223 protein-coding genes, 6 tRNA genes and 1 pseudogene (1 of these 230 running past the window's edge) are annotated in these 228,137 nt (G+C 74.7%); 132 read left to right on the forward strand and 98 right to left on the reverse strand.

Going from position 1 to position 228,137, the window contains the following annotated elements; all coding sequences use genetic code 11:
• Positions 1-31: 31 nt before the first annotated feature.
• The gene (locus HLV61_RS00890) at positions 32-898 is read right to left on the reverse strand and encodes a hypothetical protein (RefSeq protein WP_369252027.1); all 867 of its coding nucleotides are present in this window, start codon (positions 896-898) and stop codon (positions 32-34) included.
• A 311-nt stretch (positions 899-1,209) separates the two neighbouring features.
• Here HLV61_RS00890 and HLV61_RS00895 point away from each other — a divergent pair, with 311 nt between their 5' ends.
• Positions 1,210-2,052, forward strand: coding sequence for a siderophore-interacting protein (locus tag HLV61_RS00895; RefSeq protein WP_369252029.1), 843 nt, complete (start codon positions 1,210-1,212; stop codon positions 2,050-2,052).
• A 20-nt stretch (positions 2,053-2,072) separates the two neighbouring features.
• Here HLV61_RS00895 and HLV61_RS00900 read toward each other — a convergent pair whose 3' ends face one another.
• From HLV61_RS00900 to HLV61_RS00915, 4 genes are all read right to left on the reverse strand, one after another.
• Positions 2,073-2,852, reverse strand: coding sequence for an enoyl-CoA hydratase/isomerase family protein (locus tag HLV61_RS00900; RefSeq protein WP_369252031.1), 780 nt, complete (start codon positions 2,850-2,852; stop codon positions 2,073-2,075).
• 4 nt (positions 2,853-2,856) lie between these two features.
• On the reverse strand, positions 2,857-3,774 hold the full coding sequence (gene ypfJ / locus HLV61_RS00905; RefSeq protein WP_369252033.1) for a KPN_02809 family neutral zinc metallopeptidase: 918 nt from the start codon (positions 3,772-3,774) through the stop codon (positions 2,857-2,859).
• A gap of 83 nt (positions 3,775-3,857) precedes the next feature.
• Positions 3,858-5,459, reverse strand: coding sequence for a helicase HerA-like domain-containing protein (locus HLV61_RS00910; RefSeq protein ID WP_369252035.1), 1,602 nt, complete (start codon positions 5,457-5,459; stop codon positions 3,858-3,860).
• 26 nt (positions 5,460-5,485) lie between these two features.
• Positions 5,486-6,331, reverse strand: coding sequence for a formate/nitrite transporter family protein (locus HLV61_RS00915; RefSeq protein WP_369252037.1), 846 nt, complete (start codon positions 6,329-6,331; stop codon positions 5,486-5,488).
• Positions 6,332-6,460: 129 nt separating this feature from the next.
• Here HLV61_RS00915 and HLV61_RS00920 point away from each other — a divergent pair, with 129 nt between their 5' ends.
• The 4 genes from HLV61_RS00920 to HLV61_RS00935 all read left to right on the forward strand — a co-directional run bounded on the left by HLV61_RS00920 (position 6,461) and on the right by HLV61_RS00935 (position 9,304).
• Positions 6,461-6,841: a hypothetical protein gene (locus tag HLV61_RS00920; RefSeq protein WP_369252039.1), complete on the forward strand. Its 381-nt coding sequence runs from the start codon at positions 6,461-6,463 to the stop codon at positions 6,839-6,841.
• 2 nt (positions 6,842-6,843) lie between these two features.
• Positions 6,844-8,067 (forward strand): glutathionylspermidine synthase family protein, encoded by a 1,224-nt coding sequence (locus tag HLV61_RS00925; protein ID WP_369252041.1) that lies wholly within the window; start codon positions 6,844-6,846, stop codon positions 8,065-8,067.
• 208 nt (positions 8,068-8,275) lie between these two features.
• Positions 8,276-8,722 (forward strand): nitroreductase family deazaflavin-dependent oxidoreductase, encoded by a 447-nt coding sequence (locus tag HLV61_RS00930; RefSeq protein WP_369252043.1) that lies wholly within the window; start codon positions 8,276-8,278, stop codon positions 8,720-8,722.
• A gap of 66 nt (positions 8,723-8,788) precedes the next feature.
• Positions 8,789-9,304, forward strand: coding sequence for a DUF2127 domain-containing protein (locus HLV61_RS00935; RefSeq protein WP_369252045.1), 516 nt, complete (start codon positions 8,789-8,791; stop codon positions 9,302-9,304).
• On the opposite strand, the gene HLV61_RS00940 is transcribed toward HLV61_RS00935, so the two are convergent.
• From HLV61_RS00940 to HLV61_RS00955, 4 genes are all read right to left on the reverse strand, one after another.
• Positions 9,240-10,211 carry an aldo/keto reductase gene (locus HLV61_RS00940; RefSeq protein ID WP_369252047.1) on the reverse strand — a complete coding sequence of 324 codons (972 nt, stop codon included), beginning with the start codon at positions 10,209-10,211 and terminating at the stop codon, positions 9,240-9,242. The two genes, HLV61_RS00935 and HLV61_RS00940, sit on opposite strands and share 65 nt — an antisense overlap.
• A 114-nt stretch (positions 10,212-10,325) precedes the next feature.
• Positions 10,326-11,393 carry a winged helix DNA-binding domain-containing protein gene (locus HLV61_RS00945; protein WP_369252049.1) on the reverse strand — a complete coding sequence of 356 codons (1,068 nt, stop codon included), beginning with the start codon at positions 11,391-11,393 and terminating at the stop codon, positions 10,326-10,328.
• Between the two features lie 39 nt (positions 11,394-11,432).
• Positions 11,433-12,071, reverse strand: a complete 639-nt coding sequence (locus HLV61_RS00950; RefSeq protein ID WP_369252051.1) for a hypothetical protein — start codon at positions 12,069-12,071, stop codon at positions 11,433-11,435.
• A gap of 32 nt (positions 12,072-12,103) precedes the next feature.
• On the reverse strand, positions 12,104-12,634 hold the full coding sequence (locus HLV61_RS00955; RefSeq protein WP_369252053.1) for a GNAT family N-acetyltransferase: 531 nt from the start codon (positions 12,632-12,634) through the stop codon (positions 12,104-12,106).
• A 72-nt stretch (positions 12,635-12,706) separates the two neighbouring features.
• Here HLV61_RS00955 and HLV61_RS00960 point away from each other — a divergent pair, with 72 nt between their 5' ends.
• From HLV61_RS00960 to HLV61_RS00985, 6 genes are all read left to right on the forward strand, one after another.
• Positions 12,707-13,303: a class I SAM-dependent methyltransferase gene (locus HLV61_RS00960; protein ID WP_369252055.1), complete on the forward strand. Its 597-nt coding sequence runs from the start codon at positions 12,707-12,709 to the stop codon at positions 13,301-13,303.
• Between the two features lie 3 nt (positions 13,304-13,306).
• Complete coding sequence (locus tag HLV61_RS00965; protein ID WP_369252057.1) at positions 13,307-13,432, forward strand: hypothetical protein; 126 nt, start codon at positions 13,307-13,309, stop codon at positions 13,430-13,432.
• A 10-nt stretch (positions 13,433-13,442) separates the two neighbouring features.
• Positions 13,443-13,868, forward strand: a complete 426-nt coding sequence (locus HLV61_RS00970; protein WP_369252059.1) for a DUF1801 domain-containing protein — start codon at positions 13,443-13,445, stop codon at positions 13,866-13,868.
• 118 nt (positions 13,869-13,986) lie between these two features.
• Positions 13,987-14,193, forward strand: coding sequence for a three-helix bundle dimerization domain-containing protein (locus HLV61_RS00975; RefSeq protein ID WP_369252061.1), 207 nt, complete (start codon positions 13,987-13,989; stop codon positions 14,191-14,193).
• A 66-nt stretch (positions 14,194-14,259) separates the two neighbouring features.
• Positions 14,260-15,879: an ABC-F family ATP-binding cassette domain-containing protein gene (locus HLV61_RS00980; protein ID WP_369252063.1), complete on the forward strand. Its 1,620-nt coding sequence runs from the start codon at positions 14,260-14,262 to the stop codon at positions 15,877-15,879.
• 52 nt (positions 15,880-15,931) lie between these two features.
• A complete protein-coding gene (locus tag HLV61_RS00985; RefSeq protein ID WP_369252065.1) occupies positions 15,932-16,327 on the forward strand; it encodes a hypothetical protein in 396 nt (131 codons plus the stop codon).
• A gap of 40 nt (positions 16,328-16,367) precedes the next feature.
• Here HLV61_RS00985 and HLV61_RS00990 read toward each other — a convergent pair whose 3' ends face one another.
• Complete coding sequence (locus HLV61_RS00990; RefSeq protein ID WP_369252067.1) at positions 16,368-17,567, reverse strand: alanine racemase; 1,200 nt, start codon at positions 17,565-17,567, stop codon at positions 16,368-16,370.
• A 105-nt stretch (positions 17,568-17,672) separates the two neighbouring features.
• Between HLV61_RS00990 and HLV61_RS00995 the strand changes: the two genes are divergently transcribed.
• The gene (locus tag HLV61_RS00995; RefSeq protein ID WP_369252069.1) at positions 17,673-18,995 is read left to right on the forward strand and encodes a D-arabinono-1,4-lactone oxidase; all 1,323 of its coding nucleotides are present in this window, start codon (positions 17,673-17,675) and stop codon (positions 18,993-18,995) included.
• Positions 18,996-19,002: 7 nt separating this feature from the next.
• On the opposite strand, the gene HLV61_RS01000 is transcribed toward HLV61_RS00995, so the two are convergent.
• The 3 genes from HLV61_RS01000 to HLV61_RS01010 all read right to left on the reverse strand — a co-directional run bounded on the left by HLV61_RS01000 (position 19,003) and on the right by HLV61_RS01010 (position 22,264).
• Positions 19,003-19,452, reverse strand: coding sequence for an aldo/keto reductase (locus HLV61_RS01000; RefSeq protein WP_369252071.1), 450 nt, complete (start codon positions 19,450-19,452; stop codon positions 19,003-19,005).
• 271 nt (positions 19,453-19,723) lie between these two features.
• Complete coding sequence (locus tag HLV61_RS01005; protein ID WP_369252073.1) at positions 19,724-20,938, reverse strand: MFS transporter; 1,215 nt, start codon at positions 20,936-20,938, stop codon at positions 19,724-19,726.
• 144 nt (positions 20,939-21,082) lie between these two features.
• Positions 21,083-22,264: an alcohol dehydrogenase catalytic domain-containing protein gene (locus tag HLV61_RS01010; protein WP_369252075.1), complete on the reverse strand. Its 1,182-nt coding sequence runs from the start codon at positions 22,262-22,264 to the stop codon at positions 21,083-21,085.
• Positions 22,265-22,846: 582 nt separating this feature from the next.
• Between HLV61_RS01010 and HLV61_RS01015 the strand changes: the two genes are divergently transcribed.
• The 3 genes from HLV61_RS01015 (at position 22,847) to HLV61_RS01025 (ending at position 25,955) form a co-directional block, all read left to right on the forward strand.
• The gene (locus tag HLV61_RS01015) at positions 22,847-23,902 is read left to right on the forward strand and encodes a M23 family metallopeptidase (protein WP_369252077.1); all 1,056 of its coding nucleotides are present in this window, start codon (positions 22,847-22,849) and stop codon (positions 23,900-23,902) included.
• A 47-nt stretch (positions 23,903-23,949) separates the two neighbouring features.
• Positions 23,950-24,873, forward strand: coding sequence for a cation diffusion facilitator family transporter (locus tag HLV61_RS01020; RefSeq protein WP_369252079.1), 924 nt, complete (start codon positions 23,950-23,952; stop codon positions 24,871-24,873).
• 86 nt (positions 24,874-24,959) lie between these two features.
• On the forward strand, positions 24,960-25,955 hold the full coding sequence (locus tag HLV61_RS01025) for a cytochrome c oxidase assembly protein (RefSeq protein WP_369252081.1): 996 nt from the start codon (positions 24,960-24,962) through the stop codon (positions 25,953-25,955).
• Between the two features lie 171 nt (positions 25,956-26,126).
• On the opposite strand, the gene HLV61_RS01030 is transcribed toward HLV61_RS01025, so the two are convergent.
• Positions 26,127-27,719, reverse strand: coding sequence for an MFS transporter (locus HLV61_RS01030; protein WP_369252083.1), 1,593 nt, complete (start codon positions 27,717-27,719; stop codon positions 26,127-26,129).
• A 76-nt stretch (positions 27,720-27,795) separates the two neighbouring features.
• Between HLV61_RS01030 and HLV61_RS01035 the strand changes: the two genes are divergently transcribed.
• The 3 genes from HLV61_RS01035 to HLV61_RS01045 are packed head-to-tail and all read left to right on the forward strand — an operon-like array spanning position 27,796 to position 30,400.
• Positions 27,796-28,299, forward strand: a complete 504-nt coding sequence (locus HLV61_RS01035; RefSeq protein WP_369252085.1) for a metallophosphoesterase family protein — start codon at positions 27,796-27,798, stop codon at positions 28,297-28,299.
• Entirely contained in the window at positions 28,296-29,516 is a 1,221-nt protein-coding gene (locus HLV61_RS01040) for an MFS transporter (protein ID WP_369252087.1), read from the forward strand. Before HLV61_RS01035 ends, HLV61_RS01040 begins: the two co-directional genes overlap by 4 nt.
• A gap of 26 nt (positions 29,517-29,542) precedes the next feature.
• Positions 29,543-30,400 carry a putative RNA methyltransferase gene (locus tag HLV61_RS01045; protein ID WP_440284463.1) on the forward strand — a complete coding sequence of 286 codons (858 nt, stop codon included), beginning with the start codon at positions 29,543-29,545 and terminating at the stop codon, positions 30,398-30,400.
• A gap of 66 nt (positions 30,401-30,466) precedes the next feature.
• Here the strand turns inward: HLV61_RS01045 and HLV61_RS01050 are convergent, their stop codons facing one another.
• Positions 30,467-30,745, reverse strand: coding sequence for a GlsB/YeaQ/YmgE family stress response membrane protein (locus HLV61_RS01050; RefSeq protein ID WP_369252091.1), 279 nt, complete (start codon positions 30,743-30,745; stop codon positions 30,467-30,469).
• A gap of 226 nt (positions 30,746-30,971) precedes the next feature.
• On the opposite strand from HLV61_RS01050, the gene ctaD reads away from it, so the two are divergent.
• Both ctaD and serB read left to right on the forward strand, forming a co-directional pair.
• Positions 30,972-32,729 carry an aa3-type cytochrome oxidase subunit I gene (gene ctaD / locus HLV61_RS01055; protein WP_369252095.1) on the forward strand — a complete coding sequence of 586 codons (1,758 nt, stop codon included), beginning with the start codon at positions 30,972-30,974 and terminating at the stop codon, positions 32,727-32,729.
• A gap of 170 nt (positions 32,730-32,899) precedes the next feature.
• The gene (gene serB, locus HLV61_RS01060; RefSeq protein ID WP_369252097.1) at positions 32,900-34,183 is read left to right on the forward strand and encodes a phosphoserine phosphatase SerB; all 1,284 of its coding nucleotides are present in this window, start codon (positions 32,900-32,902) and stop codon (positions 34,181-34,183) included.
• 25 nt (positions 34,184-34,208) lie between these two features.
• Here the strand turns inward: serB and HLV61_RS01065 are convergent, their stop codons facing one another.
• Positions 34,209-34,775, reverse strand: coding sequence for an isochorismatase family protein (locus HLV61_RS01065; protein ID WP_369252099.1), 567 nt, complete (start codon positions 34,773-34,775; stop codon positions 34,209-34,211).
• A 17-nt stretch (positions 34,776-34,792) separates the two neighbouring features.
• Positions 34,793-36,076, reverse strand: a complete 1,284-nt coding sequence (locus HLV61_RS01070; protein ID WP_369252101.1) for a nicotinate phosphoribosyltransferase — start codon at positions 36,074-36,076, stop codon at positions 34,793-34,795.
• Positions 36,077-36,148: 72 nt separating this feature from the next.
• Here HLV61_RS01070 and clpS point away from each other — a divergent pair, with 72 nt between their 5' ends.
• Positions 36,149-36,445: an ATP-dependent Clp protease adapter ClpS gene (gene clpS / locus HLV61_RS01075; RefSeq protein ID WP_093580583.1), complete on the forward strand. Its 297-nt coding sequence runs from the start codon at positions 36,149-36,151 to the stop codon at positions 36,443-36,445.
• Positions 36,442-36,930: a DUF2017 family protein gene (locus HLV61_RS01080; RefSeq protein ID WP_369252103.1), complete on the forward strand. Its 489-nt coding sequence runs from the start codon at positions 36,442-36,444 to the stop codon at positions 36,928-36,930. The genes clpS and HLV61_RS01080 overlap by 4 nt, the downstream gene beginning before the upstream one ends.
• On the opposite strand, the gene HLV61_RS01085 is transcribed toward HLV61_RS01080, so the two are convergent.
• Positions 36,878-37,225: a hypothetical protein gene (locus tag HLV61_RS01085; RefSeq protein WP_369252105.1), complete on the reverse strand. Its 348-nt coding sequence runs from the start codon at positions 37,223-37,225 to the stop codon at positions 36,878-36,880. The genes HLV61_RS01080 and HLV61_RS01085 overlap by 53 nt on opposite strands.
• Before the next feature lie 97 nt (positions 37,226-37,322).
• On the opposite strand from HLV61_RS01085, the gene HLV61_RS01090 reads away from it, so the two are divergent.
• From HLV61_RS01090 to HLV61_RS01125, 8 genes are all read left to right on the forward strand, one after another.
• Complete coding sequence (locus HLV61_RS01090; protein ID WP_369252107.1) at positions 37,323-37,796, forward strand: Mov34/MPN/PAD-1 family protein; 474 nt, start codon at positions 37,323-37,325, stop codon at positions 37,794-37,796.
• Between the two features lie 117 nt (positions 37,797-37,913).
• Positions 37,914-38,192: a MoaD/ThiS family protein gene (locus tag HLV61_RS01095; RefSeq protein WP_093580575.1), complete on the forward strand. Its 279-nt coding sequence runs from the start codon at positions 37,914-37,916 to the stop codon at positions 38,190-38,192.
• Positions 38,193-38,238: 46 nt separating this feature from the next.
• On the forward strand, positions 38,239-39,189 hold the full coding sequence (locus HLV61_RS01100; protein ID WP_369252109.1) for a PLP-dependent cysteine synthase family protein: 951 nt from the start codon (positions 38,239-38,241) through the stop codon (positions 39,187-39,189).
• A gap of 29 nt (positions 39,190-39,218) precedes the next feature.
• Entirely contained in the window at positions 39,219-39,845 is a 627-nt protein-coding gene (locus tag HLV61_RS01105) for an HAD-IA family hydrolase (RefSeq protein WP_369252111.1), read from the forward strand.
• Positions 39,846-39,899: 54 nt separating this feature from the next.
• Positions 39,900-40,637 carry an MBL fold metallo-hydrolase gene (locus HLV61_RS01110; protein ID WP_369252113.1) on the forward strand — a complete coding sequence of 246 codons (738 nt, stop codon included), beginning with the start codon at positions 39,900-39,902 and terminating at the stop codon, positions 40,635-40,637.
• A gap of 39 nt (positions 40,638-40,676) precedes the next feature.
• Positions 40,677-41,630, forward strand: a complete 954-nt coding sequence (locus HLV61_RS01115) for a DNA polymerase domain-containing protein (RefSeq protein ID WP_369252115.1) — start codon at positions 40,677-40,679, stop codon at positions 41,628-41,630.
• A gap of 117 nt (positions 41,631-41,747) precedes the next feature.
• Positions 41,748-42,227 (forward strand): DUF4262 domain-containing protein, encoded by a 480-nt coding sequence (locus tag HLV61_RS01120; protein ID WP_369252117.1) that lies wholly within the window; start codon positions 41,748-41,750, stop codon positions 42,225-42,227.
• Between the two features lie 147 nt (positions 42,228-42,374).
• Entirely contained in the window at positions 42,375-43,568 is a 1,194-nt protein-coding gene (locus HLV61_RS01125; RefSeq protein WP_369252119.1) for a low temperature requirement protein A, read from the forward strand.
• Between the two features lie 18 nt (positions 43,569-43,586).
• On the opposite strand, the gene HLV61_RS01130 is transcribed toward HLV61_RS01125, so the two are convergent.
• Positions 43,587-43,964, reverse strand: coding sequence for a hypothetical protein (locus tag HLV61_RS01130; protein WP_369252121.1), 378 nt, complete (start codon positions 43,962-43,964; stop codon positions 43,587-43,589).
• Between HLV61_RS01130 and HLV61_RS01135 the strand changes: the two genes are divergently transcribed.
• Both HLV61_RS01135 and HLV61_RS01140 read left to right on the forward strand, forming a co-directional pair.
• Positions 43,942-44,556, forward strand: coding sequence for a dienelactone hydrolase family protein (locus HLV61_RS01135; RefSeq protein WP_369252123.1), 615 nt, complete (start codon positions 43,942-43,944; stop codon positions 44,554-44,556). The two genes, HLV61_RS01130 and HLV61_RS01135, sit on opposite strands and share 23 nt — an antisense overlap.
• 166 nt (positions 44,557-44,722) lie before the next feature.
• The gene (locus HLV61_RS01140) at positions 44,723-45,313 is read left to right on the forward strand and encodes a QsdR family transcriptional regulator (protein ID WP_369252125.1); all 591 of its coding nucleotides are present in this window, start codon (positions 44,723-44,725) and stop codon (positions 45,311-45,313) included.
• 8 nt (positions 45,314-45,321) lie between these two features.
• On the opposite strand, the gene bcp is transcribed toward HLV61_RS01140, so the two are convergent.
• Positions 45,322-45,810 (reverse strand): thioredoxin-dependent thiol peroxidase, encoded by a 489-nt coding sequence (gene bcp / locus HLV61_RS01145; RefSeq protein ID WP_369252127.1) that lies wholly within the window; start codon positions 45,808-45,810, stop codon positions 45,322-45,324.
• Between the two features lie 47 nt (positions 45,811-45,857).
• Positions 45,858-46,262 carry a YjbQ family protein gene (locus HLV61_RS01150; protein WP_369252129.1) on the reverse strand — a complete coding sequence of 135 codons (405 nt, stop codon included), beginning with the start codon at positions 46,260-46,262 and terminating at the stop codon, positions 45,858-45,860.
• 60 nt (positions 46,263-46,322) lie between these two features.
• Here HLV61_RS01150 and rph point away from each other — a divergent pair, with 60 nt between their 5' ends.
• The 3 genes from rph (at position 46,323) to HLV61_RS01165 (ending at position 48,818) form a co-directional block, all read left to right on the forward strand.
• Positions 46,323-47,045 (forward strand): ribonuclease PH, encoded by a 723-nt coding sequence (gene rph / locus HLV61_RS01155; RefSeq protein WP_369252131.1) that lies wholly within the window; start codon positions 46,323-46,325, stop codon positions 47,043-47,045.
• Entirely contained in the window at positions 47,042-47,653 is a 612-nt protein-coding gene (gene rdgB / locus HLV61_RS01160; protein ID WP_369252133.1) for an RdgB/HAM1 family non-canonical purine NTP pyrophosphatase, read from the forward strand. The genes rph and rdgB overlap by 4 nt, the downstream gene beginning before the upstream one ends.
• 79 nt (positions 47,654-47,732) lie before the next feature.
• A complete protein-coding gene (locus HLV61_RS01165; protein WP_369252135.1) occupies positions 47,733-48,818 on the forward strand; it encodes an HPP family protein in 1,086 nt (361 codons plus the stop codon).
• Between the two features lies 1 nt (position 48,819).
• Here the strand turns inward: HLV61_RS01165 and HLV61_RS01170 are convergent, their stop codons facing one another.
• Both HLV61_RS01170 and HLV61_RS01175 read right to left on the reverse strand, forming a co-directional pair.
• A complete protein-coding gene (locus HLV61_RS01170; protein WP_369252137.1) occupies positions 48,820-49,431 on the reverse strand; it encodes a class I SAM-dependent methyltransferase in 612 nt (203 codons plus the stop codon).
• Positions 49,432-49,460: 29 nt separating this feature from the next.
• On the reverse strand, positions 49,461-50,312 hold the full coding sequence (locus tag HLV61_RS01175) for a hypothetical protein (RefSeq protein WP_369252139.1): 852 nt from the start codon (positions 50,310-50,312) through the stop codon (positions 49,461-49,463).
• 213 nt (positions 50,313-50,525) lie between these two features.
• Between HLV61_RS01175 and HLV61_RS01180 the strand changes: the two genes are divergently transcribed.
• On the forward strand, positions 50,526-51,446 hold the full coding sequence (locus HLV61_RS01180; RefSeq protein ID WP_369252141.1) for a DUF6910 family protein: 921 nt from the start codon (positions 50,526-50,528) through the stop codon (positions 51,444-51,446).
• Between the two features lie 13 nt (positions 51,447-51,459).
• Here HLV61_RS01180 and HLV61_RS01185 read toward each other — a convergent pair.
• Positions 51,460-51,540, reverse strand: a tRNA-Leu gene (locus HLV61_RS01185).
• Positions 51,541-51,629: 89 nt separating this feature from the next.
• Here HLV61_RS01185 and HLV61_RS01190 point away from each other — a divergent pair.
• Positions 51,630-51,860 carry a DUF3618 domain-containing protein gene (locus tag HLV61_RS01190; RefSeq protein WP_369252143.1) on the forward strand — a complete coding sequence of 77 codons (231 nt, stop codon included), beginning with the start codon at positions 51,630-51,632 and terminating at the stop codon, positions 51,858-51,860.
• Between the two features lie 8 nt (positions 51,861-51,868).
• On the forward strand, positions 51,869-52,366 hold the full coding sequence (locus tag HLV61_RS01195; RefSeq protein ID WP_369252144.1) for a DUF427 domain-containing protein: 498 nt from the start codon (positions 51,869-51,871) through the stop codon (positions 52,364-52,366).
• Positions 52,367-52,399: 33 nt separating this feature from the next.
• Here the strand turns inward: HLV61_RS01195 and HLV61_RS01200 are convergent, their stop codons facing one another.
• Positions 52,400-53,014 (reverse strand): TetR/AcrR family transcriptional regulator, encoded by a 615-nt coding sequence (locus HLV61_RS01200; protein WP_369252146.1) that lies wholly within the window; start codon positions 53,012-53,014, stop codon positions 52,400-52,402.
• Positions 53,015-53,135: 121 nt separating this feature from the next.
• Here HLV61_RS01200 and HLV61_RS01205 point away from each other — a divergent pair, with 121 nt between their 5' ends.
• The gene (locus HLV61_RS01205; protein ID WP_369252148.1) at positions 53,136-54,209 is read left to right on the forward strand and encodes an EAL domain-containing protein; all 1,074 of its coding nucleotides are present in this window, start codon (positions 53,136-53,138) and stop codon (positions 54,207-54,209) included.
• On the opposite strand, the gene HLV61_RS01210 is transcribed toward HLV61_RS01205, so the two are convergent.
• Positions 54,187-54,768 (reverse strand): histidine phosphatase family protein, encoded by a 582-nt coding sequence (locus tag HLV61_RS01210; RefSeq protein WP_369252150.1) that lies wholly within the window; start codon positions 54,766-54,768, stop codon positions 54,187-54,189. The two genes, HLV61_RS01205 and HLV61_RS01210, sit on opposite strands and share 23 nt — an antisense overlap.
• 127 nt (positions 54,769-54,895) lie before the next feature.
• On the opposite strand from HLV61_RS01210, the gene HLV61_RS01215 reads away from it, so the two are divergent.
• Complete coding sequence (locus HLV61_RS01215) at positions 54,896-55,750, forward strand: aldo/keto reductase (protein ID WP_369252152.1); 855 nt, start codon at positions 54,896-54,898, stop codon at positions 55,748-55,750.
• 13 nt (positions 55,751-55,763) lie between these two features.
• On the opposite strand, the gene HLV61_RS01220 is transcribed toward HLV61_RS01215, so the two are convergent.
• Positions 55,764-56,258, reverse strand: coding sequence for an STAS domain-containing protein (locus HLV61_RS01220; protein ID WP_369252154.1), 495 nt, complete (start codon positions 56,256-56,258; stop codon positions 55,764-55,766).
• 191 nt (positions 56,259-56,449) lie between these two features.
• Between HLV61_RS01220 and HLV61_RS01225 the strand changes: the two genes are divergently transcribed.
• Together HLV61_RS01225 and HLV61_RS01230 are read left to right on the forward strand one after the other, a co-directional pair.
• Positions 56,450-57,604 (forward strand): acyl-CoA dehydrogenase family protein, encoded by a 1,155-nt coding sequence (locus tag HLV61_RS01225; protein ID WP_369252156.1) that lies wholly within the window; start codon positions 56,450-56,452, stop codon positions 57,602-57,604.
• Entirely contained in the window at positions 57,597-58,277 is a 681-nt protein-coding gene (locus HLV61_RS01230) for a PaaI family thioesterase (RefSeq protein ID WP_369252158.1), read from the forward strand. Before HLV61_RS01225 ends, HLV61_RS01230 begins: the two co-directional genes overlap by 8 nt.
• 385 nt (positions 58,278-58,662) lie before the next feature.
• Here HLV61_RS01230 and HLV61_RS01235 read toward each other — a convergent pair whose 3' ends face one another.
• From HLV61_RS01235 to HLV61_RS01250, 4 genes are all read right to left on the reverse strand, one after another.
• On the reverse strand, positions 58,663-59,775 hold the full coding sequence (locus HLV61_RS01235) for an NAD-dependent epimerase/dehydratase family protein (RefSeq protein ID WP_369252160.1): 1,113 nt from the start codon (positions 59,773-59,775) through the stop codon (positions 58,663-58,665).
• Positions 59,776-59,820: 45 nt separating this feature from the next.
• Positions 59,821-61,083: an MFS transporter gene (locus HLV61_RS01240; RefSeq protein WP_369252162.1), complete on the reverse strand. Its 1,263-nt coding sequence runs from the start codon at positions 61,081-61,083 to the stop codon at positions 59,821-59,823.
• Complete coding sequence (locus HLV61_RS01245) at positions 61,080-61,661, reverse strand: helix-turn-helix domain-containing protein (protein ID WP_369252164.1); 582 nt, start codon at positions 61,659-61,661, stop codon at positions 61,080-61,082. The genes HLV61_RS01240 and HLV61_RS01245 overlap by 4 nt, the downstream gene beginning before the upstream one ends.
• A 63-nt stretch (positions 61,662-61,724) precedes the next feature.
• The gene (locus HLV61_RS01250; protein ID WP_369252166.1) at positions 61,725-61,919 is read right to left on the reverse strand and encodes a hypothetical protein; all 195 of its coding nucleotides are present in this window, start codon (positions 61,917-61,919) and stop codon (positions 61,725-61,727) included.
• A 350-nt stretch (positions 61,920-62,269) separates the two neighbouring features.
• On the opposite strand from HLV61_RS01250, the gene HLV61_RS01255 reads away from it, so the two are divergent.
• From HLV61_RS01255 to HLV61_RS01270, 4 genes are read left to right on the forward strand one after another with little or no spacing between them, the layout of a single operon-like run.
• Positions 62,270-63,793, forward strand: coding sequence for a DHA2 family efflux MFS transporter permease subunit (locus HLV61_RS01255; protein ID WP_369252168.1), 1,524 nt, complete (start codon positions 62,270-62,272; stop codon positions 63,791-63,793).
• Positions 63,790-66,519: a Na+/H+ antiporter NhaA gene (gene nhaA, locus HLV61_RS01260; protein ID WP_369252170.1), complete on the forward strand. Its 2,730-nt coding sequence runs from the start codon at positions 63,790-63,792 to the stop codon at positions 66,517-66,519. The genes HLV61_RS01255 and nhaA overlap by 4 nt, the downstream gene beginning before the upstream one ends.
• The gene (locus HLV61_RS01265; protein WP_369252172.1) at positions 66,516-68,198 is read left to right on the forward strand and encodes an FAD-dependent oxidoreductase; all 1,683 of its coding nucleotides are present in this window, start codon (positions 66,516-66,518) and stop codon (positions 68,196-68,198) included. The genes nhaA and HLV61_RS01265 overlap by 4 nt, the downstream gene beginning before the upstream one ends.
• Positions 68,195-69,628 carry an ATP-binding protein gene (locus HLV61_RS01270; RefSeq protein WP_369252174.1) on the forward strand — a complete coding sequence of 478 codons (1,434 nt, stop codon included), beginning with the start codon at positions 68,195-68,197 and terminating at the stop codon, positions 69,626-69,628. The genes HLV61_RS01265 and HLV61_RS01270 overlap by 4 nt, the downstream gene beginning before the upstream one ends.
• 3 nt (positions 69,629-69,631) lie before the next feature.
• Here HLV61_RS01270 and HLV61_RS01275 read toward each other — a convergent pair whose 3' ends face one another.
• From HLV61_RS01275 to HLV61_RS01285, 3 genes are read right to left on the reverse strand one after another with little or no spacing between them, the layout of a single operon-like run.
• Positions 69,632-70,465, reverse strand: a complete 834-nt coding sequence (locus HLV61_RS01275; protein WP_369252176.1) for an alpha/beta fold hydrolase — start codon at positions 70,463-70,465, stop codon at positions 69,632-69,634.
• Between the two features lie 37 nt (positions 70,466-70,502).
• Entirely contained in the window at positions 70,503-71,117 is a 615-nt protein-coding gene (locus HLV61_RS01280; RefSeq protein ID WP_369252178.1) for a TetR/AcrR family transcriptional regulator, read from the reverse strand.
• Positions 71,098-71,538, reverse strand: a complete 441-nt coding sequence (locus HLV61_RS01285; RefSeq protein ID WP_369252180.1) for a hypothetical protein — start codon at positions 71,536-71,538, stop codon at positions 71,098-71,100. The genes HLV61_RS01280 and HLV61_RS01285 overlap by 20 nt, the downstream gene beginning before the upstream one ends.
• Positions 71,539-71,932: 394 nt before the next feature.
• Between HLV61_RS01285 and idi the strand changes: the two genes are divergently transcribed.
• The 4 genes from idi to HLV61_RS01305 all read left to right on the forward strand — a co-directional run bounded on the left by idi (position 71,933) and on the right by HLV61_RS01305 (position 74,591).
• Positions 71,933-72,478 carry an isopentenyl-diphosphate Delta-isomerase gene (idi, locus tag HLV61_RS01290; protein WP_369252182.1) on the forward strand — a complete coding sequence of 182 codons (546 nt, stop codon included), beginning with the start codon at positions 71,933-71,935 and terminating at the stop codon, positions 72,476-72,478.
• A 126-nt stretch (positions 72,479-72,604) separates the two neighbouring features.
• A complete protein-coding gene (locus HLV61_RS01295) occupies positions 72,605-73,387 on the forward strand; it encodes a polysaccharide deacetylase family protein (protein ID WP_369252184.1) in 783 nt (260 codons plus the stop codon).
• Positions 73,388-73,522: 135 nt separating this feature from the next.
• A complete protein-coding gene (locus HLV61_RS01300; protein WP_369252186.1) occupies positions 73,523-74,296 on the forward strand; it encodes an SDR family NAD(P)-dependent oxidoreductase in 774 nt (257 codons plus the stop codon).
• A gap of 10 nt (positions 74,297-74,306) precedes the next feature.
• Entirely contained in the window at positions 74,307-74,591 is a 285-nt protein-coding gene (locus HLV61_RS01305; protein WP_369252188.1) for a hypothetical protein, read from the forward strand.
• Positions 74,592-74,601: 10 nt separating this feature from the next.
• Here the strand turns inward: HLV61_RS01305 and HLV61_RS01310 are convergent, their stop codons facing one another.
• The 3 genes from HLV61_RS01310 to HLV61_RS01320 form a co-directional block, all read right to left on the reverse strand.
• Positions 74,602-76,977: a SpoIIE family protein phosphatase gene (locus HLV61_RS01310; RefSeq protein ID WP_369252190.1), complete on the reverse strand. Its 2,376-nt coding sequence runs from the start codon at positions 76,975-76,977 to the stop codon at positions 74,602-74,604.
• Positions 76,974-77,612, reverse strand: coding sequence for a biliverdin-producing heme oxygenase (locus HLV61_RS01315; RefSeq protein ID WP_369252192.1), 639 nt, complete (start codon positions 77,610-77,612; stop codon positions 76,974-76,976). Before HLV61_RS01315 ends, HLV61_RS01310 begins: the two co-directional genes overlap by 4 nt.
• Before the next feature lie 77 nt (positions 77,613-77,689).
• Positions 77,690-78,250 carry a TetR/AcrR family transcriptional regulator gene (locus HLV61_RS01320; protein WP_369252194.1) on the reverse strand — a complete coding sequence of 187 codons (561 nt, stop codon included), beginning with the start codon at positions 78,248-78,250 and terminating at the stop codon, positions 77,690-77,692.
• A gap of 87 nt (positions 78,251-78,337) precedes the next feature.
• On the opposite strand from HLV61_RS01320, the gene HLV61_RS01325 reads away from it, so the two are divergent.
• A complete protein-coding gene (locus HLV61_RS01325) occupies positions 78,338-78,817 on the forward strand; it encodes a hypothetical protein (protein WP_369252196.1) in 480 nt (159 codons plus the stop codon).
• 21 nt (positions 78,818-78,838) lie between these two features.
• On the opposite strand, the gene HLV61_RS01330 is transcribed toward HLV61_RS01325, so the two are convergent.
• A complete protein-coding gene (locus tag HLV61_RS01330) occupies positions 78,839-79,948 on the reverse strand; it encodes a PucR family transcriptional regulator (protein WP_369252198.1) in 1,110 nt (369 codons plus the stop codon).
• A gap of 108 nt (positions 79,949-80,056) precedes the next feature.
• On the opposite strand from HLV61_RS01330, the gene HLV61_RS01335 reads away from it, so the two are divergent.
• From HLV61_RS01335 to HLV61_RS01345, 3 genes are all read left to right on the forward strand, one after another.
• Positions 80,057-80,986: a proline dehydrogenase family protein gene (locus HLV61_RS01335; protein ID WP_369252200.1), complete on the forward strand. Its 930-nt coding sequence runs from the start codon at positions 80,057-80,059 to the stop codon at positions 80,984-80,986.
• A 63-nt stretch (positions 80,987-81,049) separates the two neighbouring features.
• Entirely contained in the window at positions 81,050-82,675 is a 1,626-nt protein-coding gene (pruA, locus tag HLV61_RS01340; protein WP_369252201.1) for an L-glutamate gamma-semialdehyde dehydrogenase, read from the forward strand.
• A 228-nt stretch (positions 82,676-82,903) separates the two neighbouring features.
• Positions 82,904-85,222, forward strand: a complete 2,319-nt coding sequence (locus HLV61_RS01345; protein WP_369252203.1) for an FHA domain-containing protein — start codon at positions 82,904-82,906, stop codon at positions 85,220-85,222.
• 19 nt (positions 85,223-85,241) lie between these two features.
• Here HLV61_RS01345 and HLV61_RS01350 read toward each other — a convergent pair whose 3' ends face one another.
• The 3 genes from HLV61_RS01350 to HLV61_RS01360 form a co-directional block, all read right to left on the reverse strand.
• Positions 85,242-85,769, reverse strand: a complete 528-nt coding sequence (locus HLV61_RS01350; protein ID WP_369252205.1) for a DUF488 domain-containing protein — start codon at positions 85,767-85,769, stop codon at positions 85,242-85,244.
• 69 nt (positions 85,770-85,838) lie between these two features.
• The gene (locus tag HLV61_RS01355) at positions 85,839-86,318 is read right to left on the reverse strand and encodes an allene oxide cyclase barrel-like domain-containing protein (RefSeq protein ID WP_369252207.1); all 480 of its coding nucleotides are present in this window, start codon (positions 86,316-86,318) and stop codon (positions 85,839-85,841) included.
• 26 nt (positions 86,319-86,344) lie between these two features.
• Positions 86,345-86,821, reverse strand: a complete 477-nt coding sequence (locus HLV61_RS01360; protein WP_369252209.1) for a hypothetical protein — start codon at positions 86,819-86,821, stop codon at positions 86,345-86,347.
• A 170-nt stretch (positions 86,822-86,991) separates the two neighbouring features.
• Between HLV61_RS01360 and HLV61_RS01365 the strand changes: the two genes are divergently transcribed.
• The 3 genes from HLV61_RS01365 (at position 86,992) to HLV61_RS01375 (ending at position 90,829) form a co-directional block, all read left to right on the forward strand.
• Positions 86,992-88,950 carry a sensor histidine kinase gene (locus HLV61_RS01365; RefSeq protein WP_369252211.1) on the forward strand — a complete coding sequence of 653 codons (1,959 nt, stop codon included), beginning with the start codon at positions 86,992-86,994 and terminating at the stop codon, positions 88,948-88,950.
• Entirely contained in the window at positions 88,947-89,588 is a 642-nt protein-coding gene (locus HLV61_RS01370; RefSeq protein ID WP_369252213.1) for a response regulator, read from the forward strand. Before HLV61_RS01365 ends, HLV61_RS01370 begins: the two co-directional genes overlap by 4 nt.
• An 86-nt stretch (positions 89,589-89,674) precedes the next feature.
• Complete coding sequence (locus HLV61_RS01375) at positions 89,675-90,829, forward strand: MFS transporter (RefSeq protein WP_369252215.1); 1,155 nt, start codon at positions 89,675-89,677, stop codon at positions 90,827-90,829.
• A gap of 4 nt (positions 90,830-90,833) precedes the next feature.
• Here HLV61_RS01375 and HLV61_RS01380 read toward each other — a convergent pair whose 3' ends face one another.
• Complete coding sequence (locus HLV61_RS01380) at positions 90,834-91,265, reverse strand: Lrp/AsnC family transcriptional regulator (RefSeq protein ID WP_369252217.1); 432 nt, start codon at positions 91,263-91,265, stop codon at positions 90,834-90,836.
• A 103-nt stretch (positions 91,266-91,368) separates the two neighbouring features.
• On the opposite strand from HLV61_RS01380, the gene HLV61_RS01385 reads away from it, so the two are divergent.
• Complete coding sequence (locus HLV61_RS01385) at positions 91,369-92,406, forward strand: ornithine cyclodeaminase (RefSeq protein ID WP_369252219.1); 1,038 nt, start codon at positions 91,369-91,371, stop codon at positions 92,404-92,406.
• A gap of 10 nt (positions 92,407-92,416) precedes the next feature.
• Here HLV61_RS01385 and HLV61_RS01390 read toward each other — a convergent pair whose 3' ends face one another.
• From HLV61_RS01390 to HLV61_RS01410, 5 genes are all read right to left on the reverse strand, one after another.
• Positions 92,417-92,779, reverse strand: coding sequence for a hypothetical protein (locus HLV61_RS01390; protein ID WP_369252221.1), 363 nt, complete (start codon positions 92,777-92,779; stop codon positions 92,417-92,419).
• Between the two features lie 109 nt (positions 92,780-92,888).
• On the reverse strand, positions 92,889-93,707 hold the full coding sequence (locus HLV61_RS01395; protein ID WP_369252222.1) for an ABC transporter permease subunit: 819 nt from the start codon (positions 93,705-93,707) through the stop codon (positions 92,889-92,891).
• Positions 93,704-94,624, reverse strand: a complete 921-nt coding sequence (locus HLV61_RS01400; protein WP_369252224.1) for an ABC transporter ATP-binding protein — start codon at positions 94,622-94,624, stop codon at positions 93,704-93,706. The genes HLV61_RS01395 and HLV61_RS01400 overlap by 4 nt, the downstream gene beginning before the upstream one ends.
• A gap of 137 nt (positions 94,625-94,761) precedes the next feature.
• Positions 94,762-95,838, reverse strand: a complete 1,077-nt coding sequence (locus HLV61_RS01405; protein ID WP_369252226.1) for an NAD(P)-binding domain-containing protein — start codon at positions 95,836-95,838, stop codon at positions 94,762-94,764.
• Positions 95,839-95,878: 40 nt separating this feature from the next.
• Complete coding sequence (locus HLV61_RS01410) at positions 95,879-96,217, reverse strand: hypothetical protein (RefSeq protein ID WP_369252228.1); 339 nt, start codon at positions 96,215-96,217, stop codon at positions 95,879-95,881.
• A 119-nt stretch (positions 96,218-96,336) separates the two neighbouring features.
• Between HLV61_RS01410 and HLV61_RS01415 the strand changes: the two genes are divergently transcribed.
• From HLV61_RS01415 to HLV61_RS01440, 6 genes are all read left to right on the forward strand, one after another.
• Entirely contained in the window at positions 96,337-97,476 is a 1,140-nt protein-coding gene (locus HLV61_RS01415; RefSeq protein ID WP_369252966.1) for a zinc-dependent alcohol dehydrogenase, read from the forward strand.
• A gap of 12 nt (positions 97,477-97,488) precedes the next feature.
• Positions 97,489-98,082 (forward strand): hypothetical protein, encoded by a 594-nt coding sequence (locus HLV61_RS01420; protein WP_369252230.1) that lies wholly within the window; start codon positions 97,489-97,491, stop codon positions 98,080-98,082.
• A gap of 13 nt (positions 98,083-98,095) precedes the next feature.
• On the forward strand, positions 98,096-98,287 hold the full coding sequence (locus tag HLV61_RS01425; RefSeq protein WP_369252232.1) for a DNA-binding protein: 192 nt from the start codon (positions 98,096-98,098) through the stop codon (positions 98,285-98,287).
• A gap of 106 nt (positions 98,288-98,393) precedes the next feature.
• Positions 98,394-98,624, forward strand: coding sequence for a hypothetical protein (locus tag HLV61_RS01430; RefSeq protein ID WP_369252234.1), 231 nt, complete (start codon positions 98,394-98,396; stop codon positions 98,622-98,624).
• A gap of 302 nt (positions 98,625-98,926) precedes the next feature.
• Positions 98,927-101,176 carry a putative bifunctional diguanylate cyclase/phosphodiesterase gene (locus tag HLV61_RS01435; protein WP_369252236.1) on the forward strand — a complete coding sequence of 750 codons (2,250 nt, stop codon included), beginning with the start codon at positions 98,927-98,929 and terminating at the stop codon, positions 101,174-101,176.
• Between the two features lie 718 nt (positions 101,177-101,894).
• Positions 101,895-102,854 (forward strand): collagen-like protein, encoded by a 960-nt coding sequence (locus HLV61_RS01440; RefSeq protein ID WP_369252238.1) that lies wholly within the window; start codon positions 101,895-101,897, stop codon positions 102,852-102,854.
• Between the two features lie 472 nt (positions 102,855-103,326).
• Here the strand turns inward: HLV61_RS01440 and HLV61_RS01445 are convergent.
• Positions 103,327-103,402: transfer RNA gene (locus HLV61_RS01445), tRNA-Lys, on the reverse strand.
• A gap of 172 nt (positions 103,403-103,574) precedes the next feature.
• Here HLV61_RS01445 and HLV61_RS01450 point away from each other — a divergent pair.
• The 4 genes from HLV61_RS01450 (at position 103,575) to HLV61_RS01465 (ending at position 106,666) form a co-directional block, all read left to right on the forward strand.
• Positions 103,575-104,750 carry a L,D-transpeptidase gene (locus HLV61_RS01450; RefSeq protein WP_369252240.1) on the forward strand — a complete coding sequence of 392 codons (1,176 nt, stop codon included), beginning with the start codon at positions 103,575-103,577 and terminating at the stop codon, positions 104,748-104,750.
• A 61-nt stretch (positions 104,751-104,811) separates the two neighbouring features.
• Positions 104,812-105,219, forward strand: a complete 408-nt coding sequence (locus HLV61_RS01455; RefSeq protein WP_369252242.1) for a hypothetical protein — start codon at positions 104,812-104,814, stop codon at positions 105,217-105,219.
• 86 nt (positions 105,220-105,305) lie between these two features.
• Entirely contained in the window at positions 105,306-106,388 is a 1,083-nt protein-coding gene (locus HLV61_RS01460; RefSeq protein WP_369252244.1) for an exo-alpha-sialidase, read from the forward strand.
• Entirely contained in the window at positions 106,385-106,666 is a 282-nt protein-coding gene (locus HLV61_RS01465) for a ubiquitin-like small modifier protein 1 (RefSeq protein ID WP_369252246.1), read from the forward strand. Before HLV61_RS01460 ends, HLV61_RS01465 begins: the two co-directional genes overlap by 4 nt.
• Positions 106,667-106,691: 25 nt before the next feature.
• Here the strand turns inward: HLV61_RS01465 and HLV61_RS01470 are convergent, their stop codons facing one another.
• The 7 genes from HLV61_RS01470 to orn form a co-directional block, all read right to left on the reverse strand.
• On the reverse strand, positions 106,692-106,937 hold the full coding sequence (locus HLV61_RS01470) for a hypothetical protein (RefSeq protein ID WP_369252248.1): 246 nt from the start codon (positions 106,935-106,937) through the stop codon (positions 106,692-106,694).
• A gap of 193 nt (positions 106,938-107,130) precedes the next feature.
• A complete protein-coding gene (locus tag HLV61_RS01475; protein WP_369252250.1) occupies positions 107,131-108,354 on the reverse strand; it encodes a CaiB/BaiF CoA transferase family protein in 1,224 nt (407 codons plus the stop codon).
• A 51-nt stretch (positions 108,355-108,405) separates the two neighbouring features.
• Positions 108,406-109,143, reverse strand: a complete 738-nt coding sequence (locus HLV61_RS01480) for an acetoacetate decarboxylase (RefSeq protein WP_369252251.1) — start codon at positions 109,141-109,143, stop codon at positions 108,406-108,408.
• The gene (locus tag HLV61_RS01485) at positions 109,143-110,096 is read right to left on the reverse strand and encodes a 3-hydroxyacyl-CoA dehydrogenase NAD-binding domain-containing protein (protein ID WP_369252253.1); all 954 of its coding nucleotides are present in this window, start codon (positions 110,094-110,096) and stop codon (positions 109,143-109,145) included. The genes HLV61_RS01480 and HLV61_RS01485 overlap by 1 nt, the downstream gene beginning before the upstream one ends.
• An 86-nt stretch (positions 110,097-110,182) precedes the next feature.
• Positions 110,183-111,808: a peptide chain release factor 3 gene (locus HLV61_RS01490; protein WP_369252255.1), complete on the reverse strand. Its 1,626-nt coding sequence runs from the start codon at positions 111,806-111,808 to the stop codon at positions 110,183-110,185.
• Between the two features lie 72 nt (positions 111,809-111,880).
• Positions 111,881-111,956, reverse strand: a tRNA-His gene (locus tag HLV61_RS01495).
• A gap of 57 nt (positions 111,957-112,013) precedes the next feature.
• Positions 112,014-112,694 (reverse strand): oligoribonuclease, encoded by a 681-nt coding sequence (orn, locus tag HLV61_RS01500; RefSeq protein ID WP_369252257.1) that lies wholly within the window; start codon positions 112,692-112,694, stop codon positions 112,014-112,016.
• Between the two features lie 151 nt (positions 112,695-112,845).
• On the opposite strand from orn, the gene HLV61_RS01505 reads away from it, so the two are divergent.
• Entirely contained in the window at positions 112,846-114,075 is a 1,230-nt protein-coding gene (locus tag HLV61_RS01505; RefSeq protein ID WP_369252259.1) for a hypothetical protein, read from the forward strand.
• Between the two features lie 133 nt (positions 114,076-114,208).
• Complete coding sequence (locus tag HLV61_RS01510; protein WP_369252261.1) at positions 114,209-116,101, forward strand: hypothetical protein; 1,893 nt, start codon at positions 114,209-114,211, stop codon at positions 116,099-116,101.
• A gap of 28 nt (positions 116,102-116,129) precedes the next feature.
• Here the strand turns inward: HLV61_RS01510 and HLV61_RS01515 are convergent, their stop codons facing one another.
• Positions 116,130-116,729, reverse strand: a complete 600-nt coding sequence (locus HLV61_RS01515) for an SACE_7040 family transcriptional regulator (protein ID WP_369252263.1) — start codon at positions 116,727-116,729, stop codon at positions 116,130-116,132.
• 159 nt (positions 116,730-116,888) lie between these two features.
• On the opposite strand from HLV61_RS01515, the gene HLV61_RS01520 reads away from it, so the two are divergent.
• The gene (locus tag HLV61_RS01520; RefSeq protein WP_369252265.1) at positions 116,889-118,043 is read left to right on the forward strand and encodes an acyl-CoA dehydrogenase family protein; all 1,155 of its coding nucleotides are present in this window, start codon (positions 116,889-116,891) and stop codon (positions 118,041-118,043) included.
• Between the two features lie 26 nt (positions 118,044-118,069).
• Here the strand turns inward: HLV61_RS01520 and HLV61_RS01525 are convergent, their stop codons facing one another.
• Positions 118,070-119,083, reverse strand: coding sequence for an NADPH:quinone reductase (locus HLV61_RS01525; protein WP_369252269.1), 1,014 nt, complete (start codon positions 119,081-119,083; stop codon positions 118,070-118,072).
• Positions 119,084-119,195: 112 nt separating this feature from the next.
• On the opposite strand from HLV61_RS01525, the gene HLV61_RS01530 reads away from it, so the two are divergent.
• A complete protein-coding gene (locus HLV61_RS01530; RefSeq protein WP_369252271.1) occupies positions 119,196-119,447 on the forward strand; it encodes a hypothetical protein in 252 nt (83 codons plus the stop codon).
• A gap of 69 nt (positions 119,448-119,516) precedes the next feature.
• On the opposite strand, the gene HLV61_RS01535 is transcribed toward HLV61_RS01530, so the two are convergent.
• Both HLV61_RS01535 and HLV61_RS01540 read right to left on the reverse strand, forming a co-directional pair.
• The gene (locus HLV61_RS01535; protein ID WP_369252273.1) at positions 119,517-119,777 is read right to left on the reverse strand and encodes a DUF4177 domain-containing protein; all 261 of its coding nucleotides are present in this window, start codon (positions 119,775-119,777) and stop codon (positions 119,517-119,519) included.
• 64 nt (positions 119,778-119,841) lie between these two features.
• Complete coding sequence (locus HLV61_RS01540) at positions 119,842-120,663, reverse strand: helix-turn-helix domain-containing protein (RefSeq protein WP_369252275.1); 822 nt, start codon at positions 120,661-120,663, stop codon at positions 119,842-119,844.
• Between the two features lie 87 nt (positions 120,664-120,750).
• Between HLV61_RS01540 and HLV61_RS01545 the strand changes: the two genes are divergently transcribed.
• From HLV61_RS01545 to HLV61_RS01575, 7 genes are read left to right on the forward strand one after another with little or no spacing between them, the layout of a single operon-like run.
• Positions 120,751-122,760, forward strand: a complete 2,010-nt coding sequence (locus HLV61_RS01545; RefSeq protein WP_369252277.1) for an acetoacetate--CoA ligase — start codon at positions 120,751-120,753, stop codon at positions 122,758-122,760.
• A 26-nt stretch (positions 122,761-122,786) separates the two neighbouring features.
• Positions 122,787-124,592: a PEP-utilizing enzyme gene (locus HLV61_RS01550; RefSeq protein ID WP_369252279.1), complete on the forward strand. Its 1,806-nt coding sequence runs from the start codon at positions 122,787-122,789 to the stop codon at positions 124,590-124,592.
• Positions 124,592-125,680, forward strand: a complete 1,089-nt coding sequence (locus HLV61_RS01555) for a PEP/pyruvate-binding domain-containing protein (protein ID WP_369252281.1) — start codon at positions 124,592-124,594, stop codon at positions 125,678-125,680. The genes HLV61_RS01550 and HLV61_RS01555 overlap by 1 nt, the downstream gene beginning before the upstream one ends.
• A complete protein-coding gene (locus tag HLV61_RS01560; protein WP_369252283.1) occupies positions 125,677-126,171 on the forward strand; it encodes an acetyl-CoA carboxylase biotin carboxyl carrier protein in 495 nt (164 codons plus the stop codon). Before HLV61_RS01555 ends, HLV61_RS01560 begins: the two co-directional genes overlap by 4 nt.
• Positions 126,168-127,538: an acetyl-CoA carboxylase biotin carboxylase subunit gene (locus HLV61_RS01565; protein ID WP_369252285.1), complete on the forward strand. Its 1,371-nt coding sequence runs from the start codon at positions 126,168-126,170 to the stop codon at positions 127,536-127,538. The genes HLV61_RS01560 and HLV61_RS01565 overlap by 4 nt, the downstream gene beginning before the upstream one ends.
• A complete protein-coding gene (locus HLV61_RS01570; RefSeq protein WP_369252287.1) occupies positions 127,538-129,019 on the forward strand; it encodes a biotin carboxyl carrier protein in 1,482 nt (493 codons plus the stop codon). The genes HLV61_RS01565 and HLV61_RS01570 overlap by 1 nt, the downstream gene beginning before the upstream one ends.
• Entirely contained in the window at positions 129,012-129,854 is an 843-nt protein-coding gene (locus HLV61_RS01575) for an HAD-IIA family hydrolase (protein WP_369252289.1), read from the forward strand. The genes HLV61_RS01570 and HLV61_RS01575 overlap by 8 nt, the downstream gene beginning before the upstream one ends.
• A 37-nt stretch (positions 129,855-129,891) precedes the next feature.
• Here HLV61_RS01575 and HLV61_RS01580 read toward each other — a convergent pair whose 3' ends face one another.
• The 4 genes from HLV61_RS01580 to HLV61_RS01595 are packed head-to-tail and all read right to left on the reverse strand — an operon-like array spanning position 129,892 to position 134,174.
• Complete coding sequence (locus tag HLV61_RS01580) at positions 129,892-130,263, reverse strand: VOC family protein (RefSeq protein ID WP_369252291.1); 372 nt, start codon at positions 130,261-130,263, stop codon at positions 129,892-129,894.
• Positions 130,264-130,288: 25 nt separating this feature from the next.
• A complete protein-coding gene (locus tag HLV61_RS01585) occupies positions 130,289-130,975 on the reverse strand; it encodes an alpha/beta hydrolase (protein WP_369252293.1) in 687 nt (228 codons plus the stop codon).
• Positions 130,976-131,016: 41 nt separating this feature from the next.
• Positions 131,017-133,620, reverse strand: a complete 2,604-nt coding sequence (locus tag HLV61_RS01590; protein ID WP_369252295.1) for a bifunctional FO biosynthesis protein CofGH — start codon at positions 133,618-133,620, stop codon at positions 131,017-131,019.
• 11 nt (positions 133,621-133,631) lie between these two features.
• Positions 133,632-134,174, reverse strand: coding sequence for a flavin reductase family protein (locus HLV61_RS01595; protein ID WP_369252297.1), 543 nt, complete (start codon positions 134,172-134,174; stop codon positions 133,632-133,634).
• A 34-nt stretch (positions 134,175-134,208) separates the two neighbouring features.
• On the opposite strand from HLV61_RS01595, the gene HLV61_RS01600 reads away from it, so the two are divergent.
• Entirely contained in the window at positions 134,209-135,633 is a 1,425-nt protein-coding gene (locus HLV61_RS01600) for a dihydrolipoyl dehydrogenase family protein (protein WP_369252299.1), read from the forward strand.
• 96 nt (positions 135,634-135,729) lie between these two features.
• Complete coding sequence (locus HLV61_RS01605; protein WP_369252301.1) at positions 135,730-136,542, forward strand: SGNH/GDSL hydrolase family protein; 813 nt, start codon at positions 135,730-135,732, stop codon at positions 136,540-136,542.
• A 69-nt stretch (positions 136,543-136,611) separates the two neighbouring features.
• Here the strand turns inward: HLV61_RS01605 and HLV61_RS01610 are convergent, their stop codons facing one another.
• Entirely contained in the window at positions 136,612-138,636 is a 2,025-nt protein-coding gene (locus HLV61_RS01610) for a putative bifunctional diguanylate cyclase/phosphodiesterase (protein ID WP_369252303.1), read from the reverse strand.
• Positions 138,637-138,767: 131 nt separating this feature from the next.
• On the opposite strand from HLV61_RS01610, the gene HLV61_RS01615 reads away from it, so the two are divergent.
• Entirely contained in the window at positions 138,768-139,802 is a 1,035-nt protein-coding gene (locus tag HLV61_RS01615) for an LLM class flavin-dependent oxidoreductase (protein ID WP_369252305.1), read from the forward strand.
• 38 nt (positions 139,803-139,840) lie between these two features.
• Here HLV61_RS01615 and HLV61_RS01620 read toward each other — a convergent pair whose 3' ends face one another.
• Positions 139,841-140,539, reverse strand: a complete 699-nt coding sequence (locus tag HLV61_RS01620) for a DUF4333 domain-containing protein (protein ID WP_369252307.1) — start codon at positions 140,537-140,539, stop codon at positions 139,841-139,843.
• A gap of 296 nt (positions 140,540-140,835) precedes the next feature.
• On the opposite strand from HLV61_RS01620, the gene HLV61_RS01625 reads away from it, so the two are divergent.
• A complete protein-coding gene (locus HLV61_RS01625; RefSeq protein WP_369252309.1) occupies positions 140,836-142,254 on the forward strand; it encodes an ATP-binding protein in 1,419 nt (472 codons plus the stop codon).
• Positions 142,255-142,492: 238 nt separating this feature from the next.
• The gene (locus HLV61_RS01630; RefSeq protein ID WP_369252311.1) at positions 142,493-143,884 is read left to right on the forward strand and encodes an MFS transporter; all 1,392 of its coding nucleotides are present in this window, start codon (positions 142,493-142,495) and stop codon (positions 143,882-143,884) included.
• A gap of 18 nt (positions 143,885-143,902) precedes the next feature.
• On the opposite strand, the gene HLV61_RS01635 is transcribed toward HLV61_RS01630, so the two are convergent.
• Positions 143,903-143,975 (reverse strand) — tRNA-Arg (locus HLV61_RS01635).
• 180 nt (positions 143,976-144,155) lie between these two features.
• Here HLV61_RS01635 and HLV61_RS01640 point away from each other — a divergent pair.
• Both HLV61_RS01640 and ettA read left to right on the forward strand, forming a co-directional pair.
• The gene (locus HLV61_RS01640; RefSeq protein ID WP_369252313.1) at positions 144,156-144,701 is read left to right on the forward strand and encodes a single-stranded DNA-binding protein; all 546 of its coding nucleotides are present in this window, start codon (positions 144,156-144,158) and stop codon (positions 144,699-144,701) included.
• A gap of 115 nt (positions 144,702-144,816) precedes the next feature.
• On the forward strand, positions 144,817-146,487 hold the full coding sequence (gene ettA / locus HLV61_RS01645) for an energy-dependent translational throttle protein EttA (protein ID WP_369252315.1): 1,671 nt from the start codon (positions 144,817-144,819) through the stop codon (positions 146,485-146,487).
• Positions 146,488-146,584: 97 nt separating this feature from the next.
• Here ettA and HLV61_RS01650 read toward each other — a convergent pair whose 3' ends face one another.
• Positions 146,585-147,013 (reverse strand): protein-tyrosine phosphatase family protein, encoded by a 429-nt coding sequence (locus tag HLV61_RS01650; protein ID WP_369252317.1) that lies wholly within the window; start codon positions 147,011-147,013, stop codon positions 146,585-146,587.
• Between the two features lie 84 nt (positions 147,014-147,097).
• Here HLV61_RS01650 and HLV61_RS01655 point away from each other — a divergent pair, with 84 nt between their 5' ends.
• Complete coding sequence (locus HLV61_RS01655) at positions 147,098-147,511, forward strand: acyl-CoA thioesterase (protein WP_369252319.1); 414 nt, start codon at positions 147,098-147,100, stop codon at positions 147,509-147,511.
• Positions 147,512-147,520: 9 nt separating this feature from the next.
• Here HLV61_RS01655 and HLV61_RS01660 read toward each other — a convergent pair whose 3' ends face one another.
• On the reverse strand, positions 147,521-147,964 hold the full coding sequence (locus tag HLV61_RS01660) for a YccF domain-containing protein (RefSeq protein ID WP_369252321.1): 444 nt from the start codon (positions 147,962-147,964) through the stop codon (positions 147,521-147,523).
• A 117-nt stretch (positions 147,965-148,081) separates the two neighbouring features.
• On the opposite strand from HLV61_RS01660, the gene HLV61_RS01665 reads away from it, so the two are divergent.
• Complete coding sequence (locus tag HLV61_RS01665; RefSeq protein WP_369252323.1) at positions 148,082-149,203, forward strand: class I SAM-dependent methyltransferase; 1,122 nt, start codon at positions 148,082-148,084, stop codon at positions 149,201-149,203.
• A gap of 39 nt (positions 149,204-149,242) precedes the next feature.
• Here HLV61_RS01665 and HLV61_RS01670 read toward each other — a convergent pair whose 3' ends face one another.
• From HLV61_RS01670 to HLV61_RS01685, 4 genes are all read right to left on the reverse strand, one after another.
• Complete coding sequence (locus HLV61_RS01670) at positions 149,243-149,770, reverse strand: MOSC domain-containing protein (protein WP_369252325.1); 528 nt, start codon at positions 149,768-149,770, stop codon at positions 149,243-149,245.
• Positions 149,767-150,432, reverse strand: coding sequence for an energy-coupling factor transporter transmembrane component T family protein (locus tag HLV61_RS01675; protein WP_369252327.1), 666 nt, complete (start codon positions 150,430-150,432; stop codon positions 149,767-149,769). The genes HLV61_RS01670 and HLV61_RS01675 overlap by 4 nt, the downstream gene beginning before the upstream one ends.
• Positions 150,429-151,103 carry an energy-coupling factor ABC transporter ATP-binding protein gene (locus HLV61_RS01680; RefSeq protein WP_369252329.1) on the reverse strand — a complete coding sequence of 225 codons (675 nt, stop codon included), beginning with the start codon at positions 151,101-151,103 and terminating at the stop codon, positions 150,429-150,431. The genes HLV61_RS01675 and HLV61_RS01680 overlap by 4 nt, the downstream gene beginning before the upstream one ends.
• Before the next feature lie 62 nt (positions 151,104-151,165).
• Positions 151,166-151,729 carry a biotin transporter BioY gene (locus HLV61_RS01685; protein ID WP_369252331.1) on the reverse strand — a complete coding sequence of 188 codons (564 nt, stop codon included), beginning with the start codon at positions 151,727-151,729 and terminating at the stop codon, positions 151,166-151,168.
• 532 nt (positions 151,730-152,261) lie between these two features.
• Between HLV61_RS01685 and HLV61_RS01690 the strand changes: the two genes are divergently transcribed.
• On the forward strand, positions 152,262-152,630 hold the full coding sequence (locus HLV61_RS01690) for a hypothetical protein (RefSeq protein ID WP_369252333.1): 369 nt from the start codon (positions 152,262-152,264) through the stop codon (positions 152,628-152,630).
• Positions 152,631-152,749: 119 nt separating this feature from the next.
• Here HLV61_RS01690 and HLV61_RS01695 read toward each other — a convergent pair whose 3' ends face one another.
• The 6 genes from HLV61_RS01695 to HLV61_RS01720 form a co-directional block, all read right to left on the reverse strand.
• The gene (locus HLV61_RS01695) at positions 152,750-154,285 is read right to left on the reverse strand and encodes an ATP-binding cassette domain-containing protein (RefSeq protein ID WP_369252335.1); all 1,536 of its coding nucleotides are present in this window, start codon (positions 154,283-154,285) and stop codon (positions 152,750-152,752) included.
• Between the two features lie 148 nt (positions 154,286-154,433).
• Positions 154,434-156,026 carry a glycoside hydrolase family 13 protein gene (locus HLV61_RS01700; RefSeq protein WP_369252337.1) on the reverse strand — a complete coding sequence of 531 codons (1,593 nt, stop codon included), beginning with the start codon at positions 156,024-156,026 and terminating at the stop codon, positions 154,434-154,436.
• A gap of 72 nt (positions 156,027-156,098) precedes the next feature.
• The gene (locus HLV61_RS01705; RefSeq protein ID WP_369252339.1) at positions 156,099-156,497 is read right to left on the reverse strand and encodes a globin; all 399 of its coding nucleotides are present in this window, start codon (positions 156,495-156,497) and stop codon (positions 156,099-156,101) included.
• Positions 156,494-157,774 (reverse strand): MFS transporter, encoded by a 1,281-nt coding sequence (locus HLV61_RS01710; RefSeq protein WP_369252341.1) that lies wholly within the window; start codon positions 157,772-157,774, stop codon positions 156,494-156,496. Before HLV61_RS01710 ends, HLV61_RS01705 begins: the two co-directional genes overlap by 4 nt.
• On the reverse strand, positions 157,771-158,802 hold the full coding sequence (locus tag HLV61_RS01715) for a mechanosensitive ion channel family protein (protein WP_369252343.1): 1,032 nt from the start codon (positions 158,800-158,802) through the stop codon (positions 157,771-157,773). Before HLV61_RS01715 ends, HLV61_RS01710 begins: the two co-directional genes overlap by 4 nt.
• 14 nt (positions 158,803-158,816) lie before the next feature.
• A complete protein-coding gene (locus HLV61_RS01720; protein ID WP_369252345.1) occupies positions 158,817-160,922 on the reverse strand; it encodes a prolyl oligopeptidase family serine peptidase in 2,106 nt (701 codons plus the stop codon).
• A gap of 201 nt (positions 160,923-161,123) precedes the next feature.
• Here HLV61_RS01720 and HLV61_RS01725 point away from each other — a divergent pair, with 201 nt between their 5' ends.
• Positions 161,124-161,651: an HNH endonuclease gene (locus HLV61_RS01725; RefSeq protein WP_369252347.1), complete on the forward strand. Its 528-nt coding sequence runs from the start codon at positions 161,124-161,126 to the stop codon at positions 161,649-161,651.
• Entirely contained in the window at positions 161,648-162,511 is an 864-nt protein-coding gene (locus HLV61_RS01730; RefSeq protein WP_369252349.1) for an SCO6745 family protein, read from the forward strand. Before HLV61_RS01725 ends, HLV61_RS01730 begins: the two co-directional genes overlap by 4 nt.
• A gap of 36 nt (positions 162,512-162,547) precedes the next feature.
• Here the strand turns inward: HLV61_RS01730 and kynU are convergent, their stop codons facing one another.
• Positions 162,548-163,819: a kynureninase gene (kynU, locus tag HLV61_RS01735; RefSeq protein ID WP_369252351.1), complete on the reverse strand. Its 1,272-nt coding sequence runs from the start codon at positions 163,817-163,819 to the stop codon at positions 162,548-162,550.
• A 37-nt stretch (positions 163,820-163,856) separates the two neighbouring features.
• On the opposite strand from kynU, the gene HLV61_RS01740 reads away from it, so the two are divergent.
• Genes HLV61_RS01740 through HLV61_RS01750 form a run of 3 tightly spaced genes read left to right on the forward strand, consistent with a single transcriptional unit; the run spans position 163,857 to position 166,241 of the window.
• Entirely contained in the window at positions 163,857-165,296 is a 1,440-nt protein-coding gene (locus HLV61_RS01740) for an amidase (RefSeq protein ID WP_369252353.1), read from the forward strand.
• Between the two features lie 30 nt (positions 165,297-165,326).
• Complete coding sequence (ctaJ, locus tag HLV61_RS01745) at positions 165,327-165,743, forward strand: aa3-type cytochrome oxidase subunit CtaJ (RefSeq protein ID WP_369252355.1); 417 nt, start codon at positions 165,327-165,329, stop codon at positions 165,741-165,743.
• 45 nt (positions 165,744-165,788) lie between these two features.
• Entirely contained in the window at positions 165,789-166,241 is a 453-nt protein-coding gene (locus tag HLV61_RS01750; protein WP_369252357.1) for a DUF5130 family protein, read from the forward strand.
• A 168-nt stretch (positions 166,242-166,409) separates the two neighbouring features.
• On the opposite strand, the gene pepN is transcribed toward HLV61_RS01750, so the two are convergent.
• The gene (gene pepN / locus HLV61_RS01755; protein ID WP_369252359.1) at positions 166,410-168,959 is read right to left on the reverse strand and encodes an aminopeptidase N; all 2,550 of its coding nucleotides are present in this window, start codon (positions 168,957-168,959) and stop codon (positions 166,410-166,412) included.
• Between the two features lie 149 nt (positions 168,960-169,108).
• On the opposite strand from pepN, the gene HLV61_RS01760 reads away from it, so the two are divergent.
• Positions 169,109-169,771: a mycothiol-dependent nitroreductase Rv2466c family protein gene (locus HLV61_RS01760; protein ID WP_369252361.1), complete on the forward strand. Its 663-nt coding sequence runs from the start codon at positions 169,109-169,111 to the stop codon at positions 169,769-169,771.
• A gap of 49 nt (positions 169,772-169,820) precedes the next feature.
• A complete protein-coding gene (locus HLV61_RS01765; RefSeq protein WP_369252363.1) occupies positions 169,821-170,576 on the forward strand; it encodes an SDR family oxidoreductase in 756 nt (251 codons plus the stop codon).
• Here HLV61_RS01765 and HLV61_RS01770 read toward each other — a convergent pair.
• Both HLV61_RS01770 and HLV61_RS01775 read right to left on the reverse strand, forming a co-directional pair.
• Positions 170,569-171,330, reverse strand: a complete 762-nt coding sequence (locus HLV61_RS01770) for an MBL fold metallo-hydrolase (protein WP_369252365.1) — start codon at positions 171,328-171,330, stop codon at positions 170,569-170,571. The genes HLV61_RS01765 and HLV61_RS01770 overlap by 8 nt on opposite strands.
• The gene (locus tag HLV61_RS01775) at positions 171,327-171,995 is read right to left on the reverse strand and encodes a DUF429 domain-containing protein (protein ID WP_369252367.1); all 669 of its coding nucleotides are present in this window, start codon (positions 171,993-171,995) and stop codon (positions 171,327-171,329) included. The genes HLV61_RS01770 and HLV61_RS01775 overlap by 4 nt, the downstream gene beginning before the upstream one ends.
• Positions 171,996-172,020: 25 nt before the next feature.
• On the opposite strand from HLV61_RS01775, the gene HLV61_RS01780 reads away from it, so the two are divergent.
• The gene (locus HLV61_RS01780) at positions 172,021-172,512 is read left to right on the forward strand and encodes a ribose-5-phosphate isomerase (RefSeq protein ID WP_369252369.1); all 492 of its coding nucleotides are present in this window, start codon (positions 172,021-172,023) and stop codon (positions 172,510-172,512) included.
• A gap of 12 nt (positions 172,513-172,524) precedes the next feature.
• Here HLV61_RS01780 and HLV61_RS01785 read toward each other — a convergent pair whose 3' ends face one another.
• Positions 172,525-173,766, reverse strand: coding sequence for a GNAT family N-acetyltransferase (locus HLV61_RS01785; RefSeq protein WP_369252371.1), 1,242 nt, complete (start codon positions 173,764-173,766; stop codon positions 172,525-172,527).
• Positions 173,767-173,828: 62 nt separating this feature from the next.
• Between HLV61_RS01785 and HLV61_RS01790 the strand changes: the two genes are divergently transcribed.
• Positions 173,829-174,233 carry a MarR family winged helix-turn-helix transcriptional regulator gene (locus tag HLV61_RS01790; protein WP_369252373.1) on the forward strand — a complete coding sequence of 135 codons (405 nt, stop codon included), beginning with the start codon at positions 173,829-173,831 and terminating at the stop codon, positions 174,231-174,233.
• 6 nt (positions 174,234-174,239) lie between these two features.
• Here HLV61_RS01790 and HLV61_RS01795 read toward each other — a convergent pair whose 3' ends face one another.
• Positions 174,240-174,905 carry a response regulator gene (locus HLV61_RS01795; RefSeq protein WP_440284456.1) on the reverse strand — a complete coding sequence of 222 codons (666 nt, stop codon included), beginning with the start codon at positions 174,903-174,905 and terminating at the stop codon, positions 174,240-174,242.
• The gene (locus tag HLV61_RS01800; RefSeq protein ID WP_369252375.1) at positions 174,902-176,188 is read right to left on the reverse strand and encodes a sensor histidine kinase; all 1,287 of its coding nucleotides are present in this window, start codon (positions 176,186-176,188) and stop codon (positions 174,902-174,904) included. Before HLV61_RS01800 ends, HLV61_RS01795 begins: the two co-directional genes overlap by 4 nt.
• 259 nt (positions 176,189-176,447) lie before the next feature.
• On the opposite strand from HLV61_RS01800, the gene HLV61_RS01805 reads away from it, so the two are divergent.
• The 8 genes and pseudogenes from HLV61_RS01805 (at position 176,448) to HLV61_RS01840 (ending at position 185,963) form a co-directional block, all read left to right on the forward strand.
• Positions 176,448-178,064, forward strand: coding sequence for a hypothetical protein (locus HLV61_RS01805; RefSeq protein ID WP_369252377.1), 1,617 nt, complete (start codon positions 176,448-176,450; stop codon positions 178,062-178,064).
• Between the two features lie 89 nt (positions 178,065-178,153).
• Positions 178,154-179,155 carry a sigma-70 family RNA polymerase sigma factor gene (locus HLV61_RS01810; RefSeq protein WP_369252379.1) on the forward strand — a complete coding sequence of 334 codons (1,002 nt, stop codon included), beginning with the start codon at positions 178,154-178,156 and terminating at the stop codon, positions 179,153-179,155.
• A gap of 119 nt (positions 179,156-179,274) precedes the next feature.
• On the forward strand, positions 179,275-179,802 hold the full coding sequence (locus HLV61_RS01815) for a DUF4396 domain-containing protein (RefSeq protein WP_369252381.1): 528 nt from the start codon (positions 179,275-179,277) through the stop codon (positions 179,800-179,802).
• A gap of 141 nt (positions 179,803-179,943) precedes the next feature.
• Positions 179,944-180,290: pseudogene (locus HLV61_RS01820) on the forward strand (M55 family metallopeptidase); the annotation flags it as partial.
• Between the two features lie 341 nt (positions 180,291-180,631).
• Complete coding sequence (locus tag HLV61_RS01825; protein ID WP_369252383.1) at positions 180,632-181,738, forward strand: NAD(P)-dependent alcohol dehydrogenase; 1,107 nt, start codon at positions 180,632-180,634, stop codon at positions 181,736-181,738.
• 179 nt (positions 181,739-181,917) lie between these two features.
• Positions 181,918-182,346 carry an effector-associated constant component EACC1 gene (locus HLV61_RS01830; RefSeq protein WP_369252385.1) on the forward strand — a complete coding sequence of 143 codons (429 nt, stop codon included), beginning with the start codon at positions 181,918-181,920 and terminating at the stop codon, positions 182,344-182,346.
• On the forward strand, positions 182,316-183,968 hold the full coding sequence (locus HLV61_RS01835; protein ID WP_369252387.1) for a caspase family protein: 1,653 nt from the start codon (positions 182,316-182,318) through the stop codon (positions 183,966-183,968). Before HLV61_RS01830 ends, HLV61_RS01835 begins: the two co-directional genes overlap by 31 nt.
• Positions 183,969-184,211: 243 nt before the next feature.
• Positions 184,212-185,963 (forward strand): PIG-L family deacetylase, encoded by a 1,752-nt coding sequence (locus tag HLV61_RS01840; protein WP_369252389.1) that lies wholly within the window; start codon positions 184,212-184,214, stop codon positions 185,961-185,963.
• A 448-nt stretch (positions 185,964-186,411) separates the two neighbouring features.
• On the opposite strand, the gene HLV61_RS01845 is transcribed toward HLV61_RS01840, so the two are convergent.
• Complete coding sequence (locus HLV61_RS01845) at positions 186,412-186,900, reverse strand: tyrosine-type recombinase/integrase (protein WP_369252391.1); 489 nt, start codon at positions 186,898-186,900, stop codon at positions 186,412-186,414.
• A 409-nt stretch (positions 186,901-187,309) separates the two neighbouring features.
• Between HLV61_RS01845 and HLV61_RS01850 the strand changes: the two genes are divergently transcribed.
• From HLV61_RS01850 to HLV61_RS01860, 3 genes are all read left to right on the forward strand, one after another.
• Positions 187,310-188,296 carry a hypothetical protein gene (locus tag HLV61_RS01850; RefSeq protein ID WP_369252393.1) on the forward strand — a complete coding sequence of 329 codons (987 nt, stop codon included), beginning with the start codon at positions 187,310-187,312 and terminating at the stop codon, positions 188,294-188,296.
• Positions 188,297-188,311: 15 nt separating this feature from the next.
• Positions 188,312-189,766, forward strand: coding sequence for a metallophosphoesterase family protein (locus HLV61_RS01855; protein WP_440284464.1), 1,455 nt, complete (start codon positions 188,312-188,314; stop codon positions 189,764-189,766).
• Between the two features lie 162 nt (positions 189,767-189,928).
• Entirely contained in the window at positions 189,929-190,975 is a 1,047-nt protein-coding gene (locus HLV61_RS01860) for a hypothetical protein (protein ID WP_369252397.1), read from the forward strand.
• A gap of 664 nt (positions 190,976-191,639) precedes the next feature.
• On the opposite strand, the gene HLV61_RS01865 is transcribed toward HLV61_RS01860, so the two are convergent.
• The gene (locus tag HLV61_RS01865; RefSeq protein ID WP_369252399.1) at positions 191,640-192,773 is read right to left on the reverse strand and encodes a site-specific integrase; all 1,134 of its coding nucleotides are present in this window, start codon (positions 192,771-192,773) and stop codon (positions 191,640-191,642) included.
• 41 nt (positions 192,774-192,814) lie between these two features.
• A complete protein-coding gene (locus tag HLV61_RS01870) occupies positions 192,815-193,033 on the reverse strand; it encodes an excisionase family DNA-binding protein (protein ID WP_369252400.1) in 219 nt (72 codons plus the stop codon).
• Positions 193,034-193,430: 397 nt separating this feature from the next.
• Between HLV61_RS01870 and HLV61_RS01875 the strand changes: the two genes are divergently transcribed.
• Positions 193,431-193,895 carry a hypothetical protein gene (locus HLV61_RS01875; protein ID WP_369252402.1) on the forward strand — a complete coding sequence of 155 codons (465 nt, stop codon included), beginning with the start codon at positions 193,431-193,433 and terminating at the stop codon, positions 193,893-193,895.
• 256 nt (positions 193,896-194,151) lie between these two features.
• Positions 194,152-194,775, forward strand: coding sequence for a class F sortase (locus HLV61_RS01880; protein WP_369252404.1), 624 nt, complete (start codon positions 194,152-194,154; stop codon positions 194,773-194,775).
• Between the two features lie 1,195 nt (positions 194,776-195,970).
• Here the strand turns inward: HLV61_RS01880 and HLV61_RS01885 are convergent.
• Positions 195,971-196,495 (reverse strand): transposase, encoded by a 525-nt coding sequence (locus HLV61_RS01885; protein WP_369252970.1) that lies wholly within the window; start codon positions 196,493-196,495, stop codon positions 195,971-195,973.
• 511 nt (positions 196,496-197,006) lie between these two features.
• Here HLV61_RS01885 and HLV61_RS01890 point away from each other — a divergent pair.
• Entirely contained in the window at positions 197,007-197,462 is a 456-nt protein-coding gene (locus HLV61_RS01890) for a hypothetical protein (protein WP_369252406.1), read from the forward strand.
• Positions 197,463-197,487: 25 nt separating this feature from the next.
• On the opposite strand, the gene HLV61_RS01895 is transcribed toward HLV61_RS01890, so the two are convergent.
• The gene (locus HLV61_RS01895) at positions 197,488-198,018 is read right to left on the reverse strand and encodes a hypothetical protein (RefSeq protein ID WP_369252408.1); all 531 of its coding nucleotides are present in this window, start codon (positions 198,016-198,018) and stop codon (positions 197,488-197,490) included.
• 102 nt (positions 198,019-198,120) lie between these two features.
• On the opposite strand from HLV61_RS01895, the gene HLV61_RS01900 reads away from it, so the two are divergent.
• Together HLV61_RS01900 and HLV61_RS01905 are read left to right on the forward strand one after the other, a co-directional pair.
• The gene (locus HLV61_RS01900; protein ID WP_369252410.1) at positions 198,121-198,756 is read left to right on the forward strand and encodes a hypothetical protein; all 636 of its coding nucleotides are present in this window, start codon (positions 198,121-198,123) and stop codon (positions 198,754-198,756) included.
• A gap of 159 nt (positions 198,757-198,915) precedes the next feature.
• Positions 198,916-199,578: a hypothetical protein gene (locus HLV61_RS01905; protein WP_369252412.1), complete on the forward strand. Its 663-nt coding sequence runs from the start codon at positions 198,916-198,918 to the stop codon at positions 199,576-199,578.
• Positions 199,579-199,596: 18 nt separating this feature from the next.
• On the opposite strand, the gene HLV61_RS01910 is transcribed toward HLV61_RS01905, so the two are convergent.
• The gene (locus HLV61_RS01910; protein ID WP_369252414.1) at positions 199,597-199,818 is read right to left on the reverse strand and encodes a hypothetical protein; all 222 of its coding nucleotides are present in this window, start codon (positions 199,816-199,818) and stop codon (positions 199,597-199,599) included.
• A gap of 245 nt (positions 199,819-200,063) precedes the next feature.
• Between HLV61_RS01910 and HLV61_RS01915 the strand changes: the two genes are divergently transcribed.
• Positions 200,064-200,189, forward strand: coding sequence for a hypothetical protein (locus tag HLV61_RS01915; protein WP_369252416.1), 126 nt, complete (start codon positions 200,064-200,066; stop codon positions 200,187-200,189).
• A gap of 806 nt (positions 200,190-200,995) precedes the next feature.
• On the opposite strand, the gene HLV61_RS01920 is transcribed toward HLV61_RS01915, so the two are convergent.
• Complete coding sequence (locus HLV61_RS01920) at positions 200,996-201,724, reverse strand: DUF6308 family protein (RefSeq protein ID WP_369252417.1); 729 nt, start codon at positions 201,722-201,724, stop codon at positions 200,996-200,998.
• A 97-nt stretch (positions 201,725-201,821) separates the two neighbouring features.
• Here HLV61_RS01920 and HLV61_RS01925 point away from each other — a divergent pair, with 97 nt between their 5' ends.
• Positions 201,822-202,463 carry a hypothetical protein gene (locus HLV61_RS01925; RefSeq protein WP_369252419.1) on the forward strand — a complete coding sequence of 214 codons (642 nt, stop codon included), beginning with the start codon at positions 201,822-201,824 and terminating at the stop codon, positions 202,461-202,463.
• A gap of 465 nt (positions 202,464-202,928) precedes the next feature.
• Here HLV61_RS01925 and HLV61_RS01930 read toward each other — a convergent pair.
• Positions 202,929-203,002: transfer RNA gene (locus tag HLV61_RS01930), tRNA-Gly, on the reverse strand.
• A gap of 45 nt (positions 203,003-203,047) precedes the next feature.
• Between HLV61_RS01930 and HLV61_RS01935 the strand changes: the two genes are divergently transcribed.
• The 6 genes from HLV61_RS01935 to clpX all read left to right on the forward strand — a co-directional run bounded on the left by HLV61_RS01935 (position 203,048) and on the right by clpX (position 209,362).
• Positions 203,048-204,511, forward strand: coding sequence for an amidase (locus HLV61_RS01935; protein ID WP_369252421.1), 1,464 nt, complete (start codon positions 203,048-203,050; stop codon positions 204,509-204,511).
• 14 nt (positions 204,512-204,525) lie between these two features.
• Positions 204,526-204,599, forward strand: a tRNA-Pro gene (locus HLV61_RS01940).
• A gap of 86 nt (positions 204,600-204,685) precedes the next feature.
• A complete protein-coding gene (gene tig / locus HLV61_RS01945) occupies positions 204,686-206,188 on the forward strand; it encodes a trigger factor (protein ID WP_369252423.1) in 1,503 nt (500 codons plus the stop codon).
• A 308-nt stretch (positions 206,189-206,496) separates the two neighbouring features.
• Entirely contained in the window at positions 206,497-207,132 is a 636-nt protein-coding gene (locus tag HLV61_RS01950; RefSeq protein ID WP_425432366.1) for an ATP-dependent Clp protease proteolytic subunit, read from the forward strand.
• Between the two features lie 17 nt (positions 207,133-207,149).
• Positions 207,150-207,779, forward strand: a complete 630-nt coding sequence (locus HLV61_RS01955; RefSeq protein ID WP_440284457.1) for an ATP-dependent Clp protease proteolytic subunit — start codon at positions 207,150-207,152, stop codon at positions 207,777-207,779.
• 308 nt (positions 207,780-208,087) lie between these two features.
• Positions 208,088-209,362, forward strand: coding sequence for an ATP-dependent Clp protease ATP-binding subunit ClpX (gene clpX, locus HLV61_RS01960; RefSeq protein WP_369252425.1), 1,275 nt, complete (start codon positions 208,088-208,090; stop codon positions 209,360-209,362).
• 120 nt (positions 209,363-209,482) lie between these two features.
• Here the strand turns inward: clpX and HLV61_RS01965 are convergent, their stop codons facing one another.
• On the reverse strand, positions 209,483-210,403 hold the full coding sequence (locus HLV61_RS01965) for a DUF559 domain-containing protein (protein ID WP_369252427.1): 921 nt from the start codon (positions 210,401-210,403) through the stop codon (positions 209,483-209,485).
• Between the two features lie 204 nt (positions 210,404-210,607).
• On the opposite strand from HLV61_RS01965, the gene HLV61_RS01970 reads away from it, so the two are divergent.
• Positions 210,608-211,537 carry an oxygenase MpaB family protein gene (locus HLV61_RS01970; protein WP_369252429.1) on the forward strand — a complete coding sequence of 310 codons (930 nt, stop codon included), beginning with the start codon at positions 210,608-210,610 and terminating at the stop codon, positions 211,535-211,537.
• Position 211,538: 1 nt separating this feature from the next.
• On the opposite strand, the gene valS is transcribed toward HLV61_RS01970, so the two are convergent.
• Positions 211,539-214,124, reverse strand: coding sequence for a valine--tRNA ligase (gene valS, locus HLV61_RS01975; RefSeq protein WP_369252431.1), 2,586 nt, complete (start codon positions 214,122-214,124; stop codon positions 211,539-211,541).
• 60 nt (positions 214,125-214,184) lie between these two features.
• Here valS and HLV61_RS01980 point away from each other — a divergent pair, with 60 nt between their 5' ends.
• Together HLV61_RS01980 and HLV61_RS01985 are read left to right on the forward strand one after the other, a co-directional pair.
• Complete coding sequence (locus HLV61_RS01980; protein ID WP_369252433.1) at positions 214,185-215,525, forward strand: bifunctional folylpolyglutamate synthase/dihydrofolate synthase; 1,341 nt, start codon at positions 214,185-214,187, stop codon at positions 215,523-215,525.
• Entirely contained in the window at positions 215,522-215,896 is a 375-nt protein-coding gene (locus tag HLV61_RS01985; protein WP_369252435.1) for a DUF4233 domain-containing protein, read from the forward strand. Before HLV61_RS01980 ends, HLV61_RS01985 begins: the two co-directional genes overlap by 4 nt.
• Positions 215,897-215,925: 29 nt before the next feature.
• Here the strand turns inward: HLV61_RS01985 and HLV61_RS01990 are convergent, their stop codons facing one another.
• Both HLV61_RS01990 and HLV61_RS01995 read right to left on the reverse strand, forming a co-directional pair.
• The gene (locus HLV61_RS01990) at positions 215,926-216,462 is read right to left on the reverse strand and encodes a Clp protease N-terminal domain-containing protein (protein WP_369252437.1); all 537 of its coding nucleotides are present in this window, start codon (positions 216,460-216,462) and stop codon (positions 215,926-215,928) included.
• Between the two features lies 1 nt (position 216,463).
• Entirely contained in the window at positions 216,464-216,685 is a 222-nt protein-coding gene (locus tag HLV61_RS01995) for a helix-turn-helix domain-containing protein (RefSeq protein WP_093582915.1), read from the reverse strand.
• Positions 216,686-216,758: 73 nt separating this feature from the next.
• Here HLV61_RS01995 and ndk point away from each other — a divergent pair, with 73 nt between their 5' ends.
• From ndk to HLV61_RS02015, 4 genes are read left to right on the forward strand one after another with little or no spacing between them, the layout of a single operon-like run.
• On the forward strand, positions 216,759-217,166 hold the full coding sequence (gene ndk / locus HLV61_RS02000; RefSeq protein WP_369252439.1) for a nucleoside-diphosphate kinase: 408 nt from the start codon (positions 216,759-216,761) through the stop codon (positions 217,164-217,166).
• Positions 217,167-217,213: 47 nt separating this feature from the next.
• Entirely contained in the window at positions 217,214-218,167 is a 954-nt protein-coding gene (locus HLV61_RS02005) for an ABC transporter ATP-binding protein (RefSeq protein WP_369252441.1), read from the forward strand.
• Position 218,168: 1 nt separating this feature from the next.
• Entirely contained in the window at positions 218,169-218,945 is a 777-nt protein-coding gene (locus HLV61_RS02010; RefSeq protein ID WP_369252443.1) for an ABC transporter permease, read from the forward strand.
• Positions 218,942-219,775: an ABC transporter permease gene (locus tag HLV61_RS02015; protein ID WP_369252445.1), complete on the forward strand. Its 834-nt coding sequence runs from the start codon at positions 218,942-218,944 to the stop codon at positions 219,773-219,775. The genes HLV61_RS02010 and HLV61_RS02015 overlap by 4 nt, the downstream gene beginning before the upstream one ends.
• 75 nt (positions 219,776-219,850) lie before the next feature.
• On the opposite strand, the gene HLV61_RS02020 is transcribed toward HLV61_RS02015, so the two are convergent.
• Positions 219,851-222,202 carry a putative bifunctional diguanylate cyclase/phosphodiesterase gene (locus tag HLV61_RS02020; RefSeq protein WP_369252447.1) on the reverse strand — a complete coding sequence of 784 codons (2,352 nt, stop codon included), beginning with the start codon at positions 222,200-222,202 and terminating at the stop codon, positions 219,851-219,853.
• A 120-nt stretch (positions 222,203-222,322) separates the two neighbouring features.
• Between HLV61_RS02020 and HLV61_RS02025 the strand changes: the two genes are divergently transcribed.
• The 3 genes from HLV61_RS02025 to HLV61_RS02035 form a co-directional block, all read left to right on the forward strand.
• A complete protein-coding gene (locus HLV61_RS02025; protein WP_369252449.1) occupies positions 222,323-224,251 on the forward strand; it encodes a TIGR03960 family B12-binding radical SAM protein in 1,929 nt (642 codons plus the stop codon).
• A gap of 16 nt (positions 224,252-224,267) precedes the next feature.
• On the forward strand, positions 224,268-225,035 hold the full coding sequence (locus HLV61_RS02030; RefSeq protein WP_369252451.1) for a TIGR03936 family radical SAM-associated protein: 768 nt from the start codon (positions 224,268-224,270) through the stop codon (positions 225,033-225,035).
• A 294-nt stretch (positions 225,036-225,329) separates the two neighbouring features.
• Positions 225,330-228,137, forward strand: the 5' portion of a protein-coding gene (locus tag HLV61_RS02035) for an Rne/Rng family ribonuclease (protein WP_369252453.1). The gene runs 429 nt beyond the window's last position; only the first 2,808 of its 3,237 coding nucleotides appear in the window; the start codon lies at positions 225,330-225,332; its stop codon lies off the right edge, out of view.

Raw genomic sequence — 228,137 nt, forward strand, 5'->3', positions numbered from 1 at the left:
GCGTGGCGCCGGAGTACGGGGAGCTCACGGCTCAGACCCCCTGGCCCGGACGGCGGCTGGGGTCGTCCCAGCCGGCGGGCGCGGCCGGCGGCACGACGCTGCCGGCGGGCGGGACCGTGCCGTAGGGCGGCGGCGGCAGCGGCGTGCCCGGCGTGGCCGAGTGCTCGCCGTAGCCGGACGTCGTCGTCTCGTAGCCGGTGGTCGTCTCGTAGTCACCGGTCGACTCGTAGCCCATGTAGGTCGGGGCCGGGTCGACGTAGTTGCTGCCCGAGGAGTAGGTCGACGGCGTCGAGGTGAGCTGCGACCGGCCGCCCGAGGACGAGTCGGCGCTGTGCGCGGCCTTGACACCGCTGGTCAGGCGACCGGCGACGATCCCGGCGAGCGCGGCGCCCAGCAGGAAGGCGCCCGGCTTGCGGCGGGCGAAGGAGCGCACCTCGTCGAGCAGGTCGGCCGGCTCGCGGTTCTGCAGCAGGGTCGCGAACTCCTCGACCTTGCTGGCGCCCTGCTGGAGCAGGTCGCGGGCGGGGCCGGGAGCGGGGGCGTTGCCCTCGACCATGCCGCGCAGCTGGTCGGCCAGGCTCGACAGGCTCTGCCCGGCCTTCTGCTGCTGCGAGACGGCCTGCTGGCGGACCTGGGTGCGACCCTGGTCGAGCAGGCTCTGCGCCTGATGCTTGGTCTCGGCCACGACGTTCTTGGCCTGGTCCGCGGCGGTCGTGGCGACCTGCGACCCGGCCTGCTTGGCGGTCTCGCCGACGTTGCGCGCCTCGTCCTTCGCCACGTCTGCGGTCGACGGCGAGCCCGAGGTGGTCGTGGTGGTCGAGGTCGTACTCGTGTCCCCGTAGCCGGTCGCGCCCGAGGAGGGCGGCGGCGGGAGGGGGGCGTCGATGGAGTGGGTCATCGTTCCTCCTGAGTGGATCTCGGTCGAGGCTGGCGCTACCCAGTAATGGATCACTCACACACATCCCGGCGACGGTCGTCGCCCGAATGGATGCAGGTGGAGCGGGTGGAGCAGGGTCGGCGGCGCGGGGCGCGCCGGCCCGGTGGACCGTGGGGAAGAGCGGGCCGGGAGCCGGCCGGCTGGCAGACCGCGCCCGGCGACGTCGCCGTTCCCGCAGGCCAGGGGCTACCCGGACGTGACGGTCCGGAAACCGACGTCGGTCACGTCGGGCGCGCGGGTAAGGTGTGCCTCACCTGAGTAGAGGAGGCCCCGTGGCCGAGCAGTCCCCGCGCCGCAGGCGGGTGCCCCGCACCGGCACCGTCGTGCGCACCGGCCACGTGACGCCGCACGTCGTCCGCGTCGTCCTCGGCGGGGAGGGGCTGGCCGGCTTCGCGCCCGGGCACACCGACTCCTACGTCAAGCTGCTCTTCCCGCCGCCCGGTGCCCCCTACGCCGCCCCCTTCGACGTCGACGACGTGCAGGCCCGGCTCCCGCGCGAGCAGTGGCCGGTGACGCGCACCTACACCGTCCGCTCGTGGGACACCGAGGCCGGCGAGCTGACCATCGACTTCGTCGTGCACGGCGACCAGGGCGTCGCCGGACCGTGGGCGCTGTCCGCCCGCCCCGGCGACACGCTGCAGCTGTTCGGCCCCGGCGGCGCCTACAGCCCGGCCGGGGACGCCGGCTGGCACCTCATGGCCGGTGACGAGACGGCGCTGCCGGCGATCGCGGCCGCGCTCGAGGCGCTGCCGGCCGACGCGCGTGCCGAGGTCTTCCTGGAGGTGGCCGGACCCGAGGAGGAGCAGGACCTCGTCGCCGGCCCCGGTGTCCGGGTCACCTGGGTGCACCGCAGCGGGGCGCCCGGCGTGGCGCTGGTCGCGGCCGTCCTCGCGGCCGACCTGCCCGTGGGCGACGTCCACGTGTTCGTGCACGGCGAGGCCGGCGCCGTCCGGGAGCTGCGCCGGTTCGTGCGGACCGGGCTCGGCGCCCCGCGGGAGCGGCTGTCGGTGTCCGGCTACTGGCGGATCGGCAGCACCGAGGACCGCTGGCAGGCCGAGAAGCCGCAGTGGAACGCCGCCGTCGAGGCCGAGGACGCCGGCCTGTCGGTCGCCTGAGGGCTGGTCAGCCGGTCCGGTCAGCCCGTCCAGGGGAACCGCGGGTCGCGGCGTCCGGCGAAGGCGGCGACGCCCTCGGCGAGCTCGCCGGAGGCGATCGTCTCGCGGTACCAGCGCCCGGCCACCTCCTCGGCGTCCCCGCCGCCGGCCAGCGCCGCCGTGACCTCCTTGGCCGCACGCTGGGTGAGCGCCGAGCGGCCGGCGAGCACCTCGGCGAACCGGCGCACCTCGCCGGCCAGGTCGCCGGCGGCCAGCAGGCGGTCGACCAGGCCGGTGCGCAGTGCGGTGTCGGCGTCGACGAGCTCTCCGGAGTAGAGGAGGTAACGGGTCGTCGCCGGGCCCACGAGGTCCATGAGCTGGCGGGTCGACGTCGGCGTGTAGACGATGCCGACCTTGGCCGGGGTGACGCCGAAGACGCCGGTCGGGTCGGTGAAGCGCAGGTCGCAGCAGGTGGCCAGCTCCACCCCGCCGCCGATGCAGTGGCCGCGGATCATCGCGATCGTCGGCCGGGGGAAGTCCCGCAGCGCGGCCTGCGCGGCGAGGTTGTCGCGGCGCAGCTGCGCCATCGGGTCCTCGGCGTCGGGCCCGCCGAGCAGGTCGGAGATGTCCGCGCCGGCGCAGAAGCTCGGGCCGGCGCCGGTGACGACCAGCACGCGGACGTCCGGGTCGGCGGCCAGCTCCGCCAGGACGCCGGGCAGCGCGGCCCACATGCCGGCGGTGAGCGCGTTGCGCTTGTCCGCCCGGTCGATGGTCAGGACGGCGACGGCGCCGTCGCGGCTGACCCGCAGGTGCTCGGCCACCCGCTCAGCCCAGGTCGTCCGTGGCGAAGGTGTCGCACTGCGCCGGGTCGCCGGTCTCGTAGCCGGTGAGGAACCAGCGCTGGCGCTGCTCGGACGAGCCGTGCGTGAACGCGTCCTGGTCCACGGTGCCGCCGCCGAGCTCCTCCTGGATGAAGTCGTCGCCGATGCGGCCGGCGGTGTCCAGCGCGCGGTCGACGTCGTCCTGGGTGATGTCGGCGATCAGCGGCGCCCCGGACTCGTCGGGGACGGTCTCGGCGTGGTTGGCCCACGTGCCGGCGTAGCAGTCGGCCTGCAGCTCCAGCCGCACGCTGCCGCTGTCGGCACCGGCGTCGCCGGGGGTGACCTGCCGGTTGGTGCCCAGCAGGTTCTGCACGTGGTGGCCGTACTCGTGGGCGAGTACGTAGGCGTTCGGGAAGGCGCCGCCCTCGGCGCCGAACTGGCTGCGCAGGGTGTCGAAGAAGGTCAGGTCGATGTACACGAGCTGGTCGGCCGGGCAGTAGAACGGCCCCGATCCGGAGGTCGCCCCGCCGCACTCGGTCTGCACCTGGCCGGAGAAGAACACCGTCTGCGTGGGGACGTACCCGTCGAGCGTCTGCGACCAGTAGTCCTGGATGGAGTCGATGTCGGCGACGACGGCGCACTCGACGGAGTCGTTGGCGTCGCCGCTGTCGTCGCAGGACTGCGCGAGGGTGCTGGTGTCGGCCGTCTCGCCCTCGCCGAGCCCGGCCAGTGCGCCGAGGCCGCCGCCGGCGCCGCCCCCGCCGCCCCCGAGCACCTGCACCAGCACGACGACGATGAGCCCGACCAGGCCGAGCCCGCCGCCGCCGACGGCGATCCCGCGGCCGCCGCCGAGGCTCCCGCCCCTGCCCCGCCGGTCCTGGACGTGCGACGTGTCGAGGTCGCCGCCCTCCCTGTACCGCATCGCCCTGTGCCCTCCCCGTTGTGCGTGCCGCTCGACCGTGCCACCGGTCCGGCTCGCCCGCACCCGGGGAGGCGGCCCACGGGTCAGCGGCGCCGGCGGGTCCCGAACAGGCCGCGGGTCAGCTCACGGCCGAGCGTGCTGGCCGCCGACCGGGCGAAGGAGCGGAAGGCCGACGACGCCACGAGGTCCCCGAGCACCCCGCGCTCCTCCTCCGGTGCGGCCTCGCGAGGCCGCCGCCGGGGCGCGGGCTCCTCGGCCCGCGCTGGGGTCCGGGTCCGGGTCCGGGTCGGGGCCGGAGGCGGCGGCGCGAGCCGGGCGGCCAGCATCTCCCGCGCCGACTCGCGGTCGACGGCGGTGCCGTAGCGGGTCTGCAGCGGCGAGGCCGCCACCGCCGCGGCCATCGCCCCGGGCTCCACGGTGCCCATGGACGCCCGCGGCGCCCGCAGCACCGTCCACGCGAGCGGCGTCGGCGCGCCGCGCTCGGACAGCACGGTCACCGCGGCCTCGCCGGTGCCCAGCGTCGTCAGCAGCTCCGCGACGTCGTAGACGTCGCTGCGCGGGAAGGTGCGCACGGTCTTCTTCAGCGCGTCGGCGTCCTCGGGGGTGAAGGTGCGCAGCGCGTGCTGCACCCGGTTGCCGAGCTGGCCGAGCACGTCGGAGGGGACGTCGGTGGGCTGCTGGGTGACGAAGAAGACGCCGACGCCCTTGGACCGGATGAGCCGCACGGTCTGGGTGACCGCGGTCAGGAAGGCCCTGCTGGCGCCGCTGAAGAGCAGGTGCGCCTCGTCGAGGAAGAAGACGACCTTCGGGGCGTCCAGGTCGCCCACCTCCGGCAGCTCCTCGAACAGCTCGGCGAGCAGCCACATCAGGAAGGTGGAGAACAGCGCCGGCCGGTCGGCGACGGCGGGCAGCTCGACGGCGCTGATGACGCCGCGGCCGTCGGGTGCAGTGCGGATCAGGTCGGTGGGGTCGAACGCCGGCTCGCCGAAGAAGACGTCGCCGCCGAGGTCCTCCAGCGCCACGAGCTCGCGCAGCACGACGCCCGCCGTCGCCTTGGACAGCCCGCCGAGGCCCGCGAGCTCCTCCTTGCCCTCCTTGCTGGTCAGCCAGGTGAGCAGCGCGCGCAGGTCGGCGAGGTCGAGCAGCGGCAGCCCGGCCTCGTCGGCGTGGTGGAAGACCAGGCCCAGCGAGCTCTCCTGGGTGGCGTTGAGGCCGAGCACCTTGGCCAGCAGGGTGGGGCCGAAGTCGCTGACCGTGGCCCGCACCGGGACGCCGGTGCCCAGGCCGCCGAGCGCCAGGTACTCGACGGGGAAGCCGGTCGGCTGCCACGGGTCGGCGGTGTCGGCCGACCGGCGGGTGACCCGCTCGGTGGCCTCCCCGGGACGGGCCAGCCCGGCCAGGTCGCCCTTGAGGTCGGCGAGCACCACCGGGACGCCGGCGGCCGAGAGCTGCTCGGCCATGAGCTGCAGCGTGCGCGTCTTGCCGGTGCCGGTCGCACCGGCGATCAGGCCGTGCCGGTTGAGCACCGACAGCGGGAGCCGCACCTGCGCGTCCGGGTGCGTCCGGCCGCCGACGGACACGGCGCCGAGGTCGAGGGCGGGGCCCGCGACGGCGTAGCCGGCCGCGATGCGCGCAGCCGCCGCAGCGGTCTCGTCGTCCGTCACTGGGGTGCTCGGCTCGCTCACGCGAGCGACCGTAGCGACGGGACCGCTCAGGCGCGCTCGGCCGGCTCCGCGCCGGTGCTCGGGACGGCGTCCGGGGCGTCGCGCAGGAACAGGTACCAGTAGGACGTACCGACGAAGACGACCGCGCCGACCAGGTTGCCGGCGCCCGCCACCAGCCAGTTGACCAGCGTGTCGTCCCACCCGAGGCCCTCGACGCCGGCGAAGTGGGCGGCCGGCAGGAAGAACATGTTGGCGACGACGTGGTCGAAGCCCATCGCGACGAAGGCCATGACGGGGAAGAAGACGGCGAGGATCTTCCCGGCGACGCTGCTGGAGGCCAGCGACATCCACACGGCCAGGCAGACCAGCCAGTTGCACCCGACGCCGCGCAGGAACGTCTCCCACACGGTGTGGTGCACCTTGCCGTCGGCGATCTCGGCCAGCCGGGTGAAGGTGAGCTGGGCGCTGCCGGTGCTGTCCGGGTCGCCGATGACGCCGGTGGAGACGGCCAGGAAGTAGGCGACGAACAGCGCGCCGACCAGGTTGCCGACGAGCACGAGCGTGAGGTTCCGGACGACGTCGCCGACGCTGATCTTGCCGTTCATCGCGCTGAGCGGGACCAGCATCATGTTGCCGGTGGCGAGGTCGGAGCCGGCCACGAGCACGAGCACCAGGCCGAGGGTGAAGGCCGCGCCCATGAACAGCGTCGGCAGCGTGCCCCAGGTGTCGGTGTCCAGGCCGGAGGACACCGTGACGGCGACCAGCGCGCCGAAGGAGATGTAGGCGCCGGCGAGGAAGGCGCTGACGAGGACACGGTCCCAGGTGCGGTGCACCTTCTTGGCACCGGTCGCGCTGGCGACCTTGGCGACCTCGGCGGGTTCCTTGGCGGTCATCGCGCCTCCCGGGGCTGCGGCGTCGTCCCGGGACGTTAGCGGCACGGGACCGTCCGTGCCGCCCGGGGACGCGGCCGGTGGGACCGTGGCCCTAGGGTCTGCGGTCGACGATCGGACGGGGAGGAGCCCATGGCGTTCTCGAACCGGGTGCGCAGCGCCCTGACCACCACGGTCCTGGCGACCGCCGCCACCGGCTTCCTCGCCGGCTGCGGCTCCGAGGACGAGCAGGAGCAGGTCGCCTACTGCACCAACGAGGACGGCGAGATCGTCGACGACGACTACTGCGACGACGACTACCGCGGCGGCGGGGGCGGCCTCTTCTTCCTCTACCTGGGCGCCTTCCGCCCCGGCCTGCCCGTGGGCAGCGTGCTGCCCCGCGGCGGCACGCGGGTCGACCCGCGCGACACCGCCGCCCGCCAGCGCTACGGCCTGCCCGGCACCGGCAAGGTGTCGGCCGGGCAGCGGGTGACCGGCGGCATCGGGTCGGGCACCGGCGGCTCGGGCTCCTAGGGGTGCGGCGCGTCGAGGGCGGCATCGTCCGGCCCGGCTGGGAGGCCGAGGTCGAGGCGCAGGGGCTGGTCTACAACCGGACCACGACGCCGGGTGGCGAGGTCCGCAGCTACTGGCGCGAGGGCCCCTACTACGACTTCACCGCCGCGGAGGTGGAGCGGCTCGAGGGCGCGGTCGCCCAGCTGTTCGAGATGTGCGTGGCCGCCGGCGACCACGTCGTCGAGAACGACCTGTTCGACCGGATGGGCATCCCGCTCGTCGCCCGCTCCGGCATCCGCGCCACCTGGGAGGGGGAGCCGCCGAGCGTCTACGGCCGGTTCGACCTGCGCTACGACGGCGAGGGCCCGCCCAAGCTGCTGGAGTTCAACGCCGACACCCCGACCGGGCTGGTCGAGGCGGCGGTCACCCAGTGGAACTGGCACCTGTTCACCGGGCAGGGCCGCGACCAGTGGAACGCGCTGCACGAGAAGCTCGTGGCCGCCTGGCAGCGCAACCTCACCCGGTGGGAGCGGCGGACCGGGGTGCGGCCGCGCGTGCACCTGGCCTGGACCAACGCGGAGACCTCCGGCGAGGACCGCATGACGATCGCCTACCTGATGGACACCGTCGTCCAGGCCGGGTACGAGGCGGTCGAGGTCCTGGTCGAGGACCTCGCGCTGGACTCCGGTGACGGCCGCTTCTACGACCCGTCGGGTCGCCACGTCGACCTCGTCTTCAAGCTCTACCCCTGGGAGTGGCTGGTCGACGACGAGTTCGGCGCCGCCGTCCTCGCCGACGCCGCGCGCCCGGGCGGGACGACGTGGATCGAGCCGGTCTACAAGATGCTGTGGAGCACCAAGGCGCTGCTGCCGGTGCTGTGGCAGCTCTTCGGCAGCGACCCGGTGCTCGGCGAGCTGCTGCTGCCGGCGTACTTCGCCGACGAGATGCCCTCGACGTGGCGGGACTACGTGCGCAAGCCGCTGTGGGGCCGCGAGGGCGCCAACGTCCAGATCGTCCGCGACGGGCAGGTGGTCACCGCGCTTCCCGGCCGCTACGGCACCGAGGGCTTCGTCGTCCAGGAGTTCGCGCCGCTGCCGGACTTCGCCGGCGTGGACGGCCCGCACCACCCGGTGCTCGGTGCCTGGGTGGTCGACGGCGAGCCGGCGGGCCTCGGCATCCGGGAGAGCGACGGGCTGATCACCGACAACCTGAGCTTCTTCGTCCCGCACGCCGTCGACGCCCGCTGAGCGCCCGGCCTCACGCGGGCCGGTGGGTGAGCGGCGTGACGCCGTTGCCGGCCGCGGCCGAGCAACGCGCGGGACCACGAACAGCCGGTACTCGTCGACGAGCCACGCCACGGCGGTCCTCCTGCCGTCGGCTGTCCCTGGACCGACTCCGCGGCAGGCCGGGACTCGTCGGTCGGCGGGCGTCCGGGGGCGGAACTACGGTCGGGTCATGCCAGTCGAGGGGGAGTACGAGCCCAGTCCGCAGCAGTGGGTCCGCGACCAGGTCGAGCGCTACGAGGCCACCGGCGGCCGGGAGGCGAACACGCTGCTCGACACCGGCCTGCCCGTCGTGGTCTTCACGACCCGCGGCGCCAGCACCGGCAAGGTCCGCAAGCAGCCGCTCATGCGGGTCGAGAAGGACGGCGTCTACGCGATGGTCGGCTCCCAGGGCGGGGCGCCGAAGGACCCCGCCTGGGTGGCCAACCTGCGGAAGTACCCGGACCAGGTGAGCGTGCAGGACGGCCCGGAGCCGTGGGACGGCGTCGCCCGCGAGATCACCGGCGAGGAGAAGGCCGAGTGGTGGGAGCGCGCGGTGGCCGCCTACCCGCCCTACGCCGAGTACCAGCAGAAGACCGACCGGGCCATCCCCGTCTTCCTGGTCGAGCGCAGGGACTGACCGCCGGCCGGCGGGCGGGAGCGGCGGCCGGGGGGACCTGGACGCGCCCCGCCCGGCTCCGGGACGATGCCGGGCACGACCACCGACCGGCTGCTGCGCGCCGCGCTGTTCCTCAAGGGACTCGACGGCGCGGTCGAGCTGCTCGCCGGCCTGGCGCTGCTCGTGGCGGGCCCGCGGCCGCTGGCGGGCCTGCTCCGCCGGGTCGTCGAGCACCACCTCCTCGGCAGCCCGCACGGCGCCCTGGCCGAGCGCCTGGCCGCCGGCGAGGCCGCCCTGGGCGGGGGCGACCGGACCTTCGCCGTCCTCTACCTGACCCTGCACGGCCTGGTGAAGCTCGGCCTCGTCGTCGCCCTGCTCCGGGAGGTGCTGCCCGCCTACCCGGTCGCCGCCGCGGTCCTCGGGCTCTTCTGCGCCTTCGAGGTGTACCGGGCGGTGGACCGGGACGCCTGGTCGATGTGGGCCGCGGCGGCGCTCGACCTCGCCGTCGTCGTGCTCGTGCTGCGCGAGTACCGGCGGCTCAGAAGCCGGCGACGGCGTGCGGGCGGTACGGCTCCTCGAGGCGGGCGACCTCCTCGTCGGTGAGGGACAGCTCCACCGCGGCGACGGCGTCGTCGAGGTGGCCCGCCCTCGTGACGCCGACGATCGGTGCGGTGACCACCGGCTGGGCCAGCAGCCAGGCCAGCGCCACCTGCGCCCGCGCGACACCGCGCTCGCGGGCCACCTCGGCGACCCGCTCCACGATGGCGCGGTCGCTGCGTTCGTCGTACAGGCGGCCGCCGAACGCGTCGTTCTCCGACCGGTTCGTCGTCTCGTCCCAGTCGCGGGTGAGCCGGCCGCGGGCCAGCGGGCTCCACGGGATGACGCCGATGCCCTGGTCGGCGCACAGCGGCAGCATCTCCCGCTCCTCCTCGCGGTTGAGCAGGTTGTAGTGGTCCTGCATCGACACGAACCGGTGCCAGCCGCGCTCGCCGGCCAGGTGCAGCGCCTTGCCGAACTGCCAGGCCCACATGCTGCTGGCGCCGAGGTACCGGACCTTGCCGCTGCGCACGCACGAGTCCAGCGCCTCGAGGGTCTCCTCGATCGGCGTGGCCGGGTCCCAGCGGTGGATCTGGTAGAGGTCGACGTGGTCGACCTGCAGCCGCCGCAGGCTCGCCTCGAGCTCGCGCAGGATCGCCACGCGCGACAGCCCGCCGCCGTTGGGACCCGGGCGCATCCGGCCGTGCACCTTGGTGGCCAGGACGACGTCGTCGCGGGTGGTGAACTCGCGGATAGCCCGGCCGGTGATCTCCTCGCTGCCGCCGGCCGAGTAGACGTTGGCGGTGTCGAGGAAGGTGACGCCGGCCTCCAGCGCCGCGCGGATCAGCGGCAGCGCCACGTCCTCCGGCAGGCTCCACGGCGTCATCCCGCGCCCGGGCTCGCCGAAGCTCATCATCCCCAGGCAGATCCGCGAGACCTCCAGGCCGGTGGCGCCCAGGCGCACGTACCTCATGCCGTCGCCCTCATGCCGTCGCCCTCATGCCGTCGCCCTCATGCCGTCGCCCTCATGCCGTCGTCTCCATGCGCCCACCCTGCGCCCGCGTCCCGCGCCCGGCGACCGCGCCGGTCAGGGCAGCGCGGCGGCCAGCTCGGGCACGCGCCCGGCGACGCCGTCGGGGAACGTGGTGAACGGCTCGGCCTCCACCCGCCGGCGGGCGCCCGTCCCGGTCCACCGCCAGGTCCCGACCGCCTGCCCGCCGGTGACGACGGTCGCGCGGAAGACCCCGTTGCCGCCGGGGACGATGCGGTCGGCGTGCTCGGGCGGCACCGTGCAGGTGCGGTCGGCGTAGCCGAGGACGACCTCGTCGAAGCCGGGCAGCAGGTGCAGCCCCTCGGCGTCGGCGCGGCAGGCGGCCAGCCGCTCCGGGGTGGCCGGGTCCATGAGCATCTCGGTGCCGTCGACGTCGACCGAGGTGAGCCGGTCGCGCACGGCCGCCAGACCCGCGCGGGCGTCCCGGACGGTGGTGCCGGCCCAGCGCACCAGGTCCGCGACCGTGGCCGGCCCGTGCCCGGTGACGTAGCGCAGCGCCAGCTCGGCCAGCGCCTCCTCGCGGTCCAGCCGCCGCGGCACGGGCACCCACTCGTCGAGCAGCACGAACGCCTGGTCGCCGCCCTCGACCGGGCCGAGCACCAGCGTCGAGGTCTGCGAGAGGTACCAGAGCGTGTGGTAGCCCTGCTGGCCCGCGACCGCGCAGCCGGCCTCGGCGAGGACCGCCAGCAGCTCCCTGCGCCCCAGCCGCCGCCCGCCGGACAGCGCCGCGACGGCGACCCCGCGGGACCGCTCGAGGTCGTCCTCGGTCAGCCCGACGACGGCCCGCCGCTTCGCCGCCCCGGCCAGCGCCCGGGTGCCGAGCAGCCCGAGCATCCAGGGCAGGTCCTCCGCGGGGGTCAGGTGCAGCGTGCCGCGCATCGGCCACGACCGGACGACGGCGCCGGCCTCGCACGCCGCCTGCACCCCGGCCCGCGAGCGGTCGGCGGTGCGCAGTGCCACCGAGGTGACCGCGCCGGGCCAGTCCTGCCCCTGGACGGCGAGCAGCCCGCGCACCGCCGCGGCGGCGTCCGGGAACGGCGGGCCGGCCACCCGCTGGGCGACCAGCCGCAGCAGCGCGACCTCCCGGGGCGTGGCCGTCGTCATGGCGCGAGGGTGCCACCTCCCGCCGACGTCCGGCCCCGCTCAGCTGTCGGCGCCGCGGGCGATCCCGAGCGTGGCCAGCAGGTCCTCCTGCAGCTGGCTCCACACCGTGCGGCAGGAGTCGACCTCGGGGGAGTCCACCCAGCGCCGCTCGCCGTGGTCGACCCGCGCGAGCGCGGCCAGGTAGCGGGCGGAGTAGCCGTCGAGGCGCTGCAGGCACCGGGCCGGCGGGTCGGTGACCGCGGCGAGGTCGCGGCCGAGGGTGGCCAGCGCCCGCAGGACGCGCTCGTCCCACCGCCGGTCGGTGTGGTCGTTGGCCGCCATCGGCTCGCTGCGCGTGGGCCGCAGCTGCCAGTCGGTGCACACCCTGCCGAAGCGCCTGTCCAGCGGCAGGAACCGGGTGTGGGCCTCCGCGACCTGCTCGCGCGTCCCGGTCAGCTCCAGCTCCGCGGCCATCCGGCGCTCGTCCTCGACCCGGCCGGCCTCGGTCAGCGACCACCCGCCGCCGTCGGCGAAGCGGGTGTGCACCACCCACCCGCGCGCGGCGAACTCCAGCAGCCGGTCCTCGACCTCGTCGCGGTCGAGGCCGAAGCGGTCGGCGATCCGGCCGGGTGAGGCGAGCCCGAGGACGCGGGGACCGTGCAGCACGAGGTCCTCGGGCACGGAGACGTGTGCGGGCACCAGGTCATCCTGGGGTACGGGCCCGTGCCCGGTCAGCGCAGCAGGTGCAGGTGGACCATGTCCTCCGCGTCGGGTTCGGTGGTGAGCGGGGTGAAGCCCACCGCGGCGGCCATGCGCAGGCTCGCCGCGTTGTCCGGCTCGATGCCCAGGACGAACTGCTCGACGTCGGCGGTCTCCGGGGCGGCCAGCAGCGCCCGCAGGGCCGCCCGGCCGTACCCGCGACCGCGGTACGCCGGGGCGACGACGTAGGCCGAGCCCATGGTGCGGCGGGGGTCGGTGGACAGGACGCGCTCGGTGACCGGGTCCCACAGCGTCCAGCGGTCGTAGACGTCCCCGCCGATCTGGGCCACCGGCCGGCCGTCGTCGTCGAGCGCCACGAAGGAGTGGGTGCGCAGGACCTGCCGCCCGCGGAACTCGTCGGTCCACCGGGTACTGCGCAGCGCCAGCTCACGCACCGGCCAGTCACGCCCGCCGAGCCGGCGCCGCGTCTCGCCGTCGTCGAACCACGGCGTGACGGCCGGCAGGTGCTCGGGCTGGAAGGGGACGAGCCGGACGGCGGGCACGGGTCGAGCCTGACCCCGGCCCGGGCGGCGCGCACCCGCGGGAACGGTGCCGGCGCTGACAGACTCCCGCCCGTGCAGGCCGGGGACTGGGACGCGCGGTACGCCGAGAGGCAGCAGTGGTCGGGGGAGCCCAACCCGCTGGTCGCCTCGCTCGTGGCGGACCTGCCGCCGGGCGACGCGGTGGACCTGGCGGCGGGGGAGGGGCGGCACGCGCTGTGGCTGGCCCGGCTCGGCTGGCGGGCCACGGCCGTCGACTTCTCGGCCACCGGCCTGGCGCGCGGGCGGGCGCAGCCGGGCGCCGACCGGGTCACCTGGGTGACCGCCGACGTCACCGGGTGGTCCGCGCCGCCGGACGCGCTGGACCTCGTGCTGGTCGCCTACCTGCACCTGCCCGACCCCGCGATGACCGACGTGCTGCGCCACGCGGTGGGCTGGCTGCGGCCGGGCGGGCGGCTGCTGCTGCTCGGGCACGACGTCGACAACCTCGCGCACGGCGTGGGCGGGCCGCAGGACCCGGTGATCCTGCACAGCCCGCGCAGGCTGGCGCCGGTGGCCGGGCTGCTCGACGTCGACCGGCTGGAGACCGTGCCGCGCGCGACGCCCGCCGGGACCGCGCTGGACACCCTGCTCTGGGGACGCCGACCGTCGTCCCCCGGCGCTAGCGTCTGAGGCGTGATGGGGATGGGCGGGGCCGGCGGCCCCGGAGCCGAGCGGCGGCGGCGACTCGTGGCCGCGGTGATCGTGCTGGCCATGGTGCTCGCGGCCGGTGCGACGGTGCTCTCCCTCGTCCTCGAGTGAGGAGGCGGCCGTGTCCGATCCGATCGAGGAGTGGTTCGCCGCGGCCGGGCCGCGCGAGGCCGAGCTGCGGCGGGTCGACGCGCTGGTGCGCGAGGCCGCGCCCGGGCTGGACCGGGAGCTCGTCCCGGCCGGTGCCGGGCAGGTGCTCGGCTACGGGTTGATGCCCTACCGGCCGCGGTCGGCGAGGGAGACCACCCGGTGGCCGCTGATCGCCCTCGCCGCGCAGAAGCGGCACCTGTCGCTGTACGTCTGCGCCGTCGTCGACGGGGAGTACCTGCCCGAGGTCCGCGCGGAGCGGCTCGGGAAGGTGTCCTGCGGCAAGAGCTGCATCCGCTTCTCCTCCCTCGACCGCGTCGACGCCGGCGAACTGGCCACGCTGGTGCGCGACGCCGCGGCGGTCACGTCCTCGGGCGGCAACGCGTACTTCGTCTCCTGACCGACACGCCGGGACGGCCTGCGGCGGGGACCTAGGTCCCTGGATCACCGCGTCCCCGCACGCCACGGTGGACACCGTCCCCCCTGGCACCGGACCGCACGAGGAGTCCCGCGCGCCCATGACGCTTCCCGAGCAGCACACCGCCGACCCCGCCGTCGAGCAGGCCGTCACCCGCCTCGTGGACGAGTTCGGCACCCGGCTCCGACCCCAGGTCGTCGGTCGCGTGGTGCGCTCCGCCCGCCGGGACCTCAGCGGCGTCCCGGCGACCGCGCTGCCCGAGATGGTGGAGCGGCTCGCGCGCACCCGGCTGCAGTCGGTCGGCTGACCCCCCCCCCCCCCCCCCCCCCCCCCCCCCGCCGAATCCGGTTGCCGCGCCCCGGACGATGACCGGGTGGGCTTCGTCGACGTGAGCGGGGTCCGGCACACGCTGCCGGACGGCCGGGTGCTGCTGGACGACGTCTCGTTCCGGGTCGGCGACGGCGCCCGGGCGGCGCTGGTCGGCGAGAACGGCGCCGGGAAGACGACGCTGCTGCGGATCATCGCCGGTGACCTGGTGCCCGAGGCCGGCTCCGTCGCCCGCAGCGGCGGGCTCGGCGTCATGCGGCAGTTCATCGGCTCGGTGCGCGACGACACCACGGTGCAGCGCTTCCTCGTCGACCTCTCCGCCCCGGCGGTGCGCGCCGCGTGGGACGCCCTCGAGGCCGCCGAGCTCACCCTCATGGAGACCGACGACGAGCCCGCGCAGCTGGCCTACGCCGGCGCGCTGGCGCAGTGGGGCGACGCCGGCGGCTACGACGCCGAGGTCACCTGGGACACGGTGACCGTGGCGGCCCTGGGCGTCCCCTACGACCGGTGCAAGTACCGCGAGCTGTCCACGCTCTCCGGCGGTGAGCAGAAGCGGCTGGCGCTGGAGGCGCTGCTGCGCGGGCCCGAGCAGGTGCTGCTGCTCGACGAGCCGGACAACTACCTCGACGTCCCCGGCAAGCGGTGGCTCGAGCAGCGGCTGCTCGAGACCCGCAAGACGGTCCTGTTCGTCAGCCACGACCGCGAGCTGCTCGCGACCGTCGCCGACCGGGTGGTCACCGTCGAGGGCCGGACGGCGTGGGTGCACGGCGGCGGCTGGGCCGGCTACCCCGGCGCGCGGGCCGCCCGGCACGAGCGGATGGCCGAGCTGCGCCGGCGCTGGGAGGAGGAGCACCAGCGGCTGGTGGACCTGGTGCGGACGCTGCAGCAGCAGGCGGCCAACTCCCCGGACATGGCCAGCCGGTACTCGGCGGCGCAGACCCGGCTGGCGAAGTTCGAGGCGGCCGGGCCACCGCCGGACCGCCCGCCGGAGCAGCGGGTGACGATGCGGCTGCGCGGCGGGCGCACCGGCGTCCGGGCCGTCATGGCCGAGCAGCTGGAGCTGACCGGCCTCATGCAGCCGTTCGACCTGGAGGTCTGGTACGGCGACCGGGTCGGCGTCCTCGGGGCCAACGGTGCGGGCAAGTCGCACTTCCTGCGGCTGCTGGCCGGGGCCGACGTCGCGCACACCGGGTCCTGGCGGCTCGGGGCGCGGGTGGTGCCCGGGATGTTCGCGCAGACCCACGCCCATCCGGAGTGGCTGGACCGGACGCCGGTGGACCTGCTGTGGCACGGCGAGCCCGGCCGGCCCGGCGTCGACCGCGGCCGGGCGATGGCGACGCTGCGCCGCTACGGGCTCACCGACGCAGCCGACCAGCCGTTCCGCACCATGTCGGGCGGGCAGCAGGCCCGGCTGCAGGTGCTGATGCTCGAGCTGTCGGGCGCCACGCTGCTGTTGCTGGACGAGCCCACCGACAACCTCGACGTCCTGTCCGCCGAGGCGCTGGAGGAGGCACTCGCCGCGTTCGACGGCACCGTCCTCGCCGTCACCCACGACCGCTGGTTCGCCCGGTCCTTCGACCGGTTCCTCGTCTTCGGCGCCGACGGACGGGTGTACGAGTCCGCCGAGCCGGTGTTCGACGAGACGCGGGTGGTCCGCGCCCGCTGACCGCCCCGTCAGGCCGGCTTGACTGTCAGGGCAGCCTGACGGACGCTGGGTCGTGGACGTCGACGACCTGGAACGGCAGCACACCCTCGGCAGCGCGGTCCGGCGCTACGAGGAACTTCGCGCGCGGGACTCCCTGGCCGATCCCGACGACCCCCAGGGGCTGCGGCCGCTCGACCGCGACGAGGCGCTGGAGCTGCTGGCACTCGGCGAGGTGATCGCCCGGCGCGCGGCCCAGGGCCGGCAGCTCACCGTGCGCACCGCGCGGACGACGGGCGCGTCGTGGGCGCAGATCGGCCGCGCGCTCGGCGCCACCCGGCAGTCGGCGTGGGAGGCGCACCGGCGCTGGATCGACGCGCAGGTCGCCCGCCGCAACCAGTCGGACCACATGGGCTTCGACGACGACGAGGCAGCCGAGGCCCGCGCCCTCCTCGCCAACGACGCCGACTGAACCGGCCGGGCCGGGCGGCGGAGATGGCCATTCCTGCCGCTCAGAAGGCCCGGCCCTCGCCGCGGTAGGTGGGGACGGCGCCGGTGCGCGCGTCGCCGGCGAGGGTGTGCAGGACGTCGACGTGCTCGCACACCTCACCGGCCTTCGCATGGCGGAACCACACCCGGTCGCCCACCCGCAGCCCGTCGGCGCCCGGCCCGCGCAGCGGCGTCTGCACCTCCCCGGCGCCCTCGGTGCCGAGCAGCCGCAACCGGGGCGGGTGCACCGGGCGCGGAAGCCGGTCGGCACCGGGCGGGCCCGACGCGATCCACCCGCCGCCGGCCACGGTCACGGTCCCGGCCGTGGGTCGGCGGGTCACCGGCAGCGCGAAGAGCAGGGCCGGCCGGCCGCGGACGGCGCGGTACCCGTCGAACAGCGTCGGCTGGTAGAGGCCCGAGCCCGCGGCCAGCTCGGTGACGGCGGCGTCGGCGGCGGTCCGCTCGAGGCTGCCGGTGCCGCCACCGTTCACGAACCCCAGCGGCGCCACCGTCGACACCGCGGCCACCGCCGCCGCCCGCCGCCCGGCCAGCTCGCGCAGTGACAGCGCCTGCACGCCGCGCACCGCGAGACCGCGCAACGGGCGCCCGGGCGGCGCGTCGGGCACCCCGGCCACCTGCGCCTCGTAGGCCATCAGGCCGACCAGGGCGAAGCCGCGCCGGTCGCACACCGCCCGGGCCAGCGCGGCCGCGCCGGCCGGGTCGTGCACGGGGGAGCGGCGCACCCCCACGTGCACCCGGCCGCCGGCGGCACGCAGCGAGGCGTCGAGGTCGAGGCAGACGCGCACCGGCGGGCGGCTCCCGGGCGGGGCCACCGCGTCGACGGCGTCGAGGTGGTCGGGTGAGTCGACCACCAGCGTCACGCGGGCGGCGAGCGCGGGGTCGGCCAGCAACCGGCGCAGCGCCGCCCGGTCGACGCTCGGGTAGCCGACGACGACGTCGTCGCACACCGGGTCGTCCCCGCCGGCCAGCCACAGCGCCTCGGCCAGCGTGTAGGCGAGCACGCCGGCGAAGCCCGGCCGGGCCAGCACCCGGCGCAGCACCGCGCGGCTGCGCACCGACTTGCTCGCCACCCGGATCGGCCGTCCGCCGGCCCGCCGGGTCAGGTCGGCGGCGTTGGCGTCGAGGGCGTCGAGGTCGAGGACGGCGAGCGGCGGGTCGAGGTCCGCCGTCGCGGCGTCGAGCCGGGCACGGGCCGGGGTCACGGTCCCTGAGCCTCCCGGCCGGCCGCCCGTGATGGCAAGCGCGCCGGGCCTCGACGCGCTCGACGCGGGCCGACACACTGCCGCCGACACCGGAGGAGGGGCAGCGTGGCCGGGACCTGGCGCAACTGGGCGGGCAACCAGCGGGCGGCCGGGCTGACCGTCGTCGCCCCCGCCGGGACGGAGGGGATCGCCGCCGAGGTGCGGGCGGCCGCGGCGGCGGGCCGTCGGGTCACCGCGCTGGGCAGCGGGCACTCCTTCAGCGGGATCGGCCGCCCGGAGGACGTCGCCCTGGCGCTGCACCGGCACGCCGGGCTGGTCGGGGTCGACGACGGCGGGCTGGTGACCGTGCAGGCCGGGATGCCGCTGCACCGCCTGAACGCCGAGCTGGCCGCCCGCGGCTGGGCGCTGACCAACCTCGGGGACGTCGACCGGCAGACCGTCGCCGGCGCCCTGTCCACCGGCACCCACGGCACCGGCGCCCGCTTCGGCGGCCTGGCCACCCAGGTGCGGGCGCTCGAGCTGGTCACCGCCGGCGGCGAGGTGCTGCGCTGCTCGCCCGCCGAGCACCCCGACGTGTTCTCCGCGGCCCGCATCGGCCTGGGCGCGCTCGGTGTGCTGAGCACGGTCACGCTGCAGGCGGTGCCGGCGTTCGCCCTGCGCGCGGAGGAGGGGCCGGCCCGGCTGCCGGACCTGCTCGACGCGTTCGACGAGGTCATGACGGCCACCGACCACGTCGAGTTCTACTGGTTCCCGCACACCGACCGCTGCCTGACCAAGCGCAACACCCGGGTGCCGCTGGAGCAGGTCGCCCCGCTCGGCCGGGTGCGGGCGTTCCGGGACGACGAGGTGCTCGCCAACGCCGGCTTCGCCGCCGTCGTCGCCGCCGGCCGCCGGGTGCCCGCGCTGGTGCCGCCGCTGGCCCGCCTGTCCGCCGGCGCGCTGGGCGCGCGCACCTACACCGACGTCGCGCACCGGGTCTTCGTCTCCCGCCGCCGGGTGCGCTTCCGCGAGATGGAGTACGCGGTCCCGCGGGCGGCGGCACCCGGGGTGCTGGCCGAGCTGCGTCGGGTGGTCGACGCCGGGCCGGAGCGGGCTCCGTTCCCGGTGGAGGTGCGGGTGGCCGCGGCCGACGACGTGCCGCTGTCCACCGCCCGGGGCCGCGACACCGCCTACGTCGCCGTCCACGTGCCCGCCCGCGATCGCTCCGGCGGCTGGTTCGCGGCGTTCGAGGCGATCGCCGGCGCGGCCGGCGGGCGCCCGCACTGGGGCAAGCTGCACGGCCTCGACGCCGCCGTCCTGGCCGGCCGCCACCCGCGGTTCGGCGAGTTCACCGCGCTGCGGGAGCGGCTCGACCCGGCCGGCGTGTTCGCCAACGCCCACCTCGACCGGGTGCTCGGCCCGGTCGGGGCGGGCGGAGGGCAGGCGTGAGCACGAGTCAGAGGTCGACGTCGGGCTCCCCGCTGCCGCCGATGCGGTCGAGGTCGGCCATCTCGGCCGGCCCGAGCACGCGGGCGGCGGCCTGCAGGTCCTCCTCCAGGTGCGCCACCGACGACGTGCCCGGGATGAGCAGGACGTTCGGCGAGCGGGCCAGCAGCCAGGCCGGCGCCACCCGCATCGGCGTGGTCTCCAGCCGCCGCGCCACCGTCTCCAGCGCCGCCGACTGCAGGGGCGTGGAGCCGCCCAGCGGGGAGAACGGCACGTAGGCGACGCCCTCGCGGGCCAGCGCGTCGACCATCGGGTCGTCGTCGCGGTGCACGAGGTCGTGGTGGTCCTGCACGTACACCACCGGCGCGATCGCCCGCGCCTCGGCGACCTGCTGCGTCGTCGCGGTGGAGTCGACCACGTCGATCACGTCGACGCCGAGGTGGTCGAGGTCGTCGTGCACCGCCTGCTCCAGCTCGGCGGGGGACTGGGCCTCGGGCCACCCGCCCTCCGGCGTCCGCCGGGCGCCGACCTTCGTGACGCTGGTCAGCTGCTCGGGATGGGGGTGCAGGGCCTCGCGGACGACCTCGTTGGTCCGTGCGGGCCGGCCACCTGCATCGCGCCGTAGCCGAGCCGGTTGACCGTGCGGTCCCCGAGTGCGGACCGTCCTGACCGCTCGGCGGTCGTCGGCGTCACGACCGCCTCGTACCCGTCGTGCGCGATCGGACCCCGGTTCAGGCCGCCCGGTCCAGCCGGCCGGCCACCTCGGTCCGCCAGGCGCTGACGTCGGCGGTCACCCGCGCGGTCTCCCGCCGGTCGGACCGCCGGGCCACGAGCGCCAGCCCGCTGCCCGCCAGCGCCAGGACGGCGCCGACCCACATCGGCGCGGTGTAGCCCAGGTCGAGGGAGATGACCAGCGCGCCCAGCGCGGCGCCGACGGCGTTGGCCACGTTGAACGCCGCCTGGTTGGCCGCCGACACCAGGCTGCCGCCGCGCACCCGCGCGGCCTCGATGACGCCGTTCTGCACGACCGGGCCCATCGCGAAGGCCACGGTGCCGAACAGCACCAGCAGGACCACCGCGGCGACGGGGGAGCGGGCGAGGAAGGCGAAGGCGGCCAGCAGCGCCGCGGTGGTGAGCAGCCCGGCGACGACGAAGGACCAGCCGAACCGGTCGCCCAGGCGGCCGCCGGCCAGCGTGCCCACGGTGGTGCCCACGCCGAACAGCGCGAGCACCGGGGTCACCCAGCCCTCGGAGATGCCGGCGAGGTCGGTGAGGATCGGGCTGACGTAGCTGTAGACGGAGAACAGCGCGGCGAACCCGACCATCGTCAGGCCGAGCACCAGCCACACCTGACCGCGTCGGAAGGCGGCGAGCTCGGCGCGCAGGTCGCCGCGCTCCCCGGCGCCGGCGGGCAGCCAGGCGAGCAGCCCGGCGATGGTGACCAGGCCGATGACGGCGACCGCGCCGAGCACCAGGCGCCAGCTCAGCTGCTGGGCGACGAACGTCCCGAGCGGGACGCCGACGACGTTGGCCAGCGTCAGCCCGACCATCATCAGCGAGATCGCCTGGGTGGCCCGCTCCGGCGGGACCAGCTTCCGCGCGGCGACCGCGCCGACGCCGAAGAACGACCCGTGTGCCAGCGCGGTGAGCACCCGCGCCGCGGCGAGGGTCTCGTAGGTGGGGGCCACCGCCGACAGGGCGTTGCCGACGACGAACACGACCATCAGCGCCACCAGGGTCTGGCGGGGCGAGAAGCGCACGCCGAGCGCGGTGAGGGTCGGGGCGCCGAGGACGACGCCGACCGCGTAGGCGGAGATGAGCAGGCCGACGGCGGACACCGAGACGCCGAGGCCGTCGGCGATCTCGGGCAGCATGCCCATGACGACGAACTCGGTGGTGCCGATGCCGAAGGCGCCGACCGCCAGCGCGAGCAGGCCACGGGGCACGAGGGACTCCAGGGGACGACGAGGCGGACGGGGAGCGCGGACGTCGTCGTCCGGAGGACCCGAAGAGGGGCGGTCTACCGAGAGGCAAGCCACCGGCCGTGCGGGGCATGCCCCGCACGGCCGGTGGGTGTGGTCACAGTCGGGTCAGGGCCGCAGCAGCACCTTGACCGAGCCGTCCTTCTTCTCGCGGAAGTCCGCATAGGCCTGCGGTGCCTGCTCGAGCGGCACGCGGTGCGTGGCGAAGTCGTCGACGCCGAGCGGGTCGCCGTCGACCAGCAGCGGCAGGATGTCGGGCACCCAGCGCCACACGTTGGCCTGGCCCATCCGCAGCTGGATCTGCTTGTCGAACATCCGCATGAGCGGCAGGGGGTCGGTGGCCCCGCCGTAGACGCCCGACAGCGAGATCGTCCCGCCGCGGCGCACCGCGTCGATGGCGGTGTTCAGCGCGGCCAGGCGGTCGACGCCGGCCACCTGCATGACCCGCTCCATGATCGCGTCGGGCACGACGGCGGTGGCCTTCTGCGCCATGCTGGCCAGCGGGGAGCCGTGCGCCTCCATGCCCACGGCGTCGATCACGGCGTCCGCGCCGCGGCCGGCGGTCGCCTCCTGGATCGCCCGGACGACGTCGTCCTTCTTCGTCGTGCGGATGACGTGGGTGCCGCGCGCGGCGGCGCGGGCGAGCCGCTCCGGGACGACGTCGGAGGCGTAGACGTCGTCGATGCCCAGGTGGTGGGCGATGCGGGTGCACATGTCGCCGATCGGCCCGAGCCCCAGCACCAGCAGCGTGCCGCCGGGGGGCGTCGCGGCGTACTGCACCGCCTGCCACGCGGTGGGCAGGACGTCGGAGAGGTAGACGAAGCGGTCGTCGGGCGCGCCCTCGGGGACCTTGATCGGCAGCGTGTTGCCGAAGGGCACCCGCAGGTACTCGGCCTGACCGCCCGGCACCTGCCCGTAGAGCTTCGTGTAGCCGAACAGCGAGGCGCCGAAGCCCTTCTCGCGGTTCTGTGTGGTCTCGCACTGCGACTGCAGGCCCTGCGAGCACATCCAGCAGCTGCCGCAGGAGATGTTGAACGGGACGACGACGCGGTCACCGGGCTTCACGGCGGTCACCGCCGAGCCGACCTCGCGGACGACGCCCATCGGCTCGTGGCCCATGACGTCGCCCTTCGTCATGAACGGCGCCATCACCTCGATCAGGTGCAGGTCGGATCCGCAGATCCCGCTCGAGGTGACCTCGACGATGACGTCGGTGTCCTCCTGCAGCGTCGGGTCGGGGACGGTGTCGACCTGAACGTCGGCACGTCCGTGCCAGGTGACTGCGCGCACGGGGACCTCTCCTCGGATCGTGTGCAGGGGCGGCGCCGGAAGGGGCGTCCAGGGTCCTCGTGCCCGCTGTGGGCCTCATCGCCCCTGGTTCAACGCTCAACCGGCGCGCCCCTCACGTTCTGTGACGTCCGTTCGACGGGGCGTCGAAGTACATCCGTGCAGCTCTGTGGCCCGTGCCACACGGCCGACCCTCCATACCCCGGTCTCCAGATCACGTAACGGTCACAGCGTGTTTACATGGGTCCCGCCCGCTCCCCCGGGCTCCGCAGCAGTACGTCCCTGTCCCCGACGGAAGTCAGGTGCATGACCGAGCTCCACCCCGACCGCCTCCTCGACGGAGGGACGGCCGCTCATCCCGCGGCCGGCACCCCCCTCCGGAACGCACCGGTGGTGTCGCCCGACCGGCGACCCGCCGATGCCGCGGAGGCCTCGAGGCCCACCCCGCACCGACGTCACGGGGAGACGTCGGCGACCGGGGAGTCCCGTCCCGCCCACCGCCCGAGCCCCCGGCCGACGCCCCACCGGCGCACCGCGACCGCTCCGGCAGCTCCCGCCGCCGACCTCGAGGTCCGCACCGTCGTGGTGACCGGCAACGTCGTGGTCGGCCGCCGCGCCGACACCGTCGTCGTGGCCCGGGAGGTGCGCCCGGCCGAGCCGGCGAGCGCCCTCGCCGACGTCGCCGACCTCGCCGACCTGACCGGGGCCGCCGACGCCCAGGCGCGGGCCGCCGTCGCGGCCGACCCCGTGGCGATCCCCGGGGACGCCGCCACCGACGGCACCGGCACCGGCATCAACACCGACACCGGCATCGCCGGCGACACCGACACCGCCGGCGATGCCGAGCGCGTCCCGGTCACCGTCGTCGCCGGGCACGGCCGGCACCGGCCGATCGCCCGGCTGCTGCGGCTGCCGCAGCGCCGTCCGGCGTTCTACCTCGCCGCCGCCCTGGTGGGCGCCGTCGGCGTCGGCTCCTTCTCCTTCGGCGACCGCGTCGCCCAGGCCGACGGCCCCGGGGCGGTCAGCGCCTCGGTGAGCGTGGCCGAGGAGCTCGGCATCGGGGACCGGGACGTGCCGGCCGCCGCCGAGGCCGCGACCCTGCGCTCCGACGCCACGCTGCTCGGCGAGGTGACCGCCAGCCGCACCGCCCGCGAGGCGCAGGAGGCCGCGGCCGCCCAGGCCCAGGCCGACGCGGACCGGGTCGTGCAGGAGGCGGCCGCCGCCGCGGCCGCGGAGGCCGCCCGGCCCACGACCGTCCTGCCGGTGGACGGCGCGCGGCTCAGCAGCACCTTCGGTGCGCGCTGGGGCACGCTGCACGCCGGCATCGACCTGGCCGCGCCGATCGGCACGCCGGAGTACGCGGCCGCCGACGGCGTCGTCCTCGAGGCCGGCCCGGCCGCCGGCTTCGGGCTCGCGGTCTACGTCCAACACGGGAACGGCGACGTCACCGTCTACGGGCACATGGAGGAGATCCTCGTGCAGCCCGGCCAGGTGGTCCGCGCCGGTGACACCATCGCCCTGCTCGGCAACCGCGGGCAGTCGACCGGTCCGCACCTGCACTTCGAGGTGCACGTCGGCGGCATCGGCGGCGAGAAGGTCGACCCGGTCCCGTGGCTGCGGGAGCGCGGCGTCGCCATCTGAGCAGCCTCCCGGCAGGTCCGGAGGACACTGCGGGGGGAGGTGGGCCGATGGGAGCCGGGCACTCGCACGGGCACGCGCACGGCACCGCCGCGGGGGCGTCCCGCGGGCGGCTGGCCGTCGTCCTCGGGCTGACGCTGGCCGTCCTCGTCGCCGAGGTCGTCGGGGCGCTGGTCTCCGGGTCGCTGGCCCTGCTCGCCGACGCGGGGCACATGGCCACCGACGCGCTCGGTGTGGGCCTGGCGCTCGGCGCGGTGACGCTGGCCCAGCGCCCCGCCCGCGGACGGCGGACCTTCGGCTGGCAGCGGGTGGAGATCCTCGCCTCGGTGGCCAACGGGCTGCTGCTCGCCGGTGTCGCGGTGGTGGTGCTCGTGGAGGCGGTACGCCGCATCGGCGACCCGCCCGAGATCTCCTCCGGGGTGGTCCTCGCCGTGGCCGCCGTCGGCCTGGCCGCCAACCTCGCCGGGCTGGCTCTGCTGCACCGCGGCCGCCGCGGCTCGCTCGCGGTCCGGGGCGCGCACCTCGAGGTGCTCGGCGACGCGCTCGGCTCGGTGGCCGTCCTCGTCGCCGCCGGCGTCGTCGCGCTCACCGGGTGGACACCGGCCGACACGATCGCCGCGCTGCTCATCGGCTGCCTGGTGCTGCCGCGGGCGTGGGCGCTGCTGCGCGAGTCGTTGGACGTGCTGCTCGAGGCCGCGCCGCGCGACGTCGACCTCGACGAGGTCCGGGCGCACCTCCTCGGCGTGGCGGGCGTCATCGGCGTCCACGACCTGCACGCCTGGACGATCACCTCCGGGCTCCCGGTGCTCTCGGCGCACGTCGTCGTCACCGACGAGGCGCTGGCGGCCGGCCACGGCGGCCGGGTCCTCGACGCTCTCGGCACCTGCCTGGGCGACCACTTCGACGTCGCCCACTGCACCTTCCAGATCGAGGCCGAGACGCACGCCGGCCACGAGGCCCCCGTCCACGACTGAGGGAGGACCCCTCGCCCCCACCACTCGCTCCCCTCGCTGCGGGCCCCTGCGAGGGGGCCGCCCGGTCGGCTTCCGCCGGTGGGACAGTGGGGAGGACGTCGGAGGGACTGGAGGCGCAGGTGGAGCACGGGCACCACTCGGGCATGTGGGTGCCCGGCGAGCCACCCACGTGGGGACGGGTGTTCCTGCCCCACCTCGACGCGTGGTCGGTGCTGCCGGTCCTCGCCCTGCTCGGCGTGCTGGTCTACGCCGTCGGCCTCGTCCGGCTGCGCCGCTCCGGCGTGGCCTGGCCGTGGTGGCGGACGGCGTCGTGGGCGGCCGGCTGCCTGTCGCTGTTCGCCGTCACCGGGACCTGGCTCAGCGGTTACAGCATGGTGCTGTTCAGCGTGCACATGGCCCAGCACATGGTGCTGTCCATGGTCGCGCCGCTGCTGATGCTGCTCGGGCGGCCGGTGACGCTGGCGCTGCGGTCACTGCCTCGGGGGAGGGGAGTGGCCGGCGTCCCGCGGGCGCTGCTGCTCGACGCCCTGCACAGCCGGGTGGCGCGCTTCGTGTCGCACCCGCTGTTCACGCTGCCGCTGTTCCTGGTCAGCCTCTACGGCGTCTACTTCACGCCGGTCTTCGACGCGCTGATGAGCGACCCGTTCGGCCACCAGTTCATGCTCGCCCACTTCACCGTCACCGGGCTGCTGTTCTTCGGCCCGATCCTCGCCCAGGACCCGTGGCCGCGGCAGGTGGGCCACGGCGGCCGGATGCTCGAGCTGCTGATCCCGATGCCGTTCCACGCCTTCTTCGGCGTCGCGATCATGATGTCGTCGGCGCTGGTGGTGCGGACCTTCGCCGACCCGCCCGCCGGCTGGGGCGTGGACCCGCTGGCCGACCAGAACACCGCCGGCAGCATCGCCTGGTCCTTCGGCGAGGTGCCGACCGTGCTGGTGATGCTCGTCGTGCTCGCCAGCTGGATGGGTTCGGAGGACCGCCGCGGCCGCCGCATGGACCGGGCCGCCGTCCGCACGGACGACGCCGAGCTCGAGGCCTACAACGCCCGCCTCAGGGAACTGGCCGCCCGCTCCGGCTCCTGATCCGGCGGCTCCGGACCCGACGGCCCACACGACGGCGCTGCACACCACGGCGCTGCACACGACGGCGCTGCACACGACGGCGCTGCACACGACGGCGCTGCACACGACGGCGCTGCACACGACGGCGCCCGCGCCCCCTGCCGGGGACGCGGGCGCCGAGGTGTCCGGGACCTACCCGACGTGCACGGGGACGTCGCCGGCCGGGAGGTCGTCCCTGGTCGCCTCGATGAGGAACGCCGAGACGAGGGCGCCGATGACGAGCAGCGCCGCCGCCCAGGTGAACGCCGTCGTGTAGCCCTCGACCTGCGCCTGCAGGCCGACCGCGGGGTCCTGGGGGTTCGCGCCCGAGGTCAGCGTGTCGGCGGTGTAGGCGCTGACCGCGCCCACCGACAACGAGGCCAGGACGGCGGTGCCGATCGAGGCGCCCACCTGCTGGGTCGCGTTGAGCATCGCGCTGGCGGCACCGGCGTCGCGCTCGCCGGCGCCGACGAGCGCCAGGTTCGACAGCGGCACGAAGGTGAAGCCGAGCCCCAGCCCGAGCAGCAGCTGGCCGGGGAAGGGCAGCTGCCAGAAGCCGGTGTCCACGCCGACGAAGGACAGCGTGAACAGCCCCGCCGCGGCCAGCAACCCGCCGAGGACCATGAGCGGCTTGGGTCCCACCCGCGGGACGAGCGCGCTGGCCGCGCCCGCGGAGAGGAGGACGCCGAGGGTGGTGGGCAGCGAGGCCAGGCCGGCGACGATCGGCTCGTAGCCGAGGACCTGCTGGAAGTACAGGCTGAGGAAGAAGAACGCCCCGATGAGCCCGGCCCCCACGAGCGTCGAGGTGAGGTAGGCGCCACCGCGGTTGCGGTCGAGCACGATGCGCATCGGCAGCAGCGGGTTGCGGGTGCGCAGCTCCACCACCACGAACAGGGCCACCAGCACGAGGCCCGTCACGATGAACACCCAGGCCGGACCGTCCGTCCAGCCGCTGTCGGCCGTGACGAGCGTCGGGGCGCCCTGTGCGGCGGCCGCCGCGTTGGCCGCGGCGGCGTCGGCGGCGTTGGTCTGCGACGCCTCGGCCACCCGGGTGAAGCCGTAGACGATCGAGGCCAGGCCCAGGGTGATGACGATCGCGCCGGGGATGTCGTACCTGGTGTCCCCGGGGGCCTTGCTCTCCGGCACGAACGGGATGGCCAGGACGATGGCCAGCAGCGCCACCGGCAGGTTGACCCAGAAGCACCAGCGCCAGTCGGCGTACTCGGTGAGCGCGCCGCCGAGCAGCAGGCCGACCGCGGACCCGCCGCCGGCGATCGCGCCGTAGACGCCGAAGGCCTTGGCGCGCTCCCGGGGGTCGGTGAACAGCACGGTCAGCAGCGCCAGCGACGCCGGCGCCAGCAGCGCGCCGAAGACGCCCTGCAGCGCGCGGGCGCCGAACAGCATGGCCTCGTTCTGCGCGAGGCCGCCGAGTGCCGAGGCGACGGCGAACCCCGCCGCGCCGACCAGGTAGGTGCGCTTGCGGCCCCAGAAGTCGGCGATGCGGCCGCCGAGCAGCAGGAAGCCGCCGAAGGTCAGGGTGTAGGCGGTGACGATCCACTGCTGGGTCGCCGGGGTGATGCCCAGGTCGGCGGACACCGCGGGCAGCGCGATGTTGACGATCGTGGCGTCGAGGATGACCAGCAGGACGGTCATCGCGATGACGCCGAGGGCCAGCCAGCGCCTCTCGTAGGGCTCCGCGGCCGGGGTGTCCGGCCCGATCGCGGACGTGGACGACGGGTGGGTCATGGGGTCCTTCGGGAGTGGAGAGCAGGGCCGAGATCGCCGGCCGAGGGGCAACCCAGTCTCCTGCGACCATGGGACCGTGGCCGTTTCGCTGGTGGTGACCGCTGACACACACCTCCCCAAGCGGGCACGTGACCTGCCTCGGTCCCTCTGGGCGGCCGTCGAGGCCGCCGACCTCGTCGTGCACGCCGGCGACTGGGTCGACGTCGCCCTGCTCGACGCGCTGGAGTCCCGTGCTCGCGCCCTGCTGGCCGTCTACGGCAACAACGACCACGGGCCGCTGCGGGAGCGGCTGCCGGAGGTGGCCCGCGCCGAGGTCGGCGGCCTGCGCGTCGCCGTCGTCCACGAGACCGGCGACGCCAAGGGCCGGGAGCGCCGCTGCGCCGCCCGGTTCCCCGACGCCGACGTCCTCTTCTTCGGCCACAGCCACATCCCGTGGGACACCACCACCGCAACCGGTCTGCGGCTGCTCAACCCCGGCTCGCCCACCGACCGGCGGCGGCAGCCGACCGGCACCTTCCTCACCGCCGTGGCCGACGCCGGGGTCCTGTCCGAGGTGGTCCTCCACCCGGTCCCCCGGTGACGGCGGTCCCGACGGCGTCCCCGCCGGCCGCCCGCTGGCGGCACCTGTTCATCGGCCTGACCGGCCTCGTCGCCGCCTGCGCGGCGCAGAACGGGATGCCCTTCCTCACCGTGGCGCTGCGCGCCGAGGGGCTCACCCTGCCGCAGGTCAGCCTCCTCGTCGCCGCGCCCACCGCCGGCCTGGTCTGCGCGCTGCTCGCCTGGGGTGCCCTCGCCGACCGGTACGGCGAGCGCCTCGTGCTCTCCTGCGGCCTCGCCGTGGCCGCCGGCGCCCTCACCGGTGCCGCCCTGGCCGACGCCGCCGTGCCGACCGGCCTGTGGCTGCTGCTGGCCGGGGCCGGGAGCGCCTCGGTGCACGCCGCCAGCGGCCGGCTGGTGCTGGGCTGGTTCCCGCCGGAGCAGCGCGGGCTGGCGATGGGCATCCGCCAGGCCGGGCAGCCGCTGGGCGTCGGCCTGGCCGCCCTGACCCTCCCGCGGCTGGCGGCCGACGGCCCCGGGGGCGCCTTCGTGTCCCTGGCGGCCGGCTGCGCGGTGACGGCGGTCCTCGTGGGCCTGCTGGTCCGCGATCCCGACCGCCCGCCGCGCACCGACGGCGCGCCGCGTCCGGTCTCGCCCTACCGCAGCCCCGTCCTGTGGCGGGTGCACGCGGCCAGCACGCTGCTCGTGGTGCCGCAGTTCGCCGTCGCGGGGCTCGCCTTCGACTGGCTGGTGCGCGAGGCGGGCTGGAGCGTGGCCGGGGCCGGCACCCTGCTGGCGGTCACCCAGGTCGGCGGGGTCGCCGCGCGGCTGGGTGCGGGCACCTGGTCGGACCGGGTGGGCAGCCGGCTCGGGCCCCTGCGGCAGGTCGCGGTCGTCGTCGCGGTGGTCGTCGGGCTGCTGGCCGTCGTCGCCACCCTGACGCCGGACGTCCTCGGGCCCGCCGCGGCCGCGGCGGCGGTGGCGCTCGCGGCGGTCGCCACCGTGAGCCCGAACGGGGTGGCGTTCACCTCGGTGGCCGAGCAGGCCGGGAGCGCGTGGGCCGGGCGGGCGCTGGGCGCGCACAACACCGTCCAGAACCTGGCGGCCGCCCTGACCGTCCCGCTGGCGGCGCTGCTCGCCGACGGCGGGCCCGGCTACGGCGCGGCCTTCGCGCTGGGCGCGGTCGCCGCCGCGGGCGCCGTCGCCGTCGTCCCCGGCCGGACGGCCGAGCGGACCTCCGCCGGCGCGGACGCCCGGTGAGCCGCACGCCGTGGCCGCCGGGGGCGGTGGCCCTGCTGGCCTGCCCGGTCTGCGGCGCGCCGCTGTCGGCCCTGCCCGGGGACGCCGGCCTGCGCTGTCCGGCCGGGCACTCCTACGACCGGGCGCGGCAGGGGCACGTGACGCTGCTGCCGCCCGGGCACACCCCGCCCACCGGTGACACCGTCGCGATGGTGGCCGACCGCGCGGCGGTCCTCTCCGCCGGCACCTACGCGGGGCTGACCCGGGTGCTGGGGGACGCGGTCGCCGCGGGGGAGGGGCCGGTGGACGCCGTCCTCGACCTCGGCGGCGGCACGGGGCACCACCTGGCGGGTGTCCTCGACCGGCTGCCGGGCGCCGTCGGGGTGGTCCTCGACTCCTCGCGCTACGCGGCCCGCCGCGCGGCCGGGATCTCGCCCCGGGTGCTCGCGGTGGTCGCCGACACCTGGGCGCGGCTGCCCGTGCGCGACGGCGCCGTCGACCGCGTGACGGTGGTCTTCGCGCCTCGCAACGGCCCGGAGACCGCACGGGTGCTGCGGCCCGGCGGCCGGCTGGTGGTGGTCACCCCCGCGCCCGACCACCTCGCCGAGCTCGTGCGGCCGCTCGGCCTGCTGCGGGTGGACCCGGAGAAGGAGGCCCGGCTGGCGGCGTCCCTGGAGCCGCACCTGGTCCCGGCCGGGCGGGTGCGGCACCGCGAGCAGGTCGACCTGGACCGCGGCACGGTGGCCACGGTGGTGGGGATGGGCCCGCACGCCCGGCACCTGACGCCGGAGCGGCTGGCGGCCGCGGTCGCCGGGTTGCCGCCCTCGGTGCGCGCGACCCTCGCCGTCGACGTCACGACGTGGACGGTCCCCGCGGACGCGGACGCAGGAGGGGCCCGGCCGTGACGGCCGGGCCCCTCCTGCGGACGTGCTCGCTGCTCCAGCGCCGCTGGGACGCTGGAGCAGACCGCGTCAGCGGACGGAGCGGCTGCGTCCCCGCGTGGCGAAGACGTAGATCAGCAGCACGACGATGGCGCCGATGATCGAGCCGATGATGCCGGCGGTGCCGATCTCGAAGCCGTTACCGCTGATGAGGCTGCCGAGCGCGTTGCCGACGAGCGACCCGATGATGCCGAGGATGATGGTCATCCCGATGCTCATGGACTGCTTGCCGGGCACGACGGCCCGGGCGATGAAGCCGGCGATGGCGCCGACCACGATCAGCACGATGATGTTCCAGAGAAGTTCCACGGTGGGACCTCCAGAGGGGAACTGGCCTGGTGGCCGGGGCCTGGGATCTCCAGCGCCGGACGTTCCTGTTCCCCTCCTGAGCAGGGCGGAAACCCGAATTGATCTAGACGGTGCCGTCCGGCTCGCCGACGTCCCCCCTACGGGTGACCGGGCGGTGGCCCCGTGCACCGGCGCGCCCGCCCGGTCGGGCCCGACGACCCTCCTGCGCACGGTCTAAGCTGCGCCCGTGACGATCGCGCCTGCACCGATCGTGAGCCGGCCCAGCCCGGCTCGCGAGGTCCAGCGGGGTGCGCGGCTCTCGAACCTGCTGCGGACCACGGACCACAAGACCATCGGCCTGATGTACATGGCCACCTCGTTCGCCTGGTTCGTCGTGGGTGGCTTCATGGCCATGCTCATCCGCGGTGAGCTGGGCCAGCCCGGGCTGCAGTTCCTGTCCCCGGAGCAGTACAACCAGCTGGTCACCATGCACGGCACGATCATGCTGCTGATGTTCGCGACGCCGCTGTTCTTCGCGTTCTCGAACCTGATCATGCCGCTGCAGATCGGTGCTCCCGACGTCGCGTTCCCGCGGCTGAACGCCTTCTCCTTCTGGCTGTTCTTCTTCGGCAGCCTGATCGCCGTCTCGGGCTTCCTGACGCCCAGCGGTGCCGCCGACTTCGGCTGGTACGCCTACGCCCCGCTCTCCGACGCCGTGCACACCCCCGGCGTCGGCGCCAACCTGTGGTTCTCGGGCCTGGCCGTCAGCGGTCTGGGCACGATCCTCGGCGCGGTCAACTTCATCACCACCATCGCCTGCCTGCGGGCGCCGGGCATGACCCTGTTCCGGATGCCGATCTTCACCTGGAACACCCTGGTCACCAGCCTGCTGGTGCTCTTCGCGTTCCCGATCCTCACCGCGGCGATCTTCGGCATGCTGGCCGACCGCAACCTCGGTGCGCTCATCTACTCGGACGAGAACGGTGGGCCGATGTTGTGGCAGCACCTGTTCTGGTTCTTCGGCCACCCCGAGGTCTACATCATCGCGCTGCCGTTCTTCGGCATCATCACCGAGATCATCCCGGTGTTCAGCCGCAAGCCGCTGTTCGGCTACAAGGGCATGGTCGGCGCGACCCTGCTGATCGCCGGCCTGTCGGTCACGGTGTGGGCGCACCACATGTTCGCCACCGGCGCGATCCTGCTGCCGTTCTTCTCCTTCCTGACGTACCTCATCGCCGTGCCGACCGGCATCAAGTTCTTCAACTGGATCGGCACCATGTGGCGCGGCCAGCTGACGTTCGAGACGCCGATGCTCTTCGCGATCGGCTTCCTGGTGACCTTCCTCCTCGGCGGGCTCACCGGCGTGCTGCTGGGCAGCCCGCCGCTGGACTGGCACGTCAACGACAGCTACTTCGTCGTCGCCCACTTCCACTACGTCGTCTTCGGCACCGTGGTGTTCGCCGCCTACGGCGGCATCTACTTCTGGTTCCCCAAGATGGCCGGCCGGATGATGGACGAGCGGCTGGGCAAGCTGCACTTCTGGCTGACGTTCATCGGCTTCCACGCCACGTTCTTGGTCCAGCACTGGCTGGGCACCCAGGGCATGCCGCGTCGGTACGTCGACTACCTGCCCACCGACAACTTCACGACGCTGCACGTCATCTCGACGATCGGCTCGTTCGTCCTGGGCGCGAGCACCATCCCGTTCCTCTACAACGTGGCCAAGTCGTGGAAGTACGGCCGACTCGCGCTGCGCGACGACCCGTGGGGCCACGGCAACTCGCTGGAGTGGGCGACGTCCTCGCCGCCGCCGCGGCACAACTTCACCGAGATCCCGCGGATCCGGTCGGAGCGTCCGGCGTTCGAGGCGCACTACCCGCACCTCATCGAGCGGCTGCACGCCGAGGCGCACGTCGGCAAGCGGCACGAGCCGTACGGCGGCGTGAGCGAACTGTCCAGCGGCTCGGGTCCCCGTCAGGGCCCGAACGACCCCGACCCGTTCTGACCGGACCCCCTCCCTCCCCACCACTCCTTCCTCGTGGCGGGGCCCTGGGAGGGGGCCGCGGAAGAACAGCGCGACGTCACCTGCGACGCCCCGTCGGCTCCGGCCGGCGGGGCGTCGCCGCGTCCGGGGTCCCCGACCGGGCGGGGGAGCGGCCGGGGCGGTGCGGCACGATGACGCCCGTGCCGCCCGACCCCGCTCCCCGCGTCCTGCCGCAGGCCGCCGCCCAGCGGCCCGGGGCGCTGCTCACCGTCACCGGCGCCGACCGGCCCGGAGTGACCGCCCGCCTCTTCGGGGCGCTGGCGCGGGGCGGTGACGGCGTGCCCCCGGTCGAGGTGGTCGACGTCGAGCAGGTCGTCGTGCACGGGCGCCTGGTCCTCGGCGTGGTCGTCGGCGTGGTCGTCGGCGCCCTGCCGGCGGCCGGGGGACCGGTGGACGAGGCCGCCTTCCTCGCCGGGCTGGGTCGCCTCGCCGACGACGTCGCACGGGCCACCGGTGTCCGCGTCGAGGTGGAGTCCGCCCCCGACCGCGGCGTCCAGGGCGTCCCGGCCGGCCGGCCGCACCACGTCATCCTGCTCGGCCGCCCGGTGCCGCCGTCCGCGGTCGCCGGCGCGGCCACGGCGATCGCCGGCGTCGGCGGCAACATCGACGCCATCCGGCGGCTGTCGGACTGGCCGGTGACCAGCCTCGAGCTGACCGTCTCCGGAGCCGGCGCCACCGAGCTGCGCACCGCGCTGGCCGCCGTCGCCGCGTCCACCGGCGCCGACATCGCCGTCGAGCAGGTCGGGCTGGCCCGGCGCAGCAAGCGGCTGATCGTCCTCGACGTCGACTCGACGCTCGTGCGCGGCGAGGTCATCGACGAGCTGGCCGCGCGCGCCGGGCGGGCCGCCGAGGTCGCCCGGATCACCGCCGCGGCCATGAACGGCGAGCTGGACTTCGCCGAGTCGTTGCGGGCGCGGGTGGCCACGCTGGCCGGCCTGCCGGTCGAGGTCCTCGACGAGGTCCGTGAGCACCTGGAGCTCACCCCGGGCGCCCGCACGCTGATCCGCACGCTGCAGCGCCTCGGCTTCCGCTGCGGCATCGTCAGCGGCGGCTTCAGCCAGATCACCGATCCGCTGGCGGCCTCCCTCGGCCTGGACTTCGCCGCGGCCAACACCCTCGAGGTCTCCGACGGCCGGCTCACCGGCGGCCTGGTGGGCGAGATCGTCGACCGGCCGGGCAAGGCCCGGGCGCTGGCCCGCTTCGCCGCCGCGCACGGCATCCCGCTGGAGCAGACGGTCGCGGTGGGCGACGGCGCCAACGACCTCGACATGCTCAACGCCGCCGGGCTGGGCATCGCCTTCAACGCCAAGCCGGTGGTGCGCGAGCAGGCGCACACCGCGCTGAACCAGCCCTACCTCGACGCCGTCCTGCAGGTCCTCGGCTTCACCAGGGACGAGGTCCTCGACGCCCTGTAGGAGCCATTGGCGCTACAAGGGCTCCTCAGGGGCGGTGGACGGTGCCCTCGAGCTCGACGCCGGCGGCGCGGAGCCGGTCGAGGGCGGCGGCGGTCGAGGCCTCGGCGACGCCCGCGGTCAGGGACAGCAGCACCCGCGTGTCGAAGCCCTCGGCGACGGCGTCGAGCGCGGTGGCGCGCACGCAGTGGTCCGTGGCGATCCCCACGACGTCGACGGCGTCCACGCCGTGCCCGCGCAGCCAGTCGGCCAGCCCCACGCCGTCGGACCGGCCCTCGAAGCCGGAGTAGGCCGCCTCGTACTCGCCCTTGTCGAACACCGCCTCGACCGGCCCGCGGTCCAGCGCCGGGTGCAGCTCGACCCCGCCGGTGCCGACCACGCAGTGCGCCGGCCACGTGTCCAGGTAGTCCGGCTGCTCGGCGAAGTGGCCGCCGGGGTCGACGTGGTGGTCGCGGGTGGCGACGACGTGCGCGTACCCGGCGGTCCGCACGTGCCCGCTGATCGCCCCGGCCACCGCGGCGCCCCCGGCCACGGCCAGGCTGCCGCCCTCGCAGAAGTCGTTCTGCACGTCCACCACCAGGAGCGCGCGCGTCATGCCGGTCCTCCCGGAGGTCACTGGGTCACCGTCTCCAGTGCCGGTTCCCCGCGGGACAGCGCCCATGCCTCCGGCGGCAGCGCCTCGCGGACCCGGCGGTGGTGCGCCACCGCCGCGGCCAGCGCCCCGGACGGCGACGACGGCGCCACCACCTCCCCGCCGCGCACCAGCGGGACCACCAGCTGCCGGTCACCCTCGCGCGGCTGCACGGGCCCGCTGGTGACCACCTCGGCGGTCGCCATCCCGTCGGGGTCGTGCCGGCGGACGGCCGACTTGCGGCCGCCGACGGAGTTCTTGCCCTCGGAGCGCTTGGCCACCGGGACGCCGTCGCGCTCGACCAGCTTGTAGACCATCCCGGCGGTCGGGGCGCCGGAGCCGGTGACCAGCGAGGTGCCCACGCCGTAGCCGTCGACCGGCGCGGCCATCATCCCGGCGATCGCGTACTCGTCGAGGTCGCTGGTCACGATGATCCGGGTCCCGGTCGCGCCCAGGTCGTCGAGCTGGCGGCGGGCGGCGCTCGCCAGCGTCGGGAGGTCGCCGGAGTCCAGCCGGATGGCGCCCAGCTGCGGCCCGGCCACCTCGACGGCGGTGGCGATGCCCTTGGCGACGTCGTAGGTGTCCACCAGGAGCGTGGTGCCCACGCCGAGGGTGTCGACCTGCGCGCGGAAGGCGGCGGACTCGTCGTCGTGCAGCAGCGTGAAGGCGTGCGCGCTGGTGCCCGTCGTCGGCACGCCGTACCGCCGGCCGGCCTCGAGGTTGGAGCTGGCCACGAAGCCGACGAGGTGGGCGGCCCGCGCCGCCGCGACGGCGGCCTGCTCGTGCGTGCGCCGCGAGCCCATCTCGATGCACGGCCGCTCGCACGCCGCGCCCACCATCCGCGCAGCGGCCGAGGCGATCGCGCTGTCGTGGTTGAGCACCGAGAGCACCAGCGTCTCGAGCAGGACGCCCTCGGCGAAGGGCGCGCGCACGGTGAGCACCGGCGAGCCGGGGAAGAACAGCTCACCCTCGGCGTAGCCGTCGACGTCGCCGGAGAACCGGAAGCCGGCCAGCCAGTCCAGCAGCCGGGCGTCGGTGAGGCCCTGCTCGCGCAGCGTGGTGAGCTCGTCGTCGCCGAACCGGAAGGACGGGAGCTGCTCGAGCAGGCGGCCGGTGCCGGCGACGACGCCGTAGCGGCGGCCGTGCGGCAGCCGGCGGGCGAAGACCTCGAAGACGCAGTCGCGGTCCGCGGTGCCGTCGGCGAGGGCGGCGGCGACCATGGTCAGCTCGTACCGGTCGGTGAGCAGGGCGGGACCCGTCGGCATGGGACGGGACTCTAGGTCGGGTGCCGTGCCCTCACCCCGGGAGCCGGGGGAGGGGCGTCCTAGAGTGGTCGGGTGGCCGGACCCCTGGCGCCGACACGGACGCCCGAATCCACGGTCGAGGAGACCGCCGACCTCGACCGGCCCTGGGTCACCATCGTCTGGAACGACCCGGTGAACCTCATGACCTACGTGACCCACGTGCTGCGCGAGCTGTTCGGCTACGACGAGCCGACGGCGACCACGCTCATGCTGCAGGTGCACAACGACGGCAAGGCGGTGGTCAGCTCCGGCCCGCGCGAGCGGATGGAGCACGACACCAGCCGGCTGCACGCCTACGGCCTGTGGGCCACCTACCAGAAGGACGCATGAGACCGTTCCGGCCCAGGCGCGGGGACGTCGTCGCCCGGCTCGAGCCGGCCGAGGCCGGCGTCCTCGGGCTGCTGCTCGACCAGCTCGAGCAGCTGCTCGCCGCCGATGCCGACGACGTCGACGGCGACCCGGTCATGGCCCGTCTGCTGCCCGCCGGCCACCGCACCGACCCGGAGATCGCGGCGGACTACCGCGACCTGACGGAGGCGGCCCTGCGGTCGGGCAAGACCGACGACCTCGCCGCCGTGCGGGCCAGCCTGCCGGCCGACGGCGGGGAGGTGCGGCTGGACCGCGACCAGGCCGGTGCGTGGCTGCGCACCACCAACGACCTGCGGCTGGCGCTGGGCGAGCGGATCGGGATCACCGAGGAGACCGAGCCTCCCGAGGACCCCGTCGGCGAGGAGGGCCAGCAGCTGGCCCTCTACTACTGGCTCACCGCGCTGCAGGGGTCGCTGGTCGACGCGGTCGCCGCCGGCCGAAGGTGAGCACCACGAGGGTCGCGAGCAGCAGGTCGAGGACGAAGAAGACCAGCACCAGGCTGGGCATCTCCAGGTCGCGGACCATCGCGCCGACGGCGGAGACGAGGGTGACGGCCGACAGCGCCAGCACCAGGAGGAGCAGCAGCGACCGCGCGGTGACCAGCACGGCGAGCGACCGGCGGTCGGCGGCGACGTCGCTGCTGTAGTGCCCGGTCCGGGAGGTCAGCCCCCGGACGCCCAGCCACAGCGCCGGCAGCGCGACGGCGACCACGCCGGCCACCATCAGGAGCTCGAGCACCACGAGACCGCACCGTAGCCGGTCGGCGACCGGCGGGCGCCCGCCCCCGGTCGGGCGACCGTCGTCCCGGTGGCCCGCGCGCGCCGCCTAGACTGGGGTCGTGCTGCGCATCGACCGCGCGACCTACGACGCCATCTTGGCCCACGCCCGGGAGGACCACCCGGACGAGGCCTGTGGCGTCGTCGCCGGCCCCGAGGGCAGCGACCGCCCCGAGCGGTTCATCCCGATGCTCAACGCCGCCCGGTCGCCGACGTTCTACGAGTTCGACTCGGCCGACCTGCTGCGCCTCTACCGGGACATGGACGACCGGGGCGAGGAGCCCGTGGTCATCTACCACTCGCACACCGCGACCGAGGCGCACCCGTCGAGGACCGACGTCACCTACGCGTCGGAACCGGGCGCCCACTACGTGCTCGTCTCCACGCGCCACCACGGCCGGGAGACCGGCCTGGCCGGGGACGAGGTCGAGTTCCGCAGCTTCCGGATCGTCGACGGCGAGGTGAGCGAGGAGGACGTCGAGGTCGTCGAGTCCTACCTGTTCGGCCACTCGCCGACCACCGTCGTCTACGACTGAGCCGGTGCTGTGCCGCGGGGCACGGAATCCGCGGCCGCGAGCGGGCGTTGCCCGCAGTGACACGCGCTCACGGAGCGCTCCCGCACGTCCCCACCCTCCCGAGGAGAACCGCACGCCATGGCCATCGAGGTCCGGATCCCGACCATCCTGCGCACCCACACCGGCGGCAACAAGACCGTCGAGGGCAGCGGGGACACCCTCGGCGCGCTCGTCGACGACCTCGACGCCCAGCACCCGGGCATCAAGGGCCGCCTCGTGACCGAGGAGGGGAAGCTGCACCGCTTCGTCAACGTCTACGTCAACGACGAGGACGTGCGGTTCACCGGCGCCCTGGACACCGCGGTCAAGGACGGCGACTCGGTCACCATCCTCCCGGCGGTCGCCGGCGGCTGCTGAGGCAGCCCCACCCACCGTCCGCCTCGTCCCCGGGAAGAGCTCTGCCATGGCCCGCTTCAACTCCCTCGTCGACTCCCTCGGCGGCACCCCGCTGGTCGGGCTGCCGAGCCTGTCGCCGACCTCCGACGTGCGGCTGTGGGCCAAGCTCGAGGACCACAACCCCACCGGGTCGATCAAGGACCGCGCCGCGATCTCGATGATCGAGGCGGCCGAGAAGGACGGGACGCTCACGCCGGGCGCCACCATCCTCGAGCCGACCAGCGGCAACACCGGCATCTCACTGGCGATGGTGGCCCGGCAGCGCGGCTACAAGCTGATCTGCGTCATGCCGGAGAACACCTCGGTCGAGCGCCGCCAGCTGCTGGAGATGTACGGCGCGAAGATCATCAGCTCGCCGGCCGCGGGCGGCTCCAACCAGGCCGTGGCGATGGCCAAGGAGATGGCCGCCGCGCACGACGACTGGGTGATGCTCTACCAGTACGGCAACCCGGCCAACGCCGAGGCGCACTACACCGGAACGGCCCCGGAGATCCTGGCCGACCTGCCCTCGATCACCCACTTCGTCGCGGGCCTGGGCACCACCGGCACGCTGATGGGCTGCTCGCGCTACTTCCGCGAGCACAAGCCCGGCGTCCAGGTGATCGCCGCCGAGCCGCGCTACGGCGAGCTGGTCTACGGGCTGCGCAACATCGACGAGGGGTTCATCCCCGAGCTCTACGACCCCGAGCTGCTGGACTCCCGCTTCTCCGTCGGCCCGGAGGACGCCGTCCACCGCACCCGGCAGCTGGTCGAGCGCGAGGGCATCTTCGCCGGCATCTCGACCGGCGCGATCCTGCACGCCGCGCTCGGGATCGCCGACCGCGAGGTCGCCGCCGGGCGCAAGGCCGACATCGTCTTCATCGTCTGCGACGGTGGCTGGAAGTACCTGTCCACCGGCGCGTACGCGGGCACGGTCGAGGAGGCCACCTCGGCGCTCGAGGGCCAGCTCTGGGCCTGAGCCGGCCGCTCGGCCTTCGTGCCCGGGGGTTGCTGTTCGACAACGACGGCGTGCTGGTCGACTCCGACGCCGCCGTCGTCACCTCCTGGTCGCGCTGGGCGGTGGAGCACGACCTGGACCCCACCGGCGTCCTGGCCGTGGTGCACGGGCGCCGGGCCGCCGACACGGTGGCCGACCTCGTGGCCGGGCCCCGGCGGGCCGAGGCGGCCGCGCTGATCGACCGCTACGAGCTCGAGGACGCCGGTACGGTGCCCGCCGTCGCCGGTGCCGCCGGCCTGCTGGCGTCCCTGCCGCAGGACGTGTGGGCCGTCGTCACCTCCGGCACACCGGCGCTGGCCACCGCCCGGCTGCGCGCCGCCGGCCTGCCGCTGCCCGGCGCGATGGTCACCGGGCACGACGTGCGCACCGGCAAGCCCGACCCCGAGGGCTACCTGCTCGGCGCGCGGCTGCTCGGCCTGCGCCCCGAGGACACCGTGGTGCTCGAGGACGCCCCCGCCGGCATCGCCGCGGGCCGGGCCGCGGGCGCCCGCGTCGTCGGTGTGGGGCAGCGGGCGGTCGGCGCCGGTGCCGACGTCGTCGTGCGCGACCTCACCGGACTGCGCTGGGACGACGGCGTCCTCACGGTGGCCGCCGGGTCGGTCCTGTCCGGCAGCTAGCCTGGCGCCCGCGATGGAGAACGTGCGGGGATGCGGCCGGCCGGGGAGCGCGGCATGAGGCTCACGGTCGTGGGCTGCTCGGGCAGCGGCCCGGGGCCGACGTCGGCGGCCTCCTGCTACCTGGTCGAGCACGACGGCTTCCGGGTGCTGCTCGACCTCGGCAGCGGCGCGTTCGGGGCCCTGCAGGCGCTCGCCGACCCCGACTCGATCGACGCCGTCTACCTCTCGCACCTGCACGCCGACCACTGCCTCGACGTCGCACCGCTGGTGGTGTGGCACCGGTACTCCGGCCGGGCGTCGGGGCGGCGGCTGCCGCTGATCGCCCCCGCGGGCGCCGACCGGCGGCTGGCGCTGGTGTACGACGGCGGCGGCGCCCCGCTGACCGACGTCTTCGACTTCGCGGTCACGCCGGTCTCGGCGATCCTCGGCCCGTTCACCGTGCAGACCGCCCGCACCGCGCACCCCGCCGAGTGCCACGCCATCCGGCTGACCGCGCACGGCAGCTCGCTGGTCTACACCGGCGACACCGGGCCCTCGCAGGCCGTCGTCGACCTGGCGCACGGCGCCGACGTGCTGCTGGCCGAGGCCGCCCACCCCGAGCGCGACGGGCTGCCGCCGGACCTGCACCTCACCGGCCGGCAGGCGGGGGAGGCCGCGGCCGCCGCCGGAGTGCGCCGCCTGCTGGTCACGCACGTGCCGGCCTGGGTGGACCCCGCCGCGCAGCTGGCCGCCGCGCGGACGGCGTTCCCCGGCGCCGAGCTGGTGCGCCCGGGCGCGACGTACGACGTCTGAGCGCTTGCCGGGCCCGCGGGGAGGCGGCACGGTGGGCCGGTGGTCGACGACGAACGGGACGGCGTCCGGCTGACCAGCCTCGACGCGCCGCTGGGCGACGGGCTCGAGGTGACCAAGGGCGACCTGGTCGAGCACCTCGACGCCTTCGCCGACCGGCTGGTTCCGCAGCTGGCCGGCCGGCCCCTCTCGGTCAAGCGCGTGCGCCCGGGCCAGGAACCGTTCATGCAGCGCAACGTGGCCAAGGGCGCACCGGAGTGGGTGCGCACCGTGCCGGTCTGGTCCTACGGCGCGCACCGCGAGGTGCACCAGGTGCTCTGCGACGACCGTCGCACCCTGCTGTGGCTGGCCAACCAGCGGGCGGTGGAGTTCCACGTGCCCTTCTTCCGCGCCGGCACCGAGACCGAGCCCACCGGCATCGTGCTCGACCTCGACCCGCCGGAGGGCGCCGACTTCGACGTCGTCGTCCGGGCCGCCGGGCTCGTGCGGCGGGCGCTGGCCGACACCGGGCTGGCCGGTGCGGTGAAGACCAGCGGGTCCAAGGGCGTGCACGTCGTCGTCCCGGTCCGCGGGGTCGGACCCGAGGACGCCGCGGCCGCGACCCGCGCGCTGGCCGCCCGCGCGGCGGCACTCGACCCCGACCTGGCCACGACCGCCTACATCAAGGAGGACCGGCACGGCCGCGTCTTCCTCGACTCGACCCGCTCGGGCTCGTCGACGATCGTCGCCGCCTACAGCCCGCGCATCCGCCCCGGCCTGCCGGTGTCGGCGCCGGTCGCCTGGGAGGACCTGGCCTCGGCCCGGCCGGGCGACGTCACGGTGACGACGGCTCCCGAGCGGCTCGGGGACGGCGACACGTGGACGGCGCTGCTGCCCGCGCCGCAGGAGCTGCCCGCCGACCTGCTCGCCGAGGGCCACGCGATCCCCGTCGCGCGGGTGGCCGCGATGCACGAGGGCAAGCGCCGGGCGCGGGCGAAGCGGGCCACCGAGGGCTGACCGGGAGGCCGGGGGACCGGCCGACGGTCCGCCCGCCGTCGTCCACAGAGGGCCCGGCCGTCCACCACCGGGTGTACGCGGGCGCGTCCTGTCGGTGCCGACCCGCAGGCTCCCGGCATGACGCACGACCCGCAGACCACCGCCTGGCTGGACCAGGAGGACGCCCACCTCGCCGCGGTCATCCGCCGCGCCCGCTTCGCCGTCCAGTACGTCGGACCCGGGGAACGCCCCGAGGAGCCGGCGTTCGGCTACACGATCGGCCTGTTCGGCCTGGGCCATCCCGAGCTGGTGGTCGTCGGACGGGGGTCGGCGGCCACGCACACCCTGCTCGACGCGGTCGCCGGCGAGGTCCTCGCAGGCCGGTCGGTGGTGCCCGGCGAGCTGGTCGAGGTGGGCCGGGAGGAGGTGGTCGTGGAGGAGTGCCCCAACCCGGGCGAGGTGCTCCTGGGCGCCAACCGCTGGTACCGGCGCCCGGCGGAGTACTCCGTGCCGGCCTGCGTCCTCACCTGGGCCTCGCCGGTGGGCTGCTTCCCGTGGGACCCGGGCTGGGACGGCGGCCGTCACGGGCAGCCCCGCCCGGGCACCTGGACGGCCTGAGCCCGTCCTGCGAGAACGCCCTCGTCCCCGCAGGCCGGACCCGACAGGATGGCGCCCGTCGCGGGACGCCCGGACACCCGCGGGCTGGAGGTGCACGTGACCGCGCACGCCGATCGACCGTCCCGGGGCGGACGCGCCCGTACCCGCGTGCTCCCCACCACGGAGCACCACACGGTCACCACCCTGGAGCTCTTCTTCGACCTGGTCTTCGTCTTCGCGATCACCCAGGTCACCGCCTTCATGGCCGAGGACGTCGGCTGGCGCAGCGCCGCGCGCGGATTCGTGGTGCTCGCGCTGCTCTGGTTCGCCTGGTGCAGCTACGCCTGGCTCGGCAACCAGGCGCGGGCCGACGAGGGCGTGCTGCGCGGCGCGGTCATGGCCGCGATGGGCGCGCTGTTCCTCGTCGGGCTGGCGATCCCCGAGGCCTGGGGCGACGAGGGCGGCGGCCTCAGCGCACCGCTGGTGCTGGCCGGCGCGATCGCGGCGGTGCGGCTGCTCCACCTGGCGGTGTACGTGCTCGCGGCGGGAGAGGACGCCGGGCTGCGCGCCCAGGTGCGGCGCACCGCCGTCCCGGTCGTCACCGCGGCGGTCCTGCTCGTGGTGGGTGCGGTCCTCGGGGGCACGGCGCAGACGCTGCTGTGGGGGCTGGCGCTGCTCGTCGACTACTCGGGGATGTACGCCGGGGGCCGGAACTGGCGGCTGCCCGCTCCCGGACACTTCGCCGAGCGGCACGGCCTGATCGTGATCATCGCCCTGGGGGAGTCGATCATCGCGGTCGGCGTCGGGGTCACCGACCTGCCGCTGACCGTGCCGATCGCCGCTGCCGCGCTGCTCGGGCTGACGGTGAGCGTGTGCCTGTGGTGGGCCTACTTCGACGTCGTCGCGCCGGTGGCCGAGCGGGTGCTGGCCCGCAAGCAGGGGGAGGAGCGGGTCCGGCTCGCCCGGGACTCCTACACGTACCTGCACTTCCCGATGGTCGCCGGGATCATCTTCCTCGCCCTCGGGCTGAAGAAGGTCGCGGAGTACGTGGGGGACACCGAGCACCACGCGCTCACCGACCCGCTGAAGGGCACCGGCCTGTGGGCCCTGTACGCCGGCGTCGCGGTGTACCTGCTGGCGCACCTGGGGTTCCGGCTGCGCAACATCGGCTCGGTCAACCGGCCGCGTGCCGTCGTCGCGGTGGTGCTGCTGCTCGCGCCTCTGGCCGTGCGGTACCTGCCGGCGCTGGCGCAGCTGGCGGTGCTGGCCGCCGTCCTGGTGGCGATGCTGTCCTTCGAGGTGGTCCACTACGCCGACGCACGGGCACGGGTGCGGGCGGAGACGGCCGCCGAGCACGGGTGAGGAGCCGCCCACCCGCCCTCAGCCGGCTTGCACCTCCCGGCGGTCCTCCGACCAGACCGGGTGGAAGACGCCCTCGCGGTCGACCCGCCGATGGGTGTGCGCGCCGAAGAGGTCGCGCAGGCCCTGCACCAGCGCGGCGGGCAGCCGCTCGGCGCGCAGGCCGTCGTAGTAGCCGAGCGCGGTGGCAGAGCCCGGGGCCGGGATGCCGGCCCCGACGGCCTCGACCACCACCGTGCGCCAGCCCGCGAGGCAGTCGGCGACGGCGTCGCAGAAGTAGCCGTGCGTCTGCAGCGTGGTCAGGTCCGGCTCGTCGGCGTGGGCCTGCCGGATCCGGTCGAGGAGGCGGAGGCGGAGGGTGCACCCGCCGCGCCTGATGGTGCCCCCGACCACCCCCACGCAGGGCACCTTCGGTGGGGAGGCGATCTCGCCCGGCTCCACCGCCGGCCGGGACACCGTCGCCTGGCTCGGGCCGCGGCTGCCCTCCCAGGGCTTCGTCGTCATCGTCTTCGACACCGACTCCCGCGACGACCAGCCCTCCGCCCGCGGTGACCAGCTGCTCGCCGCCCTGGACTACCTGACCGGCTCCAGCGCGGTCCGCAGCGGGGTCGACGCCTCCCGGCTGGCCGTCGTCGGCCACTCGATGGGCGGTGGCGGCACGCTCGAGGCGGCCGAGGACCGGCCGACCCTGCGGGCAGCGGTGCCGCTGACCGGCTGGAACACCGACAAGACCTGGCCCGAGGTCCGCACGCCCACCCTGGTGATCGGGGCCGAGAACGACAGCGTCGCCCCGGTCGCCAGCCACTCGATCCCGTTCTACAGCTCGCTGACCAGCGCGCCGGAGCGGGCCCATCTCGAGCTGGACAAGGCGAGCCACGTCGCGCCCAACAGCTCGAACACGGTGATCGCGGCCAACACGATCGCCTGGCTCAAGCGGTTCGCGGACACCGACACCCGGTACTCGCAGTCATCTGCCCCGGCCCGTCGGTGAGCGCCTTCGGGAGCGTCTCGGACTACCGGAACACCTGCCCGGTCTGAGCCCGGGGTCCTCGCAGGAGGGCGGCCACCGTGCACGCACGGTGGCCGCCCTCCTGCGCGCGGGTGAAGGCAGTGGCGCAGTCGTGTACCCGCAGGTCAGGCGCGCCTACGCTCGCACCGTGATCGCGCCCCGGGAAGAGGTCGTCCGTCGGGCGGCGCGCACCCTCCTCGACGGCGAGCGGCTGGACACCACCACGCTCGCCGGCCAGCTGGGCATCTCGCGGGTGACGCTGTTCCGCCGCGTCGGCAACCGCGACGCCATCCTCGGCGAGGCGATGTGGTGGCTGGCCGAACGGACGCTGCAGCGGGCCGCGCAGGCGCACGACGCCCGCCCCGAGGGAGCCGAGCCCGCCGGCCGGCTGCGCAGCCTGGCGATCATCGAGGACTTCCGCCACGTGCTCGGCACCGCGCCGTCGCTGCGGCGGTTCATCGACGACGAACCGACCACCGCGCTGCGGGTGCTCACCGACCCGCGCGGCCGGGTACAGCCGCGGCTGGTCGAGGCCTACACCGACCTGTTCGAGCGCGACGTCGAGCAGCGCGGGTTGTCCTCGGAGGTCCAGCTGCCGATGCTGGCCTACGCGGTCGTCCGCCTCGGGGAGTCGTTCCTCTACTCCGACGTCATGGTGGCCCGCGACCCCGACCTCAAGGCCGCGACCACGGTGGTCGACGCCCTGGTGACCGGCGTCCTCGGACTCCGCACCGACTGAGCCCGGGGTCAGCCCAGGCCGAGCTCCCGCCGCAGCTTGGCGACGTGCCCGGTGGCCTTGACGTTGTAGGCGGCCCGCTCGACGCGCCCCTCGGCGTCGACGACGAAGGTCGAGCGGATGACCCCCTGCACCTCCTTGCCGTACAGCTTCTTGGTGCCGAAGGCGCCGTAGGCGGTCAGCACGCGCTTGTCCGGGTCGGACAGCAGCGTGATGCCCAGGCCCTCCTGCTCGCGGAAGCGCTGCAGCTTCTCCGGCGGGTCGGGGGAGATGCCGATGATGTCGAGCCCGGACTCGGCCAGCTCGCCGGCCGCGGCGGTGAAGTCGACGGCCTGGGTGGTACAGCCGGGGGTGAGCGCCGCCGGGTAGCAGTAGACGATCACCCGCCGGCCGCGGTGGTCGGCGAGGGAGACCGGCCGGCCCTCGGCGTCGGGGAGCGTGAAGTCCGGCGCCGGGTCACCGGGCGCCAGGCGGACGGGAGCGGGCACGGTCTCGGTCATGCCCGGCATCCTGCCGTGCCGGGACGACGGCGCGTGCGGGTGGGGCGTCAGCCGCGGAGGAAGGACAGCCGCACGTGCCGCTGGGGGTTGTCGCGGTTCGGGTCGACCAGGCAGATCCGCTGCCAGGTGCCCAGCTGCAGCCGGCCCTCGAGCACCGGGACGCTCAGGTGCGGCGGCAGGAACGCCGGCAGCACGTGGTCGCGGCCGTGGCCGGGGCTGCCGTGCCGGTGCCGCCAGCGGTCGTCGCGGGGCAGCAGCTCGTCGAGCTGGGCGAGCAGGTCGTCGTCGCTGCCCGAGCCGGTCTCGATGACCGCGAGCCCGGCCGTGGCGTGCGGGACGAAGACGTGCAGCAGGCCGTCGCCCTCGCTGCCGACGAACTCCTCGCACTCCACGGTCAGGTCGGCCACCACCGCCACCCCGCCGGTCCGCACCGTCCGCAGCTCCGATCGCACGGGACGATCGTGGCCGCTCCCGGCGGGGACGGCGAGCCGGCGTCGATAGGCTCGGCGTCCGTGACCCGCCCCGACGGCCGCACGGCCGACCAGCTCCGCCCGGTGACCATCACCCGCAACTGGCTCGACCACGCCGAGGGCTCGGTGCTCGTCGAGTTCGGCCGCACCCGCGTGCTGTGCGCCGCCAGCGTCACCGAGGGCGTGCCGCGCTGGCGCAGGGGCTCGGGCCTGGGCTGGGTGACCGCCGAGTACGCGATGCTGCCGCGGGCCACGCACACCCGCGGTGACCGCGAGTCGGTCCGGGGCAAGATCGGCGGCCGCACCCACGAGATCAGCCGGCTCATCGGCCGCTCGCTGCGCGCCTCGATCGACCTCGCGGCCCTGGGGGAGAACAGCATCGCGCTCGACTGCGACGTCCTGCAGGCCGACGGCGGCACCCGGACGGCGGCCATCACCGGGGCGTACGTGGCCCTCGCCGACGCCGTCTCCTGGCTGGGCGACCGGAAGAAGCTGGCGAAGAAGGACCCGCTCGCGCAGTCGGTGGCCGCGGTCAGCGTCGGCGTCGTCGACGGCGAGCCGCGCCTGGACCTCGCCTACGAGGAGGACGTGCGCGCCGGCACCGACATGAACGTGGTCTGCACCGGCGAGGGCGGGTTCGTCGAGGTGCAGGGCACCGCCGAGGGCGCGGTGTTCGACCGGGCGACCCTCGACCGGCTGCTCGACCTCGCCGTCACCGGGTGCGCCGAGCTCACCCGCGTCCAGACAGAGGCGCTGGGCCGGTGACCACCCGGCTGCTGCTCGCCACCCGCAACGCCGGCAAGCTCGCCGAGCTGCAGCGGCTGCTGTCCGACGCCGTCCCGGGGGTCGAGGTGGTCGGCCTGCGCGACGTGCCGGAGTACCCGGAGGCCCCGGAGACCGGCGCGACGTTCGCGGAGAACGCGCTGCTCAAGGCGCGCGAGGCGGTCCGCCACACCGGCCTGCCGGCGGTGGCCGACGACTCGGGGATCGCCGTCGACGCGCTCAACGGCATGCCGGGGGTGCTGTCGGCGCGCTGGTCGGGGCGGCACGGCGACGACGCCGCCAACACCGCACTGCTGCTGGGTCAGGTCGCCGACGTCCCCGACGAGCGGCGGGGCGCGGCGTTCGTCTGCGCCGCGGCACTCGTCACCCCCGACGGCGCCGAGTCGGTGGTCGAGCGGCAGTGGCGCGGCAGGGTGGTCCGCGAGCCGCGCGGCAGCAACGGCTTCGGCTACGACCCGGTGTTCGTGCCCGACGGCCTGGAGCTCACCTCGGCCGAGCTCGAGCCCGCGGAGAAGGACGCCCGCAGCCACCGCGGCCAGGCCTTCGCCGCGCTGGTCCCGGTGGTCGCCCAGGCCCTCGGCCGGAGCTGACCGGGAGACCCCACGGGGGCCCGCGACGACGTACTGTCTGCGCCCGCGCGGGCGGGGGCGTCTGCGGGAGGGGAGCGCGGTGCGCGCGGACGTCGGTGCGTGGAGGGCCGGGCTGCGTCCCGGGCCGGTGGGGTACCGCCGCTCGGAGGTGCTGCGCGGCGGGTTCGGCGCGCTGGCCGGCATCGCGCTGGCCGCGGTCACCGCGCACGCCGTACCCGGGGGACCGGCCGGGCTGCCGTGGATCGTCGCGCCGATGGGCGCCACCGCGGTGCTGCTGTTCGCCGCCCCGGCCAGCCCGCTGGCCCAGCCCTACCCGGTGGTGGTGGGCAACACGGTGTCCACGCTGGTCGGGGTGGCCGCCGGCAGGCTGGTCGACGACGTCACGCTGGCCGCGGCGGTCGCCGTGGGCGTGGCGATCCCGCTGATGATGGTGCTGCGCTGCGTGCACCCGCCGGGTGGCGCCTGCGCGCTGTTCACCGCCGTCGGCGGATCGGCGGTGACCGACCACGGCTGGGCGTTCGCGCTGTGGCCGGTCGGCGTCGACACGGTCGTCCTGCTGCTGGTCGCGGCGCTGGTGAACAACCTGACCGGGCGGCCCTACCCCCACGTGCCCGAGCCGCCGCGGTCCGGTCCCGAGGCGCCGCCCACCGAGCGGGTCGGGCTGCAGGCCGAGGACGTCCGGGCGGCGATGCAGCGGCTGGACCGCGGCCTGGACGTGCTGCCCGGCGACGTCCTGGCGCTGGTCCGCGACGCCGAGGCGCACGCGCTGGACCGCCGGCTCGGGCAGCTGCGGGTGGGAGCGCTCATGGAGCGCGACGTCCGCACCGTGCAGCCGCAGGAGACCCTCTACCGGGCGCGGATGCTGATGAACCAGCACGCGGTGAAGGCGCTCCCGGTGGTCACCGACGACCGCCGCGTGGTCGGCATCGTCACCGTGTACGACCTGTTCAACCTGGAGGTCGTGGCGCTCGACCCGGTGGCGGAGGTGATGAGCAGCCCGGTCACCACGGTCGGCGTCGGCACCCACGTCTCGGAGCTGGTCGGGCTCATGGCCGACCGCGGCCTGCGGCACCTGCCGGTGGTCGACGGCGAGGGCCGGCTGGCCGGGATCGTCACCCGCGCCGAGCTGGTCGCCGTCCTGCACCGGGCACTGGTCGGCTCCTGAGTCAGGCGGTCGCCCGGCCCTCGTACATCGACCCGAGCGACCTCGGTGCGCCCGGCTCGTACCAGTGCGCGAGCCGGGTGACGGTCAGGGGTGCGGCCGCCAGCAGCGCCTCGACGTCGTCGTCGAGGACGCAGCCGGACACCCTCCGGTTGACCGGGTTGCCGAGGCGCTGCAGCCGCCGCACGCCGGGGTCCGGCGCCCGGCCGTGCTCGACGAGGTGCAGGACGCCGCCGGGACGCAGGACGCGGGCGACCTCGGCCAGCGCCACGGCGGCGCCGGGGATCCCGCACAGCACCCAGGTGCAGAGGGCGGCGTCGAAGCGGTCGTCGGGGAAGGGCAGGGACCGGGCGTCGTCGCCGGCCACGACGACGGGGACGGGGGAGGCGGCGCGCCGTTCCTCGGACAGCCGCAGCGCCGTGGCCGAGGGCTCGACCGCCCACACGCCGGTGACCGCCGCCGGGAGGTGCGGGAGGTTGTGCCCGGACCCGAAGCCGATCTCCAGCACGTCGCCGGCCAGGTCGGCGCAGACCCGCCGGCGGATGGCGCCGGTGACCCGGGGCCCGAGGGCGGAGTCGTGCAGGCGCGGCCGCAGCCGGTCGGCGTAGAGGCCCATCGCGCCACCGTAGGGCCGGCGGCGGGACCTCAGGCGGTCGGCGAGGCCCCGGAACCGCTGCCCGAGCCGCTGCCCGGGTCGCTGTCCGAGCCGCTGTCCGAGCCGCTCTGCGGGGCCTGGGTCGACGGCTCGGCCGGCGCGGACTCGTCGGCCTGCTCGCCGTCGGTGTCGCCGCTCCCGGGCACGGGCGCGGACCCGTCCGACTCGTCGGTGGGGGTGGCCGGGTCCTCCGTGCCGTCCTCCGTGCCGTCCTCCGTGCCGGCCTCCGTCGTCCCCGGGGCGGGAGCCTCGGTGGAGGGATCCGCGGGGTCGGTCGGGTCGGTGTCCGTCGGCGACACGTCGCGCGAGGACGAGGCGTTGGACAGCTCCCCGATCGTGGTGGACGACGACGAGGTGTCGGTGCCGCCGACGAGCGCCGAGACCGGCTGCCGGCCGATCAGCTCGACGGCGGTGACGATCCCCATGGCCAGGAGGAAGACGGCGGCGGCGTATCCGGCCACGCGCGGCCACCGGATCCGCCGCCGCGGTGCGGCCGGGGCCCGGCGCGGGTCGAGGTGCGCCGGCAGCTCGCGGGTCGGCGCGTCGCCGGACGCGGGGACCGGCCGGGTGCCCAGCTGCTCGCGGGCCTTCCTGAGCTTCTCGCTGGTCCGGTTGAGGGACGTGCTGTAGAGCGCGGAGCCGACCGTGCTGACCACGCTGACGAGGGCTGCGCCGATCACGGTGCCGGCGACGCCGAAGAAGGAGGCGAGCACCGCCGCGGAGACGGCGGCGAGGGCGCCGGCGCACACCTGGGTGACGGTCAGCGAGGTGCGCGGCTTCTCGGGGGTCGGCTCGCGGTCGGTGCCGGGGAGGAGGCCGGTCTCGGTGCGGGGGGAGGTCATGGGCTCCGACGGGTCGTGTCCGGGGGACTGCGTGCGGGGGAGGGGCCGGCCCCGGGCACCCCGTCGTGCGGCCGGCCGGCTCCTCCCGACACTACGTCGGCCGCGGCGGCCGTGCAGCCGCGTTCCGCCGGGCTCAGCGTGCTGAGCTGCGAGGATGCAGATCGTGTGATCTGCCCCGGCGTGGCCCGGCCGCCGGCTGGGCACGGGGGGTGCGTGCGTGTCGACCTCACCGCCGTGCGCGGGCTCCGCTTCGACGACGGGACGCCGGTGACCGCGGCCTCCGGCCTCGCCCCGCTGGGCGACGGCTGGCTCGTGGCGCAGGACGACGCGACCTCCGCCGCCTGGCAGCGTCCCGGCGGGGTGGTGCCGGTGCGGCTGTTCCCCCCGGTGGAGGGGCACGACCGGTTCTCCGAGGCGGCCGGCACCAAGTCGCTCAAGCCCGACCTCGAGACGGCCTGCCCGGTGGAGGCCGACGGGCGGGAGGCGGTGCTGCTGCTCGGGTCGGGGTCGACCGGCCGGCGCATGCGCGGGGTGCTGGTCACCCTCGACGGCGACCGGCCCTCGGTGCGGGCGGCCGACCTCGGGCCGCTCTACGCCGCGGTCGCCGACCGGCTCGGTGTGCCGCTCGGGCAGCTGAACCTGGAGGGTGCCAGCCGCGCGGGCGACGTGCTGCGCTGGTACCAGCGCGGCAACCTCGCCGCCGGGGTGCCGAACGCCGGTGTCGAGGTCCCCCTCGCGGACCTGGTCGCGGTCCTGCTCGGACGGGCCGGCCCGGGCTCGGTGCGCCTCGGCGCGGTGCACGTGCTCGACCTCGGCGAGGTGGCCGGCGTCGGGCTGGCGGTCACCGACGCCGTCGCGCTGCCCGGCGGCCGGGAGCTGCTGTCGGCGGCGGCGGAGGACACCCCGAACGCCGTCGACGACGGACCCGTGGTGGCCACCGCCCTCGTCCTGGCCGACGGCGGCCGGGTGCTCGACGTGGCGCCCGTCCCGGAGGTGGAGGGCCGGGTGGTCAAGGTCGAGGGGCTGGCCCTGCGCGGGACCGGCGGCGACCGGGTGGACCTGCTGGCCGTGGTGGACGCCGACGACCCGGACCTGCCCTCGCCGCAGGTCGAGCTGACCGTGACCCTGGACTGAGGGGCCCGTCGAGTGCGGGAGGCGGGACTCGAACCCGCACGCCCGAGGGCACCAGATCCTAAGTCTGGCGTGGCTGCCGTTACACCACTCCCGCGTGGCCGCCGAGTCTAGGACCGGTCGCCCGGCCGGGTGCCGTGATCGTCGGAACGGGCCGGTCGGCGCCGTGTCTGGCAGGCTGTCGCCGTGCCTCGCGACCCTCGAGAGATCCAGCTGGAGATCGACGCCGCCCGTGAGTCCCTGGCGGCGACCCTGGACCACCTCGCCTACCGGGGCAGCCCGACGCGGCTCAAGGCCCAGGGCAGGGACGCCGTGCAGCGGTTCCTGACCTCGACCGCCGGCAAGGCGACCATCGGTGCCCTCGGCCTGCTGGTGACGCTCGTCGTCGTCCAGAAGGTCCGGCACCGCAGGGGCTGAGCGACCCCGTGCGTCCGCCCCGGCGGGACCCCGCCGGCCCCGGCCAGGAGTCGGTGTGGGACTACCCGCGCCCGCCCTCGGCCGAGGTCACGCCCCGCCGCGTCGTCGTCGAGCTGGGCGGGCGGGTCGTCGCCGACTCCACCCGGGCGGTGCGGGTCTGCGAGACCAGCCACCCGCCGGTCTACTACGTGCCCCGGGACGACGTCGTCCCCGGGGTGCTGGAGCAGGGTCGCGGCTCGTCGTGGTGCGAGTGGAAGGGCCAGGCCACCTACTGGGACGCCGTCGTCGACGGCCGGCGGTACCCCGCGGTGGGCTGGTCCTACGAGCAGCCGACCCCCGGCTACGAGCACCTGCGCGGGGCGGTGGCCTTCTACCCGAGCAAGGTGGAGCGGGCCCTGGTCGACGGGGAGCAGGTGCGCGCGCAGGCCGGGGACTTCTACGGCGGCTGGATCACCGGCGAGGTCGTCGGCCCGTTCAAGGGCGAGCCGGGCACGCTGGGCTGGTGACCGCGGTGCTGGTGACCGCGCTGCCGGGGAGGCTCAGCCCGCCCGGCGGACCAGCGGGAGCACGACGGTCTCGAGCACCGCGTCGGCGTAGGCGGCGTCCACCGGCTCGCGGGTGACCATCCAGCGCTGTACCAGCAGCGCGGTGGTGGCCTCGGCCGGGATCGACTGCGGCAGCCCCGGGCCGACCTCGCCGCGGGCCTGCGCCCGGGCCCACAGCTCGTCGTAGGCCCGCCGCCACACCGCCAGCGGCCCCTCCCGGAACGCCTCGATCAGCGCCGGCTCGTGCTGCATCGCGGCCAGCAGCGAGCGGGTGGCCGCCCCGACCGGGCTGGCCATCATCTCCACCATCCGGTGCACCAGCGAACGCAGGTCGCCCTCCAGCGACCCGGTGTCGACGTCGACCGTCCACGCCCGGTTGAGGTCGGACACGGTGTCGACGACGAGGTCCTGCTTGGTGCGCCAGCGACGGTAGATCGTCGCCTTCCCGACGCCGGCCTCCGCGGCCACGGCGTCCATGGTCAGCGCGCCGTAGCCGACCTCGCCGAGCAGCTGCAGGATCGCTGCGCGGATGACGTCGTCGCGGCTCGGGTCCCGCGGACGGCCGCCGCGGCCTGCGCGCGTCGGCGGCTCGGTGACGAGTGCGGTCATGGATCGACACTAGGGCCATCGGCGCTCGTTGAGGCCGGTCCGCGACGCGGTACCGGGCCCGGCCGGATCCGGTCCGCGCGCCTGCCCGACCCCGCCGGACGGGTCGGTCATCCTGCTGCGCGTGGCGAGTCCGATCGGCGCGGTGCGGCGGCGCGAGGAGTGGCCCCTGCCCGAGGCCGCGACCCGTGTGCTGCTGGCGACCGCGGAGGAGAACGTGCTGCCCGCCGTGGCCGCCGTCGCCCGTTCGGTGGGACTGTCGGTGTTCTCGGCGCCCGGCCTGCTCGACCTCTCCGACGAGCGCGACGGCGTGGGCGTCGAGCTGTTCTTCGACCGGCTCTCCCGTGCGCTGACCGGCGCCGAGGCCGAGGCGGTGCGGGTGGCCACCGACCCGGCCGAGGAGTACACCGCGCTGGCGACCGCCCTGCTCACCGCGCCGACGCTCGCGCAGGAGCTGGCCCGCCGCGCGGTGACCGCCGAGGTGGGGGTGCTGGCCGAGGCCGAGCTGTGGTCGGCGTACCAGCCGGTGGTGGCCCTGGCCGACCGCGCCGTGGTCGCGCACGAGGCGCTGCTGCGCGGCGACTCCGACGGGCGCACCGTCGACGGCGGAGACCTGTTCTTCGTGGCCGACTCCGCCGGGTGGCTGCCGCGGTTGGACCGGGTCGGCCGCGAGTGCGCGATCGCCGGCGCGGCCGGCTGGCTGGGCGGGGCCGACCTGTTCGTCAACACCCAGCCGACCTCGGTGCTGCACCCCGACGCCGACCTGGCCAGCACCGTCGAGGCCCTGGAGGCCGCCGGCCTGCAGCCGCGGCAGCTGGTGCTCGAGGTGGGGGAGCGGGCCGCCGTCGCCGACCGCGGGCACCTGCTCGCCGTCCTGGAGTCCTACCGGGCGCGCGGCTGGCGGGTGGCGCTGGACGAGGTGGCCGCCGGCTGGTCGAGCCGCTCGCTGCTCGACGTCGTCCGCCCCGACGTCGTCAAGCTCGGCCGCGCGCTGGTGTCCGCGCTGCCCGACGACGGCGCCCGCGCGGTGGTGCGCACGGTGGCCGGGCACGCGCACCGGCTCGGCGCGGTCGTCGTCGCGGAGGGTGTGGAGACCGAGCAGGTCGCCGAGGAGGTCGCCGCGCTCGGCGCCGACCTCGCTCAGGGGTGGCTGTTCGGCCGGCCCGCCGCGCCGGTCAGCCCAGCCCCCACCCCGTGAGCGCCGGGCGCGCGTGCTCGTGCCCGAGTGAGCCGTAGGCACCGGCCGGCAGCGCGAACAGCGCCCCCGCCGCGGGCGCGAGCCCCAGCCACCGCGCGGTCAGGACGCGCAGCAGGTGCCCGTGCGCCACGAGGACGACGTCGCCGTCGTCCAGCCTGGCCCGGGCGCGTCCCAGCACCCGGTCCACCCGCTCGCCGACCTGCTCGAGCGTCTCGCCGGGGGTCTCGCCCGGGACGATCGGGTCGCGCCAGACCGACCACTCGCGGCCGAGCTCCTCGCTGATCTCGGCGGTGGTGCGGCCCTCGTACCCGCCGTAGTCGAGCTCGACGAGGTCCTCGTCGACGGCGGTGGCGGTCAGCCCGGCCAGCTCGGCGGTGCGCCGGGCCCGCTGCAGGGGGCTGACCCATACCTCCACGACGTCCCGCCGGGCGAGGGCCGGGGCCAGCGAGCGGGCCCGCTCCTCGCCCTCGGGCAACAGGGGCAGATCGGTGACGCCGGTGTGCTGACCGCTCCTGCTCCACTCCGTCGCGCCGTGCCGGAGCACCAGGATCTCGCCCATCGCCGTCCTCTCCTCTGCGTGTCGCCGGTCACATCCCGGCCCTCCGGGAAGACCCGCGCGGGCCGCCGTGCTGGCGACGACGAGACCCCGGGCAGCCGATCCGGGGCACCGCGCACCCGGAGGGTCCATGACCGCGACCGCACCTGCCGACACCTTCGCCATCGGCGGCGACCTGACCGTCCACCGGCTGGGCTACGGCGCCATGCAGCTGCCCGGCCCCGGCGTCTGGGGCGAGCCGGCCGACCGTGACGGCGCGATCCGCGTGGTCCGTGCCGCCGTCGAGCAGGGCGTCGACCTCATCGACACCGCCGACTCCTACGGGCCCTTCGTCAGCGAGCAGATCATCGCCGAGGCCCTGCACCCGTACCCCGAGGACCTGGTCATCGCCACCAAGGCCGGGCTCACCCGCCAGGGCCCGGGCATCTGGACGCCGGTCGGCCGCCCGGCGTACCTCAGGCAGCAGGTCGAGCTGTCCCTGCGCCACCTGCGGGTCGAGCGGATCGACCTGATCCAGCTGCACCGCATCGACGCCGACGTGCCGCTGGCCGACCAGCTCGGTGCCTTCAAGGAGCTGCAGGACGAGGGCAAGGTCCGCCACATCGGCGTCTCCGAGGTCTCGGTGGACGAGCTGCGCTCGGCGCGGGAGATCGTCGAGGTCGTCAGCGTCCAGAACCTCTACAACCTGACGAACCGGCAGTCGCAGGACGTCCTGGACTTCGCCACCGAGAACGGGATCGCGTTCATCCCGTGGTTCCCGATCGCGACCGGTGACCTCGCCGCCCCGCACAGCCCGGTCGCCGACGTCGCCCGGGAGCTGGACGCCACCCCGGCGCAGGTCGCGCTCGCCTGGCTGCTGCAGAAGTCGCCGGTCGTGCTCCCCATCCCGGGCACCAAGTCCGTCGAGCACCTCACCGAGAACATGGGCGCGGCGCGGCTGGCCCTCTCCGACGAGGACGTGGCCCGCCTGGACGCGCTGGCCTGAGGCCCGAGGCCCGCTACCGCCAGCGGTCGAGGGGGACGGGGACTCGTCGGCGGGACTCGCCGGCGGGTCCCCGCATCGGGTGCGCCGCCGACCGCGGCCACCGCGGCTCCTCGCGCGCCGGCGGCTGCCACTCGGCGGTGGCGGGGGGATCCGACGGCGGCCGCGGCCGGGGCCGCACCGGGTCCGCGCCGGTGAGCGGTCCGTCGAGCTCGAGGACGCCGGCGAGGCCGGCCTCGGCCACCAGGCGCCGGGTGACCGCCGGAGCCCCGACCACCCGGCACTGCCGCCCCGCCGCGGTGAGCGTGTCGCTGAAACCGGCCAGGGTGCGCAGGGCCGCGCCGTCGCGGAAACGCACGCCGGCCACGTCGACGACCACGCTGGCCGTCCCGTGCTCGGCCGCGCGGGTCAGACCGGCGGCGAGGCGGGGCAGCGTCGGGCGGCCGGCGTCGCCGGTGATGCGGACGACGACCTGGCCGGGAGCGGGCACGACGGCGACGGAGAGGTGCACGGGGACTCCGGTGGTGTGCGCGGCGCCGCTGGTTCGGGTGCCGTGGGTGACGCTAGTGCGGCTCACGGTGACGAGCAACGGGGAGTGCTCAGACGGCGACCGACAGTTCGGACCGTCGGCCTGCAACACCGCCCGGTAGGTGTTGCACCCCCGGCTCGGCGTCCTCCCCCCGCAGGCGGCACCATGGAGGCGTGGACGCCGAGGACTTCACGCAGATCCGGCTCGCGGTTCGGCAGCTCGTGCGGGAGGTGGTCGTCCCCCGCGAGGAGGAGATCGACCTCGACGACCGCATCCCCGAGGAACTGCGCGGCGCGGCCGCCGACATGGGCCTGTTCGGCTACGCCCTCCCCGCGGAGTACGGCGGCCTCGGCGTCTCGATGAGCGAGGACGTCGAGCTCGCCTTCGAGTTCGGCTACACGACGCCGGCCTTCCGCTCGCTGTTCGGCACCAACAACGGCATCGCCGGCCAGGTGATCGCCCGCTTCGGCAGCGAGGAGCAGAAGAAGGCCTACCTGCCCCGCCTGTCCGCCGGTGAGCTGATCGGCTCCTTCGCCCTCACCGAGGCCGAGGCCGGCTCGGACCCCGCGGGCCTGCGCACCAGCGCCCGCCGTGACGGCGACGGCTGGGTGGTCAACGGTGCCAAGCGCTACATCACCAACGCGCCGCTGGCCGACCTCTTCGTCGTCTTCGCCCGGACCGACCCGGAGGAGAAGGGCGGCCGGGGCATCTCCAGCTTCGTCGTCGACGCCGAGGCGCCCGGGGTCACGCTCGGCCCCAGGGACAAGAAGATGGGCCAGTCGGGCGCCTGGACGTCCGAGGTGTTCTTCGACGACGTGCACGTGCCCGCCGACGCGCTGATCGGCGAGGAGGGCCGCGGCTACTCGAAGGCGCTCACGGTCCTGTCCCGGGGGCGGCTGCACATCGCCGCGCTGTGCGTCGGCATGGCGCAGCGGGTGCTCGACGAGTCGGTGGCCTACGCGTCCACCGCCCGGCAGGGCGGCGCCCCGATCGGCCGCTTCCAGCTGGTGCAGGCGCTGATCGCCGACCTGCACTCCGAGTGGCTGGCGGGCCGGGCGATGGTCCGCGAGGTCGCCGCCCGCTACGACTCCGGTGAGGACACCTCGATCGGTCCGTCGTCGGCGAAGCTGTGGTGCAGCGAGATGGTCGGCCGCGCGACCGACCGCGCGGTGCAGGTGCACGGCGGCCTGGGCTACCTGCGCACCACCCCGGTCGAGCGCTTCTACCGCGATGCCCGCCTGTACCGGCTCTACGAGGGCACCAGCGAGGTGCAGCGGGTCATCGTCGGCAGCGGGCTGCTGCGCGCGGCCGGCATGCCGCGTGGCTGAGGCGCCGCTGACACCCGAGGAGCGGGCCGTCCGCCGGGTCGCGGTCGGTGAGCTGGGGGACGCGCTGCGCGACCTGGTCGACGCCGCGGTCCGCACGGAGGTCGACGACGCCCAGCTGGCGGCGGCCGCCGTCGCCGCGCGGGAACTGGCCGGCCGGCTGCGGGCGCGGCGCCGGGAGCTGCACGAGATCGCCCGCGTCGACGACCCCGAGACCGGCGAGCGCTGGTACAGCCCGGTGTACGGCCCGGGCAGCCCGGTGGCGCCGCCGCTGGTGGCCTCGGACACCCCGGACGGGACGGCGACCGGACGGGTCACCGTGGGCAAGCCGCACGAGGGGCCGCCCGGGCTCGTGCACGGTGGAGTGGTGGCCACGCTGCTCGACCACGTGCTGGCCCGCGCCCTGCGCGCCGCCGGCCGCGGGGGGCTGACCGCCACGCTGACGGTGACCTACCGGCGTCCGGTGCACCTCGGCGTGCCGCTGCTGCTCACCGCCGAGATGGGCGAGACCGTCGGCCGGCGGACCACCGCGCACGCGCGGCTGGTCGCGGAGGACAGCCCCGAGGTGGTGCTCGCCGAGGCCGAGGGCCTGTTCGTGGCCCTGCGCGCCGAGCAGGCCGCCGACGTCTTCTCCGCCACCGGCCGCAGCGTCGGCGCCTGGACCACCCGCTCCTGAGCCGACGCGCCGGGGCCTCGGTGGGGCGGGGGCCCGGTGGCCGCTGACCGGACGCAGCACCCGCGCCCGCGCCGCCCACCGCTCGGTCGCCATCGTTCCGCGCTCACCCTGCGCCCGGTCGGGTGACGCCGGCGGGTCGCGGCGAACGCCGCGATCGCCCGGTACCGCCGCGCGGTCTGCCGGGCGATCTCCCGGTCGGCGGCCTGCACCCCACCCAGCGGTCCCGACGCCCAGCCGACACCCGGAGGCGTCACGGCCGGTGCGTCGGGCACCGCGGTCGAGGATCCCGTCACGGTTCCATCGCACGTTCGAACGCCAGGCGGAGCAATGCCTGTGGAGGGCGAACGTGCAGCTCAGGGCTCCGGACCGACGGGATGCCGGGCCCTCAGCGGGGGTTGGGGACGTTCCGCGGATCGCCGGCGGGGTCGTGCTCGCGGCCGCCGGTCGCGGCCAGCAGCGGGCCCGGGCCGCCGTCGCCACGGCCGAGGGCGGCGACGAACTGGCGCAGGACGTCGTCGCCGCGGTGGGCCGGCTGCCAGCCCAGCTGCGTGCGCGCCCGGGCCGTCTCGAGCACCGGCGACTGCAGGCCGAGGTCCAGCCAGCCCGGTTCGGTGGGGGTCAGGTGCGCGTGGAACGCCGCGCTCAGCCCGGCGCGCAGCACCGCCGCCGGCACCGGCACCCGGGTGGTGCCCAGCGCCCGCGCGATCCCGTCGGCGTCCAGCGCCGGGTCGGCCGAGAGGTTGAACGGGCCCGGCACGCGCCGGTCGAGCATGCGGGTGATCGCGTCGCCGACGTCGTCGGCGTGCACGAACCCGACCCGCAGCGACGGCAGGGGCAACGGCAGCAGCGAGGCGACCTGGCCGGGCACCAGCCGGGCCGCGCCGAACAGCAGCGGCCCGAGGAAGTAGCGGCCGATCTCGCTCGCCGCCTCCGGCTGCAGCACCAGGGTGGGCCGGACGACGGTCAGCGTGACGTCCTGCCGGCGGCCGACGACGTCGCGCACGACCCGCTCGGCCTCGGACTTCTGCCGGCTGTACTGGGAGCTCGGGATGCCGGTGACCGGCCAGTCCTCGGCCACCGGGCGGTCCCCGCCGCCCGCGGCATAGGCGCCCAGGGAGGACATGTGCACCACGTGCTGCACCCCGGCGGCCACCGCGGCGCGCATCACCCGGCGCGTGCCGTCGACGTTCACCTCGTGCAGTTCGTCGGTCTTGCGCCCCGGCTGCAGCGCCCACGCCAGGTGCACGACCGCGTCCACGCCCTCGAGCAGGTTGGTCAGCGCCTGCTCGCTGGACGTCTCACCGAGGTCGGCCGTGTACCAGGTGACGGAGGAGTACGGCTCGACGTCCGGCGGGTTCCGGCGGGCCAGTCCGCGGACCTCGGCGACGCCGCTGCCGGGCGCGGTCAGCCGCCGCAGCAGCGCCGTGCCGACGTTGCCGCTCGCGCCGGTGACGGCGACCTTCAGGCCGTTGAGGTGGGCACTGGGGAGATCAGCCATGTCCAGGCGCTACCCGCACCGCCGGACCGCAACCGGGGAGCCCGGTCACGCCACCCGCGCCGGATCCGCCTCCCGCGAGCGCAGGCCCAGGCACACCAGCGCGACGACCAACAGGACGCCCGCCGCGATCCAGAACCCGCTCGGGGTCCCGGCCGCGTCGGCCAGGCGGAGCACCAGCAGGCTCCCGGTGAGCCCGCCGACCTGCAGGGCCAGCGAGGACGCCGACAGCGCGGTCGCCCGCTGCCCCCCGGCCACCCGCGCGTGCAGGACGTCCTTCCACAGCGGCCAGGCGGCGGCGTTGGAGACGTAGAAGGCGGCGAACAGGCACCCCAGGGCCAGGACCCCGCCCAGCGGCACGAGGGCCACGGCGGCCGCGCCGAGCACGACCAGCCCCGCCGTCGCCCGGCCGGCCGATCCCCGGGCCGCGCGCCGGGCGAGCGGGGCCAGCAGCGCGCCGACGCCGGCCGCCCCGTACGACACGGCCATGACGACGCCGAAGACCGCCGCGCCCTCGGTCCCGCTGCCGGTGAGCGCCGCGACGTGCAGCGGCCCCACCAGCTCCAGGGTGCTCAGCGTGCAGCCGACCAGCAGCGAGACGGCGAGCACCCGCCGCAGCTGGCCGTCGCGGGTGACCAGCCGGGCGGTGTCCCGGACGACGGCGGGGACCCGGGCGACGCCGGCCCGCAGCGCAGCCGCCCCGGAGCCGCGGGCCGGGCCCACCGGGACGACGAGCAGCGCCACCGCGGCCACCGAGACCCCCGCCAGCGCCGCGGCCACCAGCACGGGCAGGACGAGGACCCCGTCGTCCGCACCGCCGGCGAGCAGCGGCAGCAGCCCGCCGAGCACGGCGCCCAGGCACAGGCCCGCGCCGTCGGCGGCACCCGCGCGGGACAGCCCCGGCGTCACGTCGGCGTCGGGGTCGGCGGCGCGGACGGCGTCGACGTACCAGGCCTCCAGCGGGCCGCTGTCCAGTGCCCGCCCGACGCCCTTCAACGCCCAGGCCAGCGCGAACGTCGCGGTGCTCTGGGCGACGGCGGAGGTCAGCAGTCCCGCGGCGGTGGCCAGGCCGGCGAGGACGAGCACCTGCCGGGTGCCGATCGCGTCGGCGAGACCGCCGGTGGGCAGTTCGAGCAGCAGCGTGACCAGCGAGTACACCGCGACGACGACGCCGATGTCGGCGGGGGAGAGGCCGCGGGAGGCGGCCAGCAGCACCGACACGGGCGCGCTCAGGCCCACGGGCAGCCAGCGCAGTGCGGTGAGCCCGACGAAGCGGCGTCCGGCGGCCGCGACCGTCAGCGGGGCGCTCACGCCGGGTCCTCGGTCAGGGGGAACAGGTCGAGCAGCACGTGCACGAGGGGCTGTCCCGGCTCCTCGCGCTCGGCGCGCCAGCGGGCGAGCACGCCGTTGAGCTCCTCGGCCAGCGCGTCGACGCCTTCCGGCGAGAGGTGCAGCGCCCAGTCGTTGAGCGAGACGGCGTCGCGCCAGGCCGGCTCGAGGTCCTCCCGCTGCTCGGCGTGGGCGGCCAGCATCCGGCGCTGGCGGCCCAGGGACTGGTGGGTCAGCTCCTCGACGACCTCCCGGCCGCCGGGCTGGGCGACCAGGTCCTCGGTGCGCCAGCGGGTGCTGCGGTGCCGGGCGCGCCACCAGCGCTCGCGCGCGGTGCCCCGGCCGGCGACCTCCTCGACGAAGCCGAGGTCGGCCAGCTGGCGCAGGTGGTAGCTCGTCGTCCCGCTGCTCTCGCCCAGGCGCTCGCCGAGACGCGACGCCGTCGAGGGCCCCTCGGACCGGAGCAGGGCCAGCAGGCCGGTGCGCAGGGGGTGCGCGAGCGCCCGCAGCGTCCGGGGATCGGTGACGTCGACGGACTCCTCGGGAGGCGGCTCGGCCATGGCCCGAGCCTACGGATGCAGAGGACTCTTTGCAAAGACTGTTCTGCATCCGTTCCGGAGGGGTCAGCCGTCGGAGTCCTCACCGTCGGTCGCGTCCTCGACCTCCTCCTCGACGTCGTCCACGCCCTCCTCGACGTTCTGCTGCACGTCGTCGTCGACGACGTCGGAGCCACAGGCGGCGGTGAAGGGCGCGGCGGCGAGGGCGAGGCCGACGGCGGCCAGGCGCCAGCGGCGGCGGGGGGTCGTGGCGGTGGACATGGCGGCTCCCTCGGTCGCGGACTCTGCGGGTCAGAGGTGCCCACGAGGGCCGGCGTGCATGCCCGGAACTGCTGCGGCGACCGGCCGGACGGACGCCGACGAGGTGACCCAGCGGCGTCCGGGACGCGTTCCCGGGGCGATTGACAGCGGCGGACCCGGGGGGCGAGGCTCGCGCTCCACGGGGATCCGCCAGCGTCGACGTGCCTCCCGGCAGCGGATCGGCCGCTGCCCGGGTGTCGGTGGGAGGTCGGGGTGGGACTGCGTGCACCGACCGCGGACCCGCGACCCGGCCGCCGGGCGGGCCACCGGTGACCTCGCAGGTGCAGCCCGCCCCCGCCGGCGGTCTGCGGATGGGCACCCCCCAGGGGCGGTGGGTGCTGCTGACCACGGTGCTCGGCTCGAGCCTGGCGATGCTCGACGGCACCGTGGTCAACGTGGCCCTGGAGCGGATCGGGGCCGACCTCGATGCCGGCTTCACGGGCCTGCAGTGGACCGTGAACGCCTACACGCTCACGCTCGCCTCGCTCATCCTGCTCGGCGGCTCGCTGAGCGACCGGTTCGGCCGGCGCCGGGTCTTCGTGGTCGGGGTCGTCTGGTTCGCCGCCGCCTCCCTGCTGTGCGGCCTGGCACCGGACGTGACGACCCTCGTCCTGGCCCGCGCGCTGCAGGGCGTCGGGGGAGCGCTGCTCACCCCGGGGAGCCTGGCGATCATCTCGGCGTCCTTCGCCGCGCAGGACCGTGCCGCGGCGGTCGGCGCCTGGTCGGGGCTCGGCGGGGTCGCCGGCGCCGTCGGGCCGTTCCTCGGCGGCTGGCTGGTCGAGTGGAGCTGGCGCGCGGTGTTCCTCGTCAACCTCCCGGTGGCCGTCCTCATCGTGGCCGTCGCCGCCAAGCACGTCCCCGAGACGCGGGACCCCGCCGCCGCGCCGTCGCTGGACTGGACCGGGACCGCCCTGGTGGTGGCCGGGCTCGGCGGGCTGACCTACGCCCTGACCGCCGCCGGCGGCACCGGTGCCGAGCCGGGTGTCCTGGCCTGGGGGGTCGCCGGGGGAGCGGCGCTGGTGGCCTTCGTCGTCGTCCAGCTCCGGTCACGGCACCCGTTGGTGCCGCCGGCCCTGTTCGGCGACCGGCAGTTCACCGCGGCGAACCTGGTGACACTGCTGGTCTACGCCCCGCTCGGGGTGGTGTTCGTGCTGCTGGTCCTGCAGTTGCAGGTGGTGTCGGGGTTCAGCCCTCTGCTGGCCGGGACCTCGCTGCTCCCGGTGACGGTGCTCATGCTGCTGTTCTCCGCCCGGGCCGGCGCCCTCGCCCAGCGCATCGGGCCGCGGCTGCCCATGACGGCCGGGCCCCTGCTGTCGGCCGCCGGCCTGCTGCTCATGCTCCGGATCGGCGAGGGCGCGTCCTACGTGCTCGACGTCCTGCCCGCAGCGGTGGTGTTCGGCGCCGGGCTCACGCTGCTGGTCGCACCGCTCACCGCGACCGTGCTCGACTCCGCCGAGGACCGGTTCGCCGGCGTGGCCTCCGGGGTCAACAACGCGGTCGCCCGGGCGGCCAGCCTGCTCGCGGTGGCCGTGGTCCCGGTCGTGGCCGGCATCGGCGGCGACGACTACACCGACCCCGCCGCCTTCGGATCCGGCTTCCGGACGGCCGTGCTCGTCTGCGCCGGGCTGCTGCTCCTCGGCGCCCTGGTGGCCGTCGTCGCCATCCGCCGCCCGCTGGCCGCCGCGCATCCCGGCACCGCACCCGCCGGGACCGCACCCGCCGGGACCGCACCCGACGGCGGGCGGATGGCCGTGGAGGAGTGCCTGCACTGCGGCGTCGACGCCCCCCAGCTGCACCCCCGTGCGGCGGGACCGCCGCGGGAGGCGACCCGGTGAGCACCGACGGCGCCCCGGCGCTGCGGCCGGCGGGAGGGGCGGAGGACCCGGGGGGCCAGTCGTCCCCGGGGGGGCACGGCCTGCTGGCGCGGGTCGCGCCGCTGCGGCGCTCGCTGCGGACGGAGGCCGGGAGCGCCGGGCTCCTGCTCGCGGCCACGGTCGCGGCGCTGCTCTGGGCAAACTCCCCGGTGGGGGACAGCTACGCCGACTTCTGGCACACCGAGCTCGCTCTCCGCTGGGGCGCCAGCGAGCTGTCCCTGGACCTCCGGCACTGGGTCAACGACGGCCTCATGGTGTTCTTCTTCTTCGTCGTCGGGCTCGAGATCAAGCGTGAGCTGGTCATCGGCGAGCTCACCGACCGACGGCGGGCCGCGGTGCCGGCGCTGGCCGCCGTCACCGGCCTGGCCGTGCCGGCGCTGGTCTACGTCGCCTTCAACCTGGGCGACGAGGGGGCCTCCGGCTGGGGAGTGGTCATCTCCACCGACACCGCGTTCCTGCTCGGCGTGCTGGCGCTCGTCGGCCCGTCCTGCCCGGCCCCGCTGCGGCTGTTCCTGCTCACGCTCGCCATCGCCGACGACGTCGGCGCGCTCGTCGTCATCGCGGTCTTCTACACCGACGACCTGCAGCCGCTCGCGCTCGGCCTGGCCGTCCTCGGGCTCGCCCTGATGGTCGGGCTGCGGTACCTGAGGGTCTGGCGCGGACCGGCCTACCTGGTCCTCGCCTCCGCGGTGTGGGTGGCGATGCACGAGTCCGGCGTCCACCCGACCCTCGCCGGCGTGGTCATCGCCCTGCTCACGCCCGCCTACGCCGCGCGGCGCGAGGAGGTCGCCGACGCCGCCCGGCTCGTGCGGGCCTACCAGCAGTCGCCCAACCCGGGGTTCGCGCGGGCGGCGCGGCTGTCGATCGACCGGTCGGTGTCGGCCGGCGAGCGGCTGCAGCAGCTCTGGCAGCCCTGGACGAGCTTCGTCATCGTGCCGGTCTTCGCGCTGGCGAACGCCGGTGTCCCGCTGACCGGTGAGACGCTGCGCGCGGCGGCGTCCTCGCCGGTGACCCTCGGTGTCGTCGCCGGGCTGGTCCTGGGCAAGCTCGTCGGCATCCTCACCGGCACGGGCCTGGCGGTGCGGCTGGGGCTCGGCGCGCTCGCCCCCGGCCTCACCGGGCTCCAGGTGGCCGGGGGCGCCGCGTTGTCGGGCATCGGGTTCACCATCTCGCTGTTCATCGTCGACCTCGCCTTCCCCGGCGACGAGCGGCTGGCCGACCAGGCGCGGGTGGGTGTGCTCACGGCCTCGGTGCTCGCCGCGCTGCTCGGCTGGGCGCTGTTCCGCGTCGCCGACCTGCGCCGGCCCGCCGGGGCCGTCCGTCCGTCGGCGCTCGACCCGCCCGTCGACCCGGGACGCGACCACGTCCGGGGGCCGGCCGACGCGCCGCTCACGCTGGTCGAGTACGGCGACTTCGAGTGCCCCTTCTGCGGGCGTGCCACCGGCTCGGTCGAGGAGCTCCGCGAGCGGTTCGGTGACCGCCTCCGCTACGTCTTCCGGCACCTCCCGCTCGTCGACGTGCACCCGCACGCCCGGCTCGCCGCCGAGGCGGCCGAGGCCGCGGCCGCGCAGGGCGGCTTCTGGGAGATGCACGACAGGCTGTTCACCGTGCAGGACCGGCTCACCCCGCCGGACCTGCTCGAGCACGCCGCGGCCATCGGGCTCGACGTCCAGCGCTTCGCCCGCGACCTCGGCGCCGGCCGGTTCGCCCGCCGGGTGCAGGAGGACGTCGACTCCGCGGAGGCCAGCGGGGTCGAGGGCACGCCGACCTTCTTCGTGGGCGGGCGTCGGCACACCGGACCGCACGACGCCGACTCGCTCGCCGCGGCGCTGCTCGCGGGCACCGGCGCGGGTGCCGCGGCGGACCCGTCGGGCGACGGTGCCGGCGCCCGGGTGCTGCCCGCGCTCGGCGGCCGCCGGGAGGCGCCGGCGCGGCCCCCGGTGGGCCCGCCGGGGGCCGAGGCGGGCCCGCTGCCGCCCGACCTGCCGGAGACGCCGGACCGGGACGGCGCCTTCCCCCGCCTCGGCGACGCGCAGGTGGCCCTGCTGGAGCGGTACGGGACCCGCCGCACCTGGCAGCCGGGCCAGACGCTCTTCCGGGAGGGTGACCCGGGCTATGAGTTCCAGCTCGTCCTCTCCGGCTCCGTCGCCGTGGTCGAGCACCACGGCCATCCCGACCAGCGGGTCGTCTCGGTCCACGGCGCGCGCCGCTTCCTCGGTGAGCTGGACCTCTTCAGCGACCGCCCGGTCTTCCTGACCGCCGTCGTGCTCCGGCCGGCCGAGGTGGTCACCGTCCCCGACGCGCGGATCCGTCAGGCCTTCGCCGCGGACCCGGCGCTCGAGGAACTGGTGCTGCGCGCCTTCCTCGTCCGCCGCTCGCTGCTGCTCGCGCTCGCGGCCGACCTGCGCGTCGTGGGGCGGGGGACGTCGGGTGAGACGGCCCGGCTGCGCCGCTTCGCCGAGCACCACGGACTGACCGCGGCCGTCGTCGACGTCGAGACCGACGACGACGCCCGCGCGCTGCTCGCCGACCTCGGCGTGACCGACGACGACCTGCCCGTGGTGGTGTGGCGCTCCGGGCGCGTGCTGCGCCGTCCCACCGACGCCGAGCTCGCCGCCCTCGTCGAGGACGGCCGCGGACCCGGCGCGCCCGTCCTGCCCAGCCCCGTCCCCCAGGAGGAGCCATGACCCAGACCCCCGAGGCCGGCGCACGGGCCCGCCCCGTCCTGCTCACCGTCGACGACGACCCCGGGGTGTCCCGGGCGGTGGCGCGCGACCTGCGCCGCCACTACGGGGAGCGGTTCCGCATCGTGCGGGCGTCCTCCGGCGAGGAGGCGCTGCAGGCCCTGCGCGAGCTCACGCTGCGCGGGGACCGCGTCGCGGCGATGCTCGCCGACTACCGGATGCCGGGGATGAACGGCATCGAGTTCCTCGAGCAGGCGATGGACCTCTTCCCCCGCGCGCGCCGGGCGCTGCTCACCGCCTACGCCGACACCGACGCCGCCATCCAGGCGATCAACCTCGTCGACGTCGACCACTACCTGCTCAAGCCGTGGGAGCCCCCCGAGGAGAAGCTCTACCCGGTGGTCGACGCGATGATCGAGACCTGGGCGGCCAGCCCCGACGCCGCCGTCGAGGAGGTCAAGCTCGTGGGGCACCACTGGTCGGCGCCGTCGTTCGCCGCCCGGGACTTCCTGGCCCGCAACGCCGTCCCGTACCGGTGGTACAGCGTCGAGGAGAACGACGGGCGGCGGCTCCTGGCCGCGGCCGGCGCCGGCCCGGACGACGTGCCCGTCGTGGTGCCGCCCGGCGGCCCGGCCCTGCTCGCGCCCACCGAGGCGCAGCTGGCCGCCGCGGTCGGGCTCACCGTCGAGCCGAGCACCGACTTCTACGACCTGATCGTGGTCGGGGGCGGCCCGGCGGGCCTCGGCGCCGCCGTCTACGCCGCCTCCGAGGGGTTGCGCACCGTGCTCGTCGAGCGCTCGGCCACCGGCGGGCAGGCGGGGCAGAGCAGCCGCATCGAGAACTACCTCGGCTTCCCCGACGGCGTCTCCGGCGGGCAGCTGGCCGACCGCGCGCGGCGGCAGGCGGCCCGCTTCGGCGCCGAGGTGCTCACCGCCCGCAAGGTGACCGCGCTGGAGGTCCGCGGCCCGGCCCGGGTGGTGCACTTCGCCGACGGCGGCAGCATCGCCGCGCACTCCGTCGTCCTGGCCACCGGCGTCTCCTACCGGACGCTGCCCACCGACGGTGCCGACGGGTTCACCGGCCGCGGGGTCTACTACGGCTCGGCGCTCACCGAGGCGGCCGCCTGCCAGGACCAGCCGGTCTACGTCGTCGGCGGGGCCAACTCGGCCGGGCAGTCGGCGGTGTTCTTCTCCCGGCACGCCAGCTGCGTCACCCTGGTCGTCCGCGGCTCCTCGCTGGAGGCGTCGATGTCGCACTACCTCGTGCAGCAGCTCTCCGAGATCCCGAACGTCGTCGTCCGCACCGGCACCACCGTGACCGCGGCGCGGGGCGGGGACCACCTCGAGGAGATCGAGCTCGCCGACGGGACCGGGCGGGTGGAGACCGTCCCGACCTCGCACCTGTTCGTCTTCATCGGCGCCGAGCCGCGGACCGACTGGCTCGACGGCGTGCTGGCCCGCGACGGGCGCGGGTTCGTGCTCACCGGGCCCGAGCTGCTCGTCGACGGCGAGCGGCCCCCGGGCTGGCGGCTGCAGCGCGACCCCTTCTTCCTGGAGTCCAGCGTCCCGGGCGTCTTCGTCGCCGGGGACGTCCGGTCCCAGTCGGTCAAGCGGGTGGCCTCCGCCGTCGGTGAGGGCGCCATGGCGGTCACCCTCGTGCACCGGTACCTGGAGGAGCGGTGACCCCGCCCGCCCGGCTGGACCCCGCGCAGGTGCGCGAGCTCTTCCTCTTCGCCGACCTCGACGCCGCCCAGCTCGCCTGGGTGGCCGAGACGGGCGACGTCGTCGCCTTCCCCGCCGGCAGCGACGTCTCCACCGAGGGCGAGCCGGCCGAGTGCTTCTACGTGCTGCTGACCGGCACGCTGCGGATGGTCCGGCGCGTCGGCCGCGACGAGGTGGAGACCGTGCGCACCGACCAGCCGGGGGTGTACAGCGGCGCGGTGCAGTTCTACCTCGGCGACCAGGTCACCCAGGTCTACCCGGCGACGGTGCGCGCGGTGACCGACTGCACCTTCCTGGCGCTGCCGGCCGCGGAGTTCGCCGCCGTCTTCCGCCGCTGGTACCCGATGGCCGTCCACCTGCTGCAGGGACTGTTCCTGGGCATCCGGAACTCCGACGAGCTGGTCGGCCAGCGGGAGCGGCTGCTGGCGCTGGGCAAGCTGACCGCCGGGCTCACCCACGAGCTCAACAACCCGGCCGCCGCGGCGTCCCGGGCCACCGCCGCGCTGCGCGAGCGGGTGGCCGGGATGCGGCACAAGCTCGCGCTGCTCGCCGACGGCACCTTCGACGGCGAGCAGCTGCGCCGGCTGACCGAGCTGCAGGAGCGGTTCGTCGCCGGCATCGGCGCGGCGGCCGAGCTGAGCGCGCTGGAGCGGTCGGACCGCGAGGACGAGCTCGGCGACTGGCTCGACGACCACGACGTCGCGCGGCCCTGGGAGCTGGCGGCGGTGTTCGTCCCGGCCGGGCTGGACCCGGCGTCCCTGCAGCTGGTGGCCGACGCCGTCGACGCCGACTTCCTGGAGCCGGCGCTGCGGTGGCTGGCCTACACCGTCGAGACCGAGCTGCTGCTGGGCGAGATCCTCGACAGCACCTCGCGCATCTCGCACCTGGTGGGCGCGGCCAAGCAGTACTCGCAGCTGGACCGGACGCCCCACCAGGCGACCGACCTGCACGCCGGGCTGGACGCGACGCTGGTCATGCTCAGCGCGAAGACCGGTCCGGGGATCCGCGTGGTCAAGGAGTACGACCGCGCCCTGCCCCCGGTCCCGGCCTACGCCGCCGAGCTCAACCAGGTGTGGACCAACCTGATCGACAACGCGCTCGACGCGATGGCGGGGGAGGGCACGCTGACCCTGCGCACCGCACTCGACGGTGACTCCGCCGTGGTCGAGGTCGCCGACACCGGCCCGGGCATCCCCGAGCCGCTGCGCCGCCGGGTGTTCGAGCCGTTCTTCACCACCAAGGCGGTGGGGCAGGGGACCGGCCTGGGCCTCGACGTCGCCTGGCGCATCGTCACCAACCGGCACGGCGGGGTGCTCAAGGTGCGGTCGCGGCCCGGGGACACCCGGTTCGTGGTGCGGCTGCCGCTGTCGGAGGTCCCGCTGCCGGGTTGACCCTCAGGCCGCCGTCCGGGTGTGGGCCACCACCAGCTCGGCGGTCCGCTCGGCGGCGACCTCGGGGATCCAGTGCGGGACGCCCTCGAGCACCTCGAGCCGGTACGGGCCGCTGACGTGGTCGCGGGTGGCCTCGGTGGCCGCGCGGCCGAGGGCGACGTCGCCGGTGCTCCACACGTGCAGGGTCGGCACCGTCACCGTGCCGACGCGGTCCCGGGCGCCGAACGGCAGCGCCCGGTACCAGGCCAGCGCGCTGGACAGCGCGCCCGGCTCGCGCATCCGGGCCACGTAGCGCTCCGCCGCGTCCTCCGGCAGCCCGCTGGCCGACAGCAACTGCCGCAGCGCCCGCCCGTTCGCGGCCAGCAGCAGCCGCTCGGGCAGCACCGGCAGCTGGAAGGCGGCCACGTACGCCGAGCGCAGCCCCTGGTCGCTGGTGAGCACGGCCCGCGACATCGCGGCCGGGTGCGGCACCGACAGCGCGGTCAGCGTGCGCACCCGCTCGGGGTGCCAGGCGGCGAGTGCCCAGGCGACGACGGCGCCCCAGTCGTGGCCGACGAGGTGCGCGCTGCCCAGCTCCGCGGCGTCGAGCAGGGCCAGGACGTCGTCGGCGACCTCCCGCACCCGGTAGGCCGACCGCCCGCGCGGCCGGGCGCCGGGGCTGTAGCCGCGCTGGTCGGGGGTCAGCGTCCGCAGACCGGCGCCGTGCAGCAGCGGGGACATCCGGTCGTAGGTCGAGGAGTCCTGCGGCCACCCGTGCAGGAGCACCACCGGCTCGCCGTCGGGAGGACCGCCGTCACGGACGTCGAAGACCAGGCCGTCGCGCTCGAACCGCTGCATGGGCAGGCCTTGCCCGGGCGGGCGCATGCCGAAGCACTCAGGCGTCCGGTTCCTCGCCGGTGAAGCGCAGGGCGCGGGCGATCAGGCGCTTGGCCGCTCGCACCTCGGCGGGACGGTCGCGGTCGGGCTCGGGGTAGCCGCGGGTCATGAAGCCGTCGGTGACGGTGAGCACCCAGCGCGCGGCGGTGGCCGAGGGCGCGCCCGGATCGGCTCGCCCGGCGTCGCGGAGCCGGTCGACGAGCCCGGCGACGCCGCGCAGCATCCGCCGGTCGCTCCCGGCGACCAGCGCCGCGACCTCCGGGTCACGGTGGGCCTGGGCCAGCACCTCGACGACCAGGCCGGCCATCGCCGGGTGCGCGGCCTCGTCGGCCAGCCGGTCGACGACGCCCATCAGCGCCTCCCACGGGTCCTCCTGTGCCCGCGCGGCGCCGAAGGCCTCGTCCCACTCCTCGCGCTCGGCGTCGAACATCGCGAGGAACACCGCACGCTTGGACGGGAAGTAGTGGAACAGCGCACCGCTGGAGACGCCGGCCGCGCGGGCGATCTCTGCCGTCGTGGTCCGGTCCAGGCCACGGGTGGCGAACAGGTCCAACGCCGCGCCGACGATGGCCATGCGGCGCTCGCGGTGCCGTTCAGGGTCGACGGTGCGCATCCGCCGCATCATCCCCCGGCGCGGACGGCTGTCCGTCCGCCGTCCGGTCCGCGTCACGCCGTCGCTTCCGGCGGACCTCCGCGACGGCCAGGCCGACGGCGACCAGCACCGGGACCCAGAACTCCGCCGTCGCCAGCACCGCGGCGAGCCAGCCGGGGAGCGTGAGGTCGGGCAGGTCGAGGTCCGGCCAGGGGATCGACGGCAGGTCGAGGTCCGGCAGCGGGAGGTCGGGGAGGTCGACATCGGGCACGAGGCCGGCCAGCCACCGCAGCAGCGGCCGGACCAGGGCCTGCAGCAGGACGGCGAGCCCGAGCAGCCCCGCGAGCACGCGGACGACGGCGGAGACGACGTGCCGCGACGCCCACAGCCGTGGGTGCCGCTCCTCGAACGTCCGCATCCGGGCGGCGAGGGTGCCCGGCACCGGGTCGAAGGGTGGCGCTCGGCGGCGGCCAGCTCGAGCACCCGGGAGGCGTCCGCGTCCGCCTCGCCGGTCCCGGGGTCGGGAGCGGGCCGGGGGACCAGCAGCACGACGCGGGCGACCGTGCCGGGCAGCGGAGCGACGACGAGCACCGTGGGAGCGGGCTCTGCGGACCCGGGGACGGGCAGCAGGACGCGGCCGACCCCGGGCCTCCGTGACGGGGGTGGCGTCGGCCAGCAGGGTCGCCGTCGTGCGCAGTCCGGACCGCGTGGTCCGGACCTCCAGCGTGCGGCCCTGCCACTGCAACCGTGGTCCGTTCATGCATCATCGTCAGACCGGCCGCTCGGTTCGTGCAAGAGCCCGCGTGGGACGGGCGCAGATCGGGGAGGATGGACGGGTGACGGTGACCGCGGCAGAGCTGATCGTGCTGGTCGACGACGACGGGACGCCGATCGGCACCATGCCCAAGCCGCTGGTGCACCACGGCGAGACCCCGCTGCACCGCGCGTTCTCGGCCTACCTCTTCGCCGACGACGGCCGGCTGCTGGTCACCCGCCGCGCCGCGGACAAGCAGACCTTCCCGGGCATGTGGACCAACACCGTCTGCGGGCATCCCGGCCCCGGCGAGGACGACGCCGCCGCGATCGCCCGCCGCGCGTCGCAGGAGCTCGGCCTGCAGGTGGCCGACCTGAGTCCGGCGCTGCCCGGCTACCGCTACCGCGCGGAGTTCCGCGGTGTCGTCGAGAACGAGGTGTGCCCGGTCTACGTGGGTCGCTACAGCGGGACGCCCGCCCCCGACCCGAGCGAGGTGGGGGAGTGGGAGCTGCTGGAGTGGGCCGCGTTCCGCCGTCGCCAGGAGGACTCCGAGCGCGACGAGTGGTCGCCGTGGTGCCGCGAGCAGGCGCGCCTCCTCGAGCAGTCCGGCCTCGCCCCGACGCCCTAGGGGGCCTGTGTGGCGCGGATGGCGCCTACTCGGTCGTGAGGGACCGGGCACGGACGGTGGCGGGCGCGCCCGCGCGCCCGTGTCGCTGCACCGGACGCGCCGGGGCGCCGACCTAGCGTCCGCCGCGTGGACCGCCGGGGCTTCCTCCTCCTGCTCGCCACCGGACTCGCCGGTGCCGCCGTGGGCCGCGGTGCCGCCGCGATGGACCTCGGCGCCCCCGATCCGGTCGCCCCGCCGCCGCCCGCGCCGGCCACCCCCACCGGCCCGGGCGGCCTGGTCGCCGTCCCCGCCCCCCTCGGCGTGGTCGACCGGCTGCCCGGCGAGGGCAACCGGATCGCCCTGACCATCGACGACGGCAGCAACGGCGAGGTGGTCGCGGCGCTGGTCGCCCTCGCTCGCGAGACCGACACCCGGCTGACCTTCTTCCCCAACGGCAGCTACCGCACCTGGGGGGACAACGCCCGCGACCTCTGGCCGCTGATCGAGTCCGGCCAGGTCGCCTTCGGCAACCACACCTGGTCGCACCCGGACGTCACCACCCTGTCCGACGCCGAGGTGGCCGAGGAGCTGCGCCGCAACCAGGACTTCATGCGCCGCACCCTCGGCGTGACCGCCACGCCGTTCTGGCGGCCGCCGTTCGGCTCGCACGACGAGCGCACCGACGCGATCGCCGCCGACCTCGGCCACCCCACCACGGTGATGTGGAACGGCACCTTCGACGACGGCCGGGCGATCGGCGCCGAGGAGCTCATGGCCGCCGCGCAGCAGTGGTTCGCCGCCCAGGCGGTCATCGTCGGCCACGCCAACCAGCCGGCCCTCACCACCGTGCTCGACCAGCTGCTCGCGCTCGTCGAGTCCCGGCAGCTGCAGACGGTGACCCTCGCCGACGTCTGGTCATCCCCGTCCTGACCGCTCCTGCGCCTCCCACGCGGAAGGCGGGCCGCTCCCGACCTGCGCGCCCGGGCGGTGTCGGCGAGAGTGGCGGGAACGGATCGTGATCACGGCCCGCCGGCCGAGTCCGGCGGGTCGAGGACGGAGGAACGGGTGGCAGGGGAGCTCAAGGGCCGCGTGGCGCTGGTCACCGGCGGGGCCAGCGGGCTGGGCCGGGCGACGTGCGTGTCGCTGGCCGAGGCCGGCGCGCACGTCGTCGTCGCGGACATCGACGCCGACGGCAGCGAGCACACCCGCGCGCTGGTGGCCGACGCCGGGGGCAGCGCCGACGTCGTCGCGCTCGACGTGACCGACGACGCCAGCCGCCGCGCGGTGGTGGGCCGGCTCTTCGAGCAGCACGGCGACGCCTTCGACGTCCTGGTCAACGTGGCCGGCATCGACCGGCCCGGCTACGTCACCGACATCGACCTCGACGACTACCGCCGCGTGATGGCGGTCAACTGCGAGGGGCCGATCTTCCTCACCAGCGAGTTCATGAAGCGGGTCCAGCACCTGCCCGAGGGCCGCAGCGCCGACGTCGTCCACATCGTGTCGCTGTCGGCGATCACCTCGGGCAGCGGCGCGATCGCCTACAACGGCTCCAAGGCCGGCTTCCTCAACGCCACCCGCTGCATCCAGCGCGAGCTGCGGGAGAAGGCCGTGACGCAGGCCGACGGCAGCGAGCGGCCCTTCCCGTGCCGCGTGCAGAGCGTCATCCCGGCCGCCATGGACACCCCGATGATGGAGCAGTGGGGCATCCCCGGGCACCTGATGATGCCGCCCTCGGCGGTGGCCGACACCGTCCGCACGCTGCTGCTGCTGCACCCCGCGGCGTTCGTGCCGGAGATGCAGATCGTGCCGCGTCTCGAGCCCGGCTTCCCCCGCTGAGAGGCCCGCGATGACCGATCCCGACCTCCCCGACAGCGGCATGGCCTCCGGCTCGGACTCGGGCCAGCCGGGCGAGCACCTGGGCGCCGGCGACCTGCGCCCCGACGAGGAGCGCCTGCTCGCCGAGCTCGAGCGCGGTGTCGACGACGCCGCGCCGGCCGGCAGCGAGGCCGAGGTGCGCGCCGCCGAGGACGAGGCACCGCTGCCCGAGGAGGGCGGCCCCCAGGGCGACGGCCTCGAGGCGAGGTTCTCCGACCCGGGGTCCTCCGACCCGGGGTCCTCCGACCCGGAGTGACGGAGCCGGCTCAGCCGAGCAGGCGGACGGCGACCAGCGCGACGTCGTCCTCGGCGCCGTCGGGGACCATCCGCGCCAGCACCTCGTCGCACACCTCGGCGACCGGGCGCCCGCGCAGCTCGGCGAGGGCCTGGCCGAGCCGGGCGACGCCGTCGTCGAAGCCCTCGGCGCGGCGCTCGACGAGACCGTCGGTGTAGAGCAGGACGGTCGAGCCGCGCTCGAGCACCACCTCGGCGTCGGCGCGCACCGCCTCCGGGGTCACGCCGAGCAGCAGGCCGGGCCGGCCGCCGGTGAGCGCGGTGCCCGTGCCGTCGGGACCGACGACCAGCGGGGGCAGGTGCCCGGCGCTGGCCCAGCGCAGGCGGGTGAGCCCGGCGGCGCGCTCGTCGCCGGTCTGCTCCAGCCGGCCGACCAGCACGGTGGCCAGGGCGCCGAGGCCCAGCCCGTCGATCGCCGCGTCGAGCCGGGCGAGCACCTGCGCGGGGCTCTGGCCGCTGTCGTAGGCGATCCCCCGCAGCAGCCCGCGCAGCTGCGCCATGCACGCGGCGGCCTGCACGTCGTGGCCGACGACGTCGCCGATGACCAGCATCGTCGAGCCGTCGGGCTGGACGAAGACGTCGTACCAGTCGCCGCCGACCTGGGCCTCCCGGGTGGCGGGCACGTAGCGCACCGCCATCTCCAGGGACTCCGACGCGGGCGGGTCGGTGAGCAGGCTGCGCTGCAGCGTCTCGGCGGCGCGGACGATGCTGCGGGAGCGGGCGTACAGGGCCTCGAGCAGGTTGCCGCGCAACTGCACCACCTCGGCACGCTCCTGCGCGGTCCACGGGTGGGAGCGCTCCCGGACGGTCTCCCGCCAGCGGTCGAAGCTCTTGCGCGGGCTGAGCCGGACGTGGTCGCCCTCGCGCTCGGCGAGGGCCTTGTTGTGCGGGTCGCCGCCCCAGTCGACGTGCCGCACGGCCTCGCGGCGGTGCCACAGCACGTGCTGGCCGTCGGGCAGCGGGATCACCAGCACGCCGCAGGCGACCTCGACCGGGATGCCGAGCTCCGGCGCCTCGCGCTGCAGGGCGTCGGTGGCCACGACGTCGCCGCCGCGGGCCGCGGCCCAGCCGACCAGCCGCTCGACGACGTCGGCGGGCAGCGCGGTGCCCCTGGTGCCGGTGCTGCCCTGCAGGCAGACGGTGACGCCGTCGGCGGGCAGGACGTCGAGGAGGCTGGTGCCGCCGAGCAGCGTGTCGGCCAGCGGGCGGTCCTCGTCGAGGGTGGCCGCGGTCAGCCAGGCCAGGGTGGAGCGGACCTGCAGCGCCCGGTGCACCTCGTCCTCGGCGGTGCGGTCGACCAGGCGCAGCGACAGCGTCGAGCCGAGGAACTCGGCGGCGGCGCGGGTGGCGAACGGGGGCTGGTGCGGCCCGGCGTAGTGGTGGCAGGCGATGAGCCCCCACAGCCGGTCGTCGCGCAGCAGCGAGATCGACATCGAGGCGCGCACGCCCATGTTCTGCAGGTACTCGACGTGGATGGGCGAGACGCTGCGCAGCGTCGAGTACGTCAGGTCCAGCGGGCTGCCGGTGGCCGGGTGGGCGACCGGCTGGATGCGGCTGGGCTCGTAGTCGACGTCGCTGATCAGCCGCAGCCAGTTCTTCTCGTACAGCGCCCGGGCCTGGGCCGGGACGTCCGAGGCGGGGTAGTGCAGGCCGAGGAAGGAGTTCAGCCCCTCCACCTTCGCCTCGGCGACGACCTCGCCGTTGTAGTCGGCGTCGTAGCGGTAGACCATCACGCGGTCGAAGCCGGTGAGGCTGCGGACCGCGCGGGCGGTGATGTCGTAGAGGTCCTGCAGCGACGAGGCCCGGTTGAGCTCGGTGACCGTGCTGCGCACCGCCTGGTAGGTGTTCGGGAAGGAGAACGGCCGCGGCCCGCGCGCCGGCTCCAGCTCCACGACGAGGTTGGTCACCGGCGGGTCGCCGTCGTCGGGCTGCCCGTGCCCGTCCCGGTGACCCGAGAGCACCGCGCGGTGCAGGATCGCGTCCACCGGCACCGGGGCGCCGTCGACGTCGAGGGTGACCTCCACCGGGTTGCGCTCGCGCAGGTCGCCGAAGGCGCTGGCCGAGCGGACCAGGGCCTCGGTCTGCGTCACCCCCAGCACGTCGGCCAGCGGGCGGCCGAGGGCGTCGGTCCAGACGACGCCGGTCAGCCCGGCCAGGTTCTCCGAGGCCTGGACGACGACGAGGTCGGGCTCGCTGACCGCCAGCAGCACCCCGCGCGGCTGGATGCTGCCCGGGACGTGGATCGGCTCCCGGGCGCAGTTCTCCAGGTCGACCGGCTCGCCCGGCGACAGCCACGCGACGTCCGCCCCGGCGGTGTCCGCCCCCGCGGTGGCGTCGACGTCGGTCACGCGTCCACCCGCTGGGCCCTCGCGGCGGGGGCGCACCAGTCGGCGAGGACGGCGAAGGTGGTGCGGGCCGCGGCGACCACCCGTCGGGCCTCGCCGCCGCCGTCGACGTGCGCGCGGGTGAAGCGGCGGAAGGCGGCCCACATCGCGCCGGTGTCCTCGCCGTAGGGGCTGAAGGCGCGCACCCGCGGGCCGCCGGCCAGCCCGGGCAGGGTGGCCAGGTGGCGGTCGATGAAGGTGCCGCCGAGGGTCGAGCCCTCCAGGACGTAGAGGCGGCCCAGCGCCTCGTCGGTGCCGTCGACGGCGGGCAGGTCGGGCCGGTCGTCGGCGGCCGAGCCGCCGAGGGCGGACAGGTCGGCGGCGTAGAGACCGGTGCGGCGGCGCCGGGGCCAGTCGAGGGCGGCGGCGTCGGCGCGGTGAGTCGCGGCCCAGTGGTCCAGCCCGGCCTCGGCCGCCGACCAGAAGGCGTGCAGCCGCGCGAGGACGCCGACCAGCCGGTCGCGGTCCAGCGCCGGGTCCATCAGGTCGAGGGTGGACTCGACCTGCTCGTGCTCGGCGGCGGTGGCCGTGCGCAGGTCCCGGAGGACGTCGGCGGCGCCGCCCGCGTCTCGAGGCAACGCCTCTCCTCCCGCAGCCATCAGTTCCCCGAGGGTAGGTCACCCCGGGGACGGCGTCGCGGCAGAACGGGTGCGATACGCAACAGTCCGGTCCGCCCTCAGCGGGGCGGCCGGTCCAGGATCAGGTCGGCGGCGCGGGCGAGGACCTGGGCCCGGGTGCGGTCGCCGTGGCCGGCGGCGAGGAAGTGCTCGCCGATCGCCACGCAGAAGGCCAGCAGGCTGCGCGCCTCGACCTCGTCGGGGTCGGTGCAGAACGTGCCGATCAGCTCGCGGAGCAACCCCATGCGCCGGTCGTCCACCCGGCGCAGGCGCGCGGCGACGGCCTCGTCCCGCCGGGCCCAGTCCCGGACCGCGAGGTCGATGGGCAGCAGCCGGTCGTCGGAGAAGGTGAGCACGCCCGCCCGTACTGCCCGGGTCCTCGGGTCGCCGCCCTCGCGCTCGACGCGGTCGAGCACCTCGTCGGTGGCCTCCCGCTCCCAGGTGTCGAGCATCGCCTCGAGCAGCGCGTTCCGGTCGGCGAAGGACCCGTAGAACCCGCCCTTGGTGACGCCGAGGTCCTTGGCCAGGGCCTCGACGCGCACGGCGTCGGGACCGCCGGCCGCCAGCGCCTGCAGCCCCTGCTCGACCCACCTCCGGCGCGTCGTGCGGATCGCGCCCACCGGTCCCCCTCGCCTGTATACGCCACCGTATACATCGGCTAGCCTCGTCTGTACGGGACCGTATACGAGGTGACGGGAGATCCGGCGATGAGCACCACTGTCCACAGCGACACGGGGGTCCTCCGGGGGGTGACCGCGTCCGCACGGGCGCTCGCTTCCCTGCCCGACATCGGCTACGCCGACCGGTGCACGCGGGTCACCGACGTGGCCGCGACCCCCGAGCAGTGGGCTCGGGCGATGTTCGGCGACGTCCCCAGTGCCGCGGAGCGGTTCCTCTGGCGCGGCCTGCTCGGGCTCCGTCTCGACCGGAGGTCCTCGCCGGACACCGTGGCGGGATGGCGGGTCGGCGGGCGGGGCGAGGACTGGATCCGCCTGGAGGCGGCCTCCCGGTCCCTGCGGGGCAACCTCATCGTCCGCACCGCCGGACGCCGGGTGTCGTTGACCACCTGCCTGCAGTACGACCGGTGGTGGGCCCGGGTCGTGTGGCCGCCGCTGTCCGCCGTCCACCGCTCCCTGGTGCCCGGGGTCCTCCGCGACGCCGACCGCAGGCTCCGGGCCCGCGGCTGAGTCCCGGGGCCGGCGCCGGACTCAGGGCAGCCGCGCCCGGCGCAGCGAGGCGTGCACGAGGAGCCGGGTGTCGCCGTCGGCCAGGTCCAGGCCGGTCAGCGCGGTGATGCGGCCCAGCCGGTAGTACAGCGTCTGGCGGTGGACCGACAGGACCGCCGACGTCCGGGCCACGCTGCCGGCTGCGTCCAGGTAGGCCTCGGCGGTGGCGGCCATGACCGGGTCGGCCAGCAGCGGCGCCACCGCCGGGTCGGGCGCCGGCAGCGCCGCCGCGACCCGCCAGCCGCCGAGCTCGGACCACCGGGCGACGGGCGCGAGCCCGGGCGCCACGGCCGCGACCCGGGCCGCGGTGTGCGCCTGCGCCCAGCGCGCGGCCAGGTCGGCGGGGCCGGCGGACGGCTCGGACACCCCGGCGGAGGCGCCCGGCAGCCGGGCCAGTGCCGCCGACGCGGTGGTCGCGGCCGGGCGCAGGTCGCCGGCGCGCGACAGCCGTACGAGGACGGCGACGGCCGGGTGCCCGTCGTCCACCACCGCCGCGGCCGGGGGCAGCCGCCACCCCTCCGGCAGGCCGCCCGGCGGCGGGCGCAGGGCCACGAGCGCCAGCGGGGTGTCCTCGCCGAGCCGGCCGGCCAGGGTGCGCACCGCCCGCTCGCGCGCGCCGCCGGTCCCGGTGAGCGCCGCGGCCAGGGCGTCGCCGACCCCGCCGTCGTCGTCCCGGCCGGCGAGCAGCCGCCCCGCGCGGGCGGCCAGGGCGGCGGCCGCGGCCAGTGCCGGGTCGGCGTCGTCGTCGGGGTCGGTGCGGCCGCCGTCGAGCAGCCAGAGGTAGCCGAGGGTGCGGCCGCCGGACCGCACCGGCAGGAGCAGGCGGGTGAGGATCCCGGCGGCGGGGTCGGCGGGCGTGCGCACCGGGCGCTCGGCGCGGGCGATCCCGAGGTCCTCGAACCAGCGGCGGGTGGCCGGGGTGGAGCCGCGGCCGAGGATCGAGCGGGTGCGGACGGCGTCCATCGCGGTCTCGCCGTCGTCCAGCGGGTGGGCGGCGAAGGCGAGGAGGGTGAAGTCGACGTCCTCGAGGGTGGCCGGGGCCCCGAGCAGCCGGGCGACCTCGTCCACCACGTCCTGCAGGTCGTCGCGCACCATACGACTGTATGAGAGCCGGTCGGGGGAGTCCGTACGTCCGTCTCTGGTGACCCGGGTCGCACGCTCCTAGCGTCTGGGGCAGCGACGACGACGGAGGTGGGCCGCGTGCTCTCCACGAAGACCCTGCTGCTGGGGGCCTCCCGCCGCCCCGCGCTGCGGCGCGTGCTGGTGGGCACCCCGCTCACCCGGCGGGTGGTCGAGCGGTTCGTGGCCGGCGAGACGCTGCCCGAGGCGCTGGCCGTCGTCGGGCGGCTGACCGGCGAGGGGATCGCGGTCACCCTCGACCACCTCGGCGAGGACGTGACCGATGCGGGCGAGGCGCGCGCCTCCCGGGACGCCTACCTGGCCCTGCTCGAGGCGCTGGGGCCGATGGACCTCGGCCCGCGCGCCGAGGTGTCGGTCAAGCTCTCCGCCTTCGGGCAGGCGCTGCCGGGCGGGGAGGACCTGTCGCTGGAGCTGGTCCGGCCGGTGGTCGAGTGCGCCGCGCGGATCGGCACCACGGTCACCCTCGACATGGAGGACTCCTCGACCGTCGACGCCACGCTCGCCGTCCTCGCCGAGCTGCGCCGGGAGCACCCGCAGACCGGCGCCGTGCTGCAGGCCGCGCTGCGCCGCACCGAGGACGACGTCGCCGCGCTGGCCACGCCCGGCTCGCGCGTGCGGCTGGTCAAGGGCGCCTACGACGAGCCGCCGTCGGTGGCCCACCAGGGCCGCCGGGACGTCGACGCCGCCTACGCCCGCTGCCTCGGCGTCCTCATGCGCGGGCCGGGGTACCCCATGGTGGGCAGCCACGACCCGGCGATGCTGGCGCTGGCCCAGCGGCTGGCCGCCGAGTACGGGCGCGCCGACGACTCGTGGGAGGTGCAGATGCTGCACGGCATCCGCGTCGACGAGCAGCGCCGGCTGGCCGCCGCCGGCACCCGCGTGCGGGCCTACGTCCCCTACGGCGCCGACTGGTACGGCTACTTCGTCCGCCGGCTGGCCGAGCGGCCGGCCAACCTCCGCTTCTTCCTCCGCGCCCTCGTCTCCCGCTGACCCCTCGCGGCGGAAATGGCCTTTTCTGCCGCCCCGCCCCGCCCCGCCCCAGGAGGACATCCCATGGACGCCGTCACCAACGTCCCCCCGCCGCGCAACGAGCCGGTGCTCGGCTACGCACCCGGGTCGCCGGAGCGCGCGGCCCTGCAGCAGCGGCTGACCGAGCTGGCCGCCGACCCGCTCGAGCTGACCGTCACCATCGGCGACAAGCAGCGGATGGCCGGCGGCGAGCGGTTCGACGTCGTCCAGCCGCACCGGCACGCCGCCGTCCTCGGGACCGCCGCGCACGCCACGCACGCCGACGCCGAGGAGGCCGTGGCCGCCGCCAAGGCCGCCGCACCGGCGTGGCGGGACCTGTCCTTCGACGACCGCGCCGCGGTGTTCCTGCGCGCGGCCGAGCTGCTGGCCGGACCGTGGCGGCAGACCCTGAACGCCGCCACCATGCTCGGCCAGTCCAAGACCGCCCAGCAGGCCGAGATCGACAGCGCCTGCGAGCTCGTCGACTTCTGGCGCTGGAACGTGCACTTCGCCCGCGAGATCGTCTCCGCCCAGCCGGTCTCCTCGCCGGGGGTGTGGAACCGCAGCGACCACCGCCCGCTCGAGGGCTTCGTCTACGCCGTCACGCCGTTCAACTTCACCGCGATCGCCGGCAACCTGCCCACCGCGCCGGCGCTCATGGGCAACACCGTGGTGTGGAAGCCGGCGCCCACGCAGCAGTTCGCCGCGCACTTCCTCATGCGGCTGCTGGAGGAGGCGGGGCTGCCCCCGGGCGTGGTCAACATGGTGACCGGCGACGGGATCGCCGTCTCCGACGTCGCGCTGGCCGACCGCGACCTCGCCGGCATCCACTTCACCGGGTCGACGGCGGTGTTCCAGCACCTGTGGCGCACGGTGGGGGAGAACATCTCCTCCTACCGCGGCTACCCGCGGATCGTCGGCGAGACCGGCGGCAAGGACTTCGTCGTCGCCCACCCCTCGGCCGACGTCGACGTGCTGCGCACCGCGCTGGTCCGCGGCGCGTTCGAGTTCCAGGGCCAGAAGTGCTCGGCGGCCTCGCGCGCCTACGTGCCGCGGTCGGTGTGGGCGCGGCTGCGCGACGACCTGGTCGGCGTCACCGAGTCGCTGTCGATGGGCGACGTCACCGACTTCTCGAACTTCATGGGCGCGGTGATCGACCGGAAGTCCTTCTCCAAGCTCTCCGGCGTCATCGACCGGGTGGACGACGACCCGGCGCTGTCGATCGTCGCCGGTGGCCGCGCCGACGACTCCGAGGGCTTCTTCGTGCGCCCGACGGTCATCGAGGGCACCGACCCCGAGCACGAGGTCTTCACCACCGAGTACTTCGGGCCGGTACTGGCCGTGCACGTCTACGACGACGCCGACTACGACGCGGTGCTCACCCAGATGGAGTCGTCGGCGCCGTACGCGCTCACCGGCGCGGTCATCGCCCAGGACCGTGCGGCGATCGCGCACGCGCAGCGCTTCCTGCGGTTCGCGGCGGGCAACTTCTACGTCAACGACAAGCCCACCGGCGCCGTCGTCGGCCAGCAGCCCTTCGGCGGCGGGCGCGCGTCGGGCACCAACGACAAGGCCGGCGCGGCGCAGAACCTGCAGCGCTGGACGTCGACCCGCTCGATCAAGGAGACGTTCGACCCGCCGACGGACCACCGCTACCCCCACATGGGCTGACCGGCGGGCCGGGGTGCCGGTCCGGACCCGGCCGGGGGCGCAGCGTGACGGCGTGCGGGCCGCGTACCCGGCCGGTGAGGCCCAGGGGGAGCGGCGGCCGCGGAGGCGTTGACGCCGACCGGGCCGGCGGGGACCGTGCCGTGCGGTCCTGTCCCCGGAGCGCAGGGCACGGAGCGCCAGGGCACCGGGCCGCCCCCGGCCCGACGCCGTGAGCGAGGAGTCCCGGCCATGACGCGCAGCCCACGGGACGGCGCGGCCCTGCAGCTGTCCGTCGATGGCCGCGTGTGGACCTTCGACGGTTCGCGACCGGTGGTGGTGGGCCGGGACCCGCGGTGCGACGTGCAACTGGCCGACGTGCTGGTCAGCCGCATGCACCTGGCGCTGCGGCACGAGGGGCGGGCCTGGGTCGTGCGCGACCTCGGGAGCAGCAACGGCACCGTCGTGGACGGGACGGCGCTCCCGGCCGGTACCGCGGACGGGGCCGTGGCCGTCGAGCGGCCGCTCGAGCCGGGGCCGGAGCACCGGGTGCAGGTGGGCGGGGACGGCGGCCCGGAGCTGCTCCTCCGGTACGCGGCCCCCGCCCGGCGCCCGGGAGCGACCGCCGCGCCGGCCGCGGAGCGGGCCGTCGTCATCGGCCGCGACGCGCGCTGCGACCTCGTCGTCGCCGACGACCCCATGGTGTCGCGCCGCCATGCCGCGATCGACGTCACCGGGCCCGGCACCGCCTCCGTCCGGGACCTGGGCAGCTCCAACGGCACGTACGTCAACGGCTCGCGGGTGTCGGGCGCCGCGGCCCTGACCGCCGGCGACGCGATCGGGGTCGGCAGCACGACGATCCGCTGGGACGGCCGTGCGGCCGTCCTCCCCGTCCGGCAGGCCGCGACCTTCAGCGCGCGGCACCTCGCCGTGGCCACCAGGAGCGGCAAGCGCCTCCTCGACGACGTCTCGTTCACGGTGCGCACGGGCCAGCTCGTGGCGGTCATCGGCCCCTCCGGCGCCGGCAAGTCCACGCTGCTCGGCGCGCTCACCGGCCTGCGCCCGGCCGGCATGGGACGCGTGACGTGGGACGGCCGGGACCTCTACGCGGAGTACGACCACCTGCGGCACCTGATCGGACTGGTGCCCCAGGACGACGTGCTGCACCGCCAGCTCACCGTCCGGCGGGCACTCGGCTTCGCCGCCCGCCTGCGGCTGCCGCAGGACACCAGCGCGGCCGACCGGGACGAGCGGGTGCGCCAGGTCCTCGCGGAGGTGGGACTGTCCGAGCAGATCGACCAGCGGATCGACTCCCTCTCCGGCGGTCAGCGCAAGCGCACGTCCATCGCGCTGGAGCTGCTCACCGCGCCGCAGCTGCTCTTCCTCGACGAACCCACCTCCGGCCTGGACCCGGGGCTCGACCGGCAGGTCATGGAGGGGCTGCGGGCGCTCGCCGACGGCGGCCGGGTCGTCCTGGTCGTCACCCACAGCGTGCTCGCCCTCGACCAGTGCGACCGCGTGCTGCTGCTCGCCGCCGGCGGCCGGGTCGCCTTCTACGGCCCACCGGAGCAGCTGCTCTCCTTCTTCGGGGTGCCCGACCACCCGGCGGTCTTCCGGGCGCTCGACGACCCCGGGTGGGTCAGCCGCTTCGCCGGGTCGTCGCTGCGCCGGGACTACGTGGGCTCGACGTCGATGGTGAGCGGGATGCCGCCGCCGGCCGGCGAGGCGCCCGCGCCGATGCGGCCGGCACCGGTCCGCCAGCTGGTCACGCTCGTCCGGCGCAACCTCGCCGTCGTGGCCGCCGACCGGCTGTTCCTGGCGCTGCTGGTCGGCATGCCGGTGCTCCTGGCGGCCATGGCGCACGCCTTCCCGGGGGAGGCCGGGCTGTCGGTGCGCGCGGCCGGCGGGGACCCCGCCGAGGCGCAGCAGCGGATCATCGTGCTGGTGGTGGGTGCGGCGCTGATGGGCACCGCGCTCGCGGTCCGGGAGTTCGTCGCGGAGCGCCCGATCTACCGCCGCGAGCACGCCGTGGGTCTCTCGCCCGCCGCCTACCTGGCCAGCAAGGTCGTCGTGGTGGGCGGGGCGGTCGCCCTGCAGTCGGTGGCGTTCACGCTGCTCGCCCTCGTCGGGCTGCCGGGCCCCGACGACCCGCGGGTGCTGCCCTGGGGCCGGGTCGAGATCGCGCTCGCGGCGGCCGCGGTGGGCGTGACGATGGCCATCGCCGCGCTGGCCGTCTCGGCGGTGGCGACCTCCACCGACCAGACGATGCCGGCGCTGGTCGCCCTGGTGATGGGCCAGCTGGTGTTCTGCGGCGGCCTGTTCCCGGTGGCCGGCCGGGCCGGTCTGGAGCAGTTCGCCTGGGTGCTGCCGGCCCGGGCCGGCTACGCCGCGATGGCCGCGACGTCCCAGCTGCAGCCGCTGTCCGGTCCCCAACCGGATCCGCTGTTCACGCCCACCGCGACCCGCTGGGCGCTGGACATGGGCGTGCTCGCCGCCCAGGCGACGGTGCTCCTGCTCCTGACCGCCTGGGCGCTGGCCCGGTCGGTGGCGCGCTCGGCCGGCCCGCGCTGACCCGCCCGAGGGCCGGCGCTCACCACGGCCGCGGCCAGTGCACCCGGCCGTCGTCCCCGAGCACCGCGCCCTCCGACGGGCGGTGCGCGGGGAGGCTGCCGTCGGGCATCAGGTGGGCCACCGGCACGCCGCGGGCCAGGACGGCGACGTCGGCGACGATCCGCCTGTGGCAGCGCCACCACACGCTCTCGCTGCACGTCACCGCCACCGTCGACGCGGCCGCCTCGGCCAGCACCTCGTCGAGCGCGGCCGCGAACTCCGCCGTCCGGGTGTGCGCGGCGTAGGCGGCGAACTGCGCGACGGTCCACCAGCCGTCGGTCACCGGCTCGCCCGGGGGGAGGCGGCGGCGCCCGCCGAGCCGCTCCTCCCAGCGGTAGCCGATCCCGGCGGCGGGCAGCCAGTCGGCGAGCGCCTCGCGCCGGACGTCGGGGTTGCCGCGGCTGCCCGGGAACCGGCGGACGTCGACCACCAGGTCCACCGCGGCACCGCGCAGCCGGGCGGTCAGCGCGGTGCGGTCCTCGGGCCCGTGGCCCACGGTGAGCAGCACGGGCGCCCCCTACCCGGCACGCGGCACCGGGACCGCCCGCGGAGTGCGGGCGGTCCCGGCGCCGGCAGGTCAGCGCAGGTGGACCTCGAGGTCGACGACGTCGCTGTCGGGCCGGAAGGTGCCGACCACCTCCCCGCCGGCCCCGGCGTAGCGGCCGGTCCCGCCGGTGACCGCCCAGGTGAACCCGGTGGGTCCCGCGGCGGGGTCCTCGTCGGCGACGCCCTGGGTGGTGATCTGGCCGCGCGGCAGGGTCAACGTGGCCGTGCAGGCGACGAGCAGCCGGCTCTCGGACAGGGCGGCGATGGTGCAGCTGCCGGTGCTCGTACCGATCGTCTCGCCGTCGCGCTGCAGGTCGTCGACGAAGACCTGGACGTCGCCGGTGCTCGGGCCGGGCTCGCCGAGGTCGAGGTCGGTGGTGCGGTCCGGCACGGCGACGGTCGTCAGGCGCAGCGTGGGATCGGCGGCCGCGGTCGGGACCACGGCCAGGGCGGTGCCGGCGCCGGCGAGCAGGACGGCGGCGGCGAGGGCGGTGCGGTGGGTACGGGACACGGTGGGCTCCTCCTCGGGACGTGGGGTCAGCCGGCGAGGGCCAGCCAGACGGCGGCGGCGACCGTGAGGACGGCGACGGCGAGGGCCGCGGCGGCGGCAGCGGGGAACCGGCCGAGCCGGCGCCGGGTGTCGACGGCGAGCCCCGCGGCGCCGCCGGCGAGGACGGCCGGGAGCCCGGTCCAGAAGACGAGGACCGTGACGGCGCCCAGCACGGCGAGCAGCAGCGCCCGCACGGCGGTGCGCCCGGGTGCGGCGGCCCGGGCCCGGCCGGCCACGAGCCCCACGCCGACGACCCCCACCGCGATGAACGCGACGAGCAGCGCGAGGGCGCCCCAGCCGCCGTTGCCGCCGAAGTCCACGCCCCACTCGCCCGGACCGGACTCCCGGGGCGTCTCGACGTACTGGCCCACGAGGCTGCAGGCCAGCCCCAGTCCGGCGCCGGTGACGGTCGCGGCGTCCGGCGCCACAGGCGGACGGGTGGTGGTCGTCGACGTGGTGGTCATGGCGGGTCCTCCTCCGGTCGGGCCGGCCGTGGCGGCCGGACGGGACGACCGTGGCCGCCTCCCACGACCCGCCGGATGGGCCGCGTGACCCGGTGGACCCGGGAGGACCTCCCGGGTCCACCGGGACGCGGGAGCCCCACCCGGGACGTCGTCGACGACACACTGACGCCGTGGGCAGGCGCTCCCTGGCGACCGGTGCCGCGGTCGCGGCGACGCTGCTGTGCGCCCTCGCCGTCGGCCTGTCGGCGTGGGCGGCCCCCCGTGTGCCCGAGGCGGGCTTCTCCGCCCTCGCCGGTGCCTACGCCGTCGTGTGCGCGGCCACCGGCGTGCTGTTGGTCCACCTCCGCCCGCGCAACGCGATCGGCTGGCTGCTGGTCGCCACCGGCCTGCTGCAGGCGCTGAGCCTCGGGGGGAACGCCTACGGCGGCTACGGCGTGGCCGTTGCCGATCCGGACTGGCCGCTGGCCTCCTGGGTCGCCGCGGGCACGTCCATGGTCTGGCTGGCCGCTGTCCTGGTGCCGGCCACCGTGCTCGTCGCGTTCTACCCGACCGGTCGGCTCCCGGCGCGCTGGTGGAGGTGGCCGGTCGCCGCGGTCTCGGGAGGTCTCGCCGTCGTCACGGTCCTCACCGGCCTGACGCAGGAGGCCTTCGACGACGTCGCCCCCGGGCCGGCACCGCTGGACCTCTCCGGTGGCTGGGCGACGGCCGTCACCCTCGCGGCCGTCGTGGTGCTCATCGCGGGCGCCGCGACCATCTGGACCGCCACGGTCGTGCGGCTGGTGCGCGCCGGCTCGCCCGAGCGTCAGCAGCTGGCCTGGCTGGTCTGTGTCGTCCTCCCGCTGGTGCTCGTCGTCTTCGCCCTCGGGAGCTCGGCCCTCGCCTGGCTCTTCGCGCCGCTCGTGCTCATGGTCCCGGGGGCCGTCCTCGTCGGCGTCGTCCGCTACCGCCTGCTGGGCATCGTGGTCAGCCGGGCGCTGGTGTACGCGGCGCTGACGGCCGCCGTCGTCGGGCTGTACCTGGTCGTGGCGGCGGTCGCCGCGGCCGCCCTCGGCCGCACGCTGTCGCCGGTGACCGGGGCCGTGACGGCCGCGCTGCTCGCGATGGCCCTCGGCCCGGCCCGGTCCCGCCTGCAGGCGGCGGCCGACCGCTTCGTCCACGGGCGGCGGCGCGACCCGGTGACGGCGGTGACCGAGCTCGGCGACCGCGTGGCCCGCGCCGGCGAGTCCGACCTGCTGCCCGCCGTCCTCGGGACGGTCGCCGCGGCGCTGCGCGCACCGGCCGCCCGCATCGGGCCCCCGGGACGGCCGGTGTCCTCCGGCGGGGGAGCGGCCGTCCCGCTGCGGGTCGGGGGCCGGCACCTCGGCGACCTGTGCGTGACCGAGCGCGCCCCCGGGGAGCCGTTCACGGCGGGGGACCGGCGGCTGCTCGCGGCGCTGGCCCCCCAGGTGGCCGCCGTCGTCCGGGCACTCGAGCTGACCCGTTCCCTGGAGCGCGAGCGCGACCGGGTCCTCATCGCCACGCACGCGGAGCGGGACCGCATCCGTCGCGACCTGCACGACGGGCTGGGACCGTCCCTGGCCGGCATCGGCCTCGGCGTGCAGGCGGTGCAGGCCCGGCTCGGGACGGCGGTCGACCCGCCGACGGGGGCGCTGCTGGCGCGGGTGCGGGAGGAGGTCGACGGCGCGGTCGGCGAGGTCCGCCGGATCCTCGACGGCCTGCGGCCGGCGCCGCTGGACGACGTGGGCTTCGTGGCCGCGGTGCAGCGGCACGCCGAGGCGCTGGCCCCGTCGGTGCCCGTGCGGGTCACCGTCGAGCCGCTGCCGTCGCTGCCGCCCGACGTCGAGACGGCGGCCTACCGGATCGCGCAGGAGGCGCTGACCAACGTGGCCCGGCACTCCGGTGCCCGCTGCGCCGAGGTGGGCCTGCGCGCGCGGGACGGCCGGCTCGAGGTGGCGGTGGTCGACGACGGCACGGGCTTCGCGGCGGCCGCCGGCGATCCCCGGCCCGCCGGCGTCGGGCTGGCCTCGATGCGGACGCGCGCGCGGGCGGTGGGCGGGGAGCTGACCGTGACCAGCGGCCCCGGGGGCACCCGCGTCGTCGCCGGCCTGCCCCTGGAGGCCGGCAGGTGACGGTCCGCGTGGTGATCGCCGACGACCACCCGATGTACCGGTACGGCCTGCGGTCGGTGCTCGACACCTCGCCGGAGGTCGAGGTGGTGGGGGAGGCGGAGGACGGCGCCGCGCTGCTCGCCCTCGTCGCCCGGACCGCGCCGGACGTCGTCCTCACCGACCTGTCGATGCCGCGGCTGCCGGGGACCGCCGCCATCGACGAGCTGACCCGCCGCCGGCCGGGGCTGGGCATCCTGGTGCTCACCATGCACGAGGACGACGCCTCCCTCTTCGGCGCCCTCCGTGCCGGTGCGCGCGGCTACCTGCTCAAGGGCGCCGACCACGACGAGATCGTCCGGGCCGTGCTCGCGGTCGCCGGCGGGGACGCCGTCTACGGCGGAGCGGTGGCCCGGAGGGTCGTGGACGCGCTGACGGGGCAGGCGGCCCGGCCGCCGGCGTTCCCCGAACTGACCGGCCGGGAGCGGGAGGTGCTCGAACTGCTCGCCGCCGGCCTGCCCACCGGCCAGATCGCCCGCCGGCTCGCGCTCTCGGACAAGACGGTGCGCAACCACGTCTCCGCCGTCCTGACCAAGCTCCAGGTCCCCGACCGCGCCGCCGCGGTCGCCCGCGCCCGCGACGCGGGCATCGGCCGGCCCTGACCCCGGGGGCCCACCCGCCTCCGCGATCCGGTGCACCGGCAGCCATGCTGGACGGCCGGGCGAGGACGCCTGCGGAGGGGAGCGGTGTGACCAGGGGGACGACGACGCGGCGGGACCCGCTGTGGCGGCTGCCGGCGATGCGGTCGCTGGTGGGCGCGACCGGGCTCGGGTTCGTGGGCTACTGCCTGACGCTGGCCTCGCTCCCCGCGTACGCGGTCGCGAACGGCGCCTCGCCCGACACCGCGGGCGTCATCACCGCCGTGTTCCTGCTGGTCACCGTCGCCGGCCAGTCGGTCGTCCCCGCCCTGACCGCACGGTTCGGTCTCGGGCCGGTGCTCGCCGCCGGGCTGCTCGCCCTCGGTGCGCCGTCCCCGCTGTACGTCCTGGGCGACGGCGTGCTCTGGCTGTCGGCGGTCTCGGCCGTGCGCGGCGTCGGGTTCGCGGTGCTGACCGTCCTCGGGGCGGTGCTCGCCGCGCAGGTGGCACCACCGGAGCGCCGCGGGGAGTCGATCGGCCTCTACGGGCTGGCCATCGCCGTCCCCAACCTGCTCGCCGTGCCCGCCGGCGTGGCGCTGGTGCTCGACGGGCACGCCGGGTGGCTCGCGTGGCTGTCCGCCGCGCCGGTGCTCGCCCTGCCCCTGGTGCCGCAGCTGGCGCGCACCGTTCACTGGGAGGGGGCGGCCGGCGGCTCCTCCCGCGAGGCGGTGCGGGCCGCGCTGGCACCGTCGGGGGTCCTGCTGCTGGTCACCCTCGCCGGTGGCGGCCTGATGACCTTCCTGCCCATCGAGCGCCCCGACGGCGCCCTGGCGACGGCCGCGCTGCTCCTGTTCGGCGTCACCGGCGCGCTCACCCGCTGGCGGGCCGGCCTGCTGGCCGACCGGCTCGGCACCCGGCGGCTGCTGCCGGCCGCGCTGGCCGTGGGGGCGGCCGGGCTGGCCGTCGTCGCGCTGGGTCTGGGCACGGCCGACGCCGTGGTGCTGGCCGGTGCGGCGGTCTTCGGCGCCGGCTACGGGGCGGTGCAGAACCTGACGCTGGTCACCGCCTTCGCCCGCGCCGGGGAGGGCGGGTCGACGGCGGCCAGCGCCATGTGGAACGCCTCGTTCGACACGGGCACCGCGATCGGCGCGCTGGCCCTCGGGCTGGTCGCGGCCGGCGTCGGCCTGCCGTGGACCTACGTGCTCGTCGCCGGCCTGCTGCTCGTGGGGCTGCCGCTGGCGCGGGTGGCGACCCGCCCGGCCTGAGCGGTCAGCGCAGCACGGAGGTCAGCAGCAGGCTCGTCTGGCTGTTGATCACCCCGGGCACCGACCGGATCCGGTTGAGCAGCCGGTCGAACTCCACGAGGTCGGTCGTGCGGTGCTCGGCGACGAGGTCCCAGGCGCCGTTGGTGGAGTGCATCGACCCGATCTCGGGGAAGCCGCGCAGCCGGCGGATGACGTCGTCGGTGGACCGGCCCTCGACCTCGATGAGCGAGAGCGCCCGCACGCCCCCGGCCGCGGACTCGTCGCGTACCCGCGCGGTGAACCCGACGATGACGTCCTCGGCCACGAGCCGGTCGAGGTGGCTGGTCACCGTGGCCCGCGTGACCCCCAGCCGGCGGGCCAGCCCGGCCACCGGGGCGCGGCCGTCCTCGCGCAGCGCCGCGAGGAGTCTGCGATCGAGGTCGCTGAGGTCGGCCATGCGCGGAACGTACAGGTGATCACCGCAGGATGGGCGATCCCTGCACACAACGCGGGCTCTTCGCTCATTGTGTGTACAGATCGCCCATCACTAGCGTTTCCCCATGACGCTGTTCGTCGACGTGCGCAACATGGTCCGCTGGACCGCCGAGACCGGGCCCGAGCGGATCATCGCCGGGATGTCCGGGTACATCGAGGACGACTTCCGGCGGTGGGAGTCCTTCGACAAGATCGCCCGGATCGGCAGTCACACCCCCTTCGGTGTCATCGAGCTGATGCCCACCAGCGACGGCGAGACCTACGCCTTCAAGTACGTCAACGGGCACCCCGGCAACCCGGCGCGCGGCTTCCAGACGGTGAGTGCCTTCGGTGCGCTGGCCGACGTCTCCACCGGCTACCCGGTCTTCCTCGCCGAGATGACCCTGCTGACCGCGCTGCGCACGGCGGCCACCTCGGCGATGGTCGCCCGCCACCTCGCCCGGCCGGACTCCCGGCGCCTGGCGCTCGTCGGCGCCGGCAGCCAGTCGGAGTTCCAGGCGCTGGGCATGCGTGCGGCCCTGGGCATCGGCGAGGTGTCGGTCTGGGACACCGACCCGGCGGCCATGGCCAAACTGGCCCGCAACCTCGAGCCGCTGGGCTTCGACGTGCACCTGGCCGCATCCGGCCGCGAGGCGGTGCGCGGCGCCGACGTCGTCACCACCTGCACGGCCGACAAGGCCCGCGCCACCGTGCTGTCGGCCGACTGGATCGAGCCGGGGATGCACGTCAACGCGATCGGCGGGGACTGCCCGGGCAAGACCGAGCTCGACCCCTCGATCCTGCTGCGCGAGGACGTCGAGGTCTTCGTGGAGTTCCCGCCGCAGACCCGCATCGAGGGCGAGATCCAGGCCATGCCGGCGGACTTCCCGGTCACCGAACTCTGGCAGGTCGTCGCGGGCCGCGCGCCCGGCCGCACCTCGCCGTCGCAGGTCACCGTCTTCGACTCGGTCGGCTTCGCGGTCGAGGACCTCTCGGCGCTGCGCTACGTGCGCGACGCCGTCCGCGGCACCCCGTGGGCCGACGACGTCGACCTCGTGGCCGAGCCCGACGACCCCAAGGACCTCTTCGGCATGGTGTCGGCGCTCTCGCCCATCCCGTCCTGACCCGTCCGGCTCAGCCGGGGATGCGGTCGGCGGCCGCCTTCTGCGCGCGCAGCAGGAGCAGTTCCTCGGCCGAGCGGCGCAGCCACACGCGCATCGCGGCGGGGTCGTCGCGGGCGGCGTCGCGGACGGTGCCCAGGTTCGTCTGCCGGGTGTTGGCCTGCGCCCGCTGGGCCGGCGGGAGCGCGCGGGACTCGCTGCGGGCCCGCGAGGTGAGCGCGGCACCCACGTAGACGAGGTCGCGCACCTCGTCGACGCCGGCGAGGACGGCGTCGGCGCCGGGGCCGTCACCGGCCTCGAGCCGGGCCAGGACCCGGTCGGCGCGCTCGCGGCCGAGGGCAGTGGGGTCGGCAGCGGTGGGGTCGGGGGAGGTCACCCCTCCACTGTGCCCGCCCGCCACGGCGGCCGACCGGGGGGAGGCACAGGAAGCTCTCCCCACGTCCCGGGGCCCCGGACCTGGGGAGAGCTTCCTGTGCCTCAGCAGCTCAGGCGTCGCGACGGCGGAACGTCACCGCGGCGACCGCGAGGACGACGGCGACCTCGGCGGCGAAGACGGCGAACCCGGGCCACGGGTCGAGCAGCATCGGGTTGAACGACTCCGGCGTGGCGATCCGCGACCCGGCGTTGCCCGGCATCAGCTTGGTCAGCCACTCGCCGAGGGAGCCGGGCAGCAGCATCACCAGGTTGCCGACCAGGAACACCAGCGCGAGCACCACCGACACCGCAGCCGCGGTGGAGCGCAGCAGCAGCCCGACGGCCATCGCCAGCAGTCCGAGCCCGGCCATGTACAGGCCGCTGCCGAGCAGCGAGCGCAGCATCCCGTCGTCGCCCAGGGACAGGCCGATGCCCTCCGCGGACAGGAAGGCGTTGCCGCCCAGCCAGCCGAGGACGGCGGTGACGACGCCGGTGACGAACAGCGTGCCGGTCAGCACCAGCGCCTTGGCGGTGAGCACGGTGCCGCGGCGCGGCGTGGCGGCCAGCGTGGCGCGGATCATCCCGGTGCCGTACTCGGCGGTCACGGTGAGCGCGCCGAGCACCACGGCGGTCACCTGGGCGAACAGCAACCCCCAGGTGATGAACGCGCCGACCGGCTCGCCCTCCTGCCCGGTCGCCAGGCTCGGGGCCACCAGCGCGCACACCAGGGTCGTCAGCCCGGCGCCGAGCGCGACCATCGCGGCCACCGACCAGCCGGTCGAGCGCACCGTCCAGAGCTTGATCCACTCGGCGTGCAGGGCCTGGGGCAGGCCGGCGCTGCCGGCGGCGGGGAGCGCGGTGCGCGGCGCGGCCAGTGCGGGAGCGGTCACCGGGTCACCTCGGCGGGACGGGCGGCGGCGAACTCGACGCTGCCGGCGGTCAGGGTCATGAAGGCGTCCTCGAGGGAGGACCGGACGAGGCCGAGCTCGTGCAGCACGAGGCCGGCGCCCGCGGCGAGCTCGCCGGTGGCGGCGGCGTCGACGCCCTGCACGCGCAGCTCGTCGCCGTCGCGGGTGACGTCGGCGCCGGAGCGCCGCAGCAGCTCGGCGAGCTCCGCGGGCTGCGGGGTGCGCACGCGGACGTGGGAGGCGGCGTGCTCGGCGATGAAGTCGGCGGTCGGGAGGTCGGCGAGCACCCGGCCGCGGCCGATGACGACCAGGTGGTCGGCGGTCAGCGCCATCTCGGCCATGAGGTGGCTGGACACCAGCACCGTGCGGCCCTCGGCGGCGAGGTCGCGGGCCAGGGTGCGCACCCAGCGGATGCCCTCGGGGTCCAGGCCGTTGACCGGCTCGTCGAGGACGACGACCGGCGGGTCGCCGAGCAGCGCGGCCGCGATGCCCAGCCGCTGGCCCATGCCGAGGGAGAACCGGCCGACCCGCTGGCCGGCCACCGCCTCCAGGCCGACCAGCCCGAGCACCTCGTCGACGCGGGACGCGGGGATGCCGTTGGACGCGGCCATCCAGCGCAGGTGGGCCCAGGCGGTGCGGCCGGGGTGCAGCGCGCGGGCCTCGAGCAGCGCGCCGACCGCGCGCAGCGGAGCCGGGCAGTCGAGGTAGCGGATGCCGTCGACGGTGACCGTCCCCTCGGTGGGCCGGTCCAGGCCGATGACCATCCGCATCGTCGTCGACTTCCCGGCGCCGTTGGGGCCGAGGAAGCCGGTGACCCGGCCGGGCCGGACGGTGAAGGAGACGCGGTCGACGGCGACCCGGTCGCCGTAGCGCTTGGTGAGCCCGCTGGCGACGATCACCGGGTCACCGCCGGGATGGGGGAGAGCGAGGGGGTCATGCCGCGAAGGCTCCCGGCAGCACGGTCCCCGGCACATCCGGGAGGACCCCCGACCCGACCCTGGACCGACCCCCACCCGGCCCCCGGGGATCGCCCGGGTCAGGCGCTCCGGGCGAGGTCGGCGCCGAGCAGCCGGCGCAGCGCGACCGCCGCGCTGCGTCCGGCCCGGTTGGCGCCGATGGTGCTGGCGCTGGGCCCGTAGCCGACCAGCTGCAGCCGCGGCTCGTCGACGGCGGTGGTGCCGTCGAGCGGGATGACGCCGTCGCGGGTGCGCAGCCGCAGCGGGGCCAGGTGGCCGACCGCCGCGCGGAACCCGGTGGCCCACAGGACCACGTCGGCGGGCACGGACCGGCCGTCGTCCCAGGCCACGCCGTCGGGGGTCATCCGGTCGAACACCGGCAGCCGGGTGAGGACGCCGTCGTCGAGGGCCCGGCGCACCCACGGGGTGACCACCAGGCCCGTCACCCCGACGACGCTGCCGGGCATGCGGCCGGCGCGGACGGCGGCCTCGACCCGCGCCACCGCCTCCCGGCCCTGCTGCTCACCGAAGGGGCCCTCGCGCCAGACCGGCGGGCGGCGGGTCACCCAGGTGGTGCGCGCGACGGGGGCGATCTCGCCGAGCAGCTGCACCGCCGACGCGCCACCGCCGACGACCACCACCGACAGGCCGGCGAACTCCGCCGCGCCGCGGTAGCCCACGGTGTGCAGCTGACGGCCGCGGAAGGTCTCCTGGCCCGGGTGGTGCGGCACGAAGGGGCGGGTCCAGGTGCCGGTGGCGTTGACGACGCCGCGCGCCCGCCAGGCTCCCCGGTCCGTCTCGACGAGGAAGCGCCCGTCGCCGGGGCGGCGGACCGCGGACACCCGCACCGGCCGCTGCACCGGAAGCGAGAACCGCCGCTCGTACTCGGCGAAGTAGGCCGGCACCGCCTCCGCCGCCGGCAGGTCCTCCGAGGCCGGCGCGAACGGCAGGCCGGGCAGCTCGTGCACCCGGTGCGTCGTCGCGAGGGTGAGCGAGGGCCAGCGGTGCTGCCAGGCCCCGCCCGGCGCGGCGTCGCCGTCGAGGACGACGAAGCCGCTGCCGGGCGCGAACCCCTGCCGGGCCAGGTGGTACCCGGCGGACAGGCCGGCCTGGCCCGCGCCGATCACCACGACGTCGACGTCCCGCGGGCTGCTCACACCCGCGGGAACGCCGCCGGGCCCGCCGGGCTTCCGCCCGTCAGCCGAGCGTGAGCCGGTCGAGCTCCGCGCCGGTCAGGGGCACCGACGCCGGGTCGTACCCGAACCGGACGACCACGGCGCCCGGGCGGGCCTCGACCAGCCAGGCGACGAGCGGCTCGCCGTCGGCCGGCGTGTAGGTCCAGCGCTCGGCGAGCAGGGCCAGCCCGCGGGTGCGCAGGAAGGACACCGCCTCCTCGCGGGTGGGGAGGGTCCGCAGCGGCGCGCCGAACACGGCGTGCGCGGTCCACCCGTCGCGGTCGGCGGCAGCGGTCAGGTGGCCGACGAGCTCGCCGTCCTCCGGACGGTGCACCGGCTCGAGCACGGGGGTCGTGGTCATGCACCCGACGCTACGGACGGGGTCGAGCGGTTTCCGGCCTCCGGGCGGCGGGCACGGCTGCGGGGACGCCGGGCTCCAGGGCCCGGCACGACGACGGAGAGGGGCGCCCCGTGCGCGCGATGGTCTACCGAGGCCCGTACAAGATCCGGGTGGAGGACAAGGACGTACCGGCGATCGAGCACCCGAACGACGCGATCGTCCGGGTGACGCTGGCCGCCATCTGCGGCTCCGACCTGCACCTCTACCACGGGCTCATGCCGGACACCCGGATCGGCCACACGTTCGGCCACGAGTTCATCGGCGTGGTCGAGAAGGTCGGTCCCTCGGTGGAGGACCTGCAGGTCGGTGACCGGGTGATGGTGCCGTTCAACGTCTTCTGCGGGTCGTGCTGGTTCTGCGCCCGCGGCCTGTACTCCAACTGCCACAACGTCAACCCCAACGCGACGGCGGTCGGCGGCATCTACGGCTACTCGCACACCACCGGCGGCTACGACGGCGGCCAGTCCCAGTACGTCCGCGTCCCGTTCGCCGACGTCGGCCCGACGAAGATCCCCGACTGGATGCACGACGAGGACGCCGTCGTGCTGACCGACGCCGCCGCCACCGGGTACTTCGGCGCGCAGCTCGGCGAGATCGCCGAGGGGGACACGGTCGTCGTCCTCGGCGCCGGGCCGGTCGGCCTGATCGCCGCCCAGTCCTCCTGGCTGATGGGGGCCGGCCGGGTGATCGTCGTCGACCACCTGCAGGAGCGGCTGGAGAAGGCGCGGACCATGGCCCACGCCGAGACGCTCGACTACGACGAGTACGACGACGTCGTGGTCGAGATGAAGAAGCAGACCGACTACCTGGGCGCCGACGTCGTCATCGAGGCGGTGGGCGCGGAGGCCGACGGCAACTTTCTGCAGCAGGTCACCGGCACCAAGCTCAAGCTGCAGGGCGGCTCACCGGTGGCGCTCAACTGGGCCATCGACGGCGTCCGCAAGGGCGGCACCGTCTCGGTGGTGGGCGCCTACGGTCCGATCCCCAACGCGGTGAAGTTCGGCGACGCCCTGAACAAGGGGCTCACCCTGCGGATGAACCAGACGCCGGTGAAGCGCCAGTGGCCGCGGATGTTCGAGCACGTGCGCAACGGCCACCTGACCCCGCGCGAGGTGGTCACGCACCGCTTCCCGCTCGAGGACATCGCGGAGGCCTACCACGTGTTCTCCAGCAAGCTCGACGGCTGCATCAAGCCGCTGATCCTGCCCGACGCGGCCTGAGGGAGAGCGACGATGACCAGCACCGACGTGCCCGGCGACGTCCCGAGCGCCTACGTCCGGGACAAGCGCACGCCGCCGCCGAGCCGGGAGGAGCTGCGCGCCCGCATCCCCGGCTGGGGAGCCGACCTCGACCCGGCCGACCGGCCGTCGTACCCGCGGCTGCAGTACCCGGCCGACACCGGCGCGCGCTGGGACTTCCCGGTGCGGCAGCCGGGTAGCGAGGGCCGCGAGCGCTCGATCGAGCACGCCTTCGTCACCCCGGTGTTCGGCACCGCCCAGCCGCTCGCCGGCCTGTCCGGGGTGATCCGGCGCTACGCCTACGCCCGGTTCAGCGAGGGCCGGCTGGCGCACTGGATGCTGCTGGTGGTCGGTGACCGCGTCGACGCGTGGGAGCACCACCTGCGGTCGTTCGTCTCGCTGCGTCCCGACGTGCCGGCCACCGGGCTGCGGACCGAGTTCACCCGCGGCGCGGTGCGGTCGCGGCGCGGGCGTTCCGACGTCCGGCACCAGCTCCTCGACCCGGTCGTCGTCCTGGGGCCGTGGGTCGCCGGGGTCGGCGGCGCGGTCCTCGGCGTCCGGAAGCTGGTGCGCGCCGTCCGCGGCTGAAGGGGTCCGCGCCGTGACCCCGCTCGACGAGCTGCCCCGGATCGGGCGGCCGGCCACCCGGGCCCTGCAGCTGGCCGGCTACACCGGGCTGGGACAGCTGGCCGGCGTCCCGCGCGCGACGCTGGCCGCGCTGCACGGCGTGGGCCCCAAGGCGCTGCGCATCCTCGACGAGGCGCTCGCCGCCCACGGGCTCCGGCTCGGCTGACCGCGCGAGGACGAGTGCGGCCCCGGAGCGCCACTCTGCCGTCTCTCCACTCGTCCTCGACCCGCGCGTTCGACTGCCCGCAGGCTGCTGACCTGCCATCGAGATCGTGCAGACCGTGCACGGGCACCGGTCGGCCGCCACGACCCTCGATCTGTACGGCCACCTGCTCACCGACCAGATCGACGAGGTGGCCGACGCCATGGACGCGGCCCGCCAGGCCGGGCCGATCCGGTCCCACCACGCCGGCCATCGCCGGCCATCGCCGGCCATCGCCGGCCATCGCCGGCCATCGCCGTCCATCGCCGTCCTCGCTGACCGAGTGACGCACCCCAGCTGACCGTGCGGCGCAGCGTTCGTGCAGGGCTGCGGGGGTCGGCGGCATCGACGGCCCCGGCCGGCCCCATGCGCTGCGGGACGAGATCGCAGGCGTGCGCCTGCTGCACCGAGGGGCAGCGGCGGGTACGGAGCCGAGTACCGGAGATCGCCTGCGGCAGCGCCGGGGGACAGTCCCTCGGAAGGAGGGGGACCGGCGGTCCGGCTGACGGAACGACTCAAGAGCGCACGGGGTGCGCCGACACCAACGGCATGGGGCGATGGACCGAGGTCGGGCGACGGCGACTCGACCCCGCACCTTCCTGGTTGGCGGGCACGGTCATCACCGCGGTGGTCTTCTCCAGCGGCGTCATCGGTCGACCGAGCGGCGCCGGCTGGGCCACCTTCTTCGATCTGTGGCTCTACAACGTGGTCTTCCTCTGCGCTGCCGTCGTCTGCTGGCTGGCGGCCGGTCGCCATCCGGCCGAGGGGTTGGCCTGGCGGGCGCTGGCGGTCGCGCTGCTGCTGACCACGGCGGGCAACGTCATCTACACGACCTACATCGCTGCTCTGCCGGTGGAGCCCTACCCCTCGCTCGCCGACGCTCTCTGGCTCAGCGCGTACGCCGCCCGGTACGTGGGCCTCATCGGGCTCATCCGGGCCCAGGTCACCCGATTTCCCCCCAGTCTGTGGCTCGACGGACTCATCGGAGCTCTCGGTGCCGCCGCCGCGGCCATCGCGTTCCTCCTCGGCCCCACCCTGCGGCTGGTGGAAGGCGACACCGCCGCGGTGATCGTCAACCTGGCGTACCCGGTGGCCGACATCCTGCTGCTCGCGCTGCTCGTGGCGGTCGGGGCCATGGTGGGGCTGCGCGGTGACCGCACGGTCTGGCTGGTGGCGGTCGCGCTGGCGGCCAACCTGCTCGGCGACATCGTCTATCTCGACCTCGCGGCCGTGGGCGTCTACGTCGAAGGCGGACTGCTGGACCTGGCCTGGGTGCTGAGCGCGGTGCTGATGGCCTGGGCCGCCGCGCAGAGCCGTCCTCGCGCCCGGCCGGCGACGGCGGCCGATGAGTCCGCGCGGGTCGGGTGGCGGGTGCTCGCCGTCCCCTTCACGTGCAACGTGGTCAGCCTGGCGCTGCTGGGGGCCGGGTGGAGTGACCAGTTCCCCCGCCCGGCGGCCTGGTGCGCGGTCGGATGCGTCCTGGCCGCCCTCGTCCGCACCGCCCTGACCTTCCGCGAGGTGCGGGCCTTCGCCCTCCTCCGCGAGCAGGCGACCACGGACGAACTGACCGGCCTGGCCAACCGCCGGGCCCTGTTCGACCGCGCCGACGCCATCCTCGGCACGCGCACGACCAGCCAGCCCTCGGCGCTGCTGCTCATGGACCTCGACGGCTTCAAGGAGGTCAACGACTCCCTCGGTCACCACGCCGGTGACCTGTTGCTGCGTCAGGTCGGCCCGCGGATCGCCGGCCTCGTGGGTGCCGAGGACGTGCTCGCGCGTCTGGGCGGTGACGAGTTCGCCGTCCTGCTCGCAGACGCCGCCCTCGAGGAGGCGACCGCGACCGCCCATCGAGTACGCGAGGCCCTGCTGCAGCCCTTCCTCGTGGACGGCGTCCGACTCCACGTCGGTGTCAGCGTCGGTGTGGCCACTGCTCCGGTGCCCGCCTCCACCATGACCGAGCTGCTGCGCTGCGCCGACGTCGCCATGTACACCGCCAAGACCGCACGCGACGGCGTCCGCGCCTACGTGCCCGAGCCGGGCAACGGCGCCGGGGGCCGGCTGCGCATGATGGAGGAGCTCCGGGTGGCCCTGGCCACCGACCAGCTCGAGGTCCACCTGCAGCCCCAGGTGTCCCTGCGCGACGGGCGACCGGTCGGTGCGGAGGCGCTGATCCGGTGGCGACACCCCGAGCGCGGTGTGCTGGCGCCCGCGGAGTTCCTGCCGGCCATCGAGCAGGCAGGACTGCAGCGACCACTCGCCGATGCGGTCCTGCAGCTGGCGCTCACCGCGGTGGCGCGCTGGTGGCCCGACTGGCAGGTGCCCGTGTCGGTCAACCTCGCCGCGGTGAACGTCACCGACCTGGACCTACCCCTCAAGGTGTCCGCTGCGCTGCAGGGCCACGGGCTGCCGGCCGCGGCCCTGGCCGTGGAGCTGGTCGAGGACACGCTGATGACGGATCCGGATCGAGGGCGCACCGTGCTGGAGAGCCTCCGGCAACTCGGCGTCCGGACGTCGATCGACGACTACGGCACCGGCTACAGCTCGCTGTCCTACCTCAGCCAGCTGCCGGCCGACGAGCTGAAGCTCGACCGCGCCTTCACACACGAGCTGAGCACCCGGCCGCGGACGACGGTGATCGTCCGGCACACGGTCGCGCTCGCACACGACCTGGGCCTGCGTCTCGTCGCCGAGGGCGTGGAGGATGCAGCGACGGCACACCTCCTCGCGGCACTGGGCTGTGACGTGGTGCAGGGGTACTTCATCGCCCGACCGATGCCGGTCGATGCGTTCATCGAGTGGCTGGCTGCCGTCGAGGCCCCCGAGCGCCCGCCATCGACGCTGGTCGGTCACTGAGATCGGTCCCCGGCTGGTCGTGCAGTGGGCCTCCCGAGACCCGCTGCGACCGCTGCCAGCGAGGTGTGTGCCACTCGATCGTGACCGTCCTCCCGTGTCCGAAGGCGTCGCCGCGTGGGTGGACCGTCGAGCGAGGGTGTCACCTCGTGGACGTGCAGGCCGTCAACGGCCGCGCGGCAGAAGCGTTCGCGGCCGCCGGGACCACGAGTCACGCAGACGTCAGGGCTCGCGGAGGCTCACCCCACACCCGCTCGCGGTCAGCAACCCATGACCGTGCGTCCGTGGCTGAAGTGGAGGTGTCGAGGGGCCCGCGGCGCGGTCGCGCACGGGCCAGGTCCGCGACGGACCCGTGGCGCGACACTCCCTGCGCCTCCCGACCCGTCGGCTCGGCGGTTCGACGGGTCCGGGGCTCGGTCACCGGAGAGCGAGGGCGGGAGCCCGGACACCCTGCAGCCAGCCGCTTCACCGACCTCGCGGGTCAGGACAGCCGGACCGGTCGACTGCACCGGCTGCCGTGGTGGGTCGTCTCACAGGGGCCGGGCGCTTGCCGCCCCTGGCGTGGGGCACAACAGAACTGGTCGGTCTGCGACCAGAGCCCGTCCGAGGCTCGCTGGCCGGGACCGGTCCGCTCTCCCGTGGTCGGGACGAAGCCGGGCCGCGGGTGGCTGATCCGAAGCCACCCGCCACGTGACCACCTATCTGAGAGGCCATCCCCACCATGGCGCAAGCGAAGAGCACGACACACAGCGAGACCGTTGCGGTTCCCGTCGACGTCACCGTCGAGGAGGGCGACCGCGGGCTGAAGGGCCCGACCGGTCCTGTCGGTCCCGCCGGCGAGCCCGGCGACAAGGGTCCCAAGGGCCCGGTCGGCCCCGCCGGTGAGCGGGGTGACAAGGGCCAGAAGGGCCCGGTCGGTCCCGTCGGTGAGCCCGGCGACAAGGGTGACAAGGGCCTGACCGGTCCGATCGGTTCGGTCGGTGAGCCCGGCGCCAAGGGCCCGATCGGCCCGCAGGGCCAGCCCGGGCTGCGCGGTGAGACCGGTCCGCTGGGCGAGCAGGGTCCGGAGGGGGAGACCGGCCCGCAGGGCGAGCAGGGTCTGCCCGGCTCCACCGGCCGCCCCGGCGAGCAGGGTGAGCAGGGCCTGCAGGGCCTGCGCGGCGAGACCGGCCCGCGGGGGGTCCTCGGTGAGCGGGGCGAGCAGGGGTCGCAGGGTGAGCAGGGCCTGCGCGGCGCCCAGGGCCAGCGCGGTGTGATCGGCGAGACCGGCGAGCAGGGCCAGAAGGGCCTGCCCGGTGTGCAGGGTCTGCCCGGTCTGCAGGGCGAGCAGGGTGCTGCCGGTGTCCGCGGCCTGCAGGGCCCGCAGGGCGAGCAGGGTGCGGCCGGCGCGGTGGGCCCGGTGGGTCTGCCCGGCGTGCAGGGTCCGCAGGGCCCCTCGGGTCCGGCCTGGCTCTACCAGCCCAGCACCGCCGAGCTGGCGTCCAAGGTCAGGCAGGCGGCGATGGACGTCACGCCGCGCACCGTGTTCGATCCGCGGCTGGGCGCCCGCTACCTGGCCACGCTGACCTCGCGGCTGATCAAGCTGCAGGGAGGTCTGTTCCTGCGCGCGATCGTCGACACCGACGCCGCAGCCAACGACCAGACCGGCCCCGACCGGTCCAACGTGCGCTCCATCGCCTGACCGACGATGCACCCGTGAAGGGCGCCCCGGGCCGTTTCGACGGACCGGGGCGCCCTTCGCCGTCTGTCCTGCGCGTGCCAGGTCGTGCCGATCGCGGCGGCCGCGATCGAGCTGCCGTCGCGTCCCGTCGGCAGCTGACCGAGCGCATGGAGGCGTTCGAGGTGGACGGCTCCGCGAGGTCTCACGTGCCGGCCCGGTGCAGCTGACGGGAGGACGGGTGGAGGGGTCGGCGGTGCGTCAGACGGACGCGCGCGGCCGTGACGGTGTGGCGCGGATCACTGCCACGTGCCGCCGGGAGCTCGTGAGCCGGTGACCCAGGGTGTCCCGCCGGCCACGGACACGAGGGTGCCCAGGCGGGCCGAGGATGGTGGAGGAGTCGCGTTGCGGACCCCCTGCGGACTGCAGGACCACCGGTGGTGTCCCCGAGGACCGCCTCCAGGAACCGAACGCCCTGGTGGGAAGCCTGTCGGCCTGGTGCGCCATCAGGGACTCGAACCCCGAACCCGCTGATTAAGAGTCAGCTGCTCTGCCAATTGAGCTAATGGCGCGTGTCTCCCGGCTGCCCGGGCCACGAGGGGCAACGATACCAGCGGTCGGCGGCGGCCCGCCCGGGGGTACCGGTGGCGGACGCCCCGGTCTCGGGATCAGCGTGGACACTCGAGTGGGTACAGCCGTGCCCGCTGCGGGCCACGATCGGGCGGGGACGAGGGGGCAACGAGGGTGCGACGGACAGCTGCGCTGGTCACGGCAGGGGTCCTGGCCCTGCTCAGCGGGTGCACCGGGGACGACGGCGAGACCTCGTCGGCGGCGGCACCCACCGCGGCGGACGCCGCTCCCGCGCAGCTCTCGCTCGTCCCGGCGGACGGCGCAGCCGACGTGGCACCGGCGGACCCGGTCGAGATCTCCGTCACCGACGGCGAGCTCGCCGACGTCACCGTGACCGACGACGCCGGGACCGAGGTCGCCGGGGACGTCGCCGACGGGGACACCGAGGGCGTCGAGGTCTGGACGCCGCAGGAGCCCCTGGCCTACGGCACCAGCTACACGCTGACGGCCACCGCCGAGGGTGCTGACGAGCAGCCGGCCGAGGCCACCAGCACGTTCACCACCGTCACCCCGGAGGCGGTGACCACGCCGTCGATCGGCCCGCTGGACGGCCAGACGGTCGGCGTCGGGATGCCGATCCGCGTGTACTTCGAGCAGCCCGTCGGCGACCGGGCCGCCGTCGAGAGCCGCCTGCACGTCACCAGCTCCACCCCGACCGACGGCGTGTGGAGCTGGCTCAGCGACACCGAGGTGCACTTCCGGCCCTCGCAGTACTGGCCGGCCGACACCGACGTGACCCTGGATGCCGACCTCTACGGCGTCGACCTCGGCGAGGGCGTCTGGGGCGAGAAGGACCGCACGGTGTCCTTCCACGTGGGCGAGCGGCACGTCTCGGTCGCCGACGCCTCGACCCACCGGATGCAGGTCTACGACGGCGACCGGCTGGTGCAGGACTGGCCGATGAGCGCCGGCAGCCCGGACAACCCCAGCTACAACGGCCCGCACGTGGTCACCGAGCTCAACGCCGACCGGGTCATGGACTCCAGCACGTACGGCGTGCCCGTCGACGCCCCCGGCGGCTACCGGACCCCCGTCCAGTGGGCCGTGCGCCTGTCGGACAACGGGGAGTTCGTGCACGGCGCGCCGTGGTCGGTGGCCCAGCAGGGCAACGCCAACGTCTCCCACGGGTGCATCAACCTCTCGACCGAGAACGCCCGCTGGTTCTACGACTTCTCGCAGCCCGGGGACGTCGTCGAGATCCAGAACTCCGACGCCGGACCGCTGACCTCGAGCATCAGCGACTGGACGGTCCCGTGGGACGAGTGGCGGGCCGGCAGCGCGCTCAAGTGATCTCCGTTTCCTGAGCGCGCGCGCCGGGAAGATCCCGACCGTCCCGAGGAAGGGGAGCGTCGTGGAGACCTGGTTGATCGTCCTGATCGTCGTCGTGGCACTGGTGGTGCTCGCGCTGATCGGTCTCGCGCTGGCCAAGCGCAGCAGGGTGGCCGGCGCCAAGCGCCGGGAGCAGCAGCGCGTCCAGGCGCGTGAGCACCTCGAGGAGGCCCGGCTGCGCGGTGCGCAGGCGGAGAAGGAGCAGGCGGCAGCCGAGGAGCAGGCCGCCCGCGCCCGCCGTGAGCGCGCCGAGGTCGAGGAGCGCACCCGCCTGGCCGAGCAGGAGGCCCGCCAGCGGGCCGACGCGGCGAAGGAGCACGCCACGGCCGCGGAGAAGCTGCGCGCGGAGGCCGAGCGGCTCGCGCCCGGGCTGGGCGACGGGCACGCCGGGCAGCACGCCGACGGCTCCGGGGGCGCCACCCGTCGCTGAACGGGCGCCGCTCAGTTCCGGCGGCGCCCGCGGTCAGAGGGATCGGGAGGGGCCCGCCGGGCTCCGCCGGCACCTCGGAGGGGACCGTGCCCGACCTGCTCGCCATCGGCACGCGCAAGGGCCTGTGGCTGGCCCGCAGCGCCGACGACCGACGCACCTGGACCCTCGACCGGCCGCACCTGCTGTCGCAGGAGGTGGCGGCGGTCGGCATCGACACCCGCGGTCGGGCGCCGCGGGTCCTGGCCGGGGTGCAGTACGGCCACTGGGGGCCGACGGTCACCTGGTCCGACGACCTCGGCCGCACGTGGGACGAGACCGACGAGGGTGCGATCCGTTTCCCGGCCGGCACCGGTGCGGCGCTGGCCCGCGTCTGGCAGGTCCGGCCGGACACCGCCGACCGTCCCGGCGTCGTCTGGGCCGGGTGCGAGCCGCACTCGCTGTGGCGCAGCGAGGACGGCGGGCGCAGCTTCGCCCTCGTCCGCGGCCTGTGGGACCACCCGCACCGGCCCGGCTGGGAGCCCGGGGCCGGCGGCGGCGCGGTGCACACCGTGATCCCGCACCCCACGAGCGACCGGGTGCTGGTGGCCATGAGCACCGGCGGCGTCTACGTCAGCGACGACGGCAGCGAGGGGTGGGAGCCCCGTAACTCCGGTATCACCACGCCGTTCCTGCCCGGGCCGGCGCCCGAGTACGGGCAGTGCGTGCACAAGGTCGCCGCCGACGCCGGTGACCCCGACCGCCTGTACGCGCAGAACCACTTCGGCGTCTTCCGCACCGACGACGGCGGCGGGTCGTGGACCTCGATCGCCGGCGGGCTGCCGGTCGACTTCGGCTTCCCGGTCGCGGCCTCGCCGCGCACGCCGGGCACCGCCTGGGTGGTCCCGCTGGTCGCCGACGTCGAGCGGGTGCCCCCGGACGGGCGGCTGCGCGTGCACCGGACCCGCGACGCCGGCGCCACCTGGACCGAGCTCGGCGCGGGCCTGCCCGACGGGTCCTGGACGGCGGTCCTGCGCGACGCCGTCTGCGTCGACGAGGGCGACCCGACCGGCGTCTACGTGGGCACGCGGGACGGGTGCGTCTACGCCAGCCGCGACGAGGGCGACACCTTCACGCTGGTCGCCGACCACCTGCCCGACGTCCTGTGCGTCCGGGCGGCGGTGCTGCCGTGAGCGTCCGGGTGCTGCTGCCCGGCGTCCTGGCCGACCTGGCCGGCGGCTCCCGGCGGCTGGAGGTGGACCCGGCCGACGGCACGCTGGCCGGGCTGCTGGACGCGCTCGCGGCCACCCACCCGGTGCTGGAGCGGCGGATCCGCGACGAGGCGGGGCAGGTGCGCCGGTTCGTCAACGTCTACGTCGACGGCGACGACGTCCGCTTCGCCGCGGGCCTGGCGACGCCGGTGCCGGCCGGTGCGGTGGTGCAGGTGCTGCCCTCGGTCGCGGGAGGGTGATCCCCGGTCGTGGGCCGGGCCGCGCTCAGAGGCGGGCGAGCTCGGCGCACTCCGGGCAGAGCTGGTGGTCCTCGTACTCCTCCGGAGGCCACACCGTCTGCTCGTCCACCGCCACGTAGGCGCCGCACAGCGACTTGCGGCTGCGTCCGGTGACCCGGCCGATCGTCGCGTGCGCCGGACCGATCTGGCGGGGCTGCAGTCCGTCGGGGCTGCCGACCGAGCCGACCATCACGACCGCGTGGGCGGTTCCGTAGGAGAAGGCAGTGGTCATACCGCCAGGGTCCGAGGCGGTACCGCGCCGGGCCAGCACCTGCCGGTGCGTGTCCGGATCGGGGCGGCGCACGCGCCCCCGCCGCCCCACCGACCACAGGCGGGTCAGGTACCCGGTCCGCCGTGGGGCTGGGCGCTCCCGCCGCGAGTCCCTCCGGGGGAGGGGTGCCCCCGGGCGTCCGGGCCCGAGCCGCTCACCGCCCGGGCAGGCCGACGACGCCGTCGCGGGCGAGGGCCGCCAGCTCCTCCCCGCCGACCCCGAGCTCGGTGAGGACCGCCTCGGTGTGCTCGCCGATCGCGGGCGCCGGCCCGCGCGGGGCGACGTCGCCGCCCTGCAGGCGCATCGGTGCGCGGACGGTGCGGAACCGCCGCCCGGAGGCGTCGCCGATCTCGGGGAACAGCCCGTCGGCGGCGGCCTGCTCGTCCGCGGCGAACTCCGAGACGGTCGACGCCGGTCCCCAGATGAAGCCCCGCTCGTCGAACAGCGCGCACCACTCCGTCAGCGGGCGCGTGGCGAAGGCCTCGTCCATCAGCCGGGTGAGCTCCGGCATGTTCCGCGCCCGGTCGGCGTAGCCGGCGAACCGCTCGTCGGTGACCCACTCGGGATGGCCCACGGCCTCGCAGAACGGCGCCCACCAGCGGGGCTCGGGCATGAACAGCAGGATCCAGCGGCCGTCGGCGCACCGGAACCCGCCGTGCAGCGCGTGCGGCCGGGCCACCCGGCCCTGGGGCGTGGGCCGGACCCCGTCGACGAGCGTGCCCGACAGGTCGCTGGACATGCTCCACGCGGCGGCGCCGAGCAGGCTGACGTCCACGACCTGGCCCTCCCCGGTGGCCTCGACCACGCGCAGAGCGGCGAGGACGCCGCCGAAGAGGGCCAGTGCCGCGGTGTGGTCGCCCTGCGCCGGGCGCAGCCGCGGCGGCGCCGGGTTGGCCGGCTCGCTCATCGCGTCGAGGACGGCCCCGCGCCCGAAGAAGGCGGTGAGGTCGTAGCCGGGGCGGGCGGCATCGGGCCCGCCGGGGCCGTAGCCGGTGAGGGTGGCGTGCACCAGCCGCGGGTTGAGCGCGTGCAGGGCCGGCGCGTCCAGCCCGAAGCGGGCCTGCCGTCCGGGCAGCAGGTTGCAGAGGAAGACGTCGGCGCGGGCGGCCATCCGGCGCACCAGGTCGGCGCCCTGCGCCTCGTTCAGCGCGACGGCGATGCTGCGCTTGCCGCGGTTGTCCATGTGGAAGGCGGCGTCGATCGGCTCCTGGCCCTCGGGGACCTCCGGCTGCCGGGTCGCCCCGCGCATGGCGTCCCCGCGGAGGGGCTCGACCTTGACGACGTCGGCCCCCATGTCGGCCATCAGCGCGGCGGCCCCGGGGGCGGCCATCCAGTTGGCCACCTCGACCACGCGCACGCCCTCGAGCGGTGCCACCATCGCCGTTCCTCCCGTTCCGCTGCGTCCCGGGCGCCGACGGCCGGCGTCCGCTCAGTCCTGCAGGTAGTCGAAGACGAGGCTCGCCCGGCCCAGCGTCAGGTCGGTGAGGATGTGACTGGCCGAGACGATCTCCCGCACGGGCAGGTCGGCGAGCGGGGCGAGCACGTGCTCGAACAGCTGCAGCCGCGCCGGCCCCCGCCAGGCGCCGCGGATGGTGATGTCGGTGATCTGGCTGCGGACGAGCTCGAGGATCCGCGGGCGCCGGTCGTAGCCGGGCAGCATCTTCAGCCCGAAGGTGGGCCGGCCGACCTCGGCGATCGCGTCCTCGTCGCTCATCGGCGCGTGCTTGTAGCCCATGGTCGCGGTGGCCACCCGCAGCGTCCCGTAGTCCAGGGTGCCGACGAGGGTGTCGGAGTCCACGTAGAGGCTCGGCGAGCCCGCCTTCTTCGGATAGGCGCTGATCTCCCGGCCGCTGGCGATCGAGGCCAGGCTGTCGACGTACATGGCGTGCAGGTAGTCGGCGCTCTCGCCCTCGTACTCGACCTGCAGCACCTGCCCGGACTCGGTGAACGACCCGAGCCCCGTGACGTCGGGCATCCGCATGACCTCGAACTTGACCAGCGGGTCGCCCACGGTCAGGGGCTCGGGGACGACGCGGCGCATCGCCTCGGCGTCGGTCCGGTAGAGGATGTTGAGGTACTCGCGGCCGGTGAAGCGGTACCGGGCGGCGGGGTAGGCCGGCGCCCCCAGCGGCGTCGTCGTCTGCCGGCGGACCTCCTCGAGCTCCATCAGCCGTTCCCGCCCCGCGCCTCGTCGCGGGCCTCGTCGCGGGCACGGATGACCGCCAGCTGCGCCCGGTCGCGGTCCTCGGTCAGCTGCTCGTAGGTCCGGCCGGCGAAGCGCTCCTCCACCTGGCTGCTGACCAGCTCGACGGTCGCCTCGTCCAGCTCGGGCTGCTCGACGACCTTCCAGCGCCGCGCCATGCCGGGACCGAGGTGCTCGAGGAAGTGCCGCATGCCGCCGGGGCCACCGCCGAGGTGGAAGCTCTCGAACGGGCCGGCCGTCGCCCAGCGGGGCCCGATCGACTCGGTGACGATCTCGTCGAGCTCCGCGGCGCTGACGACCCCCTGGGTCACCAGCCACACGCACTCGCGGAACAGCGTCGACTGCAGCCGGTTGGCCACGAACCCGTTGATCTCCTCGTGCAGCACGACGGGCTTCTTGCCGACCGAGCGGTAGAAGGCGACGGCCGCCTCGACCGCCCAGGGCGCGGTGCGCTCGCCGGGCACCACCTCGACCAGCGGCAGCACCTCCGGCGGGTTGAACGGGTGGCCGACCACCAGCCGCTCGGGCGTGCGCATCTCCCGCGCCAGGTCGCTGGGCATCAGCGCCGACGTCGACGACGCGATCAGCGTGCGCTCGCCGACCGCGGCCTCGATCCGGGCGAACAGCTCCTGCTTGAGCGGCAGCCGCTCGGGGGCGTTCTCCTGGACGACGTCGGCGCCGGAGACGGCGGCCTCGACGTCGTCGACGACCTCGATGCGGGACAGCAGGTCCGCGGCCTCCCCGGTCCCCGGCTGCAGCCGGGTGAGGTGGCGCACCGCCGACTCCACCTCGGGGCCGATGCCCGACCGGGGGTCCTGGACGCGGACGGTGTGGCCGTGCGCGGCGAACAACGCCGCCCACGACAGCCCGATGGTCCCGGCCCCGATGACCGCGACGGTGCTCGAACTCCGGTCCACGTGCGGCCCCTCCTGCGCTCGGCGGTCCCCTTGGTGCATCGCAACACATCGGGGGGCGCGTTGCGACCTGGGTCACACCGCGGACCTCAGCCCAGCTGGGCTGCGACCAGGGGCTCGAGGGTCAGGTCGGGCTTGCCGTTGCGCACGATCCCCATGACCCACTTGGTGGTGAACAGCGCGAGCAGCTCGCCGTCGCTGCGCTGCATCACCTCGGTGCCCGAGGTCGCGGTGATGCGCGGGGCCGAGGCCTCGTCGGTGCGCATCGCGAGGGTGTAGGGGAGCGGCTCGAGGTGCACCGGGGCGTGGAACTCGTGCTCCATGCGGTGGGTGGCCACCTCGAACTGCATCGGGCCGACGACCGCGAACACCGGCGCCTGCTCACCGCGCCGGTCCGAGCGCAGCACCTGCACGACGCCCTCGGACTCCAGCTGCTCGATGCCGCGGCGGAACTGCTTGTGCTTGGCCGTCTCGAGGCTGCGGACGACGGCGAAGTGCTCGGGCGCGAACGTGGTCAGCGGCGGGAAGGCCACCGGCTGCTGCGCGTACAGCGTGTCGCCGACGTGCAGCGCCGAGGCGTTGACCAGCCCGACGACGTCACCGGGGTAGGCGACGTCGATGCTCTCGCGCTCGCGGCCGAAGACGTGCTGGGCGTACTTCGTCGCGAAGGGCCGTCCGGTGGGCCCGTGGGTGACCACCATGCCCCGCTCGAAGACGCCGGAGCAGATCCGGATGTAGGCCAGCCGGTCGCGGTGGGCGGCGTCCATGCCCGACTGCACCTTGAAGACGAACGCGCTGAACGGGGCGTCGACCGGCCGGGGCACCCCGTCGGTGTCGGGCCGGCCGGCGGGTGCGGGGGCCAGGTCGACGAGGACGTCGAGCAGCGCGCCGACGCCGAAGTTGGAGACCGCCGAGGCGAACAGCACCGGGGTGGTGACCCCGGACAGGAACAGCTCCTGGTCGTGCTCGCCGGCGGTCGCGGCCAGCAGGTCGACCTCCTCGACCGCCTGCGGCCACGCGTCGGGCTCGCGCGCGGCGGCCGCGGCGGCGGGGAGGACCTCCTCGGGGGCGACCGTGGCACCGCCGGCGGTCCGGGTGTAGCGCCGGTAGCTGCCGTCGCGCCGGTCGAGCACGCCGCGGAAGTCACCCGCGATGCCCACCGGCCAGGTCAGCGGCGTCGGCGTGAGCCCGGTCCGCTCGGCGACCTCGTCCATCAGCTCGAGGGCGTCCTTGCCGGGGCGGTCCCACTTGTTGACGACGGTGACGACCGGGATGCCGCGGTGCCGGCAGACGGCGAACAGCTTCATCGTCTGGGCCTCGAGACCCTTGGCGGCGTCGATGAGCATGACCGCGGCGTCGACCGCCGTGAGCACCCGGTAGGTGTCCTCGGAGAAGTCGGCGTGCCCGGGGGTGTCGAGCAGGTTGACCACGGTGTCGCGGTAGGAGAACTGCAGCGCGGCCGAGGTGATGGAGATCCCGCGCGCCTTCTCCATGTCCATCCAGTCCGACACCGTGCCGCGCCGGCCGGCCTTGCCGTGCACCGCGCCGGCCTGCCCGATCACCCGGGCGTGCAGGGCCAGCGCCTCGGTCAGCGTCGACTTGCCGGCGTCGGGGTGGCTGATGACGGCGAACGTCCGCCGCCGGGCGGCCTCGGCGACCACGTCGGCCGACGTCGGGGCGGCGTCGTCCGGGCGGGTCGGGACGCTGGTGGTCATGGTGGGTCTCCCTGGGCCGGTGCGCGGAAACGCAGAGGCCCCGGTCGGCGGACCGACCGGGGCCTTGCGTCGTGGGGTGAGTGACGGGGCTCGAACCCGCGACACCCAGGATCACAACCTGGTGCTCTACCGACTGAGCTACACCCACCGCGTGCACCCGGCGGCGTGACCGCGCCGGGAACGGGACCGAGGGTACCGGAGTCGGTCAGGTCCCCGACGCAGCCGGGGGTGCGCCGTCGGCCGGCGGGTTCGCGTCGGCGGCGGCGAGCACGTCGGCGAAGCCGGCCACGACCTCGCCGGCCGCCCGCTGGGCCTGCGACGTCGTGGGTCCGGGCCCGTCGACGAACAGCGTCCGGCGGTAGTAGGCGAGCTCCCGGATCGACTCGACGATGTCGGCCAGCGCCCGGTGCGCCAGGCCCTTGGGCGGCTGGGCGAAGTAGACCCGCGGGAACCAGCGGCGGGCCAGCTCCTTGACCGAGCTGACGTCGACCATCCGGTAGTGCAGGTGGTCGTCGAGCTCGGGCATGTCGCGGGCGAGGAAGCCGCGGTCGGTGCCGATCGAGTTGCCGCACAGGGGAGCGGTGCGCCGCTCGGGCACCCACCGCTTGACGTAGGCGAGCACCTGCTGCTCGGCCTCGGCCACGGTGAGCGTCGAGGCGCGGACCGCCTCGGTCAGCCCGGACTTGGCGTGCATCTCGGTGACGACGTCGACCATGCCGTCGAGGTCGGCGTCGTCGGCGGAGATCACCAGGTCCAGGCCGGGGTCGAGGACGCGCAGCTCGGAGTCGGTCACGACGACGGCGACCTCGATCAGCTTGTCCCGGGTGAGGTCGAGTCCGGTCATCTCGCAGTCGATCCAGACCAGGTGCCCGCCAGCGTCCGCCACGTCCGAGGACCCTACGTCCCGCCCGTCCCGCTCGCCTCGCGTGTCCGCTCACTACCGCACCCGCCACACCGGCGCCACTCAGGGGGTCGGTTTCCGGCGCGGTGGCCGTTAGTGTCGGGCCATCCCGCCCCGCAGCCCTGGGAGTCCCCCCGTGCCCCACCCCGCCGCCCCTGCCGCGCGCGCCCGAGTGGTGCCGCCGGCGCCGGGCTCGCTGGCCGCCGGGCTCCGGCACCCCGTCGCGCTGGTGCGCTGGCTGTGGCTCGCCTACATGACGCCGGGCCGCCCCGGGCGCCCCACTCCGCAGACCGAGCTGCGCTGGATCTACACCGCGTGGCTCGGGGCCTTCCTGCTCAAGATGCTGGGCTCGTCGTGGGACGTCTCCTGGCACTTCCGCTGGCTGCGCGACGACCTGGCGCCCCCGCACCTGCTCAACTCCGCGGGCACCGCGGTCGTCATCGCGCTGGTGGTCTTCCACAGCTACAGCGGCTACGGCGTCGACCGCCGCGCGCTGCGGCTGATGCAGTGGGGGATCGGCACCTTCCTCGTCGCCATCCCGATCGACATCCTCAACCACCGGATCAACGGGCTCGACATCACCAGCTGGAGCCCCAGCCACGCGCTGCTCTACATCGGGACGGCGATCATGCTGGCCGGCGCGATCCGCGGCTGGTGGCTGTACGCCGCGCCCGGCCGGGTCAAGGACCTGGTCTCGCTCGGCCTGTGGTTGTTCTTCGTCGAGAACGCCGTCTTCCCCAACCAGCACCAGGAGTACGGCGTCCTGTCGCTGCGCGCCTACGAGGCCGGGCAGACGACGGCCGAGCCGCAGCTGCTGGACTTCGCCGCCGCGCAGGGCCAGACCCCCACGATGTTCATGCTGCCGGTGCCCTCCTGGGTGCACCCCGCCTGGCTCCTCTGCGCCGGCCTGCTCTCCCTCGTCGTCGCGCGGAAGGTCGTCGGCCTGCGCTGGACCGCGACGGTCATCGCCGGCACGTACCTGGCCTACCGCGCGCTCATGTGGGCCGGGCTGGTCGGCCTCGGCTTCCCGCCGTCGGTGCTGCCGCTGGTCCTGCTGGTCGGCGCGGTCTGCGTCGACCTGGCGGTCTCCCACCGGCTGCCCGGCTGGAGCGCCGCCCCGGCGACCGCCGCCCTGGTCTACGCCGCCGGGTGGCTGCAGGACGCCGCGGGCCAGCTGCCGCCGTGGAACTGGTCGTGGTGGTCGATCGTGCTGGTCGTCGCCGCGTTCACCGTGCTCTGGACCGCGGTCGACCTGGTCGCCCGCAGCACCTGGTTCGCCGGCTGGCGCCGTCCGGCCGAGCCCGGCGGTGCGGCCGAGGCCGTCCTCGCCGGTTCTCCGGACGACGGCGGCGCGTCGTCCCGCTGAGGTGGGGGACCGGCCCGTCACCTGACGTAACGTCGGCCGCGGCCGTCCGCCCGGGCTCCGCTCCCGGGACCCGCCGTGCGCCCCGCCGTGCACACCGCACCCCCCTGCACCCGACCCGCCCCCGGAGGATCACGTGCTGGCCCTGACCCCCGCGCCGCCGCAGACGGCGGGGGAGCGCGCGCTCTTCGCCGAGCTGACCCGCTGGGACCGCGGTGGCGCGGTCCGGGGCGCCGTCGTCGCGTCGATCCCCGTGGTCGACGGGCCGATGGAGCGGCGCATCTCCGACGCGGTCCTGTTCGTGCCCGAGGGCCTCGCCGTGGTGCGGGTGGCCGAGGTCGTCCGGCAGGCCGGGGTGGTGACCGCGACCCCCGAGGGTTCCTGGACCATCGGCCCGGACGCCGGTCCCGGCGAGGTGCTGCAGTTGGCCGGCGGGGGCTCCTCGCCGCTCGACGGCCTGATGCGGGCCGGCATGGACGCCGCGGTACGGCTGCGCCGGGCCGGTCTGGAGCCCGGCCGCATCGCCCGGCTGACCGTGCTCGTCGGCGACCTCACCGGCCTGGTCCCCGCCGACGGTGACCTCGGCGAGGGCGACCAGGTGGCGCTGCTGGAGTCCCGTTCCCTGCTGCTGGGCATCTCCCGCGCCGCCCGCTACGCCGGGGTGGACAACCCGCGGCTGTGGACCACCGCCGACGTCCGCGCCGCGCTGACCGCGCTGGGCCTCGAGGGCCGCGGACCGTCGGTGGAGGAGCTCAACGGCGAGGGCTTCCCGTACTCGCCGTACGTGCTGCGCAAGCGCGAGCTGCTCGCGCCGGCGGCGATGGCCGCCTCGGCCGGTGGGACGGCCCCGGCGGCCGCGCCCGTCCCCGCGCCGATGCCGGCGCCGATGCCGCCGTCCATCCCGGTCCACCGCGTCGCCTCGGCCCCTGCCGGGCCGCTGGTCGACCCCCTCGCGGCCGCCGCCGTCGCCGTCGCCGCGATCCGCGCCGACGAGGAGGCCGCCGCCCGCGCGGCCGCCGCCCCGGTTCCCCGGCCGGCCCCGTCTCCCGCGCCGGTGGTCCCGCCGCCGGCGCACCCGGCCACCGCCCGCTTCGCCGCGCCCGCCGAGCAGTCCGGTGGCGGCGCGCAGTTCGGTGGCGGCGTGCAGTCCGGGGGCGGCGTGCAGGCCGCCGTCCAGGAGGCGCCCGCAGACGAGACCGGCGGCATCGGCGGCCTGTTCGGCAGCGGCGACACCGACGCCGGGCACGACGCGCCGCCGTCCGTACCCGCCGTCGCCCAGCCCGCCGTCGCCCAGCCCGCCGTCGCCCAGCCCGCCGTCGCCCAGCCCGCCGTCGCCCAGCCGGGCCCCGTCCCGCCGCTGCCGCCGGTGCCGCTGGTCGGCCCGCGCCGCCGCTCCCCGGCCGCCCGCCGCCGGCTGGTGCTGCTCGCCGCGGCCGTGCTGGCGCTCGTGGTCGTCGCGGTGGTCGCCGTCGCGAGCCTCACCGGCGGGGGCGACGACGCGTCGGCCGCCGCGCCGACGAGCGCCCCGACGACGTCGGCGGCGCCGCAGCCGGTGGGCCCGCAGCCCGGCGACCGCACCGTCCTCGACGGCCGCGCCTTCACCCTGCAGCGGGTGCAGGTGGACGACACCTGCGTCGGCAACTCCTACGGCGACGTCGCCGACTTCTTCGAGCGCACCGACTGCACCGGCCTGGCGCGGGCGCTGTGGTCCACCGACGTCGACGGCCGCACCGTCGTCGTCGCGGTCTCCTCCGTGGAGATGGGCGACCCCGCCGGTGCGCGGGACCTGCGCGACCTGACCGACCGCAACGGCAGCGGCAACGTCAGCGACCTGCTGCGCGAGGGCGTCACCTATCCCGGCGCGCCGGGCGGGCTGTCGGGGGCGGAGTACGCCAGCGGCACGCAGGGGCCGCTGGTCACGGTCGTGGAGACCGCCTGGGTCGCGCCCGGCGAGGACGGCACCGCAGACCTCGACCTGGTCGCCGGCAGCGGCCTGAGCCTGCCGATGCCCGACCCCAGCGCCGGCTGACGAGCGCCATCAGCGCCACGAAGGCGCCTCAGGCGGTGGCGGCGGCCTCGGCCATCGCGGCGAGCAGCGCGGCCATCCGTTCCCTGGGCAGCCGCCCGGCGCTGTGCGGCGTGGAGTTGACCAGCCCGAAGACGGCGTGGGCGCGGGCCCGGCTGGCGTCGGTGCCCTCCTCCGGGCGCAGCCGGGCCAGCACGTCGACCCAGACCTCGACGTAGCGGCGCTGCAACCGGCGCACCGCCGCGGCGTCACCGGCCGGCAGCGAGCCGAGGTCGCGGTCCTGGACGGTGATCAGCGCGGGGTTGTCCAGCGCGAAGTCGACCTGGAAGGCCACGAGGGCGCGCAGCTGCGCGGCGGGGTCGGGACCGGCGGCGGCCACGCGCTCGCGCGCGCCGGCCAGCAGCCGCTGGCTGATGGCCTCGAGCATCTCGGCCAGCATCGCGTCCTTGCTGGCGAAGTGGCGGTAGATGGCCGGGCCGGTCACGCCGACCGCCGCACCCACGTCGTCGACGCCGACCGCCCGGGCGCCGCGCTCGGCGAACAGCTGGGCGGCCGCACGCAGGATCTGCTCCCGCCGGGAGGGCCGTGCGGCGTCGGCCGACAGCGCCGAGTCGGACTGTCGGGCGGTCACGCCGCGGATGCTAGCCGTCGCCGTCCGGGCTCCCGGCGGCCACTGGACCGCGATGTGAACCGCCGTTAACATCGGTCGCAGCGGCCGGCCGACCGGTACGGCCGCACGGGCGGGCTCCGGGGCGAACCCACCGGGGCCCGGAGCGCCAGGGGGCACACCGTGCTGGACTACCGGCTCGACGACGAGACCGAGACCCTGCGGAAGACCGTCCGCGAGTTCGCGCTCGAGGTCGTGGCACCACAGATCGGCGGCTTCTACGAGCGCGAGGAGTTCCCCACCGCGATCGTGCGGCAGATGGGTGACCTCGGGCTGTTCGGCCTGCCCTTCCCCGAGGAGTACGGCGGCGCGGGCGGGACCTACTTCGACCTCTGCGTGGCCATCGAGGAGCTGGCCCGGGTGGACAGCTCGGTGGCCATCACCCTCGAGGCCGGCGTCTCGCTGGGCGCCATGCCGATCCACCGGTTCGGCTCGGAGGAGCAGAAGCAGCGGTGGCTGCCGCGGCTGTGCTCCGGCGAGGCACTGGCCGCCTTCGGCCTCACCGAGCCCGGCGGCGGCTCCGACGCCGGCGCGACCCGCACCACCGCGCGCCTCGAGGACGGGCACTGGGTGGTCAACGGCTCCAAGGCGTTCATCACCAACTCCGGCACCGACCTCACCGAGCTGGTCACCGTCACCGCCGTCACCGGCACCCGCGCCGACGGCGGCAAGGAGATCTCCGCCATCGCCGTCCCGTCCGGGACGCCGGGCATGACCGTCGGCCCGCGGTACTCGAAGGTCGGCTGGAACGCCTCGGACACCCGCGAGCTGTCCTTCGCCGACTGCCGGGTGCCGGAGGAGAGCCTGGTCGGGCAGCGCGGCCGCGGCTACGCGCAGTTCCTCTCCATCCTCGACGAGGGGCGGATCGCGATCTCCGCGCTCGCCGTCGGCCTGGCGCAGGGCTGCGTGGACGAGTCGGTGCGCTACGCCGGCACCCGCGAGGCCTTCGGGCGCCCGATCGGCCGCAACCAGGCCGTCCAGTTCATGATCGCCGACATGGAGGTGCGGGCCGCCACCGCGCGGCTGGCCTACTACCGGGCGGCGGAGAAGATGCTGCGCGGCGAGCCGTTCCGCCGCGAGGCGTCCATCGCCAAGCTCTACAGCTCCGAGGTGGCGATGGACAACGCCCGTGCCGCCACCCAGGTGCACGGCGGGTACGGCTTCATGAACGAGACGCCGGTCGGCCGCTTCTACCGCGACGCCAAGATCCTGGAGATCGGCGAGGGCACCAGCGAGGTGCAGCGCATGCTGATCGCCAAGGACCTCGGCGTCGGCTGATCGGCCCTCGTAGCGCTGAGGGCCGGTCAGGCGGTGACGTCGACGAGCACCTTGCCGACGGCGCCCTCCTGGACGGCCCGGTGGGCCTGCCCGGTCTCGGCCAGCGGGTACACGTGCAGCGGCAGCCCCGCCTCCTCGCCCACCCGCAGGGCGCCGTCGAGGAGCGCGGCGTCCACGTCCTCGACGCCGATGACCTTGGCCCGCTCGGGCTGGGTGTAGACGAGGACGAAGTTCCAGCGCGCGTTGGGTCCCATCTGCGCGCGCACCGGGATGGTCACCTCCGCGCCGCCGTCGTCGGCGTACATCGCGACGGCGCCGTGCATGCCGACCACCTGCGCGTCGACGGCGGCGTTCCGGGCGGCGGACACCTCCACGACCACGTCGACGCCCTTCGGCGCCACCTTGCGCACCTCGGCGACGACGTCCTGCTGCCGGTAGTCGACGACGTGCGAGGCGCCGGCGGCCGCGGCCAGCTGCCCCTTGCGCGGGCTGCTCACCGTGGCGATGACCGTGGCGTCGGCCCAGCGCGCCAGCTGGATCGCGGCGTTGCCCACCGCGCCGGCGCCGCCCTGCACGAGCACCGTGTGCCCGGTCAGCGAGCCGGGGCCCATCCGGTCGGGCACGGACTCGCCGAGGGTCAGGCAGCGGTGCGCGGTGAGGAACGGGATGCCGAGGGCGGCGCCGAGCTCGAACGAGGGGTCCGGCCCCATCGGCACCGCCTGGCGCGCCGGGACGACGGTGTACTCCGCCGCCGTGCCCCAGGGCCGCTGCCAGGCCGCCTCCCAGACCCAGACCCGCTCGCCGCGGATCGCCGGGTCGACGCCCTGCCCGACCGCCTCGACCGTGCCGGCACCGTCCTGGCCGGGCACCTGACCGTCGGGACCGGGCTGCGCCGTCCTGCGCGACTTCCAGTCGGTCGGGTTGACGCCGGCCAGCGCGAGCCGGACGAGGACCTCCCCGGGGCCGGGCTCGGGGACGGGGCGGTCGGTCAGCTGCAGGACCTCGGGGCCGCCGGGCCGGGTGTAGGTGATGGCACGCACGCCGCGCCCCTACCCGGACGGCGGGACCATCGCGCACGGCGCTGTTCCGGATCATGCGGAGCACTCCGCCGTCCTCGGCCGACCGTGCTGCTCGACGGTGCGCTCCCCCAGGGTGGCCGACGACGTGCGGCGGCACCGCCTCGACGGCGGCGTGTACGGCTACCAGCGCACCGCCGGTCCGGGGGTCACCACCGGGAGCGGTTTCCGGGTGCCGCAGACCCGCGGGGTGCGCCTGCACCACGTGGCCACCGTCCACCTCGACGGCCTCGGCGCCATCCGGCACGCGGTGGACGACGTGGGCACCCAGGCCGACCCGACCGACCAGGGGACGCCGCAGTACGTCGTCGACCTCCCGGCGGCGTGACGCGGTAGCGGGCCCGGTGGGCCGCGGCGGGAGTACCGCCGCGGCCCACCGCTCGCGTCGTCGGGCCGGTCAGGGGAGGGGGCGCTCGAAGGTCACGAGGACGCCCTCCACCCCGCCGGGTCCGACGCGGCCCTTCACCTCGACGGAGGTGATCGCCTTGAGCTGCCAGCCCTCCCGGGCGTGCGAGTTCAGCACCTTCTCGAGCTTGCTGCCGGACATCTTGCCGCCGATCATGCCCTCGCGGATCTCCTCGACCTTGTACTCGTAGCGCCCGGCCATCGACTGCTCCCCTCGCCGCTGCTCGAAGGGCCAGCCTGTCCGTCCGGGCAACCGGTGTCCACGAGGTGGTGCGCTGCGGCTGAGGCGGTGCCGCGCCGGCCGGCCGGGTGGGACCTCACCAGTGCCCGAGGCCCGCCTCCCGAGCCCGCTGCTCGACCGTCCGCACGGCGGTGCGCAGGTCCTCGAGGTGGCGCTGCACCGCCGTCGGCAGGGAGAGGGCCTGCCGGCGCCACGTCAGGTTGATGCACCCGACGACCCGGCCGTCGACCCGCACGGGCATCGCGATCGACTCCCGGCCGTCGTCGACCTCCGACCGCGGCCGGTCGTGGTCCCCGCCGAAGTCGGGTGCCCGGACGCCGTACCCGCGCCGCCGCGTGGCCTCGATCATCCGGCGGACCGCGGCGTCGTCCCGCGCCAGCCGGTAGGCGGGGTCCTTCCTGAGGCGCAGCCGCGCGAGCACCGCCTCCAGTTCCTGGTCGGGGCAGAAGGCCAGGTAGGCCCGTCCGGACGCCGAGCCGAGCATGTTCACCCGGAACCCGTGCGGCCGCTGGGGGAGGGCGTCGAAGTAGGTCCGTGAGCTGTTGGTCTCGAGCGTCTCCATGTGGTCCAGCCGCGGGACGGAGACGACCGAGGGCCACTGCAGCCGCCGGGACAGCTCGCCGAGGACCGGCGAGGCGATCTCGACCAGCCACTCGCCGTCGTCGGTCTCCCGGCGGCTGCGCAGGGTGTGGCTCGGCAGGAAGGCGCCGTCCACCATCCGCTGCCAGACCAGGCCGTGCTCGTGGGCGGTGACGAGGATCCGCGTGAGGGTCGCCTTGGGGATGCCGGTGGCCAGGTGGAGGTCGTGCAGGCTCGCCGCCCGCACCTCCTGCAGCACGCGGAGGACCTCCAGCCCGCGGGCCAGCGAGTCGATGGTCTTGACCCGGTACTCCCGCACAGCTGCCTCCACCTGCGTCTTCGCACTGGGTGAAATGGACGGGGAGGAGTGTTGCCCGTCACACTCCGGCTGCGCCACTGTCTGCCCATGGCCTCGTCCGCGGCGGACACCGCTGCCTCCCCGGGAGTGCGGGAGGGCGACCTGCTCCGGGTCCCGGCGCCGGAGCAGGCGGAGCGGACGCGGGTGGCCGGGTTCACGCGCTTCGCCGAGGCCCGCACCGGCCGGTCGTTCCCGGACTACGCCGCCCTCTGGTCGTGGTCGACCACGGAACTCGAGGACTTCTGGCAGGCGGTCTGGGACTTCTTCGAGATCCGCTCGTCGGCACCGCACACCGCCGTCCTGGAGAGCCGGGAGATGCCCGGCGCCCGGTGGTTCCCCGGCGCCCGGCTGAACTTCGCCGAGCACGTGCTCGCCCAGGAACGCCCCGGTGAGCCGGCGCTGCTCGCGGTCGGCGAGACCACGCCCCTGCGCGAGGTTCCGTGGGAGGAGTTCACCCGGCAGGTCCGCGCCGTCGCCACGCACCTGCGCGCCGTCGGCGTCAGGCCGGGGGACCGGGTCGTCGCCTACCTGCCGAACGTGCCCGAGGCCGTCGTCGCGATGGTGGCGGCGGCGAGCGTCGGCGCCGTCTGGGCCAGCTGCTCACCGGACTTCGGGGCGCGGGGCGCGCTGGACCGGCTGGGCCAGCTGGAGCCGACGGTCCTCGTCGCCGCGGACGGCTACCGGTACGGCGGCCGGGACTTCGACCGCCGGGGCGAGGTCGCCGAGCTGGTGGCCGGGCTGCCGGGCCTGCGCGAGGTCGTACGGGTCCCGGTCCTCGGGCTGGAGGCACCCGGCACCTCGTGGGACGAGGTGCTGGCCGGCCCTCCCGTGGCGGCCGCGGAGTTCGTCTGCGAGCAGGTGCCCTTCGACCACCCGCTGTGGGTGCTCTTCTCCTCCGGCACGACCGGGCTGCCCAAGGCGATCGTGCACGGGCACGGCGGGATCCTGCTCGAGCAGCTGAAGCTCCAGGCGTTCCACCTGGACCTGCGTGCCGGCGACCGCGCGTTCTTCTTCACCACCACCGGCTGGATGATGTGGAACTTCTGCGTCAGCATGCTGCTGCAGGGGACCGTCCCGGTGCTCTACGACGGCAACCCGTCGCATCCCGACGTCGACGTCCTCTGGCGCACCGCACAGGACAGCCGCTCCCGCCTGTTCGGGGCGAGCCCCACGTTCGTGGAGCTGATGCAGAAGGCCGGCGTCGTGCCGCGGGAGCGGTTCGACCTGTCCGCGCTGGAGATCGTGATGCCGGCCGGCTCCCCGGTGTCCCCGGCCGTCACGAAGTGGTTCTACGACGCGGTCGGGCCCGACCTCTGGATCGCCACCGGGAGCGGCGGCACCGACTGCTGCACCGGCTTCGTCGGCGGCGTGCCGACGCTGCCCGTCCGGGCCGGGGAGATCCAGGCCCGCTCGCTGGGGGTGGCGGCCGAGGCGTGGGACGACGCGGGACACCCCGTCGTCGGCCGGGTGGGCGAGCTGGTGATCACCGCACCCATGCCGTCGATGCCGCTGTTCTTCTGGGGTGACGCCGACGGCAGCCGCTACCGCGCCAGCTACTTCGAGACCTTCCCCGGGGTGTGGCGGCACGGGGACTTCTTCGAGGTCAACGAGCGCGGTGGCTGCTTCGTGCGCGGGCGGTCCGACGCGGTGCTCAACCGGCAGGGCGTGCGGATCGGCACCGCGGAGATCTACCGCGTGGTCGAGGACGACCCCGCCGTCCTCGCCGCGCTGGTCGTCGACCTCGGCCGCCCCGGCGGCTCCTCCATGCCGCTGTTCGTCTCGCTGGTCCCCGGCGCGGAGCTGGACGAGGAGCTGGCGGGGCGGCTGCGCCGGAGGCTGCGCGAGGAGTACACGCCGCGGCACGTGCCCGACGCGATCGTCGCCGTGCGGGCCGTCCCGCTGACCCGCAGCGGCAAGAAGATGGAGATCCCGGTCCGCCGGCTGCTCCTGGGCGCCGACCCCTCCCTCGTCGCCGACCCCGACGCCATGGCCGACCCCACCGCCCTGGACGACTTCGTCGAGTACGCCCGCACCCAGCGCGACCACCCGCTGCGCTGACCACCCTCACAGTCGAGGAGCACGCGATGCCCGAGCGCTCGTTCCCCCTGCCGTCCGAGATCGAGGCCGTCCCCGGCGCCGAGGGCTGGGAGGCGATGTACCCCTACTTCTCCCGGTTCCAGCCCGAGGACGACCAGCGCTTCTGGTTCTACAACTCGATGCACTTCCCGGAGGTGGTCCCGGCCTTCGACGGCATCACCTCCGAGGTCCCGTACACCGCGATCGGCGCCAACACCGCCCGCCTGTTCTCCTTCCCGACGACCATGGGGATCGAGTACCGCATCCTCAACGGGCGGGTCTACATCACCGCCAACCCGGTGCTCGACGAGGCGGAGCAGGGCCGGCGGTTCGTGCACTTCCAGGAGCGGGCCGGGCACTACTACGGCAACTGGGACCGGATCTACGGCGAGTGGCAGCAGCGCATCGAGGCGCTGATCGCCGAGATCGAGGCCGTCGAGGTGCCCGTGCTCGGCGAGCTCGACCCCCTGGAGGTGGTCACGGGTGGCCGCGGGTTCGCCTCCAACCACCAGGTCCGCGAGAACTTCCACCGCTGCATCGACCTCTACTCGAAGATGTGGCACCACCACACCGAACTCCTGATGCTCGGGTACGGCGCCTACGTCGTCTTCTTCGAGTTCTGCAAGCAGGCGTTCCCGGAGATGGGCGACCAGATGGTGGCCCGCATGGTGGCCGGCATGGACGTCACCATGTACCGGCCCGACGACGAGCTGAAGGAGCTGGCCGCGCTCGCCGTGGAGCTCGACCTCGCCGACCTGTTCGTGGAGGGCGCGGAGCCGGCGAAGGTGCTGGCGGCCCTGGGTGAGCGGGGGAACAGCGGTGCCCGCTGGCTGGCCGCGCTGGAGGCGGCCAAGGACCCGTGGTTCAACGTCTCGGTCGGCGACGGCTTCTACCACCACCACCTGTCCTGGGCCGACGACCTGACCGTGCCCTTCGCCGCCCTGCCGCGCTACGTCGAGCAGGTCGCGGCCGGTGAGGACCTCACCCGCCCGACCGAGCGCCTGGCCGAGGAGCGCGACCGGATCGCCGCCGAGTACCGGGCACTGCTGGACTCCGAGGACGAGGAGGCCGCCTTCGACCAGATGCTCGGCCTGTGCCGGCAGGTGTTCCCCTACATCGAGTCGCACAAGTTCTACTGCGAGCACTGGTTCACGACCCGCTTCTTCCAGAAGATCCGGGCCTTCGGGGCGTTGCTGGCCGAGCGTGGCGTGCTGCTGGCGGCCGACGACGTCTTCCACCTGCGGCACGTGGAGGTCGAGGACGCCCTCGCCGACGTCATGCTGGCCTGGGCCTCGGGCGGGACCGAGCTCGGCGCCCGGCACTGGCAGCCGATCGTCGCCGAGCGCAAGCGGATCGTCGAGGCGCTGTCGGGCTGGTCGGCGCCACCTGCGCTGGGTGCCGTCCCCGAGGCGCTGAACGACCCGGCGGTGAAGATGCTCTGGGGGATCACCCAGGAGACCGTCGAGACCTGGCTCGGCGGTGCGGACGACGACTCCACCGTGCGCGGCTACGCGGCCTCACCCGGTGTGGTCGAGGGCATCGCGCGGGTGCTGCTCAACGTCAACGACATCGGCCAGATCCGCGAGGGCGAGGTGCTCGTCTGCCCGGTGACCGCGCCCAGCTGGGGCCCGGTGTTCGGCAAGATCGCCGCGGCCGTCTCCGACATCGGCGGCACGATGTCCCACGCGGCGATCGTGGCCCGCGAGTACGGCATGCCGGCCGTCGTCGGCACCGGCATGGCCACCGCCCGGATCCGGACCGGGGACCGCGTCCGGGTCGACGGCGACCGCGGTGTCGTCACCGTGCTGAGCTGATGGGGACGCTCGTGGCCACCCGCTCCGTCCTGCACCTGCGCGACGTCGGCCTGGACGACGTCCCGACCGTCGGCGGGAAGGGGGCCGGCCTCGGCGAGCTGCTGCGCGCCGGCATCCGCGTGCCGACCGGTGTCGTCGTGACGACGGCGGCCTTCCGGCGGACCGTCGAGCACCTCACCTCCGCCGGCGCACCGATCCCCGCCCGGGTGGCCGCCCTCGACCCCGCCGACGCCGAGGGGCTCGCCGCCGCCACCGCGGAGGTCCGCGCGGTGCTGGAGTCCGCGCCCCCGCCCGACGAGGTGGCCGAGGCGCTCACCGCGGCGTACGCGGCGCTCTGCGAGGAGTGCGGGGACCCCGACCTGCCGGTCGCCGTCCGGTCGAGCGCGACCAGCGAGGACAGCGCCGAGGCCAGCTTCGCGGGGCTGCAGGACACCTACCTGTGGGTGCGCGGGGCCGACTCGGTGCTCGCGCACGTGCGCCGCTGCTGGGCGAGCCTCTACAGCGTCGAGTCGGTCACCTACCGGCTGCGCCGCGGCATCCCCGAGACCGACCTCGGGATGGCCGTCGTCGTCCAGCGGATGGTCGACGCCCGCAGCTCGGGCGTGCTGTTCACCCGCAGCCCGAGGACCGGCGACAGGTCGGTGGTCGCCATCGACGCCAGCTGGGGCCTGGGGTCGGCCGTGGTCGGCGGGGAGGTCACGCCCGACTCCTTCGTCGTCAGCAAGGTGACCGGGGAGATCCGGCGGACCGTGGCCACCAAGACCCGCTGGCACCGCCCCGATCCGTCCGGCCACGGCGTGGTCGAGGCCGACGTGCCGGCCGAGCTGCAGGACCGTCCCTCGATCTCCGACGCCGAGATCGCCGAGCTGGTGGCGATCGCACGGAGGGTCGAGGCGCACCACGGGTGCCCGCAGGACGTCGAGTGGGCCGTCGCGGAGACCCCGGCCGGCGGCGAGGTCTTCCTGCTGCAGAGCCGGCCGGAGACGGTGTGGGCGGAGAAGGACCGGGCGCGCACGGCGGCCCCGGCGCCGCGGCCGTTCGACCACGTGTTCAACGTGCTGGGCGGCAAGCGCTCGTCGGAGGGGTGAGCGAGGTGGAGCTGACCCCCGACGACGTCCGCGACGTCCTGCGGGTGCTCGACTCCAGCGGACTGGAGGAGCTGCACCTGGAGCTGGCCGACCTCACCCTCACCGTCCGCCGGGAGGGCGCTGCGGGCTGGACCGCCGAGCAGCACGTCCGGCGGGCACCCCGGGTGGAGCAGGCCGCCGCGCCAGCGGTCGCCGTCGAGGCCCCTGCTGCCGCCGCGGAGGTCGGCGAGGGGCTGGTGGCGGTGCACCCTCCGCTGCTGGGCACGTTCTACCGGGCACCGCAGCCCGGGGCCCCGCCGTTCGTGGACGTCGGCGACCGGGTCGACGCCGAGACCGTCGTCGGGATCGTGGAGACCATGAAGATGATGACGCCGGTGCACGCCGGCGTCCCGGGCACCGTCCTGGAGTTCCGGGTGGGCGACGGCGAGTTCGCCGCGGCCGACGCGGTGCTGCTCGTCGTGCGACCGGCCGCGGACGGTACTCCGGGATGACCGGCGCCAGGCGGATCCGCCGGCTGCTGATCGCCAACCGGGGTGAGATCGCCGCCCGGGTGGTCCGCACCTGCACACGGCTCGGCATCGAGTCCGTGCTGGCCGCCTCCGACGCCGACGTGGAGTCGCTGCCCGCGCGGCTGGCCGACCGCGTGGTCCGGCTCGGCCCCGCCGACGCGGGCCGCAGCTACCTCGACGTGGCGGCCGTCGTGCGGGTCGCGCAGGCGGTGGACGCGGATGCGGTGCACCCGGGCTACGGGTTCCTGTCGGAGAACCCGTCGCTGGCCCGTGCCTGTGCGGCGGCGGGGATCGTCTTCGTGGGGCCGACGCCGGAGTCGCTGGAGGCGGTGGGGGACAAGCTCACCGCCCGCTCGCACGCCGTGGCCGCGGGGCTGCCCGTCGTCCCCGGCGGGGAGGCCGCCGACCTCGCGGGGGCGCAGCAGGTGGCCGCCGAGCTGGGCTACCCGCTGCTCGTGAAGGCCGTCGGCGGGGGTGGTGGCCGCGGCATGAAGCTCGTCGCCGGGCCGGAGGACCTGGCCCACACCTTCGACCTCGCCGTCTCGGAGGCGGCTGCCGCGTTCGGCGACCCGCGGGTCTACGTCGAGCGCTTCGTGTCGTCGGGACGCCACGTCGAGGTGCAGGTCCTGGGGGACGGCTCGCGCGCCGTGGCGCTCGGGGACCGTGACTGCTCCGTCCAGCGGCGCTACCAGAAGCTGTTCGAGGAGGCGCCCGCGCCGCTGCTGCCGGACGCCCTGCGTGCGGAGATGGCGGCCGCCGCCCTCGCCCTCGCCGAGCACCTGCACTACCGCGGCCTGGGCACCGTCGAGCTGCTCGTCGACCGCGAGCGCGGCACCTTCTCCTTCCTGGAGATGAACGCCCGCATCCAGGTCGAGCACCCAGTCACCGAGATGGTCACCGGGCTGGACCTGGTCGCCGAGCAGCTCGCCGTCGCCGAGGGCCTGCCGCTGCGACTGCGGCAGGAGGACGTCGTCCTCACCGGGCACGCCGTGGAGTGCCGGATCAACGCCGAGGACTGGGCGCAGGGCTTCCGCCCCTCACCGGGCCGGATCGACCGGGTGGTGCTGCCGGTGGGGGAGGGCCTGCGGGTGGACACCCACGTGCAGGGCGGCTCCGTCGTCCCGCCCCACTACGACTCGCTGCTCGCCAAGCTGGTCGTGCACGGGACCGACCGGGACGACGCCCTCGCTCGGGCCCGGGCCGCCCTGGACCTGCTGCGGATCGAGGGCGTGACGACGACGGTGCCGGTGCACCGGGCCCTGCTGGCCGATCCGGGATTCGCCGCCGGGGGAGTGGACACGGCGTTCTTCGAACGGTTCCTGGACGGTCACCGGGTGGGGGCGCGCTGATGGCGGACGTGGAGCTGGTCGACGTGTCGCTACGCGACGGCAACCAGAGCCTCTGGGGCGCCACCGGCCTGCGGACGGCGCACGTCATCCAGGTGGCCCCGCTGATGGAGCGGGTCGGGTTCCGCGCTCTGGACTACAGCTCCAGCACGGCCATGGGCGTCGCCGTCCGCACCCACCGGGAGGACCCGTGGGAGCGGCTCCGGCTGACCAGGGCCGCGATGCCGACGACGAGGCTGCAGTTCATCGGCACCGGCTTCCGCTTCATCAGCTGGCAGAACTCGCACCCGGAGACCATGCAGCTGGTCTACGACCGGCTGGTCGCCAACGGGATCGACCGGGTCGTCGTCCTCGACCCGATGCACGACATGGACGCCGCTCGGGAGACCGCGCGCCGGCTCAAGCAGGCCGGCGTCGAGGAGGTGATCGGGGCCCTCGTCTTCTCGATCAGCGTGGTGCACGACGACGCCTTCTACGCCGACCTGGCGAGGCAGTTCGCGGTCCATCCCGACTTCGACCGCGTCTACGTGAAGGACCCCGCCGGGATCCTCACCGCCGAGCGGGCACGGACGCTGCTCCCGGCGATCGTCGGGCAGCTGGACGGCATGCCGCTGGAGCTCCACTCGCACGCGACCATCGGGCTCTCGCCGCTGACGTACTCGATCGCGCCGGAGCTGGGGGTCGAGGTCGTGCAGGTGGGCAGCGGGCCGCTGGGCAACGGCTCGTCGCTGCCCGAGGCGCGCCGGACGGTGGCCAACCTGCGGGAGATGGGCCACACGGTCGCCGTCGACGACCGCGCCCTGGGCCTGGTCTGCGACTTCCTGGACGGACTGGCCGTGGCGGAGGAGCTGCCGGCCGGGGGGCCGCAGGACTTCGACGCGGCGTTCCTGCACCACCAGATCGCCGGCGGCGTGATGACGACGACCCGGCGGCAGCTGCGCGAGATCGGGATGGAGCACCGGTTCGAGGCGCTGGTGGAGGAGGTCGGCACCGTCCGGGCGGAGCTGGGCCACCCGATCATGGTCACGCCGTTCCCGCAGATGGTGGTGTCCCAGGCGCTGTTCAACGTGATCGGCGAGCGCTACGCCACCGTGCCCGACCAGGTGATCCGGTACGTGCTGGGCAGCTTCGGTCGGCCGACCGCACCGATCGACCCGCAGGTGCACGACCGCATCCTCGACCGGCCCCGGGCCCGCGAGCTCGCGTCGGAGCCGCCACCGCCGACGCCCGCCGAACTGCGGAGACGGTTCCGGCGGGGGACCAGCGACGAGGAGTTGCTCCTGCGCGCGCACATGCCCGAGGACCAGGTCGACGCGATGCTCGCGGCGGGTCCGGCGCCGCGGCACTTCAACCCGTCGCTGGCACCCGTGCTGACGCTCCTGCGGGAACTCGGGTCGCGCACGTCCGTCCACGACCTCGCCGTCGCCACACCGGGCCTGCGGATGTCGGTCCGCCGGACCGCCGGAGGGGACCCCCGTGCCTGACCCCGCTGCCCTCGACCGGCTGCGGCAGGTGCGCGGCTTCGTCCTCGACATGGACGGCACGCTGGTGCTGGGCGACCGGGACAACCAGGGGCTGGTCCCGCTGCCCGGAGCGCTCGACCTCGTGCGGACGCTGCACGAGCTCTCCCTGCCGTTCTGCGTCTTCACCAACGGGACGGTGAAGACGCCGGGACGGTGCGCGGACGCCCTGCAGCGGACCGGCCTGCCGGTCGCCGCCGACGAAGTGCTGACGCCGGCCTCCACCGCGGTGGACGTGTTCACCGCGGCCGGCCACCGGCGGGTCATGGTGCTGGGCGGCCCGGGGATCACCGAGCCACTGGAGGCGGCGGGGATCGAGACGCTGCCGCCGGTCCCCGGGACGCGGTGCGACGCGGTGATGGCCGGCTGGTACCGGCAGGAGCTGACCTTCGAAGCGCTGGAGGCCGCCTGCTTCGCGGTCCTCGACGGGGCGGCGTTCTACAGCGCCTCGCAGTCGCTGTTCTTCGCGACGGCGGAGGGGCGGTCGCTCGGGACGTCGCGGGCCATCAGCGCCGTCGTCCGCGACGTCACCGGGTGTGAGGTGACCGTCGTCGGCAAGCCGTCGCCGGCCGCGCTGCAGACGGCGGCCCGGCGGCTGGACCTGGCCCCCGGGGAGCTGGCGGTGGTCGGCGACGACCCCGAGCTGGAGGTGCCGATGGCGCACGCCGGCGGCGCCCTCGCCGTGGCCGTGCACACGGGGATCGGGCACGCGGAGTCCTACACCGACCTGCCGGCCGACGTGCGCCCGCACCTGGACCTGCCGGACGTCGGCGTCCTGGCGGACCTGCTGCGCGGGTGAGGACGTCGAGGTCCCTGGTGGTGCGCTGCCGGCCGGCTCAGTCGGCGGCGATCACCGAGAGGACGTTGCCCGAGGGGTCGGTGAACCAGGCGATGTCCGGGCCCTGTCCCCGCATGACCCCGTGCTCGTCCTGCGGGATCCCCTCGTAGCGCTCGAAGCGCACGCCGCGCGCGGTCAGTTCGCCGACCGCGGCCCCGACGTCGTCCACCTCGAAGTTCAGGACGGTGTAGCTGGCCGGGGTGGCGCTGGGCTGCTCGTAGACGAACGTGTCCCGGCCGCCGGCCAGGTGCAGCCAGAGGTTGCCGTGGTCCTCGGACGTGCGCAGCCCGAGCACCTCGCCGTAGAACTGCCGGGCCGCCGTCAGGTCGCGGACGGCGATGCCGCTGTAGGCCCTCGTGTCGGTCAACATCGGGATGCTCCTCTCGTCGCGGTCCTCAGGGGGTGGACGGCGGAAGCGGGGCGATCTCATCGCTCAGGCGCTCGACGAGCCGGGAGTCCCGGTCGTGCCGGGCGGCCCGCGCCATGCCGGTCGGATGGCCGGTGGAGCCGTGTGGCGACTCCGGGTGGACCCGGAGGTCGACCAAGTTCCCCGCGGCGCACAGCCGGGCCGCCATGACCAGGTCGTCCTCGAGCAGGACGTCGCGCGCCCCGACGACCAGCAGGGTCGGCGGCGGACCGCGCAGGTCGCCGAAGAGGGGCGACACGTCGGGGAGGGTGCGATCGGTCAGGTGGCCGACGTGGGCCTCGAGGAAGTACTCGTCGGCGATCAGCCGGCCCGCGGGCGGCCGGCCGGCCAGGGGTCCTCGGGCGCGAGCCGGTGGTCGACGCCGACCACGGCGATCCCGAGCGACGCGGCGAGCGCCGCGTCGCGGGCGGTCCCGTCCGCCGGGGCCCCCGAGGGAGAAGCCCTCGCCCGGGACCTCCCGCCGGGATCCACGCACGACCTGCTCGACGGTGCCCCGTCCGGACAGCGGAGGCGGGACGCGCCGGGCACGTGCGTCCCGGAGCTCCTCGAGGGACGCGCGGCCTCGCCGCTCCCCGCGCGCGGCGGAGGACGCCCGGCTCTCCGGGACGTGCCTCGCGAGGTCCGCCGGGACCAGCCGGTCCAGCCCGACGTCCACGGTCCCTCCTCCGGAACGGGCCGGACGCGTCCGGGCCGCGGTCAGGCCGGGGTGACCGAGAGGGTCAGCGCCCGGCGGCCGGCCTCGGAGCGGGCGGTCGCCAGCCGCTCCTCGGACGGGGTGCCGTAGCCCGTGGTGCGCTGCCGGGCGGGCCGGCCGATCGCCGCGGCCATGGACTCCAGCTCGGCGACGGTCTTCAGCGACCCGTTCTCGCTGCCGGCCATCCGGCTGATCGTCTCCTCCATCAGCGTGCCGCCCAGGTCGTTGGCGCCGCCCTGCAGCACCGCCTGGGTGCCGGCGTCGCCGAGCTTCACCCAGGAGGTCTGGACGTTCGGGATCCGGCCGTGCAGCAGCAGGCGGGCCACGGCGTGCACCGCCCGGTTCTCCCGCACCGTCGGCCCGGGCCGGGCGACGCCGGCGAGGTAGATCGGCGAGTTGTGGTGCACGAACGGCAGCAGCACGAACTCGGTGAACCCGCCGGTCTCGTCCTGCTGGCGGGCGATGGTCCGCAGGTGCGCCACCCAGTGCGCGGGGGTGTCGACGTGGCCGTACATCATCGTCGACGTCGTCGGGAGGCCCACGCGGTGCGCGGTGCCGATGATCTCCAGCCAGGTCGCGGCGGGCAGCTTGCCCTTGGTCAGCACCCAGCGGACGTCGTCGTCGAGGATCTCCGCCGCCGTGCCGGGGATGCTGTCGAGCCCGGCGTCGCGGGCCGCCACGAGGAAGTCCTCGAACGACAGCCCGGTGCGGGCCGCGGCGTTGACGATCTCCATCGGCGAGAACGCGTGCAGGTGGATCTCCGGCTGCCGCCGCTTCACCTCGCCGATCAGGTCGAGGTAGGCGGTGCCGGGCAGGTCGGGGTGGATGCCGCCCTGCATGCAGATCTCGGTGGCGCCGGCGGCCCACGCGCGGTCCACCCGGTCGCCGACCTCGGCCAGCGACAGCGTGTAGGCGTCGGCGTCGGTGCGCCGCTGGGCGAAGGCGCAGAACCGGCAGCCGGTGTAGCAGACGTTGGTGAAGTTGACGTTCCGGTTCACCACGTAGGTGACGTCGTCGCCGGTGACGTCCCGGCGGATCGAGTCGGCCAGCGCGGTCAGCGCCGCGAGGTCGGGGCCGTCGGCGCCCAGCAGCGCGAGGTACTCGGCGTCGGACAGGCCGGCGGGGTCGGTCTCGGCGTGGCTCAGCGCCGCCCGGACCTCGGGGTCGCCGGCGGCGATCGCGGTGGTGTGCCCGTCGCGGGCGCTCTCGGTGCGGTCGCGCAGCTCGGCCCAGTCGCCGTAGACGGCGTCGAAGTCGCTGCGCCGGTCGCCGGTGCGCCCGACCGTGTCGACCTCGACGTGCAGGTCGGTGCGGCCGGTCGACACCCAGGCCTCGTCCGGCTCCTGCCACAACAGCCCCGCGGGGATGCGCCCCTCGACCGCCAGCCCGTCCGGTCCGGCGAGGGCGAAGACGTGCGGGCGCACGCGGGGGTCCAGCCACGGCTCGGGCTGCAGGACGTAGGCCGGCTGGGCGGCCAGCCGCTCGCGCAGGGTGAAGCCGGCCTCGGCGGTCCGGGCGGCGAGCTCGTCGACGTGCGGCCAGGGCCGCTCGGGGTTGACGTGGTCGGGCGTGAGCGGGGAGACCCCGCCCCAGTCGTCCACGCCGGCGCGCAGCAGCAGCCCGAGCTCGGTGGCGTCGGACAGGTTCGGCGGCGCCTGCACCCGCGCCTTCGGCCCGAGCAGCAGCCGGGTCACGGCGACGGCGGCCACGTACTCCTGCAGCGCCAGGTCGTCGTGCGCGGCCATCGCGGTGCGCGGCTTGGCGCGGAAGTTCTGCACGATCACCTCCTGCACGTGCCCGTGCCGGGCGTGCGCAGCGCGGATCGCGCCGACGGCGTCGACCCGCTCGGCCGGCGTCTCGCCGATGCCCAGCAGCACGCCGGTGGTGAACGGGACCGCCGACCGCCCGGCGTCCTCCAGCACCCGCAGCCGCACCCGGGGCTCCTTGTCCGGCGACCCGTAGTGCGGGCCGCCGGGCTCGGCCCACAGCCGGGTCGCCGTCGTCTCCAGCATCATCCCCATCGAGGCCGACACCGGCTTGAGCCGCTGGAGCTCCTCCCAGGACATCACCCCGGGGTTGAGGTGGGGCAGCAGCCCGGTCTCCTCCAGCACCCGGATCGCCATCGCCCGCAGGTAGCCCAGCGTGGAGTCGAAGCCGTGCGCCTCCAGCCACTCCGCGGCCACCGGCCAGCGGTCCTCCGGACGGTCGCCGAGGGTGAACAGCGCCTCCTTGCACCCCAGGGCCGCACCCTGCCGGGCGATCTCGAGCACTTCGTCGGGGGAGAGGAACGGCGCCTTCCCCTCGCGGCGCAGCTGCCCGGGCGTGGTCACGAACGTGCAGTAGTGGCACCGGTCGCGGCACAGGTGGGTGAGCGGGATGAACACCTTGCGGCTGTAGGTGACCACGCCCGGTCGCCCGGCCGAGGCGAGCCCGGCGTCGCGGACGCGCGAGGCGGCGGTCAGCAGGCGGTCCAGCGGGTCGCCGTCGGCGAGGCCGCGGGCCGACAGCAGGACCTCGCCCTCGGCGGCGTCCAGGGACACGCCCCGCTCGGCGCGGGCGAGGGCCCGGCGGAGCCCGGACGGCACGGGGGTCTGTGGCTCGCTCATCACCCCCGACGCTAGCCCCCGGGCCCTCCGGAGCGGGGGACGGCCTTCGTCGCGCTCCTGGCTTCCGGGGCGTCGGCGTAGCGGCCGCGCAGGCGCAGCAGGGGAGCGGCACCGTCGTGCAGCACGGGGACCGCCTCGACGGCGAGCAGCGCGAGCACGTGGTCCCCGGCCGGGACCAGGCGGTCGAGCCGGCAGTCGAGCGCGACCACGCCGCCGTCGAGCACGATCGCCCCGCTGCCCGGCGCCCGCGACCACGGCACCGACTCGAGCAGGTGCCGCGCCGAGGGCCGCCCGGCCGAGGAGAACCGGCTGGCGAGGATCGCCTGCCCCGCCGCCAGCACGGTCAGCCCGCAGGTGCCCACGGCCTCCAGCACCTCGGCCGGGTAGCCGTCGGCGGTCAGCCCGACGGCGACCAGCGGCGGGTCGGCCGACACGCTCATCACCGAGGTGACCGTCGTCCCGACGTCGTCGATGTCGTCCCGCACGGTCATCAGGGCCACCCCCGCCGCGTACTGGCGCAGCGCCGCGCTGAACTCGGCAGGGGACACGGGCATGCGGCCAGTCGACCACACCGGCGAGGATGGCCCGGTGAGCAGCGCAGACGAGGAGACCTACGACGTCGTCGTGATGGGAGCCGGCTCGACCGGCGAGAACGTCGCCGACGTCGTCGTGAAGGGCGGGCTGAGCGCGGTGCTGGTGGAGGAGCACCTCGTGGGCGGCGAGTGCTCCTACTACGCGTGCATGCCGAGCAAGGCGCTGCTGCGCGGCACCGAGGCCATCGAGGAGGCGCGGGCGGTCAAGGGTGCCGCGGCCGCCGTCACCGGGGAGCAGGACGTCGCCGCCACCCTCGAGCGCCGCGACTCCTTCACCCACGACTGGGACGACTCGGGCCAGGTGCAGTGGGTCGAGGGCGCCGGCATCGACCTGGTCCGCGGCACCGCGCGGCTGACCGGCGAGCGCAGCGTCGTCGTCACCCGGGCCGACGGCGGCGAGACGACGCTGACCGCCCGACACGCGGTCGCCGTCTGCACCGGCTCGGAGGCCGCCGTCCCTCCGGTCGAGGGCCTGCCCGACGTCCAGCCGTGGACCCCGCGCGAGGCCACCAGCGCCAAGGAGGCCCCGCGCCGGCTGCTCGTCATCGGCGGCGGCTACGTGGGCTGCGAGCTGTCCTTCGCCTGGAGCGCCCTGGGCTCGCAGGTGACGCTGTTCCAGCAGGGCGACCGGCTGCTGCCCGGCGCGGAACCGCAGGCCGGCGACGCCGTGCTGGCCTCGCTGCGGGACCGCGGCGTGCACGTGCGGCTCGACTCCGAGGTCCGCGCCGCCCGCCGGGAGGACGACGAGGTCGTGCTCACCACCGCCGAGGGCGAGGTCCGCGGCGACGAGGTGCTCGTCGCCGTCGGGCGGCGGGCGCGGACCACCGGCATCGGGGTGGACGCCGTCGGCCTCGAACCGGGGGAGTACCTCGACGTCGACGACACGCTGCAGGTGCGCGGGCTGCCGTGGCTCTACGGCGTCGGCGACGTCAACGGCCGCCGGCTGCTCACCCACATGGGCAAGTACCAGGCCCGCCAGGCCGGTGCCGCGATCGTCGCCCGCGCGCGGGGCGAGGAGGCCTCGGGCGCCGACTGGTCGCCGCACGCCGCCACCGCCGACCGCGCCGCCACGCCGTCGGTCGTGTTCACCGACCCGCAGGTGGCCAGCGTCGGGCTGACCAGCGCCCAGGCGCGGGAGCAGGGCCTGCCGCACCGCGTCGTCGAGTACCCGATCGGCTCGGTCGCGGGCGCGTCGCTGTTCGCCGACGGCTACGAGGGCACCGCGATCGCCGTCGTCGACACCGACCGGGAGGTGCTGCTCGGCGTCACCTTCGTCGGGCCCGCGGTGGCCGAGCTGCTGCACGCGGCCACGGTCGCCGTCGTCGGGGAGGTGCCGATCGCCCGGCTGTGGCACGCGGTCCCCGCCTACCCGACGGTCAGCGAGATCTGGCTGCGGCTGCTGGAGACCTGGCGCGACTGAACGAGGACCCCCCTGCCCCCGCCACTCGCAGGCTCGCGGCGGGACCCTGCAGGGGGGCCGTTCCAGCACCTCACCGAGCGTGCTGGAGTGGAGGACGTGCTCGTCCCCTCGAACCGTTCCTGGCGCCGCTACGTCGCCCTCGGCGACTCCTTCACCGAGGGGGTCGGCGACCCCGATCCCGACCGCCCCGGCGAGTACCGCGGCTGGGCCGACCGGCTGGCCGGGCACCTGGCCGTCCACGCAGCGGCGGCGCAGCCGGACGCCGACGTCGAGTACGCGAACCTGGCCATCCGCGGCCGGCTCCTGCCGCAGGTGCTCGCCGAGCAGGTGCCGGTGGCCCTCGCCGCCCGGCCGGACCTGGTGAGCCTGGTGGCCGGCGGCAACGACCTGCTGCGCCCCGGCGCCGATCCCGACCGGCTGGCCGCCGCGCTCGAGGAGGCGGTGACCGGGTTCCGTGCCGACGGCACCAACGTGCTGCTGGCCACCGGCGTCGACCCGCGGCAGACGCCGATCATCCGCCGCACCCGCGGCCGGGTCGCGGTGTTCAACGCCTCGCTGTGGTCGATCGCGGCGCGGCACGGCGCCGTCGTGCTCGACCAGTGGGGCGCCGGCTGGCTGCAGGACTGGCGGATGTGGGACAGCGACCGCATCCACCTCACCGCCGAGGGGCACCGGCGCACCGCGCTGGCCGCGGCCGAGGCGCTGGGTGTGCCCGTCGCCGATGGCGGCCACTGGCGCACGCCGCTGTCCCCCGCCCCGCCGCGGGCGCTGCGGGCGGCGCTGGCCGAGGAGGCCGCCTGGGTGCGCGGCTTCGTCGCGCCGTGGATCGCCCGCCGCCTGCGTGGCCGGTCCTCCGGCGACGGCCGGGAGCCCAAGCGACCGGTGCCGCTGGCGCTGACCCGGGGCTGAGTACCGGGCCCGGGTGGGTGCACTCCCGTGGAGGTGCACGGTGCACGTCCGCGGACGTGCACGAGGGGCTCAGGCCCGGGGCTGGTCGCCGTCCTCCTCGCCGACCGGCTCGTCGGCGCGGTGGTCCTGGTCGTGGTCCTCGACGACCACCAGGAACGGCCGGGCGGGCGGGGTGCCGGCGTCGTCGAGCAGGAACAGGTCGACGCCGTCGGCGCCGGCCGGGTCCGGGACCGGGGGCAGCTCGCCGGTGACGGCCTCGAGCTCACCGGTCACGGCCTCGAGGACGGCGGCGGCCTCCTCGGCGGCCTGCTCGACCAGCACCTCGGCCATCAGCGCCTCGGCGCGGCTGGGCAGTGGGGCCGGGCGCCCGAAGGCGTAGCCCTGGGCCATCGCGCACCCGTGCCGGCGCAGCCAGTCGGCCTGCTCGAGGTCCTCGATGCCCTCGGCGATCACCTGCAGGCCCATGCCCTGCCCCAGGTTCAGCAGCCCCTGCACGAGCGCGGCGGTGGAGGGACGGGTGACGACGTCGGCGATGAACGACCGGTCGATCTTGACCGTGTGGATCGGCAGCCGGTGCAGCGCGGTGATCGCCGAGTAGCCGGTGCCGAAGTCGTCGAGCGCCAGCGTCACGCCGCGCTCGGTCACCTCCGACACCGCCTGCAGCGTCGCCTCGGCGGCGAACAGCGCCGTCGACTCGGTGATCTCCAGCTCCAGCCGCTCGGGCGGCAGGCCCGACTCGTCCAGCGCGGCGGCGACCAGGTCGCTGAAGCCCTCCTCGGCCAGGTGGCGGGCGGAGACGTTGACGTGCACGCGCAGCCCGGCCGGCCACCCGGAGGCGTCGGTGCACGCCTGCCGGAGCACCCAGGCGCCCAGCCGCGAGGTGAGCCGGTTGTTCTCGGCGGCGTCGAGGAAGGCGCCGGGCGGGAGCAGCCCGCGCGTCGGGTGCTGCCAGCGGATCAGGGCCTCGTAGCCGAGCAGCGTCTCGTCGGCCAGGGAGACGATCGGCTGGTAGAACAGCCGCAGCTCGTTGCCGTCCAGCGCCCGGCGCAGGTCGGTCTCCAGCTGCAGCAGGTCGACCTCGTCCTCGGTCAGGCCGCCGTCGTGCACCTCGATGCGCGCCCGGCTGCCGTCCCGCTTGGCGTAGGTGAGCGCGCTGTGCGCCTGGCGCAGCAGGTCGTCGGGGGCGACGTCGGAGCCCATCGTGAGGCCGACGCTGGCCGACAGCACGATCTCCCGCCCACCGAGCTGGAACGGGTCGTCGAGCACCGAGAGCAGCCGGTCGGCCAGCGCGCGCAGACCGTCGAGGTCCTCGACGTCCTCGGCGAGGATGAGGAACTCGTCGGCGCCCAGCCGGACGGCGGTGTCCTCGACCCGGGTGCTCCAGCGCAGCCGGTCGGCGACCTGGCTGAGCAGCTGGTCGCCGGCCTCGGTGCCGAGGGTGTCGTTGACCGCCTGGAACCGGTCGAGGTCCAGGTGCACGAGGCCGACCTGCAGCCCCCGGCGTCGGGACAGGGCGAGGGCGTGGGCGAGCCGGTCGGTGAGGGCACGGCGGTTGGGCAGCCCGGTGAGCGGGTCGGTGAACGCGCGGCGGACCAGGTCCTCCTCGGCGCGTCGCCGGTCGGTGACGTCGACCAGCGACAGGACGACGAAGTGCGCCTCGCCGGTGCTGCGGTGGACGACGTCGTGGGACTGCTGCACCCACAGCTCGCTGCCGTCGGCGCGGCGTAGGCGGCGCTCGCCGTCCTGGCGCAGCCACGGGTCGAGCCCCGGCACGCCGGCGGGCACCCCGCCGGTCTCGCCGTCCGGGATCGGGGCCTCGTCGGGGTGGGCCAGCAGGTCGACGTGCCGGCCGACCATGTCGTCGATGCCGCGGCCGGACAGCGCGCACAGCGCGTCGTTGACGACGAGCAGGTGGCCGTCGAGGCCGACGAGGGCCTTCGGGACCGGGGAGGACAGGAACAGGGCGCGGAACATCTGGCCGCGGTCGGCCAGCAGCGTGTCGATGGCCCGCAGCCTCGTCCCCGCCGGTGCGCCGCCGGGGTCCCCGGGCTGGTCGCCTCGGGGCCGCGGCACGTGGGGAGCGCTGAGAGTCACCTGGACAGGGTGGCCGACCGGATGCCCGGAGCCGCGGAACCGGTGCACGGAGAGTCGTGGTCAGTCGGTCACATCGCGTGACCGCGAGTCCCACCGGGAACACCGACCCCGCAGATCGCGCTGAGGGCGGCGTGGACAAGCGCATCGGGTTCCTGTCGTTCGGCCACTGGCAGCCGCTGCCGGGGTCGCAGGTGCGCACCGGGCGGGATGCCCTCGTGCAGTCCGTGGAGCTCGCCGTCGCCGCGGAGGAGCTCGGCCTCGACGGCGCCTTCGTGCGGGTGCACCACTTCGCGCGCCAGCTCGCCTCGCCGTTCCCGCTGCTGGCCGCCATGGCCGCGCGGACCTCGCGCATCGAGGTCGGCACCGGCGTCGTCGACATGCGCTACGAGAACCCGCTGTACATGGCCGAGGAGGCGGCGGCCACCGACCTGCTCTCCGACGGCCGCCTGCAGCTCGGCATCAGCCGCGGCTCACCGGAGACGGCGCTGCGCGGCTCGGAGGCCTTCGGCTACGTCCCGCCGGAGGGCTCCGGCGACGCCGACCTGGCGCGGGAGAAGACGGCGCTGTTCCTGGCCGCGATCCGTGGCGCCACCGTCGTCGACGCCGACCCCGGGATGACCGGCGGCGCGCGCGGCCGGCTGGCGATCCAGCCGCAGTCGCCGGGCCTGGCCGACCGCATCTGGTGGGGCGCGGGCACCCGGGCGACGGGGGAGTGGGCGGCCCGCCAGGGGATGAACCTGATGAGCTCCACGCTGCTGTCCGAGGACACCGGCGTGCCCTTCGACGAGCTGCAGGCCGAGCAGATCGCCCGCTACCGCGCCGCCTGGGCCGAGGCCGGGTGGGACCGCGAGCCGAGGGTCTCGGTCAGCCGCAGCGTCGTCCCGATCGTGTCCGACCTGGACCGCGCCTACTTCGGCGACGAGCGCCGCTCGGCCGACCAGGTCGGGCTGCTCGAGGGCGTGCGCGCCCGCTTCGGCCGCAGCTACGCCGGCGAGCCCGACCAGCTGGCCGAGGAGCTGGCCAAGGACGCCGCCGTGCGCGAGGCCGACACCCTGCTGCTCACCGTCCCCAACATGCTCGGCGTCGAGTACAACGCCCGGCTCCTGGAGAACGTGGCCCGCCACGTCGCCCCGGCGATCGGCTGGGTGCCCGCCGGACAGCGCTGAGCGCCGGACCCCGGCGGGCCCGGCGCTCGGCGGCGGGGTCACTCGAAGCTGACGTTGCCCTCGCCGTCCAGCGTCGCGGTGACGACGGCGCTGTCGCTCGGGTCGTCGGCCGCGGCCACCTGGCACTGCAGCGTCAGGCCGTCCTCGGCGACGAGCACGGTGTGGTCGCCGCCGTCGCAGCTGGAGACCACCTCCAGGCCGGTGCTGGCGGCGAACTGCTCGGCCAGCGCGGCCTCGACGTCGGCCACGTGCACGTAGGTCTGGTCGCTGTCGATGGTCACGTTGCCCTCGTCGTCGGTCTGCTCGACGGTGAAGGTGACCTCCTGGCCCTCGAGCGAGGCGGTGCAGGTGGTGACCGTGCCGGCCGCGAGCTCGACGTCGTCGGGGCAGCTGACGTCGGTGACGGTGACGCCGGCCTGCTCCTGGGCGATCGCGGCGATCTGCCGCTCGGCCTCGGCGGTGTCGAGGACCTTCGAGCCGAAGAGGAAGAACGCGCCGACGCCGAGCCCGACGAGCACCAGCACCGCGACGATGCTGCCGACGATCGCGCCGGTCTTCCTCCGCCCGCCGTGGCCGGCCGGGAAGCCGGGGCCCGCGGGCGGGAAGCCGGGGCCGCCGTGACCGGCCGGCGCGGGGAAGGGCGGCGGGGCGTACGGGCCGTGTGCCTGAGGCGCGTGTCCCTGCGGGGCGGGGCCGTGCGGCTGGGCGGTGTTGCGGGGGTCGTGGACCTGGGTCACGAGAGACTCCTCGGTGCGGTCCCCGGGGCCGTCCCCGGGTGCTCGGGAGAACCGTGCCGCCGCCCGCTTGCGGCAGCCTTCGATCCCACTTGCAACGTGGTGCCAGCGACGGCCGGACCGCTGCGGGTGACCCGGCGTGCACACCGCCTGACGCACGGTCGGCCCGGGGCAGGGTGTCGGTCCGGCCGCGTGCCCGACCGACCCGCTCAGGTGCCCCCGCGTGCTTCCATCCGCTCCTTCCCGTGGTGCCGTGGCCGCAACGGTGCGGGCGCGCCGCGGCTGGTCAGGAGGTCGCGATGGGGCGCGGCGAGCTGCGGCGGATCGCCCTCTTCGAGGGCACCGGCGACGACCAGCTGCAGGACCTGCTGGCGGCGGGGACCGAGGTCTCCTTCGAGCCCGGCGACGTCCTGTTCCAGGAGAACCACCCGGCCGACTCCTGGTGGGTGCTGCTCGACGGCGGCATCGACCTCGTCCGGCACGTCGGGCGGGACGAGACGCAGCTCGGGAGCATGGACGTGCCGGGACGCTGGGCCGGCGGGTTCCGCGCCTGGGACGAGCACGGTGCCTACCTCGCCACCGGCCGCGCCGCCACGGCCGGTCGGGTGCTGTGCGTCCCGGCCGCGGAGCTGCGCAGGATCTGGACGGCGCGCTTCCCCCTCGGCCTGCAGCTCACCGAGGGAGTCTCCCGGTCGGCGCGCAACTACGAGACGATGGCCCGGCAGCGCGAGGCACTCGCCGCGCTGGGCACGCTGGCGGCCGGGCTGGCCCACGAGCTGAACAACCCCGCCGCCGCGGCGACCCGCGCCGTCGACGCCCTCGCCGAGGCGTGCGACGGCATGCTGACCTCGCTCCGCCGGCTCGCCGCCGCCCCCGTGACCGCCGGCCAGTTCACCGGGGTCGACGCGCTGCGTCAGGAACTCGGCTCCGCGCCGCCCGGTGAGGACCTGATGGCGCTGGCCGACCGCGAGGACGCCCTGTCGGACTGGCTGACCCGGCACGGCGTGGCGCGGGACTGGGTCCTGGGCCCGGAGCTCGCGGCCGCCGGCGCCGACGTCGGCTGGTGCGAGCGGCTGCAGGAGGTCGTGGGGGAGCCGGCCCTGGCCGCCGGTCTGGAGTGGGTGGCCAGCACGCTGGAGGCGAGGGGCCTGCTCGCCGAGGTCAAGGAGTCCACCCGCCGGATCTCCGACCTGGTCGCCGCCGTCCGGTCCTACTCGCAGCTGGACCGGGCCTCGATGCAGCGGACCGACGTCGCCGAGGGCCTGGAGAGCACGCTGAGGACGCTCGCCCACCGGATCCCCGCGGGCGTGACCGTGGTGCGGGAGTACGCCGCCGACGTCCCCCGGATCCAGGCCCTCGCCGGTGAGCTCAACCAGCTCTGGACCCACCTGGTCGACAACGCCCTCGACGCCATGGACGGCGCGGGCACGCTGCGCGTGCGGACCCGCTGGGAGCGGGGCGCGGTGGTCGTGGAGGTCGGCGACACCGGCGCCGGCATGACCGAGGAGGTCCGGGCGCACGCCTTCGACCCGTTCTTCACGACGAAGGGCGTCGGCGAGGGCACCGGCCTGGGCCTGGACATCTCCCGGCGGATCGTCGAGCGCCACGGCGGCGACATCGGCGTCGACCCCCGGCCGGGCGAGACGGTGTTCCGGGTCCGGCTGCCGTCCGTCGGCCCCGCCGCGCGGGGACGACCGGCGGCCGGGACCGCCGGCTGACCGGCGCCCGGCAGGACCCGGACCCGCGACCACGTGCCGGGAGGCGCCGGTCGTCCGTTCGACTCGGCGTCACGCTCTCCCGGATGCCAGAATGCCCGTCCGGACGTCGGAGCAGTCGACACAGCCGGACGCGGCCCAGACGCGGGCCGCCTCCCGCCGTCGGTCACCCGCGGCACGCTGGACCTCCAGCCTGCCGGCGCGGTCGACGGCGCCCCCCGTGATGGCGACAGGGACGGCCATGACACCTCCAGGACACGACACTCCCGCCCTCGACCGTCGGTCGCTGCGCAAGCTGATGGCCGCGGGACTGATCGGGAGCTCGATCGAGTGGTACGACTTCTTCATCTACGCCACGGCGGCGGCGTTGGTGTTCGGCGAGCTCTTCTTCCCCAACGCCTCGCCGCTCATCGGCACGTTGCTGGCCTTCAGCACCTTCTGGGCCGGCTTCATCGCCCGTCCGATCGGGGGCCTGGTCTTCGGCCACTTCGGGGACAAGGTCGGCCGCAAGCCGGCCCTCGTCACGTGCCTGATCCTGATGGGGTCGGCCACCTTCCTCATCGGCCTGCTCCCGACGGCCGACTCGATCGGCGTGCTCGCGCCGATCGCGCTCGTCGTGCTGCGCTTCCTGCAGGGCATCGCGGTCGGCGGGCAGTGGGGCGGGGTCATCCTCCTGCTCACCGAGAACGCCGGGCGGGACCGCCAGGGGCGCGCGGGCACCTTCGGTCAGATGGGCGTCCCCATCGGCGTCATCCTGGGCAACGTCGTCTTCCTCGTCGTGAGCGCCACCGTGAGCCCCGAGGCCTTCCTCTCCTGGGGCTGGCGCATCCCGTTCCTGGCCAGCGCCGTGCTGCTCCCGGTGGTCATGTTCATCCAGCTGCGGGTCGAGGACACCCCGGTCTTCCGTCAGCTGCAGGAGCACCACGACCACGCTCCCGAGCCCCAGGTGGCGCAGGCGCCGATCATGGAGGTCGTGCGCGAGCACCGCCGGCCGGTGCTGCTCGGCGCGGGACTGCTCTTCGGCACCAACGCGATCTTCTACATCAGCATCGCCGGGGTGCTGGACTACGCCACCCGCGAGCTCGGCGTCGACCGCGACGAGCTGCTCTCCGTCACGCTCGCCGCCTCGGCGATCTCCGTGTTCGTCATCTACTTCAGCGGGGTGGCGTCGGACCGGATCGGCCGCCGGCCCCCCATCCTGCTGGGCGCGGCGGTCATCGCCCTGTGGGCGTTCCCGTTCTTCTGGCTGATCGACACCGGTTCGCTGCCACTGATCTTCCTGGCGCTGGTCGGCGGGCTGATCGGGTCCTCCCTCACCTACGGTCCCCTGGCTGCCTACCTGGCGGAGCTGTTCGAGCCGCGGATCCGCTACTCGGGGGCCTCGCTGGCCTACCAGCTGGCCGCCATCCTGGTCAGCGGCGCCACACCGTTCCTCATGACCGCGCTCCTGGCCGCCACGGGCACGTCGGCCTCGGTGTCGGCCTACATCGCCCTGATGGGTCTGATCACGTTCCTCTCGGCGCTCGCCCTGCGCGAGACGCGCACCAAGGACGAGATCCGCGGCAGGTCGGGTCCCGGCACCCGGAGGACGGAGCCGACGACGGCCCCGGGTGAGCCGCGGTCCAGGACCTGACGGCCGCGACGACCGGAGCGCGCCCGGCAGGACTCGAACCTGCGACCAAGTGCTTAGAAGGCACCTGCTCTATCCGCTGAGCTACGGGCGCTCGGCCGCGATGATGACACCTCCGCGGAGGCGGGGTGACCCGGTGACACCCCGGGCGCCCGCCGTCCACAGGGGAGGCGTGCTCCACAGGTCGCCGACCGGGGCGCCGCCGGCCCCGCGTCGGCACCAGGGTCGACGGCGGACCGGCACCGTGCCGGCTCCCGCAGACCCGAGGAGCACCGTGAGCACCACCGAGATCACCGTGACCGGCAACGTCGTCACCTCACCCACCCGCAACCGCACGCAGAACGGCAGCGTCACCAACTTCCGGGTGGCCTCCACCGAGCGGCGCTACGACAGCACCGTGCAGGGCTTCGTCGACGGTGCGAGGTTCTTCGTGGACGTCGAGTGCTGGGGCGAGCTGAGCGGCAACGTCTCGCACAGCGTCAGCAAGGGCGACCCGGTCATCGTCCGCGGCACGCTGCGCACCGACGAGTGGGAGTCCGACTCGGGACGCCGCAGCCGGACGAAGGTCCGGGCCATGGCGGTGGGGTTCGACCTCAGCCGCGGCACCGCCGACTTCCGCAAGACGCAGCGGGCCGCGACCGCCACCCCGCAGGGGGACGAGCCGCCGGCCGACGCCGGGGAGCGGGACTATCCCGGGGCGGGTGTGCCGTTGTACGAGCTGGATCCCGACTCGTCCCCGGCCGACGGCGCCCCCGACAGCGCGTTCGACCACCCGCTGGACACGGCGCTGCACGCCCTGCCGGAACCGGCTCTGCAGTAGCCGCCCGCGGACTGGGAGGATCGGGGCCGAGGACGCACGGGGGCGGGCCGGTGCACGCACCGGCCCGCCCCTCCCTGCGCATCGACACCGCACCGACGGAAGGCTCGAAGGCCCAGTGGCTCAGTACATCTACACCATGGTCCGTGCGCGCAAGGCGCACGGCGACAAGGTCATCCTGGACGACGTCACGCTGTCCTTCCTGCCCGGCGCCAAGATCGGCGTGGTCGGGCCGAACGGCGCGGGCAAGTCGACCGTCCTCCAAATCATGGCCGGCATGCAGCAGCCCTCCAACGGCGACGTGATGCTGGCGCCGGACGCCTCGGTCGGCATCCTGCTGCAGGAGCCGCCGCTCAACGAGGAGCTCGACGTCCGCGGCAACGTCGAGGAGGCGGTCAAGCCGCTGCGCGACGCGCTGACCCGCTTCGAGGAGGTCAGCGCGGCGATGGGGGAGCCCGACGCCGACTTCGACTCGCTGCTGGCCGAGCAGGGCGAGCTCATGGAGGTCATCGAGAACCACGACGGGTGGGAGCTCGACGCCCGGATCGAGCAGGCCATGGACGCGCTGCGCTGCCCGCCCGGCGACGCCGACGTCACCGTCCTCTCCGGGGGTGAGCGCCGCCGCGTCGCGCTGTGCAGGCTGCTGCTCGAGGCGCCGGACCTGCTGCTGCTCGACGAGCCCACCAACCACCTCGACGCCGAGAGCGTCGCGTGGCTCGAGCAGCACCTCGAGAAGTACGCCGGCACCGTCGTCGCCGTCACCCACGACCGGTACTTCCTCGACAACGTCGCCCAGTGGATCCTCGAGCTCGACCGCGGCCGGGCCTACCCCTACGAGGGCAACTACTCCACCTACCTGGAGACCAAGGCCGCGCGGCTGAAGGTCGAGGGCGCCAAGGACGCCAAGCGGCAGAAGCGGCTGGCCGACGAGCTGGAGTGGGTGCGCTCCGGCGCCAAGGCGCGCCAGGCCAAGAGCAAGGCCCGCCTGGCCCGCTACGAGGAGATGGCCGCCGAGGCCGAGAAGACCCGGAAGCTGGACTTCGAGGAGATCCAGATCCCGCCGGGCCCCCGGCTGGGCAACATCGTCGTCGAGACCAAGGACCTCACCAAGGGCTTCGGCGACCGGCTCCTGATCGACGACCTGTCCTTCACGCTGCCGCGCAACGGCATCGTCGGCGTCGTCGGCCCCAACGGCGCGGGCAAGACCACGCTGTTCAAGATGCTCGTCGGCGAGGAGAAGCCCGACGACGGCGACATCAAGGTCGGCGAGACGGTCAAGGTCAGCTACGTCGAGCAGTCCCGCAGCGGCATCGACCCCAAGAAGACGCTGTGGGACGTCGTCTCCGACGGCCTCGACCACATCAAGGTCGGCAACGTGGAGATGCCCTCGCGGGCCTACGTCGCGGCGTTCGGCTTCAAGGGCCCCGACCAGCAGAAGCCGGCCGGCGTGCTCTCCGGCGGAGAGCGCAACCGGCTGAACCTGGCCCTCACCCTCAAGCAGGGCGGCAACCTGCTGCTGCTCGACGAGCCGACCAACGACCTCGACGTCGAGACGCTCACCAGCCTCGAGGGCGCGCTGCTGGACTTCCCCGGCTGCGCCGTGGTGGTCAGCCACGACCGGTGGTTCCTCGACCGGGTGGCCACCCACATCCTCGCCTACGAGGGCGAGTCCAAGTGGTTCTGGTTCGAGGGCAACTTCGCCGACTACGAGAAGAACAAGGTCGACCGGCTCGGCCCGGAGGCCGCGCGTCCGCACCGCGCGACCTACCGCAAGCTCAGCCGCGACTGACGGCCTCCTCCCGAGGCTCGGCCCGAGCGTGTGAGGGCTGAGGAGGGGGGCCCTCACAGGCCGGCCGGAGCACCTGCTCCGGCCGGCCGTCGCCGTCTCAGGGCGGGAACGCGGCCACGAACCGCGCCTGCCTCCGCGTCTCGACGGCACGGGGCCGGTAGTGCCGGCGGGCGAACGCCACGGCCTCCCCGGCGGGGACCCCGTCCAGGACGGCCAGGCACGCCAGCGCCGTCCCGGTGCGGCCGGTGCCCCCGCCGCAGGCGATCTCGACCCGCTCGGTCGCCGACCGCTCCCACGCCTCGGCCAGCGCGGCGTGCAGGTCCCCGGGGTCGGCGGGCAGCCGGAAGTCCGGCCACCGCACCCAGCGGTTCTCCCAGCCGAGGACCGGTGCGGGCCGCCCCAGCAGGTACACGCCGAAGGAGGGGGGCGGCCCGGGGGGCAGCGGACGGCGGAGCCCGCGGCCCCGGACCCGGCGTCCGGAGGGCAGGTCGACGACGCCCGGTGTGCCGTCGTCCCAGAGGTCCACGACGGCACGGTAGGACGGTCCGGCGGGACGGTGCGCCCGCCCGGCGTCGACGGCACCGGGCGCCGTGCGGCAGGGTGTCGGACCGTGCGGTACACGGTGCAGGTCCCGATGCGCTGGTCGGACATGGACGCCTACGGCCACGTCAACAACGTGGTGTACCTGCAGTACTTCGAGATGGCGCGCGTGGCGCTGTTCTTCGAGCGTGCCTCGCTGGAGGAGCGCACCGGCCTGCGCCGCGGCACGGTCGTGGCCGCCCACGAGATCGCCTACAAGCTCCCCGTCGTCTACTCCTCCCGGCCGCTGGACGTGCAGATCTGGGTGTCGGGGATCCGGGCGGCGGCCTTCACCTGCCACTACGAGGTCTTCGACCACGAGCACCTGGCGGTCACCGGCAGCACGCTGCTGGTGCCCTTCGACTTCTCGATCGAGCGCCCGCGCCGGCTGACCCCGGACGAGAAGGAGTTCCTCGCCCGCTGGACCGACGAGCCGGGCGACTGACGCCCGTCCTCACCAGCGGGCCGGTGCGCCCTGCACGACGCCGCTGCCGGCGTGCATCCAGTCGCGCGGGGGAGCGGTCTCGACCACCCGCTTGCCCAGCGGGAACAGGCCGACGGCGGCCAGCTTGAACGACGCGATGCCGAACGGGATGCCGACGATCGTCACGCAGAAGGCGATCCCGGCGACCACGTGCACCAGCGCCAGCCACCAGCCGGCCACCAGGAACCACACCAGGTTGCCCAGCGCCGAGGCGACGCCGGCGCCGGGAGCCCGCACCGTCGTCCGCCCGAACGGCCAGACGACGAAGCCGGCCAGCCGGAACGCGGCGATGCCGAACGGGATGGTCACCACCAGCAGGCAGGCCAGCACCCCGGCGAGCGCGTAGGCCAGCGCGAGCAGCCAGCCGTGCAGCACGAGCCAGACCAGGTTGAGCAACGTCCGGAGTGTGTCCACGTCCAGTCCACGGACCGCGACGCCGCCGGGTTCCGCGGCGAGGCCGCCGGGACCAGGATCGGCCGCGCCGGCGCGGTCGGCCGACCGCGCCGGGGCCCGGAGAGGAGCACGTCCGCGATGACCACCGACACCCGCGCACCCGACACCGACGACGTCCCGCACCCCACCGCCACCGAGGCCCTGGCCGCGCGCCTGTTCGACACCGTGCTCGCCGTCCTCGACGCGCAGGCGGTGTACCTCGGCGACCGTCTCGGCTACTACCGCGACCTCGCCGAGCACGGCGCCTCGACCTCTCCCGAGGTGGCCGCCCGCACCGGGACCGCCGAGCGCTACGTCCGCGAGTGGCTCGAGCAGCAGGCGGTCACCGGCATCCTCACCGCCGAGGACGACCCCGCCCGCCCCGGGGACGCCCTGGCCCGCCGCTTCCGGCTGCCCCGCGGGCACGAGGCGCCGCTGCTCGACGTGCTCAGCAGCGACCACCTCGTCCCGCTCGTCCGGTTCGTCGTGGCGGCCGGCCGCCAGGTCGACGCGCTCGCCGAGGCGCACCGCACCGGCGGCGGCGTCTCGTGGGCGCAGCAGGGCGCCGAGGTGCGCGAGGCGCAGGCCGCCGCCAACCGCCCGCTGTTCCTCGGCCGCCTGGGCAGCACGTACCTGCCGTCGATCCCCGACGTCGACGCGGCCCTGCGGCGCGGCGGGCGGGTCGCCGACGTCGGCTGCGGTCACGGCTGGTCGTCCGTCGGCATCGCGCAGGCCTACCCGACGGCGACCGTCGACGGGTTCGACGTCGACGAGCCCTCGGTGCAGGCCGCCCGCCGCAACGCCGCCGAGGCCGGAGTGGCCGGCCGGGTGCACCACCACCTCGCCGACGCCGCCACGGTGGACGCCGCGGCCGGCTACGACCTGGTGACGGCGTTCGAGTGCATCCACGACCTGTCCGACCCGGTGTCGGTGCTGGCCGCCATGCGACGGCTGGTCCGCCCCGGCGGGACGGTGCTCGTCGTCGACGAGCGGGTGGCCGAGCGGTTCACCGCCCCGGGCGACGAGATCGAGCGGCTGATGTACGGCTACAGCCTGGCCTGCTGCCTGGCCGACGGACTCTCGCACCGGCCGTCGGCGGCCACCGGGACGGTCATGCGCCCGGACACGCTGCGCCGCTACGCCCGGGAGGCGGGCTTCGCCGACGTCGAGGTCCTCGACGTCGAGGACGACTTCCTGCGCTTCTACCGCCTCGTGCTCTGAGCCGCCTCGTGCTCTGAGCTGCTCGTGTTCTCACCCGCCTCAGCCGGCGACGAGGCGGGGCACCGGCCGGTCGGCGCCGGTCGGTGCCCCGCGGCGGGCGGCCTCCTCCTCGGACACCGCCCGGACTCCCGCACCCTCGGTGACCTCGCCGCCGGCGAACACCGCCGCGTTGATCCCCCCGCGGTGCACCATCGCCTTGACCAGCCGGGCGCCGGTGAGCCGCTCGAGGTGGGTGCACGGCGGGCAGCGCTTCATGCCGAACAGCAGCGCGTCGCCGACGGCGAACCACCGGCCCACCAGCGCGGGCAGGTCGACGCCGGCGGTCACCAGGTTGCGGCGGGTGTCCCCGGGTGTCAGCGGCACGCCGGCCTCGGCCGCGACCGCCGCGACGTCGGCGCCGTCGATCAGCGTCAGCTGCTTCTCCAGGTCGGGGTACCGCGCCCAGGTACCGCCGCCGAGGGCGTAGCGGTCGCCCTCCAGCCCGCGTCCGGCGACCAGCCGCGCGGAGGGCACCCGCCGCATCGGCGCGGCGGCGGTCGGGGTCAGCCAGATCTCGACGACGGTCATCGCGGGACCTCCAGGGCGGGGGAGCGCCGGCGGCGGCGCGGGGGCGGGACGTCGTCGGCGCCGCGGGCGTCGAGCGCCTCGCTGACGTCGTGGGCCATCTGCAGCACCTGCACCAGCAGCGGCGCGACCGTGGCCCGCAGCGCGCGTACGCCGCGCGGGGACCCGCCGCGGGCGGCCTGCGCCTCGCGGATCCGGTCGGCGCGCTCGACGAGCACCGGGATGAACCGCAGGGCCATGGCGATCGCCAGGCCCACGCGCGCCGGCCGGACGCCGACCAGCCGCAGCGGGGCGCACAGCCACTCCACCACCGCGACCATCTCGCTGACCCGCGTCGTCGCCGTCACCACGGCCGCCGCCAGCACCAGTGTCAGCAGCCGCAGCGCCACGTGGGTGCCGGTGCGCAGGTCCGTGGTCAGCGCGTGCACGACGAACAGCGCCAGCAGCCACCACCGCACCGCCCACGCCTGCCGGGCGAGCACCGCCACCGGCAGCCGGGCGAGGACCAGCCCGACGGCCAGCGTCCCGAGCAGCGCCGCGCCGGCCGCGGTCGGCGTGGGCAGCACGAACAGCGCGGCGGCCAGCACGGCGAGGGCGAGCAGCTTGACGCCGGCCGGCAGCCGGTGGACGACGCCGGCCCGCGGGACGTACAGCGCGAGGGTCACCGGTCGGCCATCAGCGCGCGGTAGGCGGCCACGGCCGGGCCGGGGGCGGCGTCCTCGACCACGCGGCCCCGGTCGACGACCAGCACCCGGTCGAAGCCGTCGAGCAGGTCCAGCTGGTGGGTCACGACGACGACCTGCTGCTCGAGGCCGGCGATCAGCTCGGCGACCCGGCGGGCGTTGACCAGGTCCAGCAGCGTCGTCGGCTCGTCGAACACGATGCGGGCCGGGCGCATGACCAGCACCCCGGCGATGGCCAGCAGCTGCTTCTGCCCGCCGGAGAGCAGGTGCGCGGGGTGGTCGGCGTGCCCGGCCAGGCCGTAACGATCCAGTACCTCGGCGACGCGGGCCGCGCGCTCGTCCGGCGGCACGCCCTGGTTCTCCAGCCCGTAGGCGACGTCCTCGGCCACCGTGGGCAGCACGATCTGCGCATCGGGGTCCTGGAACACGAACCCGACCCGGCGCCGCACCGCGCGCACCTGGGTGCGGGTGTCCAGGCCGTCGACGAGCACCCGCCCCTCCGACGGCACCACCAGGCCGTTGAGCAGCCGGGCGAAGGTGCTCTTGCCCGACCCGTTGGCGCCGACGACGCCGATCCTCGCCTCGGTCAGGGTCAGGTCGAGGCCGTCGAGCACGCCCCGGTCGCCGTAGCGGTGGGAGACCCCGCGCAGCATGATGCCGCGCCCCGCGTCCGCGACGTCGTCCGCGGCGGGTGCCGGACCGGGACGGCGGAACCTCACCGGCTGCCGGCGGTCCGGCGGGGACGGTCGATGACGGGGTAGCTGCGCCGCACGACGTCGGCGATGGCCGCCGCGACGACGGCCTTGAACAGGTCGCCGAGGACGAACGGGGCCGCGCCGGTCCAGAACGCGGGGCCCCACTCCACGCCCGTGACCGCCTTGAGCACCGGGACGCCGATCGCGTAGACGACGACGATGCCGCCGACGACGTTGAACAGCGTGCCCCGCAGGACGTCGTAGCGGTCCCAGGAGCGCTCGGTCAGCCAGCCGATGACGAACGCGGCCACCGGCCAGCTGACGAGGTAACCGGCGGTCGGCCCGGCGAAGGGCGCCAGGCCACCGGCGCCGCTGGCGAGCAGCGGCAGCCCCACGGCCACCAGGACGAGGAACAGCAGCACGGCGAGGAAGCCGCGGCGGGCGCCCAGGACGCTGCCGGCCAGCATCACGCCGAGGGTCTGGGCGGTGATCGGCACCGGGCCGACGGTGATCGCCGGCAGGGTCCCCAGCGCCGCGATGACGGCGGCGAAGAGGGCGACGTAGGCGAGGTCCCGGGTCTTCACGGTGACTCCTTGCGAGAGGCAGCGGGTGGGCCCGCGCGGTCCTGGCGGAAGGTACCGGAGGGACGGGGGAGACGGGCCCGGCGGCTCCTCCGGGCGGTTGCCGACGGTGTCGACGCGCTCACCTGCAGAGACGCCGGCCGGTTTGCCCCGCCTGCCGGAGGCGTGTTGTCTGAGGTGGCTGAGGCCTTCGGCGGACGCGGGAACAGGGCGGGACTGGAGCATGGCAACCGGGTGGTGGGCGTCGCTGTGGCAGAGGGGACGCCACGAGCCACGGCCGCTCCTCCCGGAGCAGCGGCCGGCAGCACCGGTCCGTCCCGCCCCCGCCCAGCCGGCCGTCGTCGTCGACGACGCGGTCCCGCCGCAGGTCCCGCACCCGGTCCCGGCCGGGCCCGCGGACGACGCTCCGGCGGCCCCGCCGCCCGGGGCCGCCGCCCCTCCCCAGACGTCCGGTCCGTCCGGCCGAGCCGGGTCTCCCGACCCGGTGCGCAGCACCCCGCTGCGTCCCCCTCTCGAGACGACAGGAGCCCCATCCGTGGCAACGCTCGACAACGTGATCGCCGACCTGCTCGCGATCGAGGGCGCCAACGGCGCCGCGATCGTGGACATCGACAGCGGCATGGCCCTCGCCTCCGGTGGCACCCCCGGTTTCGACCTCAACGTGGCCGCCGCCGGCAACTCCAACGTGGTGCGCGCCAAGCTGCGCACGATCAGCGACCTCGAGCTCAAGGACGAGGTCGAGGACATCCTCATCACGCTGGGCAGCCAGTACCACCTCATCAACGTGCTCAAGGGCCAGGGCAACTCCGGCCTGTTCATCTACCTCGTGCTCGACCGCGTGACCGCGAACCTGGCGCTGGCCCGGCACAAGCTGCGGGCGGTCGCCGTCACCGTCGCCGTCTGACCGTGCGCACGTGAGCAGGCGGGCCGACGCCCGACCCGGACGGGGCCGGGGAGGGTGTCGGCCCGGCACGGCGGTGCTCAGGAGGCGGGGCTCAGGCGGTGGCGCTCGGGCGGTGCCGCTCAGGCAGCCGCGGTGGCGGCCTCGACGATGCGCTCGCGCACCGCGTCGACGGCGAGCTCGCCGGTGTCGATCCACCGCGCCACGCGGCCCCCGGCCACGATGCCGACGCGGTCGCAGCACTCGGCCAGCTCGTCGGGGTCCACCGAGACCACGACCACCGAGGCCCCGTGCCCGGTCGCCTCGTCGAGCAGCCGGCGGACCTGCCGGCGGGCCCGGACGTCGAGGCCCCGGGTGGGCTCGTGCAGGACGACGACGTCGCGCGGCGAGGCCGACATCCACCGGGCGAGCGCGAGCTTGTGCTGGTCGCCGCCGGACAGCGCGCCGAAGACGGTGCGGATGCTCATCGTCTTGACGTCCATCTCGTGCACCGTCCGGATGACCCCGCGCAGGGTGGCGATCTCCTTGCGCAGGTCGGTCAGCGAGCCCCAGGCCTCCCGGGTGAGCGTGCGGGCGATGGTCTCGCCGGGGTCGACCCCGTAGGCGTCCTCGTCGGGGCGGTACACCGGGAGCGCGAGCGAGCCGTCGTCGGTGCACCCCAGCGAGCGCTGCTCCCCGTGCAGCAGGAGCTCGTCGGTGATGGCCGGCAGCTCCCCGGACAGGGCGCCGGCGATCTCGCGGACGCCGGAGGAGCGGTGCCCGGTCAGCCCGATCACCTCGCCGCGGCGCAGCAGCAGGTCCACGCCCTCGACCGCGCCGGGCACCCGCAGGTTCCGGACCCGGAGCACGACCTCGTCGGAGGCGGCCGGCCGCGGCGTGGTGCGCGCCGGGACGTCCTCGGCCCGGGCCGGCGCGGGGACCGACGCGATCCGCGGCGCCGGCGGCGTCACGGGCTCTCCCACGGTCTCCGCGGCCAGCCGGACCGGGTCCATCTGCGCGGCCGGGCAGTCCACGGCGATCCGGCCGTCGCGCAGCACCAGCACCCGGTCGACGACCTCGAGCATCTCCGGCAGCCGGTGGCTGATGTAGAGCACGCCGCGGCCCTGCCGGCTCAGCCGGGCGGCGACGGCGTGCAGGCTGGTGACCTCCGAGGGCAGCAGCGGTGCGGACACCTCGTCGAGCACGACCATCCGGGTGTCCTCGGCGAGCACGCGGGCGGTCTCGACCAGGCCGTGCACGAAGTGCGGCAGCTCCCCGACCAGCGTGTCCGGGTCGACGTCGAGCGCCACCTCGGCGAGCAGCACCTGGGCCTGCCGGCGCAGCTCCTCCTGGGGGCGCCCGGCCCGGGCCGTGCCGCGGAAGACGGCCTGCGCCACGGTGAGGCCCGGGTCGATGTGCACGAGCTGCTGGACGACGCCGACGCCGAGGTGGCGGGCGTCCTCCGCCGACAGCGGCGCGTACGGATGGCCCTGCAGCGTCATGACCCCGGAGTCGGCCGCGGTGATGCCGGCCACGACGTCCCCGAGGGTCGACTTGCCGGCACCGTTGGTGCCGACCAGCCCGACGATCTCGCCCTCGTCCAGGGCGAAGGCGACGTCCCGCAGGACGCGGCGGGCGCCGAACGACTTCGTCAGCCCCTCGACCTGCAGCAGCGCCATGGGCGGGCGAGCCTCCCCGGAGATGGGTCCCCGACGACGGGCCGGTCGACCGTGTGCAGCGTCTCCCGTGACGCCTCGTTACGAGACGGATGCTACCCGCGCCCGGGTTCGGCGCCTCCCGAGCGCGGGGACGCCGGGCCCGCCGGGACTACGCCTGGAGCCACACCGCCGCGTCGGCCGGCAGGGTCCCGCCGGTGACGTCGTCGCTGGCCAGCAGGACCCGTCCCTCGGGCAGCGGCACCGCCTGCGGGGAGAGGTTGAGCAGGCACACCAGGCCGCCCGGACGGCGGAACGCCAGGCAGCCGGCGGGCGCCGGGAGCCACTCCAGCGACTCGCCGACGAACGCCGGTGCGGCGGCCCGCAGGGCGAGCGCGGCCCGGTACAGGGACAGCGTCGACGACGGGTCGGCGGCCTGCGCCTCGGCGGTCAGCGGCCCCCAGCCCTCGGGCATCGGCAGCCAGGTGTCCCGCCGCGCGGAGAAGCCGTAGGAGGGCCCGGTGCCCGACCACGGCACCGGGATGCGGCAGGCGTCGCGGCCGCGCTCGGTGTGCCCCGAGCGTTCCCAGATCGGGTCCTGCAGGACCTCGTCGGGCAGGTCGACGTCGGGCATGCCGAGCTCGTCGCCGTTGTAGACGTAGGCCGCACCGGGGAGGGCCAGCTGCAGCAGCGCCGCGGCCCGCGCCCGCCGGGTGCCCAGCGCGCCGCCGCCGTAGCGGGTGACGTGCCGGGGCCGGTCGTGGTTGGACAGCACCCAGCAGGCAGGTGCCGGGACGCCGGCGACGGTGGCCAGCGAGTGGACGACGGCGTCGCGCAGGTCCTCGACGGTCCAGTCCGCGGTCAGCAGCTTGAAGTTGAAGGCCAGCTGCAGCTCGTCGGGGCGCAGGTAGTCGGCCAGCCGGTCGTCGTCGGACACCCACACCTCGCCGACGGCCATCGTGCCGGGGTGCTCGTCGAGCACGGCGCGGACCCGCCGGTGGACGTCGTGCACGCCGTCGTCGTCGAACCGCAGGTCGCCGGGGCCGTGGTCGTCGAGCAGGTTGGTGTCCTCCATCGGCTCCATGTCCGGCAGCCCCGCGGGCTTGGCCATGCCGTGGGCGACGTCGATCCGGAAGCCGTCGACGCCGCGGTCCAGCCAGAACCGCATTGTCGTCTCGAGGTCGGCGAGCACCTCGGGGTCCGTGAAGTCCAGGTCCGGCTGCTCCGGCGCGAAGAGGTGCAGGTACCACTGGCCGTCGGGCACCCGCGACCACGCCGGTCCGCCGAACACCGAGGGCCAGTTGTTCGGCGGCTCCACGCCGTCGGGGCCGCGGCCGTCGCGGAACAGGTACCGGGCGCGGGCGGCCGAGCCGGGCGGGGAGGCCAGCGCCTCGGCGAACCACGCGTGCCGGTCGGAGGTGTGGTTGGGCACCAGGTCGACGGTCACCCGGATGCCGGCGGCGTGGGCCTCGGCCAGCAGCGCGTCGAACTCCGCGAGGTCGCCGAAGACCGGCTCGACGTCGCGCGGGTCGGCGACGTCGTAGCCGTGGTCGGCCATCGGCGAGGGGTAGAAGGGCGTGATCCACAGCGCGTCGACGCCGAGGTCGACCAGGTGCGGCAGCCGGGCGCGGATCCCGGCGAGGTCGCCGACGCCGTCGCCGCTGCCGTCGGCGAAGCTGCGGATGTAGACCTGGTAGAAGACCGCGTCGCGCCACCAGTCGGCGTCGCTGCGGCGGAACGTGCGGGCAGGGGTGAGGGAACTCACCGGGCTCCTTGCTGTTGCGGCCCCGTCCGGAGGCTCGCGCCGAGCGTGCGAGGCGTGAGGGGGACGGGGTCCTTACCGGTTCTGCATGCTGTGGGCGGCCATCGTCAGGTAGGCCCACAGGGTGCCGTCCTGCTCGTCGTCGAGCTCGAGGCTGTCGACCGCGTCGCGCATGTGCCGCAGCCACGCGTCGCGCTCGGCCTCGCCGATCGCGAAGGGGGCGTGCCGCATCCGGAGGCGCGGGTGACCCCGCTCCTGCGAGTACGTGGTCGGGCCGCCCCAGTACTGCTCGAGGAAGCGGCGCAGGCGGGTCTCGGCGCCCTCCCAGTCGTCCTGGGGGTAGAGCGGCGCGAGCACCGGGTCGGCCTTGACGCCGGCGTAGAACCGGGCGACGAGGCGGCGGAAGGTCGGCTCGCCGCCGACCTCGTCGTAGAAGGCCCGCGCCGAGGGCAGGGACCGGCTCGCCTCGCTCATGACACCGATGGTCCCGCAGCCGGGCTCTCCTGCGCCACGGCGCCCCTCGTCCGCCCGTAGGCCAGCAGCGGCGGCACGACGGCGACCAGGCCGACCCCGCCGGCCAGCGCGACCACGGCACTCGGCGCGAGCCCCTCCGCGGCCAGCCCGGCGGCCAGCGCCCCGACCCCCTGGATGCCGTAGAGCCCGCTGACCGCGACGCCGAAGGCGCGTCCGCGGTAGGCCGGCGGCACCGCCTGCACGAAGGCGACGTTGAGCGGGATGCTCCACGAGGCGCCGAGCCCGGACACGAACATCAGCCCGACCACGAGCGCGTAGGCGGCCCGGCCGGGGCCCGCGCTCGCCGCGACCAGCCCGGCCAGCAGCACCGGCGCCAGCGACAGGCCGACCAGCAGCGGCATCAGCCGGTCGCTGCGCGCCGTCCCCAGCAGCCGGGCGAGCACCAGGCCGCCGATGGTCGTCCCCAGCGGCTGGGCGGCGAGCAGCACGCCGACCTGCACCGCCCGCTCGCCGAGCTCGTCGGTGAGCGGGGCGGCGATGCCCTCGGCGGCGTTGGTGAACAGGGTGCCCACCCACAGCAGGGCGATGATGGCCAGCAGCCGTGGGTTGCCGCCGATCAGCCGCAGCCCCTCACCGGCCTCCCGCCACACCGACGACGGCTCCGCGACGTCCTGGGTCGGCGCCGGCCGCCGCTGCAGTCCGAGGGTGAGCCAGACGGCGGAGACGGCGAAGGTGGCCGCGTCGGCCAGCAGCACGGCCGAGGGGCTGAGCACGGTGACCAGCCCGCCGGCGGCGAGGAAGCCGACGACCTGGGACATCTGCAGGCTGACGTTGGTCAGGGAGGTGGCGACGGCGTACCGCTCGCCCTCCAGCACGTCGGCCATGAGGGCCGAGCGGGCCGACTCGAAGGGTGGTGCGCACAGCGAGACGAGGAACAGCAGCGCCAGCAGCACGGGCAGCGGGGTCCCGGGCACCGCCATGCCGGCGACCAGGACGGCGCGGACGACGTCGCTGGTGATCAGCACCCGGTGCCGCGGGAAGCGGTCGGCGATCGTGGCGAGCACCGGCCCGCCCAGCGCCCACGGCAGGAAGCCGAGCGCGAAGGTGAACGCCGCCAGCAGCGGCGAGTCGGTGCGCTGGTAGACGAGGACGGTCAGGGCGACCCGCGCGAGCTCGTCGCCGATGGTCGACAGCGTGTAGGTGCCGAACAGCGGGCGGAACTCGCGGACGGCGAACACCTCGCGGAAGGTCGCCGGCCGGACGGCCCCGGAGCTCATCGGGCGCCGGGAGCCGTGGCGCCGTTGGCCGTGCCGATCAGCGGGGGCGGCGTCCGGATGCCCTCGGCGGCGAAGCGCTCCGTGAGCCGCAGGCGCAGCTCCCGGCCGACCCGCCACTGGTCGGCGTTGGTGGTGCGGACCTGCACCCGCATGGACACGCCTCCGGCGGTGATCTGCTCGACGCCGAGGGACTCGGGCTCGCCGAGCAGCACCGCCGCCCACTCCTCCTCGGCGGACATGCCGTCGGCGACCTCCTGCATCACCCGGCGGCAGCGGTCGAGGTCGGTGTCGTGTGCGACGGGCATGTCGATGACGACCTGCGCGTAGCCCTGGCTCTTGTTGCCCACGCGCAGGATCTCGCCGTTGCGGGCGTACCAGACGACGCCGTTGACGTCGCGCAGCCGGGTGATCCGCAGGCCCACCGCCTCGACCGTGCCGCTGGCCTCGCCGAGGTCGACGACGTCCCCGACGCCGTACTGGTCCTCCAGGATGATCCCGATCCCGGCGATGAAGTCCTTGACCAGGTTCTGCGCGCCGAAGCCGAGGGCGACGCCGACGACGCCGGCGCTGGCGATGATCGGCGCGAGGTTGACCCCGAGCTCGCCGAGCACCAGCACGACGGCGATGCCCATGACGACGAACGACGCGATGCTGCGCAGCACCGACCCGATCGCCTCGGCCCGCTGCGTGCGCCGCTGGGCGATCGTCTCCACCCCGTCGGGGTCGGCGGACCGGACGCGGTTGCGCCACGGCCGGAGGATCGTCGGCATCGAGCCGGTGGCGGTGCGGTCGGTGAGCCGCCGGATCGCCCGGTGCAGCAGCAGCCGGACCACGAAGGCCACGACGACGACCAGCAGGATCGTCGCCGGCTTCTCGATCAGCGCCTCGGCGTTGGTGGCCAGCCAGCCCACGCCGGACAGCTCGTAGACCTTGGCGCACAGGGTGGTCGGGTCCGACAGGCACGCGGGAGCGGCATCACCGAGGCCGGTGTCGGCGGCGGCTGTCATCACGGAGGGTGGAGCGGTCATCACTCTCCATGGTGTCAGGTCGGGGCGGGGGACCAGGAGGGTGGCGCGCCCCAGCCGGACAGACCGGTGGCGGCGGCGAGGAACGCCAGCTGGTCGGCGGCGAGGCCGACGGTGCGGCTGACCGCCCGGGCGCCGTGCCCGACCGACGTCTCCCGCCGCAGGAGGACGGGCGCCTGCGCGCTCGTCGCCGCCTGCAGCGCGGCGGCGAGCTTGCGGGCGTGCAGCGGGTCCACGCGGGTGTCGGACTCGAAGGTCGTGAGCAGCGTCGCCGGGTAGGCGGTGCCCTCCCGCACGGCGTGGTAGGGCGAGTAGCCGAGCAGCCAGCCGAGCTCGACCGGGTCGTCGGCGGTGCCGTACTCGTCGTTCCAGGTGCGGCCGAGGCCGAAGCGCTCGTACCGGACCATGTCCAGCAGCGGGGCGCTGCAGACGACACCGGCGGCGAGGTCGGGCCGCTGGGTGAGCGTGGCGCCCACGAGCAGGCCGCCGTTGGACCCGCCCATCACCGCCAGCTGCCCGTGCGTCGTCCAGCCCCCGGCGACCAGGTGTTCACCGGCGGCGGCGAAGTCGTCGAAGACGTTCTGCTTGCGCTCGCGCATCCCGGCGCGGTGCCACTCCTCGCCGTGCTCGGAGCCGCCGCGCAGGTTGGCCACCGCCCACACCCCGCCGGCGGCGACCCAGGCCAGCGCCTGCGCCGAGTAGCCCGGCGTCAGCGCCACGTTGAACCCGCCGTAGCCGTAGAGGACGGTCGGCCGCGGGGTGTCCGGCCCGCCCGTGCCGGACAGCACGAACAGGTGCACCGGCGTCCCGTCGGGCGAGGTCGCGTGCGTCTCCACGACGGTCACCTGCGGCACCTCGCCGGCCACGGGGGCGCGCTCGTCCTCCGCGAGCGCCGTCGGCTCGGCGGCGTCCCAGCGCAGCACCGACGGCGGGGTGGCGTGGTCGGTGTACCCGACCCACGCCGTCGTACCGCCCTCGGGCGGTGCGCTCACGCCGGAGACGCTGCCGACCCCGAGGCCGGTCACCTCCGCCAGCCGGCCCGAGCCGTCGGCGGCCCACACCGAGAGCCGGTCGGTGGCGTCGACGGAGTGGACGGCGAGCACCTGCAGCGACCCGTCCGCGCCGTCGACCAGCGCGACGTCGGACAGCACGCCGTCGTCGGACTGCGGGACGACGTCGGTCCACGCCGCCACCGGCCAGGTGGCCGGGTCGGCGGGGTCGGCGACGGCCAGCCGCCAGCGCGGCGTGCCGCGGTCGCTCATCAGCCACAGCCGGCCGTCGCGGGCCACCCAGGCGGCGGTCTGCGCGTCCACGCCCACCTGGAACTCGCGCAACGAGGCGTCCCCGGACAGGTCGGCCAGCCAGACGTCGTCGCGGGGCGCGGTACCGGCCGAGGCGGACACGGCCAGCCAGCGGCCGTCGGCGCTGACCCGCACGCCGTAGTAGTTGGTGGGGTCGAGCCCCTCCCCGTGCACGAGGACGTCGCCGCCGGGGTCCCCGCCGACCCGGTGGCGCCACACCCGCCGGTGGAACTGCTCCTCGCCGGCGGGTACCTGCCCGGGCGCCAGGCGGCGGACGTAGAACAGCTCCTCGCCGCCGGGCAGCCACGCGACGGGGGAGTAGCGGCAGCGGTCGACCGGCCCGTCGAGCTGCTCACCCGTGGCGACGTCGAGGACGTACAGCCGCGACTCCTCGTCGCCGCCGGTGGACAGCTGGTAGGCCAGCCGGTCGCCCTCCCACGACGGCGACCACGCATCGAGCGTCGTCGTCCCGGCGGGGTCGACCGCCATCGGGTCGACCAGCACCCGGACGGAGCCGTCGGGCTCGCGGACCCGGAGGAGGGCGTGCTCCTGGCCGGGGTCGCGGCGGGTGGAGAACGCCCGGCCGCCGCGGTGCACCGGGACGCCGACGGCGCCGGCGTGCACGAGCCGCTCGAGGCGGGCGGCGAGGTCGGCGCGCAGCGGCAGCGCGCCGAGGACGTCGGCGGTGAGGGCGTCCTCGGCGGCGGTCCACGCCTGCGTCCGGGGGTCGCCGGCGTCCTCCAGCCAGCGGTAGGGGTCGGCCACACGGTGGCCGTGCAGGTCCTCGACCAGGTCGAGCTTCTCGGCGTCGGGGTAGCGCACCCGCACCACCGTAACGGCGGCCGGGCACTTCCCACGCGCGCCACCGGGCCTGGTCAGGGCACTATGGGCTTGCCCACGGGCCGCCCCGGTACGGCGGTCCGGGGCCCCCGGAGGTGCTCCGTGTCGCGTTCCGCGTCCGGGTCGTCGCCGGCGGGCCACCCAGGTCCGCGGCGCGATCCCGTCCCCGTCCCCCGGTTGCCCGTGCCCTCGTCCGGCACGACGGCCGCCACGCTGCTGCTCAACGCCACCTACGAGCCGCTGTGCGTGGTGTCCAGCCGCCGCGCGATCGTGCTCGTCCTGGCGGACAAGGCGGTCCCGGTCGACGCCGCCGCCGAGGTGGTGCACGCCGAGCGGGTGAGCCTGCCGGTGCCCGTGGTGGTGCGCCTGACCCGGTACGTCCGGGTGCCCTACCCGGCCCAGGTCCCGCTGTCGCGCCGCGCGGTGTTCACCCGTGACGGGCAGACCTGCGTCTACTGCGGCGGCTCCGCGACCAGCATCGACCACGTGGTGCCACGCAGCCGGGGCGGCACGCACACGTGGGACAACGTCGTGGCCGCCTGCCGCCGGTGCAACCACACCAAGGCCGACCGCTCGCTGGCCGAGCTCGGGTGGAAGCTGCCGAACCCGCCGCGGACCCCGAGCGGGGCGGCCTGGCGGCTGCTGGGCGCCCGGACCGTCGACCCGCGCTGGCGGGAGTGGCTCGGTGTGCCCGAGAGTGTGTCGGCGTGACCTCTGCAGGGACCGCGCGCCGGCTCTGGGCGCTGGCCGAGCCGTACCACGCGCTCACGTACTTCTCCGCCGAGTCGCGGGCCGCGGCGGAGGCGGCCGGGCTGTCGGGCTTCTGGTCGGCCTACTTCGCGATGCGCGCGGCGCCGCTCGGGCCGGTCGGACCGGAGGTCGTCACGGCGACCTTCGTCAACTTCGCGCCGTCCTTCGTGGCCCGCCGCGTGCCCGCGGTGTGGTCGGCGGTGACGCCGGCCGAGGCGCTGGCGGCCCGGCTGGCCGGCGTCGACGCGACGGTGCGCCGGGTGCTGGGGGAGTGGGCGGCCTCGGCCGAGGCGGCCGAGGCCGCGGAGCTGGCCCGGATCGCCGCCGGGGCGGTCGACCTGCCCGGCCGGCCCCTGGCGGCGGCGAACGCGGCGGTGGGCGAGCCGGACGACCCGCACCTGGGGCTGTGGCAGTCGCTCACCACCCTGCGCGAGCACCGCGGCGACGGGCACACCGTGGCGCTGGTCGGCCGGGAGGTCTCCGGCGTCGGCGCGCACGTGCTGGTGGCCGCGGCCGGCCGGGTGGACCGCGAGTGGCTGCAGAAGGCCCGCGGGTGGGACGACGACGCGTGGGCGGCGGCGACCGGGGAGCTGGCCGGCCGCGGCTGGCTCGACGGCGACCAGTTGTCCGCGGAGGGCCTGGCGATGGTCACCGCGATCGAGGCCGACACCGACCGCCTCGCGCTCGCGCCGTGGCGGGCCCTCGGCGACCCCCGCTGCGACCGCCTCGCCGAGCTGCTGGTGCCGGTGCGCCGCGCCGTCGTCGCCGCCGGGCTCTTCCCGGACCGCAACCCGATCGGCGTCCCCCCCGACGTCACGTGAGCGGGGCGGCAGAGATGGCCATTCCTGCCGCCCGGGTCAGGTGACGCGGGCGCGCTCCTCGGGGTAGCGCGCCCAGCTGCCGTCCTCGAGCAGGGCGCGGAACCGGTCGACGGCGTCCCAGACGTCGACGTACCGCGTGTACAGCGGCGCCGGCCCGAGGCGGACGCGGTCGGGGGTGCGGAAGTCCGGCACCACCCCGCGGTCGACCAGCGCCCGGGTCAGCTGCCAGGCGTGCGGGTGCGCCAGCGTGACGTGCGACCCGCGGCGGGCGGCGTCGCGCGGGCTGGCCAGCGCCACGCCGTGCGGCGCCAGGCGGGCGTCGGCGAGGTCGACCAGCAGCCCGGTCAGCGCCCGTCCCTTGGCCGCCAGCCGGTCGATGCCCGCCTCGGCCACCAACCGTGCGCCCACCTCCACCGCCGCGGCGGCGAGCACCGGGGGCGTACCGGTGGCGAACCGCCCGATGCCGGGCACCGGGTCGTACACCGGCCCCATCGCGAACTGGTCGCGCTGGCCGAACCAGCCCCAGATCGGCTGGCGCAGCGACTCCTGCAGCTCCCGCCGCACGTAGAGGAACGCCGGCGCGCCTGGCCCGCCGTTGAGGTACTTGTACGTGCACCCGACGGCGAGGTCGACCCCGTGCGCGGCCAGGTCCAGCTGCACCGCGCCCGCGGCGTGCGAGAGGTCCCAGACGACGAGCGCACCGGCGTCGCGCGCCGCCGCCGTCACCGCCGGGACGTCGGCCAGCGCCCCCGACCGGTAGGCGACCGCCGACAGCACGACGACGGCGACCCGCTCGTCCAGCGCGGCGGCGAGGTCGGCGGGGTCGGGCCCCTCGTCGACGTCGGCGGGCACCTCGCGCACGGTCATCCCGCGGGCGGCGGCGATCCCGGCGACGACGTAGCGGTCGGTGGGGAAGTCGTCGGCGCAGCAGACCAGCACGTCGCGGCCGGGCCGGGCGTCGGCGGCGGCCACCACCAGCTCGTACAGGTCGACGGTGGTGGTGTTGGCCAGCAGCACCTCGCCGGGCCGCGCGCCCAGGACACCGGTGCCGATGACGTCGCCCACCCGCGTGCCGACGTCGATCCAGGACGCCCACGACCCGACCAGCCCGCGGCCCCACTCCTGCTCGGCCACCCGCGCCAGCGCGGCCGGGGTGTCGCGCGGCATGCGGCCGAGGGAGTTGCCGTCGAGGTACAGCGGGCCGTCGTCGTCGGTGCCGGCGAAGCGGTCGCGGAACCCGGCCAGCAGGTCGGCGGCGTCGAGTGCCTCGGCGTGCGCGCGGGTGAGGTCCGGATGAGCCAGGTGCACGCGGACCTGTCTACCGCGCGGGCTAGCGTCGCCGCCCGTGACCGGGACGCAGCTGCACGAGCTCACCGCGCTGGAGCAGGCGGCCGCCGTCCGGAGCCGGGAGGTGAGCCCCGTCGAGCTGGTGGAGCACGCTCTCGCCCGGGTCGAGGCGCTCGACGCCGGCCTCGGTGCCTTCGTCACCGTCACGCCCGAGCGGGCGCTGGCCGCGGCCGCCGAGGCCCGGGCCCGGGTGCTGCGCGGCGGTGACCTGCCACCCCTGCTCGGCGTCCCGACGGGGATCAAGGACCTCGCCAACACCGCCGGCGTCCGCACCACCTACGGATCCGCGGTGTACGCCGACTCGGTGCCCGGGTTCGACGACGCCGTGGTCACCAAGCTGGCCGCGGCCGGGACGATCAGCCTGGGCAAGACCAACACACCGGAGTTCGGCTTCCCCTGCTACACCGACAACGACGTCGCCGGCCCCGCCCGCTGCCCGTGGGACCGGACCCGGCTGGCCGGCGGCTCCAGCGGCGGCGCGGCCGTGGCGGTCGCGGCGGGGATGCTGCCGTTCGCGCAGGGCAGCGACGGCGGTGGCTCGATCCGCATCCCGGCCAGCATCAACGGCCTGTTCGGCATCAAGCCCACCCGCGGCCGGGTGAGCAACGCGCCGCTGGGCAGCGAGGTCACCGGCCTGGGCACCCACGGCCCGCTGGCCCGGACCGTCCGCGACGCCGCCGTCATGCTCGACGCGATGGCCGGCCCGGTCCCCGGCGACACGACGTGGGCGCCGCCCCTGCCGCCCGGCGAGACCTTCCTCGGGTGCGCCGACCGCCCCGTCGGGCGGCTGCGGATCGGCCGGGCGCTGGAGTCCCCGCTACCGGGCGCGGTCCTCGAGCCGGAGGTGGCCGCCGCCCTCGACGACGCCGCCGGGCTGCTCGGGTCGCTCGGGCACGAGGTGGTCGACGTCCCCGGCGGCCTGGTCACCCCCGAGGTGCTGGGCGCCTTCGAGCGGGTGTGGGCGCTGTCGGGGGCGACCCTGGCGGTACCGGCCGGCCGGGTGGGGGAGCTGCGGCCGCTGACCCGCGAGCTGCGGGCCCGCGGGCTGGCGCTGTCGGCGCAGGCGGCGATGCAGGCGCTCGACGCGCTGCGGAACTTCTCCCGCCGGTACGTGCGGGCCACCGCCGACTTCGACGTGCTGCTCGCCCCCGTGACCACGATGACGCCGCGGCCGCTCGGCTGGTTCGACGCGGACGGCGACGGCGCCGCGGACTTCGCGCGGCAGGAGCGCTACGCCGCCTTCCCCGCGCTCTACAACGTCACCGGCCAGCCCGCCGTGAGCGTGCCCCTGCACTGGACCGGCGACGGCCTGCCGATCGGCACGATGCTGGTGGGGCGGCCCGCGGACGAGGCCACGCTGATCGCGCTGGCGGCCCAGCTGGAGGAGGCCCGGCCGTGGGCGCACCGGCACCCGCCGGGCTGGCACGCCGACGCATGACCGCGCACCGCGGGCGGTAGATTCCCGGGCGTGACCGTCGTCGAGACACTCCTCGTCTTTGTCGTGGCCCCGTTGGCGGTGTACGTCTTCTTCTGGGCGGTGACGTACCTGCCCGGTGGCCGCCAGCGCCAGGGCGTCCGCTACAAGCCGGGGCAGGCATGGGAGCACGAGCCGGTGTGGTACGAGCCCCAGCCCGAGAACGCCCCCACGCACGCCGCCGGCGAGGGCGACACCCAGGCGGTGGGCTCCTCGCTCTACGGCGAGACGGCGGCCATCGGCGCGGGCCACGGGTCCGGCCACGGCCCCGGACACGGCGTCTCCGCTGACGGCCACGGCCCCATCGGCTCCAGCGTCATCGCGGGCACGCGCGGTGCCACGGCGGTCTCGGCCGGCACGCCGGTGCCCTCCGCCGGCGGTCCGCTCGGCGGCGCCCGCGGGACCTGGTGACCCGGTGACCCCCACCCACTCCACGACCTCCCCCGGAGATCTGCGATGACCCGCGTGCTGGACGCCGAGCCCCACGACACCGGCACGGTCGACACCGCGCCCACCCGGGCCGACCAGGGCTACGACACGGTCTTCAGCTACCGCGAACTGGCGCGGCTCGACGAGGCGCTGACCATGTCCTCGCGCGAGACCGGCCTGCGGTTCACGCTCTACATCGGCGACCTCGGGCCCAAGACCCGCATCCGCGCCGAGGAGCTGCACGCCCACGGCGGCGACCCGGTCGACTCGGTGCTGCTGGCCGTCTCGCCCGGCCAGCGGGTCATCGAGGTGGTCACCGGGGCGTCGGCCGCCCGCCGGCTGCCCGACCGGGCGTGCGCGCTCGCGGTGCTGTCGATGACCAACTCCTTCGCCGCCGGTGACCTCGTGGGCGGCATCGTCAACGGCCTGCGACAGCTGTCCGACCAGGCCGGCCACCCGCACGGCGCGCGCCGCCACTGACGGCCGGGGCGCACCGCCCTCCCGACGCCGGGAGCCCGGCGGGATGACCGGTCCCGCCGGGCTCCGTCGCGTCCGGGGCCTTGGTCGCGCTGTTGGCGCACGGCGCGGACGCCGGCAGCACGGGGGCCCGGGAGGACGACGTCCTCCCGGGCCCCCGTGCTCTGCGGTTCAGCTCTCGGCGGCGTCCCGCTGCCGGGCGCGCAGCGCGCGGGCGATGCCGTCGCGGCCCTCGGAGACCAGCCGGTGCAGCGCGGCGGGGTGCCCCTCCTGGCCCAGCCACGTGTCGGCGGCCTGCAGCGCCCGCTCCTCGACCACCGGCGGGAACAGGTACTGCACGGCGTTCTTCGCGATCTCGCCGGGCCGGCGGTCCCACATCGGGCCGATCTCGGCGAAGTAGCGCTCGACGTACTCCGCGGTGAGCTCGCGCTGCGCGGGGTGCCAGAAGCCGGCCACCAGCGCCTCGTGGACGGCGTTGGGCACGTCGGCGTCGTGGAAGGCGCGCTGCCAGGCCTCCGCCTTCGCCTCGGCCGTCGGGCGCAGCGCCCGCGCGGTCGCGGCCCGGCGGACACCGGTGGCGGTGGCGTCCCGCTCGGCCTCGGCGTCGATCTCGGCGTCCCCGGCCGCGCCGATGGCGACCAGGCCGTTGAGGAACGCCCACCGGGCGTCGGCGTCGACGGCGAGGCCCTCGACCGTCCGCGAGCCGTCGAGCAGCCCGCGCAGCACCGCCGCGTGCGCCTCCGTGCGGGCGGCCGAGGCCAGGGTGCGCGACCACTGCAGCTGCTCGTCGCTGCCCGGGGCCGCGGACTCCAGCGCCTGCACCGCCTTGTCGGCCAGCGCGGCCCAGCCGGTCTCGGCCCACTGCGGGTCGGCGTAGGAGGTCAGCGACGACTGCACCCGGGCCAGCAGCGACTGCACGACGCTGGTCTCGGTCTCCGCGTCGATGCCGGCGAGCACCAGCTGCACCCACTCGCGGGCGGGCAGCTCGGCGTCGCGGGTCATGTCCCAGGCCGCCGCCCAGCACAGCGCGCGGGCCAGCGGGTCGGGGACGGTGCCGATCGCCTCGCGCAGCGTCGTCAGCGAGCGCTCGTCGAGGCGCAGCTTGGCGTAGGTGAGGTCGTCGTCGTTGACCAGCACCAGGTCGGCGGCCGGGTGCCCGGCCAGCTCGGCCACCTCGGTGCGGGCGCCGTCGACGTCGAGCTCCACCCGGGTCGTGCGGGTGAGCCCGTCGGGCCCGCGGTCGTAGAGGCCCACGGCCAGCCGGTGCCGGCGCAGCACCGGGTGCTCCGGGACGGCGGTCTGCTCGATGGCGAAGGAGGCGTACCGGCCGTCGTCGGTGAGCTCGTACACCGGGCGCAGCGTGTTGACCTGGCTGGTCTCCAGCCACTGTGCCGACCACTCGCTGAGGTCGCGGCCGGTGGCCTCCGACAGCGGGTCGAGCAGGTCGGCCAGCGTGGTGTTGCCGTACTCGTGCTCGCGGAAGTACTTCCGGATGCCGGCGAGGAACTCCTCGCGGCCGACGTAGGCCACCAGCTGCTTGAGCACCGAGGCGCCCTTGGCGTAGGTGATCCCGTCGAAGTTCACCTCGACGGCGGCGACGTCGACCATGTCCGCGGCGATCGGGTGGGTCGAGGGCAGCTGGTCCTGCGCGTAGGCCCAGGCCTTCTCGGCGTTGGCGAACGTCGTCCAGGCGGTCGTGTACTCGGTGGCCTCGGCCTGGCACAGCGTGGAGATGTAGGTGGCGAAGGACTCGTTGAGCCACAGGTCGTCCCACCAGCGCATGGTCACGAGGTCGCCGAACCACATGTGCGCCAGCTCGTGCAGCACCGTCTCGGCGCGCCGCTCGTAGCGCGCCCGGCTGGTCCGGGAGCGGAAGACGTAGTCCTCCAGCACGGTGACCGCGCCGGCGTTCTCCATCGCGCCGGCGTTGAACTCCGGCACGAACAGCTGGTCGTACTTGTCGAACGGGTACGGGTAGTCGAACACCCGGTGGTAGAACTCGAAGCCCTGCTTGGTGACCCGGAACAGCTCCTCGGGGTCGAGGTGCTCGGCCAGCGACGCGCGGCAGTACAGCCCCAGCGGGATGCCCTCGTAGGCGTCGGTCACCCGGGCGTAGGGCCCGGCGACGAGCGCGACCAGGTAGGTCGACAGCCGCTTGGTCGGCTCGAAGTGCACCAGCTGCGAGCCGTTCGGGCCGCCCTCGATGGTGCGCCCGCCGGTGTTGGAGACGACCTGCCAGTCGAACGGCGCGACGACGTGCACCTCGTAGGTGCCCTTGAGGTCGGGCTGGTCGAAGCAGGCGAACACGCGCTTGGCCTCGGCCGGCTCGAAGTGCGTGTAGAGGTAGACCTGGCCGTCCTCGGGGTCCTCGAAGCGGTGCAGGCCCTCGCCGGAGTTGCTGTACCGGCAGTCGGCGTCGACGACGAGGGTGTTGTCGGCGGCGAGGTCGGGCAGCGGGAGGCCACCCTCCTCGGTGTAGGTCGAGACGTCGAGCTCGGCCCCGTTGAGGGTGGCCGAGCGCACCGTCTCGGCGACGAGGTCGACGAACGAGGCGGCGCCGGGCTCGCGGCAGGTGAAGCGCACCGTCGTCGTCGAGCGGAAGGTCCCGGTGCCGGGGTGCCCGTTCCCGTCGGTGAGGTCGAACTGCAGGTCGTAGCTGTCGACGGCCAGCAGGCGGGCGCGCGCGGCGGCGTCGTCGCGGGTCAGGTTGGGTACGGCCACGCCGGGCAGCTTCCCACGGACGGCCGACACGCCCGCCCGGGGACGGGGAACAACCGGCCTGACCGGGCACTTGGCAGGCGCAGGAGCCGGTGCCGCACGGGACGGCTGCGACCCCGACGGACGAGAGCACGACGAGAGGGAGACGACGGATGACCGAGGCAGTGCAGAGCTCGCCGGTGACGGCCCGGGTGGACTTCTGGTTCGACCCGCTGTGCCCCTGGGCGTGGCTGACCAGCCGCTGGGTCCTGGAGGCGGCCAAGGTGCGCGACATCGACCTGCACTGGCACGTCATGTCCCTGGCGGTGCTCAACCGCGGCCGCGACCTGCCGGAGGAGTACCAGCAGATGATGACGCAGGCGATCGGCCCGGTCCGGGTCGCGATCGCTGCAGCCGAGAAGCACGGCGAGGAGGTCCTCGGTGACCTCTACACCGCCATGGGCACGCTGCGGCACCACGAGCAGCTCGAGCTCGACGAGCTCATCGCCCCGGCCCTGGAGAAGGTCGGCCTGCCCGCCGAGCTGGCCGAGGCGGCCGACTCCACCGAGTACGACGAGGCGCTGGAGAAGAGCCACCACGCCGGCATGGACCCCGTCGGCGACGACGTCGGCACCCCGGTCATGCACATCGACGGCGTCGCCTTCTTCGGACCGGTCATCAGCAGGGTGCCGACGGGCGAGGACGCCGGCCGGGCCTTCGACGGCGCCGTCCTGCTGGCCGACCTGCCCGACTTCTGGGAGCTGAAGCGGACCCGCACGGCCGGCCCCGACATGGACTCCGTGCCGGCCGACACCCTGCAGCTCACCCGCCGCTGACCACAGGCCCCCGCTGCGGGGGCCCGGACGGGCGCGGCATGCTGATCGCGTGCCGCGTCCCGTCCGCCAGCGGATCCTGATCACCGGTGCCAGCTCCGGCCTCGGCATGGGCATGGCCCGCCGGTTCGCCGCCCGGGGCCGCGACCTCGCCCTGGTCGCCCGCCGCGCCGCCCTGCTCGAGGACCTCCGCGACGAGCTGCTCGCCGCGCACCCCGGCATCCGGGTGGTCACCGCCCCGATCGACGTCGACGACGCGCGGGCCGTGGCCGACGGGGTCCCCGCGCTGGCCGCGCAGCTCGGCGGCATCGACCGGTTCGTCGCCAACGCCGGCATCGGCAACGGCTCCTCGGTGGGCACCGGGGCCGCCGCGGTCAACCGGGCGGTCCTGGCCACCAACGTGCTCGGCACCCACGCGCAGTGCGAGGCCGCCGTCGAGCTGTTCCGCGCGCAGGGCTCCGGTCACCTGGTGCTGATCAGCTCGGTGGCCTCGGTCCGCGGCATGCAGGGCACCCGCACCGCCTACGGCGCGAGCAAGGCCGCGCTCAACGCGCTGGCCGAGGGCATCCGGTCGGACCTGCTCGGCACCGGCATCCGGGTGACCACCGTGCTGCCCGGCTACATCGAGACCGACATCAACGTCGGCCGCCGCGGCCCGTTCACCGTCGACCTCGACACCGGCGTCGACGCCCTCGTCGCCGCCATCGAGCGCGAGCCGGTCCGCGCCTACGTGCCCGAGTGGCCGTGGCGGCCGGTGTCGGCGCTGCTGCGGGTGCTGCCGCTTCCCGTGCTCCGCCGCCTCACCTGAGGCGCCGCGCGGCCACCCGCATCGTCGCCTCGTCGTAGGGGCCGCGGTCGAGCCGGCCCGCACGGAGCGCGGTGAGCACCGCGAGCAGCTCCTCGCGCTGGGCGCCGACGAACGCGGCGTCCACGACCGCGCCGTGTCCGGGGACCACCGGGCCGCGTGCCATCGCGTGCAGCCGCCCGAGCGTCGCCGGCCACTCGGCCGGGAAGGCGTCCTCGAACGCCGGCGGGGCGCCCTCCTCGACCAGGTCCCCGGCGAAGACGATCCCGTCCTCGACCTCCACCACCAGGTCGTGCCCGGTGTGCCCGCGGCCGAGGAACCGCAGCACCACCTCCACCCCGCCGACGTCGAGCACGGCCACGTCGTCGACCAGCGCGTCCGGCGGGTCCAGCGGAGCCCGCCGGACCTGCTCGGCGCCCTCGGCGTCCCCGTCCGCCAGCAGCTCGGCCACCCGGGCGGCGCGCTGCGCCTCGCCGGTGGCGAGCAGGTCGGCCGCGCAGCCGCGGGACCCCCAGACCGTCGCCGGGCGGAAGGCGGCGTTGCCGAAGCAGTGGTCGTGGTGGGCGTGGGTGTCGACCACCGTCCACGGGTGCGGGGTCACCCGGCGGACGGCGGCGATCAGGTCGGCGGCCTCGCCCAGGTGCGACCGGGTGTCGACGACGAGGCACGCGCCGTCGCCCACGACCAGACCGCAGTTGAGGTCGAGGGACCCGTGCCGGCGGACGAAGACGCCGTCGGCCACCTCCCGGAAGGTCACCAGCAGATCCGCATCGGCCGGTCGCGGGCGTCGCGGGCGCCGTCGCCCACGCACTCCGCGACGCCGTCGGCCAGCCGCCGGGCCGACCACGCGGCGGCGCAGGCGTCCAGCGCGTCGACGGCGGGCAGGCCGGCCGGTGCGGCGGCGAGCGCGTCGAGCACGTCCATCACCGGCTGCAGCGCACGGATCCGCTGCGCCAGCCCCCGCGCGCTCGACTTGGGGGCGTCCACCCGGTCGTCGAGCGTGCGGAACGACAGCTCGGGGTGCACCTCGACGACGTCGTCCCGGGGCGGGTCGCCCAGGGCGTCGTCGAGGACGGCGATCGACCGGACGAGCTGGAAGGACTGCGCCGACAGGGAGCGGCTGCCGGTCGCCTCGACCGAGCGCCGCCGCGCGTCGGCGTAGTCGAGGGCGCCGAGCACCGCGCGCACCGGGGCGGGGAAGACGGAGCTGCCGGCCCGACCCAGCCGGCGCCGGGCCTCGACGTCACAGGCCCGCACGCCGTCGTCGGACAGCCCGATCGGCATGTCGATGCCCACCACCTCGACGTCGGGCACGGCCAGGACGGCGGCGACGTCGCGCAGCGCGAGCAGCGTCACCGAGCGGCCCGCCAGCAGCGCCCCGGCCCAGGCCCCGCGCCAGCCGTCGACCCCGAGCACCGCCACGTGCCGACCCTGACAGACTCGCGCCATGCGCGTCTTCGTCGGCACCGACCACGCCGGACTGGACTTCAAGGAGCACCTCAAGCAGGCGCTCACCGAGGCCGGGCACGAGCCGGTCGACTGCGGCGCCCACGACTACGACCCCCAGGACGACTACCCGCCGTTCTGCTTCGAGGTGGGCGAGCGGGTGGTCATCGAGCCGGGCAGCCTCGGCGTGGTCATCGGCGGGTCGGGCAACGGCGAGCAGATCGCGGCGAACAAGGTGCCGGGCGTCCGCGCCGCCCTCGTCTGGAACCGCGAGACCGCCGAGCTCGCGCGGGCGCACAACGACGCCAACGTCTGCGCCATCGGCGCCCGCCAGCACTCGATCGACGAGGCGACCGCGCTGGTGCTGCACTTCCTCGCCTCCCCGTGGAGCGACGAGGAGCGGCACGTCCGCCGGATCGGCCTGATCAGCGACTACGAGCAGAACCGACACCGCCCCGCCGGTGGCCTCCCCACCCGCGACGAGGTCGTCTAGGCGGGGTCCCCCTCAGAACTGGTCGGGGCAGTACGGGCTCACCGGCCAGGAGAACGCCGTCGCGGCCTGGGTGACCGCCCCCGGGCTCACCTCGGTGACCCGGCCGGCCGCCTGCAGCGTGGCCAGCGAGACGCCGCCGAGATAGGCCGCGGCCAGGGCGTCGACGTCGACCACCAGGTCGGGGTCGCCGTCGGTGGGGGCGCAGAAGGCCCCGGCCGGGTGCCCACGCAGCCACCAGCGCCCGTCGTTCCAGGGACAGAAGCGGTCGCGCACCTCGAGGACCATGTCGACCGGCGCGGGGTAGCGGCGCGCGGCCAGCGCCCGGCCGACGTCGACCAGCCGCAGCCACAGCCCGTCCAGCGGTCGCGCGTGCAGCGCCCGCGGGTCGGCCAGCAGGTGGCGCAGCGGGTCCTCGGCGGGGGCGTAGCCGGACTCCACCGTCCGCACGAGGTCGAGGTCGAGCAGGTACCGCCACAGGGCGGCGTACGCGGGCGTGCTGCGGGCCCGCACCTCCTCGACGACGACGGTGCCGTCGGGCTCGCCGTCGTCGGTCCACCGCGAGCGGACGCGGAAGGCGGCGTACCCGGTCACCTCCCCGTCGGCTCCGGTGTGCAGGAGGAACCGGCGCGCGCTCGCGCGGCCGCGGTGCTCGGCGGGATCGCGCAGCAGCCGGTCCCACCAGCGCTCGTCGCGCTCCATGCTGCCGGGTACCCAGCGGCGCAGCGCCTCGTGCACCCGTGCCGCGCCGCCCCGGTAGGCGTCGGCGTCGGCCGGCGCGACCGTGCCGGTGCCCAGGTCGACGTCGGGACGGAAGGCCATCTGCCGGGTGCGGCCGTGCAGGTTGCCCCGCGAGGTGGCCGGCGCGTAGCCGAAGCGGCCGTAGATGCCGCCCTCGGAGGCCCACAGCCCGGCCACCGGCTCGCCGCCCCGCTCGTGCAGCTCGGTGAGCTGGCGGCGCATGATCGCGGTCAGCACGCCGCGGCGGCGGTGGGTGGGGGAGACGGTCACCCACGTGACGCCCGCGCAGGGCACGACGGCGCCGGGCACGGTCAGCTGCCGGCTGTAGGCGCCCGCCGTGGCGACCACCCGGCCGTCGTCGGCCCACAGGCCCAGCGAGCGGTCGAGCTCGGCGACCGACGGCGGGGTCTCGGTGAAGGACCCGACCGGCTCGTCGCCGAAGACCTCCAGCATCGCCCGGCTGAAGGCCGGCCACTCCTCGGTCGTGACGGGTCGGAGGTCCGCGGGATCGGTCACCCCCGCTGTCTACCGGGAGGGGCCGACGGCCCGCGACCGCGTTCCGGTGCGAGCATCCGGGGGTGCAGCAGCAGCGGCCGGTCGGGTGGTGGGTCAAGCGGCTCGACGAGCTGCTCGAGCGGGGTCTGGACGACGTCGTCGCGGCCGAGGGGCTCTCCCGCCGGCACTGGCAGGTGCTCGACTCCCTCGCCGGCGGCCCGTCGGCGCGCCCGGAGCTCGCTGCCGCCCTCGCCTCGTTCGCGACGCCGCGCCGGGTCGACGACGTCGTGGCCGACCTGGCCGCCCGCGCCTGGGTGGAGGACCGCGGAGGCGTCCTCGCGCTGACCTCCGACGGGCGGACGGCGCACGGCCGGCTCGCGGGCGGCGTGGCCGCCTTCCGCCGCCGCGTCGCCGACGGGCTCTCGGCCGAGGAGTACGCGGCGACCGTCGCGGGCCTGGCCCGGATGGTCGCGAACCTGGAGCGCTGAACCGGCTCAGCCGCGCAGGTAGGCGAGCGTCGCCATCACCCGGCTGTTGCGCTCCTCGTCGGGAGCCAGGCCGAGCTTGGCGAAGATCCGCTGCGTGTGCTTCTCCACCGCGCCGGGGGTCACCACCAGCTGCCGGGCGATCGCGGTGTTGGAGTGCCCCTCGGCGATCAGCCCGAGCACCTCGCGCTCGCGCGGGGTCAGCCGGCGGACGGGGTCGTCGGCGCGACGGCGGGCGAACAGCTGGGCGACCACCTGCGGGTCGAGCACGGTGCCGCCGGCCACCACCTCGTCCAGCGCGGCCAGCAGCTGGTCGAGGTCGGTCACCCGGTCCTTGAGCAGGTAGCCCACGCCGCCGCGGCCGTCGGCGAGCAGCTCGTCGGCGTAGGTCACCTCGACGTACTGCGAGAGCACCAGCACCGCCGTCCCGGGGGCGAGGCGGCGGACCTCGACGGCGGCGCGCAGCCCCTCGTCGGTGTGCGTGGGCGGCATCCGGACGTCGACGACGGCCACGTCGGGCCGCTCGGCCATGACCGCGCGCACCAGCGACGGGCCGTCGCCGACCGCGGCCGCCACGGTGGTGCCCGCCTCCTCGAGCAGCCGGACCAGCCCCTCGCGGAGCAGCACCGAGTCCTCGCCGAGCACCACGCGCAGCGGCCGGTCGCCGGGGCTCACGCCCACGGCAGCTCGGCGACGGTCCGGGTCGGCCCGCCGCGCGGGCTGTCGACGGTGAGGACGCCGTCCACCGCGCGCAGCCGGTCGGCGAGCCCGGCCAGGCCGTGCCCCGGCACGAGCAGCGCCCCGCCGGCGCCGTCGTCCTCGACGACGACCCGCAGCACGCCCCCCACCTGTCCGACCTCGACCCGGCAGACGTCGGCGCCGCTGTGCTTGGCCACGTTGGCCAGCGCCTCGCTGACGACGAAGTAGGCGGTGTTCTCGGTGGCGGGCGCCAGGCGCTCCCCGGGCAGGTCGACGGCCAGCTCCACCGGCACCGGCGAGCGGGCGGCCAGCGCGGCCAGCGCGGCGGCGAGGCCACGGTCGGCGAGCACCGGCGGTGCGATCCCGCGGGACAGCGCCCGCAGCTCCTCCAGCGCCTCGCGGGCCAGGACGCCGGCCTCGGCCAGCGTGGTGCGCGCGGCGGAGGGGTCGCGGTCGAGCTGGCGCTGCGCGCGGGAGAGGTCCATGCCGAGGCGCACGAGGTGCTGCTGCGGGCCGTCGTGGATGTCGCGCTCGAGCCGGCGCAGCGCCACCGCCTCGGCGGCGACGGCGGCGTCGCGGCCGCGGGAGAGCCGCCCGAGCTCGGCCTGGGTGGCCGCCCGGGAGGTCAGCAGCACGCGGCCGAGCTGCGCCTGCAGCACGGCGACGGCGCGGACGGCGAACGGCAGCACCGCCGCGGCCAGCAGGCCGATCAGCGTGTAGCCGAGGATGCGCAGGCTCGTCCCGCCCTCGAAGCCGAGCAGCTCGAAGAGGTCCTCGTTTCCCTCCTGCGGCAGCGCCCAGTCCCACAGGCCGTAGGTGATCCCGCCGAGGGCGACCGCCCAGGACGTGACGGTGACGGCGAAGGCGAGCACGGCCAGGGGCAGCCGCAGCACCGCGTGGAGGGCGTCGAGCCACGACTGCGGGTCGCGCAGCGGGGTGAGCAGCCGGCGCACCGGCCCGCCCTCGGCCGGCAGGTAGGCCGGGCGGGGGAGCGGGTGGCCGAGGACCGCGGGCAGCTGCGCCCGCTCGAGCGTGGCCGACCCGCGCGCGGCCAGCAGGGTGAGGGCGAGGACGGCCAGGCCCACCCAGACCACCACGGTGCCGATCCCGGCGGCCACGCCGGTCACGACGACGGCGGAGAACAGCACGCCGACGGGCAGGGACAGCACCGCGTAGCCGGAGTCGGTGAGGACCCGGCGCAGGCGGCGGGAGTGCGGCGGGGCGGTCACGGAGGGCATCACGAGGGTGTCGGTGGTCATGGACCGAGCCTGCTGGCGCGGAGGCGGCCGGCCGATCCCGTCAGCCGGTCGATCCGGTGTCGGGCTGGCCCGACACCCGCGCCTGCGCCGCTCATCGGGCGCGATGCTCCCCGTCGCGGAGCACCCGTGTCCAGGGCCGCCGGTCGCGGGGGATGGCTACTGTCGGTGGCCTGCCGGAGCGCGCCGACGGCGCCGCGCCCCCGCGTGGCCACGTGCCCGGCGGACGGAGGTCCCCATGCGCCCCAGGGCGGTTCCGGTCGTGCTCGGTGCTCTCCTCCTGACCGCCGCCTGCACGTCCCCGGGCGCCGCCGGGGACGAGGGCTCGGCCGCGGAGGAGGCGGCGGTGGCGACGTCGGCCCCCGACGAGCGGCTCACCCTCGTCGCCGACGCCGAGCCCGTGGCCTCCGCCGTCAGTGCCAGCCGCGCGCTGTTCGACGAGGCCGGCGTGGTCGTCGTGGCGCCCGACGGCGACCGCGCGGCCACCCTGCTGGGCGCCTCGGCCGCCGTCGGCCTGGGCGTGCCGCTGCTGCTCGACCCCGAGGGCGAGGGGTCCGACGACGCCGTCGCCGAGGAGCTCGACCGGCTCGGCGCGCAGACCGTCCTCGCCGTGGGCGCCGACTCGGCACCGGGGGACGCCGACGTCGTCGCCGTGCCGGCCACCGCCGACGCCGTCGCCGCCGCGACCGGCCTGGACCTCGCCGAGGCCGACCCCGTGCCGGACGACGGGGACGCCGCCGCCGTCGCCGCACTCGACCCCGACGCACCCGCCGCGCTGCTCCCGGCGGACGCGGACCCCGCCCAGGGCGAGGCCGACGGCGAGCTGCCGTCGGTGACCCGCGCCGAGCCGCTGGACACGACGGTGGTGCTCGCCTCCGGCAGCGCCGAGTCGCTGGCCGGCGTCGCCACGGCCCGGGCCGCCGGTGCGGCCGTGCAGGTGACCGGCGGGCAGACCGACCCGCGCGCCTCGGCCGGCGCGGTCGACGCGGTGTCCGGAGCCGAGACCGTCGTCGCGCTCGGGACCGGCTTCGGCGCGGAGGACGGCCTGGACTGGAAGGTCGAGACGGCCGCCACCGGCACCCAGCTGCCCGCCGGCGGGCAGACGCTGTTCCCGCAGCACTTCATGGTCGCCCTCTACGGGCACCCGGGTACCGGCTCGCTGGGCGTCCTGGGCGAGCAGGACGTCGACGCCGCCGTCCAGCGGGCCCGCGACACCGCCGCCCCCTACGAGGCGCTGGTCCCCGACGCCACCGTCGTCCCGGCCTTCGAGATCATCGCCACCGTCGCCTCGGCGTTCCCGACCGAGGAGAACGACTACTCCTACGAGGCGCCGATCGAGCAGCTCCGCCCGTGGGTCGAGGCCGCCGGCGCCGCGGGCCTCTACGTCGTCCTGGACCTGCAGCCGGGCCGCAACGACTTCGTCGCGCAGGCCGAGCGGTTCCGCGAGCTGCTGCAGCTGCCGTACGTCGGGCTGGCGCTGGACCCGGAGTGGCGGCTGCTGCCGAACCAGGTGCACCTGACCCAGATCGGCTCGGTGGGGATCGAGGAGGTCAACCGGGTGGTGACCTGGCTGGCCGACCTGACCCGGGAGAACCGGCTGCCGCAGAAGCTGCTCGTCCTGCACCAGTTCCGCGTCGACATGATCCCCGGCCGCGAGCAGCTGGACATGTCCCGCCCCGAGCTGGCCGTGATGGTGCACGCCGACGGCCAGGGCGGTCAGGGGGCCAAGCAGGACACCTGGCGGGTGCTCAACGGGATCGGCCCGGAGGGGCTCGCCTGGGGCTGGAAGAACTTCTACGACGAGGACGTCCCGATGCTCACGCCCGAGGAGACCATCGCGCAGGTCTCGCCCCGTCCCCAGCTGATCAGCTACCAGTAGCGCCCTCCCTCCGGGGACTCCCGTTCCGTCGGCCCCCCGTGGTGGACTGACGCCCGCCGACGGGGAGCCGACGAGGAGAGGTGGTCCGCGTGACCGGCGTGCTGAGTGGGGTGGCCGACGAGCTCGACCCGCGGCTGCTCGAGCACCGGAGGGAGCTGACCGGCTACTGCTACCGGATGCTCGGGTCGTCCTTCGACGCCGACGACGCGGTGCAGGAGACGCTGGTCCGGGCCTGGAAGAGCTTCGGCTCGTTCGAGGGCCGCTCCTCGCTGCGGTCCTGGCTGTACCGGATCGCCACCAACGTCTGCCTCGACCAGCTGTCGGGCCGCCGGCGCCGGGCGCTGCCGATGGACCTGTCCGGGTCGCCGTGGTCGCCGGTCGAGGCGTCCCTGGCGGCCAAGCGGCCGGCCGAGGCGTGGGTCGAGCCGGTCCTCGACCGCCAGGTCCTGCCCGAGGACGGCGACCCGGCCGAGCGCGCGGTGGCCCGCGAGTCGGTGCGGCTGGCCTTCGTGGCCGCGCTGCAGCACCTGCCCCCGCGCCAGCGCGCCGTGCTGCTCCTGCGCGACGTGCTCCGCTGGCACGCCGACGAGGTCGCCACCCTGCTGGAGACCACGGTCGCCTCGGTCAACAGCGCCCTGCAGCGGGCCCGCGCCACGCTGGCGGCGATGGGCGGCACCCCGGAGGAACGCCCCCTGGACGCCGACCACCGCGACCTGCTGGCCCGCTACCTCGACGCCTTCGAGCGCTACGACATCGACGCCTTCGTCGCGCTGCTGCACGAGGACGCCACCCAGCACATGCCGCCGTTCGAGATGTGGCTGGGCAGCGCCGCCGACATCGGCACCTGGATGCTCGGCCCCGGCAGTGGGTGCCGGGGCTCCCGGGTGATGCTGACCGAGGCCAACGGCTGCCCGGCGGTCGCGCAGTGGCGGCCGACGGCCGACGGCGGCCACGCGCCGTGGGCGCTGCACGTCCTGGAGATCGAGGACGGCCGGATCCGCCACCAGACGAGCTTCCTGGACCTGGACAACGACCTGTTCGCCCGGCTCGGCCTGCCGGCCACCCCGGACGGGGAGCCCGCAGCCGGCTGATCCGCACGTGCCTGCCTCCACCGCCTCCCATCCCGTCCGGGATGGGAGGCGGTGGTGCGTCAGGGGGTTGTCAGCGGTACCCCAGGGGGGTATACCGGACGTCGTCCGGAGGAGGCGACATGCACACCGACCACACCCACCACGCACATCCGTCCCACCCGCACGCCGGGCCCGACCAGGGGGGCTCCCCGGCCGGCCGGGGCTCCTGGGCCACGGTCTCCTGGCGGACGGCGGCCCAGGCCACGCTGCACTGCCTCACCGGCTGTGCCATCGGCGAGGTGCTCGGCATGGTCATCGGCACCGCGCTGGGCTGGTCCACCGCTCCCACGGTCGCGCTGGCCGTCGCGCTGGCCTTCGTCTTCGGCTACGCCCTGACGATGCGCGGCGTCCTGCGTGCCGGCCTGCCGTTCCGCGCGGCGCTCAAGGTGGCGCTGGCGGCCGACACCGTCTCCATCACGGTGATGGAGGTCGTCGACAACGCCGTCATGGTGAGCGTGCCCGGCGCCATGGAGGCGGGACTGGCCTCGGCGCTGTTCTGGCTGTCGCTGGCCGCCGCCTTCGCGGTGGCGTTCGTGGTCACCCTGCCGGTCAACCGCTGGCTGATGGGGCGCGGCCTCGGCCACGCCGTCGTCCACGCCCACCACTGACCCGGCCCACCACTGACCCGGCCCACCACTGACCCGGCCCACCACTGACCCCCGGCGGCCCGGCACCCCCCCGGTGCCGGGCCGCCGGTCCGGAGACCCCTCACGCACGGGGCGCCGGGGCCCGCGGCCCAGGAGGGGCGGGTGGAGGTCCACCTCTCCACCGACACGGAGGGCACCGCCGGTGTCGTCGACCGGGGCCAGGGCCGCGGTCCCGGGGCGGAGTACGAGTACCACCGGCGGCTGCTGCTGCAGGACGAGGTCGACGCGGCCGTCGCCTGTGCCATGGACGCCGGCGCGACGGAGTTGCTCGTCAACGACTCGCACTCGTCGATGCGGGCCGGCACGAGCCGACGTACACGATGGAGGGCCTGGATGCCTCCTCTCACGCCGTCTCCCTCGTCAGCCACCACGGCTCGATGGGCGGCCTGTCCTCGGTCCCGTCGCACACGTACGACCCGGCGGCGATCGCCCGCGTGCGGCTGAACGGTGTCGAGCGGGGGAGCCGGGGATCGACGGGCTGGTCGCCCTCGGCCGCGGCGTCCCGGTTCGCGGCCGGGAGCCTGCACCCGGACGAGGGAGCTCACGTTCCGCGACGCCGACCTGGCAGAGACGGCCCCCCGGATCGTGGGCGTGGAGCGCGCCGGGACGCTCGACGTCCGGGTCACCGACGCCGGCCCGGTCGCGCTCCACCGGACCGTCGTGACCGTCGGGCTGCTCACGCGGGGTCTCGCCGACTGAGGGCGCGCGGCGGGCGCCGACTGCGCCAGGATGGGCTCCCACGGCCGTCGGGATGGCCCGGCCGGCACGTGGCCGTCACGAGGAGCCGGTCTTGGAGATCACCGCCGCGGTCGTCGAGGAACTGCACGGTCCTTTCGTGGTCCGGCCCGTGGAGCTGGAGGAGCCCGGTCCGGGCGACGTGCTGGTGAAGGTCGCCGCGACCGGTTACTGCCACACCGACGGGATCGCCCGCGACGGCGACCTGCCGTTCCCGCTGCCCGGCGTCCTGGGCCACGAGGGCGCCGGCACGGTCGTGGCGGTCGGGGAGGGCGTCACGGGCGTCCGCGAGGGTCAGGACGTCGTGCTCGGCTGGCCGTACTGCGGGCAGTGCCGCAACTGCCTGGCCGGTGAGCCGCGCTACTGCCTGGACCTCGGCCCACTCGTCGGTTCGGGGCAGCGCCCCGGCGGTCGCGGCTCGGCGCTGCGGACCCCCGACGGGGGCCCCCTGGCCAGTCACTTCTTCGGCCAGTCGTCGTTCGCCACCCATGCGATCACCTCGGCGTCGTCGCTGGTGCCCATCCCGGAGGGGCTGCCGGTGGAGCTCATGGGGCCGCTGGCCTGCGGGCTCGCCACCGGCGCCGGCGCCGTCCTCAACACCATCCGCCCGGAACCCGGCTCCTCGATCGTCGTGTACGGCGCCGGGACGGTGGGGCTGGCCGCGGTGATGGCCGCCCGGTGCTCGCCGGCCACGACCGTCATCGCCGTGGACCGGCACGCCTCGCGGCTGCGGCTGGCCACCGACCTGGGCGCCACGCACACGGTCGACGCCACGGACACCGATCCGGTCGGCGCGGTCATCGACATCTGTGGGGGCCCCGCCGACGCCGCTCTGGACTGCACCGGGGTCCTCTCGGTGCTGCGGCAGGCGATCGACTCGGTCGGCATGCTCGGGACCGCCCTGCTCATCGGTGGCGCACCGGCGGGGGCGGAGTTCAGCGCCGACCACCTGACCACGCTGTGGGGCAAGACCATCCGCGGCACGCTGGGTGGCAGCGGTCGCGGGCAGGCGCTGATCTCGGCCCTGATGGACCTGCACGTGCAGGGGCGGTTCCCGTTCGACCGGCTGGTGCAGTACTTCCCGCTGGAGGAGATCGCGGACGCCGTCGAGGCCTCGCACAGCGGCGAGGTCGTCAAGCCGATCATCCGCATGCCTCACTGACCGACGGTTGCGACGTCGGGTCGTCATGGACTGCAGGGCAGCCACCGAGCGACGACGGACCCGCAGTGGTGACCTCTCGGCGGCCGACCTGGAGGCTCCCGGCCCGGTGACGCGCCGGACCAGCCGATCCTGTTCCCGAAGGCATGGCGGCCCGCCGGGCCATGTGATAGGCCGACCGCGTGGACGGAACGTCCCCTCCGGAGCGGGTGCTCGACCTGGTCCTCGAGCCCCACAGCGACCGATTCGATCCGGCCGACGACCGCTGGCGCGCTCAGGTCGGTGACCTCTACACGGGTCTCGAGGGAGAAGTCGGTGGGCTCCGCCGGGAGGCCGAGCGCGTCCCCGGCGCCAAGGGGACGGTGGACACGGTCATCCTCGCCCTGGGCTCGGCCGGCGCGTTCACGGCCGCCGTCGAGTTCCTGCGCGCCTGGCTCACCCGGGACCGCAGCCGGCGGCTCGACGTGAGCTGGGACGTCGACGGGCGCACCGAGCGGGTGACCGTCTCCGGCGGTGCGATCGACACCCAGGCGATCGACAGGATCGCCGAGGCGTTCGCCATCCGGATCGGGGAGAAGCCGTGGCCGGATCCGGATACCGCGCCCTCCTGATCGGGAACTCCACGTTCCCGAACGACCCCGGCAACCTGCCGACCCTCGAGGGACCGGTCAACGACATCGCCCTGCTGCGGGACGCCCTCACCGACCCGGTGACCGGGCTGTTCGACCGGCACGACGTGCGCCTGGTCGCCGAGCGCACCATGAGCGAGATCCTCGTAGAGCTCGAGCAGTTCTTCACGTCCGCGTCGAGGAGCGACCGACTGCTCCTCTACTACAGCGGCCACGGGCTGCTCAGCGTCAGGAACACGCTGATGCTGGCCGCCCGCGACACGAGGACGGACTCGCTGCTGGCGACGACGGTCAGCGCCACGAGCATCGACAGCATGATCGACGCGTCGGCGGCGACGACCACGATGATCGTGCTCGACTGCTGCTACAGCGGCTCCTTCAAGGGTGCCGACCTGCCGAAGAGCTTGGAGGGTGCCGGCCGCTACCTGCTCACCAGCACGCGGAGCGGTCAACTCGCCCAGGACGCCGACCGGCGCAACGGGACCAGCCGGTTCACGACGCACCTCGTCGAGGGACTGCGGTCCGGAGCGCCGGATCACGACGGTGACGGGTTCGTCGACCTCGACGACCTCTACGGCTACGTCCACCGGCAGCTGGCTGCGATCGGCAGGCAGATCCCGCAACGTTCCTTCTCCGGTGGTGGGGACGTGGTCGTGGCCCGCCGTCCCGTCCCGACGATCGGCAAGGGCCATGGCGTAGGTGCCGGCATCGGGACGGAGGGTCCGCCCGTGCTGGACGTCTCCGAGACGGCCATCGACCTCCGAGACGTCGACCCGGAGGAGCGGCTCGGGCCCGAGCGCGTGGCGGTCCTGAACCGGGGCGGTGGACGACTCGACTGGGTCGCGACCTCCGATGACGAGTGGCTCGGCGTCACCCGGGACGGCGACGACGTGCGCATCGAGCTGCATCCGCGCCCTGGTGACAACCGGGGCGCCGTCCGGGTCCGGGACCGGGGGCCGGGCGGGGCGAAGACCATCCGGGTGCACGTGCACGTGCGGCAGAGCTCCGCGCCGCCGCCCCGCTCCGTGCCCCACGTGCCGCGGCGGCCCGACTCCGGCGGGACCGGGAACCCTCAGTCCCCTGAGCCTGCCTGGTGGGGCGGCCGCCGGATGCTGGTCGGCGGCCTGGCGGCCCTGGTGCTCGTGGTCCCCGGGGGAGTCGCCCTCAGCCGATGCGGCACCGAGGACGAGGGTGGGGGTGCCACCGGGGGCGCGACCGGGACGGCGGATCCCCCGCCGACCGCGACCGCGACCGCGGTGGAGGTGGACGGGACCAGGTTGTGGACCGACACCGGCGTCGACGTGGGGCTCGGCGACCGCGTGACGGTCGTGGCCGGCGGGGAGGTGTTCCACGACGTCGACGCGGGGCTGGCGATCGGCCCTGAGGGCATCCCGAACCGGCCCGAGCTGCTCACCCCCTACCCGGAGCTGAACCACAGCGCCCTCATCGTCCGCGTGGACGGGGCGGGCACCCCCAGCCCGGTCGGCCGCCAGACGACGATCACCGCCGAGGGCGACGGCCGCTTGCTCCTCGGCGTGAACGACGGCGGGCGCGAGAACAACGCCGGCTTCTTCACCGCCGAGATCACGGTCGAACCCGGCTGAACCCGTGCTCACCCGGTCCGGGGACGTGCAGCTCACCTGCAGGACGGGCGCCCGTCCCGTCGGCACCGGAGACCACCGCCTCGACGGCTGTGTCCTGCCTGTCGCATCGACCTCTCCTGGTGGCCGCCTCCGCTCGATTGGACTCACCGGTGACTCCCGGGTCACGGTCGGCACGGCAGCCTGTGGTCGACGTCCCGGCTCGGGTCGAGCCGTCGACGCGGCCGCACGTCCGAGGGAGGCGCCGTGACCCAGGCCGTGCTCGCCGTGGTGGCGCACCCCGACGACGACCTGCTGTTCCTCAACCCCGACCTCGACGCCGCCATCGATGCCGGCGTTGCGACGACCGTCGTCTACGTGACCGGGGGCCATGCCGCCCTGACCGGCATCGCCGGGAACGAACGGGTACGCAGTCGGCAGCGCGGCGTGCAGGACGCCTACCGGGTCGCCGGCGGCGTCCTCGACCGCCCGGGACAGGGGGAGTGGGTCGGTCGGGCGGTCGCCGTCGCGGGGAGGGAGGTCGAGGAGTACCGGCTCCGGGACCGCCCCGCCGTGCACCTGGTGTTCCTGAGCCTGCCCGACGCGGGCCTCGCCTCGGTGCTCGGCGGGGCCACGGTGACCACCGTTCCTCCTGCCGGTGGTCTGGTCACCGCCTCGCAGACGTACGACGCGGCGACCGCGGTCGCGGTCCTGCAGGGACTGCTGGAGCGGTACCGGCCGGCCGCGCTGGCCATCACCGAGGAGTACGCGGACGCACGGTACGACGACCCGATCTCGCACCCCGACCACCGAGCCGCGGCGGCGCTGGCCCTGAAGGCCGCCGACCGCCACCGCGCTGGCACGGGGTCCTGGATGCCTCAGGTCGTCCAGTACCGGGACTACGGCAACGGCCTCTTCCCGGCCGACCTCGACGTCGTGGCGGGGGACCACAAGAGGACCCTGTTCACCGTCTACCAGGCGTGGGATCCCGACGCGAACGACAGCCGCGGCTGGACCCGGCGCACCTACTACAGGCACAGCCGAGGCACCCAGTGGTCGGCCGTGGACGAATCCGGGTCCGTCCACCTGTTCGCCGTGCGCGACGGCCGGGTCCTGTCGTGGCGGGGTGGGCCCACCACCTGGACGGGGCCCACCGGGCTCGGCGGCGACGTCACCGCGGTGACCGCCGTCCGCGGGGAGGACGGGCGGGTGCAGCTCGCCGCGCGCACCACCGACCACCGGGTGGTCACCCGGCCCGCGGTGGGAGGCGGCTGGACCGACCTGGGCACCCCCGGCCCGGGTGACGCCCCTCGACACGTGGGCACCCCTGCGCTGACCTCGAACGCCGACGGCCGGCTGCAGGTGTTCGTCGTGAACGCCGACGGCGGCCTCTCCACCCGATGGCAGTCCGCCGGCGGCGGGTGGGCGCCGTGGCTCGACCTCTTCGGCAGCGACCTGCAGGACCCGTGCTCGGCCGTCCTCGGCCCCTCCGGCAGGATCGAGGTCGTCGCGGCCACCCGGTCCGGGCTCACCGTCTGGTGGCAGAACGCCCCCAACGAGGAGTTCACGCGAGGCTCTGTTCCCGCCCTGTCCCCTGCGAGCCCGGCCACCTTCGCGGTCAACGCGGACGGTCGGCTCGAGGTCCACCATCGCCAGGCGGACACGGGCGCGGTCGCCGTCAGCTGGCAGGACGCGGACAGCCGCTGGCGTTCCACGACCAGCCTGGGCGGTCACGCCGGCATCGGGCAGCCTGCCACCGCCACCGTGGGAGGACGGATCGCGACCGTCGTGCGGAACCGCGGAGGCGGCGTGTCCCTGGCCCTGCAGACCGCACCCGACGCCGGCTACGGCGGGTGGATCGACCTCGGCGGGTTCATCCTCGAGTACCCCACCGTGGCTGCCGCGCGCGACGGGCGGCTCGTCGTCGCCGCCGTCCACGCCGATGGCCAGCTCCGGCACCGCACCCGCGCTCCCGACGGGACCTGGACCGGCTGGCAGCCGGTCGAGTCCCCCCTCTGACCTGCTCGTCGCGGGCGAGACGGAGGTGATCCCCTCGTCCGGGTGGGACCCGGCACCGGGCACGTGCCCCGGACTGGTCGCTGCGCGGATCGCCAGGCGGCCCTGACGACTGGCCCGGGCGGGCGGGCGGGCGGCGCGCACCGCGCCCAGCGCTCGACGCGAGAGGATCCGACTCACCCTGTCGGCCGGCGGCCAGCACCCGCACCCCGGCTGTCCATGGCCAGGGTCCTGCAGGACCCTTCCAGGGGCGGACACACCGGTCGACTTGCCGAACGCGTGGACCGGGTGACCGGGATCGAACCGGCATGGCCAGCTTGGAAGGCAGGATCTCGTGACCCTGTTTGTGCTGGTCAGCAGCCTATTTCGACCTCCTGGTGTGGGCTCGTGACCCATACATGACCCAGCGATCTGACATGACCCACGCGTGACCCACCGTCCCTCGGGCGTACTAGCCGCGCCGGTCCGGATCGTCGTCCGATAACTCGCTGGCTGCACCCAGCATGGCGTCGAGGGCACGGGCGATCTCGCCGTCGCGGTCGTCGGCGGCGTGCTGGTAAAGCAGCGCCGCGGCGGGGGAGGAGTGGCCCAGCCGGCGCATGAGTTCCTTGGTGGTCGCGCCGGTGGCCGCGGCCAGGGTGGCGCCGGTGTGGCGGAGCTCGTGTGACCGGACCGCCGGCAGGCCTATGGCGTCGGCGGCACGGCGGAAGGTCGTGTTCCAGTTGCTGCGGGCGAGGTAGCCGCTATAGCCGGTCGAAACTCTGAGGCGGCACTTCCGCTCGGGGTCCGCCCGAAGAGTGAGCCAGTCCGCCGAGCCGCTCAGCTGCTCAACGCCGGACGGCATCTCAGCGGGTCGCGCGAGCTCTAGGAGCTCTTTCGCCTCTTCCGCCGAGTGCTTGTCGCCCGACCAGCATCTGCCGGCCGACGTCGGCAGGCTCATGGTCGGCTGCTGCGGACCGGCGCCCCCCCGGAGGGGAACCTGATGACGGCGCGACGAACCCGGCAGCGTGCACATGCCAGGGGTATGCGAGGGGTGCAACCTCATGGCGACATCGAGCAGGCTGCGCCTTACCCGAGCAGGGCACTTGTCTGCCTGAGCGACACCTTGATGCCTCCCCCTATGCTCACAACTCAGTCCCTGTCATCAGCCCGCCCAGCGCCCGGGTAACGCACCTGCCTTGGAAGGACTTATGACTACAGATCTCCAGTCCGAAAGAACGTACAAGGAAGACGTCCTCGCGGCCGCGCTTCGAAGCTTGCGTCTCGGTGCTTCCAGCTTAACGGACCTTCTTCGCGGGACAAAGGGCGCAAGTCCTATGCTCGTCCGCGAGTTGCTAGTCCAGCAGGGGATGACCATCCCCGAGCGGATTTCGAAGTCGGATCCCTTCCGCACGACACCCGAGCTTCATGCACTCCTCTATGAGTGGTATTTCACTTACGATACTGCGAATAGCTTAGCAAGGGTCGTAACTGCGGAGGCGCGTAGCGTCGCTTGTATTGGCACACCGACAATTGCTAGCACGATCGCGGATCGAACAGAGCGCACCCTGCTCGTCGACGCGGATCCAGGTGTATTTCAGAGGTTCCCGACCCTTGCAAGCATCGGTAATGTCTCCATTGCTGAACTGGCTCAATCTGTACCTTTAGCGGCAAGCTCAGACGCCGCCGTTTTGGACCCTCCTTGGTATGTGAACGACATACTGAGGTGGCTATCTTTTGCGACCAAGTATATAAGGCCGGGGGGTTCGCTCTACTTTGTCCTCTTTCCTGAACTTACGAGACCAAGTGCGAGGTCCGAACGGCAGACGATACTTGCTCACGCCAGCCGCTTGGGAAAGGTGGAGCACATAGAGTCGGCACTAACCTACTCCACTCCTCTGTTCGAGCTAGAGGCACTCGCTGCGGTCGGATGCCCAGACCCCGGCGATTGGAGGGCTGCAGATCTTGTGATCATTACAGATGTCGCTCCGCATAAGGCATGGCAGCCTCCAGTCACAACCCATCTGGGGGACAAGGGCTGGAGCACCCATGTCTTGGGCGAGCAGGTCGTGAAGCTGAAGACTAGTCCAAATGGCGATCCGGGGGACATACTAAGCCCTGTCCGCGGGGCTGTTGACAACGTATTGACTTCCGTCAGCGAAAGAGACGCTAGGAGACAAGAAGTCGATCTCTGGACGTCGCGAAACCGCGTGGCAAGGGTAGGACAGCAGAAGGTAGTCGAAGGGTGGCTGGAGCGGTTGGCGTCCTCCCCGTACGAGGCCGTCGCCCCAGTGATTTCCAGGGAAGACCGACCAGCGTTCGACATGCTGCAGCGCGTGTTGGCAGGAGCGAAATAGGTGCTTCGGGGCGTCGTGCTTCGGTGGAGTGGGGAAAACACCATCGAGGCCCATCGGGACGTTGTGAGAGAGCGCGGCCATGTTTGGTGGGGGTGGTGGGCCAAGGCGTGGGAGCCGATTGAACCAACTCGCTTGCGAGCGGCTCGACGACTAATTAGCTCGAATCAACTCCGGGTTGCCCTCGTCAACAGGAAGCAAGATACATTCTTTATAGCGGCATGTGATGCCCTCGGCTTCAACGAGGGCCAGGCCGGCGTGCGTATAGGCAGTCCAGAGCCCGAAGCGACTCCCGAGTATTATCGGAATGAGGCGCACGGGGCTTGGTTTCGGTTCACGCGGATCGAACAAATTGATCGGGCTACATATCAGCGCAATTTCGGGAGCTACCCCGTAGGCGACCCGACGCTGTACGATGTCGTTGAAGACCATCAAGAACTGGTTCTAAGGCCATCTCCGGCCTGGAGTATGCGCCCAATAGAGACGAAGTCCGACACAATCCTGCATTTGTCGGACTTGCATATAGGGGCGGCGCACGGCTTTCCGCCGCCCGGGAACAGTTCGCGGCGCAGTGCAGATTTGGCGGAGACTATTACGCGCGCGGTCGAATACGCCGACGCGGAGGTCGGAGTGTTGATTGTCTCCGGTGACCTCATCTGCGACGGGGCAGCTGAAAACTTCGCCTCAGCCCATCAGTTCTTGACGGATTTGCAGCGGCAACTCGGGCTGGATCGCGAGCACTGTATAGTTGTACCGGGTAATAGTGACTTCCATAAGTTGCACCCCGGCGTGCAACCAAGGCGCGACTATCGTCACGAGAACGACTACCGATTGTTCGCCCGAAGTTTTTATCTGCGGGATATTCAGGACCTAGAGACGCTCTATCGCTACAGCACTCCGTCGGGCTGGGACATCAGTTGCATTGCGCTTAACAGCGCCCGGCTGCGAGGCGAGGATAGTCTCGAGTACGGGTTCGTCGGGGCTCATAGGTACTCTGCCATGCTTGAATACGCGCTACAGACGGTCGGAGTGACTCGCTTCTCCTCCCGCGACAAAAAGCTTGGGCTTGCCGTGATGCACCATCATGTGATGCCGGTTTATCCCGAGGACGACCTCAATGCCTTAGGGCGCCCTAGCCTGGCCGGAGATGCGGGCGATATCACCAACAGACTCCAGGAGGCGGGCGTCTCAGCTGTCCTTCATGGCCATCACCACTTACCATTCTTCGGTTACCAATCAAAGTCCGTCGTCCGGAATGGAGTCTGGGAGGCGCCGTCCCCCTTTGATGGTGGTGTCTACGTTTGGGGAGCTGGCAGTGCTGGTGCGGACAAGGATCATCTGCCGGAGCTTCTCCGACTCAATTCGATGAATATGTACACGCTTGGACTAGACACGGTCAACGTAGCCTGCTATACATTCGGTCCTCGTGAGGCCGTGCGCTTGCTTATGAGGTCCGAGCTTCCGCTATTCTGAGAGTGGATTCCATTGCCATTCTGCCACCGGGAGGAATGATGGCGTTCGTTGGCAACGTCGCAAGGTGCAGTTGCTTGTCTCGCCTTTCTGTCGGATAGTTCCGCGGTAGCTTGAGTGTTATCGCTTCCAAGGATGGCGTCGCCCTCGATGCCAGGTCCTCTGGTGTATCCGACGACGGGGTCAGGGTCTTCAGCAGCGAATGCGCCGACGCCCTCGACGGCGCCCACGGAGCCGTCCGTCCCAGACGGCTGGGATACCTTCCTCTCGGCGGATTTCTGGAGTCGATTCTTCACATCGGCTGGTTTCGGTGGAATGCTGGCGTTGATAGCCGCCATAATCGCTGCATCAATAGCTTACCGCCAATTGAAGTTGGCACGTCATCAGCAACAGGACGATCGCTGGTGGGACACGCTCAGCTGGGTATACGACCGGTTAGTTGTGGAGGAAGGAAAGCAGAAGCCTCTCCCGACACCCGTTGTCGCGGCGATGCTCTCAGCTCTAAACGAGCAGACCAAGGTCGGTGAACGTCAGAAGACCAGGAGATGGCCCAAGCGCAAATCAGCTACCCACGAGGGCAAGGCGATTGATGGGATAGCACTTCAGAGTCGCAGCATTGGTGCCATCGTCGGCGTCTTTGGCGCGCCTGTGCATGCGGCGGCTACCTCAGAGGGTGAGGCGCCAGGGGAAGTTGCGACGCAAGGCGAGGGCGGGATTCCAAGACTGCTCGAGAGCTCGAACCCGGTTACGCAATCGATCCTCAATGACCTAAGGCATGACCTTGTCGCCAGGGGCTACGGATCCGTCGGGTCGACACAAAGCCAGCTGTTCCGGCGAGACATTATGGACAGGATGGCGCGCGTGCTCGCAGGCCGGAACTTTGCGATCAAGGAGCCGGCACTAACTGGCTGGATCGAATTCTTGGGTCTTGAGCAGCAGGATACTTCTTGGAGGGTCATCCTTCTGCCACATTTGGTCCGCCCGAACTCAGTGCCCGGAGAGGCCGCCAGCCGAGTGCGCCAGCTGGTGGCGGAAGTCGCAGCAGATCCGTTCGCCGCAGGGTGGGTGATCCTGAGCGTCGAACCCAGTGGCAGCCTGGCTAGTGCGGTGGACGAGGTCATAGAGACCTCTCACGGGCGAGTGGGGAGGTTGGCTTGGGATAGCGTCAGCGATCAACAAGTGCTTGCGCTCTTCAACAATCCTAGCCGCTAGTCCTGCGTGCCTGAGCGGCTCGCTTGCCTTGAAGCTGGAGATTGTCGGCGCGCATGGTGCACGTGGGTCGGTTTGCCGTTCGTAGCCGCGAGGTGGCCCGTTTCACGCGTGTGGCGACGCGGCCCTCGTTTACTACTGCGTCCGCTCGGCCGGCCGACGTATCTTGATCGTCGTGGTCTACTTGCCTGTAAGGTCCTTCTACCGTAACTCTCTCGGTAGGTTCCGCGTCAGCCGTCGACGCGGCGGAATGCCCCCGATGCTATCGGCGCGGGGCAACCTCGTCGAGGTACCCGCGGCCAATGGCATCGGGTCTACCCTGCAGCAGGTTCATGGGCCCTGCTCGCCGGTCGGCTCCCCATCCAACTGAATGTCAATGATGCGTCGGCTCCTTGAGGGTGCTCCGTTGGTTGAGCCGGTCATCAAGGCGCCTGGCATTTCTGCGCGTGCAGCGACAGTGAACCGGCGGAGCCGTCCTGCGGACCACGACGGGACGACACGGAGGTCGGCGACTTCGGCAAGCGCAGAATTCGTCGCTGTGGCCGACGCCAACAATGACCCCTTGTAGAGGTCCAGCGACGCGACCTGTTCTCTGCAGGTCGATGTTTCAATTCTTTGCGGGAACAGCGTAACCCCGTTTCGATCGACCCGACTCTCGGTGTAGGCGTCACTTCGCCCGCTCGTCGACATCGGCATCCGACCTTCCGGTGAGGCCGCCAAGCATGGTGTCGAGGGCGCGTGCGATCGCGGCGTCGCGGTCGTCGGCGGCGTGTTGGTAGAGCAGGGCCGCAGCGGGGGAGGAGTGGCCCAGCCGGCGCATGAGCTCCTTGGTGGTCGCGCCGGTGGCCGCGGCGAGGGTAGCGCCGGTGTGGCGGAGCTCGTGAGGCCGGACCGCCGGCAGGCCGATGGCCTCGGCGGCCCGGCGGAAGGTTGCGTTCCAGTTGCTGCGGGCGAGGTAGCCGCCGGAACTGGTGGCGAACAGGGAGGCGTCCGGAGCAGCGGGGACGTGCCTCTCCAGGTGGTCCTCCAGTACCGCTGCGATGGCGGCGGGCAGGGTCACGGTGCGATGTCCGGCGTCGGTCTTGGGTTCACCGACCACCCACCGGCCGCCGACGCGGCGGACCGAACGCTCGACGCGCAGCCGGCCGCCGGGCAGGACGTCGGACCGGCGCAGCGCAGTGGCTTCACCGAACCGGAGCCCGCCGAAGGCGAGGACGAGCAGCAGGGCGCGGTAGCGCTCGGTCCTCCGGTCCTTCCCCAGTTGCTCCGCCAGTTGCAGGGCCTCGGCCGCGGTGAGGGCGCGGGACGGCCGGGAGGCCTTGGGCGTGCCGGCGCCACGCAACCGGCAGGGATTGGAGGCGATGACCTCGTCGGCGACCGCAATGTTGAGGATGGCGCGGAGGAGCCGGTACGCCTGCGCCAGCGCCGTTGGGCCGGTCGTCCGGCTGGCCTTGGCGTGCCAGGACCGGACGGCGGCGGGAGTGACCTCGTCGACGGGCACGTCGCCCCACGTCCTGGCGAGGTGGTGACGCCACAGGCCCGCGTAGAGGACGCAGGTGCTCTCGCGGAGGTCGTTGCGGGCGAGGTAGTCCGCGGCGTAGTCGCCCACTGTCCTGCGGCTGGTGATCGGAGCCCGCCAGGCCTTCCGGAGGAGGTCCGTCTGCTGGGTGGCGAGCCAGGCCCAGGCGTCCGCCCTGGTGCTAAAGACCTTGGCGTGGCGCCGACCGTCGGGGCCGCGATACCGGGCGCGGAAGCGACCGCTCGGCAGTTCGTCGACGGTGCCGAACGTCCGCTTGGCCACGTCGCGACCCTGGCGGGCGATCCAGCGGGCGTCTTCGCCGATCAGCGCTGTCTGTGGACTCGGCCGACGTCCACAAGAGCGTCTAGCGCCGAGCGCTCCAGGCGCACATACTTTCCGACTTTGACGTAGGCGATGCGGCGCTCAGTGATGAGCCGACGGATGAAGCGCTCGCCAGTGCCGAGGTACTCGCCGGCCTGCGCGATGGTTAGAAGGGGATCACCGGGGGAGTGCCGCTGCTTGGTGGTCCGGTTCGCCGTCATGCTGGCGAGCCTCGTCCGCAGCCTCCGGTCAGCCTTCAGGACCGCCCCGCCCTGCGACCTGGCTTCAGTCGAGTGGCACGTCACCGCCCACGGCCGTTGTCTCTGAGCGGCCTACCCAAGGACACAGCACCGAGAGTTGCGGCACATAGATGTAGGGACGCTGCTCCTCGGAGATCGATCCTGCGCGCATGTGCCGTGTCTGCGATATCCAGGCCGACCTGAGGGCGATGGTGCGGTTTGCGAGACGCGTGGGACCCATGTGCACGCGACTGGCGAGGGTTGCCGATTTGATCGACTGATTGTCGGCGCAAGCGCCTCCTGCACACGCTGTATCGGAACGGGTTCGCTGTGTGAGGGTGACAGCCACCTCGTCCCGAAGCTTCATGGAGTCCGAATCATGCGTCGTACCACCACCGCCGCCGCTGGTGTCCTGTTCACCGCGGCCCTGTCCTTCGGCTTCGCCGGCACGGCCCACGCCGCCGACCGATACAACTGCCCGGACTTCGTCTCGCAGGCGGACGCCCAGGCTGTCTACGACGCCGACACGAGCGACCCGAACGGCCTGGATGGCCCCATCGGTACCGGCTCCGATGGCGTTCCTGGCGTGGCCTGCGAGAACCACGACTACATCGCCAACCCGGGGACTGTCACCAGCGCCATGGCCCTCGGCACCACAAACCAGGTGGCCCCCAGCACCACGAACCAGGTGACCACCCGTCCGGCGGGCGCCGTCGCCGCCGGCGACGGCAGCTCGTCCGGCGACGACGCCGGCGCCCTGCCCTACGTCCTGGGCGGCGTCGCCCTGACCGCGGCCGGTGGGGCTGCGTTCGCTGCCCGGCGCAGCTCCCGCGCGACCGTCTGACCTCCCCGACGTGCGGCACCGCGCACCCGACACCCACCCCGGCCACACGGTGGCCGGGGTGGGTGACGCGGTGCGCATCGTCGCGGCGTACCCGCCACCGCCGCCACCACCGGGTGCGAGGGTGTCGGGCACCGACGCGGAGCTGGAGGCTCTCCTCGCTCGGCCGCCTCGCGTCACCCGCTACGGACGGCCCTGTCGCCCCACCGTCCGCACCGCCCGGCCCCGCGCGGCCCGGGCCTGGGCGAGCACCTCCGCCGTGCTCGCCGCCGCGGGCATCGCTGCGATCGTTGTCCTGCCCCAGGACGTGAGTGACTCCGTCCGACTCGACGTCCCCCTCGCCGTGGACGCCCCGCCGGTGACCGCGACCGCAACTCCGTCCGCGCCCGCTGCCGAGGCGGTCAGTCCTGCGGCCAGCGCAGGCCAACTGCCGGCCAGCGCCCCCAGTCGGGTCCAGATCCCGGCGCTCGGGGTGACGTCCCGGATCATGCAGCTCGGCCTGGAGCGGGACGGCTCCATGGAGGTCCCGCCGGGCGCCTATCCGGTCGGCTGGTACGACGGCAGCCCCACACCTGGTCAGCTCGGGCCCGCGGTCCTCGCGGGCCACGTCGACTGGGAGGGTGAACCGGGAGCCTTCTTTGGGCTCCGGGAGCTGCACCTGGGGGACACTGTCGTCATCGACCGCGCCGATGGCACCGTCGCGACCTTCCGCGTCGACCGCGTCGAGGAACACGCCAAGGACGACTTCCCGACCGAGGAGGTCTACGGCGACATCGACCATGCCGGTCTCCGCTTGATCACCTGCGGCGGAGCATTCGACGAGGACTCAGGGGACTACCAGGACAACATCATCGTGTTCGCCAGCCTCGCAGCGGTCGGCTGACACTCGCGCTCGCCTCCACCGTCTCGGCGCGGGCCGGTACACGCCGGGAGCAGTCAGACGCGGGCGCTGCGGATGCGCCGCTGACAGAGGGTCGGCGGCAACCGCCGCCGGGATGCACTGAGGCCGCCCCAAGGGACACCCCACCTGGCCCAGCGGGCGCGCAGTCGCCGCCTCACAGCGATCACTCCGTACTGGAGGAGCCTCAAGATCAAGTGGGACACACCTCATGCATCCAGGGCTCCGCAATTCGTTGTGACGGGTGAGCGGCGACGCGCGTGACAGGGGTGCAGAGTCGCTGGCGATCGGGCAGGACACGACATCAACGACGCCCAAGACCCTCACGCGTGATCGTCGTGCTAGTCAGCGCTCTCGGTCGGAGATTCTCCAACCGTCCAGCAGGGCCGAGGGGGCACGCTGCCGGCGACGACGAGGGGCGCCGCCGAGGTGCCCCGGCGTCAACGGTCACATCTCAACCGCAGCCGCCGAGCGTGAAGCTGCCGCGGGATGACGTGGGTGGCGGCGAGGTCGGCGGCAACCCGGCCGAGGCAGGCTCGGCCCGTCAGCGGCACCATATGAGCCGCGTGGCCTCCGTCGCGGACGCCGTGCCCCGCCAACCTCCGTCGAGTCTTCGACCACTGAAGGTGCTGCAGCTCCGGTCAAAGCAGGTCGGGGGCGCCGGTCAGCCTGGCCCGCCACCGGTATGACCGCAGCACGGGCTCTAAGGCCCGGCTGAGGCCGGGGAGATCGCGGTCATAAACCCGGCCGTCGTTCAGCTGGCCGACGAGCTCACCGAGCAGCTTTGCCCACTCTCGGCGGGTCGGCTCGAGGGGGACACCGATCTCGACCCGCCGCTCGACCACTTGCACCGCGGTCCGGCCGGAGGCCGCAGCGCGGGTCTGTTCCCAGGCTCGGTGGCGGCAGGTGGCGGAACACCACTTGGGGATCGGTCCCCGGCTCCTCGGGGTGATCGGCCCACCGCACCACCCACAGGTCCGCGCCGCGGCCCGTCGCTCGCGACCGGCCACGTCGGCATCAGGCGCCCTCGACCCGGCCACGGTGGTCGGGGTCAGCTCCGCCCGCTGACGCCGCCGGAACTCCTGCTCTCGCCGTTGCCGTTCACGTTGTCGGGCTCGGTAGCCGGGGCTTCCGCTGATTTCCATGCCACCGATGCTGCAGATGAGCCTTCAGTAACTCGTCACCACGAGTTCCGGGACCGCAGGTGCAAGACGTGTGTGACACTTGATCTTGTGCATTCTCCGGTGAGGGGACGCCGGCCCGGGCGACCCAGGCGTAGCAACGGGTCGGGCTGATGCCGAGGATGCGGCAGAGGCGGCGCACGCCGTAGGTCGTCTTCTCCGCGGCGATGAACTCGCCGAGGACTCCGCGACTCACCGCCCCGTCTCCCGGGCGAAGAAGACCGCGCTCTTCTCAAGACCTCCCGCTCGAGCTCCAGCTCGGCGATCCTGCGGCGCAGCTGCACCAGCTCCAGGCGCTCATCCGTGCCCAGCGCGGCCGGGCCGGCCGCCCGGTTCCGGCTCTCGGCGGCGACCCAGTTGCTGAGCGTCTCGTGAGTGACCCCGAGCTCGGCGGCGACCTCGCGACTGCTGCGCCGGCTGTCGAGCACCAGCTGCGTGGCTCGCTGCCGGGACTCCTCGGGGTACTTGCCGTCGGCCCACCCGTGCCCTCCTCCCTGGCTTGCGCCAAGTCTGGAGGTGTTCAGCCGACGGGGGTCACTTCAAAGGCTAGAGCTCACGTGCGACAGCTTCAGCCAAGTTTCGAGACAGCTTCGCCCGCCCGGCGCGGCTGGTGCCCCAGCGCTCGAAGCAAGACCGCGCGGCCGCAGGCCCCCAGCGGGTAACGGCCGTATCGCTAGGGGACCGATGTGGCTGTCTCGACACTCCCTTCGCTCGCATGGCGTCCCTGTCGCCGGTAGAAGACAGGCTGTATTGGGTCCTAGTTGTCTTCGGAACCCCACGGAGCGGGAGGGGCGGCGAGTGGCCAGTCGTGGGACGTAGAGCTCGTGGAGGGCGAGCTGTTGGACGGCGGGCGGCTAGACCACCTGGCCGAGGACGTGGACGTCGACTGGCGGTATGTGGTCCGGAGGCTGACCGAACCCGGATGTCAGGCTGTGACCCGTGCTTGGGCGCTGGCTGACTGACTGGGCACACCTAGTGACCCTCGCAGGGCTGGTGTGCATCGTCTGGGGAACTTCGCTTGCCTGGGCGGCGGCCGTGGACGACTACCAGACGTTTGCGGGACGGCCGGTCTTCCCGAGGCTGACTGCGTCCACCGCCTGGATCCGTCGGCATGTCCTACGGCGGCGACGGAAGGCCATTGCCCTCAGTGGCACGGCCAACGCCACGCTGTCCGCCACCGGGACGCTGACGGCCACGGGGGAGGTCGAGCTGCCACCGGACGCCACTCCGGAGCAGCAGTTCGAGTATGTGCGGGAACGTTTGGCTGGACTGCAAGGCCAGCTGTATCGGCTGGACAGGTCCGTGGGAGAGGCAGAGCGGCGACTGGGTCAGCAGATCAATGAAGTCCATGCGGAGTCGCAGCGACGTGACGACGAGCTCCAGGAGTCCGTGCGGCGGGTCGCGACCGGCTCGGTCAAGCGGGAGTTGAAGGGCCTCTTGCTGGTGGGCGTCGGCTCGGTGCTCACTGCCATCCCTTCGCTGTTTGGCTGAGAGCAGCCGGCTGCGAATGTTTGCTTTACAAAATCGATCCCGGGGACCGCTTGCTAGGGGCAGCCATGCCAGGTGCCTGGCCTGTAGTCGGAGCCTCGTTCTGCCTACCTGAAGGCGGCTCTTGCTGGTGCTCGCGAATCTTCTCCTCGATCACCCGGCTGATCTCGTCCTCAGACGGCCGAGGTGCTTCCTGATTGACATTCACCTCGACTTGCGTAGGCGCTGGATCGGAGTCCAGTTGCTCTAACGACCAAGTCACGAACAAGGTGAGTACAGCCAGGAGTATTGCGAGAAGTGCGGGGTTGCACTTCGCCCATGCCTCAAGCCCCGGGACCACTTGGGCAGCTGGGGCAACAGAGGCGGGGGTCCCTCGGTCAACGGCCTCCTGCAAGGATGCAACCAGCTCAGCCCACTGCTCCGGGCTGAGACCTGCGCTCAAGACCAGATCAACGCCCTGGCGGATGACCGCGCGCGCGTCGTCGGTGATGCCGACCGTGTCGTGCACCTCAAAATAGATGTGCTTGCCCGCGGCGCTGTCTTGGCCCTCGGTGCTCATGCCAGGCATGGTCCCGCGCCGGCATGAGGCGCGCCGCATCACTGCCGTCAGAGGCACCACTTACCCTCCGTGACGTGAACACAGGGGGAGCAGGGGCGCCTCGTGGCTGACCTCGCATGGATCGCGTGGGTGCTGGCTGGGATCGGGCTCATCACCGGGTACGTCTACTTCCGGCTGAACCGCAAGGTGAAGCGGTTGGAGTGGACCGTGGTGCTCGATCAGTCGCTGTTGGCTCTACCGTCGAGCGCAGCGCTCAAGGGCAAGGTCAGCGTCAACATCGGGAGCAAGACCCTGAGGGAGCCCCGTGCGTTGACCTTGAAGATCAAAAACACCGGCAACGTGGGGCTGAGTACCAAGTCGATGTACCGCCCGTTCGAGCTGGTCGTTGCCGAGGAAAGCGACGTCCAAACACTGACGGTCACACGCACCAGGGTTAGCGACGGTGAAGCCGAGCAACTGACGAGCACGGCTCAGCTGGACGCTCGCATCATCCCGTTGCCTGAGACCTTGCTCAATCCAGGCGACGAAGTCCGGTGCACCCTGCTAATCGACGGTCCCCGAGGCGGCATCTCCCTCAAGGGCGAGGCCGAGGACTTCGTCATCACGGGTCGGCGTGAGCCGTCACAGGAGAACCTGCGGGAGCGGGAGAGGTTCCTCAGCAGTGCTGCCCTGATGGCGACAGCCGTCGCACTGCTCGGGTCATTGACTGGCCTGTTCGGCAGCCTCTTCGGCAGCTGATGTGGTATCCGTGCACTCGGCCTTTGGCAGGTCTCAAGTCGAGTGAACTCATCGACTATTGATGTCCATGCCTGAGCCCACGCGCGTCTCCGGGGTGGTAAGACCGCCCCTCGGCGTGGTGGCCGGCCGCTAGGCGTGGTGCTCGTTAACCTTCGCCTCGTGGCGACTCCGTCAGGTGCAGGGGCGTCGGCTCAGGGACGGACGGTTGAGGAGCGCGAAGGCGTTAAGAACCGTGAAGCGAATCACCGCAGCACGCTGTTCAACGTGATAGCGGTAACTGTCGCAGCAGTAATCGCTGCTGGTTCTGGTCTTGGTGGAGTCGTGGTAGGCGCCCAGGTGTCGGCCGATCGCGACGATGCGAGGTCAAGTCGTGAGTTCCTCCAGGATCAGCGCATCGAGCTGTATGGAGATTACCTCGCTCAGTTCGACGAACTTCATGCAGCGTTGGACCCCCTGCTCCCGACCAACGACATGCAGGGCAAGCCGAGGAAAGACATTCCTGATCCCGGTGCCGAAGCAGTAGCCGAGGCGAGGCGAGCGAACGACGCGCTGAGAACGCTGGATGGGCGTGTGGACGTGATCGGTGGTAAGGGCGTGACGGACGTGACCCTCCAAATTGCCCTCACCACATACCCGGTCATCCTCTTCGCAGAAGGGATAGTGAGCTGTCACGTTGACCCTGCGGCCGAGAGGTGTGGCGATCCGTTCGACTTGCGCACGTCGGAGAGCGACCAAGAGATTTCGTTCGCGTTCCTCAACCTCATCAACTATCGACAAGACTTCCTTGAAGCGGTGCGGGCTGAGTTGGGCACACCCGATTGATCGCGATGGTCAAGTCAGTCACAGCCCCATCTCTCGCTCGAAGCGTGGCAGGGGCCGAGCCTGGCGAGCGCTGCGCTCGTCGACCGGGTCGACGCACTCGGAGGCCTCGAGCTCCCAGTCGTAGAGCACGTTCTCAGCAGTAGAGGGGTCGCCGTTGGTCGTGCGCTCGGCGGCCTCGTCGACGGCCTTCATGCAGATCAGCTCGGTCAGGTGGGCTTGGAACGCGGGACTGAAGCTCATTGCCACCCCCATCACTTCCGTTAGCGCGTCGACCGCTTGAGCGTGATGATCTCCAGGACAGCCACGAGAAGCTGGGCTGTGGCGCTGCGAGAGTTGAGCGCCCTCAGCTCCTTGATGAACTGGCCGGCGCCCCCTGGGGTCGAGGTGGATTCGGACCTCGACCTAATTGGCCGACCGCCTGTGACCCGCCGGAACTCGTCAGGAATCACAGCCGCGTCGCGCTCGCTCCTTGGAGCCTGGGCCAGGTGGTGGGGGACTACAACCGTGCACTGCCCGTCGTGTTCTGCGAGCCACTCACTGACCGCAGCGCGCAGCTGGCCTACGAGGGGCTGGTCCGGCACGTGGTCAAGCTGCCCGAGGGGGACGAGTAGTCCGAGATGCTCGCAGCGCCGTGCTGTGGCGGGCGTGCGGGCTGGCGGACGGCCTGCGTCCCCAGAGCGGCAGATCGAACCTCGAAGCCAGCGTAAACGCACTCATCGCCGAGATGCGCCGCTACGTCAGCCCCGCCCTGCGCGACCAGTGGGCGAAGGAGTGGCCCCAGTACAGGAACGTCCGCAACGGCTTCACCCACGTCGCCGGGGAGAACGGTGCCTGAAGCTTCGCTGACGTCGCCTCTCGCAGGCGCAACCGCACCCAGGTCGAGCTCGCACTGACCGGTGCCACCACCTTTGTCGGGCACAGCCTTGCCAACGAGCTCCTCGACAGCCCACCCGCTCGGTGGCGAGCCATGGCCGAGGCCCTCGACTGGGAACTTCAGACCTACGAAGATCTCGCGCCGGCCGCCGGAGACTGACCCGCAGCAAGCCGCGCGTGAAGCGCACGCCGATGGCAGAGGAGTAGGGCCCGCACCGGTCCGGTGCGCGCCTGCTGCCGCATTGCGCTCTCGGGCCTGACGCAAGGAAAGCGTCGCCGGCCGGAACGTGAGTGTCGCTCGCTGGACATCGCGCGGGCGTCATCGTCGTCCGCAGGACCGATGGCACACTCCGGAAGCCGCGTCTGGAGCGGACAGCCTGACTTGTTGACGATGAGCGCTTTCAGTGTGACGGCGGCCGTTCCGCGACCCAGTCAGCGGCCGCGGGATCGGTTCAGGCCGCGTCGCGGAAGAATCGCCGGTTCGCCGCCACCCGCCCCGGTTTCGTCGACGACGACCGTCAACGAAACCGGGGCGCGCGAGAGATCAGTGGCGACTCAGCCACGTCCACAAAGCGACGTCGAGCACGCGCAGCGGCACCGCGTCGCAGACCATGTCGTGCAACGTCCGCACCTCCTTGATGAGCTGTTCGAGGCGCTGGACGATGTCCGGGTCGCTCATCAGGAACGCGAACACCTGCCAGTCGACCCGGCGGGTCCCGTACCGCCGGGCTGGGGTGCCGTACAGCCTGAGTCCTTCGCAGACCACCCGGTCACGCACCGGGAACAACCCTGAGCGCTTGCGGGCGCACAGCTTCGCCGACGTCACCCACGGGTTGGGCTTGGCGACCCACGGGTCGCAGCACCCGGCGTGGACTGCCTGCGCCAGCGCCTCCATCGCCTCGAACGTCGCCCGGTCCGCGGCGGCCAGGTCGACGTCGACCGGTAGTCCTTCCAGGGCCTGCTCGATGTCGGAGCGGATGGCGGGGTCGACGAGCAGCCGACGGGTGATCAGCGCGTCTACGGGGGCGTTGAGCACCGTGAGGGCGTGCAGATCGGCGGCGGTGACGCTGAACGGATCGACTGGCGGCAGCTCAAGGAACGTCGTGCCAGCACCCCGCCAGCCGGGGTCGTAGTACTTGCCGAGCCGGGCGGTGGTCGGCCGGGTGGTGTCATCGGAGAGTGCCTCGATGACTACACGCCGCGCATACTGCAGCTCACTAGGCGCTGGCCGCGGCCAGTCGTCGGGGACGTCGAGTGGAGGAGGGGCGGTCACGGCGCCGGACGGTAGTGCGCCCACCAGCTCGTTCCGGTGATGCGTACGGCCGGGGCGTCAGGCGCGGCGGGTGGTGCCGGTCGTGGACGATGCGGCGGTGATCGACTGGTTGGGGGTGTGGGCTGCGGTGGCGGCGCGGGTAGCGGCGCACCGGGCGGCCGGACGTGGGCACCTGCTGACCGAGGACTCCGTGCGGCTGGAGACGGTGCTGGTGCTCGAGCGGTTCGGTGTCGCACCGGAACGGCTGGCCGTCGAGGTGCTCGCTCCCGAACTCGCCGGCGGCAAGCTCGACCTGGTAGTCGACCCGCCCGGCGGCGCCGTCGTGGAGCTGAAGTACCCGCGAGACAGCCACACCGGCATTTCTCCGGACACGATGACCTTCGGGGAGCTACTGCGGGACTTCCTTCGCGTGGCCGTCGTGCCCGCCGGTGACCGGTGGGTGGTGCAGCTGCTCAACGAGCGGCTCGCCCGCTACGTGGCCGGTGCCTGCCTACGGCACGGGCTCGGCTGGGCCAACGCCGCCGGCGGCACGGTGACGCTGCCCGCCCCGGCACTCGCCGCGCTCCCTGTGACGGCCGGCCGCGCGATCGGTGCCGCCGCGGTGCCCGGCACCGTGACGGCCACCTGCGCCGTCCTCGAGCCCATCGGTGACGGGTTGAGCCTGTACGCGTTCCGGGTCGACAGGCTGCCCGCTGCGGAGCCGGCCACCGGCCCGGGGCAAGCCTTACCCGTCGACTGACAGCGCCACTCCGCACAGGCAACGCCGCCGGAACTCCGGTGCAACTGGTCGGACCCGCTCAGCATTATCCGCCCATGTCCCGCCTTTCGGAATCCTCGCCGCCTCACTACTGCGGCGGCTGCGGCCGCGACCGGCTCGCCCACCTAGGCACGCTTAGGTGACGCCGGCGCGAGGGTGAGGATCTCGCGCCGCTGTGCGGCCCTGGAGTGGCGGTCGCCGTGCGCCGTCCCGAGCACTCGTGCCTAGCGACGGGTCCTGGAGTAGCCCGTGACCCAAGTGGGTCACGGGCTCGGATCGGCGGCCGGAGGGGCTGGCTCACCAGGCGGTTCAAGCCGAGCGGCGTGACCCATCCATGACCCACGCAGCGGCAAACAGGGGTAATGAAAGGGTTCAAACGGGCCTTCCGGAGGGTCCTCCAGACCTTCTCCAGTTGCCCTAACAGGCCTTCCGACCTGCGGTTATGCGTGGAGCGGGTGACCGGGATCGAACCGGCATGGCCAGCTTGGAAGGCTGGGGCTCTGCCATTGAGCTACACCCGCGAGGTGCCCGACCAGCGTAGCGGGTGGTGCCGATAGCGTCCGGGCGTGACCGAGCCCACAGAGCTGGACGCCACCGCACAGGCCGACCTGGTGCGCCGCGGGGAGGTCAGCCCCGCCGAGCTGGTCGACGCCGCCATCGCGCGGATCGAGGCGAGGAACCCGGAGATCAACGCCGTCCTCCGCGACCGCTTCGACGCCGCCCGCGCCGAGGCCGCCGGCACGCTGCCCGACGGGCCGTTCCGCGGTGTGCCGCTGCTGCTCAAGGACATGGGCTGCCACATGGCGGGGGAGGAGACCGCCTACGGTCTGGGCCCGCTGCAGCAGGCCGGGATCCGCTGGCGGCGCGACAGCCACCTGGCCACGCTGTTCCGCGCCGCCGGCTTCGTCGTCCTCGGCCGTACGAACGTCCCCGAGCTCGGGACGACGGTCACCACCGAGCCGGCCGCCAACGCGCCGGCCCGCAACCCGTGGGACCCGGCCCACTCCACCGGCGGCTCCAGCGGCGGGTCGGCCGCGGCGGTCGCGGCGGGGTTCGTGCCGGTCGCGCACGCCAGCGACGGCGGCGGGTCGATCCGCGTCCCCGCCGCCGAGTGCGGGCTGGTCGGGCTCAAGCCCAGCCGGGCGCGGGTCAGCCAGGGCCCCGACGTCGGCGAGGGCTGGGCCGGCGCCACCATCGACGGCGTCGTCACCCGCACGGTCCGCGATACCGCCGCCGTCCTCGACCTGATCGGCCGGCCGATGCCCGGCGACCCCTACGCCGCGCCGCCGCTACCGCGACTCCTGCAAGAGGAGGTCGGCGCCCCGGTCGGGCGGCTGCAGGTCGGCCTGGCCGACGCCCCGCCCCACGAGCGCTGGCTCGACAGCCCCGAGTGCCGGGCCGCCGTCGCCGCGACGGGCCGGCTGCTCGCGGAGCTCGGCTGCGCCGTCGAGGTGGCATCCCCGGCGGCCCTGTTCGAGGACGACTTCTCCCGCCACTTCAACGCGACCATCGCCGCCGACACCGCCCGCACCCTCGCCGACCTCGAGCGGGTGGTCGGCCGGGACATCGCCGACGACGAGCTGGAGCCGCGCAACGCGTACTACCGGCTGACCGGGAACCGGATGACCGCACCGGAGTACCTCGCCGCCCGCGCCTGGCTGGGCGCCTGGTCGCGCCGGATGGCGTCCTTCTGGACACCGGCCGAGGACGGCGGCGAGGGCTTCGACCTGCTGGTCACCCCGACCGTGGGCGCGCCGCCGCCGGAGCTCGGCTGGTTCACCGCGGCCGGACCGCGCGAGGAGGGCCGCCGGATCTCGTCGTTCATCCCCTGGACCGCCCAGTTCAACGTGACCGGGCAGCCGGCGGTCAGCCTGCCGCTGCACACCACCGACGCCGGCCTGCCGGTGGGCGTGCAGCTGGTGGCCGGCGCCGGGCGGGAGGACCTGCTGGTGCGGGTGGCGGCCGCGCTCGAGGAGGCCGCACCGTGGGCGGGACGCCGTCCGGCCGTCGTGCCCGGGGAGCGCGCCTAGACTCGCAGCCGCCACGGGGTGTGGCGCAGCTTGGTAGCGCACCCGCTTTGGGAGCGGGGGGCCGTGGGTTCGAATCCCGCCACCCCGACCCCGCCCCCGGCGTCTCTAGACTCGGGGGTCGATCCGGCGCCGGTCCCGGCGTCCCCTTCCGTCGTACCGAGGAGCACTGCCGCTGTGAAGAGCACCATCGAGGAACTGGGCCCCACGCGGGTCCGGATGGCGATCGAGGTGCCGTGGGGGGACCTGGACCACGCCTTCGGTGAGGTCTACAAGGAGCTCAAGACCCAGGTCCGCATCCCCGGTTTCCGCCCGGGCAAGGTGCCCAACCGCATCCTCGACCAGCGCATCGGCCGCCCGGTCGTCCTCGAGCAGGTCGTCCAGCACGCCATCCCGGAGGTCTACTCCGAGGTCGTCCGCGAGAACCAGGTCCGCGTCCTCGGCCAGCCCGACATCGAGGTCACCCGCCTCGACGACAACGACACCCTGGCGTTCACCGCCGAGGTGGACGTCGCGCCGAAGATCGAGCTGCCCGCCCTGGAGGACCTGTCGGTCACCGTCGACGACGTCGAGGTCACCGACGAGGAGATCGACCAGCAGGTCACGGTCATGCGCGAGCGCTTCGCGATGCTGACCGGCGTCGAGCGCGCCGCCCAGGACGGCGACTTCGCCTCCATCGACCTCGAGGCCCGTGTCGGCGACGAGGTGCTCGAGGACGGCGCCACCAGCGGCATGTCCTACGAGGTCGGCTCCGGCTCGATCATGGAGGGCCTCGACGACGCCGTCCGCGGGCTGTCGGCCGACGAGTCGGCCACGTTCGGGACGCCGCTGCAGCAGGGGCCGCACGCCGGCGAGCAGGCCCAGGTCACCGTCACCGTCCGCTCGGTGAAGGCCAAGGAGCTCCCCGAGCTCGACGACGAGTTCGCCTCCACCGCCAGCGAGTTCGACACCCTCGAGGAGCTGCGCGACGACGTCCGCACCCGGCTCTCGCGGGTCAAGGTCATGCAGCAGGGCGCCCAGGCCCGCGACAAGCTCGTCGAGCACCTGCTCGGGGCCACCGAGGTGCCGATCCCCGAGGGCCTCGTCGACCGCGAGATCGAGTACCGCGACCAGGCCCTCACCACCGAGCTCACCAACGCCGGCATGGACTGGGACACGTTCCTGTCGATGTCGGGCACGGAGAGCCGTGAGGCCTACGCCGCCGAGCAGCGCACGAACATCGAGGAGGCCGTCCGCACCCAGTTCGTCCTCGACGCGATCGCCGACGCCCGCGAGATCACCGTCGACAACGACGACCTGTCGGCGCAGATCATGGCCCAGGCCTCGCGCAACCGGATGAGCCCGGAGCAGTACGCCCAGCAGCTGCAGCAGAGCGGCAACATCGCCGAGTTCGTCGCCGACGTCCGCCGCACCAAGGCGCTGGCCCAGCTGCTCGAGCAGACGACGATCACCGACGCCTCGGGCAACGTCGTCGACCTGGAGTCCGTGCGCCCGCAGACGGTCCGCGCGACCGAGACGGCCCCGGCCGCCGACGACGCCGCCTCCGCTGACGACGACGCCACGGACGCCGCCTCCGACTCCGCCGACGACGAGGCGCCCGACGCCGAGGTCGCCGACGCCGTCGCCGTCGAGGCGGCCGAGGGTGCCACCGAGGACAGCGGGGACGTCACCAAGGGCTGACCAAGGTCCCCGTCCTCCTCACCCCGGGCGAGCTCGGGGCGAGCCTCGGGACGGGGCCGCCTGACCGACGCCGTCCTGCCCCGCGTGCGCGGGGAGGGCGGCGTCCGTCGTCCGCCGGCCGGTCACGAGCGGGGTCCGCTGCGCCGACGGCGAACAGGGCCCGCGCCGGGACTCCCGGCCCAGGGGTGCGCGTTAGGGTCGACGTGACTCGGGGCGGACGCCGGGGGTACGGCCCGCCAGGGCCGCCGGCCCCGCTCCCCGCCCACCGAGACCGACTCGATCCACCGCCAACGGAGGTCACACCACCCGTGAGCACCGACCCGAACCCGGCGTACAGCCCGCTGATGCGGGGTGCCGCCGGGGGGATGAACCTCAACGACTCGGTCTACGAGCGCCTGCTGCGCGAGCGCATCATCTTCCTGGGCACCCAGGTCGACGACGTCATCGCCAACCAGCTGGCAGCCCAGATGCTGCTGCTCTCGGCCGAGGACCCCAAGCAGGACATCCACCTGTACATCAACTCGCCCGGCGGCTCGGTCAGCGCCGGCATGGCCATCTACGACACGATGCAGTTCATCGACTGCGACGTCGCCACCTACGGCATGGGCCTGGCCGCCTCGATGGGCCAGTTCCTGCTGACCGCGGGCACCGCCGGCAAGCGCTACGCCCTGCCGCACGCGCGGATCATGATGCACCAGCCCTCGGCCGGCGTCGGCGGCACCGCCGCGGACATCGCCATCCAGGCCGACCTGTTCCGGCGGACCAAGAAGGAGCTCAACGAGCTCCAGGCCCAGCACACCGGGCAGTCGCTCGAGCAGATCGAGCGCGACTCCGACCGCGACCGCTGGTTCACCGCGCAGGAGGCCCTGGAGTACGGCTTCGTCGACCACGTCGTCAGCCGCGCCACCATGACCGACAGCACCAACCCGGTCGCCGACAACTGAGGGTTCGGAGAACTGACGTGAGTTTCGAGATGCCCTCCAGCCGCTACATCCTCCCCTCCTTCGTGGAGCGGACGAGCTACGGCATGAAGGAGTCCAACCCCTACAACAAGCTCTTCGAGGAGCGCATCATCTTCCTCGGGGTGCAGATCGACGACGCGTCGGCCAACGACGTCATGGCCCAGCTGATCACGCTGGAGTCGGCCGACCCGGACCGCGACATCACGATCTACATCAACTCACCCGGCGGCTCGTTCACGTCGCTGATGGCCATCTACGACACGATGATGTTCGTCCGCCCCGACATCCAGACCGTCTGCATGGGCCAGGCCGCCTCGGCCGCCGCCGTCCTGCTCGCGGCCGGGACCCCGGGCAAGCGGCTCGCGCTGCCCTACTCCCGCGTGCTGATCCACCAGCCCTCGGGCGAGGCCGGCGGCCAGGTCTCGGACCTGGAGATCCACGCCGCCGAGATCGAGCGGGTGCGCAAGCAGATGGAGGAGATCCTCGCGCGGCACACCGGCCGGACGGCCGAGCAGGTCCGCTCCGACATCGACCGCGACAAGATCCTGACCGCGACCGAGGCCAAGGAGTACGGCATCGTCGACGAGGTCATCCAGAGCCGGAAGCTCAACGCGCTGCCCACGGCATGAGCCACACGTCCCCCGGGCGGTGCGGGAAGAAGGTCGCGCGTGTCGCGGCCTCACCCCGTACCGTTCGGGGGGCAGTGCCGGGAGTGACGAGCGAGTCGAGCGCCCCCGGCGCACCGGGGCGTCGGAGTCCCGCGGCGTCGGTGGCGGCAGGTACCGTCGGCGAGCGCGCGATCCCCGGCCGGCAGCGTCGGGAGGGTCGTCCTCGCGGCACCCGCCACCAGCGGGACCAACACGGGCACTCCCAGTGACACATCATCCGCAGGTCCGTACCCCGGAGGACCTGCTTCCCCCGAGGTGGAGGTCAGCAGGTGGCACGAATCGGTGAGAGCGGTGACCTGCTCAAGTGCTCGTTCTGCGGGAAGAGCCAGAAGCAGGTCAAGAAGCTCATCGCTGGCCCCGGCGTCTACATCTGCGACGAGTGCATCGACCTCTGCAACGAGATCATCGAGGAGGAGCTCTCGGAGTCGTCGGACCTCAAGTTCGACGAGCTGCCGAAGCCCCGCGAGATCCACGACTTCCTCGAGCAGTACGTCATCGGCCAGGAGAAGGCCAAGCGCACGCTCGCCGTCGCCGTCTACAACCACTACAAGCGGGTGCAGGCCGGCGGTGAGCGCTCGAGCCGGGACGACTCGGTCGAGCTCGCCAAGTCCAACATCCTGCTGATGGGCCCGACCGGCTGCGGCAAGACGCACCTGGCGCAGACCCTCGCCCGGATGCTCAACGTCCCGTTCGCGATCGCCGACGCCACGGCGCTGACCGAGGCCGGCTACGTCGGCGAGGACGTCGAGAACATCCTGCTCAAGCTGATCCAGGCCGCCGACTACGACGTCAAGCGGGCCGAGACCGGGATCATCTACATCGACGAGGTCGACAAGATCGCCCGCAAGAGCGAGAACCCGTCGATCACGCGCGACGTCTCCGGTGAGGGCGTGCAGCAGGCGCTGCTGAAGATCCTCGAGGGGACGACGGCGTCGGTGCCCCCGCAGGGCGGCCGCAAGCACCCGCACCAGGAGTTCATCCAGATCGACACGACGAACGTGCTGTTCATCGTGGGCGGTGCCTTCGCGGGCCTGGAGAAGGTCATCGAGCAGCGGGTCGGCAAGCAGGGGATCGGCTTCGGCGCGGAGATCCGCGGCAAGAAGGAGATCGAGGCCTCCAGCGCCTTCGCCGAGGTCATGCCCGAGGACCTGCTGAAGTTCGGCATGATCCCCGAGTTCATCGGCCGGCTCCCGGTGATCACCAGCGTGCAGGCCCTCGACCGGCACGCGCTGATCCAGATCCTCACCGAGCCGAAGAACGCCCTGGTGCGCCAGTACCGGCGGCTGTTCGAGCTCGACGGCGTGGAGCTGGAGTTCAGCGACGACGCCCTCGAGGCGATCGCCGACCAGGCCATCCTCCGCGGCACCGGCGCCCGCGGGCTCCGGGCGATCATGGAGGAGGTGCTGCAGTCGGTGATGTACGAGGTGCCCAGCCGTGACGACGTCGCCTCCGTGATGATCACCAAGGAGGTCGTGCTGGAGCACGTCAACCCGACCATCGTGCCGCGCAAGCCCACCCGCGAGCGCCGCGAGAAGAGCGCCTGACGCGCTGACGCACCACCGACGAGCCCGTCCCCGATCCCGGGGGCGGGCTCGCTCGCGTAGGTGGCCCGGTGGTGTGCGCTCGCGGTGCGTCTCTCGTCAGGATCGCGCCGCACCCGCACCTCACCTGGGGCGCAGGAGCGCCTCCCGGGCGCGGCAGACCTGGAGGATCTCCCGGCGGCACCCGTCGGGGTCCCGGGTCAGCCGGCGGTGGCTGAACCGCAGCACCACCCAGCCGAGCGCGGCCAGCGCGACGTCGCGGCGGGTGTCCCGTTCACGGGCCTCCGCGCTGCCGTGGAAGGCCGCTCCGTCCAGTTCGACTGCGACCCGCAACTCCGGCAGTGCGGCGTCCAGGTGCGCCGTCCCCCACGGCAGGACGACGGGGTGCTGCTGCTCGAAGCGAGGCATGCCCGGCCCGGTCAGGACGTGCCGCACGCCCCAGATCTCCAGCTCGCTCTGGCATCCCCGCTCGACCAGGCGCAGGAGGTCCACCAGGTCCCGGTGACCGGGCAGCGCCGCGCGGAGGGCCGCCTCACGGGCGAGATCCGCGGTCCTCACCTGGCGCTCGCGCAGCGTCCCGATCACCGCACCCCGCAGACGATCGACCGCCCGTCGCGATCCGTGTCGTCCGGACGCCCAGCCCCATCCGTCGACCAGAGCCCGCGGCAGCGGCGTGACGGGGAAGGTTCCGAGCCGGTCGACGTCGAGGGCGCGCACCCGGTGGACGACCAGACCGGGACCGTGCAGTGCTCGCCGGTGGGCAGGCACCGAGACGTGCACCGGACCACCGTCGTCGTCCAGCACCCGCCAGACTGCCAGCGCGGTGGAGTGGCTCAGCACGCCAGCGGTGGCCAGGACGCCGGCGAGAGCGCGGGTGCGCCACTCCTCCCACGACTCCGGCGTGGCCACCACCCCGCGGTGCGGACGCAGCAGCCGGCCCTGGGCGACCCAGCGGCCGACGGTGTGCCGGTCGACGCGCCCGGCCAGGTCCGACGTGCGGGCGACACCGTGGGGGCCGAGGAGGGGCAACAGGTCGCGGACCACCCCGCGACGGTGCGACGAACCGGGACGCCCGACGGTCGTCCGCGACGACCTGTGCACAGGCCGACCGCCTGTGGACCGCGGTGATGTGCGGTGGTGGCGCGCGCGGAGGGCAGGACGCGCCACACCTGCACACCACGCCCTCCCGGCCAGGTGCCCCACGGCGTCGGCGGGCCGGGGGAGCGGGGGGCTGGCACAGTCGGGGGAGTGCGCGTGCTGACGTCCCTGCCCGAGGCCGCGCGCGGGGCGTTCCGGGCCCGCGTCTCCGGTGACCCGACCGGCGCGCCCGAGTGGGTCCGCGACATCGCCCGGGTGGGCACCGGCCCCGGCTGGTTCGAGCCCGACGGCGTGGTCTGGCGCGTGCACGGCGACCTGTCCACGCTGGTCGGCGGCGTCGCGGCGCTGCTCGGCCAGGCGGCGCACCCGCTCGCCCTCGCCGGCGTGCAGCGCCACTCGGCCTACCGCGAGGACCCGTGGAAGCGGCTGGCCGGCACCGCGCGCTGGCTGGTGGTCAGCACCTTCGGCTCCGAGGAACTCGCCGAGCGCGAGTCCGCGCGGGTCCGCGGGATGCACGAGACCGTGCGGGGCCGGGTCCGCGGCCGGCCCTACTCCGCGTCGGACCCGGGCCTGCTGCGCTGGGTGCACCTCGCCTTCACCGACGCCTTCCTCGCCGCCCAGCAGGCCGTCGGCCGCGACCTCTCCGCCCGGTACGGCCGCGGCTGGCCCGACGTCTACGTCCGCGAGTGGGCGCGCAGCGCACGGGAGCTCGGCACCACCGACCTCCCGGCCAGCGCCGCCGAGCTGGCAGAGGCGCTGGCCGCGTACCGCTCCCAGCTCGCGCCCGTCCCCGACTCCATGCGCGCCTTCGTCACCGCGCCACCCGGGCTCAGCCCCCCGGAGCGGATCTTCTACCGCGGCCTGGCCGGCGCCGCGGCCCACCTCGTCTCGCCGGCGCTCGCCGGCTGTGCCGGCGTCCCCGGCCGGGGACGCGGCGGGGCCGCCCAGGTCGCCGTCGCCCGCGCCCAGCTGCGCGGGCTGCGCCTCGCGCTGGGCGACCACAGCCCGTCGGAGGAGGCGGCCCGGTGGCGGCTGGGCCTCGGCCCGGCGCCGGGCTGGGCACGGGAGACGGCGGCCTAGCTCAGGCCTCCGCGGGCGGCGCCAGCACGACGTCGACGGTCAGCGGACCGGAGCCGCCGACGACGGTCAGCGCCGCGATGCGCCCTGCGTCGATCAGGTCGGCGCGGCCGGCCTCCAGCAGCGGCACCTGCGCCTCGGGCGCGGTGACCGTCGCCGACTCGACGTCGGCCCGCATCGACACCTTGGCGTCGGACTTGGCCTTGCGGATCCCGGCCAGCGCCGCGGCGACCACGGGCACGACCTCCGGGTCGCCGCCGGCGGGCAGCTCCGCGGCGGCCGGCCACGGCGCGCGGTGCACCGAGCCGCCCTGCCACCAGGACCAGACCTCCTCGGTGACGAACGGCAGCACCGGCGCGAACAGCCGCAGCTGCACCGACAGCGCCAGCGCCAGGGTGGCCTGCGCCGACTCCGCCGCCGCGCCGGTGCCGTAGGCGCGGGACTTCACCAGCTCCACGTAGTCGTCGCAGAACGACCAGAAGAACGCCTCGGTCACCTCGAGCGCGCGCGTGTAGTTGTAGGCCTCCATGGCCGCCGTCGCCTCGTCGACGACCCCGGCCAGCCGGCGCAGCAGCCCGAGGTCGATCGGCTCGGTGACCTGCTCCCCGCTCAGCCCGGCGGTGACCCCGAGGCCCAGCACGAACTTGCCGACGTTGAGGATCTTCATGGCCAGCCGGCGGCCGACCTTCATCTGCGCCTCGTCGAACGGCGAGTCCGCGCCCGGCCGGGCGCCCGCGGCCCGCCACCGGACGGCGTCGGTGCCGTAGCGCTCGAGCACGTCGATCGGCGTGACGACGTTGCCCTTGGACTTCGACATCTTCTTGCGGTCGGGGTCGACGACGAAGCCGGAGATGGTGGCGTGCGTCCACGGCACCGCGCCGAACTCGAAGTGCGAGCGGACGACGGTCGAGAACAGCCAGGTGCGGATGATGTCGTGCGCCTGGGGCCGCTGGTCCATCGGGAAGACGTGGGCGAACAGCTCCGGGTCGGTGTCCCAGCCCGAGGCCACCAGCGGGGACAGCGACGACGTCGCCCAGGTGTCCATGACGTCGGGGTCGGCCACGAACCCGCCGGGCGCGCCGCGCTGCGACTCCTCGAACCCCGGCGGCACGTCCGACGACGGGTCGACCGGGAGGGACTCCTCCGGCGCGAGCAGCGGCGCGGCGTGGTCGGGCTCGCCGGCGTCGTCGAGGCGGTACCAGACCGGGAACGGGACGCCGAAGAACCGCTGGCGGCTGATCAGCCAGTCGCCGTTGAGGCCCTCGACCCAGTTCTCGTAGCGGTGCCGCATGTGCTCGGGCACCCACCGGATCTCCCGGCCGCGGGCGACCAGCGCGTCCCGCAGCTCGGCGTCCCGCCCGCCGTTGCGGATGTACCACTGCCGCGTGGTGACGATCTCCAGCGGCCGGTCGCCCTTCTCGAAGAACTTGACCGGGTGGGTGATCGTCTTCGGCTCGCCGTGCAGGTCGCCGGACTCGCGGAGCATCTCCACGATCCGCTGCTGGGCGCTGAACGCCGTCTTCCCGGCCAGCTCGGCGTAGGGCCCGGCCGGGACGCCGTCGGGGGCCTCGGCCACGAACCGGCCGTCCCAGCCGACCACCGCCCGGGTGGGCAGCTGCAGCTCGCGCCACCAGGTGACGTCGTTGAGGTCGCCGAAGGTGCAGATCATCGCGATGCCCGAGCCCTTGTCCGGCTCGGCCAGGCGGTGGGCCACCACCGGCACCTCGACCTCGAACAGCGGTGTGCGCACCGTCGTCCCGAACAGGGGCCGGTACCGCTCGTCGTCGGGGTGGGCCACCAGCGCGACGCAGGCCGGCAGCAGCTCCGGCCGGGTGGTCTCGATGAAGACCGGGCCGTCGGAGGAGGAGAAGGAGATCCGGTGGTAGGCGCCGGGGCGCTCGCGGTCCTCGAGCTCGGCCTGGGCGACGGCGGTGCGGAAGGTGACGTCCCAGAGGGTGGGTGCCTCCTGGGCGTAGGCCTCGCCGCGGGCCAGGTTGTGCAGGAACATCCGCTGCGCGGTGGCCCGCGAGGTCGCCGAGATCGTCCGGTAGACGTTGGACCAGTCCACCGACAGGCCCACGCGGCGCCACAGCTGCTCGAAGGCGCGCTCGTCCTCCTCGGTCAGCCGCTCGCACAGCTCGACGAAGTTCCGGCGGCTGATCGGCACCTGGTCCTTGCCCGGCCTGTCCGGCGGGGTGAAGGACGGGTCGTGGGGCAGGGCCGGGTCGCAGCGGACGCCGTAGTAGTTCTGCACCCGCCGCTCGGTGGGCAGCCCGTTGTCGTCCCACCCCATCGGGTAGAAGACGTGCCGGCCGCGCATCCGCTGGTAGCGGGCGACGATGTCGGTGTGGGTGTAGCTGAACACGTGGCCCACGTGCAGCGACCCGCTGGCCGTCGGCGGCGGGGTGTCGATGGAGTAGACCTGCTCGCGCGGGGCGGCCAGGGCGGCGGCGCGGTCGAAGGCGTAGGTGTCCTGCTCGGCCCAGCGGGCGACCCAGGAGTCCTCGAGACCGTCGAGGCTCGGCTTCTCGGGTACGCCGGACCCGGCTCCCGGGGTGGTGCTGACCGGGGGAGCGGAGTCGGTGACCATGGCCTCCATCCTAAGAACCCAGCCATCCCAGGAGTCCCCCCGGCTGGCATCCTGGGGAGGATGAGCAGCGACCTGAGCCGCGTGGAGAAGGAGCTGCTGGCCCGCTGGCCGGAGACCCGCCTGGAGCCCTCGCTGGGTCGCATCGCCGCCCTCGTCGACCTGCTCGGCGACCCGCACCGCGCCTACCCGGTGGTGCAGGTCGCCGGCACCAACGGCAAGACGACGACGGCGCGCATGGTCGACGAGCTGCTGCGCGGCTTCGGCCTGCGGGTGGGCCGGTTCACCAGCCCGCACCTGCAGTCGGTGCGCGAGCGGATCGTCCTCGACGGCGAGCCGGTGGACGCCGAGCGCTTCGTCGAGACCTACGACGACATCGCGCCCTACGTGCAGATGGTCGACGCCGCCGGCGAGCACCCGATGAGCTTCTTCGAGGTCATGGTCGGCATGGCCTACGCGACCTTCGCCGAGGCGCCGGTCGACGTCGCCGTCGTCGAGGTCGGCATGGGGGGCACCTGGGACGCCACGAACGTCGTCGACGCGCGGGTCGCCGTCGTCACGCCGGTGGCGATGGACCACGCCGAGTACCTCGGCCCCGACGTCCCCACGATCGCCGGCGAGAAGGCCGGGATCATCAAGGCCGACGCGATCGCCGTCCTCGCCCGCCAGCAGCCGGGGGCGCTCGACGCGCTGGTCCGCCGCGCGGTCGAGGTGGAGGCCGTGGTCGCCCGCGAGGGCACCGAGTTCGGCGTGCTGGACCGCCGGGTCGCCGTCGGCGGGCAGCAGCTGCGCCTGCAGGGGCTGGGGGGCGAGTACGAGGAGCTGTTCCTCCCGCTGTTCGGCGCGCACCAGGCGCAGAACGCCGCCACCGCGCTGGCCGCCGTCGAGGCGTTCCTCGGCGCCGGCGCGGCCACCGGGCCGATCGACCAGGAGACCGTGCAGGCCGCGTTCGCCGCCGTCCGCTCGCCCGGCCGCCTCGAGCGGGTCCGCACCAGCCCGACGGTGCTGGTCGACGCCGCGCACAACCCCGCCGGCATGGCCGCGACCGTGGAGGCGATCCGCGAGTCCTTCGACTTCACCCGGCTGGTCGGGGTCGTCGCGGCGGTGCACGGCAAGGACGTCGAGGGGATGCTGCGCGAGCTGGAGACCGTCTGCGCCGAGCTGGTGGTGACGCAGAACGGCTCGCCGCGGTCGATGCCGGCCGACGAGCTGGGCGCGCTGGCCGTCGACGTGTTCGGCGCCGACCGGGTGAGCGTGTCCCCGCGGCTGCCCGAGGCGCTCACCGAGGCGATCGAGTTGGCCGAGGCCGGTCCCGACGACGCCCTGGGCGGCTCGGGCGTGCTGGTCACCGGCAGTGTCGTCACCGCCGGCGAGGCGCGGACCGTGCTCGGCGGCCGCTCGTGACGGCGCCCGACCCGGTCCGGGCCGGGAGGGCGCTGCGCGGCGCGGCCGCCGCGGTGCTGCTGCTCGAGGGGATCGCGGTGCTGTTCGTCCCGCGGGCCATCGCGCAGACGGCGGGCGGTCTCGACGGGACCCGGCTGACGATCCTGCTCGTGCTGGCCGTCGTCCTGGTCCTGGCCTCGGGGATCCAGCGTCGACCGCGGGGCCTGGAGATCGCCACCGCCCTGCAGGTGCCCCTGCTGCTCACCGGGCTGATCGACTCGTCGATGTGGTTCGTCGGCGGCGTCTTCGTGCTCATCTGGCTCTACCTGCTGCAGGTCCGCAAGGACCTCCTCGGCTCCCCGTTCCGCGAGCCGGCCACACCCGCCGACTGACGCCCGCCGACCGACCGGGCCGAGCGGCCTCAGGCGGCCGACGCGCCGTCGAGCCCCTCCCGGAGCCGGACGACGTCGGTGCCCAGGTGCCGCAGCACCCGCACGACGACCGGGTCGCCGACCGCGAGGACACCGACCACCAGGTGCCCGGTGTCGATGACCCGGTCGCGGCGCCGGCGCGGCTGGGCCAGGACGTGGCGGAGCGCGCCCTCGAGCGCCCGCTTGGCGCCGTCGCCGAACGGGATGTGCCCGGTGCGCCCGAGCGGTGCGCGATCGAGCGCGCCGGCGCCGAAGGCCGACTCCGCCGCGGCGCGCACCTGGTCGAGGTCGATCCCGACGGCGGCCAGGGCGTCGGCGTCCAGCGGCCCGCCGGACCGGGTCAGCGCGTCGCGGGCGGTGGCGTGGTCGAGCCCCACGGACCGCAGGGCCGCCCCGCCGCGGCCGGGGTCGCGGGTGAGCGCGAGCAGCAGGTGCACCGGCTCGATCCGCTCGGCGCACAGGTCGCGGGCCTCCTCCTGGGCCACGACCACCGCGGTGCGGGCCTCGTGGGCGAAGCGTTCGAACACCTCAGACGTCCTTCCTGCTCCGGGCGTGCTTCTTGTGGACGGCCTGCCGGCTGACGCCGAGGGCCCCGGCGATCTGCTGCCACGACCAGCCGCGCGCCCGCGCGTTGCCGACCTGCAGCACCTCGAGGCGCTCGGCCAGCTCGCGCAGCGCCCGGACGGCGCGCAGGCCGGTGTCCGGGTCGTCGGCCGCAGCGGCGGTGGTGACGTCGGTGGGAGTGGCCATGTGTCAACCTTCGTTGACGCCGGACGGATTGTCAACCCGGGTTGACACGCGCCGTCCCGTAGGGTGCCGCCTCGTGACTGATCGCACCCTGGTCCTCGTCAAGCCCGACGGCGTCGCCCGCGGCCTGGTCGGGGAGGTCGTGGCCCGCCTCGAGGCCAAGGGCCTGCGGCTGGTCGCCGCCGAGCTGCGCACCCTGACCCGCGAGGTCGCCGAGGAGCACTACGGCGAGCACCGCGAGAAGCCGTTCTTCGGCTCGCTGGTCGAGTTCATCACCGGCGGCCCGCTGCTCGCCCTCGTCGTCGAGGGGCCGCGGGCGGTCGAGGCATTCCGCGCGCTGGCCGGCGCCACCGACCCGGTGAAGGCCGCGCCCGGCACCATCCGCGGCGACTTCGCCCTCGAGGTGCAGTCCAACATCGTGCACGGCTCGGACTCCGCCGAGTCCGCCGCCCGCGAGGTCGCGCTCTTCTTCCCCTCCCTCTGACGGACCGGCTCGACCCCGCCCCCGGGGCCGGGGAGAGCATGGGGGGCATGGGGGAGCCACTGGTCCGGGCCCGGGGCCTGGTGAAGCGCTTCGGCGGGTACACCGCGGTCGACGGGATCGACGTCGACATCGCGCCGGGCGAGTCCTTCGGCTTCCTCGGGCCCAACGGCGCCGGCAAGAGCACGACCATGCGGATGGTCGGCGCCGTCTCGCCGCCGACGGCGGGGGAGCTGCGGATCCTCGGCATGGACCCCGCCGTCGACGGGCCGGCCATCCGCGCCCGCCTCGGCGTCGTCCCGCAGACCGACAACCTCGACCTCGAGCTCACCGTCGAGGAGAACCTGCTGGTCTACGGCCGGTACTTCGGCCTGCCCCGCGCGACCGTGCGCGAGCGGACCGCGGAGCTCCTGGACTTCGTGCAGCTCACCGACCGCGCGAAGGACCGGGTCGAGCCGCTGTCGGGCGGGATGAAGCGGCGGGTCACCATCGCCCGGGCCCTGGTCAACGAGCCCGACGTCGTCCTGCTCGACGAGCCCACCACCGGCCTGGACCCCCAGGCCCGGCACGTGCTCTGGGAGCGGCTCTACCGGCTCAAGCAGCGGGGCGTCACCCTCGTGCTGACCACGCACTACATGGACGAGGCCGAGCAGCTGTGCGACCGGCTCGTCGTCATGGACCGCGGCCGCATCGCCGCCGAGGGCAGCCCCGCCGAGCTGATCGCCGCCTGGTCCACCCGCGAGGTGTGCGAGCTGCGCTTCCCGCTGACCGAGGGCGGTGCGGGGGCCGCCGCGCACGCCGACGCGCTGGCCCCGCTGGTCGCCCGCGGCGCCGCCGAGCGGGTCGAGGTGCTGCCCGACCGGCTGCTGCTCTACACCGCCGACGGCGACGCGGCGCTCTCGGAGGTCCTCGCCCTCGGGCTGCGGCCGCTGTCGTCCCTGGTCCGGCGCAGCTCGCTGGAGGACGTCTTCCTGCGGCTCACCGGCCGCACGCTGGTGGACTGACGTGGTCCCGTCCCCGGCCGCCCGCTCCTTCCTCGCCCAGCGGCTCACCGCGCACCGGCACTTCTGGCGCAGCAGCGCGCTGGGCAGCGTCCTGGAGCCGGTGCTCTTCCTCGCCGCGATGGGGCTGACCCTGGGCAGCCTGGTCGACCGCGGGCCGGGCGTCCCCGGCGGCGTGGGCTACCTGGCCTTCCTCGCACCCGGCCTGCTGGTGGCCGCGGCCATGCAGACCGCGACCGGCGAGTCGTCCTACCCGGTGCTCGGAGCCCTGAAGTGGGACCGGCTCTACGAGGCGGTGCTCGCCACCCCGGCCCGCCCGGGCGACCTGCTGACCGGCCACCTGCTCTACGTCGCGTTCCGGGTGACGACGTCGGCCGCGGCGTTCCTCGTCGTCCTGGTGCTCTTCGGCGCGGCGGCCGGCCCGCTGGTGGTGCTCACCCTGCCGGTCGCGCTGCTCACCGGGCTGGCCTTCGCCGCCCCGGTCACCGCCATGGCCGCCCGGCTGGAGGAGGACGCCGCGTTCGCCGCGCTGCAGCGGTTCCTCATCGTGCCGATGTTCCTGTTCAGCGGGACGTTCTTCCCGGTCGCGCAGCTGCCCCTGGCGCTGGAGTGGTTCGCCTACGCCACCCCGCTGTGGCACGGCGTCGCGCTGGCCCGGGACCTGGCGCTGGGAACGGCGGAGGCGGGCTCCGCCCTGCGGCACGTGGGCTACCTCGCGCTGTGGACGGCCGCCGGGACCTGGCTGGCCGCCCGGGCGCTGCAGCGGCGGCTGGTCCGGTGACCGGCGTCCCGACGGCGACCCGCCCGGTCTCGCTGCTGCTGCGGGTGGTGCCGCTGTACCCGGTGTCGCCGCGGCGGGCCGGGCAGCTGGTGTACCGGAACCTGCTGGTGGCCCGGCGCAGCTGGGTGGTCTTCGTCTCCGGGTTCGCCGAGCCGTTCTTCTACCTGTTCTCCATCGGCGTCGGGATCGGCGCGATGGTCGGCGACGTGGTCACCGACACCGGCAGCGCGCTGACCTACCAGGAGTTCGTGGCCCCGGCGCTGCTCGCCTCGGCCGCGATGAACGGCGCGATCTACGACGCCGTCTTCAACCTGTTCTTCAAGCTGCGCTACGCCAAGCTCTACGACGCCGTCCTGGCCACGCCGGTGTCGGCCGCCGACGCCGCGGTGGGGGAGACGGTGTGGGCGCTGATGCGCGGCGCCGTCTACTCCACGGCGTTCCTGCTCGTCATGCTCGCGATGGGCCTGGTCGGGTCCTGGTGGGCGCTGCTGGCGCTGCCGGCGGCCGTCCTCATCGGGTTCGCCTTCGCCGCCGTCGGGCTGGCCGCGAGCACCTTCCTGCGCGGCTGGCAGGACTTCGAGTTCGTGCAGGTGGCGATCCTGCCGCTGTTCCTGTTCTCCACGACCTTCTACCCGCTGTCGACCTATCCGCCGCCGCTGCAGGTCGTCGTCGAGTGCACGCCGCTCTACCACGGCATCGAGCTGGTCCGCGGGCTCGTGACCGGCGACGTGCGGTGGGCGCTGCTCGGCTCGGTCGCCCATCTCGCGGTCACGGGCCTGGCCGGGCTGGCGCTGGGCGCCCGCCGGCTGCAGCGGCTGCTGCTCAGGTGAGACATCTCCATCCGATCAGTCGGCCCCCTCGCGGGGACCCGCCGCGAGCTCGCGGGGGGCGAGGGGGTGCTTCGACTAGGCCGCGCCGGGCAGGGGGCGGCCGGCGCGCACCAGCCGCTCGACGGTGGCGGCGGGGACGGGGGAGCCGAACAGGTGCCCCTGGGCGGCGTCGCAGCCCAGGGACCGCAGGGCGGCCAGCTGCGCGGGCTGCTCGACCCCCTCGGCCACGACCTGCAGGCCCAGGCTGTTGCCCAGCGCGATGACGGCGTCGGCCACCGAGCCCGCCGCAGCACCCGCGGTCAGCAGCGCCACCGACGACGGGTCGATCTTCAGCCGGTCCAGCGGCAGGTCCTGCAGCCGCGACAGCGACGACGCACCGGTGCCGAAGTCGTCGATGGCCACGTGCACGCCCAGCGCCCGCACCTCGCGGAGGCCGGCCGCGGCGTCGGGACCGGCGGCCACGGCCTCGGGCACCTCGATCTCCAGCCGGGCGGGGTCCACGCCGGCGTCCCGGGTGGCCGCGGCGATGCTCACGGCGAGGTCGCCGGTGGCCAGCCGGCGCGGCGAGACGTTGACCGCCACGCGCAGCGGCGGCAGGCCGGCGTCGTCCCAGGCGCGCAGCTGGGCGCATGCCTGGCCGATGACCCAGTCGTCGATCTCGCCGATCAGGCCAGTGGCCTCGGCGACCGGGATGAAGCCGGCGGGCTCGACCAGCCCGCGGGTGCCCGACTCCCAGCGCGCCAGCGCCTCGACGCCGGTCACCGCGCCGCTGCGCAGGTCGACCTGCGGCTGGTAGAGCACCCGCAGCTCGCCGGTGCCGACGGCGGCGCGCAGGTCGCGGACGAGCTCGTCCTGGGCGGCGACCTCCTCGCGCATCCCGCGCTCGAACACCCGGACCCGGTCCTTGCCGCCGGCCTTGGCCACGTACATGGCGAGGTCGGCATCGCGCAGCAGGTCGTCGATGCCGCGGCGGTCGGTGGCGCCGGTGAACGTGACGCCGACGCTGCCGCCGACCGTGAACCGCTCACCGCCCCACTCGACCGGCCGGCGCAGCGCGGTGATCAGCCGCTCGGCCACGGGGACGACGTCGCGGCGCCCCTCGACGTCCTCCATGAGCACCACGAACTCGTCGCCGCCGAGCCGGGCGACGGTGTCGGCGGGCCGCACGGAGGACTCCAGCCGCCGGGCGACGGCGACGAGGACGGCGTCGCCCGCCTCGTGCCCGGCGGTGTCGTTGACCGTCTTGAAGTCGTCGAGGTCGAGCAGCAGCACCGCGTGCCGGCGGGCCCGGCGGTCGGCGAGGGCGTGCTCGAGCCGGTCCTGCATGAGCGTCCGGTTGGCCAGCCCGGTGAGCGGGTCGTGCAGCGCCATGCGGGCCAGCTCGCCGGCCTGCCGCTCCAGCTGGGAGGCCGTCGCGCGGGCCTCGGCCTCGTCGCGCTTGCGGCCCGTGATGTCCCGGGTGATGGCCGCGACGCCGGTGGGCGTGCCGTCGTCGCCGCGGATGACCGAGAGCGTGACCAGCGCGTCGAACTCCGAGCCGTCCCGCCGGCGCTGCCGCCGCTCCATCGTGCCGGTGGGCAGCGTGGTGAGGTCCGCGGGCAGCTCCTGCCCGGCCGAGAGCAGGGAGGCGTGCCGGCCGAGGACCTCGTGGGCGGCCCAGCCGTAGAGCCGCTCGGCGCCGGGGTTCCAGGTGGTCACCCGCCCGTCCGGCGTGGCGGTGACCACGGCGTCACCGGTGGTCTGGACGACGGCGGCCAGCCGGGCCAGCTCGTCGCGCTGGGCCGAGAGCGCCGCGGTCCGCTCGGACACCAGCGCCTCGACGTGCTCGCGCCGGTCGTCGAAGTGCTGCCAGGCGACCAGGCAGGCCCAGCTCTCGACCAGCACGAAGGCAGCGTGCAGCAGTGCCATCGGGAGGGCGTCCGACCCGTGCGCGAAGACCCGGTGCGGCAGCAGGCTGCCGAGGACCAGGTGGTGGACGGCGACGAAGGCGACGGCGAGCAGGAACGGGGCGCGCGCCGAGTAGAGGGCGGCCAGGGGAAGCAGCGCGAAGAAGAGGAAGTGCGCTTCCGTGGCGCCGTCGGACAACTGCACGACCACCGCGGCCGTCGTCATCAGCCCCAGTGCGGCGGCCGCGGCGCGGGTGTTGCGGCGGAGCGAGGGCGTCCACGCGGCGAGGGCGAGCAGGGCCGGGGGAGCGGTGTGCAGCGCCGCGGAGGCGAGGTCGTGCCCGCGGACCAGCGCGTACACCGGCACCGCCGCGAGCAGGACCAGCAGCGCCCGGACGACGACGGTGTGGTGGGCGGCCCACTGCTCGGGGCCCATCGCCCGGCCGGGAGGGAGCACCACGGCCGACCAGCCGCGCAGTCGGGTGGGGAGGACGCGTTCCGCGTCCGTCAGCGCGCCGGTGTCCCGGGTCGGCCGGACCATGCTCCCCCTCGGCGACCGCCCCCGTTGGTCACGGTCAGTGTACTTGCGCTCACGCACCGGTGCCGGTCGGCGCAGACGGGGCCCGGGCCGGCCGGGTGGGGCGGCTACCCTGGACCGGTCATGAGCGGAGAGAGCCTGTACCCCCGTCTCGAGCCCCTGCTGGCCCAGGTGCAGAAGCCCATCCAGTACGTCGGCGGCGAGCTGAACGCCCGGGTCAAGGCCTGGGACGACATCGCCGTGCACTGGGCGCTGATGTACCCCGACGCGTACGAGGTGGGGCTGCCCAACCAGGGCCTCATGATCCTCTACGAGGTCCTCAACGAGCGCCCCGACGCCCTGGCCGAGCGCACCTACGCCGTCTGGCCCGACCTCGCTGCCCTGATGCGCGCGAACGGCGTCGGGCAGTTCACCGTCGACGCCCACCGCCCGGTGCGCGACTTCGACGTCCTCGGCGTCAGCTTCGCCACCGAGCTCGGCTACACCAACCTGCTCGAGGCGCTCGACCTCGCCGGGATCCCGCTGCACGCGGTCGACCGCGACGAGACGCACCCCGTCGTCGTCGCCGGCGGGCACGCGGCGTTCAACCCCGAGCCGATCGCCGACTTCGTCGACTGCGCCGTCCTCGGCGACGGCGAGCAGGCCGTCGGCGACGTCACCGACGTGGTCGCGGCGTGGAAGCAGCAGGGCCGGCCCGGCGGGCGCGAGGAGCTGCTCGCCCGCCTCTCCCGCGTCGACGGCGTCTACGTGCCGCGCTTCTACGCCGTCTCCTACGGTCCCCGCGGCGCGATCGCGGCGGTGACCCGCACCCGTGCCGACGTCCCGGCGCGGGTCGGCAAGCGCACCGTCATGGACCTCGACGAGTGGCCCTATCCCAAGACGCCGCTGGTCCCGCTCGCCGAGAGCGTGCACGAGCGGATGAGCGTGGAGATCTTCCGCGGCTGCACCCGCGGCTGCCGGTTCTGCCAGGCCGGGATGATCACCCGCCCGGTCCGCGAGCGCACGATCACCGGCATCGGGTCGATGGTCGACCAGGGCCTGCGCGCGACCGGGTACGAGGAGGTCGGGCTGCTGTCGCTGTCGAGCGCCGACCACTCCGAGATCGGCCAGGTGGCCAAGGAGCTCGCCGACCGCTACGAGGGCACCAACACCGGCCTGTCGCTGCCGTCGACCCGGGTGGACGCCTTCAACGTCACCCTGGCCAACGAGCTGTCCCGCAACGGACGGCGGTCCGGGCTCACCTTCGCCCCCGAGGGCGGCAGCGAGCGGATCCGCCGCGTGATCAACAAGACCGTGTCCAAGGAGGACCTGGTCGCCACCGTCACCACGGCCTACGCCAACGGCTGGACGCAGGTGAAGCTCTACTTCATGTGCGGACTCCCCACGGAGACCGACGAGGACGTGCTGGAGATCGCCGAGCTCGCCGTGGAGGTCATCCGCGCCGGCCGCGAGGCCAGCGGCCGCAAGGACATCCGCTGCACCGTCTCCATCGGCGGCTTCGTGCCCAAGCCGCACACCCCGTTCCAGTGGGCCGCCCAGGCCAGCGCCGAGACCATCGACCACCGGTTGAGGGTCCTGCGGCAGGCGATCAACGCCGACCGGCGGATCGGCCGCTCCATCGGCCTGCGCTACCACGACGGCAAGCCCGGCGTGATCGAGGGACTGCTCTCCCGCGGCGACCGCCGGGTGGGCCGGGTCATCGAGCGGGTCTGGCGCGAGGGCGGCCGGTTCGACGGCTGGAGCGAGCACTTCTCCTTCGAGCGGTGGACCGCCGCGGCCGCGGCGGAGCTGGCTCCCCTCGGCGTCGACCTGGACTGGTTCACCACCCGCGAGCGCACCCAGGACGAGGTCCTGCCCTGGGACCACCTGGACTCGGGGCTGGACAAGGAGTGGCTCTGGGACGACTGGCAGGACGCGCTGTCGGAGGAGGAGGTCGCCGACTGCCGGTGGACGCCCTGCTACGACTGCGGCGTCTGCCCGACGAACGGCACCGAGATCCAGATCGGGCCCACCGGGCGCAGCCTGCTGCCGCTCACCGTCGTCGGTCGCTGAGGCCGGAGGACACGCCATGGCCCGCTCCCCGGACGGCCCGCCCCCGCCGCCGACCGTGCAGAAGCTGCGGCTGCGCTACGCCAAGCGCGGCCCGCTGCGGTTCGCCTCCCACCGCGACCTCGCCCGCGCCTTGGAGCGGGCGCTGCGCCGCGCGCGGGTGCCGATGGCCTACTCCGCCGGCTTCACGCCGCACCCGAAGATCAGCTACGTCGGCGCCGCGCCGACCGGGGCGGCCAGCGAGGCCGAGTACCTGGAGATCGGCCTCGCCCAGCGGTGCGACCCCGAGGCCGTGCGGACCGCCCTGGACGACTCGCTGCCCCCGGGCATCGACGTCGTCGAGTGCGTGGAGGCTGCCGAGGGCGGCGGGTCGCTGGCCGACCGCATCGACGCCACCCGGTGGCGCGTCGAGCTGCCCGGCATCGAGCCGGCGGAGCTGGAGTCGGCCGTGGCCGCCCTCCTCGCCGCCGGGGAGGTCACCGTGGCCAAGCGCACCAAGAACGGGCTCCGCGACGTCGACGCCCGCGCTCCGATCGCGTCCGCGTCCGCGGGCGGGGCGGCAGGATGTGCCATACTGCACGTGGTCGTCCGGCAGGTGACGCCCGCTGTTCGACCCGACGACGTGGTGGCCGCTCTCGCTGCCGTCGCCGACCTGCGCCCGCCGTCGCCCCCACGGGCCGTGCGTGAGGCGCAGGGCCGGCTCGACGACAGCGGGACCGTGGCCGATCCGCTCGGTCCCGACCGTGCGGCGCGCGCCCGCTGCCAGGGGGAGCACGCCGCCGTCTGACCGGGGAGCCCGGCCGCTCCCGCGCCGTCGAGCGACACGGCTGCCAGACGTGCCGCCCCGGAAGGGCACCACCCGAGACCATCCGCACCACCGCACCACCTGCAGTCCGCACCACCTGCAGTCCGGCCCCGGCCGCGGCGACCGCCGCGCGGGACCGACCCCAGACTTCGCGAGCCGGACTCGCCGCCGTACCCCGAGCGGCCGCCCGGTCCGCCCAACCCGTGCACCTGCGCGGCTGCTCGTCCCCTGCTGGGGGATCGGCGCCCGGGAGCACCACACAGGAGGCGAGCCCTCGTGGCCGACCAGGACGACGACACGACCAGCGACATCCCCACTCCCGAGGACGCGGGCGCGGGCACCGTCGCGCTCCCGCCCGGCGACGCGCCGGTCGAGGAGGTGCTGAGGGGGGACGCGGCGACGGGGGAGACCCCCGACGGGGAGCCGGCGGAGACGGCCGTGGCCGAGCTCCGGACCCAGGAACCGGAGGACGAGCCCGAGGAGGAGCCGGGCCGGTCGCCCTTCGGGGCCCAGTTCAGCTCCCCGGAGCCGACGGCGGTCATCGCCCGGCCCCGCCGCCGCGCCACCCGCCCGGCCGGCGCGGCCGACCCCGGCACCGTCGAACCGCTGCCGCCGGTCACCGCCCCGGTCACCCCGGCCTTCATCACCTTCGTGGCCCCCGAGGCCGAGGTGGCGCCCGCCCCGCGCCGGCGCAGCCGCCGGCCGGTGGCCGAGTCGCCCGACGTCGAGGACGTCGCCGCGCCGGTCGAGGACGACGAGGAGACCCCGGCGCCGCGCTCGCGCCGCGGCCGGTCGCGCCGGCGCGGCGGGCCCGCCGAGGACCGGGCCGACGAGCAGGTCGCGGACGAGCCGGTCGCCGTCGACGAGGACGTCGACGAGGACGTCGACGAGGACACCGCCGACGACGACACCACCGACGACACCGCCGACGACACCACCGACGAGGACGCGGCCGAGGACGCCGACCGCGACGACGCCGGCAGCAGCCGCCGTCGTCGGCGCGGGCGCCGCGGACGCGGCCGGGGCCGCAACGGGGACGAGTCCGCCGACGCCGACGCCGACGCCGAGGTCGAGGACGACGCCGGCGAGCGCGCCTCCGCCGCGGGCACGTCCGAGGACCGGACTGCCGACGACGAGGACGACGAGGACGCCGACACCGGCGAGGACACCGAGGGCGAGGACGGTGCCGAGGGCGGGTCGAGCACCCGCCGCCGCCGTCGCCGTCGCCGCCGCGGCGGTGAGGCCGCCGAGACCACTCCCGAGGACGACGACGACCGCCCGGAGCGCGCCGGCCGCAACGGCCGCAGCACCAGCGACGACGACGTCCGCGGCGTCGCCGGCTCCACCCGCCTGGAGGCCAAGCGCCAGCGCCGCCGCGAGGGCCGTGACACCGGCCGCCGCCGCGCGCCGATCCTGACCGAGGCCGAGTTCCTCGCCCGCCGCGAGGCGGTCGACCGCCGCATGGTCATCCGCCAGCGCGGCGAGCGCACCCAGATCGCCGTCCTCGAGGACGGCGTGCTGGTCGAGCACTACGTCACCCAGGCGCAGGCGACGTCCTTCGCCGGCAACGTCTACCTCGGCCGCGTGCAGAACGTGCTGCCCAGCATGGAGGCGGCCTTCGTCGACATCGGCAAGGGCCGCAACGCCGTCCTCTACGCCGGTGAGGTCAACTGGGAGGCCGCCGGCCTGTCCGGCAAGCAGCGCTCGATCGAGCAGGCGCTCAAGTCCGGTGACAAGGTGCTGGTGCAGGTCACCAAGGACCCGATCGGGCACAAGGGCGCGCGGCTGACCCAGCAGGTCAACCTGCCCGGCCGCTTCCTGGTCTACGTGCCCGGCGGCTCGATGACCGGCATCAGCCGCAAGCTGCCCGACACCGAGCGCCAGCGGCTCAAGGACGTCCTGAAGAAGATCGTCCCCGAGGACGCCGGCGTGATCATCCGGACCGCCGCGGAGGGCGCCTCGGAGGAGGAGCTCACCCGCGACGTCGCCCGGCTGCAGGCGCAGTGGGAGGTCATCGAGCAGAGGTCGCAGTCCTCCAGCAACGCCCCGTCGCTGCTCTACGGCGAGCCCGACCTCGCCATCCGCGTCATCCGCGACGTGTTCAACGAGGACTTCAGCGAGCTCGTCGTCCAGGGCGACGACGCCTGGGACACCGTCGAGGCCTACGTCGCGCACGTCTCCCCGGAGCTGTCCGGGCGGCTGACCCGGCACACCGGCGAGGGCGACGTCTTCCGCGACCTGCGCGTCGACGAGCAGCTGGCCAAGGCGCTGGACCGCAAGGTGTGGCTGCCCTCGGGCGGCTCGCTGGTGATCGACCGCACCGAGGCGATGACCGTCGTCGACGTCAACACCGGCAAGTTCACCGGCTCGGGCGGCAACCTCGAGCAGACCGTCACGCGCAACAACATGGAGGCGGCCGAGGAGATCGTCCGCCAGCTCCGGCTGCGCGACGTCGGCGGCATCATCGTCATCGACTTCATCGACATGGTGCTCGAGAGCAACCGCGACCTGGTGCTGCGCCGGCTCACCGAGTGCCTGGGCCGCGACCGCACCAAGCACCAGGTGGCCGAGGTGACCTCGCTGGGCCTGGTGCAGATGACCCGCAAGCGCGTCGGGCAGGGCCTGCTCGAGGTGTTCTCCGAGCCGTGCGAGCACTGCCGCGGCCGGGGCGTCCTGGTCAGCACCGACCCGGTCGACGACCGCCGTCGCGGCGGGAACGGCTCCGGCCCGGGCTCGGGCCCAGGTGGGCAGGGGTCCGGTGGGCAGGGGTCCGGCGGGCAGGGCTCCGGTGGCCGGCGTGACCAGAACGGCCGCAAGGACGCCGAGCGCAGGGACGCCGAGCGGGCCGAGGTCGAGGCCGCGGCGCCCGACACCGGTCCCGAGGCGGCTCCGGCCGGCGAGGGCGACGGGCAGCGCTCCGGCGGGGGCCGGCGCAACCGGGGCCGCCGCAACCGCGGCCAGTCCGGTGAGGAGCGTGCGGCCGAGGACGCCGCGGTGCTCGCCGCCGCCGCCGTCCCCGACCCGGCCGAGGACGACACGGCCGCCGACGACGCCGCCGAGGTCGAGGTGACGGTCCAGTACGGG

Source organism: Geodermatophilus amargosae, from assembly GCF_041028265.1.
Lineage (GTDB): Bacteria > Actinomycetota > Actinomycetes > Mycobacteriales > Geodermatophilaceae > Geodermatophilus > Geodermatophilus amargosae_A.

Bases quoted from the DNA above. Each gene is read 5' to 3' on its own strand.
- HLV61_RS01315 (WP_369252192.1), bottom strand. From the start codon at position 77,612: ATGGCTGCGGGAGGAGAGGCGTTGCCTCGAGACGCGGGCGGCGCCGCC.
- HLV61_RS01490 (WP_369252255.1), bottom strand. From the start codon at position 111,808: ATGACCACCAGCGTCCCGACCCGCCCGGACGACGCCGCCCCGACGTCG.
- pruA (WP_369252201.1), top strand. From the start codon at position 81,050: ATGGACGCCGTCACCAACGTCCCCCCGCCGCGCAACGAGCCGGTGCTC.
- HLV61_RS01710 (WP_369252341.1), bottom strand. From the start codon at position 157,774: ATGAGCTCCGGGGCCGTCCGGCCGGCGACCTTCCGCGAGGTGTTCGCC.
- HLV61_RS01280 (WP_369252178.1), bottom strand. From the start codon at position 71,117: ATGCGCACCGTCGACCCTGAACGGCACCGCGAGCGCCGCATGGCCATC.
- HLV61_RS01070 (WP_369252101.1), bottom strand. From the start codon at position 36,076: ATGCCGACGGGTCCCGCCCTGCTCACCGACCGGTACGAGCTGACCATG.
- HLV61_RS01325 (WP_369252196.1), top strand. From the start codon at position 78,338: ATGAGCACCACTGTCCACAGCGACACGGGGGTCCTCCGGGGGGTGACC.
- HLV61_RS01670 (WP_369252325.1), bottom strand. From the start codon at position 149,770: ATGACCGTCGTCGAGATCTGGCTGACCCCGACCGCCGCCGCGCCGATG.
- HLV61_RS02020 (WP_369252447.1), bottom strand. From the start codon at position 222,202: ATGGTCCGGCCGACCCGGGACACCGGCGCGCTGACGGACGCGGAACGC.
- HLV61_RS01110 (WP_369252113.1), top strand. From the start codon at position 39,900: ATGAGGCTCACGGTCGTGGGCTGCTCGGGCAGCGGCCCGGGGCCGACG.
- HLV61_RS01580 (WP_369252291.1), bottom strand. From the start codon at position 130,263: ATGTTGACCGACACGAGGGCCTACAGCGGCATCGCCGTCCGCGACCTG.
- HLV61_RS01170 (WP_369252137.1), bottom strand. From the start codon at position 49,431: ATGGGCCTCTACGCCGACCGGCTGCGGCCGCGCCTGCACGACTCCGCC.
- HLV61_RS02005 (WP_369252441.1), top strand. From the start codon at position 217,214: ATGGGGGAGCCACTGGTCCGGGCCCGGGGCCTGGTGAAGCGCTTCGGC.
- HLV61_RS01245 (WP_369252164.1), bottom strand. From the start codon at position 61,661: ATGGCCGAGCCGCCTCCCGAGGAGTCCGTCGACGTCACCGATCCCCGG.
- ypfJ (WP_369252033.1), bottom strand. From the start codon at position 3,774: ATGCGGTACAGGGAGGGCGGCGACCTCGACACGTCGCACGTCCAGGAC.
- HLV61_RS01480 (WP_369252251.1), bottom strand. From the start codon at position 109,143: ATGGAGCTCGAGGAGGTCCGCCGGCAGACGACGACGCCGCTGGGGGCG.
- HLV61_RS01265 (WP_369252172.1), top strand. From the start codon at position 66,516: ATGACCCAGACCCCCGAGGCCGGCGCACGGGCCCGCCCCGTCCTGCTC.
- HLV61_RS01080 (WP_369252103.1), top strand. From the start codon at position 36,442: ATGAGACCGTTCCGGCCCAGGCGCGGGGACGTCGTCGCCCGGCTCGAG.
- HLV61_RS01020 (WP_369252079.1), top strand. From the start codon at position 23,950: ATGGGAGCCGGGCACTCGCACGGGCACGCGCACGGCACCGCCGCGGGG.
- HLV61_RS01120 (WP_369252117.1), top strand. From the start codon at position 41,748: ATGACGCACGACCCGCAGACCACCGCCTGGCTGGACCAGGAGGACGCC.
- HLV61_RS01680 (WP_369252329.1), bottom strand. From the start codon at position 151,103: ATGCTGCGCGGGGTCTCCCACCGCTACGGCGACCGGGGCGTGCTCGAC.
- HLV61_RS01800 (WP_369252375.1), bottom strand. From the start codon at position 176,188: ATGACCACCGACACCCTCGTGATGCCCTCCGTGACCGCCCCGCCGCAC.
- HLV61_RS01875 (WP_369252402.1), top strand. From the start codon at position 193,431: ATGCGTCGTACCACCACCGCCGCCGCTGGTGTCCTGTTCACCGCGGCC.
- HLV61_RS01750 (WP_369252357.1), top strand. From the start codon at position 165,789: ATGACCCGCGTGCTGGACGCCGAGCCCCACGACACCGGCACGGTCGAC.
- HLV61_RS01665 (WP_369252323.1), top strand. From the start codon at position 148,082: ATGACCACCGACACCCGCGCACCCGACACCGACGACGTCCCGCACCCC.
- HLV61_RS01175 (WP_369252139.1), bottom strand. From the start codon at position 50,312: ATGACCTCCCCCCGCACCGAGACCGGCCTCCTCCCCGGCACCGACCGC.
- HLV61_RS01235 (WP_369252160.1), bottom strand. From the start codon at position 59,775: ATGGCTGATCTCCCCAGTGCCCACCTCAACGGCCTGAAGGTCGCCGTC.
- HLV61_RS01255 (WP_369252168.1), top strand. From the start codon at position 62,270: ATGGGCACCCCCCAGGGGCGGTGGGTGCTGCTGACCACGGTGCTCGGC.
- HLV61_RS01030 (WP_369252083.1), bottom strand. From the start codon at position 27,719: ATGACCCACCCGTCGTCCACGTCCGCGATCGGGCCGGACACCCCGGCC.
- HLV61_RS00930 (WP_369252043.1), top strand. From the start codon at position 8,276: ATGCCAGTCGAGGGGGAGTACGAGCCCAGTCCGCAGCAGTGGGTCCGC.
- HLV61_RS01135 (WP_369252123.1), top strand. From the start codon at position 43,942: ATGGTGCCCCCGACCACCCCCACGCAGGGCACCTTCGGTGGGGAGGCG.
- HLV61_RS01360 (WP_369252209.1), bottom strand. From the start codon at position 86,821: ATGACCACCACGTCGACGACCACCACCCGTCCGCCTGTGGCGCCGGAC.
- HLV61_RS01995 (WP_093582915.1), bottom strand. From the start codon at position 216,685: ATGGCCACTCCCACCGACGTCACCACCGCCGCTGCGGCCGACGACCCG.
- HLV61_RS01385 (WP_369252219.1), top strand. From the start codon at position 91,369: ATGACGCTGTTCGTCGACGTGCGCAACATGGTCCGCTGGACCGCCGAG.
- HLV61_RS01545 (WP_369252277.1), top strand. From the start codon at position 120,751: ATGGCCTCGTCCGCGGCGGACACCGCTGCCTCCCCGGGAGTGCGGGAG.
- HLV61_RS01570 (WP_369252287.1), top strand. From the start codon at position 127,538: ATGGCGGACGTGGAGCTGGTCGACGTGTCGCTACGCGACGGCAACCAG.
- HLV61_RS01470 (WP_369252248.1), bottom strand. From the start codon at position 106,937: ATGACCACTGCCTTCTCCTACGGAACCGCCCACGCGGTCGTGATGGTC.
- HLV61_RS01695 (WP_369252335.1), bottom strand. From the start codon at position 154,285: ATGGCGCTGCTGCAGGTCGAGGGGCTGACGAAGTCGTTCGGCGCCCGC.
- HLV61_RS01065 (WP_369252099.1), bottom strand. From the start codon at position 34,775: ATGACGCGCGCGCTCCTGGTGGTGGACGTGCAGAACGACTTCTGCGAG.
- HLV61_RS01845 (WP_369252391.1), bottom strand. From the start codon at position 186,900: ATGAGCCTGCCGACGTCGGCCGGCAGATGCTGGTCGGGCGACAAGCAC.
- HLV61_RS01595 (WP_369252297.1), bottom strand. From the start codon at position 134,174: ATGCCCGTGTCCCCTGCCGAGTTCAGCGCGGCGCTGCGCCAGTACGCG.
- HLV61_RS01275 (WP_369252176.1), bottom strand. From the start codon at position 70,465: ATGCAGCGGTTCGAGCGCGACGGCCTGGTCTTCGACGTCCGTGACGGC.
- HLV61_RS00920 (WP_369252039.1), top strand. From the start codon at position 6,461: ATGGCGTTCTCGAACCGGGTGCGCAGCGCCCTGACCACCACGGTCCTG.
- HLV61_RS01630 (WP_369252311.1), top strand. From the start codon at position 142,493: ATGACACCTCCAGGACACGACACTCCCGCCCTCGACCGTCGGTCGCTG.
- HLV61_RS01850 (WP_369252393.1), top strand. From the start codon at position 187,310: ATGACCATCCCCGAGCGGATTTCGAAGTCGGATCCCTTCCGCACGACA.
- HLV61_RS01980 (WP_369252433.1), top strand. From the start codon at position 214,185: ATGAGCAGCGACCTGAGCCGCGTGGAGAAGGAGCTGCTGGCCCGCTGG.
- HLV61_RS00945 (WP_369252049.1), bottom strand. From the start codon at position 11,393: ATGACGACGGCCACGCCCCGGGAGGTCGCGCTGCTGCGGCTGGTCGCC.
- HLV61_RS01590 (WP_369252295.1), bottom strand. From the start codon at position 133,620: ATGAGCGAGCCACAGACCCCCGTGCCGTCCGGGCTCCGCCGGGCCCTC.
- valS (WP_369252431.1), bottom strand. From the start codon at position 214,124: ATGGTCACCGACTCCGCTCCCCCGGTCAGCACCACCCCGGGAGCCGGG.
- HLV61_RS01345 (WP_369252203.1), top strand. From the start codon at position 82,904: ATGACGCGCAGCCCACGGGACGGCGCGGCCCTGCAGCTGTCCGTCGAT.
- HLV61_RS01415 (WP_369252966.1), top strand. From the start codon at position 96,337: ATGGTCTACCGAGGCCCGTACAAGATCCGGGTGGAGGACAAGGACGTA.
- HLV61_RS01910 (WP_369252414.1), bottom strand. From the start codon at position 199,818: ATGAGCTTCAGTCCCGCGTTCCAAGCCCACCTGACCGAGCTGATCTGC.
- HLV61_RS01215 (WP_369252152.1), top strand. From the start codon at position 54,896: ATGACCGCGACCGCACCTGCCGACACCTTCGCCATCGGCGGCGACCTG.
- HLV61_RS00935 (WP_369252045.1), top strand. From the start codon at position 8,789: ATGCCGGGCACGACCACCGACCGGCTGCTGCGCGCCGCGCTGTTCCTC.
- HLV61_RS02025 (WP_369252449.1), top strand. From the start codon at position 222,323: ATGAGCGGAGAGAGCCTGTACCCCCGTCTCGAGCCCCTGCTGGCCCAG.
- HLV61_RS01815 (WP_369252381.1), top strand. From the start codon at position 179,275: ATGCACACCGACCACACCCACCACGCACATCCGTCCCACCCGCACGCC.
- bcp (WP_369252127.1), bottom strand. From the start codon at position 45,810: ATGACCGAGACCGTGCCCGCTCCCGTCCGCCTGGCGCCCGGTGACCCG.
- HLV61_RS01410 (WP_369252228.1), bottom strand. From the start codon at position 96,217: ATGACCACGACCCCCGTGCTCGAGCCGGTGCACCGTCCGGAGGACGGC.
- HLV61_RS01100 (WP_369252109.1), top strand. From the start codon at position 38,239: ATGGCCCGCTTCAACTCCCTCGTCGACTCCCTCGGCGGCACCCCGCTG.
- HLV61_RS01555 (WP_369252281.1), top strand. From the start codon at position 124,592: ATGGGGACGCTCGTGGCCACCCGCTCCGTCCTGCACCTGCGCGACGTC.
- HLV61_RS01780 (WP_369252369.1), top strand. From the start codon at position 172,021: ATGCGCGTCTTCGTCGGCACCGACCACGCCGGACTGGACTTCAAGGAG.
- HLV61_RS01475 (WP_369252250.1), bottom strand. From the start codon at position 108,354: ATGGTGGCACCGCTCGAGGGCGTGCGCGTGGTCGAGGTGGCCAACTGG.
- HLV61_RS01200 (WP_369252146.1), bottom strand. From the start codon at position 53,014: ATGACCGCACTCGTCACCGAGCCGCCGACGCGCGCAGGCCGCGGCGGC.
- HLV61_RS01565 (WP_369252285.1), top strand. From the start codon at position 126,168: ATGACCGGCGCCAGGCGGATCCGCCGGCTGCTGATCGCCAACCGGGGT.
- HLV61_RS00890 (WP_369252027.1), bottom strand. From the start codon at position 898: ATGACCCACTCCATCGACGCCCCCCTCCCGCCGCCGCCCTCCTCGGGC.
- HLV61_RS01305 (WP_369252188.1), top strand. From the start codon at position 74,307: ATGACCGATCCCGACCTCCCCGACAGCGGCATGGCCTCCGGCTCGGAC.
- HLV61_RS01705 (WP_369252339.1), bottom strand. From the start codon at position 156,497: ATGAGCGAGGCGAGCCGGTCCCTGCCCTCGGCGCGGGCCTTCTACGAC.
- HLV61_RS01625 (WP_369252309.1), top strand. From the start codon at position 140,836: ATGGGGCGCGGCGAGCTGCGGCGGATCGCCCTCTTCGAGGGCACCGGC.
- HLV61_RS01440 (WP_369252238.1), top strand. From the start codon at position 101,895: ATGGCGCAAGCGAAGAGCACGACACACAGCGAGACCGTTGCGGTTCCC.
- HLV61_RS01550 (WP_369252279.1), top strand. From the start codon at position 122,787: ATGCCCGAGCGCTCGTTCCCCCTGCCGTCCGAGATCGAGGCCGTCCCC.
- HLV61_RS01380 (WP_369252217.1), bottom strand. From the start codon at position 91,265: ATGGCCGACCTCAGCGACCTCGATCGCAGACTCCTCGCGGCGCTGCGC.
- HLV61_RS01250 (WP_369252166.1), bottom strand. From the start codon at position 61,919: ATGTCCACCGCCACGACCCCCCGCCGCCGCTGGCGCCTGGCCGCCGTC.
- HLV61_RS01760 (WP_369252361.1), top strand. From the start codon at position 169,109: ATGACCGAGGCAGTGCAGAGCTCGCCGGTGACGGCCCGGGTGGACTTC.
- HLV61_RS01210 (WP_369252150.1), bottom strand. From the start codon at position 54,768: ATGGGCGAGATCCTGGTGCTCCGGCACGGCGCGACGGAGTGGAGCAGG.
- HLV61_RS00915 (WP_369252037.1), bottom strand. From the start codon at position 6,331: ATGACCGCCAAGGAACCCGCCGAGGTCGCCAAGGTCGCCAGCGCGACC.
- HLV61_RS02030 (WP_369252451.1), top strand. From the start codon at position 224,268: ATGGCCCGCTCCCCGGACGGCCCGCCCCCGCCGCCGACCGTGCAGAAG.
- HLV61_RS01895 (WP_369252408.1), bottom strand. From the start codon at position 198,018: ATGAGCACCGAGGGCCAAGACAGCGCCGCGGGCAAGCACATCTATTTT.
- serB (WP_369252097.1), top strand. From the start codon at position 32,900: ATGACGCCCGTGCCGCCCGACCCCGCTCCCCGCGTCCTGCCGCAGGCC.
- HLV61_RS01870 (WP_369252400.1), bottom strand. From the start codon at position 193,033: ATGACGGCGAACCGGACCACCAAGCAGCGGCACTCCCCCGGTGATCCC.
- HLV61_RS01095 (WP_093580575.1), top strand. From the start codon at position 37,914: ATGGCCATCGAGGTCCGGATCCCGACCATCCTGCGCACCCACACCGGC.
- HLV61_RS00940 (WP_369252047.1), bottom strand. From the start codon at position 10,211: ATGAGGTACGTGCGCCTGGGCGCCACCGGCCTGGAGGTCTCGCGGATC.
- HLV61_RS00975 (WP_369252061.1), top strand. From the start codon at position 13,987: ATGACGCTTCCCGAGCAGCACACCGCCGACCCCGCCGTCGAGCAGGCC.
- HLV61_RS01420 (WP_369252230.1), top strand. From the start codon at position 97,489: ATGACCAGCACCGACGTGCCCGGCGACGTCCCGAGCGCCTACGTCCGG.
- HLV61_RS01715 (WP_369252343.1), bottom strand. From the start codon at position 158,802: ATGACCGCTCCACCCTCCGTGATGACAGCCGCCGCCGACACCGGCCTC.